This is a genomic window from Nocardia sp. JCM 38205, from assembly GCF_058222935.1.
The window spans coordinates 288,308-515,708 of the sequence record NZ_JBYHFL010000003.1 but is presented as its reverse complement, the minus strand read 5'-3'; the positions used below and the strand labels follow the sequence as shown (position 1 = coordinate 515,708).

The 227,401-nt window shown below is 68.0% G+C and carries 216 protein-coding genes, 5 tRNA genes and 2 pseudogenes (2 of these 223 cut by a window edge); 105 read left to right on the top strand and 118 right to left on the bottom strand.

From position 1 onward, the window contains the following. Positions 1–687: the 3' end of a sensor histidine kinase gene (locus tag AC4HOU_RS14170; RefSeq protein ID WP_490724604.1), read on the top strand. It extends 756 nt beyond the left edge of the window; the window shows 687 of its 1,443 coding nt (coding positions 757–1,443); its start codon lies off the left edge, out of view; the stop codon is at positions 685–687. Between the two features lie 29 nt (positions 688–716). On the opposite strand, the gene AC4HOU_RS14165 is transcribed toward AC4HOU_RS14170, so the two are convergent. After that, positions 717–956 (bottom strand): DUF2530 domain-containing protein, encoded by a 240-nt coding sequence (locus AC4HOU_RS14165; RefSeq protein ID WP_163814268.1) that lies wholly within the window; start codon positions 954–956, stop codon positions 717–719. 60 nt (positions 957–1,016) lie between these two features. Between AC4HOU_RS14165 and AC4HOU_RS14160 the strand changes: the two genes are divergently transcribed. Continuing rightward, a complete protein-coding gene (locus AC4HOU_RS14160; RefSeq protein WP_163814267.1) occupies positions 1,017–1,454 on the top strand; it encodes an Rv0880 family HTH-type transcriptional regulator in 438 nt (145 codons plus the stop codon). Between the two features lie 8 nt (positions 1,455–1,462). Here AC4HOU_RS14160 and AC4HOU_RS14155 read toward each other — a convergent pair whose 3' ends face one another. Both AC4HOU_RS14155 and AC4HOU_RS14150 read right to left on the bottom strand, forming a co-directional pair. After that, positions 1,463–1,879, bottom strand: a complete 417-nt coding sequence (locus AC4HOU_RS14155; RefSeq protein ID WP_130918783.1) for a YccF domain-containing protein — start codon at positions 1,877–1,879, stop codon at positions 1,463–1,465. A 65-nt stretch (positions 1,880–1,944) separates the two neighbouring features. Next, positions 1,945–3,150 (bottom strand): GNAT family N-acetyltransferase, encoded by a 1,206-nt coding sequence (locus AC4HOU_RS14150; protein ID WP_490724603.1) that lies wholly within the window; start codon positions 3,148–3,150, stop codon positions 1,945–1,947. Positions 3,151–3,244: 94 nt separating this feature from the next. On the opposite strand from AC4HOU_RS14150, the gene AC4HOU_RS14145 reads away from it, so the two are divergent. Both AC4HOU_RS14145 and AC4HOU_RS14140 read left to right on the top strand, forming a co-directional pair. After that, positions 3,245–4,048, top strand: coding sequence for a TrmH family RNA methyltransferase (locus tag AC4HOU_RS14145; protein ID WP_163814264.1), 804 nt, complete (start codon positions 3,245–3,247; stop codon positions 4,046–4,048). Next, entirely contained in the window at positions 4,045–4,347 is a 303-nt protein-coding gene (locus tag AC4HOU_RS14140; protein WP_163814263.1) for a DUF2537 domain-containing protein, read from the top strand. The genes AC4HOU_RS14145 and AC4HOU_RS14140 overlap by 4 nt, the downstream gene beginning before the upstream one ends. Positions 4,348–4,387: 40 nt before the next feature. Here the strand turns inward: AC4HOU_RS14140 and AC4HOU_RS14135 are convergent, their stop codons facing one another. Beyond that, positions 4,388–5,167: a helix-turn-helix domain-containing protein gene (locus AC4HOU_RS14135; RefSeq protein WP_163814262.1), complete on the bottom strand. Its 780-nt coding sequence runs from the start codon at positions 5,165–5,167 to the stop codon at positions 4,388–4,390. A 102-nt stretch (positions 5,168–5,269) separates the two neighbouring features. On the opposite strand from AC4HOU_RS14135, the gene AC4HOU_RS14130 reads away from it, so the two are divergent. Beyond that, positions 5,270–6,148 (top strand): alpha/beta fold hydrolase, encoded by an 879-nt coding sequence (locus AC4HOU_RS14130; protein WP_490724602.1) that lies wholly within the window; start codon positions 5,270–5,272, stop codon positions 6,146–6,148. Between the two features lie 31 nt (positions 6,149–6,179). Here the strand turns inward: AC4HOU_RS14130 and AC4HOU_RS14125 are convergent, their stop codons facing one another. The 3 genes from AC4HOU_RS14125 to serC all read right to left on the bottom strand — a co-directional run bounded on the left by AC4HOU_RS14125 (position 6,180) and on the right by serC (position 9,591). Continuing rightward, positions 6,180–6,926, bottom strand: a complete 747-nt coding sequence (locus tag AC4HOU_RS14125) for a DUF6928 family protein (RefSeq protein WP_490724601.1) — start codon at positions 6,924–6,926, stop codon at positions 6,180–6,182. A gap of 188 nt (positions 6,927–7,114) precedes the next feature. Next, complete coding sequence (gene sepH, locus AC4HOU_RS14120) at positions 7,115–8,242, bottom strand: septation protein SepH (protein ID WP_194990757.1); 1,128 nt, start codon at positions 8,240–8,242, stop codon at positions 7,115–7,117. A 224-nt stretch (positions 8,243–8,466) separates the two neighbouring features. After that, positions 8,467–9,591: a phosphoserine transaminase gene (serC, locus tag AC4HOU_RS14115; RefSeq protein WP_163814258.1), complete on the bottom strand. Its 1,125-nt coding sequence runs from the start codon at positions 9,589–9,591 to the stop codon at positions 8,467–8,469. A 63-nt stretch (positions 9,592–9,654) separates the two neighbouring features. Between serC and AC4HOU_RS14110 the strand changes: the two genes are divergently transcribed. Then, entirely contained in the window at positions 9,655–10,440 is a 786-nt protein-coding gene (locus tag AC4HOU_RS14110) for a hypothetical protein (RefSeq protein ID WP_490724600.1), read from the top strand. 83 nt (positions 10,441–10,523) lie between these two features. On the opposite strand, the gene AC4HOU_RS14105 is transcribed toward AC4HOU_RS14110, so the two are convergent. Beyond that, positions 10,524–11,651 carry a citrate synthase 2 gene (locus tag AC4HOU_RS14105; RefSeq protein WP_163814257.1) on the bottom strand — a complete coding sequence of 376 codons (1,128 nt, stop codon included), beginning with the start codon at positions 11,649–11,651 and terminating at the stop codon, positions 10,524–10,526. A 112-nt stretch (positions 11,652–11,763) separates the two neighbouring features. Between AC4HOU_RS14105 and pdxH the strand changes: the two genes are divergently transcribed. From pdxH to AC4HOU_RS14085, 4 genes are all read left to right on the top strand, one after another. After that, a complete protein-coding gene (gene pdxH, locus AC4HOU_RS14100; RefSeq protein WP_490724599.1) occupies positions 11,764–12,483 on the top strand; it encodes a pyridoxamine 5'-phosphate oxidase in 720 nt (239 codons plus the stop codon). A gap of 80 nt (positions 12,484–12,563) precedes the next feature. Continuing rightward, complete coding sequence (locus AC4HOU_RS14095) at positions 12,564–13,847, top strand: MFS transporter (RefSeq protein WP_194990755.1); 1,284 nt, start codon at positions 12,564–12,566, stop codon at positions 13,845–13,847. Positions 13,848–14,005: 158 nt separating this feature from the next. Continuing rightward, entirely contained in the window at positions 14,006–15,307 is a 1,302-nt protein-coding gene (locus AC4HOU_RS14090) for a citrate synthase (RefSeq protein WP_104897758.1), read from the top strand. 38 nt (positions 15,308–15,345) lie between these two features. Next, positions 15,346–15,705: an FKBP-type peptidyl-prolyl cis-trans isomerase gene (locus tag AC4HOU_RS14085; RefSeq protein ID WP_104897759.1), complete on the top strand. Its 360-nt coding sequence runs from the start codon at positions 15,346–15,348 to the stop codon at positions 15,703–15,705. 64 nt (positions 15,706–15,769) lie between these two features. On the opposite strand, the gene AC4HOU_RS14080 is transcribed toward AC4HOU_RS14085, so the two are convergent. After that, the gene (locus AC4HOU_RS14080; RefSeq protein WP_163814254.1) at positions 15,770–16,147 is read right to left on the bottom strand and encodes a nuclear transport factor 2 family protein; all 378 of its coding nucleotides are present in this window, start codon (positions 16,145–16,147) and stop codon (positions 15,770–15,772) included. Positions 16,148–16,259: 112 nt separating this feature from the next. Between AC4HOU_RS14080 and AC4HOU_RS14075 the strand changes: the two genes are divergently transcribed. Next, complete coding sequence (locus AC4HOU_RS14075; protein WP_490724598.1) at positions 16,260–17,288, top strand: RNA polymerase subunit sigma-70; 1,029 nt, start codon at positions 16,260–16,262, stop codon at positions 17,286–17,288. Positions 17,289–17,356: 68 nt separating this feature from the next. Here the strand turns inward: AC4HOU_RS14075 and AC4HOU_RS14070 are convergent, their stop codons facing one another. Continuing rightward, the gene (locus tag AC4HOU_RS14070; RefSeq protein WP_490724597.1) at positions 17,357–18,523 is read right to left on the bottom strand and encodes a YhgE/Pip domain-containing protein; all 1,167 of its coding nucleotides are present in this window, start codon (positions 18,521–18,523) and stop codon (positions 17,357–17,359) included. Between the two features lie 81 nt (positions 18,524–18,604). Beyond that, complete coding sequence (locus AC4HOU_RS14065; RefSeq protein WP_490724596.1) at positions 18,605–20,647, bottom strand: neutral/alkaline ceramidase; 2,043 nt, start codon at positions 20,645–20,647, stop codon at positions 18,605–18,607. Positions 20,648–20,759: 112 nt separating this feature from the next. Between AC4HOU_RS14065 and AC4HOU_RS14060 the strand changes: the two genes are divergently transcribed. Further along, positions 20,760–21,386, top strand: coding sequence for a TetR/AcrR family transcriptional regulator (locus tag AC4HOU_RS14060; protein ID WP_280211052.1), 627 nt, complete (start codon positions 20,760–20,762; stop codon positions 21,384–21,386). Between the two features lie 9 nt (positions 21,387–21,395). Here the strand turns inward: AC4HOU_RS14060 and AC4HOU_RS14055 are convergent, their stop codons facing one another. Beyond that, a complete protein-coding gene (locus AC4HOU_RS14055) occupies positions 21,396–24,347 on the bottom strand; it encodes a sacsin N-terminal ATP-binding-like domain-containing protein (protein WP_490724595.1) in 2,952 nt (983 codons plus the stop codon). 47 nt (positions 24,348–24,394) lie between these two features. Beyond that, positions 24,395–25,453 carry a DUF3027 domain-containing protein gene (locus AC4HOU_RS14050; RefSeq protein WP_490724670.1) on the bottom strand — a complete coding sequence of 353 codons (1,059 nt, stop codon included), beginning with the start codon at positions 25,451–25,453 and terminating at the stop codon, positions 24,395–24,397. 47 nt (positions 25,454–25,500) lie between these two features. On the opposite strand from AC4HOU_RS14050, the gene AC4HOU_RS14045 reads away from it, so the two are divergent. From AC4HOU_RS14045 to AC4HOU_RS14035, 3 genes are all read left to right on the top strand, one after another. Then, positions 25,501–26,286: a glutaminyl-peptide cyclotransferase gene (locus AC4HOU_RS14045; protein WP_490724594.1), complete on the top strand. Its 786-nt coding sequence runs from the start codon at positions 25,501–25,503 to the stop codon at positions 26,284–26,286. A gap of 77 nt (positions 26,287–26,363) precedes the next feature. Beyond that, a complete protein-coding gene (locus AC4HOU_RS14040; protein ID WP_195006937.1) occupies positions 26,364–28,151 on the top strand; it encodes an MFS transporter in 1,788 nt (595 codons plus the stop codon). Beyond that, positions 28,148–28,657 carry a DUF2771 domain-containing protein gene (locus tag AC4HOU_RS14035; RefSeq protein ID WP_490724593.1) on the top strand — a complete coding sequence of 170 codons (510 nt, stop codon included), beginning with the start codon at positions 28,148–28,150 and terminating at the stop codon, positions 28,655–28,657. The genes AC4HOU_RS14040 and AC4HOU_RS14035 overlap by 4 nt, the downstream gene beginning before the upstream one ends. A 75-nt stretch (positions 28,658–28,732) precedes the next feature. On the opposite strand, the gene AC4HOU_RS14030 is transcribed toward AC4HOU_RS14035, so the two are convergent. Continuing rightward, positions 28,733–29,152 carry a cold-shock protein gene (locus AC4HOU_RS14030; protein ID WP_171048022.1) on the bottom strand — a complete coding sequence of 140 codons (420 nt, stop codon included), beginning with the start codon at positions 29,150–29,152 and terminating at the stop codon, positions 28,733–28,735. Positions 29,153–29,353: 201 nt separating this feature from the next. On the opposite strand from AC4HOU_RS14030, the gene AC4HOU_RS14025 reads away from it, so the two are divergent. Both AC4HOU_RS14025 and AC4HOU_RS14020 read left to right on the top strand, forming a co-directional pair. Beyond that, positions 29,354–29,596: a hypothetical protein gene (locus AC4HOU_RS14025; protein ID WP_163814247.1), complete on the top strand. Its 243-nt coding sequence runs from the start codon at positions 29,354–29,356 to the stop codon at positions 29,594–29,596. 387 nt (positions 29,597–29,983) lie between these two features. Continuing rightward, positions 29,984–30,622 carry a resuscitation-promoting factor Rpf1 domain-containing protein gene (locus tag AC4HOU_RS14020; RefSeq protein ID WP_490724592.1) on the top strand — a complete coding sequence of 213 codons (639 nt, stop codon included), beginning with the start codon at positions 29,984–29,986 and terminating at the stop codon, positions 30,620–30,622. Between the two features lie 254 nt (positions 30,623–30,876). Here AC4HOU_RS14020 and AC4HOU_RS14015 read toward each other — a convergent pair whose 3' ends face one another. Then, complete coding sequence (locus AC4HOU_RS14015) at positions 30,877–31,065, bottom strand: hypothetical protein (protein ID WP_163814245.1); 189 nt, start codon at positions 31,063–31,065, stop codon at positions 30,877–30,879. 309 nt (positions 31,066–31,374) lie between these two features. Between AC4HOU_RS14015 and AC4HOU_RS14010 the strand changes: the two genes are divergently transcribed. Then, positions 31,375–33,660 (top strand): helicase-associated domain-containing protein, encoded by a 2,286-nt coding sequence (locus AC4HOU_RS14010; protein ID WP_490724591.1) that lies wholly within the window; start codon positions 31,375–31,377, stop codon positions 33,658–33,660. A gap of 139 nt (positions 33,661–33,799) precedes the next feature. Here AC4HOU_RS14010 and AC4HOU_RS14005 read toward each other — a convergent pair whose 3' ends face one another. The 5 genes from AC4HOU_RS14005 to AC4HOU_RS13985 form a co-directional block, all read right to left on the bottom strand. Further along, positions 33,800–34,327 carry an LppU/SCO3897 family protein gene (locus AC4HOU_RS14005; protein ID WP_163814243.1) on the bottom strand — a complete coding sequence of 176 codons (528 nt, stop codon included), beginning with the start codon at positions 34,325–34,327 and terminating at the stop codon, positions 33,800–33,802. A 390-nt stretch (positions 34,328–34,717) separates the two neighbouring features. Next, on the bottom strand, positions 34,718–36,124 hold the full coding sequence (locus AC4HOU_RS14000; RefSeq protein ID WP_490724590.1) for a M1 family metallopeptidase: 1,407 nt from the start codon (positions 36,122–36,124) through the stop codon (positions 34,718–34,720). A gap of 73 nt (positions 36,125–36,197) precedes the next feature. Further along, complete coding sequence (locus AC4HOU_RS13995; RefSeq protein ID WP_490724589.1) at positions 36,198–36,836, bottom strand: LysE family translocator; 639 nt, start codon at positions 36,834–36,836, stop codon at positions 36,198–36,200. 27 nt (positions 36,837–36,863) lie between these two features. Next, the gene (locus AC4HOU_RS13990) at positions 36,864–37,532 is read right to left on the bottom strand and encodes a DUF3239 domain-containing protein (protein WP_194990885.1); all 669 of its coding nucleotides are present in this window, start codon (positions 37,530–37,532) and stop codon (positions 36,864–36,866) included. A gap of 40 nt (positions 37,533–37,572) precedes the next feature. Further along, positions 37,573–39,231 (bottom strand): DNA repair helicase XPB, encoded by a 1,659-nt coding sequence (locus AC4HOU_RS13985; protein ID WP_163814239.1) that lies wholly within the window; start codon positions 39,229–39,231, stop codon positions 37,573–37,575. Positions 39,232–39,384: 153 nt separating this feature from the next. Here AC4HOU_RS13985 and AC4HOU_RS13980 point away from each other — a divergent pair, with 153 nt between their 5' ends. Next, a complete protein-coding gene (locus AC4HOU_RS13980) occupies positions 39,385–40,029 on the top strand; it encodes a LysE family translocator (RefSeq protein WP_194990886.1) in 645 nt (214 codons plus the stop codon). Between the two features lie 17 nt (positions 40,030–40,046). On the opposite strand, the gene AC4HOU_RS13975 is transcribed toward AC4HOU_RS13980, so the two are convergent. Continuing rightward, positions 40,047–41,225, bottom strand: a complete 1,179-nt coding sequence (locus AC4HOU_RS13975) for a pyridoxal phosphate-dependent aminotransferase (protein WP_490724588.1) — start codon at positions 41,223–41,225, stop codon at positions 40,047–40,049. Positions 41,226–41,425: 200 nt separating this feature from the next. Here AC4HOU_RS13975 and AC4HOU_RS13970 point away from each other — a divergent pair, with 200 nt between their 5' ends. Continuing rightward, positions 41,426–41,629, top strand: coding sequence for a hypothetical protein (locus AC4HOU_RS13970; protein WP_138446200.1), 204 nt, complete (start codon positions 41,426–41,428; stop codon positions 41,627–41,629). A gap of 56 nt (positions 41,630–41,685) precedes the next feature. Here AC4HOU_RS13970 and AC4HOU_RS13965 read toward each other — a convergent pair whose 3' ends face one another. Then, positions 41,686–42,609, bottom strand: a complete 924-nt coding sequence (locus AC4HOU_RS13965; RefSeq protein ID WP_490724587.1) for a sigma-70 family RNA polymerase sigma factor — start codon at positions 42,607–42,609, stop codon at positions 41,686–41,688. A gap of 98 nt (positions 42,610–42,707) precedes the next feature. Between AC4HOU_RS13965 and AC4HOU_RS13960 the strand changes: the two genes are divergently transcribed. Both AC4HOU_RS13960 and AC4HOU_RS13955 read left to right on the top strand, forming a co-directional pair. Next, positions 42,708–43,319, top strand: coding sequence for a GNAT family N-acetyltransferase (locus tag AC4HOU_RS13960; protein WP_490724586.1), 612 nt, complete (start codon positions 42,708–42,710; stop codon positions 43,317–43,319). 181 nt (positions 43,320–43,500) lie between these two features. Next, entirely contained in the window at positions 43,501–44,037 is a 537-nt protein-coding gene (locus tag AC4HOU_RS13955) for a class I SAM-dependent methyltransferase (protein WP_194990888.1), read from the top strand. 30 nt (positions 44,038–44,067) lie between these two features. On the opposite strand, the gene AC4HOU_RS13950 is transcribed toward AC4HOU_RS13955, so the two are convergent. The 3 genes from AC4HOU_RS13950 to AC4HOU_RS13940 form a co-directional block, all read right to left on the bottom strand. Next, positions 44,068–45,159 (bottom strand): 3-deoxy-7-phosphoheptulonate synthase, encoded by a 1,092-nt coding sequence (locus AC4HOU_RS13950; protein ID WP_163814233.1) that lies wholly within the window; start codon positions 45,157–45,159, stop codon positions 44,068–44,070. 255 nt (positions 45,160–45,414) lie between these two features. Then, positions 45,415–45,882: a carboxymuconolactone decarboxylase family protein gene (locus tag AC4HOU_RS13945; protein WP_163814232.1), complete on the bottom strand. Its 468-nt coding sequence runs from the start codon at positions 45,880–45,882 to the stop codon at positions 45,415–45,417. A gap of 89 nt (positions 45,883–45,971) precedes the next feature. Then, entirely contained in the window at positions 45,972–46,850 is an 879-nt protein-coding gene (locus AC4HOU_RS13940; RefSeq protein WP_490724585.1) for an oxidoreductase, read from the bottom strand. Positions 46,851–47,020: 170 nt separating this feature from the next. Here AC4HOU_RS13940 and AC4HOU_RS13935 point away from each other — a divergent pair, with 170 nt between their 5' ends. Further along, entirely contained in the window at positions 47,021–48,658 is a 1,638-nt protein-coding gene (locus tag AC4HOU_RS13935; protein ID WP_490724584.1) for a (2,3-dihydroxybenzoyl)adenylate synthase, read from the top strand. Between the two features lie 157 nt (positions 48,659–48,815). Here AC4HOU_RS13935 and AC4HOU_RS13930 read toward each other — a convergent pair whose 3' ends face one another. Continuing rightward, the gene (locus tag AC4HOU_RS13930) at positions 48,816–50,129 is read right to left on the bottom strand and encodes a salicylate synthase (RefSeq protein ID WP_163814229.1); all 1,314 of its coding nucleotides are present in this window, start codon (positions 50,127–50,129) and stop codon (positions 48,816–48,818) included. Between the two features lie 175 nt (positions 50,130–50,304). Here AC4HOU_RS13930 and AC4HOU_RS13925 point away from each other — a divergent pair, with 175 nt between their 5' ends. Together AC4HOU_RS13925 and AC4HOU_RS13920 are read left to right on the top strand one after the other, a co-directional pair. Next, positions 50,305–52,758, top strand: coding sequence for a glycerol-3-phosphate 1-O-acyltransferase (locus tag AC4HOU_RS13925; protein ID WP_490724583.1), 2,454 nt, complete (start codon positions 50,305–50,307; stop codon positions 52,756–52,758). Between the two features lie 17 nt (positions 52,759–52,775). Then, positions 52,776–54,233, top strand: coding sequence for an HAD-IB family hydrolase (locus AC4HOU_RS13920; RefSeq protein ID WP_490724582.1), 1,458 nt, complete (start codon positions 52,776–52,778; stop codon positions 54,231–54,233). A 109-nt stretch (positions 54,234–54,342) separates the two neighbouring features. Here AC4HOU_RS13920 and AC4HOU_RS13915 read toward each other — a convergent pair whose 3' ends face one another. The 7 genes from AC4HOU_RS13915 to AC4HOU_RS13885 form a co-directional block, all read right to left on the bottom strand. After that, on the bottom strand, positions 54,343–55,062 hold the full coding sequence (locus AC4HOU_RS13915) for a polyprenol monophosphomannose synthase (protein ID WP_178128013.1): 720 nt from the start codon (positions 55,060–55,062) through the stop codon (positions 54,343–54,345). Between the two features lie 232 nt (positions 55,063–55,294). Continuing rightward, positions 55,295–55,480 (bottom strand): hypothetical protein, encoded by a 186-nt coding sequence (locus AC4HOU_RS13910; protein ID WP_163814226.1) that lies wholly within the window; start codon positions 55,478–55,480, stop codon positions 55,295–55,297. A gap of 108 nt (positions 55,481–55,588) precedes the next feature. Beyond that, positions 55,589–56,899: a trypsin-like serine peptidase gene (locus AC4HOU_RS13905; RefSeq protein WP_218586426.1), complete on the bottom strand. Its 1,311-nt coding sequence runs from the start codon at positions 56,897–56,899 to the stop codon at positions 55,589–55,591. Between the two features lie 185 nt (positions 56,900–57,084). Continuing rightward, positions 57,085–57,158: transfer RNA gene (locus AC4HOU_RS13900), tRNA-Phe, on the bottom strand. Between the two features lie 58 nt (positions 57,159–57,216). After that, positions 57,217–57,290, bottom strand: a tRNA-Asp gene (locus tag AC4HOU_RS13895). Positions 57,291–57,320: 30 nt separating this feature from the next. Beyond that, positions 57,321–57,393, bottom strand: a tRNA-Glu gene (locus tag AC4HOU_RS13890). 95 nt (positions 57,394–57,488) lie between these two features. Then, on the bottom strand, positions 57,489–58,154 hold the full coding sequence (locus tag AC4HOU_RS13885; RefSeq protein WP_048832707.1) for a TetR/AcrR family transcriptional regulator: 666 nt from the start codon (positions 58,152–58,154) through the stop codon (positions 57,489–57,491). A 768-nt stretch (positions 58,155–58,922) separates the two neighbouring features. On the opposite strand from AC4HOU_RS13885, the gene AC4HOU_RS13880 reads away from it, so the two are divergent. Then, positions 58,923–58,995 (top strand) — tRNA-Lys (locus tag AC4HOU_RS13880). A 503-nt stretch (positions 58,996–59,498) separates the two neighbouring features. Next, entirely contained in the window at positions 59,499–60,470 is a 972-nt protein-coding gene (locus AC4HOU_RS13875; RefSeq protein WP_014348908.1) for an acyl-ACP desaturase, read from the top strand. A gap of 72 nt (positions 60,471–60,542) precedes the next feature. On the opposite strand, the gene AC4HOU_RS13870 is transcribed toward AC4HOU_RS13875, so the two are convergent. Then, on the bottom strand, positions 60,543–61,157 hold the full coding sequence (locus AC4HOU_RS13870; protein WP_490724581.1) for a hypothetical protein: 615 nt from the start codon (positions 61,155–61,157) through the stop codon (positions 60,543–60,545). 202 nt (positions 61,158–61,359) lie between these two features. Between AC4HOU_RS13870 and dusB the strand changes: the two genes are divergently transcribed. The 3 genes from dusB (at position 61,360) to phoU (ending at position 65,966) form a co-directional block, all read left to right on the top strand. Continuing rightward, positions 61,360–62,505: a tRNA dihydrouridine synthase DusB gene (gene dusB, locus AC4HOU_RS13865; protein WP_163817278.1), complete on the top strand. Its 1,146-nt coding sequence runs from the start codon at positions 61,360–61,362 to the stop codon at positions 62,503–62,505. Between the two features lie 821 nt (positions 62,506–63,326). Beyond that, positions 63,327–65,219, top strand: a complete 1,893-nt coding sequence (locus AC4HOU_RS13860) for an LCP family glycopolymer transferase (protein ID WP_490724669.1) — start codon at positions 63,327–63,329, stop codon at positions 65,217–65,219. Between the two features lie 90 nt (positions 65,220–65,309). Continuing rightward, entirely contained in the window at positions 65,310–65,966 is a 657-nt protein-coding gene (gene phoU, locus AC4HOU_RS13855) for a phosphate signaling complex protein PhoU (protein WP_163817240.1), read from the top strand. Positions 65,967–66,197: 231 nt separating this feature from the next. On the opposite strand, the gene pstB is transcribed toward phoU, so the two are convergent. The 6 genes from pstB to AC4HOU_RS13825 all read right to left on the bottom strand — a co-directional run bounded on the left by pstB (position 66,198) and on the right by AC4HOU_RS13825 (position 72,158). Beyond that, entirely contained in the window at positions 66,198–66,974 is a 777-nt protein-coding gene (pstB, locus tag AC4HOU_RS13850) for a phosphate ABC transporter ATP-binding protein PstB (protein ID WP_163817242.1), read from the bottom strand. 19 nt (positions 66,975–66,993) lie between these two features. Continuing rightward, complete coding sequence (pstA, locus tag AC4HOU_RS13845; protein WP_163817244.1) at positions 66,994–67,899, bottom strand: phosphate ABC transporter permease PstA; 906 nt, start codon at positions 67,897–67,899, stop codon at positions 66,994–66,996. Next, the gene (gene pstC / locus AC4HOU_RS13840) at positions 67,899–68,873 is read right to left on the bottom strand and encodes a phosphate ABC transporter permease subunit PstC (RefSeq protein WP_228806918.1); all 975 of its coding nucleotides are present in this window, start codon (positions 68,871–68,873) and stop codon (positions 67,899–67,901) included. Before pstC ends, pstA begins: the two co-directional genes overlap by 1 nt. A gap of 91 nt (positions 68,874–68,964) precedes the next feature. Beyond that, on the bottom strand, positions 68,965–70,074 hold the full coding sequence (pstS, locus tag AC4HOU_RS13835; RefSeq protein WP_195006936.1) for a phosphate ABC transporter substrate-binding protein PstS: 1,110 nt from the start codon (positions 70,072–70,074) through the stop codon (positions 68,965–68,967). Positions 70,075–70,357: 283 nt separating this feature from the next. Then, the gene (gene mshD, locus AC4HOU_RS13830; RefSeq protein WP_490724580.1) at positions 70,358–71,284 is read right to left on the bottom strand and encodes a mycothiol synthase; all 927 of its coding nucleotides are present in this window, start codon (positions 71,282–71,284) and stop codon (positions 70,358–70,360) included. 109 nt (positions 71,285–71,393) lie between these two features. Further along, complete coding sequence (locus AC4HOU_RS13825) at positions 71,394–72,158, bottom strand: winged helix-turn-helix transcriptional regulator (protein ID WP_490724579.1); 765 nt, start codon at positions 72,156–72,158, stop codon at positions 71,394–71,396. Positions 72,159–72,306: 148 nt separating this feature from the next. Here AC4HOU_RS13825 and AC4HOU_RS13820 point away from each other — a divergent pair, with 148 nt between their 5' ends. The 6 genes from AC4HOU_RS13820 (at position 72,307) to AC4HOU_RS13795 (ending at position 76,516) form a co-directional block, all read left to right on the top strand. Beyond that, a complete protein-coding gene (locus tag AC4HOU_RS13820; RefSeq protein WP_194992173.1) occupies positions 72,307–73,110 on the top strand; it encodes an LmeA family phospholipid-binding protein in 804 nt (267 codons plus the stop codon). Then, a complete protein-coding gene (locus tag AC4HOU_RS13815) occupies positions 73,107–73,541 on the top strand; it encodes a thioredoxin family protein (RefSeq protein ID WP_163817254.1) in 435 nt (144 codons plus the stop codon). The genes AC4HOU_RS13820 and AC4HOU_RS13815 overlap by 4 nt, the downstream gene beginning before the upstream one ends. Before the next feature lie 291 nt (positions 73,542–73,832). Further along, on the top strand, positions 73,833–74,396 hold the full coding sequence (locus tag AC4HOU_RS13810) for a DUF4395 domain-containing protein (RefSeq protein ID WP_228806959.1): 564 nt from the start codon (positions 73,833–73,835) through the stop codon (positions 74,394–74,396). A gap of 29 nt (positions 74,397–74,425) precedes the next feature. Then, complete coding sequence (locus AC4HOU_RS13805) at positions 74,426–75,259, top strand: sulfurtransferase (protein ID WP_163817257.1); 834 nt, start codon at positions 74,426–74,428, stop codon at positions 75,257–75,259. 5 nt (positions 75,260–75,264) lie between these two features. Beyond that, positions 75,265–75,570: a DUF1416 domain-containing protein gene (locus AC4HOU_RS13800; RefSeq protein WP_048832701.1), complete on the top strand. Its 306-nt coding sequence runs from the start codon at positions 75,265–75,267 to the stop codon at positions 75,568–75,570. 238 nt (positions 75,571–75,808) lie between these two features. After that, positions 75,809–76,516, top strand: coding sequence for a heme-binding beta-barrel domain-containing protein (locus tag AC4HOU_RS13795; protein WP_163817259.1), 708 nt, complete (start codon positions 75,809–75,811; stop codon positions 76,514–76,516). Positions 76,517–76,825: 309 nt separating this feature from the next. Here the strand turns inward: AC4HOU_RS13795 and AC4HOU_RS13790 are convergent, their stop codons facing one another. The 5 genes from AC4HOU_RS13790 to AC4HOU_RS13770 all read right to left on the bottom strand — a co-directional run bounded on the left by AC4HOU_RS13790 (position 76,826) and on the right by AC4HOU_RS13770 (position 84,830). Then, complete coding sequence (locus AC4HOU_RS13790) at positions 76,826–78,829, bottom strand: ATP-binding cassette domain-containing protein (protein ID WP_490724668.1); 2,004 nt, start codon at positions 78,827–78,829, stop codon at positions 76,826–76,828. Between the two features lie 432 nt (positions 78,830–79,261). Continuing rightward, complete coding sequence (locus AC4HOU_RS13785; protein WP_490724578.1) at positions 79,262–81,247, bottom strand: ABC transporter ATP-binding protein/permease; 1,986 nt, start codon at positions 81,245–81,247, stop codon at positions 79,262–79,264. 3 nt (positions 81,248–81,250) lie between these two features. Next, positions 81,251–82,285, bottom strand: a complete 1,035-nt coding sequence (gene cydB, locus AC4HOU_RS13780; protein ID WP_163817265.1) for a cytochrome d ubiquinol oxidase subunit II — start codon at positions 82,283–82,285, stop codon at positions 81,251–81,253. A gap of 9 nt (positions 82,286–82,294) precedes the next feature. Next, on the bottom strand, positions 82,295–83,794 hold the full coding sequence (locus AC4HOU_RS13775; protein ID WP_280213326.1) for a cytochrome ubiquinol oxidase subunit I: 1,500 nt from the start codon (positions 83,792–83,794) through the stop codon (positions 82,295–82,297). A gap of 115 nt (positions 83,795–83,909) precedes the next feature. Then, positions 83,910–84,830 carry an aminodeoxychorismate lyase gene (locus AC4HOU_RS13770; protein ID WP_163817269.1) on the bottom strand — a complete coding sequence of 307 codons (921 nt, stop codon included), beginning with the start codon at positions 84,828–84,830 and terminating at the stop codon, positions 83,910–83,912. Between the two features lie 130 nt (positions 84,831–84,960). Between AC4HOU_RS13770 and ygfZ the strand changes: the two genes are divergently transcribed. From ygfZ to AC4HOU_RS13750, 4 genes are all read left to right on the top strand, one after another. After that, on the top strand, positions 84,961–86,076 hold the full coding sequence (gene ygfZ, locus AC4HOU_RS13765; protein ID WP_490724577.1) for a CAF17-like 4Fe-4S cluster assembly/insertion protein YgfZ: 1,116 nt from the start codon (positions 84,961–84,963) through the stop codon (positions 86,074–86,076). A gap of 44 nt (positions 86,077–86,120) precedes the next feature. Then, positions 86,121–86,849 (top strand): MOSC domain-containing protein, encoded by a 729-nt coding sequence (locus AC4HOU_RS13760; protein ID WP_280213328.1) that lies wholly within the window; start codon positions 86,121–86,123, stop codon positions 86,847–86,849. Then, entirely contained in the window at positions 86,846–87,799 is a 954-nt protein-coding gene (locus AC4HOU_RS13755; RefSeq protein ID WP_163817275.1) for an asparaginase, read from the top strand. The genes AC4HOU_RS13760 and AC4HOU_RS13755 overlap by 4 nt, the downstream gene beginning before the upstream one ends. Before the next feature lie 164 nt (positions 87,800–87,963). Beyond that, on the top strand, positions 87,964–88,176 hold the full coding sequence (locus AC4HOU_RS13750; RefSeq protein WP_036532795.1) for a DUF3073 domain-containing protein: 213 nt from the start codon (positions 87,964–87,966) through the stop codon (positions 88,174–88,176). A gap of 1,362 nt (positions 88,177–89,538) precedes the next feature. Here AC4HOU_RS13750 and purM read toward each other — a convergent pair. Both purM and purF read right to left on the bottom strand, forming a co-directional pair. Continuing rightward, positions 89,539–90,620, bottom strand: a pseudogene (gene purM / locus AC4HOU_RS13745) (phosphoribosylformylglycinamidine cyclo-ligase). A gap of 75 nt (positions 90,621–90,695) precedes the next feature. Further along, on the bottom strand, positions 90,696–92,276 hold the full coding sequence (purF, locus tag AC4HOU_RS13740) for an amidophosphoribosyltransferase (RefSeq protein ID WP_163817737.1): 1,581 nt from the start codon (positions 92,274–92,276) through the stop codon (positions 90,696–90,698). A gap of 197 nt (positions 92,277–92,473) precedes the next feature. On the opposite strand from purF, the gene AC4HOU_RS13735 reads away from it, so the two are divergent. Next, entirely contained in the window at positions 92,474–93,922 is a 1,449-nt protein-coding gene (locus AC4HOU_RS13735) for a YhgE/Pip domain-containing protein (RefSeq protein WP_194989728.1), read from the top strand. Positions 93,923–93,990: 68 nt separating this feature from the next. After that, positions 93,991–94,392 (top strand): sterol carrier family protein, encoded by a 402-nt coding sequence (locus tag AC4HOU_RS13730; protein WP_280498985.1) that lies wholly within the window; start codon positions 93,991–93,993, stop codon positions 94,390–94,392. A gap of 153 nt (positions 94,393–94,545) precedes the next feature. On the opposite strand, the gene AC4HOU_RS13725 is transcribed toward AC4HOU_RS13730, so the two are convergent. Beyond that, positions 94,546–95,163 carry a CPBP family intramembrane glutamic endopeptidase gene (locus AC4HOU_RS13725; protein WP_490724576.1) on the bottom strand — a complete coding sequence of 206 codons (618 nt, stop codon included), beginning with the start codon at positions 95,161–95,163 and terminating at the stop codon, positions 94,546–94,548. Beyond that, on the bottom strand, positions 95,160–96,896 hold the full coding sequence (locus AC4HOU_RS13720; protein WP_490724575.1) for an alpha/beta hydrolase: 1,737 nt from the start codon (positions 96,894–96,896) through the stop codon (positions 95,160–95,162). Before AC4HOU_RS13720 ends, AC4HOU_RS13725 begins: the two co-directional genes overlap by 4 nt. A gap of 124 nt (positions 96,897–97,020) precedes the next feature. On the opposite strand from AC4HOU_RS13720, the gene AC4HOU_RS13715 reads away from it, so the two are divergent. Next, complete coding sequence (locus AC4HOU_RS13715; protein ID WP_014348876.1) at positions 97,021–97,311, top strand: YiaA/YiaB family inner membrane protein; 291 nt, start codon at positions 97,021–97,023, stop codon at positions 97,309–97,311. Positions 97,312–97,431: 120 nt separating this feature from the next. On the opposite strand, the gene purL is transcribed toward AC4HOU_RS13715, so the two are convergent. Beyond that, positions 97,432–99,753 carry a phosphoribosylformylglycinamidine synthase subunit PurL gene (gene purL / locus AC4HOU_RS13710; protein WP_194989717.1) on the bottom strand — a complete coding sequence of 774 codons (2,322 nt, stop codon included), beginning with the start codon at positions 99,751–99,753 and terminating at the stop codon, positions 97,432–97,434. A 153-nt stretch (positions 99,754–99,906) separates the two neighbouring features. Between purL and AC4HOU_RS13705 the strand changes: the two genes are divergently transcribed. Then, complete coding sequence (locus AC4HOU_RS13705) at positions 99,907–101,223, top strand: glycosyltransferase 87 family protein (RefSeq protein WP_490724574.1); 1,317 nt, start codon at positions 99,907–99,909, stop codon at positions 101,221–101,223. Here the strand turns inward: AC4HOU_RS13705 and AC4HOU_RS13700 are convergent. Genes AC4HOU_RS13700 through purS form a run of 3 tightly spaced genes read right to left on the bottom strand, consistent with a single transcriptional unit; the run spans position 101,172 to position 103,423 of the window. Then, positions 101,172–102,470: a M18 family aminopeptidase gene (locus tag AC4HOU_RS13700; RefSeq protein ID WP_490724573.1), complete on the bottom strand. Its 1,299-nt coding sequence runs from the start codon at positions 102,468–102,470 to the stop codon at positions 101,172–101,174. The two genes, AC4HOU_RS13705 and AC4HOU_RS13700, sit on opposite strands and share 52 nt — an antisense overlap. Positions 102,471–102,512: 42 nt before the next feature. Continuing rightward, entirely contained in the window at positions 102,513–103,190 is a 678-nt protein-coding gene (gene purQ / locus AC4HOU_RS13695; RefSeq protein ID WP_163817727.1) for a phosphoribosylformylglycinamidine synthase subunit PurQ, read from the bottom strand. Next, positions 103,187–103,423, bottom strand: a complete 237-nt coding sequence (gene purS, locus AC4HOU_RS13690; protein ID WP_036532785.1) for a phosphoribosylformylglycinamidine synthase subunit PurS — start codon at positions 103,421–103,423, stop codon at positions 103,187–103,189. The genes purQ and purS overlap by 4 nt, the downstream gene beginning before the upstream one ends. A 173-nt stretch (positions 103,424–103,596) precedes the next feature. On the opposite strand from purS, the gene AC4HOU_RS13685 reads away from it, so the two are divergent. Both AC4HOU_RS13685 and AC4HOU_RS13680 read left to right on the top strand, forming a co-directional pair. Then, complete coding sequence (locus AC4HOU_RS13685; RefSeq protein WP_195006935.1) at positions 103,597–104,241, top strand: MBL fold metallo-hydrolase; 645 nt, start codon at positions 103,597–103,599, stop codon at positions 104,239–104,241. Positions 104,242–104,278: 37 nt separating this feature from the next. Continuing rightward, positions 104,279–104,449 carry a hypothetical protein gene (locus tag AC4HOU_RS13680; protein WP_195020558.1) on the top strand — a complete coding sequence of 57 codons (171 nt, stop codon included), beginning with the start codon at positions 104,279–104,281 and terminating at the stop codon, positions 104,447–104,449. Positions 104,450–104,456: 7 nt separating this feature from the next. On the opposite strand, the gene AC4HOU_RS13675 is transcribed toward AC4HOU_RS13680, so the two are convergent. From AC4HOU_RS13675 to AC4HOU_RS13630, 10 genes are all read right to left on the bottom strand, one after another. Further along, positions 104,457–105,815 carry a dipeptidase gene (locus tag AC4HOU_RS13675; RefSeq protein ID WP_195020557.1) on the bottom strand — a complete coding sequence of 453 codons (1,359 nt, stop codon included), beginning with the start codon at positions 105,813–105,815 and terminating at the stop codon, positions 104,457–104,459. A 7-nt stretch (positions 105,816–105,822) separates the two neighbouring features. Then, positions 105,823–106,269 carry a hypothetical protein gene (locus tag AC4HOU_RS13670; protein WP_163814031.1) on the bottom strand — a complete coding sequence of 149 codons (447 nt, stop codon included), beginning with the start codon at positions 106,267–106,269 and terminating at the stop codon, positions 105,823–105,825. Continuing rightward, complete coding sequence (gadC, locus tag AC4HOU_RS13665) at positions 106,266–107,684, bottom strand: glutamate/gamma-aminobutyrate antiporter GadC (RefSeq protein WP_280212820.1); 1,419 nt, start codon at positions 107,682–107,684, stop codon at positions 106,266–106,268. The genes AC4HOU_RS13670 and gadC overlap by 4 nt, the downstream gene beginning before the upstream one ends. Positions 107,685–107,880: 196 nt before the next feature. Then, complete coding sequence (locus AC4HOU_RS13660; protein WP_163814029.1) at positions 107,881–108,582, bottom strand: DUF2334 domain-containing protein; 702 nt, start codon at positions 108,580–108,582, stop codon at positions 107,881–107,883. A gap of 150 nt (positions 108,583–108,732) precedes the next feature. Continuing rightward, positions 108,733–110,919: a S9 family peptidase gene (locus AC4HOU_RS13655; protein WP_195020555.1), complete on the bottom strand. Its 2,187-nt coding sequence runs from the start codon at positions 110,917–110,919 to the stop codon at positions 108,733–108,735. Between the two features lie 162 nt (positions 110,920–111,081). Then, on the bottom strand, positions 111,082–112,041 hold the full coding sequence (locus AC4HOU_RS13650; RefSeq protein WP_490724572.1) for an alpha/beta hydrolase: 960 nt from the start codon (positions 112,039–112,041) through the stop codon (positions 111,082–111,084). A 144-nt stretch (positions 112,042–112,185) separates the two neighbouring features. After that, on the bottom strand, positions 112,186–112,608 hold the full coding sequence (locus AC4HOU_RS13645) for an HIT family protein (protein WP_163814055.1): 423 nt from the start codon (positions 112,606–112,608) through the stop codon (positions 112,186–112,188). 93 nt (positions 112,609–112,701) lie between these two features. Beyond that, positions 112,702–114,123, bottom strand: a complete 1,422-nt coding sequence (gene purB, locus AC4HOU_RS13640) for an adenylosuccinate lyase (protein WP_163814026.1) — start codon at positions 114,121–114,123, stop codon at positions 112,702–112,704. A gap of 6 nt (positions 114,124–114,129) precedes the next feature. Further along, positions 114,130–114,768 carry a TetR/AcrR family transcriptional regulator gene (locus tag AC4HOU_RS13635; protein WP_163814025.1) on the bottom strand — a complete coding sequence of 213 codons (639 nt, stop codon included), beginning with the start codon at positions 114,766–114,768 and terminating at the stop codon, positions 114,130–114,132. 148 nt (positions 114,769–114,916) lie between these two features. Further along, positions 114,917–116,074 carry a pyridoxal phosphate-dependent aminotransferase gene (locus AC4HOU_RS13630; RefSeq protein WP_490724571.1) on the bottom strand — a complete coding sequence of 386 codons (1,158 nt, stop codon included), beginning with the start codon at positions 116,072–116,074 and terminating at the stop codon, positions 114,917–114,919. A gap of 54 nt (positions 116,075–116,128) precedes the next feature. On the opposite strand from AC4HOU_RS13630, the gene AC4HOU_RS13625 reads away from it, so the two are divergent. Further along, positions 116,129–117,607 (top strand): M23 family metallopeptidase, encoded by a 1,479-nt coding sequence (locus tag AC4HOU_RS13625; protein WP_490724570.1) that lies wholly within the window; start codon positions 116,129–116,131, stop codon positions 117,605–117,607. Between the two features lie 225 nt (positions 117,608–117,832). On the opposite strand, the gene purD is transcribed toward AC4HOU_RS13625, so the two are convergent. Beyond that, complete coding sequence (gene purD, locus AC4HOU_RS13620) at positions 117,833–119,104, bottom strand: phosphoribosylamine--glycine ligase (protein ID WP_490724569.1); 1,272 nt, start codon at positions 119,102–119,104, stop codon at positions 117,833–117,835. A gap of 214 nt (positions 119,105–119,318) precedes the next feature. On the opposite strand from purD, the gene AC4HOU_RS13615 reads away from it, so the two are divergent. The 3 genes from AC4HOU_RS13615 to AC4HOU_RS13605 all read left to right on the top strand — a co-directional run bounded on the left by AC4HOU_RS13615 (position 119,319) and on the right by AC4HOU_RS13605 (position 121,460). After that, positions 119,319–119,696 (top strand): PH domain-containing protein, encoded by a 378-nt coding sequence (locus AC4HOU_RS13615; protein ID WP_163814053.1) that lies wholly within the window; start codon positions 119,319–119,321, stop codon positions 119,694–119,696. 62 nt (positions 119,697–119,758) lie between these two features. Then, entirely contained in the window at positions 119,759–120,184 is a 426-nt protein-coding gene (locus AC4HOU_RS13610; RefSeq protein WP_163814022.1) for an HIT family protein, read from the top strand. A gap of 193 nt (positions 120,185–120,377) precedes the next feature. Then, a complete protein-coding gene (locus AC4HOU_RS13605; RefSeq protein ID WP_490724568.1) occupies positions 120,378–121,460 on the top strand; it encodes a class I SAM-dependent methyltransferase in 1,083 nt (360 codons plus the stop codon). 67 nt (positions 121,461–121,527) lie between these two features. Here the strand turns inward: AC4HOU_RS13605 and AC4HOU_RS13600 are convergent. From AC4HOU_RS13600 to AC4HOU_RS13590, 3 genes are all read right to left on the bottom strand, one after another. Beyond that, positions 121,528–121,599, bottom strand: a tRNA-Thr gene (locus AC4HOU_RS13600). Positions 121,600–121,711: 112 nt separating this feature from the next. Then, positions 121,712–121,954 carry an MbtH family protein gene (locus tag AC4HOU_RS13595; protein WP_011207082.1) on the bottom strand — a complete coding sequence of 81 codons (243 nt, stop codon included), beginning with the start codon at positions 121,952–121,954 and terminating at the stop codon, positions 121,712–121,714. A gap of 152 nt (positions 121,955–122,106) precedes the next feature. Further along, a complete protein-coding gene (locus tag AC4HOU_RS13590; RefSeq protein ID WP_014348852.1) occupies positions 122,107–122,940 on the bottom strand; it encodes an alpha/beta fold hydrolase in 834 nt (277 codons plus the stop codon). Between the two features lie 161 nt (positions 122,941–123,101). On the opposite strand from AC4HOU_RS13590, the gene AC4HOU_RS13585 reads away from it, so the two are divergent. The 4 genes from AC4HOU_RS13585 to AC4HOU_RS13570 all read left to right on the top strand — a co-directional run bounded on the left by AC4HOU_RS13585 (position 123,102) and on the right by AC4HOU_RS13570 (position 127,461). Next, positions 123,102–123,272 (top strand): hypothetical protein, encoded by a 171-nt coding sequence (locus AC4HOU_RS13585; protein ID WP_014348853.1) that lies wholly within the window; start codon positions 123,102–123,104, stop codon positions 123,270–123,272. A 162-nt stretch (positions 123,273–123,434) separates the two neighbouring features. Beyond that, complete coding sequence (locus tag AC4HOU_RS13580; RefSeq protein ID WP_178127958.1) at positions 123,435–125,084, top strand: alpha,alpha-trehalose-phosphate synthase (UDP-forming); 1,650 nt, start codon at positions 123,435–123,437, stop codon at positions 125,082–125,084. Positions 125,085–125,152: 68 nt separating this feature from the next. Next, a complete protein-coding gene (locus AC4HOU_RS13575) occupies positions 125,153–125,881 on the top strand; it encodes a response regulator transcription factor (RefSeq protein WP_194991931.1) in 729 nt (242 codons plus the stop codon). 59 nt (positions 125,882–125,940) lie between these two features. Beyond that, positions 125,941–127,461, top strand: coding sequence for a sensor histidine kinase (locus tag AC4HOU_RS13570; protein WP_490724667.1), 1,521 nt, complete (start codon positions 125,941–125,943; stop codon positions 127,459–127,461). On the opposite strand, the gene AC4HOU_RS13565 is transcribed toward AC4HOU_RS13570, so the two are convergent. After that, positions 127,388–127,696 carry a hypothetical protein gene (locus tag AC4HOU_RS13565; RefSeq protein ID WP_490724567.1) on the bottom strand — a complete coding sequence of 103 codons (309 nt, stop codon included), beginning with the start codon at positions 127,694–127,696 and terminating at the stop codon, positions 127,388–127,390. The two genes, AC4HOU_RS13570 and AC4HOU_RS13565, sit on opposite strands and share 74 nt — an antisense overlap. 145 nt (positions 127,697–127,841) lie before the next feature. Between AC4HOU_RS13565 and AC4HOU_RS13560 the strand changes: the two genes are divergently transcribed. Next, the gene (locus tag AC4HOU_RS13560; protein ID WP_490724566.1) at positions 127,842–129,029 is read left to right on the top strand and encodes a helix-turn-helix domain-containing protein; all 1,188 of its coding nucleotides are present in this window, start codon (positions 127,842–127,844) and stop codon (positions 129,027–129,029) included. Positions 129,030–129,099: 70 nt separating this feature from the next. Here the strand turns inward: AC4HOU_RS13560 and AC4HOU_RS13555 are convergent, their stop codons facing one another. From AC4HOU_RS13555 to AC4HOU_RS13500, 12 genes are all read right to left on the bottom strand, one after another. Further along, on the bottom strand, positions 129,100–129,594 hold the full coding sequence (locus AC4HOU_RS13555; protein ID WP_194991929.1) for a h domain protein: 495 nt from the start codon (positions 129,592–129,594) through the stop codon (positions 129,100–129,102). After that, on the bottom strand, positions 129,591–130,586 hold the full coding sequence (locus tag AC4HOU_RS13550) for an Rv1363c family protein (RefSeq protein WP_490724565.1): 996 nt from the start codon (positions 130,584–130,586) through the stop codon (positions 129,591–129,593). The genes AC4HOU_RS13555 and AC4HOU_RS13550 overlap by 4 nt, the downstream gene beginning before the upstream one ends. Further along, on the bottom strand, positions 130,583–132,019 hold the full coding sequence (locus tag AC4HOU_RS13545; RefSeq protein ID WP_163814015.1) for an MCE family protein: 1,437 nt from the start codon (positions 132,017–132,019) through the stop codon (positions 130,583–130,585). Before AC4HOU_RS13545 ends, AC4HOU_RS13550 begins: the two co-directional genes overlap by 4 nt. Next, positions 132,016–133,281, bottom strand: coding sequence for an MCE family protein (locus AC4HOU_RS13540; RefSeq protein ID WP_490724666.1), 1,266 nt, complete (start codon positions 133,279–133,281; stop codon positions 132,016–132,018). The genes AC4HOU_RS13545 and AC4HOU_RS13540 overlap by 4 nt, the downstream gene beginning before the upstream one ends. Beyond that, positions 133,281–134,552 carry an MCE family protein gene (locus AC4HOU_RS13535; RefSeq protein ID WP_228806037.1) on the bottom strand — a complete coding sequence of 424 codons (1,272 nt, stop codon included), beginning with the start codon at positions 134,550–134,552 and terminating at the stop codon, positions 133,281–133,283. The genes AC4HOU_RS13540 and AC4HOU_RS13535 overlap by 1 nt, the downstream gene beginning before the upstream one ends. A 17-nt stretch (positions 134,553–134,569) precedes the next feature. Further along, positions 134,570–135,631, bottom strand: a complete 1,062-nt coding sequence (locus AC4HOU_RS13530) for an MCE family protein (RefSeq protein WP_194989713.1) — start codon at positions 135,629–135,631, stop codon at positions 134,570–134,572. Next, positions 135,628–136,653, bottom strand: a complete 1,026-nt coding sequence (locus tag AC4HOU_RS13525; RefSeq protein WP_490724564.1) for an MCE family protein — start codon at positions 136,651–136,653, stop codon at positions 135,628–135,630. The genes AC4HOU_RS13530 and AC4HOU_RS13525 overlap by 4 nt, the downstream gene beginning before the upstream one ends. After that, complete coding sequence (locus tag AC4HOU_RS13520) at positions 136,650–137,870, bottom strand: MCE family protein (RefSeq protein ID WP_490724563.1); 1,221 nt, start codon at positions 137,868–137,870, stop codon at positions 136,650–136,652. Before AC4HOU_RS13520 ends, AC4HOU_RS13525 begins: the two co-directional genes overlap by 4 nt. A gap of 4 nt (positions 137,871–137,874) precedes the next feature. After that, complete coding sequence (locus AC4HOU_RS13515) at positions 137,875–138,726, bottom strand: MlaE family ABC transporter permease (RefSeq protein ID WP_163814011.1); 852 nt, start codon at positions 138,724–138,726, stop codon at positions 137,875–137,877. 4 nt (positions 138,727–138,730) lie between these two features. Next, positions 138,731–139,495, bottom strand: a complete 765-nt coding sequence (locus AC4HOU_RS13510; protein ID WP_163814010.1) for an MlaE family ABC transporter permease — start codon at positions 139,493–139,495, stop codon at positions 138,731–138,733. 300 nt (positions 139,496–139,795) lie between these two features. Further along, positions 139,796–140,701: a 3-oxoacyl-ACP reductase gene (locus AC4HOU_RS13505; RefSeq protein WP_194989712.1), complete on the bottom strand. Its 906-nt coding sequence runs from the start codon at positions 140,699–140,701 to the stop codon at positions 139,796–139,798. A 43-nt stretch (positions 140,702–140,744) separates the two neighbouring features. After that, complete coding sequence (locus AC4HOU_RS13500; protein ID WP_081597139.1) at positions 140,745–140,933, bottom strand: ferredoxin; 189 nt, start codon at positions 140,931–140,933, stop codon at positions 140,745–140,747. Between the two features lie 179 nt (positions 140,934–141,112). Between AC4HOU_RS13500 and AC4HOU_RS13495 the strand changes: the two genes are divergently transcribed. The 4 genes from AC4HOU_RS13495 (at position 141,113) to AC4HOU_RS13480 (ending at position 144,390) form a co-directional block, all read left to right on the top strand. Then, complete coding sequence (locus tag AC4HOU_RS13495) at positions 141,113–142,306, top strand: acyl-CoA dehydrogenase family protein (RefSeq protein WP_490724562.1); 1,194 nt, start codon at positions 141,113–141,115, stop codon at positions 142,304–142,306. 28 nt (positions 142,307–142,334) lie between these two features. Further along, positions 142,335–143,441 (top strand): acyl-CoA dehydrogenase family protein, encoded by a 1,107-nt coding sequence (locus AC4HOU_RS13490; protein ID WP_490724561.1) that lies wholly within the window; start codon positions 142,335–142,337, stop codon positions 143,439–143,441. Positions 143,442–143,758: 317 nt separating this feature from the next. Next, positions 143,759–143,998, top strand: coding sequence for a type II toxin-antitoxin system prevent-host-death family antitoxin (locus tag AC4HOU_RS13485; RefSeq protein WP_194989709.1), 240 nt, complete (start codon positions 143,759–143,761; stop codon positions 143,996–143,998). Beyond that, positions 143,995–144,390 (top strand): type II toxin-antitoxin system death-on-curing family toxin, encoded by a 396-nt coding sequence (locus AC4HOU_RS13480; protein ID WP_194989708.1) that lies wholly within the window; start codon positions 143,995–143,997, stop codon positions 144,388–144,390. The genes AC4HOU_RS13485 and AC4HOU_RS13480 overlap by 4 nt, the downstream gene beginning before the upstream one ends. A gap of 69 nt (positions 144,391–144,459) precedes the next feature. On the opposite strand, the gene AC4HOU_RS13475 is transcribed toward AC4HOU_RS13480, so the two are convergent. Continuing rightward, positions 144,460–146,109 carry an acyl-CoA synthetase gene (locus AC4HOU_RS13475; RefSeq protein ID WP_163814006.1) on the bottom strand — a complete coding sequence of 550 codons (1,650 nt, stop codon included), beginning with the start codon at positions 146,107–146,109 and terminating at the stop codon, positions 144,460–144,462. 80 nt (positions 146,110–146,189) lie between these two features. Here AC4HOU_RS13475 and AC4HOU_RS13470 point away from each other — a divergent pair, with 80 nt between their 5' ends. Next, a complete protein-coding gene (locus AC4HOU_RS13470; protein WP_051016139.1) occupies positions 146,190–146,972 on the top strand; it encodes a crotonase/enoyl-CoA hydratase family protein in 783 nt (260 codons plus the stop codon). 82 nt (positions 146,973–147,054) lie between these two features. Here AC4HOU_RS13470 and AC4HOU_RS13465 read toward each other — a convergent pair whose 3' ends face one another. After that, positions 147,055–147,474 carry a VOC family protein gene (locus tag AC4HOU_RS13465; RefSeq protein WP_163814005.1) on the bottom strand — a complete coding sequence of 140 codons (420 nt, stop codon included), beginning with the start codon at positions 147,472–147,474 and terminating at the stop codon, positions 147,055–147,057. Positions 147,475–147,691: 217 nt separating this feature from the next. Here AC4HOU_RS13465 and AC4HOU_RS13460 point away from each other — a divergent pair, with 217 nt between their 5' ends. After that, a complete protein-coding gene (locus AC4HOU_RS13460) occupies positions 147,692–148,681 on the top strand; it encodes a sigma-70 family RNA polymerase sigma factor (RefSeq protein WP_163814004.1) in 990 nt (329 codons plus the stop codon). A gap of 7 nt (positions 148,682–148,688) precedes the next feature. Here AC4HOU_RS13460 and AC4HOU_RS13455 read toward each other — a convergent pair whose 3' ends face one another. After that, a complete protein-coding gene (locus AC4HOU_RS13455; protein WP_490724560.1) occupies positions 148,689–149,633 on the bottom strand; it encodes an AMP-binding protein in 945 nt (314 codons plus the stop codon). A gap of 157 nt (positions 149,634–149,790) precedes the next feature. Here AC4HOU_RS13455 and AC4HOU_RS13450 point away from each other — a divergent pair, with 157 nt between their 5' ends. Further along, on the top strand, positions 149,791–150,651 hold the full coding sequence (locus tag AC4HOU_RS13450) for a hypothetical protein (protein ID WP_194989705.1): 861 nt from the start codon (positions 149,791–149,793) through the stop codon (positions 150,649–150,651). Between the two features lie 17 nt (positions 150,652–150,668). Here AC4HOU_RS13450 and AC4HOU_RS13445 read toward each other — a convergent pair whose 3' ends face one another. From AC4HOU_RS13445 to AC4HOU_RS13430, 4 genes are all read right to left on the bottom strand, one after another. Next, positions 150,669–152,075: a hypothetical protein gene (locus AC4HOU_RS13445; RefSeq protein ID WP_163814001.1), complete on the bottom strand. Its 1,407-nt coding sequence runs from the start codon at positions 152,073–152,075 to the stop codon at positions 150,669–150,671. After that, positions 152,076–153,281, bottom strand: a complete 1,206-nt coding sequence (locus tag AC4HOU_RS13440) for a YcaO-like family protein (RefSeq protein WP_163814000.1) — start codon at positions 153,279–153,281, stop codon at positions 152,076–152,078. Continuing rightward, the gene (locus AC4HOU_RS13435; protein ID WP_163813999.1) at positions 153,256–154,455 is read right to left on the bottom strand and encodes a TfuA-like protein; all 1,200 of its coding nucleotides are present in this window, start codon (positions 154,453–154,455) and stop codon (positions 153,256–153,258) included. The genes AC4HOU_RS13440 and AC4HOU_RS13435 overlap by 26 nt, the downstream gene beginning before the upstream one ends. 129 nt (positions 154,456–154,584) lie before the next feature. After that, positions 154,585–154,707 carry a hypothetical protein gene (locus AC4HOU_RS13430; protein ID WP_256673307.1) on the bottom strand — a complete coding sequence of 41 codons (123 nt, stop codon included), beginning with the start codon at positions 154,705–154,707 and terminating at the stop codon, positions 154,585–154,587. Between the two features lie 437 nt (positions 154,708–155,144). On the opposite strand from AC4HOU_RS13430, the gene AC4HOU_RS13425 reads away from it, so the two are divergent. Both AC4HOU_RS13425 and AC4HOU_RS13420 read left to right on the top strand, forming a co-directional pair. Beyond that, complete coding sequence (locus tag AC4HOU_RS13425; RefSeq protein WP_195020548.1) at positions 155,145–156,596, top strand: DUF4135 domain-containing protein; 1,452 nt, start codon at positions 155,145–155,147, stop codon at positions 156,594–156,596. Beyond that, complete coding sequence (locus AC4HOU_RS13420; protein ID WP_163813997.1) at positions 156,596–157,861, top strand: MFS transporter; 1,266 nt, start codon at positions 156,596–156,598, stop codon at positions 157,859–157,861. The genes AC4HOU_RS13425 and AC4HOU_RS13420 overlap by 1 nt, the downstream gene beginning before the upstream one ends. A gap of 66 nt (positions 157,862–157,927) precedes the next feature. On the opposite strand, the gene AC4HOU_RS13415 is transcribed toward AC4HOU_RS13420, so the two are convergent. Then, the gene (locus AC4HOU_RS13415) at positions 157,928–158,965 is read right to left on the bottom strand and encodes an LLM class F420-dependent oxidoreductase (protein ID WP_163813996.1); all 1,038 of its coding nucleotides are present in this window, start codon (positions 158,963–158,965) and stop codon (positions 157,928–157,930) included. Between the two features lie 61 nt (positions 158,966–159,026). On the opposite strand from AC4HOU_RS13415, the gene AC4HOU_RS13410 reads away from it, so the two are divergent. From AC4HOU_RS13410 to AC4HOU_RS13390, 5 genes are read left to right on the top strand one after another with little or no spacing between them, the layout of a single operon-like run. Beyond that, positions 159,027–160,043: a Zn-ribbon domain-containing OB-fold protein gene (locus AC4HOU_RS13410; RefSeq protein WP_490724559.1), complete on the top strand. Its 1,017-nt coding sequence runs from the start codon at positions 159,027–159,029 to the stop codon at positions 160,041–160,043. A 12-nt stretch (positions 160,044–160,055) separates the two neighbouring features. Then, positions 160,056–161,123: a thiolase family protein gene (locus AC4HOU_RS13405; protein ID WP_175585903.1), complete on the top strand. Its 1,068-nt coding sequence runs from the start codon at positions 160,056–160,058 to the stop codon at positions 161,121–161,123. Further along, a complete protein-coding gene (locus AC4HOU_RS13400; protein ID WP_194991817.1) occupies positions 161,120–162,289 on the top strand; it encodes a thiolase family protein in 1,170 nt (389 codons plus the stop codon). Before AC4HOU_RS13405 ends, AC4HOU_RS13400 begins: the two co-directional genes overlap by 4 nt. Further along, positions 162,286–163,161: a TIGR03619 family F420-dependent LLM class oxidoreductase gene (locus AC4HOU_RS13395; protein WP_490724558.1), complete on the top strand. Its 876-nt coding sequence runs from the start codon at positions 162,286–162,288 to the stop codon at positions 163,159–163,161. Before AC4HOU_RS13400 ends, AC4HOU_RS13395 begins: the two co-directional genes overlap by 4 nt. 15 nt (positions 163,162–163,176) lie before the next feature. After that, on the top strand, positions 163,177–163,605 hold the full coding sequence (locus AC4HOU_RS13390) for a nuclear transport factor 2 family protein (protein ID WP_490724557.1): 429 nt from the start codon (positions 163,177–163,179) through the stop codon (positions 163,603–163,605). Between the two features lie 67 nt (positions 163,606–163,672). Here AC4HOU_RS13390 and AC4HOU_RS13385 read toward each other — a convergent pair whose 3' ends face one another. Continuing rightward, positions 163,673–164,944, bottom strand: coding sequence for a cytochrome P450 (locus AC4HOU_RS13385; protein ID WP_163813993.1), 1,272 nt, complete (start codon positions 164,942–164,944; stop codon positions 163,673–163,675). Between the two features lie 187 nt (positions 164,945–165,131). Here AC4HOU_RS13385 and AC4HOU_RS13380 point away from each other — a divergent pair, with 187 nt between their 5' ends. Next, on the top strand, positions 165,132–166,295 hold the full coding sequence (locus AC4HOU_RS13380; RefSeq protein WP_163813992.1) for a steroid 3-ketoacyl-CoA thiolase: 1,164 nt from the start codon (positions 165,132–165,134) through the stop codon (positions 166,293–166,295). A 362-nt stretch (positions 166,296–166,657) separates the two neighbouring features. After that, complete coding sequence (locus AC4HOU_RS13375) at positions 166,658–167,074, top strand: helix-turn-helix domain-containing protein (protein ID WP_014348820.1); 417 nt, start codon at positions 166,658–166,660, stop codon at positions 167,072–167,074. Between the two features lie 166 nt (positions 167,075–167,240). On the opposite strand, the gene AC4HOU_RS13370 is transcribed toward AC4HOU_RS13375, so the two are convergent. The 5 genes from AC4HOU_RS13370 to AC4HOU_RS13350 all read right to left on the bottom strand — a co-directional run bounded on the left by AC4HOU_RS13370 (position 167,241) and on the right by AC4HOU_RS13350 (position 172,550). Further along, positions 167,241–168,275, bottom strand: a complete 1,035-nt coding sequence (locus AC4HOU_RS13370) for a hypothetical protein (protein ID WP_490724556.1) — start codon at positions 168,273–168,275, stop codon at positions 167,241–167,243. Further along, entirely contained in the window at positions 168,272–168,787 is a 516-nt protein-coding gene (locus AC4HOU_RS13365; protein ID WP_036532694.1) for an ImmA/IrrE family metallo-endopeptidase, read from the bottom strand. Before AC4HOU_RS13365 ends, AC4HOU_RS13370 begins: the two co-directional genes overlap by 4 nt. 6 nt (positions 168,788–168,793) lie before the next feature. Beyond that, positions 168,794–170,155 carry a hypothetical protein gene (locus AC4HOU_RS13360; protein ID WP_490724555.1) on the bottom strand — a complete coding sequence of 454 codons (1,362 nt, stop codon included), beginning with the start codon at positions 170,153–170,155 and terminating at the stop codon, positions 168,794–168,796. A 604-nt stretch (positions 170,156–170,759) separates the two neighbouring features. Further along, positions 170,760–171,671: an SDR family oxidoreductase gene (locus AC4HOU_RS13355; RefSeq protein ID WP_163813989.1), complete on the bottom strand. Its 912-nt coding sequence runs from the start codon at positions 171,669–171,671 to the stop codon at positions 170,760–170,762. A 75-nt stretch (positions 171,672–171,746) separates the two neighbouring features. Further along, on the bottom strand, positions 171,747–172,550 hold the full coding sequence (locus tag AC4HOU_RS13350) for an SDR family oxidoreductase (RefSeq protein WP_163813988.1): 804 nt from the start codon (positions 172,548–172,550) through the stop codon (positions 171,747–171,749). A gap of 60 nt (positions 172,551–172,610) precedes the next feature. Here AC4HOU_RS13350 and AC4HOU_RS13345 point away from each other — a divergent pair, with 60 nt between their 5' ends. The 6 genes from AC4HOU_RS13345 to AC4HOU_RS13320 all read left to right on the top strand — a co-directional run bounded on the left by AC4HOU_RS13345 (position 172,611) and on the right by AC4HOU_RS13320 (position 178,165). Beyond that, complete coding sequence (locus tag AC4HOU_RS13345; protein ID WP_163814044.1) at positions 172,611–173,375, top strand: enoyl-CoA hydratase family protein; 765 nt, start codon at positions 172,611–172,613, stop codon at positions 173,373–173,375. 6 nt (positions 173,376–173,381) lie between these two features. Further along, positions 173,382–174,257: a CoA transferase subunit A gene (locus AC4HOU_RS13340; protein ID WP_490724554.1), complete on the top strand. Its 876-nt coding sequence runs from the start codon at positions 173,382–173,384 to the stop codon at positions 174,255–174,257. After that, on the top strand, positions 174,254–175,063 hold the full coding sequence (locus tag AC4HOU_RS13335) for a CoA-transferase subunit beta (RefSeq protein WP_490724553.1): 810 nt from the start codon (positions 174,254–174,256) through the stop codon (positions 175,061–175,063). The genes AC4HOU_RS13340 and AC4HOU_RS13335 overlap by 4 nt, the downstream gene beginning before the upstream one ends. Beyond that, the gene (locus AC4HOU_RS13330) at positions 175,060–176,154 is read left to right on the top strand and encodes an NAD(P)H-dependent flavin oxidoreductase (protein WP_490724552.1); all 1,095 of its coding nucleotides are present in this window, start codon (positions 175,060–175,062) and stop codon (positions 176,152–176,154) included. The genes AC4HOU_RS13335 and AC4HOU_RS13330 overlap by 4 nt, the downstream gene beginning before the upstream one ends. Before the next feature lie 198 nt (positions 176,155–176,352). Further along, positions 176,353–176,961, top strand: coding sequence for a TetR/AcrR family transcriptional regulator (locus tag AC4HOU_RS13325; protein ID WP_490724551.1), 609 nt, complete (start codon positions 176,353–176,355; stop codon positions 176,959–176,961). Between the two features lie 49 nt (positions 176,962–177,010). After that, positions 177,011–178,165, top strand: a complete 1,155-nt coding sequence (locus AC4HOU_RS13320) for an acetyl-CoA C-acetyltransferase (RefSeq protein WP_490724665.1) — start codon at positions 177,011–177,013, stop codon at positions 178,163–178,165. Between the two features lie 144 nt (positions 178,166–178,309). On the opposite strand, the gene AC4HOU_RS13315 is transcribed toward AC4HOU_RS13320, so the two are convergent. The 7 genes from AC4HOU_RS13315 to AC4HOU_RS13285 all read right to left on the bottom strand — a co-directional run bounded on the left by AC4HOU_RS13315 (position 178,310) and on the right by AC4HOU_RS13285 (position 185,315). Next, positions 178,310–179,677: an NtaA/DmoA family FMN-dependent monooxygenase gene (locus tag AC4HOU_RS13315; RefSeq protein WP_490724550.1), complete on the bottom strand. Its 1,368-nt coding sequence runs from the start codon at positions 179,675–179,677 to the stop codon at positions 178,310–178,312. A gap of 11 nt (positions 179,678–179,688) precedes the next feature. Next, a complete protein-coding gene (locus AC4HOU_RS13310; protein WP_490724549.1) occupies positions 179,689–180,894 on the bottom strand; it encodes an LLM class flavin-dependent oxidoreductase in 1,206 nt (401 codons plus the stop codon). A 307-nt stretch (positions 180,895–181,201) separates the two neighbouring features. Beyond that, positions 181,202–181,372, bottom strand: coding sequence for a hypothetical protein (locus AC4HOU_RS13305; RefSeq protein WP_490724548.1), 171 nt, complete (start codon positions 181,370–181,372; stop codon positions 181,202–181,204). Between the two features lie 30 nt (positions 181,373–181,402). Continuing rightward, positions 181,403–182,455 (bottom strand): Gfo/Idh/MocA family protein, encoded by a 1,053-nt coding sequence (locus AC4HOU_RS13300; RefSeq protein WP_490724547.1) that lies wholly within the window; start codon positions 182,453–182,455, stop codon positions 181,403–181,405. A 43-nt stretch (positions 182,456–182,498) separates the two neighbouring features. Continuing rightward, positions 182,499–183,245, bottom strand: coding sequence for a hypothetical protein (locus tag AC4HOU_RS13295; protein WP_256673304.1), 747 nt, complete (start codon positions 183,243–183,245; stop codon positions 182,499–182,501). 79 nt (positions 183,246–183,324) lie between these two features. Next, positions 183,325–184,131, bottom strand: a complete 807-nt coding sequence (locus AC4HOU_RS13290) for an SDR family oxidoreductase (RefSeq protein ID WP_194991390.1) — start codon at positions 184,129–184,131, stop codon at positions 183,325–183,327. Continuing rightward, positions 184,128–185,315 carry an acyl-CoA dehydrogenase family protein gene (locus AC4HOU_RS13285; RefSeq protein WP_490724664.1) on the bottom strand — a complete coding sequence of 396 codons (1,188 nt, stop codon included), beginning with the start codon at positions 185,313–185,315 and terminating at the stop codon, positions 184,128–184,130. Before AC4HOU_RS13285 ends, AC4HOU_RS13290 begins: the two co-directional genes overlap by 4 nt. A 191-nt stretch (positions 185,316–185,506) precedes the next feature. Between AC4HOU_RS13285 and AC4HOU_RS13280 the strand changes: the two genes are divergently transcribed. From AC4HOU_RS13280 to AC4HOU_RS13240, 9 genes are all read left to right on the top strand, one after another. After that, entirely contained in the window at positions 185,507–187,072 is a 1,566-nt protein-coding gene (locus AC4HOU_RS13280; protein WP_490724546.1) for a FadD3 family acyl-CoA ligase, read from the top strand. Continuing rightward, complete coding sequence (locus AC4HOU_RS13275) at positions 187,073–187,981, top strand: enoyl-CoA hydratase (protein WP_163813980.1); 909 nt, start codon at positions 187,073–187,075, stop codon at positions 187,979–187,981. Continuing rightward, complete coding sequence (locus AC4HOU_RS13270; protein WP_194992569.1) at positions 187,982–189,121, top strand: acyl-CoA dehydrogenase family protein; 1,140 nt, start codon at positions 187,982–187,984, stop codon at positions 189,119–189,121. It abuts the gene before it with no gap. Then, positions 189,118–190,146, top strand: a complete 1,029-nt coding sequence (locus AC4HOU_RS13265) for an acyl-CoA dehydrogenase family protein (protein WP_195020542.1) — start codon at positions 189,118–189,120, stop codon at positions 190,144–190,146. The genes AC4HOU_RS13270 and AC4HOU_RS13265 overlap by 4 nt, the downstream gene beginning before the upstream one ends. Positions 190,147–190,276: 130 nt before the next feature. Continuing rightward, positions 190,277–191,335 carry an acyl-CoA dehydrogenase family protein gene (locus AC4HOU_RS13260; protein WP_490724545.1) on the top strand — a complete coding sequence of 353 codons (1,059 nt, stop codon included), beginning with the start codon at positions 190,277–190,279 and terminating at the stop codon, positions 191,333–191,335. 401 nt (positions 191,336–191,736) lie between these two features. Beyond that, positions 191,737–192,192, top strand: coding sequence for a hypothetical protein (locus AC4HOU_RS13255; RefSeq protein WP_490724544.1), 456 nt, complete (start codon positions 191,737–191,739; stop codon positions 192,190–192,192). Between the two features lie 136 nt (positions 192,193–192,328). Beyond that, positions 192,329–192,865 (top strand): MarR family winged helix-turn-helix transcriptional regulator, encoded by a 537-nt coding sequence (locus AC4HOU_RS13250; RefSeq protein WP_280498746.1) that lies wholly within the window; start codon positions 192,329–192,331, stop codon positions 192,863–192,865. Between the two features lie 14 nt (positions 192,866–192,879). Then, positions 192,880–194,127 carry an MFS transporter gene (locus AC4HOU_RS13245; RefSeq protein WP_163813975.1) on the top strand — a complete coding sequence of 416 codons (1,248 nt, stop codon included), beginning with the start codon at positions 192,880–192,882 and terminating at the stop codon, positions 194,125–194,127. 147 nt (positions 194,128–194,274) lie between these two features. Beyond that, entirely contained in the window at positions 194,275–195,021 is a 747-nt protein-coding gene (locus AC4HOU_RS13240; protein ID WP_490724543.1) for a DUF427 domain-containing protein, read from the top strand. A 175-nt stretch (positions 195,022–195,196) separates the two neighbouring features. Here AC4HOU_RS13240 and AC4HOU_RS13235 read toward each other — a convergent pair whose 3' ends face one another. Both AC4HOU_RS13235 and AC4HOU_RS13230 read right to left on the bottom strand, forming a co-directional pair. Beyond that, positions 195,197–195,529 (bottom strand): hypothetical protein, encoded by a 333-nt coding sequence (locus AC4HOU_RS13235; protein ID WP_163813973.1) that lies wholly within the window; start codon positions 195,527–195,529, stop codon positions 195,197–195,199. Next, positions 195,529–196,746 (bottom strand): 3-ketosteroid-9-alpha-monooxygenase, oxygenase component, encoded by a 1,218-nt coding sequence (locus tag AC4HOU_RS13230; RefSeq protein ID WP_163813972.1) that lies wholly within the window; start codon positions 196,744–196,746, stop codon positions 195,529–195,531. Before AC4HOU_RS13230 ends, AC4HOU_RS13235 begins: the two co-directional genes overlap by 1 nt. Before the next feature lie 194 nt (positions 196,747–196,940). Between AC4HOU_RS13230 and hsaA the strand changes: the two genes are divergently transcribed. From hsaA to AC4HOU_RS13195, 7 genes are all read left to right on the top strand, one after another. Further along, a complete protein-coding gene (gene hsaA / locus AC4HOU_RS13225; RefSeq protein WP_163813971.1) occupies positions 196,941–198,104 on the top strand; it encodes a 3-hydroxy-9,10-secoandrosta-1,3,5(10)-triene-9,17-dione monooxygenase oxygenase subunit in 1,164 nt (387 codons plus the stop codon). 17 nt (positions 198,105–198,121) lie between these two features. After that, positions 198,122–198,994 carry a 4,5:9,10-diseco-3-hydroxy-5,9,17-trioxoandrosta-1(10),2-diene-4-oate hydrolase gene (gene hsaD / locus AC4HOU_RS13220; protein ID WP_163814038.1) on the top strand — a complete coding sequence of 291 codons (873 nt, stop codon included), beginning with the start codon at positions 198,122–198,124 and terminating at the stop codon, positions 198,992–198,994. A 2-nt stretch (positions 198,995–198,996) separates the two neighbouring features. After that, positions 198,997–199,896, top strand: a complete 900-nt coding sequence (hsaC, locus tag AC4HOU_RS13215) for an iron-dependent extradiol dioxygenase HsaC (protein WP_490724542.1) — start codon at positions 198,997–198,999, stop codon at positions 199,894–199,896. Between the two features lie 2 nt (positions 199,897–199,898). Next, positions 199,899–200,492 (top strand): 3-hydroxy-9,10-secoandrosta-1,3,5(10)-triene-9,17-dione monooxygenase reductase subunit, encoded by a 594-nt coding sequence (gene hsaB, locus AC4HOU_RS13210; protein ID WP_194991497.1) that lies wholly within the window; start codon positions 199,899–199,901, stop codon positions 200,490–200,492. 182 nt (positions 200,493–200,674) lie between these two features. Then, positions 200,675–201,265 (top strand): YdeI/OmpD-associated family protein, encoded by a 591-nt coding sequence (locus tag AC4HOU_RS13205; RefSeq protein ID WP_490724541.1) that lies wholly within the window; start codon positions 200,675–200,677, stop codon positions 201,263–201,265. A gap of 95 nt (positions 201,266–201,360) precedes the next feature. Then, positions 201,361–202,161: a DUF1460 domain-containing protein gene (locus tag AC4HOU_RS13200; protein WP_490724540.1), complete on the top strand. Its 801-nt coding sequence runs from the start codon at positions 201,361–201,363 to the stop codon at positions 202,159–202,161. A 36-nt stretch (positions 202,162–202,197) separates the two neighbouring features. Further along, complete coding sequence (locus AC4HOU_RS13195; RefSeq protein ID WP_163813967.1) at positions 202,198–202,539, top strand: DUF433 domain-containing protein; 342 nt, start codon at positions 202,198–202,200, stop codon at positions 202,537–202,539. Between the two features lie 33 nt (positions 202,540–202,572). Here AC4HOU_RS13195 and AC4HOU_RS13190 read toward each other — a convergent pair whose 3' ends face one another. The 5 genes from AC4HOU_RS13190 to AC4HOU_RS13170 form a co-directional block, all read right to left on the bottom strand. Next, positions 202,573–202,899: a helix-turn-helix domain-containing protein gene (locus tag AC4HOU_RS13190; RefSeq protein ID WP_163813966.1), complete on the bottom strand. Its 327-nt coding sequence runs from the start codon at positions 202,897–202,899 to the stop codon at positions 202,573–202,575. Between the two features lie 514 nt (positions 202,900–203,413). Further along, on the bottom strand, positions 203,414–204,451 hold the full coding sequence (gene dmpG / locus AC4HOU_RS13185) for a 4-hydroxy-2-oxovalerate aldolase (protein ID WP_014348786.1): 1,038 nt from the start codon (positions 204,449–204,451) through the stop codon (positions 203,414–203,416). 12 nt (positions 204,452–204,463) lie between these two features. Further along, a complete protein-coding gene (locus tag AC4HOU_RS13180) occupies positions 204,464–205,372 on the bottom strand; it encodes an acetaldehyde dehydrogenase (acetylating) (protein ID WP_036532626.1) in 909 nt (302 codons plus the stop codon). A gap of 10 nt (positions 205,373–205,382) precedes the next feature. Continuing rightward, on the bottom strand, positions 205,383–206,168 hold the full coding sequence (locus AC4HOU_RS13175; protein WP_163813964.1) for a 2-keto-4-pentenoate hydratase: 786 nt from the start codon (positions 206,166–206,168) through the stop codon (positions 205,383–205,385). A 141-nt stretch (positions 206,169–206,309) separates the two neighbouring features. Then, positions 206,310–207,941 (bottom strand): FAD-binding protein, encoded by a 1,632-nt coding sequence (locus tag AC4HOU_RS13170; RefSeq protein WP_490724539.1) that lies wholly within the window; start codon positions 207,939–207,941, stop codon positions 206,310–206,312. A 142-nt stretch (positions 207,942–208,083) separates the two neighbouring features. Here AC4HOU_RS13170 and kstD point away from each other — a divergent pair, with 142 nt between their 5' ends. From kstD to AC4HOU_RS13155, 3 genes are all read left to right on the top strand, one after another. Then, positions 208,084–209,793, top strand: a complete 1,710-nt coding sequence (kstD, locus tag AC4HOU_RS13165; protein WP_195006925.1) for a 3-oxosteroid 1-dehydrogenase — start codon at positions 208,084–208,086, stop codon at positions 209,791–209,793. Positions 209,794–209,933: 140 nt separating this feature from the next. Further along, positions 209,934–210,797, top strand: coding sequence for a MaoC family dehydratase (locus tag AC4HOU_RS13160; RefSeq protein WP_490724538.1), 864 nt, complete (start codon positions 209,934–209,936; stop codon positions 210,795–210,797). Positions 210,798–211,032: 235 nt separating this feature from the next. Further along, positions 211,033–211,731 (top strand): YwaF family protein, encoded by a 699-nt coding sequence (locus AC4HOU_RS13155; RefSeq protein WP_324197384.1) that lies wholly within the window; start codon positions 211,033–211,035, stop codon positions 211,729–211,731. A gap of 63 nt (positions 211,732–211,794) precedes the next feature. Here AC4HOU_RS13155 and AC4HOU_RS13150 read toward each other — a convergent pair whose 3' ends face one another. After that, positions 211,795–212,184, bottom strand: a complete 390-nt coding sequence (locus AC4HOU_RS13150) for a DoxX family protein (RefSeq protein ID WP_490724537.1) — start codon at positions 212,182–212,184, stop codon at positions 211,795–211,797. Between the two features lie 175 nt (positions 212,185–212,359). On the opposite strand from AC4HOU_RS13150, the gene AC4HOU_RS13145 reads away from it, so the two are divergent. Next, positions 212,360–212,650, top strand: coding sequence for a hypothetical protein (locus AC4HOU_RS13145; protein ID WP_280213614.1), 291 nt, complete (start codon positions 212,360–212,362; stop codon positions 212,648–212,650). 219 nt (positions 212,651–212,869) lie between these two features. Further along, positions 212,870–213,920, top strand: a pseudogene (locus AC4HOU_RS13140) (50S ribosomal protein L11 methyltransferase). Here the strand turns inward: AC4HOU_RS13140 and AC4HOU_RS13135 are convergent. After that, positions 213,911–214,468 carry a DUF7691 family protein gene (locus AC4HOU_RS13135; protein WP_490724536.1) on the bottom strand — a complete coding sequence of 186 codons (558 nt, stop codon included), beginning with the start codon at positions 214,466–214,468 and terminating at the stop codon, positions 213,911–213,913. The pseudogene AC4HOU_RS13140 and the gene AC4HOU_RS13135 overlap by 10 nt on opposite strands. A gap of 418 nt (positions 214,469–214,886) precedes the next feature. On the opposite strand from AC4HOU_RS13135, the gene AC4HOU_RS13130 reads away from it, so the two are divergent. Together AC4HOU_RS13130 and AC4HOU_RS13125 are read left to right on the top strand one after the other, a co-directional pair. Next, positions 214,887–215,768 carry a helix-turn-helix domain-containing protein gene (locus AC4HOU_RS13130; protein ID WP_490724535.1) on the top strand — a complete coding sequence of 294 codons (882 nt, stop codon included), beginning with the start codon at positions 214,887–214,889 and terminating at the stop codon, positions 215,766–215,768. Next, complete coding sequence (locus AC4HOU_RS13125; protein ID WP_195020533.1) at positions 215,765–215,971, top strand: DUF397 domain-containing protein; 207 nt, start codon at positions 215,765–215,767, stop codon at positions 215,969–215,971. Before AC4HOU_RS13130 ends, AC4HOU_RS13125 begins: the two co-directional genes overlap by 4 nt. A gap of 155 nt (positions 215,972–216,126) precedes the next feature. On the opposite strand, the gene AC4HOU_RS13120 is transcribed toward AC4HOU_RS13125, so the two are convergent. Next, positions 216,127–216,528, bottom strand: a complete 402-nt coding sequence (locus tag AC4HOU_RS13120) for a hypothetical protein (RefSeq protein ID WP_195020532.1) — start codon at positions 216,526–216,528, stop codon at positions 216,127–216,129. Between the two features lie 8 nt (positions 216,529–216,536). Next, positions 216,537–217,103: a DUF3558 domain-containing protein gene (locus AC4HOU_RS13115; RefSeq protein ID WP_195020531.1), complete on the bottom strand. Its 567-nt coding sequence runs from the start codon at positions 217,101–217,103 to the stop codon at positions 216,537–216,539. Positions 217,104–217,499: 396 nt separating this feature from the next. Between AC4HOU_RS13115 and AC4HOU_RS13110 the strand changes: the two genes are divergently transcribed. From AC4HOU_RS13110 to AC4HOU_RS13090, 5 genes are all read left to right on the top strand, one after another. After that, complete coding sequence (locus AC4HOU_RS13110; RefSeq protein ID WP_490724534.1) at positions 217,500–218,840, top strand: hypothetical protein; 1,341 nt, start codon at positions 217,500–217,502, stop codon at positions 218,838–218,840. A gap of 178 nt (positions 218,841–219,018) precedes the next feature. Continuing rightward, positions 219,019–219,801, top strand: coding sequence for an ESX secretion-associated protein EspG (locus AC4HOU_RS13105; RefSeq protein WP_195020529.1), 783 nt, complete (start codon positions 219,019–219,021; stop codon positions 219,799–219,801). A gap of 121 nt (positions 219,802–219,922) precedes the next feature. Continuing rightward, entirely contained in the window at positions 219,923–220,366 is a 444-nt protein-coding gene (locus AC4HOU_RS13100) for a DUF4254 domain-containing protein (RefSeq protein WP_194992325.1), read from the top strand. A gap of 993 nt (positions 220,367–221,359) precedes the next feature. Next, positions 221,360–221,527 carry a hypothetical protein gene (locus AC4HOU_RS13095; RefSeq protein WP_195020951.1) on the top strand — a complete coding sequence of 56 codons (168 nt, stop codon included), beginning with the start codon at positions 221,360–221,362 and terminating at the stop codon, positions 221,525–221,527. A gap of 119 nt (positions 221,528–221,646) precedes the next feature. Next, positions 221,647–222,480: a helix-turn-helix domain-containing protein gene (locus AC4HOU_RS13090; protein ID WP_195020528.1), complete on the top strand. Its 834-nt coding sequence runs from the start codon at positions 221,647–221,649 to the stop codon at positions 222,478–222,480. Between the two features lie 3 nt (positions 222,481–222,483). Here the strand turns inward: AC4HOU_RS13090 and AC4HOU_RS13085 are convergent, their stop codons facing one another. From AC4HOU_RS13085 to AC4HOU_RS13060, 6 genes are all read right to left on the bottom strand, one after another. Next, positions 222,484–223,677, bottom strand: coding sequence for an MFS transporter (locus AC4HOU_RS13085; RefSeq protein WP_195020527.1), 1,194 nt, complete (start codon positions 223,675–223,677; stop codon positions 222,484–222,486). Between the two features lie 312 nt (positions 223,678–223,989). Next, the gene (locus AC4HOU_RS13080; protein WP_194992322.1) at positions 223,990–224,415 is read right to left on the bottom strand and encodes a DUF4189 domain-containing protein; all 426 of its coding nucleotides are present in this window, start codon (positions 224,413–224,415) and stop codon (positions 223,990–223,992) included. 159 nt (positions 224,416–224,574) lie between these two features. Next, positions 224,575–225,027 (bottom strand): hypothetical protein, encoded by a 453-nt coding sequence (locus AC4HOU_RS13075; RefSeq protein WP_195006922.1) that lies wholly within the window; start codon positions 225,025–225,027, stop codon positions 224,575–224,577. Next, positions 225,024–226,298, bottom strand: a complete 1,275-nt coding sequence (locus AC4HOU_RS13070; protein WP_163813600.1) for a DUF58 domain-containing protein — start codon at positions 226,296–226,298, stop codon at positions 225,024–225,026. The genes AC4HOU_RS13075 and AC4HOU_RS13070 overlap by 4 nt, the downstream gene beginning before the upstream one ends. Further along, positions 226,295–227,257, bottom strand: a complete 963-nt coding sequence (locus AC4HOU_RS13065) for an AAA family ATPase (RefSeq protein WP_036532548.1) — start codon at positions 227,255–227,257, stop codon at positions 226,295–226,297. Before AC4HOU_RS13065 ends, AC4HOU_RS13070 begins: the two co-directional genes overlap by 4 nt. A 28-nt stretch (positions 227,258–227,285) precedes the next feature. Further along, positions 227,286–227,401, bottom strand: the 3' portion of a protein-coding gene (locus tag AC4HOU_RS13060; protein ID WP_195020526.1) for a hypothetical protein. The gene runs 382 nt beyond the window's last position; the window shows 116 of its 498 coding nt (coding positions 383–498); its start codon lies beyond the right edge, outside the window — the gene reads right to left on this strand; its stop codon occupies positions 227,286–227,288.

Genomic DNA, 227,401 nt, shown 5'->3' with positions numbered 1-227,401 from the left:
ACCGCCGCGGCTCTGGAGACCGCCCGCGATTTCGCCGCCGTCTCCGCGCACGAACTGCGCACCCCGCTCACCGCCATGCGCACCGACCTCGAGGTGTTGCGCACCCTCGACCTGGACGAGACTCAGCGCGCCGAAATCCTCGACGACCTGCATCGCAGCCAAGGCCGGGTGGAAGCGACGCTGTCGGCGCTGGAACGGCTGGCCTCCGGCGACCTCACTCACGAACGCGATCACGTCGACACCGATGTCGGCGATCTGTGCGATCAGGCCGCGCACGACGCGATGCGCCACTTCCCCGGTCTCACCGTTCGCATCGACACCGACGCCGAGCTCGTCACCCGCGGCCTGCCGGCGGGCCTGCGCCTGGCCGTGGACAATGCGCTGGCCAACTCCGTCAAACACGGCGGCGCCACCGAGGCCCTGGTCTCCGCGCATCGCGCACCCAACGGCCACATCATCGTCTCCATCGACGACAACGGCCGCGGCATCCCGGTCCAGGAACGTCAGGCCGTGTTCGACCGCTTCTACCGGGGCCCCCAGGCCACCAAGGGCGGTTCGGGGCTCGGGTTGGCGCTGGTCGCGCAACAGGCCCAATTGCACGGCGGGCAGGCGTATTTCGACGACGGCACACTCGGCGGAGTGCGGTTGGTGCTGGATCTGCCGGCACGACCGGCGCGCACCGGCTAGCCCACACCCGATGTCCGCGGGCAGCGGGCTCAGAGCCCGGTCTGCGCGCCCTTGTCGCCGCGGCGGGCGCCCCGGCGCTGGATGACGAAGATCGTGTATCCGAGCAACCCGACCGCTAGTCCCATCAGGCAGACCGGACGCGCGGTCTCCCAACGGTCTCCGCTGGCCCAGACCACGAGCGTGGCCAGCGCCCACAGCGCGCAGCCGACCGCGAGCACCGGCCGTGGGTCGGTGAGTCGAGGCGGAATCTGCGGCACCTGCTGGGTCACAGGGCTCAGCCTAGGCGAACATGCGTGAACTCCGGGCACGGTCCCGTATCGTGCTCAACTGTGACAACGCCATCGGATGTTCGAGAGCTCGCGGGTGAGCTGTCGCTGGCGGTCGTGCGTTTGACGCGGCATCTGCGCGGGCGACGGACCGATTCGCAGATCTCGCTGACCCAACTGTCGGTGCTGGCCACCCTGCACCGCGACGGCGCCATGACCCCGGGTGCGCTCGCGGCGCGCGAACGGGTGCAGCCGCCGTCGATGACCAGGGTCATCGCCTCGCTCACCGATCTCGGCCTGGTGGCGCGCGAACCGCATCCCACCGACGGCAGGCAGATCATCGTGTCGCTGTCACCGGCGGGCCGTGCGCTGATCGCCGATGAGGCAAGTGCCCGCGAAGCCTGGATGACCGACCAGCTGTCCACCCTCACGCCGGACCAGCTCGATGTGCTGGCGCGGGCGGTCACCATCATGAAGCAGATCGTCGCCGAATCCGAATAACGCAGCACTCAGGACGAGTAGCGGTAGTTCGGGGCGAACGCCTGGTCCGAATCGACGATGTCCTTGCCGAGCGGGAACAGCGCCAGCGGAATCAGCTTGAGGTTGGCCCAGCCGAACGGGATTCCGATGATCGAGACGAACAGCGGAATGCTGGTGAGCAGATGACCGAGCGCCAGCCACCAGCCCGCGACCACGAACCAGATGATGTTGCCGATCAGCGATCCCGCGCCTGCGCCCGGCTTGTCCACGGTGGTGCGGCCGAACGGCCACAGCACGTAGGCGGCGTTGCGGAGCGCGGCGATGCCGAACGGGATGGTGATGATCAGGATGAAGCAGATCACCGCGGCCAGCAGGTAACCGAGCGCCATCCAGAACCCGGCCAGGATCAGCCAGAGGATATTGAGCACGAGCCGGATCACCTGCATGACTCCAGCATGCCAGGACCGGCCCGGATCGCGCATCCGATCGGGCCGGCCGATGGCTGTGGCGGTCAGAAGAACCAGCCGATTTCGGCGTCGCGATCGGTGGCGAAGGCCTGTTCCAGCGCACGCACCAGCCCGGAGTTCTTGGCCCGCAACCGGTTCGCCGCGGCGAAGGCGCGCGGTGAGTGTGCGCCGAGGTACATGCTGCCGAGCACGTCGATGCCCAGTTCCAGATCCGCGTCGCGATCGGTCGGCGCGCATTCGGCCAGGCCGTCGCGGACCCGCAGCGCGAAGGTGCCGCCCGCCGCGCGGAACGGGTCGTGCACCGAGAGCACCACGTCCAGGTCGGAGGCGTAGGCGCGGGCCGAGAGCGCGGCCGGAATATCCATGAGCCGCAACCAGAGTCCGTCGTAGCGGCCGGTGGTGCGGACCCGACGCGGATCGGTGAGCAGGTAGGGCAGCGGATCGTCGTCGGTGACCACGGCCTCGATCCGGTCGATCAGATCGAGGCCGAGCAGCGCGCGCCACAGCGCCGCGTGCGCCTCGGTGGTCACCGCACGCAGTTCGACCACCTCGGCCACCGAGCCGTCGGTGCCGTGCCGGTAGCGGTAGAGCGCGTAGCCGTCGGGATGCAGCAGGGCGAACAGGTCGGTGCCGCCGCCGCGGAACCGTTCGGGATCGGCGAAACGGATCGCCCAGGCCGCCTCGGGGCGGACCTGAGCGCCGGGAACGAGCCTGCGCCAGCGGTCGTAGACGGCCGTGACGCGCTCCTGCGCGGCGGACAGCGGGACCAGCTCGACCCCACCCGGATCGGGGACCATCGGCAGGAACGCCGCGCCCCGCCGGTCCACCCGGATGCTCTTCTCGACCACGGTCGGCCCATAACCGAAGCGGCCGTAGATGCCGCCCTCGCTGGCGGTGAACATGGTCAGTGGCAGCCCGGCGGCCTCGGTGCGGCGATGCTGCTCGGTGTACATCGCGCGCAGGATGCCGCGGCGCCGATGCGTCGGCGCCACCGCGACCCCCGCGATTCCGGTGACGTCCACCGCGCGGCCGCCGGGGACGGTGAGGGTCATCGTGGTGGACTGGGTGTGCCCGACGACCCGGCCACCGACCTCGGCGACCAGGGCCTGTTCCGGCGGGAAGATGCGCGGGATCTGTTCGTTCTCCACAGCCGAGGTCCTGGTGGCGAAGCAGACCTCGAGCAGCAGCAGGATCGCGTCGCCGTCGGCCGGACGCGCCGAGCGGATGACGATGTCGTCATGGATGGCCATGCCTCGAACGATGGCACCGCCGTGCCGGATGCGCACCCGATTTTCCGTCGGGCCGCCTCCGCCGCGGCGGCCGGGGATTGGCAGGATGTCGGCTGTGGCGGTGGTTGTGGATATCGACGACGTGGACGATCCACGGGTCGACGACTTCCGGGATCTGAAGTCGGTCGATCGCAGGCCCGACCGTCCCGGTGGCAAGGGTCTGGTGATCGCCGAGGGCACCGTGGTGGTGCGGCGGATGCTGGATTCGCCGTTCCGGCCGCACGCGTTGCTCGGCACCGGCAAGCGGCTGGCGGAACTGGCCGAGGATCTCGCCGACGTCGACGCGCCCTACTACCGCGCCACGGCCGAGGTGATGGCCGAGGTGGTCGGCTTCCATCTCAATCGCGGTGTGCTCGCCGTCGCGCATCGATTGCCCGAACGCACCCTGGACGAGGTGCTGGCCGGTGCGCGCACGGTCGCCGTGCTCGAGGGCGTCAACGATCACGAGAACCTCGGCTCGATGTTCCGCAATGCCGCCGGTCTCGGCGCCGACGCGATCCTGTTCGGCGAGCGCTGCGCCGATCCGCTGTATCGGCGGGCGGTCCGGGTGTCGATGGGGCATGTGCTGCGGGTCCCGTTCGCGCGGGTGCCGGACTGGCCCGGCGGCCTGGACCTGCTGCGCCGCGAAGGTTTTCAGATCATCGCGTTGACCCCCGACCCGGCGGCGGTGAACCTGGCGACGGCCATGACCGGCGATCGAGTGGCGCTGCTGCTCGGCGCCGAGGGCCCAGGGTTGACCGAAGCGGCCATGGCCGCCACCGACCTTCGCGCCCGCATCCCGATGAGCCCCGGCACCGATTCGCTGAATGTGGCGACTGCGGCCGCGATGGCGTTCTATGAACGGGTGAGGACGACATGAGCGATCTGTCGAGCAACCGCTACGACCCGTACCACGACTGCCAGGATCCCACCCCGTGGGCGGCGGGTATCACGGTGACGGTGCTGGTCGCGGTGCTGACGACGGTCGCGGTCTACGCCTTCGGCGCGGCGCTGGCCGAGGTGCATCCGCTGTTGTCGGTGGGGGTGAACGTGGTCGCGGTCGGTGGTGTGGCGCCGACGGCGTGGCGCTGGCGTAGCGCGCCGGTCACCCGCTGGGTGCTCGCGGGTGGGGCCATCGGGGTGCTGGTGGCCTGGCTCGGGTTGCTGCTCGGCGTCTGAGAGCCGGGCGGTTGGTGAAGGCCGAGCGGATGAGTGCGCGTCAGTCGGCGTCGTCGATGATGCGCACCTCGCTGCCGACGCCGAGGAAGGCGGTCGGCGTCAGCCCGAACATCGCGCGGAACACGTCGCTGAAATGCGACGGCGAGGCGAAACCCGCGTCGGCCGCGGCCCTGGTCAGATCGTGGCCCGCGGCATAGGCGCGGCCCACCCGCAGCATCCTGGCCCACTGCACGTAGCGGCGGAAGCTGGTGCCGGTCTGCTCGGCGAACGTGCGCAGGAAATGTGAGGTGGACAGTCCGGCGAGACCGGCACTTTCCGCGGCGCGGTGGGGCCGGGCCGGGTCGGCGCGGATCGCTGCGGCGATGGCGGCGATCCGCGGATCACGCACCGCGGGCACCGGAATGCTCGCCAGCTCGAGCAGCTGTTCCACCTCGGGCTCGGGGTCGTCGCACAGCGCGATGATGTCGGCCTCGCACACCTGGTCGGCCGAATAGTCGCCGATCGAACGCGTCATCCCACCCAGGCATCGCGCCATCCGCGCCGAAGTCGGATCGAAGAAGCAGAACAGCATTCGCCCCCTGCTCTCGACCAGATGGTGCGTCACCCTGGCCCGGAACAGGAAGCTGCGCGCGGTGATATCGGGCCCGTCCGCGACCCGCACCCGGAACGGCGCGTCCACCCCGACACCCAGCGAGGCGATGGCGGTGGAATGCGCGGCCAGCCCCAGGCTCGGCCCGAGGTAGACCGCATGCCCCGGCCGGATCCACAGCTTCGCGGTGGCGGTATCGGAGCACGTTTCCGGAAGTGCCGACCGTGTCATGGGCGCGACGATACCGGGACGACGATGCGCACGGCGGCACCTCAGCCGGCACCGAACCCGCGGCAGCACCGCCGCGACCAGCGACGACGAGCAGGAGGCGGGATGACTACCGACCGAACCGAACCGGTAACGAACCCAACGGCGATCGCCCTCCGCGACATCACCGTGGACGGCGCCCGCCTGCACTACGCCGAGGCCGGCACCCGAGATCCGCTGGTCTTGCTGCACGGCTGGCCGGAAAACCACCTCGCCTGGGAACACCAGCTGGAACCGCTGTCGCGGCTGCGCCGGGTGATCGCGCCGGACTGGTTCGGCTGGGGCGAATCCACCCGTGGTCCGGGGTGGAACTGCGACTACGACAGCGAGGTCGACCGGATCGCCCGGATGCTGGACGCGCTCGGCCTGGACCGCGTCGATTTCGCCTGCCACGACTACGGCGGCTTCCTCGGGCTCGGTTTCGTGCAGCGTCATCCCGACCGGGTTCGCCGTTTCGCCATTCTCAACTCCCGCGCGCAGGGCACCTTCACCCCGGCGTTCTACCTACTGTTCGGGCTGTTCACGGTGGCCGCGCGGCACCGGCTGCTGCGACCACTGCTCACCACCGCGCCGATCTACTGGGTGCACCGCCTCGGGATGCACGGCTACCTGCGCAACGGCACCTTCGACACCGAGCGGCTCGACCACTACCTGGCCATGCTGCGCACCCCGCGGGGCCGGCGCGAGTACGCGCATTTCTGGGCGGGCTACGAAGTGCGGGACCGCCCGGAACTCGCGATCCGGCTGGCCGAGATCACCTGCCCGACCACGATCATCTGGGGCACCCGCGAACCCGCCATACCGTCGGCCACCGCCGAACAACTCGCCCGCGATATCGACGGTGCCGAACTGGTGCGCATCGACGCCGATCATTTCCTGATGGAGCAGCGCCCGGCCGAGGTGACCGACGCATTGCGGCGTTGGTTGCGGCGGCCGGCCCCCTGACTCGGCTCGTTCATCCCGCCCTCGGCGCGGCTCAGCCGACCGGATCGCCGCGGCGCAACCACGACAGCAGCCCGCGCCGCGGCTTCCCGTTCGCGATATGCGGCCGGCCATCGCCGCCGAGCGCCGCCGGATCGGGCGCCTGCCCCTTCGGGTACAGCGTGAACCCGCACACCGAGATGTCCCCGGGCAGCAGCGCGCCCTCGGCGGCCGGTGCGCGGTAATGGAACCCGAGCCATTCGTGGTTGGCGGCATCGGCGAAATCGGGCGGGTCGAACGGCAGGGTCTGTGGGTCGGGCATGTCGCCCACCTGCAACCGCACCGGATGCTCGCCCGCCCAGTACGGACGCTCCCACACCAGCGGCAGGCCTTCGTCTTCCAGGATGTGCACACGATTGGCGCTGAACGCACGCCGGAATTCACCACGCTCCCAATGCGCGAACGAACCCCAGCGGTGCCCGGTATCGAACGCGATGAGATAGGTGTGCTCGGAGGCCAGCGGCCGGATCAGCGGCGTGGGCAACGCGGTCGGCCGCACCCGCGCCACCTGCGGCGAACACACCACGGTCACACCGGGATAGCAGCCGATGTACACCTCGTCGGCATCGGGACCGGCGCAGCCGCCGAGTGTGCCCACCATGATCGGCACCACGTCGTGGTCGGGATGCAGCTGCTCGGCCAGCGCACGCGCGGCCTCGGGGTCGGAATCGTGATCCTCGCGCAGCACCGCCTGTGGATCTGGTGCGTCGACGTACCAGAGCGACGAAGCCTTGGACAGCATTTTCGGCACCTCCCGAGTTGCACGAAAAGAGCTCCGCGAACTTCGGGCAATGCCCGGTGCGTCGAACGCGTTCCCGGCACCGCCCGCGCCGACCGAGGCCGACGACACACCGAAAAATCTACCTGCACCGGCCGCGTCATACCGCGGCTTCGCCGGTTATGACATTCGCCTACCTGCGCCGACGCGGCTCAGTGACCGGAGCTGCGGACCCCGAGCAGCACGTCTTCCCACGACGGCATCGGCGCCTTGCCGCGCTTGGTGCGGGCGGGCTTGGCGGCCTTGGCCGGAGCGGGCTTGGCATCGGTGGCGGCTTCGCCTGCCTCCGGCTCGGCCGATTCGGTTGCCGCCGCCGGCACCTCGACGGTGCTCGCGGCCGCGCGCTCCGCGGCCGGCTCGACCCGGGCGGTGGTTTCGGCCGTGACCTCGGCGTCGGCGCGCGCCGCAGGCTCGGCATCGACCCGGCCACCGGCGGCAGGTGCCTTGGGTCCGGTCGCGGCCGCACCGGTGGCCGAACCACCGGCCGCCGGAATCGAACCCGTGGTCGACGCCGCGGCGGGCAGTGCGGTGGTGCCGCCGGCGGCGACGGCCCGCTGCCCGTAGTACTCCTCCAGCACGGGCTGATTCTGCGGCAGCGCGGCACTTTCGCGCGGCTGCCGCGGCTCGGCGGGCGGCTCGACCGGGGCCGGGGCCTGCGGCTCCTCCGGCAGGATCGTCGCGAGCCCGCGCAGCGCGCGCCCGAAATCAGGATCGATCAGATCGGCGGCGGGATCATCGAGCGGGGAAACGGTGCCACCGTGCGCATCCGGCTGGTAACGCCAATGCGCGGCGATCTCCGAACGCCCGTTCTGCCACTGCAGCTGGGCGACCCAGAATCCCTTCTCGTCTTTCCAGGCATCCCATTCGGCGTTTTCCAGGGTGTGCCCGCGCGCGGTGAACGCGGCGGTGACGACGTCGATGAGGATTTCGACCGCGGGACCGTCGGGCCGCACCGGATGCGCCTTCTGCGCCAGTTCCGCGGCGCGTGCGCGCTCGAGCAGCACCGGGTAGGCGAAACGTTCGACACGGCTGGCCGGCATGCCGGATTCTTCGGTGACCTGGGCTACGGAGGCACCGGCGCGGATACGGGCCTGGATATCGCGTGGTCGCATAGTCGCTTCCATTTCGATCTCGATCTGGCCGAATCGGGCAAGGTCTCCGCGGGCAGCGGCACGCAGTTTGTCATCGGCGGGAAGCCGGAATTTCTGGCCGCTTTCGGTGTCCACACAGACGATATGGGCGGAATCGGGCGTCACGCCGATCACTCGAAGTTCACGCACCGTTACCTCCTTATCGCGTCGGCTCGCGACACCGCCCACGTTCTGGAACAGTAGTGCACTTCTGTAAATCCCGCCGCAAGACACGCGGCATCGAAATCTACCCCTAGCGCACCGCGCACGGCTAATCTGCTCTATTCCGTTGCGAACCAAGCAGTTTCCCCCGCTTGACAAAAAGAGAACCCGCCACGCGTTCGGCGCGGCGGGTTCTCGCTGGTCTCAGGTGGTCAGCTCAGCTTTTCCACGACCCAGTCGACGGCCTTGGTCAGCTGGGTGACGTCGTCGGGATCGATGGCCGGGAACATGCCGATCCGCAGCTGGTTACGGCCGAGCTTGCGGTAGGGCTCGGTGTCGACGATGCCATTGGCGCGCAGCACCTTGGCGACCGCGGCGGCGTCCACCGAATCGGCGAAATCAATGGTGCCGACGACCTGCGAACGGTGCGCGGGATCGGTGACGTACGGCGTGGCGTATTCGCTCGACTCGGCCCACGAGTACAACCGCGAGGACGAATCCAGGGTCCGCTTGACCGCCCAATCCAGGCCGCCGTTGCCGTTGAGCCATTCGATCTGGTCGGCGAACAGCAGCAGGGTGGCCAGCGCCGGGGTGTTGTAGGTCTGGTCCTTGGTGCTGTTGTCGATCGCGATCGGCAGCGACAGGAAGTCCGGGGTCCAGCGGCCCGAGGACTTGATCTCCTCGACGCGGGCCAGCGCGGCCGGGCTCATCAGCGCGACCCACAGGCCACCGTCGGCGGCGAAGCACTTCTGCGGGGCGAAGTAGTAGACGTCGGCGTCGGTGATGGTGACCGGAAGGCCGCCGGCGCCGGAGGTGGCGTCGATGGCGATGAGCGCGTTCTCCGAACCGGCCGGACGCTGCACCGGGATGGACACACCGGTGGAGGTCTCATTGTGGGCCCAGCCGATCAGGTCGGCCGAGGGGTCGGCGACCGGTTCCGGCGCGCTGCCCGGCTCGGCCGAGACCACGATCGGATCGCCGATGAAGGGGTTGTTCTTGGCCACCGAGGCGAACTTCGAGCTGAACTCACCGTTGGTCAGGTGCAGCGAACGCTCGCGGATCAGGCCGAAGGCCGCCGCGTCCCAGAACGCGGTGGTGCCGCCGTTGCCGAGCACGACCTCGTAGCCGTCGGGCAGCGAGAACAGCTCGCGCAGACCCGAGCGCACCCGCGCCACCACATCCTTGACCGGCTTCTGCCGATGCGAGGTACCGAACACCGAGGCGCCCACCTCGACCAGGGACCGCAGCTGCTCCGGTCGCACCTTGGAGGGGCCGCAACCGAAACGTCCGTCGGCAGGCTTGAGGTCGTCGGGAATGGTCGGGAACGCACTGGTCATGGCGAACAGCGTAGTCGCGGTATCGCTGTGGTGTGTACCACCCTCCGGCTAACCTGAACCCTCATGAGCATGCTGTCGGCAAACTCCGGGCGGCGATCACGCGGTGGGTATGGCATCCGGTCGGCGCCGGCCGGGCGGTGGCGCCGCCGGCGCGGGCCACGGGGTGTCGTCGCGGCGGGGGCCCGGCGTTCGGGGATCGGCCTGTGGCTGCTCGGCATCGGGCTGGCGGTGGCGAGCCTGCGTCCGCGGCTGCGCTGGCGCATCGGCCCGCAGGCGGGCGTTCTGACCGGTTCGGCGCGGCGCGAGCTGCTGCTGCGCGGCACCCACGGCACCGCCACCGTGCTCGGTGTGCGACCGCGCCGCAGGGAGGCCGGGCACGTGTTCTGGGTGCGGGTACAGCTGGACGGTGAGCCGCCCTACGAGACCAGGGTGCGCCAGCGGGTGCGGGAGGAGGACCTGGACCGGATGCGTCCGGGCGACGTCGTCTGCTGCCGGGTCGACCCGGGCGACCGCGAGCGCGTGGTGCTGCAGGTGTCCGATGACGCCGGGCCGGGCCGGGTCGGCATCGCGAAGATCTTGGCCGACGGCCGCCGCGCCCAGGCGACCGTGCTCGCGGCGACGCCCATGGCCGCCGACTACTCCGGCCGCGACGATCCGCTACTGCGGCTCGACCTGGAACTACAGGCCTGGGACGAGCCCGCGCCCTGGCGGGTGCGGCTGGTGCAGCCGGTGCCGCTGTCCGCGATCGGCCTGGTGGATCTCGGCAAACGGCTCGAAGTCGCGTTCTTCACCGTCGATCGGGGTGAGTCGGTCGCCGTCGATTGGGAGGCGTCCCTGGCCGAGCGGTAGCCGGGCCGACTGCTGCGGCCGCGTTGCCCCGCTACGGAACCGGACTGCTCGACGAACAGCACCGGCCCCGCGACCGGAGGGATTCAGCTGTGCGAGATGGACGCCCAGCCCGCGACCTCGTCGGGCTTACGCGGCCCCGGGCCGGTGTAGATGGCGGCCGGGCGCACCAGCTTGCCGAGCTGCTTCTGCTCCAGGATGTGCGCGCACCAGCCCGCGGTCCGGCCGCAGGTGAACATGGCGGGCATCATGTGCGCGGGCACCTCGGCGAAATCGAGGATGACCGCGGCCCAGAACTCCACGTTGGTCTCGATGGCACGGTCCGGGCGACGCTCGCGCAGCTCGGCCAGCGCGGCCTGCTCCAGCGCGGCGGCCACCTCGAAACGCGGGGCGTTCAGCCGCTGGGCGGTGCTGCGCAGCACCCGGGCCCGCGGGTCCTCGGCCCGGTAGACCCGGTGCCCGAAGCCCATCAGCTTCTCCTTGCGATCGAGGATGCCCTTGACCAGCGCGCGGGCGTCGCCGGTGCGCTCGACCTCCTCGATCATCGGCAGCACGCGTGCGGGCGCGCCGCCGTGCAGCGGTCCGGACATGGCGCCGATCGCGCCCGACAGCGAGGCCGCCACGTCCGCGCCGGTGGAGGCGATCACGCGCGCGGTGAAGGTGGAGGCGTTCATGCCGTGTTCGGCGGCCGAGACCCAGTAGGCGTCGATGGCCTCGGTGTGCCGCGGATCCGGGTCGCCCTTCCAGCGGGTCATGAACCGCTCGGTGACCGTGGTGCACTCGTCGATCTTCTGCTGCGGGACGGCGGGCTGGTAGATGCCGCGCGCCGACTGCGCCACGTAGGACAGCGCCATCACCGAGGCGCGCGCCAGGTTCTCCCGCGCGGTCTCGTCGTCGATGTCCAGCAGCGGCTCGTAGCCCCAGATCGGGGCGAGCATGGCCAGGCCGGCCTGCACGTCGACCCGGACGTCGCCGGTGTGCACCGGGAGCGGGAACGGCTCGGCGGGCGGCAGGCCGCGGCCGAATTCGCCGTCGACCAGCAGCGCCCAGGCGTCACCGAAGGTCACCCGGTTGGCGACCAGATCTTCGATATCCACACCGCGGTAGCGCAGCGCGCCACCGTCTTTGTCGGGTTCGGCGATATCGGTGGTGAACGCGACGACACCCTCGAGACCGCTGACGAAATCCGGGGGAACCGCGGGGCTGGTAGTCATGTGGTGACTCTCCTTGCACGTCGGGTCGCATGGCTCGCGGTGCACGGTGGTCGCGGCACATGCCGATCACCAAAACCTTAGCCCCTAGCTACTGCGGAGTAACGTCTGCCCCATGCGTGACCTGGACAATTCCTACCCGGATCTCGCCGCCATGCGCGTCGACTACGGTGCCGGGCCCTTCGACAGCGAGGGCGCCCCCGGTACCGGCGCCCGCGATGCCGATCTGGACGAGAACTGGCTGGCAGGCGGCTGGGAACCGTTGCTGCGGCACTGGATCGAGCAGGCCACCGCGGTCGGTATCGCCGAACCGAACGCCATGGTGCTCGCCACCGTCGCACTCGCCGCCGACGGCACACCGCGTCCGGTCGCGCGCACGGTGCTGTGTAAAGGGCTCTCCCCCGAAGGTGTGACTTTCTACACGAATTACGACTCGGCAAAGGGGACGCAACTGGCCGCGGTGCCGTTCGCGGCGGCCACCTTCGTCTGGCCCGCGCTGGGCAGACAGGTGCATCTGCGGGGGCCGGTGCAGCGGGTATCGGCCGAGACCACGGCGGTCTACTGGCGTTCGCGCCCGCGCGATTCCCAGCTCAGTGCTTGGGCCTCGCATCAGTCCAGGCCGATCGCCTCACGAGCCGAACTCGATCGCGCACTGGCCGAGACCACGGCACGCTTCGCCGGGGTCGACGAGATTCCGGTACCGCCGCACTGGGGCGGATATCTGCTGCGCCCCGATGAGGTCGAGTTCTGGCAGGGACGGCAGGGGCGGTTGCACAACCGCATCCGGGTGAACGTCGACGGTGACACCATGACGGTTCAGCGTCTACAACCCTGATCCCCGGACGGGCAATGCATCCAATCATGTGATGAATAAGGTCTGGCCGGATCGGGTCCGGCTCGCATAATCTGCGGCCGGTGAGAGTGCTCGCCGACACCAGGCCGCTGCGCGACCCGAACTACCGCAGGCTGTGGACCTCCGGCATCGTCACCACGATCGGGGCCCAGCTCTCGGTCGTCGCGGTGCCGACCCAGATCTTCCAGCTCACCGGCAGTTCCGGCTACGTCGGATTGGCCGGCCTGTTCGGGCTGGTACCGCTGATCGTGTTCGGACTGTGGGGCGGCGCCCTCGCCGATGTGATGGACCGCCGCACGCTGCTGCTGATCACCAACGCCGGCACCGGGCTCACCGCGCTCGCCTTCTGGATCCAGGCCGCGAGCGGCGCGGGCAATGTCTGGCTGGTGCTCGGCCTGTTCGCGGTGCAGCAGGCCTTCTTCGCCGTCAACCAGCCGACCCGCAGCGCGACCATTCCCCGGTTGCTGCCGGAAAGCCAACTGGCCGCGGCGAATTCGCTGTCGATGACGGTCACCCAGTTCGGCGCCATCGCCGGGCCGGTGCTCGCGGGCGCGCTCATCCCACTGATCGGGCTGTCCACGCTGTACCTGATCGACGCCATCGCGCTGCTGGTGACGCTGTGGGCGGTGTGGCGGTTGCCGTCGCTGCCGCCCACCGGTTCGGTCCGCAGCGCGGGCCTGCGCACGGTGTTCGACGGCTTCGCCTACCTGGCCACCCAGCGGATCCTGCTCGCCTCGTTCGCCGTCGACATCATCGCCATGGTGTTCGGGATGCCACGCGCGCTGTTCCCGCAGATCGCGCACGAGACATTCGGCGATCCGGCCACCGGCGGCGTCGCGCTCGGACTGTTGTTCGCGTCCATGTCGGCGGGCGCGGTACTCGGTGGGGTGTTCTCCGGGTGGATTCCGCGGGTGCGCAGGCAAGGGCTCGCGGTGATCGTGTGCATCGCGCTGTGGGGGCTGGCGATGGTGGGCTTCGGGGTCGCGGTCGGGTTCACCGGGCACGGCCTCGGCGTCGCCGCCGGGCTGTGGATCGCGCTGGCCTGCTCGGCCTTCGGCGGTGCGGTGGACATGGTCTCGGCCGCGTTGCGGATGACGATGTTGCAGACCGTGGCGACCGACGAAATGCGTGGCAGGCTGCAGGGAGTGTTCATCGTCGTGGTCGCGGGCGGCCCGCGAATCGGTGATGTTGCGCACGGTTTCGCCGCGGCGAGCCTGGGTACCGCCGTAGCCGCCGCCGGCGGTGGCGTGCTGGTGGTGGTCGGTGTGGCGCTCGCCGCGCTGGCCTTCCCGGCCTTCGTGCGGTACCGGGTGGGCCGGTCAGCGGCCGAACCGGTGCCGGCGTGAGCACCAGCGCCTCACCGCCCGGCGGTACGTTTGTGAGATCGTGCGGTGGGCACCCTCCTGCCCGTGCCCGGCGAAGCAGCGACTAGCGTCATGGTCAAGCGCACCGCCGTGCCGACCGCACCCGGTGCCGACGGTCATAGCCTGAGAGGGATCCTTCCGTGCCCGAGAATCACATCAACGACGCCAAGCCGGTGCTGACGTACCCCGGTGGCGAATACCCCATGACGATCGCCGAGGCCTCCGAGGGCAACGACGGCATCGATCTGGGCAAGCTGCTGGCGAGCACGGGATACACCACCTACGACCCCGGCTTCGTCAACACCGCCTCCACCAAGTCGGCCATCACCTACATCGACGGCGAGGCGGGCATCCTGCGCTACCGCGGATACCCGATCGACCAGCTGGCCGAGCGCTCGACCTTCATCGAGGTGAGCTACCTGCTCATCTACGGCGAGCTACCGACGCAGGCCCAGCTCGAGTCGTTCACCGACAAGATCCGCCGCCACACCCTGCTGCACGAGGATCTCAAGCGCTTCTTCGACGGCTTCCCGCGCAACGCGCATCCGATGCCGGTGCTGTCCTCCGCGGTCAACGCGCTGTCGGCCTACTACCAGGATTCGCTGGACCCGCGCGACCCCGAGCAGGTCGAGCTGTCCACCATCCGCCTGCTGGCCAAGCTGCCGACCATCGCGGCCTACTCGTACAAGAAGTCGGTCGGCCAGCCGTTCCTCTACCCGGACAACTCGCTGAGCCTGGTGGAGAACTTCCTGCGGATGACCTTCGGCTTCCCGGCCGAACCCTACGAGGTCGACCCGGAGATCGCCGCCGCGCTGGACATGCTGCTGATCCTGCACGCCGATCACGAGCAGAACTGCTCCACCTCCACCGTGCGCCTGGTCGGCTCCTCCGACGCCAACCTGTTCACCTCGGTATCCGGTGGCATCAACGCGCTGTGGGGCCCGCTGCACGGCGGCGCCAACCAGGCCGTGCTGGAGATGCTCGACGACATCAAGGCCCAGGGCGGCGACGTCAAGGAGTTCATCCGCAAGGTCAAGAACAAGGAAGACGGCGTGAAGCTCATGGGCTTCGGGCACCGCGTCTACCGCAACTACGATCCGCGCGCGGCCATCGCCAAGAAGCACGCCGACGCCATCCTGGCCAAGCTGGGCGGCGACGACGAGCTGTTCGACATCGCCAAGGCGCTGGAAGAGGCCGCCCTGACCGACGATTACTTCGTCGAGCGCCGCCTGTACCCGAACGTCGACTTCTACACCGGCGTCATCTACAAGGCCATGGGCTTCCCGACCCGCATGTTCACCGTGCTGTTCGCCATGGGCCGGCTGCCCGGCTGGATCGCGCACTGGCGGGAAATGCACAGCGAGCCGCTCAAGATCGGCCGTCCGCGCCAGATCTACACCGGTTACGGTGCGCGCGATTACCACGAGATCACCAACCGCTAGAGCCGACGAAGAACCCACATATCGAAGGGGATATGCGAATGAGCAAGCCGGAGATCGAATTCCAGTCGGGCCCCGCGCCCACCGAGCTCGTCATCAAGGACATCACCGTCGGTGACGGCGCGGAAGCGGTGCCCGGCGGCACCGTCGAGGTGCATTACGTGGGCGTCGAATTCGACACCGGCGAGGAGTTCGACTCGTCGTGGAACCGCGGCGAATCGCTCACCTTCCCGCTGCGTGGCCTGATCCAGGGCTGGCAGGACGGTATCCCGGGGATGCGGGTCGGCGGACGCCGTCAGCTCACCATTCCGCCGGAGCTGGCCTACGGCCCCGCCGGTGCGGGCCACAAGCTCTCCGGCAAGACCCTGGTCTTCGTCATCGATCTGCTGGACGCCAAGTAATCCCGGCCTCCCGACTGCGGCCCGCACTCCTCGAGTGCGGGCCGCAGTGCTGTTGCGGCCGAGATCAGGACGCCGGATCCGCTGCGGCAGCGGCGGCGGCCTCGAACGGGGCGCGGTCGAAGATGATCCGGATGTGGGTGATCCGGCCGTCGGCGACGGTGTAGAGCTCCGCGCCGGGGGCATGCGGCACCGGGATGGTTGTGGTGTCGTACATCAGCATCGCGGTGGCGTCGTCGCCGAATGCGCCGAGCAGCCGCGAGCTCGTCATGATCTGGCTGAACGGTTCCATGAAGGCACGGAATTCGGTCAGGCCGGTGATCTGCCCGGACGGCGCCTCGCAGACGAGGTCGTCGGCCAGGTAGGTGATGGCACGGTCGAAGTCGTGGCCGGTCCAGGCGCGGTGGTAGTCCAGCGCGGTCTGCAAGGCACTGCTCGTGGTCATGATGTCCTTCCGGGTCGGTGGGCCGCCTGCTGCCGCCCGCACAGGTACCGACACCGCCGCGACGGAGAACGGAACGCGGCGGGCGAATCTGCCCGGATGGCACGATGGCCGGGTGGAGCAGACCCTCCTGGAACGGGCCCGCGCCGGTGACGAACGGGCCTTCGATGAGCTGACCGCGCCCTACCGGCGGGAACTGCTGGTGCACTGCTACCGGATGCTCGGATCGCTGACCGACGCCGAGGACACCCTCCAGGAATCCCTGCTCGCGGCCTGGCGTGGTCTGCCGGACTTCGAACAGCGCTCCTCGCTGCGCACCTGGCTGTATCGGATCACGACCAACCGCTGCCTCAACGCGCTGCGCGCGGCGCGGCGCCGCCCACCCGAACCGATACCGCCGTTCCAGCCGCCGGAACCGACCCGCCGGGATTCGATCACCTGGCTGCAACCGGCCCCCGACGACGTGCTCGCGCGGGTGGTGGACCCGGCTCCTGGGCCGGAGGCGAACCAGCAGGCGCAGGCCACGGTCGAGCTCACCTTCGTCGCCGCGCTGCAACGACTTCCGCCGCTGCACACCGCGACCCTCGTGCTGCGCGATGTGCTCGGGTTCCCGACCGCCGAGGTCGCCGATCTCCTCGACAGCACTCCGACGGTGGTCAAAGGCACGCTGCAACGGGCGCGAGCCGCCCTGCACCGGGAACGCGGCAGCCTGGAACGGACCCGGCCCGGCTCGGCCACCGAACAGTCGCTCGCACAACGTTTCGCGCGGGCCTACCTCGCGGGCGACGTGGACGCTGTCGTAGCCCTGTTGACCGACGACGCCTGGCTCACCATGCCGCCCGCGCGGCACGAATACCACGGCCCTGCGGCCATCGCCGCCTTCCTGCGCACCTCGTTCGGCTACCGCGGCCGCCGTCGTGCGCACCTGCGGGCGACGACGGCCAATACCCAGCCCGCCTTCGCCACCTATCTCGACGATCCCATGGAACCCTTCGCGTTCCCCGCCGGGCTGATCGTGCTGACCTGCGCGGGTGAACGGATCGCCGCGATCACCAGGTTCCATCTGGATGCCCTCTACCCGCGTTTCGGCATGCCCGACCGGCTGCCGATGCCGACGGGGATCGACGACGGCGGCGGCCGTTGATCGTTTCCGCGCCCTAGGTGCGCGTGCACCGGCCGAGGGCAGCGAGCCGGAACCCGGGCCGGAATTGCTCACTCGCGCACGATCTCCACCGGATCGGTGAGCGCGAGCGCGACCGCCGACTGCTGCGCCTTACCGCGCTGCGGGAGGGCGGCGAGCGCCTTGCCGGTCTGGGTGTTCAGGTTGGTGACGATGCCCTGGAGCTGGCCGATGCCGGTTTCGATCATGCCGATGGCGGCCAGCAGTTGCGCACCGCCCTGCTCGGCGAGCTGCGGCAGGGATTCGGCGAGCTGGGCACCCTTGGCCAATTGATCGCTCGCGCCCGTCAATCGAGCCACCACGGTGCGCAGCAGGGTGCCGAGATCGGTGTTCGGGTCGACGGCGGCGCCGGTCAGCTCGCCGAGGCCGGTCAGCTGTGCACCCGCCTGACCGGAGACGTCACGCAGCGCTTGCAGCTTGTTGATCACATCGGCCACCTGCGGGTCGCCGGAGAACGGCAGCCCACGCAGCAGCGGCAAGATCTGATCGAGTCCCGTGCTCATCGTGTTCGCCGTCTGCTGCACCTGCGCGATGGTCAGATTCGTCGAATCGAGGGCGGCGGCAAGCTGTTCGGCTTGGGCGGCGGCACCGTCGACGGTGCTGTTCAGCAGCTCGATCGCCGAGGTCAGCTGTGCGGAGCCGTTCTTGGCCATATCGAGGAAGCCGAGCAGCTGATCGGCGCCCGCGGTGAACTGATCCGCACCGGCTGCCGCGGCGTTCACACCCGCGTTCAACAGCTGCGCGCTGAACTGCACACTCGTCATCTCCGAGCGGGCGGCGGCCGTCGCGGACAACGCCGCCTCCACTCCCACGGCACCGATCCGTTGGGTCACCGTCGACACGGCCCCGTCGACCAGCTCACCATCGACGCCCGCATGGGTGGCCACGGTGACCTGCGCGCGCCGCGGCTGGGGCCCCGCCAAGGTGCCCATCGACTCCGTCAGATCGGCGGGCAAGGTGATGACGGCGGCGTAGTCGTCGAGATCGGCCTCGCCCGCCGCGAGAACCGTCCACTCGTAGTCACCGACCTGCTGCACCGCCTGCGCCACCCGCTCCCCCGTCGGCCCGGAATCGGCGTTCACCAGGGCGATTCCGGTGGGCGCCGCCGATGTACGAGCGCAGGCGGCGAATCCGCCCACCGACCCGGCAGCGACGACGACAGCAGCGAGAAGTGCCCAACGGGCCCGTTGTCCGATCACACCGCGACGCTAGGACCCGAGTATGGCGTTCGGCCTGGTGGTTCTCTGAGGTTTCGGTAAGGGTCTCGCGGCGACGCCCGATCAGCCGATATCGAATTCGTCGCTGGTGCCGGTGATCGGGGTCAGCGATCCGTCGCCGCCGAGACGATCGGCGAAATGCTGGAACCGGTAGCGGCCGGGGGCGGCGTCGGCCGGGATGTCCCAGGTGAAGCGGGCGAGGGAGATGCCGGGTCCGGGTGAGCGCCAGTGGAATCGCACCGCCCATTCGCCTTCGTTGGCCACCCGTTCCCATCGGCCGGATGCCGTGCGGCGCTGCACTTCGAGGAAGGTGCCGTTGCGGCGCGGGTTGTGCTTGGGGTGGGCGGAGACGAATTCGACCTCGACGCGGGTGCCGGGCGACGCCGTCGCGGCCGGTTGCACCAGGACGTCGCCGAAGGCCCGCCCGAGCGGCGTCGCGTCGGGGCCGGGGGCGGGCACGAAGTTCGGCTGGAGGGCGGAGACGTCGCGCGGTGCCGGCCCGCGCGCGATCGGCTGACGGGCCGCGAATGCCGTTGCCAGCCGCGTGAATTCCTGCTGGTAGGCGCAGAGGGTGTAGCGCCCGTACAGGGTGGAGGCACCCTCGTACTGCTGGGCGTCGTATTCCTCCGGTGTGGTCACGTACTCGTGGTAGGCGTTGGCGTAGCCCTGCATCAGCACCTGCTCGACGTCGACCCCGAGCGCGTCGGCGACGGCGCGGCGCACCCGCAGCCCGGACACGATGGTGAACTCACCACCGGCCGCCGCCAGGTACAGCTCGCCGATGCGCACCAACTGGATCGGCACCACATTCGGCACCCACGGCACCGGAGGCAGCAGCCCGAGCGGAGCGGCGATCGCTTTGGGCGCCTGTGCGTCGGCCAGCCACGCCGGGGCCGGCGTGCCCGGATCGCCGAGTGCGGCGACGAACGGGTTGGTCACGCCCTCCGGGATCGGGCCGCCCGGCAGGCCGGGCCCGTCCTCCACACTGCCGGCGATGAGCGAAACGCCCGCGGCGGCAGGCGCGGTCCGCTTGGGCAGGCCGTCCGGGGTGAAGCGGCCGTCGACGGCGATATCTGCCAGATCGATGTAGCACAGCATGGCGTCCACCGGACCGCCGATCGAGGTCGCCGCCGCCAGCGCGGATTTCGCGGCGCGATACTGCCGGTCACCGATGATGCGCGTGTTCTCGAATTCGTCGTCGGTCGGCCCCGAGCCGGGACGCAGATTCAGATTCGGCGACATATCGCCGGCATTGGTCTGCGCGAAGGCGGCGATGAAATCGGCACGCCCGTCCAGGTAGCGCACGCCGTGCTCGGTGTGTTCGAAGCTGAACGAGGCGTAACCCTTGTTATCGGAACTGATCAGCCGATTCTCATTGGTCATCGAGGTGTTATGGGTGGCGAACCAGGTGATGGCACCGATCTCGCGCCCGCCTTTGCGCAACGACAGCACCGTCACCGCCGGATCGATGGCGTCCGGGAAATACCGCTTATCGGCCTCGGGATTGCGGTCGAACGCGATCCTGGACCGGTTGACGCTGGCATCGCGCAACTGCGCGCGGCCGATGGCCAGCGAACCCGGACCCAGATCGGCGTGCGCGGCGGCGATGGCCTCGACGATGCCCTGTACCTCGGCGTCGTAGACCTGCTGCTGGAAACCGAGGATCGACAGGTTGTAGGCGTAGTCGTGGCTGGACCCGCCGCAGGTGGCGTGCGAATGCGTCGAGGTCAGCAGCACGTTCTGCTCGGTGTAGAGATCGCCGAAGCGTTCGGCGAGTGCGAGCAGCACCCCGCGGTGCACGGATTGGAAGATCATGCCGTTGTCGGCGACCACGAACACGACCCTGCGCCCGCCCGCACCGATGATGAATGCCCTGGCCCGTGGCCGCAGGTGAATGCCGGCGGTGGTCTGTTCCAGCTGGGAGTAGCCCATCATGCCGCATTCGGCGGCCGGTCCGGTGATGTCGGACAGGCCGGCGCCGATCTCGTACTCGCCGGGCGCGGCACCCGCCGTTGCCGCGAAGACGCCCGATAGTCCGGGCATCGCCGCGAGGGCCGCCGAGCCGACCGCGCTCCGGGCGAGCAGCGTCCTGCGGGTTACCGACATCACAGACTCCCTTCGATCTTTGGCAGCGAACCACAGATCTGGACAGTCGTCCAGTACGAATTTTCGGGTCGGCGAATTGACTGTTCGCGCTGCGAGCGCTTAACTCGCTCAGGTGTCCTCCCGATTGAGCGTCGAAGAACGACGGGCCCACCTTATCGAGGCCGCGATCGGCCTTGCCGAGAAAAAGGGTGTGGCGGGCGTGACCACGCGCGATGTCGCGCAAGCGGCAGGCGTCTCGCTCGGTGTGGTGCATTACTGTTTCGAAAACAAGGACGCGCTGATGACCGAGCTGGTCAAAGCGCTATCGATGGAATTGCGCGATTCCGTCGACGCCAATGAAACGGTCTGGCAGGAAGCCGGAACCGGAAAAGCGGCACTGCAAACTTTGGTGCGCAACGGTCTGGAACTGATGTGGCTCAACATCGAAGCCACACCGGAACGTCAGCTGCTCACCTACGAGACCACCACCTACGCGCTGCGCGAGGGCGAGCAGACGCCGGCGAAATTGGCGATCGCGCGGGAACAGTACGCGTTCAACGATTCCACCGTCGCCGATATCCTCGACCACGCCCGCGATGCCACGTCCACGCAGTGGACGGTGCCGGTGCAGACCCTGTCCCGGTTCACCCTCAGCGTGATCGACGGGATCGTGCTGCGCTGGCTGGTGGACAACGACAGCGAAAGCGTGCGCACGCAGCTGGATGTGCTCAGCGAGATGCTCAGCACCTACGCGAAATAGCGGCCGGGATCAGTCCGGGGCCTGCGGGTTTCGGATGTGGGTCGTATCGCCGTCGCGCCACCAGGCGACCTCGGCCGTACGCTGCACCGCACCGGAGAGCCGCACGCGCAGCTCATCGTGCACGATCAGGTCGCCGTCGTCCTCGGGCAGGCCGAACAGCTGCCGCAGCACCACACCCATCGGCTCGTTCGACCAGGTGCTCGCACGACCGGTGCCGATCACCTCGGCCGTGACGACTTCGGAGACCAGCGGCAGATCCAGCAGGGTCGCCAGGGCGGGCGCCGACTCCACCGCGCCCACCACCAGGCGTCGCGGCGGAATCGCCAGACCGAACCACGGCTGATCCAGCACCATCGCCTCGCCCGGATCCACCGTCTCACCCGACAAGGTCCGCACCAGGTCGGGAAGTTCGAGCTCGGCGAGGTCGAGATGTTCCTCCGCGGCCGCGAGCAGGGCGTGAGTGCGGGCTGCGACCTGCGGGGACGGGGTTTTCGCCGGGTCCGCCAATGCCGCGAGCAGGGCTTCGGCCAGCTCGGGGGTGATCGACGCGGGGTCGGCGAGGACCGCGCGCAGGGCGTCGATCTCGGCGCGGGCGAAACCGGGTGCGCTGAATTCGGGGAGCAGACCGGCGAATTCGGGTTCGCCGGGATGACGCAGAACGCCCAGCGGAGTGCCGTCGATGTGGGCGAAGCGACGCAGCCACCACGCCGTGTAGCCGTTCGGATCGGCCAGCAGCGGGCGGGTGCGCTCGCCTGTGGCCAGCTGACGCAGGGCTCGCGGCCAGGCGGCGTCGTCGACCAGATCCAGATCGCGCACGGCGATCAGTTCGGGCGGATCCTCGGACAGCCCTGCCCACCAGGCCTCTTCGTCCGGCAGATCGTGATCGGGTCCGGTCGGATCGGTCTCGCTGACGATCGCGAAATCCCAGCCGACACCCACCGCGCGTAAGGCCTCGGGACCGTGATCATCGACCAACCGCTGGTCGACCGTGCCGAACGGAGAATCGGCGACCAGCACCGCACGCAGTGGCGCACCGGGCAGCAACAGCTCGTCGGCTGGGCGCAATTCGCCCGTGTCATCCGGCAATTCGAGCAGGCCGAGCCAGGAGGGCAGCTGCGCCGGATCCGCCGTTGCGGCCAGCCGCAGCACCGCATCGGTGGTGTCGGGATCGCCCGGATGGTCCTCGAGTTCGGCGCGCAACCCGGGATCGGAGAGCAGATCGCGCGCCGTCGCCTGCCGCGCGCCCAACCGCGACAGCAGCGGATGCGCGGCCTCCGGATGAATCAATCGCGCCCAGTGCACCGGGATCGGCGCGGGCAGTTCGTCATCGAGAACGGCCGTGCGCGGGCCGGTGACCAGGCGCCCGTCGGCCAGCGGGACGGCGAGTGCACCGAGTTCCTCGACGGCGAGCGGATCGGTGACGTACGGCTCGAGCGCCGCGTACAGGTCGTGCCACCAGGACGGCGCCCGATCCAGTCCACCCGACAGCTCGGCCAAGCGGGCCAAACCGATTCGGTGCACGTCCAGCACGGACAGCGCTTCGGCATGCGGGCCACCCGAGAGTTCCGGGATCACCAAGGGGCCGAGGATATCGGCGAGGAGGGTGGCCAGTTCGGGGCTGAGATCGGGGAAGACGCTGGCTCGGGTCGGGACCGCGTCCGAGCCATCGGCCCGCAGCTCGCCGGGCAGATCGAATCGCTGCGCGGCGGCCGGATCGTCGTCGGCGAGGACGTCGTGATCGAGGCGCGGCGCGGCACCGGGACTCGGATTCCGACCCCGCTCCGGGGCCTCCCCGCCGACAGAAGTGGACCGGTCGGCATCGGGCAGGTCGGGTTCGCTGAAGGCTTCGAGCTCGGCACGCGAGGCGGGCGTAGGGCGGGATTCCTGGCCGGTGGGAGCGATGACCGGAAGCCAGGAGTGGGTCTGGAGTTCGCGGATGACGGCTTCGCGGAGCAGCCCGTCGGCCTCGCTGCGGGCGAACCCCGGGACGGGAACCAGCGTGAGACGATCGCGTGGCGGCAGGGCGCGCGCGAAATCCGCATAGCCGTCGGCCAGTTCCGTCACGTGCGCGCCGGGGAGCAGGCGGCGGCGGTCGGGTTGCATGGCGATATCGGCGATGAGCAGGGCCGGGAGCGACAACTCCTCGTCGGAGCGGGTCGGCGCGCGCAGGACGTCGGGCGCGACGCGCATCGGCCTGCCGTCGCGCACCGGCAACAGCCAGCGCGCGCGGGCGGTGCGGAACTGCCACCAGCGCTGGTCCAGATCAGGGCCGATGATTCGCAATTCCTGCAGATGGTGCACCGAATCGCTTGTGGTGCTGCTGAATTCGTCGCCGCCGACGCGGATGCCGCTGAGTGCGGGGAGCTCGAGAAGCAGGTCGGCGGCCTCGGATCGCATGGCGGCCAGCAAGGCCTGCGGGTCGACGTCATCGCGCAGTCGCAGTACGACCTCGGTATCGAAACCCGCGGCGGGCCCGGTGGAACTCGGCCACACCAACCGCAGTGCCGGCGGCCGCCAGTGATCACCGGCCGTGCGCCCGCTGTCGCCGGGCACCGCGATGACGTTCTGATGCAGTGCGTCCAGTGTCTCGGCGCGCGAGAAACGAAGGGAACCCGTGGTCGAGCGGATCTCGATCTCGTCGCTCACCGTCAGCACCGCCGTGAACCCGACACCGAACCGTCCCACGGTGGCCGCCGGATCGGACTTGCCCGACGCGCGCAACGCCGTCAGCGCATGAACGCCGGACAGGTCCAGCGGCGCACCGGTATTCGCGATATGCAGAGTTCCCTCGTCCGACCAGACCGCGAGCCGACCGGCAGTGCCCGCCTTCGCCGCGGCATCGGCGGCGTTCTGCGCCAACTCCGTCAGCAGCCGGTCGCGATACCCGGCCCGAACCAGATCGGCCTCGGTCGCCGCGTCCTCACGCAACCGCGTCGGCGAATCCCGCCAGGCCGCGAGCACACCGGCACGCAGGGACGCCGTATCGAACGGATCGTCCCCCGCCGGCCTCAGCTCAGCGCCGATGACCCGGACTCCGGCTGGGCGTCCGTGGCCGGGCGATCAGCGGCCCGCGCGGAATCGGAATCCCCAGTGCCATTGGACGATTCAGGTTGCGGAGCCGATGCGCTGGACCGCTCTGCCTCGGCGAGAGTCGAGGCGCCCCGGTCGACATCCGACCCGGCTGCTTCGGTCACCACGTCCGAGGAGCCGGACCCAGTGGCTACCTCCGCGTCCTCAGGAGCCTGCTCTGTCACAGCGCTGCCGGCAGCATGGTCTCCGGCACTTGCCTCGGCCTGCTCGGCCGAGGCCGAATCTCCGGAGGCCGCATCGCCCTCGCCGGTCGCGCGCAGCGATTCCGTCGGAACGAGGTCCACCGCGGCGTCGTCGTATGCCTCGTACAGCGGCGAGCCCGCACCGCTGGGCACCGTGACGTCGGAGTGCGCGCCGCACCCGTATTCGGTGTGCACGACATGTCCGTCGGCGCCCATCGCGTTACCGCAGACCCCGAACGCGGCACGCAGCGCACCGGCGAGCGGAAGATAGAAACCGCAGGTGCCGCAGGTCCCCGGCGCGGCCTTGGCCATCTCGGTATCGGGGCCGAACTCGGTGTACCAGCGCTGCGCGGCCTCCTCGCGGCCCTCGAGGCTGAGCACCTGGGAACGACCAAGACCCACCTGGTAGGCCACCTCGTCGACCTCGGGATCGCCGGTGGCGGTGTAGCCGGGGGCCAGGCGCGGGTCGTTCGGCGGCGGGGCCAGCAGATCGCCGGGAGCCAGATCGCCGGGGCGCACCCGCTGATCCCACGGCACGAATTCGGGCGCGATCAACGCGTCCGGGCCGGGCAGCAGGGCCGATTCGCTGACCGTCGGATGGTCCGCGCCCGGCGGGGCCGCCACCACGACCGCCCACTGCCAGCCGCGATAGCCGGCCAGGGTGGCCTCGAAGCGATGTGTTGCCGCGTTGTCGTCCTCGGCGGACACACCAAGATGCGCACCGACCCCGGATGGCTCCAGCTCGAGGAGCGCACGACGGGCAAGCTCGACGGCGTCGGCCAGGACGGGCCGCACGCCGGAGTCCGAAACAGAAACTGCGCTCACGGCCTACATTTTGCCGTATGGAGACCGATCGGCGTTCGCTGGCCGTCGCTGCCCTGCTCTGCCTGCTCACCTCGGCCGGGTGCGCGCGCGCCGATGACCCGGCAGATCAGGCGCCACACCTGGTCGTGGAGGTGCTCGGCACGGCCCCGCACGACCCGCGCGCCTTCACCCAGGGCTTGCAGATCGCCGACGGGGTGCTCTACGAGAGCACCGGGATGTCCGGCGATTCGGGTGTGCGCGCGGTCGACCGCGCCACCGGCGCCGAACTCGCCGCCGCCGAACTTCCGGCACCGCTGTTCGGTGAGGGCATCGCGGTCACCGACGACACACTCTGGCAGCTCACCTGGAAAGACGGCATCGCCTTCGCCCGCGACCCGGCCACGCTGGCCGAGCGCGGGCAGGTGTCCTACGAGGGCGAAGGATGGGGTCTGTGCGCCCGTGCCGGGCAGCTGGTGATGAGCGACGGCTCGGCCACGCTGACCTTCCGCGACCCGGTGACCTTCGCCCGCACCGGATCGGTCGACCTGAACGGCCGCGGATCGGCACGCCTGAACGAACTGGAGTGCGCGGCCGATGGCTCGGTCTACGCCAACAACTGGCCCACCGACGAAATCCTGCGCATCGACCCCGGCACCGGCGAGATCCTCGCCACCATCGACGCCTCCGGCCTGCTCCCGCCGCGCGAACGCGCCGGCACCGACGTCCTCAACGGCATCACCCAGATCCCCGGCACCGACCGCTTCCTACTCACCGGCAAGTACTGGCCAACCATGTTCGAGGTGCGTTTCGTCCCCGCCCCGTAGGCGAACCACGTCACTTTCGGCGGATTCGCCGGAGCGTGCGTGAACCTCACCGGCCGTTGTGCGCCAGAATTGACGTTGTGACTACTCCCAGCGATCCCCCCGGTCCCGATCGCGGTCGGTGGGACGGCGAAGAGTACCCACCGTACGAGCGGCACCCCGGTTTCGATCGATATCCGCCACCCAACGCGCCACGGCGACGTCGGCCGTTGCCGCCGCTACCGCCGGATCATCCAGGCACCATCCCGCCGCCGACCCGTCCGCTGACGGAGGTCGAGCGCGACCCGGGCCGCGGCCGGTTCACGCGGTCGATGCGCAAAGAACAGCCACGCCGGGTCGACGATCGTCGCCAGGAGGCGCCCGAGGACGAGGCCGCCCGCGTCGACGATCGCCGGGTCCCGCGCAAACTCACCGTCACACGGGTCGCCGCGCTGCGCGGTAAGGAGCTGACCGAGAAGGGGTTCGCCACCTTCCAGCGCGCGGCCAAGGCCGACGGCGCCGACAAGTCGGGTCTGACCGCGCTCACCTACGCGACGATGACGAACTTCGCCTTGGACGCCGCGATCGCGGTCGCCCTGGCCAACACGTTGTTCTTCGCCAGCGCGACCGCCGAGAGCAAGACCAAGGTCGCGCTGTACCTGCTGATCACCATCGCCCCGTTCGCGGTGATCGCGCCGCTGATCGGGCCCGCGCTGGACCGTTTGCAGCGGGGCCGCAGGCTCGCCCTCGCGTCATCGTTCGCGGTGCGCGCGGTGCTGGCGGTGGTGCTCATCGTCGACTTCGACACCTGGGCGTTGTATCCGCTCGCGCTGTGCATGATGGTGCTGAGCAAATCGTTCGCCGTGCTCAAGAGCGCGGTGACGCCGCGTGTACTGCCACCGGGGATAGATCTGGTCCGAACCAACTCCCGGCTGACGGTGTTCGGTCTGGTCGGCGGCACCATGGGCGCCGGCGCGATCGCCGCGCTCGCGGCCGCGGCCTTCGGCTCGACCGGCGCGCTGGTGCTCGCGGTCGCCATCGCCTGCGCGGGCACCTATCTGAGCCTGCGCATTCCGCGCTGGGTCGAGATCACCGAGGGCGAAGTGCCCGCCACCCTGAGCTATCACAGCGACGACCCCGATACCGAGGTCATCCCGTCCGGCAAGAAGTCCGCGGTGCCCGCCCGCAAACGCCGTCAACCGCTGGGCCGCTCGGTGGTGACCGGGCTCTGGGGCAACAGCAGTATCCGCGTGCTCACCGGCTTCCTCACCTTCTATGTGGCCTTCGTCGCCAAGGCCACCGAGCATCGTCCGGTGCAGCAGGCGGCCATGCTGGGTGTGGTCGGCGCAGCCGCCGCCATCGGCAATTTCGCCGGTAATGCCAGCGGCGCCAGGATCAAACTGGGCAGGCCCTCGCTCATCGTGGTCAACTGCACGGCCGCCTGCGCGGTGGTCGCGTTGTTCGCGGTCTTCGCCGACAATCTGCTCGGTGCGGCGGTGGCGGCGCTGGTCGCCGCCGGTGCCAGCGCGCTGGCCAAGGTGTCGCTGGACGCCTCGATCCAGGACGATCTGCCGCCGGAGTCGATCGCGTCCGGGTTCGGGCGTTCGGAGACCGTGCTCCAGCTCAGCTGGGTGGTCGGCGGCGCCGCCGGGGTACTGCTGCCGACCGACTACTGGAAGGGTTTCGCGGTGGTCTCGGTGATCTTGGTGGCGGGCCTGGTCCAGACTGTGGTGAGTTATCGCGGACATTCGCTGCTGCCGGGCCTCGGCGGCAATCGGCCCCAGCACGCCGAGCAGGTGGTACCGCACCACAGCACCGCCGACAGCCAAGGCAGCACCCGCCGCAACGGCCGGACCGCCGATATCAGACGAGGAGATCCCATCCGGTGAGCAAACCCAACGCCCGCACCATCGTCGCGCTGTTCACCGTCGGTGTACTCGTGCTGTCCGCCGCCTTCGTCGGTGTGCTGACGGTGCTCGTACGTAACGCCGACGAGCACGACCCGGAGATCACCGCGTACGCGCACGGCCGCACGGTCACCGTGCCGCCGTTCATGTACTGCACGGTGCGGATGGAGGACTGCCGCTACGGCGAGACCGTGAGCCTCGACGTGCCGCCGGGCTATCCCCTGCAACTGTCGCTGCCCAACGAGATCGCCGATGCGCCCTGGCTGATCCAGCAGGTGTACGCGCTGCCCTCGGGCGAGGAGATCGCCAAGGTGCGCAGGCACACCGAGTTCCCCGGCGGAGTGCGCGCGATCACCGTCGAGTCGCAGCCCGAACCGGACCTACGCCTGGTCGGGGTGGAGATGCAGCTGCCGATCCTCGCGCGCGACGAGACCGGCGCCGAGTTCTACGTGCCGCATGCGGCATGGTCGATCAGGACCGCCGAGTAAACACCCCCGAACAGCAGTACGGTCGCGAGCATCGAGGATGCCCGCGACCGTTCGCGTTCGCCCGGACTACGCCGCTCAGTGATCGAGTTCGCGGGCGACGGCCCGGACGACCTCGGAGATCCGCTGCGCGGTCTTGCGATCGGGGTACTTGCCCTTGCGCAGATCGGGCTGCACCTTGGCCTCGAGCAAGGTGATCATGTCCTCGACCATGCCGTGCAGCTCATCGGGGGAATGCCTGCGCGCGGCGGGCTCCTTGCGGGCGGCCCGCTCCTGCCCCTGACGCACCGACGGCGGAGCCTCGAGCAACTTGAGGCTCAGCGCCTGCGGCCCACGACGGCCCGCGGCCATCCCGAACTCCACGCGCTGCCCCGGTTTGAGGGTCTCGATGCCTTGGGGCAGCGCGGAAGAGCGGACGTAGACGTCCTCACCCTCGTCCTGGGAAAGGAAGCCGAAGCCCTTTTCGACGTCGTACCACTTCACCCTGCCGGTCGGCACTGCGCTCACCCGTTCATCATTCGAAACCCGGACCCTTGCGGCCCGGGCACATTTCCATCTTCGAAGCACCCGCGCGGCGGGGCCGCGATCAGGTCTTGCCCTTGTGCGAAAGAACGCGCCCCACAGGTATGCAGGACGCGCATTGCCGTCGAGTCTACCCCGGTGCCCTCCGCGTAAGCACATCAGTTTTACGGTGCAGCGGTGACGAACACTCCCTCGCAGCCGCCGCCGGGCCGTGCGCCGCGCCGGCGTGGTGACTGGTTGCTCCAGCTCGCGCTCGGTGTCTTCACGATCGGCCTACTGGCGATCGTCGCCATTTTCCTGACGCACATCCTCAGCGACTCGGCGCCGGGGCTGTGGCTGTATCTGCTGGCGATGCTCACGCCGATCGGCTTCGTCCTGGCGCTGGTGTTCACTCTGCGCTCCGGACGACGAGCCAGGTGACATCAACTAGTTACCCAGGGCAATCGTTACCCAATCCGGCCTGTGATCCTCATCACATAACGGCCAGATAACGGAACGTTCTTGCACCCGCCGCCCCCACCGCGCAACGCGCCTAGCTGCACAGAGGGGTCTATGCCCGCTCGAGACCGGCCCGAGACCCCCGCGTACACGCCGGTTACCAAATGGTGATTTTTCGCGAGGTTCGTCGTACCGTCTTACCCAGCCGGGACACCCGGCAACCAACCACCGGCCCGCCGCACCGAACCTCACCCCGCGGGTACCGGACCCCCGACGGAATTGAGGGGTGAGGGCGGGACGGACGACCTCTCAGTCCGAACCCGAGCGAGAGCGCCTCGCAGGTGCGTACGAGAGGAAGACGAACCCGATATGAGTGGACGCCATCGCAAGCCAACCTCCACCGGGCGCACCGTAGCCAAGGTCGCCGTCACCGGCGCCATCATGGGCACCGCAGGTGTGGCCTTCGCCGGAAACGCCAGCGCGGCACCCGACTCCGACTGGGATCGACTCGCGCAGTGTGAGGCCGGGGGTAACTGGGCGATCAACACCGGCAACGGTTACCAAGGCGGACTTCAGTTCTCTCCGAGCACCTGGAAGGCCCACGGTGGCGGCCAATACGCGGCCACCGCCGACCAGGCCACCCGCGAACAGCAGATCGCGGTCGCCGAGAAGGTGCTCGCCTCTCAGGGCTGGGGCGCGTGGCCCTCCTGCTCGGCCTCGCTCGGCCTGAGCAGCGCTCCCACCCCCCGTTCGACTCCCGCCGAGGCCGAGAGCCCGCGCTGGCAGCCGGCCCCGCAGCAGCAGGCCGCGCCGCAGCAGGCGGCCGCCGACAGCAGCCAGCAGGTCTTCGACGCCGTCGACCGCGCCATCGCGGTGGTGCAGGCGCAGGGCGTTCAGGTGCCGCAGCAGGCGCTGGATGTGTTCAACGCCGCCAAGGCCAACGGCACCAAGCTCGACCCGGCCGTCGTGAACTTCTTCGAGGCGAACAAGGGTCTGCTCCCCTCCTGACCCGAGTCTCTACGACTGTGGCCCCGCATCCGATCGGATGCGGGGCCACAGTCGTTGTTTCGGGGCCTCGGCCGTTTCCCGTGCGGCGGGGTAGGTTCCGAGGATGCGGCCGCGAATCGTATTCCGGCTCAGCTACACACCGGCACCGATACGCGGGCATGCGTCAGCGCCAGTGGAGCGAGGGGCATCGCCGGATGCGATGAACTACGACCGGAGCGGCGCCCACGATCCGTCGCCGGATGCGGGCGCGCGGCTCAGCGGTTGATAACGGTGTGCGGGTGCACGTACGGCAGCTTGTCGGCGGCCACCGGGAATTCGGTGTCCTCGCCGAACGGGGACAGGTTGCCGGAGCGCGAGGACGACAGCTCGGTCACCGCATGCTCACCGTCGGCCACCTGCGGCCAGCCGTTGTCGACATAAGGCTTCTTCGATTTGTTCACCACGCGCCCATTCTGGCATGTGACCGCCGCGAGCCGGCACATGGTCGGCGTGGAACCGGACACGTCGGGCGCTCACCCGCCTTGTCGGGACGAGGCAGCGGCACCCGCGAGACAACGGCACTTGCCCACAAGACACGACCCCGCCCGCAAAACAACGGCATCCACCCCACGAGACACCGACACCCGCCCGGCAGTGATGCGGCAACGCCCGGGCAGGAGTGCGGGCGGACACATACGGACCGCACAGCTGCATGGCCGACTGCACCGCTCCTGCTCCGGCGGCATCCGGCAGCGCATCGTAGGCTGAATCCGATGACCGGTACCGACTCTCTGGCCGACTGGCTCGGCGCCCGCAGCGATGCCGAGCTGGTGTCGCTGCTCGAGCTGCGGCCCGATCTGGCGGTGCCGCTGCCCTCCTCGATGACGGTGCTCGCCGCCCGCGCCGAACAGCGGGCCTCGGTGCTGCGCGCCGCCGACGAGCTCGACACCCTCGAGTTCGCCATCATCGAGACCCTGGCCGTGCGGGCCGCCTCGGCGCAGCCACCGTTGACCCGTCGCGAATTGAAGAAGCTGCTGCGCGACCGGGTGAAGGCCGCACCGGTCGACGCGGCGTTGCGGCGGCTCACCGAGCGAGCCCTGATCTGGTCCGACGGCGATGCCCTGCGCGTGGTTCCCGCCGCGGCGGAGGCGCTTCCGTGGCCGATGGGCAGCACCACCGAACTGCCGGACGCGCTGACCGAACCGGAGGTCACTGCCGCGCTGGCCGAGATCTCCCCCGCCGAACGGGCTTTGCTGGACAAGTTGGCCGCCACCGGTCCGCGCGGGCGCACCAAGGACGCCGCCCCCGGCACCCCGCCCGATCGTCCGGTGCAGCAGTTGCTGAGCCGGCGACTGCTGCGCCCACTGGATGCGGAGACCGTCGAACTGCCGCTCACCGTCGCCCAGGTGTTGCGCGGCGAGCCCGTCACCGATCCGCACGCGCTCACCCCGCCGGCGCCTGCCACCACCGCCCATGCGCCGGATGAGGTGAACGCGGTGTCCGCCGGTGAGGTCGGTGAACTGCTGCGCCACTGCGCGAGCGTGCTCGAGGTCCTCGGCCAGGCGCCGGCACCCGCCCTGCGCGCGGGCGGTCTCGGGGTGCGCGAGACCCGCCGGATCGCCAAGCACACCGGCACCGACGAACAGCGCACCGGCCTGCTGATCGAACTGCTGGCCGCCGCCAAGCTGATCGACCGCGGACTGCCGGATCCGCCGCCGGATATCGAGAGCACCGACGATTTCTGGGCCCCCACCCCCGCCGCCGACTCCTGGCTGGAAGCGCCACCGGCCCGGCGCTGGGTGACGCTGGCACAGGCCTGGCTGGAATCGGATCGGGTGCCGTGGATGATCGGCATGCGCGATGCCAACGACAAACCGCTGGCCGCTCTGGCCCATGAACTGCGCACCCCGCACGCGATCCGCGACCGGCGCGCGATGCTCGAGGTGCTGGCGGAGCTGCCCGCGGGCACCGCACTGGAACCGTCCGGCGCCGCGCGCCTGCTGGCCTGGCGGGCACCGCGCTGGCGCAGGCATTTCCGGCTCGAAGCGGTCGAGCGCACCTTCGGGGAGGCGGCGGCGCTCGGGATCATCGGTCGTGGCGCGCTGAGCGACCCCGGACGGGCCCTGCTGTCTGAGCAGCCCGACAGTGCCGGTGCGGCGGAAGCGGCGATGGAGCAGGCGCTGCCGGATCCGGTGGATCACGTCCTGGTGCAAGCGGATCTGACGGTGATCGCACCCGGTCCGCTCACCGCGGATCTGCAGAGCCGGATCGCACTTGTCGCCGATGTCGAATCAGCCGGCGCGGCCACCGTGTACCGGATCGGAGAGACCTCGGTGCGGCGGGCGCTCGACGCCGGGCTCACCGCCGCCGAACTACACGGGCTGTTCAGCAGGCACTCGCGCACCCCGATCCCGCAGGCCCTGACCTACCTGATCGACGATGTGGCGCGGCGCCACGGTCAGCTGCGGGCCGGCATGGCGCAGTCGTTCGTGCGCAGCGACGATCCGGCGCTGCTGACCCAGGTGCTGAACGCGCCGGTGGCCGCCGAGCTCGCCTTGCGCGCGATCGCCCCGACGGTCGCCATCTCGCAGGCCCCGCTGGGCGAACTGCTGGACCGGTTGCGGGCCGCGGGTTTCGCACCGGCCGGGGAGGATTCGGCGGGCATGATCGTGGATCTGCGGCGGCGCGGCGCGCGCATCGCGGTGCGCCCCCATGCGCGGCAGGCATATCGGCCGGTGCCGCCGAGCACCGAACAACTGGAACTGCTGGTGCGGGAACTGCGCGCCGGTGAGCGGGCGGCCGCGGCCCGGTCGACGCAGTCGGTGCGCCCCGACGGCACCCGCACCGGCACCGCCGCCACGCTGGCCCTGCTGCAACTGGCCGCGCGCGGGCGCCGGGCGGTGAACATCGGTTACGTCGACGCCGCGGGTACCGCCATTCAGCGGGTGGTCGAGCCGGTGCGGATCGGTAACGGTCAGCTCGACGCGGTGGATCCGGTCACCGGCGCGGTCCGGCACTTCACGCTGCACCGGATCGCGTCGGTCGCGCTGCTCGATTAGACGGGGCGGTCCAGTCCGTCCTGCTGGCTCGGGCCAGGTAGACGCAACGCGAGCTTCGCTGAAACGGATCGGTTCGTGGTCCCACCGAAAAAGCAAGGGCCGTGCCGGAATGGCACGGCCCCGCTCGAAGTGGCGCTGATCAGGCTTTGGGGTCGCCGAGGCAGAAGGTGGTCTTGGGATCGGCCACCGTGATGAACTTGTTGGCATCGGCGCCGCACAGCAGTTCGTCGACCTGACCGTCGATGCGCTGAATCACCCGGAAGCTGGCTTCGGGAGAGGCGCAATCGGCGAAGCTGTAGCCGGAGAGCATGCTGTCGGCGTAGCAGCTACCCTGCTTGAAATTGGGCGCAAGGCACAGGAACGCGGTGGTCCCGCCGTTGAGGGTCTCCTCGTAGGAGGTGTAGTCCTCGGCGCATTCGGTCTTGGTGTCATAGGTCTGGACGACCTTGTAGACGGCCTTGTCCGATGAGCAATCCACCGGCTCGGTCTCGGAGTCGACCGCCGAACTACTGATGACGTTGATGCACTCACCGACCTCGGATTTGGCCGTGTCGGACTTGCCCGCATCCTCGAACATCGAACATCCGGTCACCGCGACCGCCAGCGCGACCGCTGCGACGAAAGCGAGCATGATGCGCGCCAGCAGCCGCGTTCCTGGGAACTTCACGTGAAAACCTCTCTCACCGAAGCGTTCACTGGATCATGAACGCGCGGGTGAGGATACCCGCACGATCATGACGGGCGCATCTGGTCGACCGACGGAGACCGAGGTCAGTAGATGCTGGAGAAGCCGAGAATCGACAGGGCGAGGATGCTCGGGAGCAGTCGGCCGAGCATTTGGAAACCGAAATAATTCATCAGTAGTGCCTTCCACATTCCGCCCACGTAATGGACGTACGTCCAATCCGAACACTGAGTCGGTGCCGGACGGCGCGTTGTTACGCCCACCGAGTATGGACTGCCCGACCGATCGCCGCGACCGCTGCGATCACCCCGCCTGAGCTCAATATTCCTGCCCGCCAGTGACTCTGGTCACATGGTGGCGTGTGTGCGCCACTCAGGCCCTGAGGTCGCCGGGGAACAGGTACTCGTCCGGCGGCGGCGCGGCCTGATCGAGCCACGCGGCGAAGAAACCACTCAGATCGGTCGCGGACTTGGACTGGATGAAGTCGCGGAACTGGGGCATCGAGGCGTTGCCGTAGGCATTGACGGTGGCGAACTCGCGCAGCGCGGCGAAGAAGACGTCATCGCCGATGAGCTTGCGCAGCGCGTGCAGAAACAGCGGGCCCCGGTAGTAGACGGAGGTGAATTCGTTTCCGGCACCGGGGTTTTGCAGCGGGATTTCCCAGAAGTGCGGCATCGTCGAGGCCTGCGCCACGGTGTCGCGGTACATCGCGTCGACGTCGGCGCCTTCCATCCGCTCGGGCCACAGATAGTCGGCGGTGTAGCTGGCGAGGCATTCGTTGAGACAGATATCGGCCCAGCTGTACACCGAGACCGAATCGCCCCACCACTGGTGCGCGATCTCGTGCACCACGGTGTTCAGGTCCGTCCACGGCGCGTAGATCGGGCGGGTCTGGGTCTCCAGCGAGAACGACAGGTCCGCGTCGACGTAGATGCCACCGGATGTATCGAACGGATATGGGCCGTACAGGGATTCGGAGAAATCGAGGATCTCCGGCAGCCGCTGCTCGTGTTCGCGGTTGCCGGCGGCGCCGGGAGCGAAGGCGCTCAGCAGCGGGGTTCCGTCGGCGCGGCGCTGCTCGAGGTAGGTGAACTTGTCGATGGCGATGGTCGTCAGATAGCCGAGGATCGGCTGGCGCGCCTCCCAGCTCACCGTGCGCGAGCCGGCGCGGACCTCGTCGCGGGTCCGGATTCCGTTGGAGACCACGTCCCATTCGGCGGGCACGGTGGCGTGCAGGGTGAAGGTGGCCTTGTCGCGGGGAGTGTCGTTGAGCGGGTACCAGCTGGTGGCCGAATGCGGTTCACCGACGACGAAGGCGCCGCCGCTGGGGGCGAAGGTCCAGCCCGAACCCGCCGACTCCGCTGCCTGCCCCGCGTACTCGACCGTCACCGTGAACGGCAATCCGGGCAGCACCGGCAGCCAAGGACGCACAGTCAGTTCGTGTTCGCCGTTGCGGTCGAAACCGGCGGGGATGTTGTTCACCGTCACCCGCTGCACCGGCGGCCCGGCGAAATCCAGGTTGAACGAGGTGAGGGCCTGGGTGGCGGTGGCGTCGATGCGCGTGGAGCCGGTGAGCTGCTTGGCGAGAGGTTCATAGCCGATGCCGACCTCGTAATGGCGCACGTCGTAGCCGCCGTTGCCGTCCAGCGGGTAGTAGGGATCGCCGAGTCCTGGTGCGCCGGCCAGCGGATCGCCGGCGGACTGCGCGCCCGCCGGGCTCGCGAGCCCGAGCAGCAGCGCCACCGCCACCGCGACGGCCGATACGCCGGACAACCTCATACGAACCCACACCCCTCGTTCGACACCGCACCACCCGGCACCGGTGCACCGGCCCCGTTGGATGGTAGTCGCCTCAGCCGGAGGTTCCGCTCAACGCCACCGACGCGCCGAGCCCGACGATCATCGCGCCGCCCGCACCGCCGATCGCCTCCAACCGCCGCGGCGAGCGCGCGAACCAGTTGCGCGCGGCGGCCGCCGTCAGCGCCCACGCACTGTCACTGACCAAGGCGATCGCCAAGAACACGGTGCCGAGCACGAGGAACTGCACCGGCAGTGGCCCGGACGCCGGATCGGCGAAATGCGGGAGCACCGCCGCGAAGAAGACGATCGCCTTCGGATTGGTGATCCCGACGACGAAACTCTGCCGGAACACCCGCGAGTCGCCGAACCGGCCGACCTCACCGCCGATCGCGGCGCGCAGGCTCTTGCGTTCGCGGATGGCCTGGATCCCGAGATGGATCAGATAGAGCGCCCCGAAGACCTTCACCAGCGTCAACGCCATCGCCGAGGCGGTCAGCAGGGTGCCGAGGCCCACCGCTACCAGCACCAGGGCCACCTGAACCCCGGCGCAGTGCCCGAGCACCGAGATCAGTGCCGCGCGGCGGCCGAGCGCCAGTGCACGTCCGATGGTGAACAACACCCCGGGGCCGGGAATGACGACGATCACGGTGGCGGCGATGGCGAATGCCAGCAGGTTGGCAGCCGGAACCATGCGCTCAGTTTAAGTCCGGCGACCGGCTCAGGAGCCGAGATCGCCCGGCAGCTGCTGCGGATCCAGCAGCAAACGTTTGGCCGAGCTGCGGCGAACCTTGTCGGCCAGGGCGAGGTTGTCCGACAGCAGCCGCCACTCCACCTCGCTGATGGCGGCGCGGGCCCGTTCGATGACGTTGCCGTCGCGGGTCCCCCAGGCGATGGGCATGGCGTTGACCGCCTGGCGCAGTTCACCGACCGCCCGGGCGGCGTGATCGCCGCGCACGGCGACCGAGGGCACCCGCTCCCCCGCCTTGGCCTCATGTCCGGGCAGCGCCCGCACCTTGCGCACCACCAGCGCGTACCGGGTCTCGCTGGAGTCGGGGCGGGCGACGTTCACCAACGCGAGCAGCACCATCCCACTCGGGTAGGTGTGCGAGACGACGGCCGGTACCAGCTCACCCTCGGCATACAGCTTGTCGATGCGGGAGCGGCGCGGCGCCCACAGCGCCACCCACAGCGCGGTGACCGCGCCCAGCGCCGAGGCCACCGCAAGTAGATAGGACCAGGGATGGTTCAACCACACCAGATAGCCGGTGACGGCCGCCGCGACCGCGGCGGCGATCACCGCACTGATGCGCAACCGGCGCAGATCCGCGACAACTTCGTTGACCGCATGGGCATGGCTGCGGTCCACCACGAATTCGAAGCGTCGCACGTCTCATTCCTAGCACAGTTTGTGGAGGTGGTGCCTCCGCTTATCCGACGGCCGGCCCGAGCAAGTCGTCAGCATCGGTGATGCGATAGGCATACCCCTGTTCGGCCAGGAAACGCTGACGATGCGCCGCGTACTCCGCGTCGAGCGTGTCGCGCGCGACCACCGAATAGAAATGCGCCTGACCCCCGTCCTGCTTGGGACGCAGCAGCCGGCCGAGTCGCTGCGCCTCCTCCTGCCTGGACCCGAAAGTACCCGAAACCTGCACCGCGACCGAGGCTTCGGGCAGGTCGATGGAGAAGTTGGCGACCTTGCTCACCACCAGCACCGGGATCTCGCCGCGCCGGAAGGCGTCGAAAAGCGCTTCGCGCTCTTTGTTTCTCGTCGATCCCTGGATGATCGGCGCGTCCAGCGCCGCGCCCAGTTCTTCCAGCTGTTCGAGATAGGCGCCGATCACCAGCGTCGGCGCGTCCTTGTGCCTGGCCAGGATGGATTCGACGACGGCGATCTTGGTGTGCGCGGTGGAGCAGAGTTTGTAGCGTTCCTCGGGTTCGGCGGTGGCGTAGGCCATGCGCTCGGCATCGGTGAGCGTCACGCGCACCTCGATGCAATCGGCTGGTGCGATCCAGCCCTGCGCCTCGATGTCCTTCCACGGCGCGTCATAGCGTTTCGGGCCGATCAGCGAGAACACATCGCCCTCGCGGCCGTCCTCACGCACCAGGGTGGCGGTGAGCCCCAGCCGACGACGCGATTGCAGGTCGGCCGTCATCCGGAACACCGGGGCGGGCAGCAGATGGACCTCGTCGTAGATGACCAGGCCCCAATCGCGGCTGTCGAACAGTTCCAGATGCTTGTACTCGCCCTTGGTACGCCGGGTGATCACCTGGTAGGTGGCGATGGTGACCGGCCGGATCTCCTTGCGTTCACCGGAGTACTCGCCGATCTCGTCCTCGGTGAGCGAGGTGCGCGCCAGCAGCTCGCGCCGCCACTGCCGCCCGGCCACGGTATTGGTGACCAGGATCAGCGTGGTGGCCTTCGCGCGCGCCATGGCCGCGGCACCGACCATGGTCTTGCCCGCACCACACGGCAGCACCACCACACCCGAGCCACCGGCCCAGAACGAATCGGCCGCCATCTCCTGGTAGTCGCGCAGATGCCAGGCACCGCCGGTGTAATCGAGATCGATCGGATGCGCCTCGCCGTCGACGTATCCGGCCAGATCCTCGGCGGGCCAGCCGATCTTGAGCAACATCTGCTTGATGTGGCCGCGTTCGGACGGATGCACGATCACCGTGTCGTCGTCGATGCGTTCACCGAGCATCGGTGCGATCTTCTTGTGCCGCAGCACCTCCTCCAGCACCGCGCGATCCAGGCTCACCAGGGTGAGCCCGTGCGCTGGATGCTTCACCAGCTGCAACCGGCCGTACCTGGCCATGGTGTCGACGATGTCGACCAGCAGCGGCTGCGGCACCGCGTAGCGGGAGAAATTGACCAGCGCGTCGACCACCTGCTCGGCGTCGTGCCCGGCGGCGCGGGCATTCCACAGGGCCAGCGGGGTGACCCGGTAGGTGTGCACATGCTCGGGCGCGCGCTCCAACTCGGCGAAGGGCGCGATGGCCTGACGCGCCGCGTCGGCCAGTTCGTGATCGACCTCGAGCAGCAGCGTCTTGTCACTCTGAACGATTAGTGGACCTTCGGCCACCGGTGCCTCCTGTGATCTGCTCCCACCCATTGTTCCCGAACCCACCGACACACCCCCGCGACGACGGTACTCCCTGCTCATCGACGGTGAGCGGACCACCGGCGGCCAACTGGACCGAGACGTACGGGCGCCACGCACGCGAAGATCGACCACATGATCGAGATCGCTGCGATGACGGGTGTGGCGGCGGCCGCGCTCGGCATGGTGCTCACCCCCGGACCCAACATGATGTATCTGGTCTCGCGGACCGTGTCGCAGGGCAGGCGCGCCGGGCTGGTGTCGCTGACCGGCGTCGCGGCCGGGTTCGGGGTGTACCTGCTGGCCGCGGTCGCGGGCATCACGGCGGTGTTCGCGGTGGTCCCCGGCTTGTACCTGGCGTTGAAGCTGGCCGGCGCCGCCTACCTGCTGTGGCTGGCCTGGCAGGCGCTGCGCCCCGGCGGTGTGTCGGTATTCACGCCGGCCGCGCTGCCCGCCGATCCGGTCCGGCGGCTGTTCACCATGGGCCTGGTCACCAATCTGCTGAATCCGAAGATCGCGATCATGTACATGGCGCTCATCCCGCAGTTCGTGCATCCCGGCCCGACGCCGGTCTGGGTGCAGAGCCTGTGCCTCGGCGCGATCCAGATCAGCGTCGCGTTGACGGTCAACGCGCTGATCGTGCTCGGCGCCGGGCAGGTCGCCGCGTTCTTCACCGCACGGCCGGTCTGGGTGCGGATACAGCGCTACGTCATGGGGAGCGCGCTGGCCGGGATCGCAGCCGTCGTGGCCACCGATCGGGCGCGGCCGGTCGCGGCCTGATCCGGACGCGTTCGGCGTCAGCCGATGGGCGCGCCGACGCGTAACCGACGCACGCCTTCATCCAGGGTCTCGTCGCGCTTGCAGAAAGTGAAGCGCACCAGATGCTTCCACTGCTCGGGATGGTCGGTGAACACGCTGACCGGAACCGCGACCACGCCGAGCCGGGTGGGCAGCTCGCGGCAGAATGCGAGGCCGTCGGTGGCGCCGAAGGGGCGGATATCGCCGCAGACGAAATAGCCGCCGGCACTGGAGTAGACGTGGAAGCCGGTGTCGGCCAAGGCCGAGGACAGCCGTAACCGCCGGTCCGACAGCGAACTGCGCAGTGCGGCGACCCACTCGAGTTCCTCGGTGAGCGCGTGCGCGACGGCGGGCTGGAACGGGCCGCCCGCCACGAACGTCATGAACTGCTTGGCGGCGAGCACTCCGTCGATCAATTCCGGTGCGGCACAGACCCAGCCCGTCTTCCACCCGGTGACGCTGAACGTCTTGGCCGCACTCGACACCACGAGTGTGCGCTGCCGCATCCCCGGCAGAGTGGCCAGGCTGATGTGCTCGGCGTCGTCGAAGACCAGGTGTTCATAGACTTCGTCGGCCAGCACCAGCAGATCGTGCTCGCAGGCGAGTTCCGCGATGGCGGTGAGGTCGTGTCGATCGAGCACGGCGCCGGTGGGGTTGTGCGGCGAGTTCACCATGATCATCCGGGTTTTCGAGGTGATCGCGGCACGCAGACTGTCCAGGTCCAGCACGAATCGGTCGCCGTCGGCGACGAGCCTGGCGGTGCGCCGCTGCGCGCCCGCGAGCGCAACGGCAGCGGCATAGGAGTCGTAGTAGGGCTCGATCAGCACCACTTCCTGGCCTGGCTCCACCAGGCCGAGCACCGCCGCACTGATCGCCTCGGTCGCGCCGACGGTGACCAGGACCTCGGATTCCGGGTCGTATTCGGTGCCGTAGCGGCGTGCCCGGTCGGCCGCGACGGCCCTGCGCAGCACCGGCATGCCCCGGCCCGGCGGGTATTGGTTGAGACCGTCGGCGATGGCCTGCCTTGCCAGCTCGAGCATGCCCGCGGGGCCGTCGGAATCGGGGAAGCCCTGGCCGAGGTTGATCGCGTCGTGCCGGACCGCGAGTTCGGTCATCTCGGCGAAGATCGTGGCGCCGAAGGGCCGCAGGCGGGCGACGGTCGCTGGTTGCTGGCGCATATCGCCGAGCCTAGAGCGCGGCGAAATCCCGCCAGAATTAGCCCGCGAATCGCTAGCGTTGCCACGAGATAGCGAACAGCTATGTTTCACATTTATTTTTCGACTTCTACCTGCATGGTTGTGCGTTGTCCCATAGGCAGCTAGCCTCGCCGTGTTCTATTTCACAGCCCGCTGCGGCGGGTATCTCGAAAGGGGCGTCTATGGCCTCATACCTCGACCTGATAGCGAATCCGGCCGCGTCGGAGGTCGCCGGATTCCTATTGGGTCAGCTTCGCGACGTAGCCCATGACCTGATCGCGGGCTTCGGCTCCTCGACCCCCGACTGGGGTCTTGGTTCGTCGACCGGCGATCACAGCACCGGTTCCTCGACCGGCGACTGGTTCACCGGCTCGGCTACGCCGTAGCGCAGAACCCGTCGGGCCGGGATGCGCGGCCCGGTCCGGCGGGGGCGCTCGCCCGCTCAGCCGACGCGGATGCCCCCGAGTTTGTCCGGATTGGCGATATCGTAAGTGCCCCAAACCAATCCATCGCGCACCGTGAATCCGACCACCCGCCGCGGTGTCCCCGGATAGCGGCCCTCCCCCGCCTGCTCCGGCACCAGCGCTCCCAGCTGGCCGTTGACCGCGACGATCTCCATGCTGCGCAGCAAGTCCTCCCCGACCTCGGCCATGCCGTACTTGTGCAGCAGCCCGACGAAGAACCTGGCGATCTTGTCCGCTCCGTGCAGCACATTGACCGCCGTCGACGTGGTGCCGTTGGCGTCGCCGATCATCACCGCGTCCGGATGCAGCGCTGCCGTCACCGCCTGCACATCACCCGTCATCAGCGCCTCGAGCAGGCGCTGCACCGCGGCGGCATGATCGTCGTCGGCGACCGGCTCCGGAGCCCGCGACACCGACTTGCGAGCGCGCACGGCCAGCTGACGGGCCGCGTCCGGGGTGATCTCCAGAATGTCGGCGATCTCGTCGAAGGGCACCGAAAGCCCGTCGTGCAGTACGAACGCCACCCGCTGGGCCGGAGTCAGCGAATCCAGCACCACCATGGCGGCGAACCGGAATTCCTGCCTGCGCACCACCGCTTCCAGCGGATCGGGCGTGCTCGACGCGCCGACCGCGGTGACCACCGGCTCCGGCAGCCACTGCCCCACATAGCTTTCCCGCCGGGCGGCCGCGCTGCGCAAGCGGTCCAGGCAGATTCGGCTCACCACCGTCGTCAGCCAGGCCCGCAGGTCCTCGATCTCGGACTGCCTGGCACCGGCCAGCCGCAGCCAGCTCTCCTGCACCGCGTCCTCGGCATCGGCCACACTGCCGGTCAATCGGTAGCCGACCGACAGCAGATGCGACCGATGCGATTCGAACAGGTCTGCGAGCAATGCGGCTACCACCAGTCGGAGTCTACGGACCGTGGATCATCCACCCGCGCCGCCCTCACCTCCCGGAAAACCCGATGAACCGACCGGCGGGTCCGTGCCACCATGAGGCGATGGAGGAGCGGACACTCACCGACGGCACCGTCTGGTTGTCGCGACCGCATGCGGCCGATATCGACAGGATCACGGAACTGTGCCAGGAGCCGTCCATCGGCGAATGGGTGACCATTCCGGTGCCCTATCGCCGCATCGCCGCGGAAGGATTCCTCAACGAGATCGTCGAGCCCGGTTGGGCGGACCGCAGCCCGGTCTGGGCGATCCGCGGCGCGGAGCACGGGCCGGTCCTCGGCATGATCGGATTCGAGGACCGCGGCACCTCGGCCGCCGAGATCGGCTTCTGGCTCGGATCGGAATATCGGGGCAACGGGCTGATGTCACGAGCTGTGCGCCTGGTCTGCGGTTTCGGATTCGCGGCCGACGGCATGGGCCTGGTGCGAATCAGCTGGCAGGCCTTCGTCGGCAACTACGCCTCGGCAGCGGTGGTGCGCCGCAACGGTTTCCACTACGAGGGTATGGCCAGGCTGGGTGCAGCTCAGCGCGGAGTCCGGCGTGACAGCTGGATGAGTGCGCGATTGGCGACCGACCCGGCGACCCCGGCCACGGACTGGCCTGCGTACACCTTCGCCGAGCACCTTCCGGGCTCAGCTGCTGCCGGAACCGCGTGAACGACGCGAGCCACCGGCCTCGTCTCCGACGAGTCATCCAGTGGCTCACTTCCAACCCCACCTCGATGGGGCGGCGGCGCGTCCACCGTAGAGCCACACCGCGTCCTCCACACTCGACTATCTGGATCGCCGCAATCCCGGACGGCCGATGGATACGCGTGGGCTGGCGTAGATTCCCGATATGGCACGCGATGCGCGATTCCGGTGGTTCCGCGAGATCATCGATCCCGCCCCGGGCGATCGCCTGCTCGAGATCGGTCCCGGGTCCAGCGATTCGCTCGCGGTGCTGGCCGAACAGCTGGACACCGGCTTCATCGTCGGTATCGACCGCTCCGCCACCGCCGTCGAGCGGGCGACGAAACGGCATGCGGCGCTGATCGAATCCGGGCGGGTCCGGGTGCGTCAACTCGCACTCGAGGAGCTGACCGCCGCGCACGCAGCCGAGTTGGCGCCGGGCGGGTTCGACAAGATCCTCGCGGTCAATGTGAATGTGTTCTGGACCCGCGATCCCGCCACGGAACTGGCGGTGCTGCGCGAATCCCTGGCGCCCGGCGGTGCGCTGCACCTGTTCTACGGCTACGGCCAGCCCGGCGAACACACCTCGACGGCGCCTGCGGACCCTCCGCGCAATCTGATCGACCATCTGACCGGGGCGGGCTTCGACGTCGGCACGGTCACCTCGGGTGAGCTGCTCGGCGTCATCGCCACGCCCCGGTAGATCGTCTCGATCACCGCGGACCTCGGCAGTTCAGCGCTCGCGGCGGCGGGCGACGGCCTCGGCCAGCCGGTCCAGCTGGGCGGCGGTGGTGTTCCAGTCGATGCAGGCGTCGGTGATGGACTGGCCGTAGGTGAGTTCCTCGGCATGGCCGAGGGTCAGGTCCTGGCGGCCGGCCTCGATGAAGCTCTCCAGCATCACACCGACTACGCCGGGCTCACCGGCCGAAAGCCGGTCGGCGATATCGGTGACCACGTCGACCTGCTTGTTGTGGTCCTTGTTGCTGTTGCCGTGGCTGGCGTCGACGACGATGCGCTTGGGCAGCGACGCCTTCTCCAATCGCAGGCAGGCCTCGGCGACCGAGGCGGCGTCGTAGTTCGGGCCGGTGCTGCCGCCGCGCAGGATGACGTGGCAGTCCGGGTTGCCGGTGGTGCGGATCAGCGCCGCACGTCCGTCGAGGTCGGTACCGGGGAAGACGTGGCTGGCCGCGGCCGCGCGCACGCCGTCGACGGCGACCTGCACGTCACCGTCGGTGCCGTTCTTGATGCCGACCGGCATGGACAGCGCGCTGCTCAGCTGACGATGCACCTGGCTGGCCGCGGTGCGGGCGCCGATCGCGCCGTAGGAGACCAGATCCGCGATGTACTGCGGGGTGATCGGATCGAGGAACTCACACGCCACCGGCAGGCCGAGCGCGGTGATGTCGGTGAGCAGTTTGCGGCCGATGCCGAGCCCGGTGTTGACGTCGAAGCTGCCGTCCAGGTGCGGATCGTTGATCAGACCCTTCCAGCCGAGGGTGGTGCGCGGCTTCTCGAAGTACACCCGCATCACCACGTGCAGCCGGTCGTCCAGTTCGGCGGCCTTGGCGGCCAGGCGGCGCGCGTAGTCGAGCGCGGCGGCCGGATCGTGCACCGAGCACGGTCCGACGATCACCATCAGGCGGTCGTCATCGCCGTTGAGCACGTCGACGGTGGCCTTGCGGCCGGCGCGGACGGTGTCGGCGAGTTCGTCGGTGATGGCGTGCACAAGGCGAACCTCAGCTGGGGACCGTAACGGGCTGACGCTGAGGGTGCGCTGATCGTCGAGATCGGAATGGCGGGAATCGACGTCTACTGCGGTGGTCATCGTGGGGTTGGTTCCTTTTCTCCAGGCCGACCCACGGTGGTGAACCCCGTCGAGCCGGTCATCATCCGGCTCGGGGTGGGAATCTGGTCAGCGCGCGCGGTTGCCGCAGACCGGCCCACCCAGGGCCGGCTTGCTAAACCAGAAATACACGCGCTGCACGGAAGGCACGCTACCACGGGATGAATGGCCGGTGCCCGCCCGGGCGGTGTGCGGTAGCGCGTTGTGAGCAGCCACACACCGCCCCGGGACCGCACATCAGAAACTGCCGGGAACGTAACTGCCGGCCGGGGTGTGGGCGATGGCGTTCATCCGGTTCCAGGCGTTGATCGCCGCGATGGCCGCGATCAGGCCGCCGATCTGGTTGTCGTCGTAGTACTTACGCACGAGCTCCCAGGTCTGATCGCTGATGGCGCCACCGTCGGCGAGGCGGGTGGCCTCTTCGGCGAGGGTGAGTGCGGCACGCTCCTCCTCGGTGAACACGGTGGCCTCGCGCCAGGCGGCGACCAGATTGATGCGCGTGGGGTCTTCACCGGCGTGCGCGGCGTCCTTGGTGTGCATGTCGACGCAGAAGCTGCATCCGTTGATCTGGCTGGCGCGGATCTTGACCAGTTCGTAGGTGGCCGGCGCCAGACCGGAGTCGTCGATGACCTTGCTCGCGGTGACCAGTCGCTTGGCGAAGCTGGCGGCGATCGGGTTGGCCTGGAGGTTCATACGCGGTTCCATTGTCGGTGCCCCTTCGGTGAATTCGTTGGCTTCACCGAGACGACGACGCGGCACCGGGCAGGTGTGACATGGCCCGATCGTGAACTGGGTCACACCGAGAAGTCGTAGCTGACCCCGGTCAGTTCTTCGGACAGTTTCCACAGGCCACGGGCGGTTTCCTGATCCCTGGATCGGGCGTTCGACCCCACTCGGCCCGGATGTCCGCGCATGCCACGGAATCCGGTCGGGCCGTAATAGCCGCCCGGTTCGACATCGGCGGTGGCCGCGTACAGCTCGGGCAGCGCGCCCATCTCGGCGCTCTGCGCGAACAGCCGATTGCCCAGCGACATCACGAGGTCCTGAATCGACTCGGTGTGCGACTGGAGTTCGGTGGCCGCGTATCCGGGATGGGCGGCCACCGAGCGTTTCGACCAGCCGGCCGCGGTCAGCCTGCGTTGCAGTTCGTAGGCGAACAGCAGGTTGGCCAACTTGGCCTGCCCGTAGGCCGGCCAGCGGCGATATTTGCGGCGCTGCCAGTTGAGATCGTCGAGGTCGATGACGCCGAGCCGGTGCATATCGCTCGACACCGTGACGACCCGATCGGAGATGCGTCCGAGCAGCAGACCGGTGAGCGCGAAATGGCCGAGATGATTTGTGCCGATCTGCATCTCGAAGCCGTCGGCGGTGCGGGCGTACGGTACGGCCATCACGCCCGCGTTGTTGATGAGGACGTCGACCCGGTCGACGGACGCCGCGAACTCCCGCACGGAGGACAGGTCGGCGAGATCGAGCCTGCGCACCTCGGCGAGCGGACCGATCTCCTCGGCGACCACGCGACCCTTGTCGACATTGCGACAGGCGAGCACCACCCGCGCGCCCGCACCGGCCAGGGCCCGTGCGGCGACGGCGCCGAGTCCGCTGTTGGCGCCGGTGACGATGACGGTCCGGCCCTGCTGATCGGGGATGTCGGAGACGCTCCAGCCAGTCATGCGGCGAGTCTACTGGCGGTCGGCCGTGGGCGGCGGTCGAGAAGCGGCCGACTTCGCGGTCCGGCGCCGACACCCCACCCACCTGAGATAGGGTTGCCTTACCTACATAACTGAACCAGTTTCGCGCACGCACTTATCCCCGAACCGCCCATCCCGCTTGTGAGGCAGACGTGAGTTCCACTTCCACCGCATCCGGCACCCACCGCGACGGCTACGTGCCGTTTTCCGAGGCCGAGGCCGACCAGTACCGCGCCGCGGGATACTGGTCCGGACGCACCCTGGCCGGTCTGCTGCGCGACACCGCCCAGCGGCATCCGGCCCGGACCGCGCTGATCGGCGAGCGCTCGCTCACCTACGCCGAGCTCGACGCCGAAGCCGATCGGATGGCGCACGGCCTGCTCGCGCTCGGCCTCACACCGGGCGACCGGGTGGTGGTCCAGCTGCCCAATGTCGCCGAATTCCTGACGGTGCTGTTCGGTGTGCTGCGCGCGGGCATCATCCCGGTGCTCACGCTGCCGGCGCATCGTCGCGCCGAGATCGAGCACCTGGCCAGCCTGTCCGGCGCGGTCGCGTACGTGATCGCCGATCAGGCAGGCGATTTCGACTATCGCGAACTGGCCGCGACGGTCCGCGCGAACGTTCCTGGTCTGCGGCACGTGCTGGTGCTCGGCGATCCAGGCGAGTTCACCGCCTTGGATTCGATTCCGGCGCTGGGCGATACCCGTGCGGCCGATGGCGCGAGCCTGCCCGAGATCGACGCCTCCGACATCGCGCTGATGCTCGTTTCGGGTGGCACCACCGGCTTGCCGAAGCTGATCGCCCGCACCCACGACGATTACGTGTACAACGCGACAGCGAGCGCACAGGTCTGCGAACTCACCGAAGACGACGTCTACCTGGCGACCCTGCCCGCCGCGCACAACTTCCCGCTGGCCTGCCCCGGCATCCTCGGCACCGTCAGTGTGGGCGGCGCGGTGGGGTTCGTCGCCGACCCGAGCCCGGAGAACGCCTTCGCGATCATCCAGCAGCACCGCGTGACGGTGACCGCGGTGGTCCCGCCGCTGGCCCAGCTGTGGTGTGCGGCAGTGGAATGGGAAGAGCCCGATCTGAGTTCGCTGCGGCTGCTCCAGGTGGGCGGGGCGAAGCTGGCCGAGGTCAATGCCCGCGATGTCGCGCCTGCGCTCGGCGTGAAGTTGCAGCAGGTGTTCGGCATGGCCGAGGGCCTGCTGAACTACACCCGCCTCGACGATTCCGATGAGCTGATCTGCACCACCCAGGGCCGCCCGCTCTCCCCCGCCGATATCGTGCGCGTGGTCGACGCCGAAGGCAACGAGGTGGCGCCGGGCGAGGAGGGTGAGCTGCTCACCAAGGGCCCGTACACGATTCGCGGCTACTACCGCGCCCCCGAGCACAATGCGCGCGCCTTCACCCCCGACGGCTTCTACCGCAGCGGTGACCTGGTGCGCAAGCTGCCCAGCGGACATCTGGTGGTCTCGGGCCGGATCAAGGACGTGATCAACCGCGGCGGCGAGAACATCTCCTGCGATGAACTCGAGGAGCACCTGCTCGCCCATCCGGCCGTCCGGCATGCCGCCGCCGTCGGCCTGCCCGATCCGAGCCTCGGCGAGAAGGTGTGCGCGGTACTGGTGGTGAATGGGCAGATGCCGACGCTGGTGGAGATCAAGACCTTCCTCACCGAGCGCGGCCTTGCCACCTACAAGCTGCCCGATGTACTGCGTCAGGCCGAGACCCTGCCCGTAACTGCGGTCGGCAAGATCGACAAGAAGGCGCTGCAAGCCGAGGGCTGATCCCCGCGGCGCCGGAACCGATCGCCGGTACGCCGCAGCGGTGCCGCAGGGCACGGCCGCGGCTGTTCGGCAGGCCATCGTCCCGCCACCGGCGAACGACCGAGGGCCGTGCGGCAATCACCGCACGGCCCTCGTCGTGTCGTTATTCGGCTTCGATCTACGCCTTGACGACGTAGGGCGCGATGCTGCCGAGCTTCTCGCAGGTCTCCTCGAACTCACGCTCGGGCCGCGACTGGCCGACGACACCAGCACCGGCGCGCAGCCACGCGCCCTCGGTGGTCTGATACACCGCGCGCAGCACCAGCGTGGCCTCCAGCGCACCGGTGGGCGACACCGTCACCACCGCACCGGAATACAGTCCGCGCGGATCGTGATCGAGCCGGAACACCGAATCGACCCCGGCCCGCTTGGGGATGCCGGAGGCGGTCACCGACGGGAACAGCACCTCCAGCGCGTCCCAGCTGGACCGGTCCGCGGCCAGCCGTCCGCGCACGGTGGAGGCCAGATGCTGGACACTGCCGCGCTCACGCACCGCCATGAAATCCGAGACGGCGGGAGTACCCGGATCCGCGACCGCGGCGATCTCGGCGAAGGAGGTCTGCACGGAGATCGCGTGCTCGACGATCTCCTTGGGGTCGGCGAGCAGATCGGCGCGGGCGGCCAGGTCGATCTGATCGCCGAGGCCGAAGGCCCTGGTGCCGGCGAGCGGTTCGGTGGTGACGACCCGGTCCTCGTCGACGGAGGCGACCAATTCCGGGCTGAAACCGGCAGCCTCCAGACCGCCCAATCGCAGCAGGAACGACCGCGCCGGAGTGTTGTTGGCCCGGCCGAGCCGGTAGGTGGCCGGAACGTCGACAGCGAAGGGTAGATCGACCTTCCGCGACAGGATGACCTTCTGGTACTGCCCGGCGTTGATCTCGGCAATGGCCTCGGCGACCCGGCCCTGATAGCCGGTGGGGTCGACCCGGATGTCGACCGGATGCGGCACCGGCAGGTCAAGGCCCTGCGAGCCGGCGATCAGCTCGTGGATGACGTCGGTCTCGGCGTCGGTGGCACCGCTGATTCGCACACCGGCCTCACCGACGACAACCTCGATCCGCGGAATCATCAGGTGCACCAGCGAGGTTCGCGGCCGCAGATGCGCGGTGGCGCCCAGCGACCAGGCACAGAATTCGAAGCCGATCCAGCCGTAGGCGTTGCGGCCTTCCAGCGGCAGCGTGCCGAGCGCACGGTCGACCACGGCGGCCGGGCTGCCCTCCCACGCGCTGGCGGTGGTCTCGCCGTTCCAGCTGACCCGCAGTTCCTCCACGTCCAGCTCGACGCCACCGATCGGGTCCGCGGCGAACACCCATTCCCCCGGGCGTTCGTACATGACGAACTCGCCGAACCGTTCATCGGCCGCCAGCCGGGACATCGCTGCCGCCGGATCGGTCACATACTCAACGCGCGAGCGCTCGTCCGTCGTCGACAACGATCCTCCAAGGTTATGCTGACCTAACTTTGATAGGTAAGGTTAGCATTACCTGTACCGGACGATACTGTGCCCGCAACCACAGCGGGGAAGAGACTCTCGGTCCGGAGTTCCTGCGCGGATCCCGCTGGCGGGCTTGAATAGAGGGATCGTCGTTTCAGCGGAGGGACCACACATGATCGATCGCGGCGGCGCACCGGCCCGCAGCTCGGATGAGCCGGCCATCGGCTCGGTGGTCGCCCTGGTCGAGGCGAGCTCCCGGGTGGAACGCGAACTGGTCGGCGCCTGGCTGGCCGACGGCGGCCTCACCGCCGAACTGGGCACCGACGCACCCGTCACTCAGATCGACCTCGACGCCGATGCCATCGCCGACCGATTGACCGGCCGCACCGACAATCCGCTGGTGGTTCCGGTCCGAGTGCTCTGGCTGCCGCCCGAACGCGAGGGCGTTCGCCGCACCACCTTCGCCGATCTGGCCACGCTCACCAACCCGCGCAAACCGCATCGGCTGGCCCAGCGCAGGCTGGTGCGCCGCGAGCCGGACCGCCATGTCGTGCTCACCGGCCGTCCGGCCCGGCTCAGCGAGCTGCGCGCCAATAATCCCGAGGCGGCGGCGCTGGATATCGCGGGCACCTCGGAGCCGTTCGCGCGCGCGATCCTGCGCGCGGGTGTGCTCGCATTGGAACGCGCCGAACGCACCGTCATCGGCGATCGGTACAAGGTGCCGCGGCTGGTGGCCGAGGAGATCCTCGATTCGCCGGACTTCCTGCGCAGGCTCGATCTCATCGCCGACCGCATCGGCGCGAGCAGACACGAGGTGTATCGCAGGGCCAAGAAGTCGCTGCATGAGCTGGTCGCCGCGCAGAGCAGGCTGGTCTCGGATCTGTTCACCCAGGCCATGCGGCCGGTGCACGCCTCGACCTGGAAGGTGGACTGCGACGAATCCGGCCTCGACGCCCTGCGTGATTTCAACCGCCGCTACCCGCTGGTGTTCCTGCCCTCGCACCGCTCCTACGTCGACGCCTTCGTCCTCGGTGATGTGCTCGCCCGCAATGATTTCCCGCCCAACCACGTCATCGGCGGGGCCAACCTGCGCTTCTGGCCGATGGGGCCGATCGCCCGGCGTACCGGCACGATCTTCATCCGGCGCAGCTTCGGCGACGATGAGGTCTACAAGGCCGTCGTCGAGGAGTACTTCGGCTACCTGCTGGCCAAACGGTTCAACCTGGAATGGTATTTCGAGGGCGGACGTACCCGCACCGGCAAACTGCGCCCACCGCGCTACGGCCTGCTGAATTATCTGGCCGCCGCCGTGCGCTGGAACCGCATCGACGACGTGATGCTGGTGCCGGTGTCGATCACCTACGAACGCCTCAACGAGCTCGGCGCCATCGCCAGCGAACAATCGGGCGGCAAGAAGAAACCCGAGGGCTTGGCGTGGCTGGCCAGGTATGTGCGCAGCCAGCAACATTCGGCCGGCCACGTCTACGTGCGGTTCGGCGCGCCGCTATCGGCGCGGGAGCGGCTGGCCGCGCACGGCGACCCGCTCACCGCGCCGCCGCTGTCGATTCCGCTGCACCGTGCCGACGGCACCGCGCCGCCTATCATCGACGCCGGCGACGAGGTGGGCGAGCTGGAACGTAAAGCGGTGCAGCGGCTGGCGTTCGAGATAGCCGTCGGCATCAACGAGGTCACCCCGATCACCGTCAACGCGCTGGCCACCCTCGCCCTGCTCGGCGTGCACGAACGCGCGCTCACCCTGCGCGAAGTGTGCGATCTGCTGGCGCCGGTGCTCGATTACATCGAGCGCCGCGATCTGCCGCGCGGTGAGGTGGCGGCGCTGCGCGATGAGCAGAGCCTCGAGGTGGTGCTGGAGCAGTTGTCGCTGGCCAAGGTGGTCACGGTGTATCGCGGCGGGCTGGAGCCGGTCTACTCCATCGAATCCGGGGCCTATCTGGAGGCGGCGTTCTACCGCAACAGCGCCGTGCACTGGTTCGTCAACCGGGCGATCGTGGAACTGTCGATCCTGGCGGCGGTCGACAAGGCCACCCAGGAACTCGACGACGGCGCCGACACCGACCCACTGCGCACCGGCTGGGAAGAGGCCTTCCGACTACGTGACCTGCTCAAATTCGAGTTCTTCTTCCCCGAACGCAACGAGTTCTCCGAGCAGCTGACCGCCGAGATGCTACTGATCGACCCGGACTGGAACCACCGCACCAGAGACACCCTGAGCGTGGAGATCCTGGCCCAGCTCACCGCCTCCGGCTTCATGATGGCCCACCGGGTGCTGCGCTCGTTCTTCGACGCCCAGCTGGTGGTGGCCGAGCGGCTGGCCGATCGCGGCGATGCGGCGATCGAGGACCGCAAACAGTTCATCGACGAATGCGTCGCGGTGGGTAAGCAGATGCTGTTGCAGCAGCGGCTGCACAGCCCCGAATCGGTCTCGACCGAATTGTTCACCAGTGCACTCAAATTGGCCGCCAACTACGATCTGGTCGAACCCGACGATGCCACCGGGTTGGCCGACCGTCGTGCCGAATTCGCCGAACGGCTGCGCGTCATCGGAATCCGGATCGCGCGCGCCGCGGCGCTCGATCCGTCCAATCTCCCGGTCTCGGAGCGATAGTGGGCAGCGAGGAGCGGATGAGCGCGCTGGAACTGGATGCCGCGCATTCCGATATCGAGTCGGTGCTGGCCGCGATCCGGGTCGGGCCGCAGGGGCCGGGTGTCGCGGCGGTGTTCGAGCTGGGCGGCGTCGTGCTCGACGGATTCGAGTCCGCGCCGTCGCATCGCCCGTTGCCTCGGCGCAGCGGCGATCGCGACCAGCAGCTGGCCCGGGTGCTGCTCGACGGTATCCGCGCTCACCCGGACGACGGTTCGCACGGCCGGTTTCTCGGCGCAGCTGCCCAGGCGCTGGCCGGCTCGACCGAATCCGATCTCGACGAGATCGGTGCCAGGCTGTTCAGACGCACGCTCTACGGGCGCATCCATCCGGAGGCGTGGCGGCTGATCCGGGCTCACCGAGCGGCCGGGCATACCGTCGTCCTGGTCTCCTCCGGCACCCGGTTCACCCTCGAACCGGTCGCGGCCGCCCTCGGCATCGAGCACACCCTCTGCACCCGGATGGCCACCGAGGACGGCGTGCTGACCGGATATCCCGACGGCCGGGCCCTCTGGCGCTCGGGGAAGGCCGAGGCGATCCGAGAGTTCGCCGCCGCGTCCGGTATCGAACTGCGCACCAGCTTCGCCTATGCCGCCGACGACACCGACCTGCCGACCTTGTCGTCGGTGGGATTTCCGATCGCGGTGAATCCCGATCCGGCACTGTCTGTCACCTGCGCCGAAAAGGACTGGCCCGCGCTCTCCTTTCGCCCGCGCCGTCCGGCGCGCCGCGTGGACATCGCCCGCACGGTCGCGGGCTTCGCCGCCCTCATCGCCGGTGCGATCACCGGAGTCCTGGTGAAGTCCTACACCCGCGACCGCAGGTCGATGGCCGACGCCCTGATGAAGTTCGGCACCGGCGCCACCCTGCGCGCCACCGGAGTCCGGTTGCGGGTCACCGGCGAGCACAATGCCCGTTCGCCGCGGCCTGCGGTGTTCGTCTTCAATCATCAGAGCCAGTACGACGTGATCGTCGTCCCGGCCGTGCTCGGCGGCGGGGTCACCGGCATCGGGAAAAAGGAGCTGACCAAGAATCCGGTGTTCGGGCCGCTGATGCGGTTCGTCGGCGTCACCTTCATCGACCGTACCGATACCGCTCGCGCCAAGGCGTCGCTCGAACCGGTGGTGCACACCTTGCGCGATGGGCTGTCCATCGCGGTGGCGCCGGAGGGCACCCGCTCCTTCACGCCCGAAGTGGGCCGGTTCAAGAAGGGCGCGTTCCATATCGCGATCCAGGCGGGGGTGCCGGTGATTCCGGTGGTGATCCGCAATGCGGGCGAGGTGTCGTGGCGCGATTCGATGGTGGTGCGTCCGGGTGTGGTGGATGTGGCGGTGCTGGATCCGATCGACGTCAGCGGGTGGGATCCGGCGAATATGCATGACGACGTGGAGCGGGTGCGTCAGCTGTTCATCGATACGTTGCTCGACTGGCCGGAGTAGGCCCCAGGCGCTCATCGCGGCCACTGCCCGCGCCAACCAGGCTCGGTCATACACGACTACGGCCCGCATCCTGGTGGGATGCGGGCCGTTCGCCGAATTGTGGCGCGGGTCAGACCGCGCGGCCGAAGAGCAGCTTCCACGGCATGAGCGCCGATTCCAGCTGCACCTTGAGGCTCATCTTGGAGGCGCCGAGGGTGCGTTCCTCGAAGCGGATGGGCACCTCGGCGATGGTGATGCCCTTCTTGACGGTGCGGTAGTTCATCTCGACCTGGAACGAGTAGCCGTTGCTGCGGATCGAGCCGACGTCGATGGCGCGCAGGGTGTCGGCCTTCCAGGCCTTGAAGCCCGCGGTGGCGTCCTTGACGCCCAAGCGCAGGATCAGGTTGACGTAGAAGTTCGCCCAAGCCGAGAGGGCCTTGCGGTACCACTTCCATTCCTCGGCGGTGGAGCCGCCGGGCACGTAGCGCGAGCCGAGCACGACTCCGGCGTCGGTGCTGGTGAGCTTGTCCAGCATGGCCGGGATGACTTCGGCGGGGTGGGAGAGATCGGCGTCCATCTGGATCACCACGTCGGCGCCTTCGTCGAGGGCGCGGGTGATGCCCGCGATGTAGGCGCGGCCGAGGCCGTCCTTCTCGGTGCGGTGCAGTACGCCTACGACGTTGGGGAGTTCGGCGGCGAGCTTGTCGGCGACTTCGCCGGTGCCGTCCGGCGAGTTGTCGTCCACCACGAGCACGTGCAGGTCGGCCACCGGTAGCGCGGTCAGCCGTTCCACCGCAACGGGCAGATTTTCGCGCTCGTTGTAGGTCGGCACAACAACGGTAACCCTCAAGGGTCGCCCTCCCTGCTCACCTGGTCGCGCCCGGGAACCCGTACGCAGGCCGCGAGCGATCGTCTGATTTCTCGTGAACGGTAGCTGATCCGCCTCCCCGCGAATTCAGCGCACCAGGCCCACACTCTGCCATCTCACCGCGCCCGACGCACATCCGGTGATCTTGCGAACACCACCGTTCGCCCGAATGCGTTTGCCGCCCAGCCCCCGCCCGCCTGTTCTTGGACCTCGCTCAGTTACCTCCGTCACGCCACTGCTGGTCCCGCGCGTCCTCGGCGGCATTGCGTTCCCGCACGATCTCCAACGCCCGCTCCGCCGTCGCCTGATCCGGAAACGGCCCGAGCCGATCCGCAAACCAGCACCGTTTCCCCTGCTCGGCCCGCTTGTGCTTGAGGCAGTAATACCAGGAATCAGCCATACCCCCAGCATTCCACCGAGCCTGCCGGCCGACATCGGAAATGAGCCGACCATCCGCGCCGGTTCGCGCCCGATCACTCCCGGGAGTGATCGGGCGAACACTTCCGGACTACGGAAAGCTTGCGATCGCCTCGCGCACCAACCGGGTGAGATCGCTGCCACCCGAGCACCAGTTCTCCTCGCCCGACAACACGATCTCGCCGACAGCCGCGGCGACGGCGACGACGTAGGGCCCGTCCGTCCAGAACCCGAACATGGGACTACCGGACTGCCTCGGCCTGAAATCTGCGGCGGTCGTCATCGCCCGGCCACTGCCGTAGTCCCACTCATCCTCGTCCATCTTCTTGTCCCGCTGGAAGTAGGGAAACGTGGCGGCCGCCCCGGTCGGGATGTCGCCGGCGTATCCGATATTCCACCAGACGTTTTCGTCGTCCCATGAGCTGTCGTAGGTCCGCACGCCCAAAGAGCCGAACCGGTCCCCGAGCCGCTGGTCGGTCACCAAGACCGCGTAATCCTCGTCGATCGTGGAATAGGTGGGATCGCTGGTGAGCTTGGTGAAGGCCATCCGCCGGAACGTTCGTGCGGTGGCCTGGATCGCCGAACCCGCGCGGTGCACTTGAATCACCTCGGCCGGGCCACCCCAGTCGACGACGTGGCTCGCGGTGAGAACATGCCGAGGCCCGACGATGACTCCCGATCCGGCCGCCACCCGGCCCTGGATGTGGCATACGCAGACCCACGGGTACCTGAGGTCGCTGTAGATGTTGCGGTCGTCCGGCGGATAGATGATCAAGGGCTTGAACGGCACACCACGGAGTTCCAGCCGTGGCGGCCGCGGTCGTGGCGGGGCCTTCGGACGCAGCGTCGACCCCACCCAGTCCGGTCGTTGCGGTTGTATCGGATCATCGGCACCCATCCCCTTGTCGATGAACACCGCCTTGGCGTCTCCCGGATCCGCAAGGTCCGACCAGAGCGCGGAAAGATTTTCCGGCACGTCGGCTTCTTCAGCGGCCTCGAAAGTCTCCAGTTGATCGCGTAGTTCGGCCCAAGTCAGCGGCCGGTCCGACTCTGACGTTGTGCCTTCGCTGTCGTACGACATCACGTCACCTTCCTGCGTTTTTCTGATCCCGACCTGGAAGAGGATCTGCGGGTAGACGGCGGCGAACTGCCTTCGCCCGCTGGCATCACTCGCATCGCCACCGATGACCGGGTTTCGAGGCCGGACTCGTCGCGGCCTGCTCGAGCGGGCATTCCAGATGCCGGCCAGGGACATCTGGGCGTTGCTGTCGTTGAAGAACCCGCGGCGCGCACGGCGACGCGATGACCAGGGCACCAGCCCGCCCCAACGGACACAGCGGCGTAATCTAGCCACCTTCAGGTTCGGAATGACGATGGTGTCGCCGTCCACGGTTTCGAGCACCGCTTGAACTGGGCCCTCACGCCCGGACCGAAATCGTCGAGCTGCGCAAATAGCGCGCTACAGAAAAATTGTTCGAGCGAGACCCGATTTTGTCAAGATACCTGAGCGCCAAAAGCGTTACTGGGCCTGCGCATGACCACGAGCCGAAAAATCCCCTAGCCGAGTCCTCAGCCAGGGGGATGGGGTGGCCAGGGCCGGGATCGAACCGGCGACCTTCCGCTTTTCAGGCGGACGCTCGTACCAACTGAGCTACCTGGCCGCAGGCACCCGAACGGAATGCCATACGTGAAACGCCGGATTTCTCCGGCGTTTACTTGCGACCCTGACGGGACTCGAACCCGCGACCTCCGCCGTGACAGGGCGGCGCGCTAACCAACTGCGCCACAGGGCCTTGCTCTACTGCTCCACAGTCCGAAGACTGTACCCCCTACGGGATTCGAACCCGCGCTACCGCCTTGAAAGGGCGGCGTCCTAGGCCGCTAGACGAAGGGGGCTCGTCCCGGATTTCTCCGGACCGGCTTTACAACGGCTGTCCGTTGGGAGCTCGCATAGCTTATGACAAGGTTGCGAGGTTTCCCAAACCGGCTGGTCAGAGGGCTAAACCGAGCTCTTCCAGGCGAGCGCCCGCGCGCCAGCCCTCACGCCGGAACCGCTCCACCCATTCCGGCGTGGACATGGATTCGATCACCACTTCGAGCGCCTCCTGGAAGCGGGAGCGCAGATCGACCCCGTTGCCGAACAGGTCGATGAAGTAGCGCTGGCCGGCCAGCGCGGCCGCGAGGGTGCGGGCGAAGCGGTCGGGGTCGGCGTCGGCCCGCAGCTGCCCCTGTTCGATCGCGCGCACGGCGAGCGCGCGGGTGGCGCGCGCGATGATGCGGCCGCCGCCGTTGGGGACCTCGCGATAGAAGTCGGGCTCGATGATGAGCCGGAATTCGGCCTGCACGATGATGTCGTGCTCGAGCCGAAGCGCGATCTCGTCGAGCATGCCGTGCATAACGTCGAGCGGGCCGAGATCGGTGCGGGCGAGCCAGCGATCGGCCGAGAACCGATATCGATCGAGTGCGGTGTCGAGGACCGCCCTGGCCAGATCTTCCTTGGAATCGAAATGGAAGTACATGGCGCCCTTGGTGGCTCGCGATCCTTCCAGTATGCGGTTGAGCGATGCGGCGGCGTAGCCGCTCTTGCCGAACTCAACGGCGGCGGACCTGATTATCGCCGCACGTGTCCGGCGGGCCCGCTCTTGCTGCCGTGCCATCTTCGAAACGCCTCCGAAGCCTTGTGGAGCCCAAGGGGTTCCACCCCGACGGGCTCCTTCGCCGCCAAAGCGAGCCCGAATGGAAACAGGCTATTGGCGCGAATTTATGAGTTTTATCAACACTTACAACAGGGTTTTCGCCCCGGATACAGACTTTTGGTACGAAAACTAGGCGAGAAACCCGAAACACACCGACTGGTATAATTTTCCTGCCCGGGTGCGCCGCAGGGGGTGCGCATCCGGGCTTTTTCGTCGTCGCGCTTTCCGTCGTCCCCGATTTGCCTCCTGGCGGCGTCAACTCATGGGAAGCCCCGAATTCACCGATTCGCCACGGTACCCGGAATTGTCACCCGACACGCGGCAAACCGTAAGAGTGAGGTTGCCGGCGAGGCCGACTCCGGCCGCAGCTAACATCACGCAACAACTAGGATGGACCGGCGGATACCGAATCGGCAAGCGACACAGCGTCGTTGGAGTATTCGGCTACCGTGTTCCGCACCCGGAATCCATTACACCCGCCACCGCCGCAGACATCGACCGCCCAGCGTGCGCGGATATCCAAACTCCTTGGTATGCAACATGTTTGAATGATATATCGCCGCTCCGAGCACAGCCAAGGCCACCCTCGCCCCGCCCGCAAGCCCCCGTGACACCACCTCGGACCCGCCGCCACACCCCTGGCCCCGGTACCACCCCGTCCGCCCGCGACGACTCACCACCGCCCCCGGTTACGAGAAACCACGCCTGCCCATTACACTTGCCAACCGCGCCCCTATAGCTCAGTTGGTAGAGCTACGGACTTTTAATCCGCAGGTCCCAGGTTCGAGCCCTGGTGGGGGCACCGCACGGGCGCCCGGTTCCGCATCGGGCGCCCGAGGTGTTTCCGGGGGCGAATCCGCACCGCCGCAGGTGGTTCCGTACTGCCGGGCGGCCCGACGCAGGTCCGCGGGCGAGCGGGACGTCGTGGGCGTGGGGCAGCATCCGTGGCCGGCGTGGGGCAGAAATGGGGCAAAGTAGGTCCTCGCCCATGCGGCGGCGGATCGCGGGGCCGGAGTTCGCGGACCTCGCCACCGCACGCTCCATCTGAGTGATACCGCACAAGATCACCTGGTCGGCTAACGCCGGGGCGGGGCGCGGCGATAGACCCCTCGCTGCGGAGCGAAGTCCTACACTCGCTAGTAGTTGCCGAGCGCCAACGACGGCGTATGACGTCCATCACCCCAAGAATTCCGTGACTGGATGCGTTTCGCATCACACCTACGGTGCCGTAAGGTATGGCCGCATCGGCAACGGTCAAACCTGAGGGGGGCGACCCGCAAGACCGCATAGATGAAGGGCTGATACATGGCAAGGGATCTGACTCAACTCGAGCTGCTGACGGAGTTGGAGCCGGTTGCCGAAGAGAACGTCAACCGGCACCTGTCCCTGGCAAAGGAATGGCATCCGCACGACTACGTCCCGTGGGACGACGGCCGCAATTTCGCCGCACTCGGTGGCGTCGACTGGGACCCGGAACAGTCGAAGCTGAGTGAAGTCGCCAAAGCAGCGATGATCACCAACCTGCTGACCGAGGACAACCTGCCCTCGTACCACCGGGAAATCGCCGAGAACTTCTCCCAGGACGGCGCCTGGGGCACCTGGGTCGGACGCTGGACCGCCGAGGAGAATCGCCACGGCATCGTGATGCGCGATTACCTGGTGGTCACCCGCGGCGTCGACCCGGTCGCGCTCGAAGAAGCGCGCATGATCCACATGACCAACGGTTTCGCCTCCCCCGCCGAGGCCGACGCCGGCTTCCTGCACTCGGTCGCCTACGTCACATTCCAGGAACTCGCCACCCGCGTCTCGCACCGCAACACCGGCAAGGTCTGCGACGACCCGATCGCCGACCGCATGCTGCAGCGCGTCGCCGCCGACGAGAACCTGCACATGATCTTCTACCGCAACATGTGCGGCGCGGCCCTGGATCTGGCGCCCGACCAGACGCTCGAAGCCATCACGCTCATCCTGGAGAACTTCCAGATGCCCGGCGCCGGTATGCCCAACTTCCGCCGCAACGGCGTGTTGATGGCCAAGCACGGCATCTACGACCTGCGCCAGCACCTCGAGGACGTGGTGGAGCCGGTGCTGAAGAAGTGGAACATCTTCGATCGCACCGACTTCACCCCGCGCGGCGAGGCCGTCCGCGAACGCCTCGGCAACTTCCTGGAGAAGCTGGGCAAGGACGTCGTGAAGTTCGAAGAGCAGCGCGACCGGATGCTGGCCCGCGAGGCCGCCAAGCGCGAACGCGAACTGGCGAGCTCGGCCGCGAGCTGATCCGCGAGTCACCGCAGACGAAAGCGCCGCCGTCCGGATCGGACGGCGGCGCTTTCGCGTTCCGAGTGGCTGCTACTTCAGCGGCAGCGCACCGTCGACGCCGCCCACATCGGTGATCTTCCAGCCGGAGTTCTCATCGAGGGTCACGCTGTAGCTGACGGTGGTCTGCGCGCCTTCCGGAGTCTGAGCGTTGGTGGAGTTCACGTTGACGAACACGCTCACCTGGTAGATGCCGTTCTGCTCCGACATCACCTTCGCGGTGACCGGCGACGCGGTGGAGGTCCACTTCAGCGGGACCAGGATGCGCTCGAGCTTCGGCGCGGTGCTGTCGAACTTGCTCGCCAGCTGATCGGTGGTGCCTGCCTTGAGCTTGCCCACCCAGCCATTGATGTCCTGGTAGTTCACCGTCGCCGCGCCGACGGCGTAGTCGGTGGCGACCTGTTCGGCGCGGGCCGCGGCCGCCTCGCGGGCCTCCCGATCGGCGACGTCGCCGCGGGCCGACCACCACAGCGCCGCGAACGCCACGGTGGCGATCGCGAGCGCGCCGATGACGGCGCCACGGACGATGGTGGAGACCTGCACCGAAACGGTGCCAGGCCGGTTGTTATCGGGTGTCGGCGCCGTCGGAGCCGCGTCGGCTTCCTTGTCGATGGTCGCGGTGGCGCCGCTTCCGGAGTGCTCGGTCATTGATCCTCTTTCGATCGCATACCGCATCGCACAAACTCCCCGGCGGCGATGCCTTGCGGACACCAGGCTAACGACTTGGTCACAAGTACCTCGAACCGAGGGTCACATACACCATCTGACCGGCCGAACGCCGAACACCCGGGTGTGAGCCGATCGTCGCGGTGAGCAGTAGTGCACGGATGAGACACTGGAGGGCGTGACGATGACGACGAGCGAGCTGAGCACCGGGCTGCGGATCGGGCCGTATCCGGTCGATCCGGCGGTCGTGCTCGCGCCGATGGCCGGAATCACGAATCTGGCGTTCCGCAAACTCTGCCGCGAATTCGGCAGCCCCACCTCGATCTATGTCTGCGAGATGATCACCGCGCGGGCCGTGGTGGAACGCAATGAGAAGACGCTGCACATGATGTCGTTCGACGAGGACGAGCATCCGCGGTCGATGCAGCTCTACGGCGTGGACCCGGCGACGCTCGGCGAGGCCGTTCGCATCATCGTCGGCGAGGGCTGGGCCGATCACATCGACCTCAACCTCGGCTGCCCGGTCCCCAAGGTCACCAGGCTCGGTGGCGGCGCGGCGCTGCCGTACAAGCGAGCGCTGTTCGCCAGGATCGTGCGCGCGATGGTGGCCGGGGCCGAGCCCGCCGGGGTCCCGGTGACGGTGAAGTTCCGCATCGGCATCGACGACGACCACCTCACCTACCTGGACGCGGGCCGGATCGCCGAAGCGGAGGGCGCCAAGGCCGTCGCTCTGCACGCACGCACGGCCGCCCAGCGGTATTCCGGGCAGGCCGACTGGTCGGCGATCGCCCGGCTCAAGCAGGCCGTCACCACGATTCCGGTGCTCGGCAACGGTGACATCTTCTCCGCCGACGACGCGGTGCGGATGATGGCCGAGACCGGCTGCGACGGCGTGGTGGTCGGGCGCGGATGCCTCGGGCGGCCGTGGCTGTTCGCCGAATTGCAGGCCGCATTGCGTGGCGAACCGCTGCCCGAGCCGCCGAACCTCGGTCGCGTCGGCCAGGTGCTGTACCGGCACGGCGCGCTGCTGGCCGAGCATCTCGGCGAAGATAAAGCCATGCGTGACCTGCGCAAACATATGGCCTGGTACCTGATGGGCTTCCCGGTCGGCGCCGATCTGCGCCGCTCCTTCGCGACGGTGTCCAGTCTGGTGCAGCTCGAAGACCTCATCGGTCAGCTCGACCCCGCCGTGCCGTTCCCCCGTGACGCCGAGGGCCCGCGCGGGCGCCAGGGCTCGCCGGGCAAGGTGGCGCTGCCGCACGGCTGGCTCGACGATCCCGACGATCCTGCCGTCCCCGCCGGCGCCGACCTGATGCACAGCGGCGGGTGATCCGCCCGGCGATACCTCTGCGGCAACCGTTCAGCATTCGCTTCGGCATATGACGTTTCGGCCGAGTCGGGCTCTCGTCGGGTGGCCGACCGTGGCGGAATCGTTATCATTGCGGAATCACTTCGGTCGGCCGGAGGCGGCGGCAACAGCGCGACGCCCGGCCGAACAGCGGTAAGACTGGAACACAGCAGTCGGGCCGGGCACTGAGGCAGAACGAAAAGCGAGGTTCGTTGGTGGGTGACGATCGGCACGGGCATTCGCCACGGCCCGGAGGTCGCGCCCCGTGGGAGCGGTATCCCGCGGCGGGTTCCCCCGAACGGGACGGCTCCGACGCGCCGCGCAGAGCCCGTCACGCCGACCCCGCGGACTCCGAATCCGCCGCGATCTCGGTGCAGGATCTGGTCAACCGGGTCGACAGCGAACGCATCAGCAGGCGCCGATCGGCCGAGCCCGGTCGCGCTGAGCCCCAAGGACGCCCGGCGCCGCAAGCGCAGCCGCAGCGGCCCGATACCGCCTCCCGTCAGCCGATTCCACCAGCACAACGATCCGCTCCGAGTGCGCGACAGTCGAGGCCGGCCCCACCACCCGCTGCGGCGGAGCCGCCCCAGCGCCGCGCCGCGCCGAACCAGCACCCGTCCGCCCCGCCCCCGCCCGACGACAACAGGCGGCAGGCCCAGCGCCGCGGCGAACCGACCCAGCGCCGGGCAGGCGATCCCCTGGCCGCCGATATCGCGCGCAAGTCCGCCGAGACCGGCCGCCCGCCGGCCGAGACCCCTCGTCATCCCGCCGAGGCCCCTCATCGCGGACGAGAGACCGGCGCGATGCGCCGCCGCCCCGAGAACGCTCGGCGGCCCGGCGATCCGGAGCCCGGGCCCGAGCGCCCGGACCCGAAGCGGCGTCCACAGGGCTCCGCCGCCGCTGTTTCGGGGGCAGCCGCAGCCGGGTCCGGCCGTGGCCGGCAATCCGGCAGCACACCCGGCCGCGGCACGGGCAAAACCGGTGCGTCGGCGGTGGTTCAGGACATCGCGGACGCCGCGGGCCGACGTGGCCAGGAGCCGCCCGAAGTCGTCACCGACGTCATCGCGCCGGTCGAGGAGACCGAGCGGCCGCGCAAGTCACGCGGCAAGTCCGGCGCCTGGCCGACCACCGATACCGCCACCCCGGAAGCCGTCGGTGCGCCGCGGCGCACCCGGCTCGCGGAGAGCAAGCGGCGCAAACATCGCCGTGCGCGCGTGGCCGGACGGGCCGCGCTGGCCATCTCGGCCGCCGTCGCGCTGCTGATCACCGGCGGTGGCTGGAGTTATCTGCGCGCCAGCGGCAACAGCTTCAACCAGGTCTCCGCGCTCGGCGACAACTCCTCCGACGTCATCGACGGCAATGCCCAGCTCGGCGACGAGAACTATCTGATCGTCGGCACCGACACCAGGGCGGGCGCCAACGGCAAATTGGGCGCGGGGACGATCGAGGACGCCGAGGGCGCCCGCGCCGACACGGTGCTGCTCGTGCACGTTCCGAAGAACCGCCAGCGCGTGGTTGTGGTGTCCTTCCCCCGCGATCTCGATGTCGCGCGACCCGAATGCGAAGGCTGGGACAACGAGAAGGCCGATTACACCGAGGAGACCTTCCCCCCGTTCATCGGCGACAAGCTCAACGCGGTCTACGCCCTCGGCGGTCCGCGCTGCCTGGTCTCGACCATCCAGCGCCTGACCGGCAGCACCATCAACCACTTCATCGGCATCGATTTCGCCGGCTTCGAAGCCATGGTCGATCAGGTCGGCGGGGTCCAGGTCTGCACGAACGAGCCGCTGATCGACGACGAGCTCGGCACCGTGCTGGAAAAGGCCGGCAAGCAGACCATCAACGGCGCGACCGCACTCAACTATGTGCGCGCCCGCAAGGTCTACGGCGAGATCCGCGGTGACTACGACCGCATCAACCGCCAGCAGAAGTTCCTGGCGTCGCTGCTGCGCACCGCGCTGTCCAGCAAGGTCCTGCTCGACCTCGGCAAGCTCAACGGTTTCATCAAGGCCTTCACCCAGGCGACGTTCGTGGACAAGGTCAAGCCCGACGATCTGCTGACCCTCGGCCGGTCGCTGGCGGATGTGAACGCAGGCGCCGTCACCTTCCTCACGATTCCGACCTCGGGTACCACCGCCTACGGCAACGAGATCCCCCGCGAATCGGACATCAAGGCCATCTTCAAGGCGATCCGCGATGACCGCCCGCTGCCCGGTGAGAAGCCCGGCGCGGCCGCACCGACCCCGCCCGATCCGGCCCCGGCCGAGCCGCCGTCCTATGTCGCGGTCGATCCGAGCACGGTCTCGCTCCAGGTGTCCAACGGTTCCGGTATCAAGGGTCAGGCCGGCACGGTGGCCACCAAGCTGAACAACGTCGGCTTCCCGATCTACAGCACCGGCAACTACGACGGCGGGACCTCCGCGACCACCATCGTGCGTTACGCGACCGGTTACGAGGCGGAAGCGGCCACCGTCGCCAGCGCCATTCCCGGCGCGACGATGTCGGCCGCCGACGACGCCAGTCTCGGCAGCATCGTCGAGGTGGTGCTCGGCTCCGACTACCAGGGTGTGGTGAACGAACCGACCGCGGTGGGCGGGGCGATCACCGATGTCGCGGCCGCCCCAACGAGCCCGAGCCAGACCGCGCTGCCGGCCGACCTGGAGCACATCAACGCCGCGGACGATATCTGCGCCTGAGGCGGCTCCAGCGATCTTCGCCGCGCCCGGCCCCGGCATTTCACCCGCTGTTCGTGACTTGGACAGCGCCGCGAACTAGTGTCAGTTTTCATGCGTGTCATCTACAACGAGCAAATGGCCGGTCTCGCTCAACTGTTGGGCGAGATGGCCGGTCTCGCGGGTTCGGCCATGGACCGGGCCACCCAGTCGCTGCTCCAGGCCGACCTGTCGCTGGCCGAAGAGGTCATCAGCGAACACGACCGGATCGCCGAGATGATCACCGACGTCGAAGAGCGAACGTTCGCGCTGCTCGCGTTGCAGGCCCCGGTCGCGGGTGATCTGCGGCAGGTGGTGAGCGCGATCCAGATCGTCAACGACGTCAACCGGATGGGCGCGCTTGCCCTGCATGTGGCCAAGGTGACTCGCAGGCGTCATCCGAACCACGCGCTCCCCGAGTCGGTCAACGGCTACTTCGCCGAGATGGGCCGGATCGCGGTCAGCATGGGCGAGAGCGCCAAGGAAGTGCTCGAGACCCGCGACCCGGAACGTGCGGCGCTGCTCAACCAGCAGGACGACGCGATGGACGATCTGCATCGCCACCTGTTCACCCTGCTGATGGACCGCGACTGGAAGTACGGCGTCGCCGCGGCCGTGGATGTCACGCTGCTCGGCCGCTACTACGAGCGCTTCGCCGACCACGCCGTCGAGATCGGCCGCCGGGTGATCTTCCTGGTCACCGGTGAACTGCCGCCGGACGAAGACGCTTGACCGCCTCCCCGGGATTCTCGGCCGGCCTCAGGCGCCACTGACGACGCGTCGGCGGTCGGCGGTTGGTCTCGGGTCGCTTCGTTCGTACCCGGCGAGTTACCCGGATCGCACGAAATCAGTTGTGGCGGTACGCAAAAAGAGAGGGCCCGCGCTGTTTGCGCGGGCCCTCTCCGCATCCTGCCGTCCCGGACCGGCGGCTGTATCCTGCCGCCCCGGAACGGGGATCTACCTCTATCCGAAGCGGCCGGAGATGTAGTCCTCGGTCTGCTTCTGGGACGGGTTGGAGAAAATCTTCTCGGTGTCGTCGATCTCGATCAGCTTGCCCGGCTTGCCCTGGGCCTCGAGGTTGAAGAAGCCGGTCTGGTCACTCACCCGCGCGGCCTGCTGCATGTTGTGCGTGACGATGACGATGGTGAATTCCTTCTTCAGCTCGGTGATCAGGTCCTCGATTGCCAGGGTGGAGATCGGGTCCAGCGCCGAACAGGGCTCGTCCATCAGCAGCACATCGGGCGAGACCGCGATGGCGCGGGCGATGCACAGACGCTGCTGCTGACCACCGGACAGGCCGCCGCCCGGCTTGTCCAGGCGATCCTTGACCTCGTTCCACAGGTTGGCTCCGCGCAGCGAGCGCTCGGCGACCTCGTCGAGTTCGGCCTTGTTGCGCACGCCCTGCAGTTTCAGCCCGGCCACCACATTGTCGCGAATCGACATGGTGGGGAACGGGTTCGGGCGCTGGAAGACCATGCCGATGGTGCGACGCACCCCGACCGGGTCGATCTGCGAGCCGTAGATGTCCTCACCGTCGAGCATCACCGCGCCCTCGACGCGGGCGCTCGGGGTGACCTCGTGCATCCGGTTCAGCGAACGCAGCACGGTGGACTTGCCGCAACCCGACGGTCCGATGAAGGCGGTGACGCTGCGCGGCAGCACGGTCAGGGATACGTCGGCCACGGCGTGGAATTTGCCGTAGTAGATGTTCAGGTCTTTGATATCGATCCGCTTGGCCATCGTGGGTATCCGTTCGCTTCTATCGGTTCCGCGTGAGCAGTTTGTTGACCGCGGCAGCGGCCAGATACAGCAGCGCGATCATCAGGATCAGGGTCAGCGCCGCGCCCCACACCCGCAGCCGGCCCGCCGGTTCCGGGTTCGCCAGCTCTTGGTAGATCAGCAGCGGCAGCGAGGCCATATTGCCGTCGAAGACGTTGAAGTTGATCGACTTGCTGTAGCCGACGAGCACCAGCACCGGCGCGGTCTCACCCATGACGCGGGCGAGGGCGAGCAGGATGCCGCTGATCATGCCGGGCAGCGCCGTCGGGATGACGATCCGCATGATCGTCTTCCACTTCGGCACTCCGAGCGCGTAGGAGGCTTCACGCAGTTCGTCGGGGACGAGTTTGAGCATTTCCTCGGTGCTGCGCACCACCACGGGCAGCATCAGCAGCACCAGCGCCAGCGAGACCGCGAACGCGCTCTGCGGGAAGCCGAGGGTCGCGATCCACAGCGCGAAGATGAACAGCGCCGCGACGATCGAGGGCACACCCGCGAGGATGTCGACCATGAAGGTGGTCACCTTGGCCAGCCGGCCGCGACCGTATTCGACCAGGTAGATCGCGGCCATGATGCCGAGCGGCACCGCGATGATCGCGGCCACCGCGGACTGCACGATGGTGCCGTAGATCGCGTGGTACACACCGCCAGCGGTCTGGTCGGGCAGCACGCCCTTCTGCGAGTTGGTCCACCATTCCGGGGCAACGATCGCCTCGATGCCCTTGCTGATCACCATCCACAGCACCCACACCAGCGGGATCAGCGCGATCGCGAAGCACAGCGTGATCAGCCCGGTGGCGATGTTGTTGCGGATCCGGCGGCCGGTGCTGACATGCCGGAAGGTGGGCGCCTTGACCGGCTTGTCGAGCGTCGTCGTGGTAGTCATCAGGAGTTGACCTTTCCGCCGGAGGCCAGCCGGGCCAGCGCGTTGACCACGAAGGTCAGGGCGAACAGCACGAAGCCTGCCGCGATGTAGGCGCCGGTGGGCAGCGCGGAGCTGAACTCCGCGGCCGAGGCGGCGATCCGGGAGGCGAAGGTGTAGCCGCCGTCGAACAGCGACCAGTTGCCGGCCTGGGCGGCGGTGCGCAGCACGATGAGCACCGCGATGGTCTCACCGAGGGCGCGGCCGAGGCCGAGCATGGATCCGGCGATCACACCGCTGCGCCCGTAGGGCAGCACCGTCATCCGCACGACTTCCCATTTGGTCGCACCGAGCGCTTGCGCTGCTTCGATATGCGAGACCGGCGTCAGCGCGAAGACCTCACGCGAGACCGAGGTGATGATCGGCAGGATCATCACCGCGAGGATCACGCCCGCGGTGAAGATCGTGCCGCCACCGGAGATCGAAACATTGCCTTCGGCGAACAGGAAGAACCAGCCCAGCTTTTCGTTGAGGAACCGCTGGACCGGTTCGATCTGGGGTGCGAGCACCAGAAAGCCCCACAGGCCGAACACGATCGATGGCACCGCGGCCAGCAGATCGATCAGCATCGCGAACGGCTTCGCCATCCGAGTGGGCGCGTAGTGGGTCAGGAACAGCGCGATGCCGACGCCGATCGGCACCGCGACGATCAGCGCGAAGATCGAGCTCAGCACCGTGACCATGAACAGATCGCGAATACCGAACCGCAGGTGGTCGGCGTTCGTGGTGGAGAACTCGGCGCTGGTGAAGAAGTTGGCCTCGTTGGCCATGACCGAGGGAACCGCGCGAATCAATAGGAACAGCGCGATCAGCGCGATGGCGCCGACGATCGTCGCGCCCGCTGCCGTCGCCAGCGACCGGAAGATCGTTTCGGCCCGCTGACTGTGGGGCTGTCGTCCCTTGACAGATGGTGTCTCGGGCTTGGGTTCGCTCGACATAGGCGCAGTATCTCCAGCCGCCTGCCGGCTCGTCGACTCCGACGAACCGGCAGGGGCCACCTCAGGGTGCACGGTCATGGCTGGCTGACGATCAGGAGATGGCGTTGATCGCGGCGGTCAGCTTGGTCTTGAACTGGTCGGGGATCGGGATGTACCCGGCCTCTTCCAGCCCCTCCTGGCCGTTGGTGACGGCCGAGGTCAGGAACGCCTTGACGGCGGTGGCGACGGAGTCGTCGGCGTAATCGGAGCACACGATCTCGTAGGTCGCCATCACGATCGGGTAGGCGCCGGCCTGGGCGGGCTTGTAGAACGAGGAGGTGTCGAGGGCCAGGTCGTTGCCCTCACCCTTGATCTTCGCGCCGTCGATGGCCTTACCGGCCGACTCGGCCGACAGGGTTACCGGCTCCGGGCTCGCCGAGGTGATGACCTTGGCGATGGACAGGTTCTGCGCCTTGGCGAAGGACCACTCGTTGTAGGTGATGGAGTTCTTGGTGCTCTTCACCGCGGCCGAGGTGCCCTCGTTGCCCTTGGAGCCTTCACCGACGCCGCCGGCGAAGACCTTGCCCGCGCCCTTGCCCCACGCACCGTCGGAGGCGGCGTCCAGGTAGAGCTGGAAGTTGTCGGTGGTGCCGGACTCGTCGCTGCGGAAGATCACCGCGATCGGCTCGGCGGGCAGCGCGGCGTTCGGGTTCAGCGCCTTGATCTCGGGGGCGTCCCAGGTCTTGACGGTGCCGTTGAAGATCTTGGCGGCGGTCGGGCCGTCCAGCACGAGGTCGGTCACGCCGTCGATGTTGTAGGTGATGGCGATGGGACCGAAGACGGTGGGCAGGTTCCAGGCCGGCGAGGCGCAGCGTTCCTGAGCCTTGGCCGGCTCGTCCTTCTTGGCGCTCAGCGGGGAGTCGGAGCCACCGAAATCGGTCTGGCCGCCGATGAATTCGCTGACACCCGCGCCGGAGCCGCTGGAGGTGTAGTTGAGCGTCTGGCCGTCGCAGTTCGCCTCGTAGGCCGCGGTGAAGCGCTCCATGGCGTTCTTCTGCGAGGACGCGCCGCTGGCCTTCAGCGATTCCTTACCACCGCAGGCGACGTTGGTGTTCGCCTCGGGGCCGCCGGCCGTGGTGTTGTCGTCGCTGCCACATCCGGCGAGCGTCATGGCACCGGCGGCCAGCACACCGACGAGTGCGCTGCTGCGCTTGAACTTCACAATTCCTCCGCATGTTGCGTAACTACTCGCCCGGCCCCTCACCGGCCCGGGCGGGTGATGTGGTGCGGTTCGCGGGGAACTTGCGCACCAGGCAGCGCGTGCTGCCCACAAGTAACGTAGATTCGCCCGGTTGACAGTTGGACCAGGCTGAGTGAACGGAAAGTGAACAGCCCGGCGATAACGGCGTTGACCGGTGTGACATTTGCCCCACATTTACTCGAACTCCCCGAATCGTCCGATTACCGTTCAGTTGGGTTGGGTGCTCGTGTCCGGTTCGTCCGGATTACCGATCGGCGCTCGCGCCGGCCGCGTAGGCGGCGTCGACATGGGCGACGGAGAAGCCGAGCCGGGTGTAGGTGTGCACCGCGGAGGCGTTGTCGGCTTCGGTGTACAGCAGCACCGCACCGAGCCCGCGATCGCGCAGGTAGTGCAGCCCGGCGAGGGTCAGCAGGCGACCGAGACCGCGGCCCTGCGCGGCCGGATCGATCCCGACCACGTACACCTCGCCCAGCGGCGGATCGAGCTCGGTGTGCACCTTGGTCCAGTGAAATCCCAGCAGCCGTCCGGGATCGCCCGCGTCCACCGCGAGGAACAGCCCCGCCGGGTCGAACCAGGGCTCGTCCCGGCGCAGCGCGATCTCGCGTTCGGTCCAGCCGCCCTGCTCCGGATGCCAGTCGAAGGCGGCGTTGTTGACCCGCAGCAGCTCGGCGTCGTCATCGGGACCGGCATAGGTGCGCAGCAGAATGCCCTGCGGCACAGCCAATTCCGGTAGCTCCTCGGTAGCCACATCGCGGCGCATCTGCCACAGTTCGCGCGCGATCGCCAGGCCCAGCCGCGCCGATACCGCCCGCGCGGCGGGCAGGTTGCCGTGCGCCCACACCCGCGCGCCCGCACCGCCTGCCTCCAGCGCCGCGGCCACCAGTTGGGTGCCGTAGCCGATACCGCGCGCGGCGGGATCGACGGCGGCCTCGGCCATCGCCGGATGCTCACCCCGCGCGGGCACCAGGTTGGCGTAGCCGATCACCGTCTCGTCGCGCAGACCCAGCAGGTGGCGAGCCGCACCCGGCTCCCGTAGCGACAACACGGCCTGTTCGGAGACGGCGGCCACACCGTCGGCCTCGGCCGCCCGTTCCAGCAGCGCACGCACCTGCTCGGCCGATCCGGCGTCGAGCCGGTCGCTCCAGCGCATCGTCATGTCGCTCACTCGCATACCACCCATCCACTGTGTCGTCGGAGATTCCGGGGTCGCGCTACCGCCAACTTAGCGGCAAAACGGACAATTCCCACCGTTGGTGAGCGGTTCGTTATCTAACGTGCCGTTATTTAGCGGTACCGTTAACCGGCGCCAGCGGAGTGCCATCCGAGCCGTCGGTCTCCTCCTCGGCGAAGGTCGGAGCCTCCCCCTTGGCGTTGGATCGCGCGGGCCGCACCGCCTTGTATCCGACATTACGGACGGTGCCGATCAACGACTCGTACTCGCTGCCGAGCTTGGCGCGCAGCCGCCGCACATGCACGTCGACGGTGCGGGTACCGCCGAAGAAGTCATAGCCCCACACCTCCTGCAACAGCTGAGCGCGGGTGAAGACCCGGCCTGCGTGCTGGGCCAGATACTTCAACAGCTCGAATTCCTTATAGGTGAGATCGAGCGGACGGCCGCGCAGCCGGGCGGTGTAGGTGCCCTCGTCGATCACCAGCTCACCGAGGGTGATCTTGCCGGTGCTCTCCGGGCTGGCCACCCCGCCGTTGCGGCCGACGAGCAGCCGCAGCCTGGCATCGAGTTCGGCCGGGCCGGTGCCGGGCAGCAGGATGTCGTCGAGCCCCCAGTCGGCATTGACGGCGACCAGGCCGCCCTCGGTCAGCACCGCCACCACCGGCACCGACGAACCGGTGCTGCCGAGCAGCCGGCACAGCCCGCGGGCGGCGGCGAGATCGGTGCGCGCGTCGACCAGGGCCACATCGGCGGTCCCGGCCTCCAGCAGCGAGGCCACCTCGGTCGGGGCGGGCCGGACGGTATGCGCCAGCAGCGCGAGCGAGGGCAGCACCGATTCCGGGTTGGGGTCGGATGTGAGCAGGAGCAGCTCCACAAGCACTCCTCCCATTTCGTAGCTACGCGAAAGCCCGGCATCGTCGCCGCGTGCCACGTCGCTGGTCACAGGTGATCGGATGCAAGATTAGCGCGTATGCGCCGATGAGCTTGTCATCCGGGTGAGCGGTCCGGTTACTGTTCATTCCATGCGCAAGCTGATTATCGGGCTGCTGTGTCTCGCGGGACTGGCGGTGGTCATCGATTTCGGCGCCGCCGCGTATTCGGAGTACCGCGTGTCCCGCTCCCTGCGCGAAGGCGCCGATCTCAGCGCCGACCCCGAAGTGACCTTCCACGGTTTCCCCTTCCTGCGTCAGGCGTACAACGGCCACTACGACAACATCCAGATCACCGCACGCAGCATGCGGCCGGACATCCCCGGTGAGATCGCCGTCGAGGCGACGCTGACCGGGATGCGGCTGCCGCTGGGCGACCTCGTCGACGGCCGGGTGCGCAGCGTGCCGGTGGACCACGTCGACGTGCGCATGCGGGTGGAACCGGTGGAACTCGGCCGCCTCTTCGGCATCCCCGACCTGCAAGTTCACTCCCGGCCCGCGGATAAATCCGATGGCACCGGTGGCTCGGGCGGTTCCGGGATGACCACCGCGGGCGCACTGGTGCTGACCGGCACCCTGCCCAAGGCGCCCGCCGGACAGTTCGGGGCGAAGATCGCCGGCGAACGAGTCAGCGTGCAGGCCGATCTGCTGCTGGACGGCGACCAGATCCGCGTCATCGCGACCGGCTTCTACCGCGGCCCCGAGGACACCTCCAGCGTGGTGGTGCCCGAGGACGAGGCTCCCGCGGTGCTGGCCCGATTCACCCGTACCATCGATACGAAGGAACTTCCGTTCGGCATCCGGCCCACCGAGGTCTTCGCGCTCGGCGGCCAGATCGTCGTCGAGGGCGAGGGTGAGAACGTGACGATCGATCTCGACAGATTGCGGCGACAATGATCGAAATCACAATTCTGGTGGTGATGCTGCTGGCCGGCATCGCCGTCGGGCTGTACCTGCGCGGCCGTGACGGCACCGTCCGCCCGGCCACCCTGGACAAGGACACCGACGAGCGAGCCGAACTGCTGGCCGCCGCGGGCATCACCGGATCCGGCCCGGCCGTACTGCATTTCTCCGCCGAATGGTGCGGTCCGTGCACGGCGGTGCGGCGCGTAGTCGCCGGTGTCACCGAGGATTTGGCCGATTCACCGCAGCCGCCGCGCGATATCGAGGTCGATATCGACGCCGACCCGACCCTGGCCAAGGCCCTCAATGTGATGTCGCTGCCCACCACATTCGTCTTCGACGCCGAAGGTCGCGAACGGTTCCGCATCTCCGGTGTGCCGCAGGTCGGCGATCTGCGTAGTGCGCTCACCCCGTTGACGGTCTGAAAACCCGCCGCCGACCTGCGGAGCAAGCCTCCTGATCAACCCGGGGTCCAATTCTCCCCGGGAATTGGGTAAACTGCCTTCCGTGCAAACCCACCGCGAGCTGATGCTCACCCGACGCCGCACAGTTGATCTGTGCCGGCTCGGTGGTTGTTGCTGCCTGTGCCGCTGATCGGTCGGCCCGCTCAGATTTCCTGACGCCGACCAGCGTTCGCCGCGCGAGAGATCCCTTGATCCCCCGGCGAATTGGCAAATTTCCCGCCGAACAGCACCTCGAGCGCAGGAGTACGCACGATGTCCACCGATTCCCTCAACACTTCCGGAACCAGGACCATCCCCGACGGCCACGTCGACGTCCGCGGACCGCGGTTCGTCGCCTGGGTCACCACCGGCGTCCTTGTTCTGGTGCTGATCGCTGCCGCCTTCTCCCCCGCGATCGCCGCCGTGCTGATCGCGGCCCAGGCGGTGGTCTTCGCCCTCGGCGCCGTCAACGGGCCCAAACGGCACCCGTACGGCCGCATCTACGCGAACCTCATCGCCCCGCGCTCCGGCCCGGTCACCGAGACCGAGCCCGAAGCCCCGCTGCGGTTCGCCCAACTACTCGGCCTGGCCTTCGCGGCCGTGAGCCTGCTGGGCTTCGTGCTCGGCGCCCCCGTGGTCGGCGCGCTCTTCGCCGGCTTCGCACTGTTCGCCGCGTTCCTGAACGCGGCGTTCGGGATCTGCCTTGGCTGCAAGATCTATCCACTGGTAGCCCGTTTCCGCCGGCGTTCGATTGGCGGTGCTCGCGAGCCCTCCGTGGTTACGCAAGCTGCCTCCTCCGGGCCTGACGCTCCCACCGCAACCCCGGCACCGAACTGACCCTGCAAGTCACCACCGAAAGGAACAACATGGCCCGCTCCGATGTCCTGGTCTCCGTTGACTGGGCCGAAGAGAACCTCAACGCCCCCGGCGTGGTCTTCGTCGAGGTCGACGAGGACACCTCCGCCTACGACGGCGGTCACATCGAGGGCGCCGTCCGGCTCGACTGGAAGAAGGACCTGCAGGATCAGGTTCGTCGTGATTTCGTGAACCAGGAGCAGTTCTCCGATCTGCTCTCGGCGCGCGGCATCTCCAACGACGACGAGGTCATCCTCTACGGCGGCAACAACAACTGGTTCGCCGCCTACGCGTACTGGTACTTCAAGCTGTACGGCCACAACAACGTCAAGCTGCTCGACGGTGGCCGCAAGAAGTGGGAACTCGACGGCCGCCCGCTGTCCACCGAACCGGTGAGCCGCCCGGCCACCCAGTACAAGGCGTCCGCTCCGGACCTGTCGATCCGCGCCTTCCGCGACGAGGTCATCGCGGCCATCGGCGCCAAGAACCTGGTCGACGTCCGGTCCCCTGACGAGTTCTCCGGCAAGATCCTGGCTCCCGCGCACCTGCCGCAGGAGCAGAGCCAGCGTCCCGGCCACATCCCCGGCGCCATCAATGTGCCGTGGAGCAAGGCCGCGAACGAGGACGGCACCTTCAAGTCCGACGACGAGCTGGCCAAGATCTACGCCGAAGCCGGCCTCGACGGCTCCAAGGACACCATCGCCTACTGCCGCATCGGTGAGCGTTCCTCGCACACCTGGTTCGTGCTGCAGGAGCTGCTCGGCCACCAGAACGTCAAGAACTACGACGGCAGCTGGACCGAATACGGTTCGCTCGTCGGCGCACCGATCGAGTTGGGAGCGTAATCAATATGTGTGCAGCACCTACCCAGGGTCAGGCCATCCCGGCAGGGGTGGATGTGGAGAAGGAAACGGTCATCACCGGCCGCGTGCTGAGCGCCGACGGCCAGCCGGTGGGCGGCGCGTTCGTGCGCCTGCTCGACGGCAACGGTGATTTCACCGCCGAGGTCGTGGCGTCGGGCACCGGTGACTTCCGGTTCTTCGCCGCGCCGGGTTCGTGGACCGTGCGCGCGCTGAGCTCGGCGGGCAACGGCTCGGCCGAGGTCCGCCCCGAGGGCGCGGGCATCCACAGCGTGGACGTCGCGGTCGCGAAGTAATCTCGCGGCCTTCAGCGGCCCCGCAGCCTTCGTCACGAGGAGGCTGCGGGGCCGCTGTGCGTCGGCCGGAGGCTGTGTGCACCGCCGGGACCGCCGCCGCCGGGGTCGTTTGCGTATCGCCGCACGGCAATAGCTAGACTCCAGATGTGGTCCTCTTCTTCGAGATTCTGCTGGTGGCCGTGTCCATCCTCATCGGGTGGTTCGGCCTGTACGTCTTCTACCGGCTCTTTACCGAATCATGAGCGATCTCGCGAGCGAGGGTTCCGATCCGGCCGAGCACGCGAGTGAGAACATGAACGGCAACGCTCCGGCCCCGCAGCCGGAGCGCCGTAGCGGTGATCAGGCGGTGGCCGACGCCGCCGAGCGGGCGAAATCGACCGGCGCCCGCAATATCCCGGTGCTGCCGGATCTGCCGCTGCCCGAGGACACCGCGAATCTGCGGCTCGGGCCGGATCTGAGCTCGGCCATGCTCGCACTGCTGCCGCTGGTCGGTGTGTGGCGCGGTGAGGGCGAGGGCAACGACCCCGAGCGCGGCGACTACCGCTTCGGCCAGCAGATCATCGTCTCCCATGACGGCGGCGACTTCCTGGCCTGGGACTCCCGCTCCTGGATCATCGAATCCGATGGGTCCTACGGCGGCCCCGATCTGCGCGAGAGCGGGTACTGGCGGGTCGGCACGGACGCCGACGACGAGGTCATCGAACTGCTGTTGACGCACAGCTCCGGCATCGTCGAGCTGTTCTACGGTCAAGCGCTGACCCAGTCGTCGTGGGAGCTGGCCACCGATGTGGTGATCCGCAGCCAATCCGGAGTGGTCGTCGGCGGTGCCAAGCGGCTGTACGGGATCGTCGAGGGCGGAGATCTGGCCTACGTCGAGGAGCGGGTGGTGGCCGACGGGCCGCTGGAGCCCCGGCTGTCGGCGCGGTTGCAGCGGTATATCGGCTGAGCTGTGCGCCTCGAACGCGGTACCCGATCCGGGTGCCGCGTTTCTTGTTTCCCCGGCTGAGTTTCTTTTCGTGTCCCGGATATGGGACGACCCCCGAGCCGTACCGCTGTGCCGGAGCACATCGGTCCCGATCGGACAAGATCGGGGACTCGGGGGTCGGGTGACTGCCTGGGATTCGCTATCAGCACATACTCGCCGAATGAATCCATACAGCGGTGGTGCCTTAGCGGGCAGCCACCTCACGTGTCCAAGAGTCAAACATTCTTCAGACCACCTCCTTCCTTGTGTACCGACGAATCTAGCCACCGGTCAGGATGTCGGCAACGGAATTTCGCGCGGGGCGGACACCGGGCCTTCCTGCCTGTCGGAAACCACGCTGACCTGCCCTGATGCGTCCACGTGCAGGACCAGATCGGCGCGGTGGCCCGGCGGCAGTTGATGTGTGACGACCACTACGTCGCGCCCGGGGTCGACCAGGCCGCTGTCCACGTCGAGCAGGGCGCGCAGCAGCTCCGCGCCGGCCGCGGCCTCGAGGTGCTCGGTGGGTTCGTCGAGCAGCAGCACCCGCGCCGGGGAGATCAGCGCCCGCGCGAGCAGGATCCGGCGGCGCTGCCCGCCCGAGACGGCCGCCGCGCCGCCGACCAGATCGGTGTGGATGCCCTCGGGCAGCGAGTCGAGCCAGGGCCCGGCGCCCACCGCTCGCAGGGCCTGTTCGCCCTCCTCGACGGTGAGATCGCCGCGCGCAACCCGCAGGTTCTCGAGAACGCTGGTGCCGAAGAGGTGGGCGTCCTCGGCGAAGAAGGTCACGCCGGGGACCGGGGTGCCGAACAGGCCCGCCCACGCCATCAGCAGGGTGGTCTTGCCCGCGCCGCTGGGGCCGGTGATGGCGATGCGGTGGGCGTTCGGGAGTTCGGGGAAGTCACCCGCCGGGCCGGGGAGCGGGCCCGCCTCCGTCCGGTCCGTCGACGTCGGCTGATGAAGTGCGGGCGCCCCGGGGTGGGGTGGGGCCGCGCTCGCGGTGGAGTCGAGCGCCCTTCGGCCCGGCGGTCGCGCCCCATCGCTGCCGGTCTGGGCGCCGAACTGCGGCGACACGACGTCGCCTGGGTTGTCCGACGCGGGGCTGCCGGAAGCGCCCACCGCGTTCAGCCGGGTGTATGCGGCGCGGGCGGTGGTAAGGGTTTGGGCCGCGGCCGGCAGCGGGCCGACGGCTTCGAAGGCCGAGAGTGGCAGCAGGACCAGGATAGTCAGGGCCATCGGGGTCATGGCGCCGGGAGCACCGCCGTTCGGGCCGTAGAGGATGATGCCGATGAGCAGGGCGCCGAGCACGCTCGCCCCGATGGACAGCGGGGTGGCGGCGGCCGCCCAGGCGCTGCGGGAGGCGGCGGCGTCTTCGGCGGCGACCGCGCGCTCACTGGCGGCGGAGGCGGCGGCGATGGCGTCGTCCAGACGGCCGGCTACCCGCAGTTCGGGGGCATGATCCAGGATGGTCATCGCCTGCGCGGTGAACTCCGCGCGGTCGGCGCGCACTGCCCGCTCGGCCGCGGCCGCCGCCCTGGCCGACAGCCACGGCGCGAGGACGCCCGAAACGATCAGCGCCACAGCGAGGATCGCGGCGGCGGCGATCGAAATGAGGCCCAGCAGCACCACGGCCGCGGTCGACAGAATCGCCGCCACCGCGACCGGCACGAAGGAGCGCACCACCACGGCGCCGAGGTCGTCGATATCGCTGCCGACGCGTACCAGCAGGTCACCGCGCCGCAGCTGGGTGGGCGATCGATCTGCCGGCGGCGCCGAGCTCTCGACCGGCTGCGTCGATGAGTACGCGCTGGTCTGCGGGCCCGTCGATGAGCCTCGACTGTTCAGCGGGCCTGTCGACGAGTCCTGGCCGTCCAGCGGGCCCGCAGTGCCGGCTCGCCCATTCATGTGCGCGTCCGCCGTCAGGGCGTGACCACGCCGGCTTCCGGTGGCCCGGAGTGCACGCGCGTTCATTGCCGGCACCGAATTCCGGCGCGGGAGCCACAGATTCGACCGCGCCAGCGTGCGATAGGTGGTGGTCCGCGCCGTCGTCATCGCCCGCAAGGCCACATCGTGGGTGGCCAGCCGCTCCAGATACCGGCACAGCCCGCGCGAGATGCCCAGCGCCCGCACCGCCACCACCGCGACGGTCAGATCCAGCACCGGCGGCATCTGCCAGGCCCGCGCGATCAACCACGCCGCCAGCGCCGCCAGCGCCAGACCGCTGCCCAACGCCAGCACGCCCCAGCCAACGGCCACGGCCACCCGCCACGGCGAAAGCCGCAGCATCGACCACATTCCGCGCATGTCACGCATGAGTTCACCCATGATGCCGCTCCACTCGCATCGGCAGCGGCAGGCCGGCCTCGCCGCAGTCGACCCGGCGCATCATCGGAGGCACATCGCACCGCCGAACCCGAACCGCGTGAGCACCCTGCGCTTCACCCGAGCCCTGCGCGGCGGGCGGTGGGATCAGCAGCGACGAACCCCACGCGAGGACACCCCTGCGGCCGAGCACGCGATGACACACGGCGTGCGGTGCAGCATTCACAGCGCCACCTCCTGCGGGCGGGTGGTGGCCGGCACCTCGATGACGGTGTCGGCGATCGCGCCTGCGCACATTGCGCCGCCCATGCTCGGCGGGCCGTGGGATCACCAGCGCCGAACTCCGCGTGAGGACACCACTGCGGCCGAGCGCGCCACGACGACCACGGGCGTGCGGTGCAGCATTCACAGCGCCACCTCCTGCGGGCGGGCAGCGGCCGGCACCTCGATGACGGTGTCGGCGATCGCGAGCAGCGGCGGGCGGTGGGCCACGATCACGACCGTGGCACCGGCGCGGGCGCGGGCGGTGAGGGCGGCGAGGACGGTGGCTTCGCTGTCGGCGTCGAGGTGGGCGGTGGGTTCGTCGAGCAGCAGGATCGGGCGGTCGGCGGCCAGCACGCGGGTCAGGGCCATGCGTTGACGCTGGCCGAGGGACAGGCCGGCCCCGCCGGCGCCGACACGGGTGTCCCAGCGGTCCGGGAGCTCGTCCAGCACGGCATCGAAACCGGTCGCCGCGCATGCCGCGTCGAGTTCGCCGAGCACCCGAGCGGATTGCCTGCGCTGCGATTCGGTGATGCGGGCGCCGAGCAGCTCCAGGTTCTCCCGCAGGGTGCCCGGCACCAGCACCGGACGCTGCGGCAGCCACGCCACCCGCGACCACCACTGGGTCGGGTCGAGGTCGGCTATGTCGATTCCATCCACCCGCACCCTGCCGCGATCCGGCGCGATCAATCCGAGAACCGCTTGCAGCACCGTCGATTTCCCGCAGCCATTGGGCCCGGTGAGCACCGAGACCGACCCCGGGTGCAGGACCGCGGACAACCCATCGGGCGCCATGCCGTCTCGCGCGCGGACGGCGAGATCGACCAGTTCGATGCGCCCCGCGCTGCCGGGGTCCGCGCGCGAACCGTGTTCGGCGATCTCCTCGAAGCCGCGGCGACCGGTATCTCGGCGGCGAGCGGCATCATCGACCGTCCCGCCGGCATCGCCGATCCCACGGTCCGCCCGCTGCTCGTCGCCGCGGCAGGCGCCTACGCCGGGGCGCTCCAGATGCGAGCTCCCCGACCCGCCGGCCTCCGCGCTGCGATCCACCCCGGCGGGAACCCGCCGTACCTCCGCGTCGACGTCTTCCGACCCCACCGCGACATCCGGCGGGTCGAGCACCGCGAAAGCCTTGTCCGCCGCGGCCATTCCGTCCTGCGCCGCGTGGAATCGTTCGCCAACGGTGCGCAGCGGCAGGTACACCTCCGGCGCCAGCACCAGTGCGACGACGCCCGCGTACAAACTCATCTCACCGAAGACCAGCCGCAGCCCGATGGAGACGGCGATCAGCGCGACCGACAGCGTCGCCAGCATTTCCAGCACCATCGACGACAGGAACGCGATGCGCAGCGCGGACATGGTGCGGTGCCGGAGGGCATCGCCGAGCTCCTGCACACGGCCGGCCATGGTGCGCGGCTGTCCGTCCGGCGGCAGCTTCGCAGCGGGATCGGTGTCACCACCACGCGAGCTCTCGCGCCCCAGCGCACGCAGCGTCGGCATACCCGCGAACAGATCGAGCAGCTGATCCGACAACCGCGTGGTCGCGTCGAGCGTGGCGCGGGCACGGCCCTCGGTGAGCAGGCCGATCAGGATCATGAAGATCGGGATCAGCGGCAGCGTGATCACCACGATGATGCCGGAGGTCAGATCATGGGCCGCGATGACGATCCACACCACCGGCGGCACCAGCACCGCGAGCAGCAGCGCGGGCAGGTACCCGACCAGGTAGCCGCGCAACCCGGACAGTCCGGAGCCGACCACCACTGCCAATTCGGTTCGGCGCGATTCCAGTTCGCGCGGCGCCAACTGCGCCCCCGCCGCCAGTACCGACTGTTCCAGTTCGGCGACCACCGAGGCCCCCGCCCGGTGCGCGATCCTGGCCTGCCACCAGGTGGCCAGCACACGGCCTGCGATGGCCAGCGCGAGCACGACCAACTCGGCGCTCCACCTGCCGATCTCGCGGGCGCCGGGATCGGTGATCACTCCGGCGAGCACCCGACCGATCATCACCGCGGCCACCACGATGGCGATGGTCGTCAGCACCGAGAGCCCGACGCTCAGCGCCAGGTAGCGCCGCGCCGAACGCGCATACCGCCACAGACGGGGGTCGACGGGCGGGCGGCGGGCCATGACCTACTCCTCGACGACGGGACGGCGCGACAAACCGATACCGGGCGGGATCTGCTCAACGGTAATCCGCTTGCGGAACACCCAGTAGGTCCAGCCCTGGTAGATCAGCACCACCGGCGTCACGATGACGGCCGCCCAGCTCATCACCTTCAGCGTGTACGGCGTAGACGAGGCGTTGTCGACGTTCAGGCTGAACGCGGGGTCGATGGTCGAGGGCAGCACGTCCGGGAACAGCGAGCCGAACAGCAGCGCCGAGGCGGCCACGATCACCAGGGCAGTGCCGGTGAAGGCCCAGCCGTCGCGCTCGGCGAAGTGCGCGGCGGCAGCGACGACCAGTCCGAGCACCGCGAGGCCGAGCGGGATCCAAGTCCAGTCGGCGCCATAGGCGAGCTGGGTCCACAGCCCGAACCCGCCGACCACCAGCGCGGTGGGAGCCAGCAGCAGCCTGCCGGTGCGCATGGCGTCCGCGCGCACCTCACCGCCGGTTTTCAGGCTCAGGAACACCGCGCCGTGCAAGGCGAACAGCAGGCCGGTGGTGAGGGCGCCGAGCAGCGCGTACGGGCTGAGCAGATCCAGCAGCGATCCGGTCATCTGGTGGTCGGCGTCGAGCGGGACGCCGCGCACGATATTGGCGAAGACCCAGCCCCAGGCCAGCGCGGGCACCCAGGAACCGATGCCGATACCGAGGTCGCAACGCGCCCGCCAGACCGGATCGTCGATCTTGCCGCGGTATTCGATGGCGCAGATCCGCAGGATCAACGCGACCAGCAGCAACAGCAGCGGGAAGTAGAACCCGGAGAACAGGCTGGCGTACCACTCGGGGAACGCCGCGAACATCGCGCCGCCCGCGGTGATCAGCCACACCTCGTTGCCGTCCCAGACCGGGCCGATGGTGTTGAGCACCACGCGCCGACGCGTATCGGAGCCACGCCCGAGCACGGGCATCAGCATGCCGACGCCGAAGTCGAAGCCCTCCAGCACGAAGTAGCCGGTGAACAGCACGCCGATCAGAACGAACCAGAACTCTTGCAGATCCATCGTCGGCTCCTAGTAGGCGAACGAAAGCTGTTCGACGGCAGGTTCTTCGGTGCGTGGTTTCGCACCGGGCGCCCCGGTATCGTCCGGCCCCTTCGCGGGCGCGGGCGCGGCGGCTTTGTCCGGTCCCTCGATGACGTAGCGGCGCATCAGGTAGAACCACACCACCGCCAGCAGGCCGTACACGATCGTGAAGGTGATCAGCGAGATCCACACCGTGGTCGCGGAGTGGTTCGACACCCCGTCCTGCACCAGCAGTCGCAGGTTCGGGTCGCCGGTCGGGTTCGGCACCACCACCCAGGGCTGACGGCCCATCTCGGTGAACACCCAGCCCGCGCTGTTGGCCAGGAACGGGGTGGGGATGGCCAGCAGGCTCAGCCAGGAGAACCAGCGTTGGTCGGGCACCCGGCCGCGGCGCATCACCCAGAGCCCGGCGATGGCGAGCAGGGCCGAGCCGCCGGCCAGGCCGATCATGGCGCGGAAGGACCAGTAGGTGACGAACAGGTTGGGCCGGTAATCGCCGACGCCGTACTTCTCGTTGTAGGCCTGTTGCAGGTCGACGACGCCGTCGAGGGTGACACCGGTGAACTTGCCCTCGGCCAGCCACGGCAGCACGTACGGCACCTCGATGACATGGGTGACGCTGTCGCAGTTGTTGTGTGTGCCGACGGTCAGCACCGAGAAATCGGGGTTGGTCGCGGTGTGGCACAACGATTCCGCCGAGGCCATCTTCATCGGCTGCTGCTCGAACATCAGCTTGCCCTGGACGTCGCCGGTGTAGATCAGCGCGACTCCGGACAGCGCGATCACCACCAGCGAGGCCCGCGCGGCCGGCCGCCACATGGTCCTGGCCTCGGTGAGCTTCTGCTCGTCGCCGCTGCGCGCGTTGCGCACCATCCACCAGCCCGCGATACCGGCGACGAAGGTGGCCGCGGTCAGGAACGATCCCGCGACGACGTGCGGAAACGCCGCCAGCGCAGTGTTATTGGTGAGCAGTTCGACAATGCTGGTCAGCTCCGCGCGCCCGGTCTCCGGGTTGTAGCGGGCGCCAACGGGATGCTGCATGAACGAGTTGGCGGCGATGATGAAGTACGCCGAGGCGTTCACGCCGATGGCCACCATCCAAATGGTCGCCAGATGCACCAGTTTCGGTAGCCGGGACCAGCCGAAGATCCACAGGCCGATGAACGTCGACTCCATGAAGAAGGCGACCAGGCCCTCCAGCGCCAGCGGTGCGCCGAAGACGTCGCCGACGAACCGGGAGTATTCGCTCCAGTTCATCCCGAACTGGAATTCCTGCACGATGCCGGTGGCGACACCGAGGGCGAAGTTGATCAGGAACAGCTTCCCGAAGAACTTGGTGAGCCGGTACCAGTGTTCCTTGCCGGTGATCACCCACGCGGTCTGCATACCCGCGATGAGCGGGGCGAGTCCGATGGTGAGCGGCACGAACAGGAAGTGGTAGACGGTCGTGATGCCGAACTGCCACCGCGAGACGTCCAAGGCACTCACACTGACCTCCTGGCGATCTACGACGTGTCGTAGTAAAGACTACGCGGCAGGTCAGCCCGGTCAACGTGTCGCGCGACACGACACGCCGACCGTCACAGGCCGGTCAGGGCCGGTTTCACCAGTCGGCGATCGAACCCGCCCGCTCGATACCGCGCTCGACCAGCTCGACGATCTCGGCCGCATTGTCCGGCGCCGACATCCGCAGCCCGTCCAGCGAGTTCACCCGCGCGGCCAGCGTGATGCTCGACAGCATCCAGATGGAATCGCAGGTGAGCAGGTCAGCGGTGTAGAGCGATTCGTAGCGGCAGTCATAGCCCGCCTTCTTCGCCTCCGCGTAGAACGCCCGCTGGGTGACCCCGGGCAGAACGCCGTTCTTGGCAGGCGGGGTGATCAACTGCTTGTCGCGCACGATCACCACCGTGGACCGCGGCCCCTCCAGCACCCGGTTCTCGGTACTGGTGAAGATCACATCGTCGGCGCCCATCCGCGCGGCGAAACGCAGCGCCGCCATATTCGTCGCGTAGGACAGGGTTTTCGCGCCGAGCAGCTGCCACGGGGCGGCCTGCGCGAGATCGATCGAGATACCGCGCGACAACGTCACCACCGAGACGCCCTCGGTCCTGGCCTTCGCCACCCGCGCGGGCACCCCGACCACGAGGACATAGGAGGTCGGCACCGGCACCGTTTCCGACAGCTCGCCGGAGGTCACCGCGGCCTTGACGCTGTTCAGGTCGGCATCGCGGCCGCGGGTCAGCACCAGCCGCATCAGCCCCTCCTGCTCGGAGCCCCATTCCTTGGCCGCCGTCTCGACCGCCTCGCGCCAGCGACCGAGTTCGGGCTCCGGTAGGTCGAGAGCCTGCGCCGAGCGGCGCAGCCGCGCGAGATGGAACTCCAGGGCGCACGCATTGCCCTCGCGCACCAGAATCGTTTCGAAAACGCCATCACCACGCAATGCGCCGATATCGTCGGCAAACAACAACGGCGCGTCCGCATCTCGGACCTCACCGTCGAGTGTTACAAGAACTCGATCCACCATGCGATGAAGCGTAGGCCACACAGGCCCGCTACGACGGGCTACGGGCGCACGGTTGTCCCCAGGTGGACAATCCGCCCCTCGACCATGCGCGTCCGGAAGGCTGTCGGAGCTTTCGCCTAGAGTGGGTTGCGTGTCCGTGGTCGCCGCACCCAGCCCTGTCCTCGCTGTTCCGGGAGCCGTCGCGGGAGCGCCGGGAACCCCCGACGCCGCCGTCGCGTGGCATTACGGCGATCCATTCGGCGAACAACGAGCCGCCGCGCAGCAGGTGGCGATCGTGGACCGCTCGCATCGTTTCGTGCTCGCCATCACCGGCGCCGAGCGCCTGAGCTGGCTGCACACCATTTCCAGCCAGCATGTGGCGAATTTGCCCGACGGGCGTTCCGCCGAGAATCTGGACCTCGATCTGAACGGCCGCGTGCAGCATCATTTCGTGCTCACCGACCTCGACGGCACGGTCTGGATCGACACCGAGGCCGAACGCGGCCCCGCGCTGCTCGACTTCCTCACCAAAATGGTCTTCTGGGCCGACGCCAAACCTCGCGAGGCCACCGACCACGCGGTCCTGAGCCTGCTCGGCCCGCAGGTCCAGACCTTGACCGGCGCGCTCGGCATCGAGCGCCTCCCCGAGGTGTACGAGGCCGTGCCGCTGCCCGGCGGCGGGTTCCTGCGCCGCATGCCGTGGCCGACGGCCGACTCCCTCGACCTGGTGATCCCCCGCGAGCGGCTCATCGGCTGGTGGACCACCCTCACCGAGGCGGGCGCCGCGCCGGCCGGCATGTGGGCCTTCGAGGCGCTGCGGGTGACGGCATTGCGCCCCCGGATCGGGATCGACACCGACGACCGCACCATCCCGCACGAGGCCCGCTGGATCGGCGGCGTCACCGAACACGGCGCCGTGCACCTGGACAAGGGCTGCTATCGCGGCCAGGAGACCGTCGCCCGGGTGCACAACCTCGGCAAGCCGCCACGTCAGCTGGTGCTGCTGCATCTGGACGGCTCGGCCGACGAGCGCCCGGCCGCAGGCGACGCGGTGACCGCGGGCGGACGCTCCGTCGGCCGCATCGGCACGGTCGTCGACCATTACGAATACGGCCCGATCGCGCTCGCGCTGATCAAACGGGCGGTGCCGGTCGACGCGAAGCTCGAGGCAGGTCCCACGGCCGCCGCCATCGACCCGGATTCGGTCGTGGTCGACGACACCCCGCAAGCGGGCCGGGCCGCGGTCGATCGGCTCCGTGGCCGCTGAGCGCAGGCCCGCCGCCACCAGCCCCCGGGGAGAGGAGCTCGTCTATGCGCGCCGGTGACACCGGAGAAGTGCTGGCGGTGTGCGTGCTGCACGCCGAAATCGAGGTGCCGGGCCGGGTGGGCCGCTCCGGCATCGACAAGCGACCGAAGCCAGGGCGGGTCGGCGTGCGCGCGCTGGGCCTCGACGGCGATCACGTCTGCGATACCGACCACCACGGCGGCCCGCACAAGGCCGTCTACGCCTACGCCGACGAGGATGCGCACCGGTGGGCAACCGAACTCGATCGGGACCTCCCCGCGGGCTGGTTCGGCGAGAATCTGCGCATCCGCGGCCTGCCGATCAGCGACGCCGTCATCGGTGCGCGCCTGGCCATCGGCCCCGGGCCGGTGGGCCCCGGCCACACCTTGCTCGAGGTGAGCGAGCCCCGCGTCCCGTGCGCGACCTTCCAGCACTGGTCCGGTGAACGGCAGTGGGTCAAACGCTTCACCCTGCGCTCGGACACCGGCACTTACTTGAGAGTGCTCACCGAGGGCACGATCGGCGCAGGCGACACGGTGCACGTAATCCACGTCCCCGAACACGGCATCACCGTGCGCGACGTCTTCACCGGCGCCGACCCGGACAAGCTGGAGCTGCTCCTCGCCGCCGAGCCCACCGTCTCCGACGACGTCCGCATGCAGATCGACCGGCACAACCGCCGCCGCGCGAACGCCGAACGCGCGGCGCAGCGGCGTGACGACGGCGACCATCTGAAGGCAGGAGTGCGAGCGTGAGCATCGAACTGGTCGAGGTGGTGCGTTCCGGATTCCGGGAATGCGTGCACCGCGGGTCGGTCGTCGTCATCGGCGCCGACGGCGAACCCAGCTGCGCACTCGGCGAGATCCACCTGCCGATCTTCCCGCGCTCGACCAATAAGCCGATGCAGGCGGTGACCCTGCTGCGCAACGGGTTCGAACCCGTCGACGACGCGGAACTGGCCATCGCCACCGCCTCCCACTTCGGCGAACCCGACCATGTGAAGTTGGTCGAACGGCTGCTGGACCGCTTCGGATTCGACGAGTCGGCCCTCGAATGCCCGCCGGATCTGCCCTTGGACGAACGCGCCCGCGCCTCGGTGCTGTGCCACGACCGGCCACCGAGCAAGCTGTTCATGAACTGTTCGGGCAAACACGCGGCGATGCTGGCCACCTGCGCCGTCAACGGCTGGCCGACCACCGGATACCTCGACAGCGCGCACCCGCTGCAACGCGCGGTGCTGTCCACCGTCATCGAACTCACCGGCGAACCCGAGACCGACCTCGGCATCGACGGGTGCGGGCTGCCGATCATCCCGGTCTCGCTGATCAACCTGGCCCGCGCCTTCGCCGCCATGGCGACGGCCGAACCGGGAACGCCCGAACGCCGGGTCGCCGACGCCATCCGCACCCATCCGCGAGTGATTTCCGGCACCAACGCCCCCGATCTGCTGATCATGAACGCCACCCCCGGCCTGGTGTGCAAGATCGGCGCGGACGGCGTGCACGCGGGCGCGTTGCCGGACGGAACCGCGTTCGCCTACAAGATCGACGACGGCGCCGACCGCGCCCGGATGCCGCTGACGCTGGCGATTCTGCAACGAATGGGCGTCCCGTGGTCGGACGCCCTCGCCGAATTGGCGGCACCGGCGGTACTGGGTGGCGGTGCGCGGGTCGGCGTCATCCGCGCGATCCCCGGCGTGCTGTAGTCAGGCGAGCATCGGGCAAACGGCTTCGGTTCGGCACCTGTTCGACCACTCCTGGAAGCGCGACCGCCGCACACGCGCTAGAGTGTCTGTCAGGAAGAGTATTAATTCGAACGGGGCCGCCACCAATCCCCAGGCCGCCCCGCTGTGACGCGAGGGGGTCAGCCATGGGCCGTGGCCGGGCTAAGGCAAAGCAGACCAAGGTTGCACGCGAGCTGAAGTACAGCTCGCCGTCGACCGACTTCGCGAGCCTTCAGCGCGAGCTGTCGGGTAGCCCCCACTCTCAGCGGAGTGGAGTGCTGTCCGATGAGCACGACGCGGATGATTCGTTGTCCCGCTGGAACAGCGACGACGACGACTACGACGATTGGCGCCGCTGACCAGGTGCGACGTATGAAGGGGGAGGCCGAGGCGCCTCCCCCTTCAGTCGTTGCCATCCGGTCGGCCAGCCAGCCGCCGAGGTTCGCCCGACATCAGGTCTCGACCACTGAGGTCGAGACCTGATCGAGAGCTCGGTTCGATCGCTCGCATCGACTCTCGAGGTACTCGAACAGCATCGGCGCCCGTTGCACCGCACGGGCCGCCCCGATGCCCGCCCGTCCGGACATCGTCCGAGATAGGCGAACTCGCCCCTCGGCGACCCTCCAGCATCCCCTCCGACGCGCAGCGCATCACCCCCTTCGCTCAGCGCATCCCCCTCGCTCAGCGTATCCCTCGCCCCAGCGCATACCACTCGCTCAACCGCGTCCCCCGGCCTAGCCATCCCCCGGCCTAGCGCGTCCCTGAGGAGCGCACCGCGGTGCGCCGCGCGACACCGCCGCGAACGCACCACGCGAGGCGGGACATTCCCCGAGCGGAACGCGCCCCACGGACAGCGCACCACCCATGAGCACAACGCGCGCCCCGCCGCGCAGCCCAACCTCCGCACTCCACGCGCCCCACCGGATCGCATGCCTCCCCGGCCGGCACCCGCACCGCACAACCAGCCCGACCGATCAGCCCGACGCGCCCCGCCGCACAGCGCACCTCCCGCATCACGCGCCCCGCCGCACAGCGCACCTCCCGCATCACGCGCCCCGCCGCACAGCGCACCTCCCGCATCACGCGCCCCACCGTCCAGCGCACCTCCCGCATCACGCGCCCCACCGCACAGCGCACTCCCCGCACCACGCGCCCCACCGCACAGCGCACCTCCCTGTACAACGCGCTCCATCGGACCGCGTGCCACCCCGGCCAGCACCCGCACCGCACAACCAGCCCGACCGATCAGCCCGACGCGCCCCGCCGCACAGCGCACCTCCCGCATCACGCGCCCCGCCGCACAGCGCACTCCCCGCACCACGCGCCCCACCGCACAGCGCACCTCCCACACCACACACCCCGCCCCACAGCGCACCTCCCACACCACACACCCCGCCCCACAGCGCACCTCCCACACCACACCCCCCGCCGCACAGCGCACCTCCGCGCACAACGCTCCATCGGATTGCGCACCCGCACGCACACCACGCGCCCGACCACCGCACAACGTGCCCACCGGGATTTCGCACCTGACTGCACGACGCCCCGCGCGACCTGCACTGCCGGAAAGTGCGCTTACTCCGCACGCACAGCGCACCGCCCTACGGACGTGCACCCCGACGCGGCGCATGCGCGGATCGAAGCCGGCACCCTCGCCTGGCCCCCGGAAACGCGTCAGCCGGCCGACCCGTAGGCCGACCGGCTGACGAAGGTTTCGATGCTCAGAAGCGCGGGTGTTCGCCCACCATCACGGCGCGGGGTGCGCCCGCGTCCTTGGCCTTGGTCACCGTGCCGAGCGTCCAGCATTCGATGTGCCGGGCGGTCAGGACCGCCAGTGCCCGGTCGACGTCCTCCGGCGCCACCACGGCCACCATGCCGACGCCCATGTTGAACGTCTTCTCCATCTCCGGGCGCTCCACCCGGCCGCGCTGGGCGATCATCTTGAACACCGGCGCCGGGTTCCAGGTACCGCGGTCGAGCTCGGCGACCAGTCCCGCGGGCAGCACCCGGGCCAGGTTCGCGGCCAGGCCGCCGCCGGTGACGTGCGCGAAGGTGCGCGCACATCGGTTTCGGCGATCAGGGCCAGACAGTCCTTGGCGTAGATGCGGGTCGGCTCGAGCAGCTCCTCACCGAGGGTGCGGCCGAACTCCTCCACGTGCCCGGTCAGCGACATGCGGTCGATGTCGAGCAGCACCTTGCGGGCCAGGCTGTAGCCGTTGGAATGCAGGCCGGACGAGCCCATCGCGATGACCACGTCGCCCGGGCGCACCCGCTCGGGGCCGAGCACGGCATCGGCCTCGACCACGCCGACGCCGGTGGCGGACAGGTCGTAATCGTCGGGATCCATCAGACCGGGATGTTCGGCCGTCTCACCGCCGAGCAGCGCACACCCGGCGCGCACACAGCCCTCGGCGATACCGGATACCAGTTCGGCGACCCGCTCGGGAACGACCTTGCCGACCGCGATGTAGTCCTGCAGGAACAACGGCTCGGCACCGCAGACGACCAGATCGTCGACCACCATGGCGACCAGATCCAAGCCGACGGTGTCGTGCTTGTCCATCGCCTGCGCGACGGCGATCTTGGTGCCGACGCCATCGGTGGAGGCCGCGAGCAGCGGCTCCTTGTAGCCGCCCTTCAGCGCGAACAGACCGGCGAAACCGCCGAGGCCACCCTGCACCTCGGGGCGGCTTGCCTTACGAGCCAGCGGTGCGAACAACTCGACTGCGCGGTCGCCGGCTTCGATGTCAACACCGGCCGCGGCATACGAGGCTCCGGCACCACTGGGGGTCTGTTCACTCATTTTCGGTGATTGCTCCAAACCGAATCGGCGGATAATTGCCTGATCACGCTACCGTCGCGCGTCGGCGGGGCGAGTTCAGGGCCTGCTCAACGCGCTGGCGTTGGCGTTCTGGCCCAGCAGCTCGGTCTCGGACTTGCCGGTGAGCATGCCCTCGAGCACGTTCTTGCCGATGGCGACCTCGGTCGGCAGCGGGATCGGGTAATTGCCGTCGAAGCAGGCGCAGCACAACCGCGACCGCGGCTGCTCGGTGGCCGCGATCATGCCCTCGGTGGAGATGTAGCCGAGGCTGTCGGCGCCGATCGAGCGCCGCACGTTCTCCACCATGTCGGCGTAGCTGTCGTCGGAGCCGGCGCCGTTGGCGATGAGCTCGGCGCGCGAGGCGAAATCGATGCCGTAGAAGCACGGCCACTTCACCGGCGGCGAGGCGATGCGCACGTGGATCTCCAGCGCGCCCGCTTCCCGCAGCATCCGGATCAGCGCGCGCTGGGTGTTGCCGCGCACGATCGAATCGTCGACCACGATGAGCCGCTTACCGCGGATCACCTCGCGCAACGGGTTGAGCTTGAGCCGGATACCGAGCTGACGGATGGTCTGGCTCGGCTGGATGAAGGTGCGGCCCACATAGGCGTTCTTCATCAGGCCCTGCCCGTAGGGCACACCGGAGCCCTGCGCGTAACCGACCGCGGCGGGGGTGCCGGACTCGGGCACCGGGATCACCAGATCGGCCTCGACCGGATGCTCCTTGGCCAGCCTGCGGCCGATATCGACGCGGGTGGCGTGCACCGAGCGACCGGAGATGGTGCTGTCCGGGCGGGCGAGGTAGACGTATTCGAAGACGCAGCCCTTGGGCTCGGGAGTGGCGAACCGCAGCGAACGCACGCCGTCGGCGTCGATGGCCAGCAGTTCGCCCGGCTCGATCTCGCGGACGAAGGAGGCGCCGACGATATCGAGCGCGGAGGTCTCACTGGCGACCACCCAGCCGCGATCGAGCCTGCCGAGGCACAGCGGGCGCACACCGTGCGGATCGCGGGCCGCGTAGAGGGTGTGCTCGTCCATGAAGGTCAGGCAGAAGGCGCCCTTCAGGGTGGGCAGCAGCTTCATCGCGGCCTGCTCGATGCTGGAGTCGGCGGCAGCGTGCGCCAGCAGCGCCGTCATCACGTCCGAGTCGGAGGTGGCGGCCACCGGACCGGGGCGGCCACCGCGCGGCATCCCGCCGAGCACACCGAGTTCCCGTGCCCGATCGGCCAATTCGGCGGTGTTCACCAGATTTCCGTTGTGTCCCAAGGCCAATCCGGAACCGACGGCGGTGGTGCGGAAGATCGGCTGCGCGTTCTCCCAGGTGGTGGCGCCGGTGGTGGAGTAGCGGCAATGCCCGACGGCGACATGGCCCGGCATCGCGGCCAGGGTCTGCTCGTCGAACACCTGGCTGACCAGGCCGAGATCCTTGAAGACCAGCACCTGCGAACCGTCGGCTACGGCGATGCCCGCCGCCTCCTGCCCACGGTGCTGCAACGCGTACAGACCGTAATACGTGAGTTTGGCCACGTCTTCGCCGGGCGCCCAGACTCCGAAGACACCACACTCCTCGCGTGGTGGATTCTCGTCCTGATCCGCGGGGGCGGGATTGCTGACAACCGGCAGGTCGGCGTTGGTCACCGTGTGCTCCCTGTTCGGGCGGGCTGGGGGCACCGTCATTCTACGGGTCGAACCGCGCCCCCGATGACAGCCGCCCGCATACGTGCAGTTAATCGGTGCGGCGCAGTGCCCGATATCGGGCTCGTCCGGCTGTTACCGTGCGATCCGTGACGACTTCCGACAGCGCAGCGGCGACGCGGACCGATCGCCGCCTCGGAATGCGCATCTTGCTGCCGATCGGTGTATTGGCCCTGCTCACGGCGCTACTCGGGGTGATGTACCTCGACTACGTCGCCGACCCAGAGGGCAATCTGCACGACTTCCCCATCGCGCTGGTGAATCAGGATGTCGGAGACGTCACAGGGCCGCCCGACGCGCAGCAACATGTGAACTACGGCAAACAGATCACCGACGCGCTACAGCAGGGCATGCCGGAGGACAAGGTCGATCTGCGGGTCGTCGGCATCAGCGAGGCCGAGCGGATGATGCAGCAGGGCCAGGTCTATGGCGCGATGGTCATCCCGAGCGATTTCAGTAAGCGACTCGGCATTCTCGGCGTCGGCAGCATCGTTCCCGGCGATATCGAACGCCCGATCATCACCTTGCAGACCAATCCGCGCATGGGCGCGTTCGGCACCCAGATCGTGTTGCGGGTCGGCGACCAGGCCCTGACCCAGGTGCGGCAGCAGGTCGGCAGGCAGCTCACCGATCAGGTGAATGCGCAGCTCGCGCCGGAGCCAGGGGCGCCGCCGAGCCCGGAGCCGAGCGGTGCGGCGCGGGTGGCGCTGGAAGACCCGGTGCAGATCGTGTACCAGCAGTACCGCCCGCTGCCCGACGGCACCGGCCAAGGCCTGACCGCGTTCTTCTACGCACTGCTGATTCTGCTGGCCGGCGTGGTCGGCGCGATGGTCATCCACACCATGATCGACGCCGCGCTCGGCTTCGTGCCGACCGAATACGGGCCCTGGTACGTACATTTCCCGCCGACGCCGATCTCCCGCTTCCACACCCTGCTCATCAAATGGGGTGTGATGGTGGTCGCGGCCACCCTCGTCTCGGCCATCTATCTGGGTGTGGCGAAGCTGCTCGGCATGCCGATCGACCATCCGCTCGGGCTGTTCCTCTACAGCGCGCTGGCCCTGACCGCCGTCGGCATGACCGGCCTGTCCATCCTCGCGGCCATCGGCTCGGCCGGCCTGCTGGTGAACCTGATCCTGTTCATCATCCTCGGCCTGCCCTCCTCCGGCGGCACGGTGCCCATCGAGGCCACACCCAAGTACTTCCATTGGCTGGCCGGCTGGGAACCGATGCATCAGGTCTTCCTCGGCGTTCGCTCGATCCTGTACTTCGACGGCAGTTTCGCCGCCGGCCTGAGCCGCGGCATCTGGATGGCCCTGATCGGCCTGGCCGTCGCGATCGTGTTCGGCGCGGTGATCACCAAGTTCTACGACTACAAGGGACTGCACCGGGAGAACCGGGTGGCTGCCGCGGGCGCGCCCACGGTTGGTGCCGGAGTGGGCCCGGCGGGAACCGAATCGGCCGGCCAGACCAAGGCGGACACTGCGGACACCGGATCGGCCGCCGCTGATTCCGGGACCAACTCCACCGAAACTGCCGATACCGACTCCCCATCGGGCGCCAAGGGTGGCCGTACCGACGAGGACTGACTGCGACGGCAACAGCGCGTCGACGGGCTGTTCGGACCGCGTCGGTGGGTCGCAGTATCGTCGCCCCCGTGGTTCGACGTGCGGCGGTGAAACCGGAAGAGATGCGGGCGGCGGTCACGGCGGTGCGGTCGTGGCTGTTCGATGAGGCAGCGCCCGTACCCGCGCGGGCCGAACTGGGCGCGGCCGTGCGGATGACGGCGCGCGCGCTGGCCGAATCAGCGCCGGGTCATTCGGTGGAGGTCCGGGTGCCGCCTTTCGTCGCCGTGCAGTGCATCGAGGGTCCACGCCACACCCGGGGCACCCCACCCAACGTCGTCGAGACCGACCCGCGCACCTGGCTGCTGCTCGCCACCGGCCTGATGGATTTCGTCGCCGCCCGCGAGGAAGGCAGGCTGACCGCCTCCGGCAGCCGCGCCGACGAAGTGTCCCGGTGGCTGCCGATCCTGCGGGTGGGCATCGAACCCGAGTAGTAGCCGCTTCGGCCCCCGGCCGCGTGGAGGTTCGTGCAGGCGTCGCCTTGGCACTGCGGGAAGGTGCGTGCGGGCGTCGCGGCGTCACTGCGGGAAGGTGCGTGCAGACGTCGCGTCATCACCGCGGGAGGGTTCGGGGACCGTGTCCCGTCATCACCACGTGCGGGCTGCGAATCGCGCCGCGAGCGCACCTCCGGCATTGATCGCCCAGTGCAGCAGGGCGGGAGCGGTCGCGCTGTCGGTGTGCCGGCGCAGCAGACCGAACAGTGCCCCGGCGGCGGTGGTTGCGGCGATGGTGACCGGCAGGTTCTCCTCGGTGGCGCGGGCGGGCGCGATATGCCAGAGCCCGAAGGTGGTGGCGCCGAGCAGGGTTGCGACGAGCGGCCCGAAGGTCTTGTCCAGCAACGGGTCGAGGGTCGCGCGGAAGATCAATTCCTCGCTGTAGACGGTGCCGAGCGGAATGTGCACGCCCACCCATTCGGCGGTCGAGACGCCGGGGGCGCGGTCGGGGCGCTCGGCCAGCTCACGGCGCACGGCCGGAATGGCAAGCGCCGCACCGTAACCAGCGGCCACGATCCCCGCACTGCCGAGGCCGTAGCGCCATCCGCGCGCCGAGCACCAGTTCGAGTGCGCGCCGAAGGCGGCGGCGTACCCGGTGGCGGCACCGGCGTTGACCAGCGTGCGCACCCGCATATCCTCCGGCAGCCGCGGCACCACGGCATTGCTCCACAGCAAGGGCAAGGCGACTGCCAGCGCAACCCGGACGCTCACTTGATCTGCCGCTCGTAGGCCTCGGAGATCTCGATCTCGTAGCGGATGCGTTCGGCCAGCTCCGGATACCAGCCGGGCGGCGCGGCGATGGCTGCCCAGCCGTCGAGTACCAGGCTGCCGTACCGGTGCCCGTGCCCGTCGGTGACGCCCTGCGCGTTGGTGAGATCGGCGGTGACCTGCCAGAAGGTGACGAACGGCGCCCACCGCATCCGCCCGGACACATCGGATCCGCGCGGTTCGGACAGCCAATCCGGTTGCGAGAAGATCAGATCGGCCGACCACCAGACGATGGGGTCGGACGGATGTTGCAGGTAGGCGATGCGCGGCGCCCGCCATTCCGGGCCGGGCCTGGCGAAATCGGCGGCGTCGGCGGCGAACCGGACCACCAGCCCGTCGGCGTACACCGGTTCCACCTCCAGCGAACCGGGATCGCGCCGCGCGACGAACTGGCTCCACAGCCGATTCGAATTCGGCGGGCCGACCCACAGGGCACCGTCGACCTTCTCCCGCAGATCGGCCAGCCCCTCGAAAGCCGCCTCCGAGCCCTGCGAGCCGAGGCTCTCGCCGTAGACGAACAGTTTCGGCCGCTGCTGCTCCGGCCGCGCCGACCAGTGCTGATACACGGCGTCGAAGACCTCGCGCCCCGCCGCCGCGGCTTTGCTCTTGTCCGCGAGGAACGACAGCACGCTGGGCAGATACGAGTACTGGGTGGCCACCAGCGCGGTATCGCCGCCGTACATGTATTCGATCGCACCCGCGGCCATCGAATTCACCCAGCCGGTACCCGTGGTCGTGATCACCACGATCACCTGCCGCTCGAAGGCTCCGGCGCGTTCCAGTTCGGCGACGGCCAGTTCGGCCTGTGTCCGGCCGTCCTCGGCCGATTCCAACCCGACGTAGGCCCGAATCGGTTCCTTGGCGGGCTGTCCGGTGACCTGGGCGATTCTGGCGGCGTTCGGACCGTGCGAAACGAACCAGCGGCCCTCGAAACCGAGCGTGTCCCATTTCGCCAGCGACATCGGGCTGCCCGACTTCTCCGGCAACTGCGGCTGCATCGCGTACTCGGAGGTGTGGTCGTTACGCACACTGAACGCCTGGTTCGCGACCGCGAAGAACGCCCGCGTCGCCACGCCGTTGAACAGGGTGACCGCCAGCAGCACCAGCACCAGGAAACCGGCCGCCGGCGCCAGTTCGCGCGGCACCTTCACCCAGCGGTTGAGCTGACGGGCCAGGTACAGGATCAGTTCACGCACCGTGCGATACACCGCGACGACCAGGACGCCGACCGCGAGGCTCAGCAGACCGGTGCGCAGATAGGCGGGCGTGGTGGTGCCTTCCATATCCATCAGCGCGGTGATCTCACGCTGCCAATGCGCCGACTGCACCAGCATGTACGCGGCCAGCACCGCGGCCGTCAGCAGAATCGCCGACTTCACCCCGTAACGCACCCAGGTGGGTGGTGCCGGGATCTTCAACCGCGGGCGCACCCACAGCCGGAACAGCCATTCCAGCAGGCAACCGACGCCGTAACCGATGGCGGCATTGATGCCGCTGATCAGGCCCTGGAACATCCAGTCGCGCGGCACCAGCGACGGGGTGACCGACAGCGCGAAGAACACCGTCGCGACCACCAGCCCGACGTAGTTCAGGTCGATGACCACTTCGGCCCGGCGCACCGCTGCGACGCCGCGCGAGCGCAGCTTCGTGAGGGTGGACGCCGTTTCGAGCACCAAGACAGTATGGCGGCAGCCCCCGACAACGCCGATGCGTTACCCATTCACGGCGCGGCAACTACCCATCGCACTCGAGTAGTTGTACCCGGTCGCCGCGGCCGCGAACCTCGCACACTCGATAACCATGAGCACACCAAACGCAGCGCCGAAAACCACCTCGGCATATATCGCCCAGGCCGCGATCGCGTTCGGCGTCAGCTTGTTCGGGGCGGGCGTCGGAATCTTCTATCTACCGCTGGATCCGTGGCAGCGCGGATTCCTCGGCATGACAGTGCTGTTCCTGGTGACCAGCACCTTCACCTTGGCGAAGGTGGTCAGGGACAAGCACGAAGCCGATTCCCTGCGTGGCCGGATCGACGAGGCGCGGATGGAGAAGCTGATCGCCGAGCACGATCCGTTCAAGTCCGTCGCCTGAGCACCTCAGCGCGAATCACCCCGCCCGGACCCGGTGTTCACGAGGGGTCCGGGTCCGGACGGGGTGAGCGTTGTGGTGTTCGGTCCCAGCGGGACTCGGTTCGCCCGGCGGAATCGACTGTCAGACGGCGGAGCCGAACAGCTTGGGCAGCGTGCCCTCATGCGCCTCGCGCAGTTCGGCCAGCGGCACCGTGAACTGTCCCTGCACCTCGATCGAGTCGGAGCCCTGGTCGACCACACCGATGCGCACCCACGGCAGTTCGCGCGCGGTGCACATGCGGGTGAACCGGGTTTCCTCCGAGCGCGGCACGGCGACCAGCACACGACCCGCCGATTCGGAGAACAGCGTGACGAACGGATCGGCGTCCTCGGGAAGCAGGATGCGGCAACCGGTCTCGCCGGCCAGCGCTGCCTCGACCACCGCTTGGGCGAGACCGCCCTCGGAAAGGTCGTGAGCGGCACTGATCATGCCGTCGCGAGAACCGGCGGTCAGCACCTCCGAGAGCAGCCGTTCGCGGGCGAAGTCGACCTTCGGCGGGACGCCACCGAGATGATCGTGGGCGACCTGCGACCAGATCGAACCGCCGAACTCGTCGCGGGTGTCGCCGAGCAGGATCAGCGTCTCGCCCGGCTCGAGGCCGAGGCCGGTCGGGATGCGGCGGTGCACATCGTCGATGACGCCGAGGACCCCGACCACCGGCGTCGGCAGGATCGCGTCCTGGCCGGTCTGGTTGTAGAAGCTGACATTGCCGCCGGTGACGGGAATGCCCAGTTCGGCACAGCCGTCGGCCAGTCCGCGCACCGCCTGCTGGAACTGCCACATCACGCCCGGATCCTCCGGCGAGCCGAAGTTGAGGCAGTTGGTGACGGCCTTCGGGGTGGCGCCGGTGGTGGCGACGTTGCGGTAGGCCTCGGCCAGCGCGAGCTGGGCGCCGGCGTAGGGGTCGAGCTTGGTGTAGCGGCCGGAGGCGTCGGTGGCCAGGGCGATGCCGCGGCCGGTCTCCTCGTCGATGCGGATGACGCCCGCGTCGGCGTGTTCGGCGAGCACGGTGTTGCCGCGCACGTAGCGGTCGTACTGCTCGGTGATCCACTTGCGGCTGCACAGCTGCGGGCTGGACACCATCTGCAGCAGCGTCGCGCGCAGCTCGTCGGCCGTCTTGGGCCGGGTCAGGGTGTCGGGGGTGTCGGCGATCAGGGCGTCCTGGTACTCCGGACGCCGCACCGGACGCTCGTAGACCGGGCCCTCGTGCGCGACGGTGCGCGGCGGCACATCCACCACGGTCTCGCCGTGCCAGGTGACGACCAGCCGCTCACCATCGGTGACCTCGCCGATCACGGTGGCCAGCACATCCCACTTGCGGCAGACGGCCATGAACGCGTCGACATTCTCCGGCGTCACCACCGCGCACATGCGCTCCTGGGATTCGCTGGACAGCACCTCGGCCGGCGTCATATCGGCCGCGCGCAGCGGCACCTTGTCGAGCTCGATGTGCATGCCGCCGTCACCGGCCGCCGCCAGCTCGGAGGTGGCACAGGACAGTCCGGCGCCGCCGAGATCCTGGATGCCGACGACCAGCTTGGCCGCGTACAGCTCGAGACAGCACTCGATGAGCACCTTCTCGGTGAACGGGTCGCCGACCTGCACGCTCGGCAGCTTCTTGCGGCCGGCGCCGGATTCGTCGCCGGAGAAGGTGTCCGAGGCCAGCACCGAAACGCCGCCGATGCCGTCGAGGCCGGTGCGCGCGCCGAACAGGATGATCTTGTTGCCGGTGCCCGAGGCGAAGGCCAGATGCAGATCCTCGACCCGCATCGCGCCCGCGCACAGCGCGTTCACCAGCGGATTGCCCTGGTAGGAGGCATCGAAGACGGTCTCGCCGCCGATGTTCGGCAGGCCGAGCGAATTGCCGTAGCCACCGATGCCGCGCACCACACCGTCGACCACGCGACGGGTATCGGCGGCGTCCGCCGCACCGAAGCGCAGCTGATCCATCACCGCGATCGGGCGCGCGCCCATCGCCATGATGTCGCGCACGATGCCGCCGACGCCGGTCGCGGCGCCCTGGTACGGCTCGACGTAGGAGGGGTGATTGTGGCTTTCCACCTTGAAGGTGACCGCCCAGCCGTCGCCCACGTCCACCACGCCCGCGTTCTCGCCGATGCCCGCGAGCATGGACGAGCGCATTTCCTCGGTGGTGGTCTCGCCGAAGTAGCGCAGATGCACCTTCGACGACTTGTAGGAGCAGTGCTCGCTCCACATCACCGAGTACATCGCCAGCTCGGCGTCGGTGGGGCGGCGACCGAGAATCTCCTTGATCCGGGCGTATTCGTCATCCTTGAGCCCGAGCTCGAGATACGGCTGCGGAGTGTCCGGAGTGGCTGCGGCGGTTGCGACCGTGTCGACCTGCGGAGTCACGGGATTACCAGGGTCCTTTCGGCCAGGCATGCGGAGACAATCCAGACGACCGCCGCTGCGACGCGCCGAGTTGCTGAATTGCCGCGAGATACTCCTGCGAGTCTACTGCCGGGGCAAACGCGACCACTGCCGGGGCAAACCCGGCCGGACCTCGGCCATCGCGGGACCGGCTAATCTGTCCCGGTGAACGATCGATCGGGGGTCGCGGAACCGGCCGAGCAGCCCGTCCCCACAGCCGACGCGCGCCCCGGGTCGAACAGCGACGACACCGGGCTCGGCAAGGAGCCCGCGCGCGGGCTGTCGCCGCGCCAGATGCGCTGGCTGACCGGCGCGATCGCGCTGTTCGTGATCTACGCGGTCATCGCCCCGCTGGTGCACTGGTGGGACGGCTATATCGACCTCCAGGTCTATCGCAACGGCGCCCGGGTCTGGCTCGACGGCGGCGAGCTCTACGGCCCGATGCCCGAGGTGTTCGGCATCGGTCTGCCGTTCACCTATCCCCCGCTGGCAGCGCTGCTGTTCGCACCGCTCGCGCTGATGCCGCTCGGGCTGGCCGAGATCGTGGTGTTGGCCACATCCGTGCTGAGCCTCGGCATCACGCTGTGGCTGGTGCTGTCGCGGATCCGCCCGGAACTGGATCGAATGACGGTGCTGGCGGCGGTCATCTCGGCGGTCGCGGTGGCCGGTTTCTTCGAGCCGGTGCGCCAGACCTACTCCTTCGGCCAGATCAATCTGGTGCTGATGGCCGCGGTCGCGCTGGACTGCCTGGTGCGCAAACCCTTCTGGCCGCGCGGCATGCTCATCGGCATCGCCGTCTCGGTGAAATTGATCCCCGCCGGGTACCTGCTGTATTTCCTGTTGCGCAAGGACTGGAAGGCGGCGGGCACGCTGATCGCCTCCGCTGTCGGCGCGGTCGGGCTCGGGTTCCTGATCTTCCCCAGCGATTCGGTGGAGTACTGGTTCCACACCCTCGCCGACACCGGACGGATCGGCCCGCCCTATTACGCGGGCAACCAATCGCTGAAGGGACTGGCCTTCCGGCTCGGCGTCTCCGATTCCCTGGCGACGCTGATCTGGATCTCGTTGTCGCTGATCGCGATCGGCCTGGCGGCGCTGTGGATGCGCAGGCTCATCGAGGCCGGCGCCTCGGTGGCCGCGCTCATGGTGAACGCGGCCGCCATCCTGCTGGTCTCGCCGGTGTCGTGGTCGCACCACTGGGTGTGGGTCGCGCCCGCGCTGCTGGTGACCGCCGACGCCATCGCCCGCGGCAGGCGCAACCCGCTGCTGATCGGCGCCGTCACCGCGATGACGGTGATGTTCCTGATCGGGCCGCACTGGCTGCTCCCGCATGAGGCCGACCGAGAACTCGACTGGGCCTGGTGGCAGCAGATCATCGGCAGCGGTTACGTGATCACCACCTTCGCGGTGTTCGTGATCGCCGTGCTGACCTACCGTCCTGCGGTCTCCGGGGTGAAGAAGGCGGCGAGCGCCGCGGCGTAGGCGCCCACATCGTCGGCGCCCATCAGTTCGCGCGCCGAATGCATGGCGAGCTGGGGCGCCCCGACGTCCACGGTGGGCATGCCGGTGCGCGCGGCCGTCATCGGGCCGATGGTCGAACCGCACGGCAGATCGGCGCGATGCACATAGCGTTGCAGCGGCACCTCGGCCTGGTCGCAGGCCAGCGCGAACGCCCCCGCGCCGGTGGCATCGGTGGCGTAGCGCAGGTTCTGGTTCACCTTGAGCACCGGGCCGCCGTTGATCTCGATGCGGTGCGCGGGCTCGTGCCGGTCCGGATAGTTCGGATGGGTCGCGTGGGCCATATCGCCGGAGGCGCAGATCGAACCGGCCAGCGCCGCCAGGTATTCGGCCCGGCCACCGCCGCGGGTGAGCACGATGCGTTCCAGCACCGTCGCCAGCAGATCCGATTGGGCGCCGCGGTCGGACTGGCTGCCCACCTCTTCGTGATCGAACATGGCGAGCACCGGCACCGCCGCGCCCGGGGTATCGATGGCGGCGAGGAAGGCGCGCAGGCCCGCGTAGCAGGTGCCCTGGTTGTCCAGGCGCGGCGCGCTCACCAGATCGCGGTCGCGGCCGACCAGCCGGCTCGGGTCGAGGTCGTGGGTCATCAGTTCCCAGCCGAGCACGGCGTCCGGCGCGATACCGGCATGCTCGGCGACGTAGGCGATGAACGAGCGCGGTTCGGAGCCGACACCCCAGATGGCGTTCACATGCCGCTGCGGATCCAGCGTCACCCCGCGCCTGTCCTCGGACAGGTGGATCGCCAGCTGCGGCACCCGCAGGATCGGCTCGTTGATGCGAACCAGCCGCTGGCCGACGGTATCGCCCTCGCGCACACTCAACCGCCCGGACAGGCCGAGCTCACGATCGAGCCAGGAATTCAGCCAGGCGCCACCGTACGGCTCGAGGCCGACCAGCTGCCAGCCCGCCGAGCTCAGGTCCGGATGCTGCTTGACCCGCAGATTGGGGCTGTCGGTATGCGCGCCGACCACCCGGAACGGCGCCCCCGCCGCGGGGTCGTGATCGGCCCACGCCACCAGCGATCCGCCGCGCACCACGTAATGCCTGCCGCGCCCGCCCGCCGACCAGGCCGAGGCCTCATCGAGCCGGGTGAACCCGTGCTCGTCGAGATCCTGTGCGACCGTATGGCACACGTGGAACGGTGACGGCGACTCATCGATGAAGGCACACAGCCCGGCGGCCGAGGCCGCGGTGGAGGAAACCGGCATACCGCGATCCTAGGCGTGCCGAGGGCGACCCGGCCGTCGAGATCAGGCCGAGACGAGTGTGTCCAGCACGGAGAGGAACAGGCCGAGGCCGTCGTCACTCGGGCCGGTGAGCGGCTCGGTGGCGTGCTCCGGGTGCGGCATCAGTCCGACGACGCGGCGATTGGCCGAGGTGATGCCCGCTATCCCGCGCTGCGAACCGTTCGGGTTGTCGCCGGCGTAGCGGAACACCACGCGGCCCTCACCCTCGAGCTCGTCGAGCACGGCGTCGGAGGCCTGGAAGCGGCCCTCACCGGACTTCAACGGCACCAGGATCTGCGCGCCCGGCTCGTACCGCGAGGTCCAGGCCGTGTCCACGGCCTCGACACGCAACCATTCGTCACGGCAGATGAAGTGCAGGCCCTCGTTGCGGGTGAGGGCGCCGGGCAGCAGGCCCGCCTCGCACAGCACCTGGAAGCCGTTGCAGATGCCGAGCACCGGCATGCCGTTCTCGGCCGCGCGCACCACTTCACCCATGACCGGGGCGAAGCGGGCGATCGCACCGGCGCGCAGGTAATCGCCGTAGGAGAAACCACCGGGCACGATGACGGCGTCGACCTGCTTCAGATCGGCATCGGCATGCCACAGGCTGACCGCCTCGGCGCCGGCCAGCCGGACCGCGCGGGCGGCGTCGACGTCATCGAGCGTGCCGGGAAAGGTGATGACCCCGATGCGCGCTGTCATGAGACGCGGACCACCTTCCACTCCTCGATGACGGTGTTGGCCAGCAGCGATTCCGCGATCTGCGCGAGTTCGTCGTCGCTGACGTCATCGCCGACCTCGAGTTCGAATCGCTTGCCCTGCCGGACGTCCGAGACTCCCTGGAATCCCAGGCGCGGAAGTGCGCCGACAATGGCCTGACCCTGCGGATCCAGGATCTCGGCCTTCGGCATCACCTCGACGACGACTCGTGCCACGCGTTGCTCCTCGAGTGGTGGTGGGGGTTACCTGAACAGCGTAGTTGGCGGGCGCGACCGGCGCGGTGCCGGGTTGGGTGTGTGGTGCGCCGTGACGCGGCCCATAGCGGACGTCCGCCTGCCGACCCGCCGCGATGCTGGAGCGGATGCGCGACTGCGCCTAACGTAGCCGTATGCGCATTGCCCACTTCGGTCATTCCTGCATCCTCGTGGAGTTGCACGGCAGAAAGATCCTGTTCGATCCGGGCACCTTCGCTCACGGTTTCGAGGGTCTCACCGGACTGGACGCCATTGCGATCACCCATCAGCACCCCGACCACATCGACCCGAACCGGATCGAGGCGCTGATCGACGCCAACCCGGACGCCCGGTTGTTCAGCGACCCGCAGACCGCCGACCAGCGCGGCGGCCGCTGGGAGGCGGTGCACGCGGGCAATGTCATCGACCTCGACGGCCTGCGGATCACCGGCGGCGGCGGACGTCACGCCGTCATCCATCCGGAGATCCCCGTCATCGACAACACCGTCTTCCAGCTCGGCACCCCCGACGACCCGGCCCAGCTCGTGCACCCCGGCGATTCCCTGTGGGTCCCGCCCACCCCCGTCGGCGTCCTCGCCCTGCCCGCCGTCGCCCCCTGGATGAAGATCAGCGAGGCCGTCGACTACCTGCGCGCCGTAGCCCCGCGCACCGCCATCCCCATCCACTACGGCATCATCGCCGCCGAAGCCCAGGGCATCTACTTCGGCCGACTCTCCGAAATGGGCCCGGCGGGCACCGAATTCCGCGTCATCCAGCCGGAGGACTCCGCCGACCTGTGAGCGCATCGTCCCAGGCACGCTGTGCGAACCTGAACCCATGAGCGTCGGCACGGTGACCCAGTGGCACAACGACAAGGGCTGGGGCGTGATCGACTCCCCCGACACCGCCGGTGGCTGCTGGTTCCACTACTATGCCTGCCGGGCCACCGATGTGCGGCCGCGGCGGGAACCCCCGCACTGGACCGTGCGGATCCACCCGGCGCGGTAGTGCCTGCTCAGCGGGTGTAGGTGGATAGGAACAGTGCCTCGGCCAGGGCCAGGTGTTCGATTTCGGTGGGGTCGACGCTTTCGTTGGGCGCGTGGATCAAGCACTGTGGTTCCTCGACGCCGAGGAGCATGATCTCGGCGTCGGGGTAGGTATCGGCGAAGACATTGCACAGCGGGATCGAACCGCCCTGGCCCTGGGTGGTGGCGGGGCGGCCGTAGGCGGCGGCGAGGGCGGATTCCATGGCGGTGCGGGCGGGCCCGCCGCTGCCGGAGCGGAACGGAGCACCGGTGGCTTCCAGCTCGACGGTGAGTTTCGCCTGCCACGGGGTGTGCGCTTCGAGATGCGCGACCAGTGCCCGGTGGGCCTGATCCGGGTCGGTGCCCGGTGGGATGCGCAGGTTGAGGCGGGCGCGGGCGATGGGCTGGACGGCAGCCGAGGAGCCGACCACCTTGGGCGCGTCGATACCGAGCACCGTGAGCGCCGGGCGGGCCCAGAGCATGTCGGCCACCGTGCCGTCGCCGAGCAGGCCGACGCCGGAGAGCACCCCGGCATCGGTACGGAACTGATCCTCGGGATACTGCACGCCGGCCCAGGTTTCGTCATTGGGCAGACCGTCGACGGTGGTGTTGCCGTGTTCGTCGCGCAGTGAATCCAGCAGGCGGATCAATGCCGCCAGCGCATCCGGCGCCGGCCCGCCGAACATGCCCGAATGCACCGGCCCGGCCAGGGTTTCCACCGTCACCACCACGTTGACGTTGCCGCGCAGCGTTTCGGTGAACGTCGGCACTCCGACCGCGAAATTCCCGCTGTCGCACACCAGGATCGCATCCGCCCGCAGCAGCTCCGGATTCGCCTCCACGAACCGCTCCAGCCCGCCGGTCCCCTGTTCTTCCGAGCCCTCCGCGACCAGCGTGACCCCCACCGGCAGCTCGGTGCCCAGGGCCCGCAACGCCGTCAGGTGCATGACGATATTGCCCTTGCAGTCGGCGGCACCGCGCCCGTACCAGCGCCCGTCCTTCTCGGTGAGCTCCCACACCGGAGTGCGCCAGGCCGCATCGTCGAGCGGCGGCTGCACGTCGTAGTGGCAGTACAGCAGCACCGTCGGCGCACCGGGCGGGGCCGGCCGCGAGGCGATCACCGCCTTGCTGCCGTCGGGTGTTTCGTGCAGACCGACCCGGGTGAGCCCGACCGCGGCGAACGCGTCGGCCACCCAGTGCGCGGCGCGGTCGCATTCCTCGGCCGGGAACTGCCGCGGATCGGCCACCGATTTGAACGCCACCAGCTGCGCGAGATCGGTGCGCGCCTGCGGCATCTGCTCGGCGACACGTTTACGCAGTTCGGTGACGCGGGCTTGGTCGGAAGTCATCGCCTTCTCACTTCGTTGTTTCGTCGAACTTCATGTCCCCCACGTGCTTTCGATACTCGTCGAGATGCTCTGGACAATAGGTGGCGATGGCGAGTTCGACCGCACGCACCACCTCGCCGGAACCGATCACCGGCCGCTGCCCGGGTCCGCCCGCGCCAGTGCTGATGGCCTGCTGGTACCTGGCCCGGATCAGCGGCGAGGACGGGTCCTGGCAGACGATGCCGCCGTCGCGCCCGAGCGAATTCGCGATGACCTGCGGGTCGGGCGCGGGCAGGCCGGCGGCGACCAGTTCGTCGTGCAGCTGCCCGGCCAGCACGTCGGCCTGGTGATCGTCGCGAATCCGGTCGAACTGGGCGAGCCCGAACAGGGCGAACGTGCACAACAGCACCACCGCGGTGATGTAGATGATGCGGCGCTTGCGGTCGGGCGCGTCCCCGGTCTCCGGCCCGTTCATGCCGTCACCTCCGGCGCCGCGATCTTCCAGCTCTCCCGCCGGAATCGGTAGAACAGGTACGGGATCAGCAGGCCGACGATCCCGAGCCCGCCGGCGACGATCAGCACATAGACGAAGGTGTTACCGCCGCCGAACTGCGAGGGCGGCACGAACCCGATGACGAACGCCGCCACCGACGACACCGCCCCCAGCACGCACAGCCCGACCAGGCCCGGCGCGCGATACCCGCGCGGATGATCCGGCTGCGTGCGCCGCAATCGGACGGCTGCCGCGAACATCAGCACATACATGATCAGATACACCTGCGTGGTGATGACCGACAGAATCCAGTAGGCGCTCGACACATTAGGGATGAACGCGTACAGCAGCGCGATCAAGGTGGTGAACACGCCCTGCGCGACGAGCATGTTCTGTTGCACCCCATGAGCATTCGTTCTGGTGAGGATCGGCGGCAGATAGCCCTCGGACCGCCCGATGAGCAACAGTCCCTTCGACGGGCCGGCCAGCCACGTCAGCATCCCGCCGAGCGCCGCGGCCACCAGCGCGATGCCGACGATCGGGGTCAGGAAGTCGATCCCGAAATGCCCGAAGAATCCGTCGAAGGCCTGCATCACGCCGGCGGTCAGGCTCAGGTTCGCCGCGGGCACCACCCAGCTGATCGCCAGGGCGGGCAGGATGAAGATCAGCAGCACCAGCCCCGACGCCAGGAACATCGCCCGCGGGAATTCCCGTCCGGGATTGCGCAGGCTGGACACGTGCACCGCGTTCATTTCCATCCCGGCATAGCTGAGGAAGTTGTTCACGATCAGCACCAGGCTGGCCAGCCCCGCCCATGCGGGTAGCAGATGCCCGCCGTCCATCGGCGCGGCGGAAGCATTGCCCTGCGCGAGGAACACCAATCCCAGCAGCACGAGCACGGTCCCGGGAATCAGAGTCCCGATCACCAGGCCCATGCTCGACAGCCCCGCCACCGTTTTGGTGCCCTGCGAGGAGATGTAGACCCCGGCCCAGTACACGGTGATGATGACGATCGCGACGTACACACCGTTGGACGCCAGCGACGGATGGATGATGTAGGCGAAAGTGCTTGCCACATAGGCCAGCAGGCTCGGGTAGTAGAAGATCGTCATCGCGAACTGGCACCACACCGCGAGGAAGCCCAGCGGCTTGGACAGCCCGTCGCCGACCCAGCGGTACACCCCGCCCTGCCAGCCCGAGGCGAGTTCGGCCGCCACCAGCGAGGTCGGCAGCAGGAACAGCAGCGCGGGAACGAGATAGAGGAAAACGCAGGCCAGCCCGTAGACGGCCATGGTGGGCGCCGACCGCAGGCTGGCCACCGAGCTGGTGGTCATCAGCGCCAGGGTCACCCAGGTGATGTATTTGGTGGTGGTAGCGCCTGTGGTGGTAGCGGTCACCGCTCCCTCCTGCCTGCTCGGTACGTCCGATCCAGCAATCGAGAAGCGGCCGCCGGCTCGCCGCCGTGACCACTGTGGCATGAAACCGTGCGGCTATCGGTAGGTTTCGGGCTATCAACGCGCAACCATCACCCAAATCGTGACCAGGGGCGAAGACGTCGCCGCCCCTCGATCGCCGAACCGGGGCGGCGACGTCTCATGCCGCCCGCGCCGCGGTGAACGGTTGCCAGCGATATACCTCGCTGACCGCACCGTGGTAGAGGGCGAGGTCGACGGCGTCGAGCATGGCCTGACGTGGCCCGGGACGGCTCAGCTGCGCACCCGAAACGGCCAGGCGCAGCACACCGCCGCGACGCGCGGTACGTGCGGCGCCCATCACCAGCGCCCGGCACCACCACGGTTCGGCCCGGAAACCCTCACCGATCCCGTACACCCTGGCCTTCTGCGCGATATCGCGTTCCAGGTCGAGCATGGTCGTCAGGCCGAGCGCGAGCCGGAAACCCACCTGCGGCAGCGCCGCGATGGCACCGGCCGAGGCATCCCAGCGCGGCGCGGCGAACAACCGGGTACGCAGGCCGACCTGCTCGAGCACCCGGTCGGCGGCGGTCAACCGCAGCAATGCCTCGTGTTTGGGCAGGGTCGCGAATTCCGCGCGCCTGCGTTTGGTGGCGGCCTGGTCGTACCCGTGCAGCACGATGGCATCACCCTCGGCGCGCCTGCCACGCAGCCAGGCCTGCGTGGCCGGGTCGTCCACCAGGCGGTATTTGCCCTTCAACCGTGGCGCCACCAGCAGCGACAGCCGCACGTCACGCCGATCCATTTCCGCGGCGAACTCGATCGCCGCATCCCGGGTGGTGTCCCGGATACCGGAAACCGACACGATCAGCTCAGCGTTCATGAACCCACGGTGGCAGCCGCAGATGTATTCGGCGTGCTGTGCGGATGACCGCCCGACGAACTGTCTACCTGGTCATTCGGCTGTATCCGATCGCGACTGATCCGAGCCCTGCGTGGTGACGCTGCGCTACCGCCTCCGGGCCTGACCGGATCAGCCGCCCAAACCGACGGTGTCGAGCACCCAGGCGTACTCGAACGCCACTTCCTTCCACTTCTCGTACCGCCCGCTGACGCCGCCGTGGCCCGCGCTCATCTCCGTCTTGAGCAGGATCGGCGCGTCGCCGGTCGCCGTGGCACGCAGCTTGGCGACCCATTTCGCCGGCTCCACATACAGCACGCGGGTGTCGTTGATGCTGGTGATCGCCAGGATGGCCGGATAGTCCTTGGCCTCGACGTTCTCATACGGCGAGTAGGACTTCATGTAGTCGTAGACGTCCTTGTCGGCCAGCGGGTTGCCCCATTCGTCCCATTCGATGACGGTGAGCGGCAGCGACGGATCGAGGATCGAGGTCAGCGGGTCGACGAAGGGCACATTCGCGAGGATGCCCGCGAACAGCTCCGGCGCCAGATTCGCCACCGCGCCCACCAGCAGCCCGCCGGCGCTGCCGCCGTCGGCGATCATCCGATCGGCGGCGGTAACGCCCTTGTCGATGAGATGACGGGCGCAGGCCACGAAGTCGGTGAAGGTGTTCTTCTTGGTGAGGGTCTTGCCGTTCTCGTACCAGAGCCGGCCCATCTCGCCGCCGCCGCGCACATGCGCGACCGCGAACACCATGCCCCGGTCCAGCAGCGACAGCCGGGAGACCGAGAACGACGGATCCATGCTGGCCTCGTAGGAGCCGTAGCCGTACAGCAGCAGCGGCTTCGGCGCGGTGACGTCGAGATCCTTGCGCTTGATCACCGAGATCGGGATGCGGGTGCCGTCCTCGGCCACCGCCCAATCCCGGTGCTGCTCATAATCGTCCGGGTCGTAGCCGCCGAGCACCGGCTGCTCCTTGCGCAGCAGCAGCTCGCCGGTGGCGGGCACGTAGTCGAACACCTGCATCGGTGTGATGAACGAGGTGACGCCGAGGCGCAGCGTCGGCTGCGTCCACTCCGGGCTGGCGCCGACACCGGCGGCGAACAGTTCCAGCCCGAAGTCGAGCTCGCGCAGTTCGCCGTAGCCGTCGGGGCCGAGCGGCCAGACCGCGACCCGGCTCAGCGCCTCGCGCCGGTAGCTGAGCACGAGGTGCCCGGCGAAAGCATCGACGTCTTCCAGGCGCACATCGTCGCGGTGGTCGATGAGCACGGTCATCTCCGCCGGATCGTCCACCGGGGCCTCGGCGAGGACGAAGTTCTCGGCCTTGCGGCCCGCGCCCGACTTGCCCTCAGGAATAACGTCGTTGTGCAGGATCAGGAACCGGTCGTGGCCCGCGATCACCGCATGTTCGGCGGAGTACTCCACGCCCTCACGACGCGGCAGCAGCACCCGGAATTCGCCCTCCGGGTCGTCCGATTCCAGCACCCAGCCCTCGGTGGTGATCTTGGAGCCGACCCAGATCATCAGGTACTTCTCCGAGCGGGTGGCCCCGACGCTGACCCAGTAGCGCTCGTCGGGCTCGTGGAAGACCTTCACATCGGCGTCGGTGGCGGTGCCGAGGCGGTGCCGCCAGACGGTGTCGGGGCGCCAGGATTCGTCGACGGTCTGATAGAAGACGTGCGTGCCGTCCAGCGACCAGGTGGCGCCGGGCGCGGTGCGCGGAATCTCGTCCCCGAGCAGCTCGCCGGTGCGCAGATCCTTGATCCGCAGGGTGTAGCGCTCGTCGCCCTGGGTGTCCACCGAGAACGCCAGCAGGTTGCCGTCGTAGCTGAGCGAGAAGGCGCCGAGGGCGAAGAAGTCGTGTCCTTCGGCGAGGGCGTTGCTGTCCAGCAGCACCTGTTCGCCCTCGATCTCGGTGCCGGCCTCGAGCTTCGGCGGGGTCCAGGCGTCGATGCCCGTCGCGGCGGCGTCGATCGGACAGCGGCAGTGCACCCCGTACTGCTTGCCCTCGAAGCTGCGCGAGTAGTACCAGTAGTCGCCGACGCGGGTGGGCACCGACAGGTCGGTCTCCAGCGTTCTGGCCTTGATCTCGTCGAAGATCTTGTCCCGCAGCGGGCGCAGATGCGCCGTCTGGGCTTCGGTGTAGGCGTTCTCCGCCTCGAGATAGGCGATGACCTCGGGGTTGTCCTTGTCCCGCAGCCATTCGTAGTCGTCGACGAAGACGTCGCCGTGATGCACCCGCTCGGTGGGTACCGTCTTGGCGATCGGCGCCGCCACCGCCTGGTCGGTTGTCGATCCGCTACCACTGTCGAGAGCCATGCGCACCACCGTAGCCCGGACCGCCGGTGCACCGCCCGCCCGGATTCGGCGCGGACTCGGCGCCCGGCCCGGATCGCGGGTCCGAGCCCGGCGCGGATCGGCGCCCGTACATCAGACGACCGGCCCGCCACTCATGAGCAGCGGACCGGTCGGATGCGGGGCTCAGGCGCCGAGAGCGGGCCCGATCGTCGACCACGAGGCGTGCAGCGTGTCCTGCCAGTACGACCAGGAGTGTGTGCCGACGGGGCTGTAGTCGATGCGCGCCGGGATGCGCGCGGCACGCAACTTCTGTTCGAACGCGACCGTGCACAAGTTCACACCCAGCTCGACCGGGCCACCGAGGAAGATGTTCTCCGCCAGCTGCGGCTTGATCTCGGCTTCGTGCGGCCCGGGGATGCCGGTGCCGGTGGACAGGTAGAGCGTTTTGCCGCGCAGCCGCTCCAGCATCAGCGCGGGATCGTGCTCGGCCCAGGCCGGGCTGCCGGGCGGGCCCCACATGTTCAGCGGATTGCCGCCGCGATTGGCGATGGAGAACATCACCGCCCCCTGCGCCATGGCGGTGTCGGGGCAGGCGCTGTACCCGGCGACGGCGCGATACAGCCCGGGATGACGCGCGGCGATGATGTAGGCGGCGTTACCGCCCATGGACAGGCCGCCGATACCGTTGACGCCGTTGCCGTTGAACTGGGCGTCGATGATCGGCGGCAGCTCCTGGGTCAGGAAGGTCTCCCACTTGTACCGGCCGAAACGCGGGTCGTCGGTGATCCAGTCGGTGTAGTAGCTGGCCTGCCCACCGACCGGAAGCACCACGTTGACGTTGCGGCCGGCGAAGAAGCGTTCGGCGTCGGTGGCATTGGTCCAGGTACTCTGGCCGACGCCGGGGTCGAGCCCGTCGAGCAGGTAGTACGAGCCGCGCGAACCGCCACCGGCCGGGTGCAACACCTGCACCTGGATGGTGCGGCCCATCGCGGCGGAGTCGATGAAGATCGCCGATCGGGTGGGGCTCAGCTCGTCGACGCGGACCAGTCGGGCCGCCGACGCCGGCGCGGGCTGCACCACCGCCGGGCCGATCAGTGCCGCCGCGAACGCCAGCACCACGGCAGCAATTCTTGCTTTACGCACTTCCCCTCCTGCATCAGCGCATGACAATGGGCTTCTAAACTAACCCAGGGTCGAGTTGCGAGTGATCATTTGAAGATTCGGCGTTTCGACAGCAAACTGCCCGGTACGTAACTGCTGTCACGCACGTAACAGCGGATGCGCGGATCAGCGCCCGAGCACACCCCTGATCGACGCAGCGAGATAGTCCAGATCCTCCCGATGCGGAGAGGTGGGCCTGGCCTGCAAGCCGAAACCGTCGCCGATGGTGCGCGGGATGACGTGCAGATGCACATGGAACACCTCTTGACCAGCGGCGACACCATCGGCCAGGAAGAAGTTCACCCCTTCGCAGGCCACCTCGCTTGCCCGCAGCGCGGCCGCCAGCTTCTGCCCCACCTGGAACAGCTTGCCGCCGATCTCCGGATCGAGTTCCTCCAGGCTGCGCGCCACCACCTTGGGCACCACCAGCAGATGTCCCGGCGTCAGCGGGCGGATATCCATGAAGGCGATGACGTCATCGTCCTCGTAGACGCGGCTGGCGGGCTCCTTGCCCGCGATGATGTCGGCGAAGATCGTGTAGGGATTCACCCGCCCACTATCGCTGCCGCCCGCCATCGAAATCCACCGGAACGTCGGCAACAGCCGCGCGGTCGGCGCGATCGCCGCGCGGTCAGCGAGATCTCAGAGAATCGGCGACGGCGTGTACCGGGCGGCCTCGGGATAGGCGGCGACGAGCTTGTCCACCTGCGCCACCACATCGCCGACCTGTGCGCCGGCGGCCCCGATGAACGCCGACTTGTCCGCCAGTGCGGCATCGAGCGCCGCCCGGTCCAGCGGCAGCCGGGAATCGGCGGCGAGACGGTCGAGCAGATCGGGTTCGCGGCCCTGTTCCCGCATGGCCAGCGCCACGGCCACCGCGTGTTCCTTGATCACCTCGTGCGCGGTCTCCCGGCCGACGCCGCTGCGCACGGCCGCCATCAGGATGCGGGTGGTGGCCAGGAACGGCAGGTAGCGGTCCAGTTCGCGGGAGATGACGGCCGGGTAGGCGCCGAATTCGGCGAGCACCGTCAGGAAGGTTTCCATCATGCCGTCGATGGCGAAGAAGGCGTCCGGCAGCGCGACCCGGCGCACCACCGAGCAGAACACGTCACCCTCGTTCCACTGCGCACCGGCGAGCTCGGCGGCCATCGACGCGTAACCGCGCAGCACCACCTGCAATCCGTTGACGCGCTCGCAGGAGCGGGTGTTCATCTTGTGCGGCATGGCCGAGGAGCCCACCTGGCCGGGCTGGAAGCCCTCGGTGACCAGCTCGTGGCCCGCCATCAGCCGGATGGTGTGCGCGAACGACGACGGCCCCGCACCCACCTGGACCAGCGCGGAGAGCACATCGTGGTCCAGCGAGCGCGGATACACCTGACCGACGCTGGTCAGCACGTTCGCGAAGCCGAGGTGGCGCGCCACCTGCTGTTCCAGCGTGGCCAGCTTGGCCGCGTCGCCGCCGAGTAGATCGAGCATGTCCTGGGCCGTCCCCATCGGGCCCTTGATGCCGCGCAGCGGGTAGCGGTCGATCAGTTCGCGCAGCCGGGTCAGCGCGATCAGCAGTTCGTCGGCGGCGGAGGCGAACCGCTTGCCCAGCGTGGTGGCCTGCGCGGCGACGTTGTGCGAGCGGCCCGCCATCACCAGCACCTGGTATTCGGCGGCACGTTCGGCCAGCCGGGCCGCGATGGCGACGCCGTGGGCGTGCACATGCTCGAGCGAGAGCCGGATCTGCAACTGCTCGACGTTCTCGGTGAGGTCGCGGCTGGTCATGCCCTTGTGCACGTGCTCGTGCCCGGCCAGCGCGTTGAACTCCTCGATCCTGGCCTTCACATCGTGGCGGGTGACGCGCTCACGCTCGGCGATGGAGGCCAGGTTCACCTGGTCGATGACGCGCTCGTAATCGGCGAGGACGCCGTCGGGCACGTCGATGCCGAGCTCGGACTGCGCCCGCAGCACCTCCAGCCACAGCCGCCGCTCGAGCACGATCTTGTTCTCGGGGGACCACAGGTGCACCAACTCGGGGCTGGCGTAGCGGGTGGCTAGGACGTTCGGGACGAGGCTCACGTCCGGTCAGTCTAGTGCTCGGAACCGGTCGACCTGCTGCGGCGTCGGCGGAGCGACGATGTCGATCACTTCGAGCAGCGCCCCGCGGGCCATCCGCCGCGGTTGCGGATCGCGTTCGGTGAGCGCCGCGACCACCGCGCCGTCGACCACCGCGACGACCCTGCGCAGCTGTTCGGTCCGCACCACCCGGTCGGAGCGGCGCAGCACGTCGGCGAGTAGTTCGTCGAGCTGGGCACGTAGTCGCTGTTGCACTTCCCGCAGTTCGGGGTGGCGCGCGGAGGCGACGGTGCGCTCGTAGCGGGCGATCAACTGCCCGCGCGCACCCTCGTCCTGACCGTCGGGGCCGATCAACAGGTCCAGTACCAGTTCGACGGTGGCTTCGGCGCCGCGCCTGCGGTGGCTCACCTCGCCGATCCGCCTGCGCATCGCTTCCAACTCGGCATTACCGCTGAACTCGACCGCCCGCGCGATCAGATCCTCCAGCGATTCGAAGTAGTAGGTGGTGGACGCCAGCGGCAGCTCTGCCCGGGTCGCGACGGAGCGATGCCGCACTGCATCGAACCCACCTTCGAGTAGGAGCTCGGCAGCGGCCGCTACCAGAGCTTGGCGACGCCGTTCGCCTTTCGGGGTCGTCGCGGTTATCACCGTGCCATCGTGCCAGTCATCATCAGTTCATCCGTGCGGAATCGGAAGGAATTAGCAGCCACCGATGTTTTTACCGCATCCGCGCGGCGATGGGGTCGTACTGTGCAAAGTTGTTGCCGGACACTATGTTCGACCGCCTGGTTAGTGCTCAGCGTCGCAGAAACCGGTCGAGCCGTTCCAGCGCGGCTTCGATGTCGGCGGTGGCGCCGGCGAACGAGAAGCGCACGGTGTGATTGCCGGCGACGGTGTCGAAATCCAGTCCGGGCGCCAGTGCGACCCCGGTATGTTCGAGCACCTCGGCGCACCAGGCGCGGGAATCGCCGGTGAGGTGGGCGATGTCGGCGTAGGCGTAGAAGGCGCCGTCGGCGGGCGCCAGATCGGTGATGCCCAGCTCGGCCAGGCCGTCCAGCAGCAGTTTTCGATTGGTCGCGTAGCGGCGGACGTGGCCGTCGAGTTCGGCTTTGGCCTCGGCGCCGAACGCGTGCAGCGCCGCGTACTGCGAGATGGCGGGCGGGCAGACGGTCATATTCGAGGCAAGTCGCTGCAAGGCGGGCCGCATATCCGTCGGCGCCAGCATCCAGCCCAGCCGCCAGCCGGTCATCGAGAAGTACTTCGAGACCGAGCCGATCACCACCGCCTCGCGGGAGGTCTCCCACGCCGACGCGGTGCGTTCGCCGCCGTAGGTGATGCCGTGATAGATCTCGTCGGAGATGAGCACGGTGCCGTTGGCCTCGCACCAGCGGGCGAGCGCGGCCAGCTCGTCGGGGTCGATCATGGTGCCGGTCGGGTTGGCCGGGCTGGCCACCACCAGGCCCTTCGGCGGCTGCGGCAGCGCCTCGAGCATGGCGACGGTGGGCTGGAAGCGGGTCTCGGCGCCGCAGTCGAGCTCCACCACCCGGCAGCCGAGCGCGGTCAAGGTGTTGCGGTAGGCCGGATAGCCGGGGCGGGCCACCACCACGGTGTCGCCAGGGTCGAAGGCGGCGAGGAAGACGAGGGTGAAGGCGCCGGAGGAACCGGTCGTCACCACTACGTCGTCGGGGTCGACCGGGTAGCCGTAGGTGCAGCGGTGGTGTTCGGCGATCGCGGCGCGCAGCGGGAGGATGCCGAAAGTTTCGGTGTAGCCGAGCAATTCGGCGTCGATGGCGATCTTGGTCGCGCGCAATACCGGCGCGGGCGCGGGCGTCGATGGCTGCCCGGCCGCGAGCACCAGCACATCACCGTGCGTCCTGGCTCGTTCCGCTGCGGCTTTCCAGACATCCATCACGTAAAAAGGTGGAATGGTCGACCGCCGAGATTCTGTGAACACCCGACAGACGGTAGAGCACACGCTCACCGCCGTCGGGCGATATGGTCGCACCTGATGCTCGAGAAGGCCCCCCGGTCGCCCCTCGACCAGGACTCCGCCGAAGAGCCCGCCACCGACGGCAACAAAGCCGGCGGCGCCGGGCTCGATGAACAGCGCCGAACGGACATCGCACCAGCAGCTCGGGAAGGCGCGCCCGCCGGCCGCACCTTCCGGCTCCCCCGATGGCGACGCCGGACTGCCGCGGCCACACCCGTCGCCGTGGCCGCGGACTCCCGAGGCGACGTCGAGACGCCCGCCGGCGCACCCGTTGACACCGGGGCCACGGACGCACCCGCCGACGATGCGCCAGCACGCGGCCCAGGCAACGCTGCGCCCGCCGACACCGCTGCTGTCGACGAACCCGCCGACACCGCTGCCGACAACGAACCCACCGACAACCCGGCCGACAACGAACCCACCGACAACCCGGCCGACAACGAACCCGCCGGCAGCTCGCCCGACGAGGAGCACCCCGACGCATCGGACCGTCTGCAAGACGTGCGCATGGTCGGCGGAGTCGTGCTCGCATCGGATTGGCGGGCCCGCGAGAAAACACAACGGCGCGGTCTGCGCAGGTTGTTCGCGTCTCGGATCGCACAGGCTCGGCAGCTGGCCGAGCGGTGGCCCTCCCGTGCGGATGTCAGGGCGCTGCTGGCCGAGCGCCCCACCCGCGAGGACCTGCGCGCACTGGCGGCGAAGCGCCCGACCGGCGACGAAGTACGCGCGACCTTACGCAAGCACCGGGTGCTGATCGGCGGCGTCACCGTCGTCGCATTGTTCGCCGCGGCCGATTCCAGCTTCACCGACCTGGTCTCCGACCGCGGGCCAGCACCGGGACAGGCGCAGCGGATCGCGGTGGCCTATCCCTGGCAGATGCAGACCACCACACCCTCGGTGCGGCGCTACCTCGATGCCGTCGACCACGGTGAACGCCTGCGCGAAGCGGCCGTGGTGGCCGCGGCGGCCCGCGCCACCCTGGAGCGCGCACGCAACGAAGCGGCGGCGGCCGCGGCGGGCGAACGTCAGCCGTGGATGGGCACGCCACCACCGCCTGCCATCACGATGACGCCCGGCGAGGTGCTGCCCGGCGGCATCGCACCCGGTGCGGGTGGCTTCGTGCTCCCTGCGATCGGCGTGTTCACCTCCGGGTTCGGGCAGCGCTGGGGCACCTTCCACAACGGCATCGACGTGGCAGGGCCGATCGGTACCCCGATCTACGCCGTCGCCAACGGCACCGTCATCGACGCGGGCCCCGCGCAGGGTTTCGGCCTGTGGGTGCGCATCCGCCACGATGACGGCAGCATCTCCGTCTACGGCCACATGTACGACTTCTTCGTCTCCGTCGGCGAACGCGTCCCGGCCGGCATGCAGATCGCCCGCATGGGCAACCGCGGCGACTCCACCGGCCCGCACCTGCATTTCGAGGTGATCGTCGGCGGACAGCACGTCGACCCGCAGCGCTGGCTGGCATTGCACGGGCTCACCTACAGCTGAGCACGGCCGACCGAGCCTCGGCTCGAGGTCACCTCCTGCACGATGGCCACGAGTCCCGGCCGGCACGCTCGACGGCCACGCAAGCCGAGAATCCGGGGCACATCCCGCTTGGCGACGACGCGGCAAGCGATCCCGGCGTCCCGCGCAGCGACGGTCGCGATGCGATGCGGCCCCGGGCGAACCGACACCGCTCGACAGCGCGCATCGCGGGAACGCCGACGTCCCCTACACGCTGATGCGGTCCTCGACGGCGGCCAGCCCGATATCGGTGCGGTAGTGGCTGCCGGGGAGCTTGATGCTCGCGATCCGCTCGTAGGCGGCGGTGCGCGCGGCGGCCAGATCGGCGCCGGTGCCGACGACGTTGAGCACCCGCCCACCGGCCGAAACCAGGGCGCCGTCCTCACGCTGCGCGGTGCCGGCGTGCAGCACGGTGGCCGCATCGTCGGCCGAGCCTTCGCCCGCACCGGTGATGACGTCGCCGAGCCTGGGCCGCCCGGGGTAGTTCTCGGCCGCGAGCACCACCGTGATCGCCGACCCGTCCTTCCAGCGCGGCGGCTGCACCTGCGCGAGGGTGCCGGTGGCGGTGGCGTACAGCAGCTCGCCGAGCGGGCTGTCCAGCAGTGCGAGCACCGCCTGGGTTTCCGGGTCGCCGAAGCGGCAGTTGAACTCGACGACCGCAGGGCCGTCCGCGCCGATGGCCAGGCCGGCGTAGAGCAGGCCGGAGAAACCACAGCCGCGGCGCACCATCTCGGCGGCGACCGGCTCCACCACATCGGTGACGATCGCGCGCGCCGTCTCCTCCGGCAGCCAGGGCAGCGGGGTGTAGGCGCCCATGCCGCCGGTGTTCGGCCCGGTATCGCCGTCGCCGACGCGCTTGTGGTCCTGCGCGGGCAGCAGCGGCACCACGGTTTCGCCGTCCACCAGGCAGAACAGCGACACTTCCGGCCCGTCGAGGAACGATTCGAACAGCACCGGATGGCCCTGCTCGAGCAGTTCGGCGCCGTGATCGCGGGCCGCGGAGCGGTCGGTGGTCACCACGACGCCCTTGCCCGCGGCCAGGCCGTCGTCCTTGACCACCCAGGTGGGGCCGAAGCGGTCCAGCGCGGCATCGAGCTCGGCCGGGGTATCGACCACCTCGCTGTGCGCCGTGCGCACACCCGCGGCGGCCATCACATCCTTGGCGAACGCCTTGGAGCCTTCGATCCTGGCCGCGGCCGCGGACGGGCCGAAGCAGGCGATTCCCGCCGCGCGCACCGCATCGGCGACGCCGAGCACCAGCGGCACCTCGGGACCGATCACGACCAGGTCGGCGGCCAGCTCGGTGGCCAGCGCGACCACGGCCTCGGCGGAACTGGGATCGACCGGACGGATCTGCGCGTGCTGGGCAATGCCGGCATTGCCCGGTGCGGCCAACACGGCCTGCACCGCGGGGTCGCGACGCAGAGCGAGGACGAGGGCATGTTCACGGGCTCCGGAACCGATGACGAGTACGCGCACGGCAGACAGCTTATAGGTGCATCGGTCCCGCTCCGCGTGTCAGGTTCGCGGCTCGCGGCGCCCGCCGCCCACACCCGCGAACCCACGTTCACCACGAACGTCGCAGGTCCGGCCCACCGACCCGCCCGCACGCGGCCAACACGTGGATGATGGTTGCTGACAACCGAAGTGGGGGGGCGCTCCCTCACCCGAGCACGCGGAGGATGTGCGGGCCATGGGTCTGATGGACGGAATCATGGGCAACGCCGGGCGAATCGATCCCGGCCAGGCCCAGCAGGAATACGCCAAACTCCTCGGCAACGGTGAGCAGATCTATGCCGCCTTTCTCCTCATCCGCGATGCCATCCTGTTCACCAACCGCCGGCTGATCCTGGTCGACAAGCAGGGCATGTCGGGCCGCAAGGTGAGCTACCACAGCGTGCCCTACCGCTCGATCACGCATTTCTCGGTGGAAACGGCGGGCACCTTCGATCTCGATGCCGAGCTCGCCATCTGGATCGCCGGTAGCCCCACGCCCTTGCACAAGAAGTTCAACCGTCAGGTCGATATCTACGAGGTGCAGGGCTTGCTGTCGCATTTCGTCGCGGTCTAGGCCGCAGCGCGCCCGGTGCCGGTGGTGGTCGCGATGCGGCGCCGGGCGCGTAATCTGCGGGCATGGCTTCTGTTTTCAGTGCGATCATCGCTGGTCAGCTCCCCGGTCGATTCGTGTGGGAGGACGACGAATTCGTCGGCTTCCTCACCATCGCACCCGTCACCCAGGGCCACACGCTGGTGGTCCCGCGCGCGGAGATCGACCAGTGGCAAGACGTCGACCCCGAGACCTTCGCCCGCCTCACCGGCGTCGCGCAGAAGGTCGGCCAGGCCGTGCGCACCGCCTTCGACGCGCCACGCGCCGGTCTGCTGATCGCGGGCCTGGAAGTCCCGCACCTGCACGTGCACGTCTTCCCAGCGTTCACCATGGGCAATTTCGACATCTCCGGCGCCGACCCGAACCCCTCCCCCGAATCCCTCGACGAGGCGCAGGCCAAGATCAAGCAGGCCCTGCGCGAGCTCGGTTACGGCGCCAACGTCCCGGACTGAACCGCTGTGCGGTGCGGAGGTAGCCGTCTCCGCACCGTGGCCGTTGCGGGCGTCCCGACGACCGTGCGCGGCCGCTCGTCGCCCCTCCATGAACCGATCCGGCGGCCTGCCCCGTAGTTCCTCACGCTGCCGCACCCCGGTAGCGACGACATTCCGGCCGCGAATCCCGCGGCGAGTCGACGAGGAGCGCATCATGACCACTGTCCATCCGGCATCGACCGAAACCGCCACCGAAGAGTTCGCCGCAAGGATGGTCGGTGTTCTCAACGACGGGTGTACCGCGATGATGACCAGCATCGGCCATCAGACCGGACTGTTCGACACCATGTCCACCCTGCCCGGTCCGGTGACCTGCGCCGAGCTCGCCGCCACCGCGGGCCTCGACGAACGGTATGTGCGGGAATGGCTCGGCGCTATGACCGTCTCCGGGATCGTCGAATTCGACGCTGCCGCACAGACTTACCGGCTTCCCGCCGAACACGCCGCGGTGCTCACCCGTGCGGCCGGCCCGAACAATCTCGCCCGATTCATGCAGGTCGTCTCGATGCTCGGTGAGGTGGAACCCGCTATCGCCGAATGCTTCCGGGCCGGCGGCGGTCTGTCCTACGACAACTATCCGCGTTTCCACCAGTTCATGGCCGAGTTCAGCGCGGGCACGCTCGACGCGGCGCTGATCGACAGCATCCTGCCGATGGCGCCGGGTCTGACCGAGCGGCTGCACGAGGGCATCGACCTCGCCGATATCGGCTGCGGTCGCGGCCACGCGATCAACCTGATGGCACAGGCGTTTCCGGCGAGCCGATTCATCGGATACGACTTCTCGGTCGAAGCGATCGAGGCCGCACGGGCCGAGGCCGCCCAACTCGGTGTGACCAATGCGAGATTCGAGGTGCTCGATGTGGCCGAGCTCGACGCCACCGACGCCTTCGACGCGATCACCGTTTTCGACGCCATCCACGACCAGGCCCACCCCGCCACCGTCCTCGCGAATATCGCCCGGGCCCTGCGCGATGACGGCGTCTTCCTCATGGTCGACATCCAGGCCTCCAGCCACCTGGAAGACAACGCCGACCTCCCCTTCGGCCCCTTCCTCTACACCGTATCGACCATGCACTGCATGACCGTCTCCCTCGGCCTCGACGGCGATGGCCTCGGCACCGTGTGGGGTGAACAGAAAGCCCTCTCCATGCTCGCCGACGCCGGATTCACCGACGTGCGGATCCACCATGAGGAGGCCGATCCGCTCAACAGTTACTACGTGGCCCAGAAGGGCTGAGGGAATCCGGCGGCCGACTCCGGACAGAAGAAACGAGCGCGACGTAATGTCGCGCTCGTTCTGTTCGAGCCCCCTGTCAGGATTGAACTGACGACCTTCGCTTTACAAGAGCGGTGCTCTACCACTGAGCTAAGGAGGCGGAAAGCGGAGCAATCATAACCGGACGCGCGCACCGCGTGACACCGGGTTTTACGGTGCCATGCGGTACGCGGTCCGGTCGACGGTGTCCCGAGGCGCAGTATCGACCGCGGTCAGGACTGGGCGCCCTGGCGGGCCGCGTCGTCGGCAGCCATGGCGTCGCGCAGGCTCTTGGGACGCATGTCGGTCCAGTTCTTCTCGACGTACTCGACGCAGGCGGCGCGGCTGTCCTCGCCGAACACCACTCGCCATCCGGCCGGGACCTCCGCGAAGGCCGGCCACAGGGAGTGCTGTTCCTCGTCATTGACCAGAACGAAGAAGCGGCCGTCTTCGTCGTCGAAGGGATTGGTGCTCATTTCACCTCACTGGATACTGGCGCTGTGTACGGGATCGCTGCTGGGAAGACCGGCGCCGGGTTACGCGAACCGCGGGCGTCGGAAACCCCGAGCGTTGTGTCGACCCTAGCAAGGGATACGTTACCGCTGGGCGGTTACCTCGCCCCCCGTCATCAGGCGGCAAAGAAATCCAGCAGGATCTTGTTCACCGCTTCCGGTCGCTCCAGGTAGCCGTAGTGTCCGGCGTCCGGAATCTCCTGGTAGCGGGCCCCGGGGATGGCGTCGGCGACCTCGCGCGACAGGTAGGGCGGAATCATCCGGTCATCGGCGAACCCCACCGCGAGGCACGGCACCGTGATCGCGCGATAGGCCTGCACCCGGTCGAAATCGTGATCCATCCGCCGCTGAGCGCGGATGCCGGGCGTGACCGGCCCACCGGTGAACTCGAACAGGTCCAGCCAGTCACGGGCGGCATTGGGGTCGGCCATGGTGGCCGGTGACAGGTTCATCACCGCGGTCACCGCCGCTTCGTATTTCGGCGGCAGCGCGATGGCGCTCGCGTCCAGCTCGTGTTCGCCGAGCGAGAGCGTCTTCTGGAACTGGTCGAGGCGACCGTGGCCGGCGAGGAACACCGCCTTGCGCACCAGGTCGGGGCGGGCCAGCGCCAGTTCCTGGGCGACCCGCGCGCCCATGGAGGTGCCAACGACCAGGGCCGGGCCCTCGTCGAGCAGTTCGATCAGGCCCGCGGTATCGGCGACCAGCTGATCGATGGTCATCCCATCGGCGGCCTCGTAGGACGGCGCGATACCGCGGTTGTCGAAGGTGCACACCCGGTAGCCGGCCGCCACCAGAGCGGGCACCTGATGCAGCTCCCACACCCGGCCGGGGCTACCGGTGCCCATGATCATCACGACCAGCGGGCCGCCGCCCTTGGTGTCGGTGCCCTTGGCTCGGTCGCCCTTGACCTGGTAGTTGAGTGAAATTCCGTTCACCGTGGCCAGTGGCATCCGCATACCCTTTCGTAAGGTTGGTACTGCGCTGCCCACGGTATCGGTACCGCGAGCGCCGGTACACGGGGTGGGCCTCCGGCACCGGGTATGCCCGGGCCGCGCGCCAGATACCATTGACTACTCGCACGTACGAGCGCAATTTGCCGGGAGGACTGAAGATGGCCGCGAAGAGCAGCGCGAACGGAATCGCCGACGAGGATCTGGAGCCGCTGGCCGACGAAACCGCTCGCCAGGCCCAGCGCGTCGTGGCCGCCTACGCGGCCGATGCGGACGAATGCCGGATGCTGCTGTCGATGCTCGGCATCGGCCCCGGCGCGCGCGGCGAATAGTCGCCGCACCTTCGGATCGGCGGCGCGCCCGGCGATCCTTTCGACAACTGAAACCGGGAACAGCGAAGCGCAGCGCGGCGTGAGCGACGGCCCGAAGGCGACAGCCGACGAATGATGGGCAGTCGCACGCCGCCCTCAGACAAGGATGCGTGAGTGGACCAGATGACCGACCAGCCGTCCAACGACAACGACTCCTCCGACTACGCCCCATCGGACCCGTCCGGGCCCGCTTCGGCGGCCAACGGCTCCGTGCCCGACGGTTCGGTATCCAATGGCTCCGGGCCGATCGATACCGAGGTCGCCGAACCCGAACCGATCCAGGCCCAGCCCATCGGCGCGGGCGGCGGTAACTCCGGGTTCGTCGTGGTCGCCAACCGGCTCCCGGTCGATCTGGAAAAACTTCCCGATGGCAGCACCCGGTGGAAGCGCAGTCCCGGCGGGCTGGTCACCGCGCTGGAACCGGTGTTGCGCTCGAACAAGGGCGCCTGGGTGGGCTGGGCCGGTGTGCCCGACGTCGACGTCGACCCGATCATCGAAGACGGTCTCGAACTGCACCCGGTCCCGTTGACGGCGCAGGAGGTCGAGGACTACTACGAGGGCTTCTCCAACGGCACCCTGTGGCCGCTCTACCACGACGTCATCGTGCGCCCGGTCTACGACCGCAAATGGTGGGCTGCCTACGTTCAGGTGAATCGCCGCTTCGCCGAGGCCACCGCGAAGGTCGCCGCCGAGGGCGCGACGGTCTGGGTGCAGGACTATCAGCTCCAGTTGGTGCCGAAGATGCTTCGGATGCTGCGCCCGGACCTGACCATCGGGTTCTTCCTGCACATCCCGTTCCCGCCGGTGGAACTGTTCATGCAGATGCCCTGGCGGACCGAGATCATCGAGGGCCTGCTCGGCGCCGATCTGATCGGTTTCCACCTGCCCGGCGGCGCGCAGAACTTCCTCTACCTGGCTCGCAGGCTGGCCGGTCAGCCCACTTCGCGCGGCAACGTCGGGGTGCGGTCGAAGCTGGGCGTGGTGCAGGTCGGCTTCCGTAACGTGCGCGTGGGCGCCTTCCCGATCTCGATCGCCTCGGCCGAGCTCGACGAGCACTCGCGGCGCCGCTCGGTGCGCGAACGGGCGGCCAAGATCCGCGCCGAACTGGGCAATCCGAAGAACATCCTGCTCGGCGTCGACCGGCTCGACTACACCAAGGGCATCGACATCCGGCTCAATGCGCTGGAAGAGCTGCTGATGGAGGGCAGGGTCGACCCGTCGGACACGGTCATGGTGCAGCTGGCCACCCCGAGCCGTGAGCGGGTGCAGAGCTACATCAAGATGCGCGGCGATATCGAACGCCAGGTCGGCCGGATCAACGGCGAGTTCGCCCGGGTCGGCTACCCGGTGGTGCACTATCTGCACCGGCCGATCCCGCGTGAGGAACTGATCGCCTTCTTCGTCGCCGCCGACGCCATGCTGGTGACGCCGCTGCGGGACGGGATGAACCTGGTGGCCAAGGAGTACGTGGCCTGCCACAGCGGCCTCAACGGTGCCCTGGTGCTGAGTGAATTCACCGGTGCGGCAGCGGAATTGCGGCAGTCGTATCTGTGCAATCCGCATGACCTGGATTCGGTGAAGGATGCCATCGCCTCGGCGCTGACCGACGATCGCGACACCAAGCGGCGCCGGATGCGGTCGCTGCGCAGGCAGGTGCTCACCCACGACGTCGACCGCTGGGCCCGCGCGTTCCTGGACGCGCTGGCGCACGATCAGGTCGCAGGCAGCGCCCTGCTCTCCGATGAGGACATCTACTCCGAGCCGCAGCGCTGACCCAGGTTCACAGCAACCACACAGCGAGTCCGCAGCCCGATCCCAGCGGCGCGCGCCAGCGTGGATCCATGACCGCAACGCCGCGACAGGCACCCGAGGCACGGGTGCTGGTGGTCGACGACGAGCCGATGATCGTCGAACTGCTCGACGTCAGCCTGCGCTTCCAGGGCTTCGAGGTGGCCACCGCCGCCGACGGCGCCCAAGCGCTCGACCTGGCCCGGACCTTCCGGCCGCAGGCACTCATCGTCGATGTGATGATGCCCGGCATGGACGGGTTCGGGCTGCTGCGCCGGCTGCGCGCCGACGGGATCGACGCACCGGTGCTGTTCCTCACCGCCCGCGACGACGTGCACGACAAGGTGACCGGGCTGACCCTCGGCGCCGACGATTACGTCACCAAACCGTTCAGCCTGGAAGAGGTGGTCGCGCGGCTGCGGGTGATCCTGCGCCGAGCTGGTCAGGTGAATCCGCAGCCGGAGCGTGCCCGGTTGCGGTTCGCCGATATCGAGCTCGACGACGACACCCATGAGGTGTGGAAAGCCGGTGAGCCGGTGGCGTTGTCGCCCACCGAATTCACGCTGCTGCGGTACTTCCTGGTCAACGCGGGCACGGTGCTGAGCAAGCCACGAATCCTGGATCACGTGTGGCGCTACGACTTCGGCGGCGAGGTCGGAGTGGTGGAGACGTATGTGTCGTACCTTCGCAAGAAGGTCGACACCGGTGAACGGCGGCTGATCCACACCTTGCGTGGGGTGGGTTATGTGATGCGGGAGCCGGAGGACGGCCGGGCACGGTGAGCGTCGACAGGGGAGCAACCGAGGTCGCGGACGGGCGCGCGACGGGTCCGCTACGGCAGCTGGAGCGCACGCTCGGAAACAGACTCGCGGCCGTTCCGCTGCGCGTGACGCTGGTGCTGGCACTGGTCACGCTGGCGGGGGCCGGACTACTCGCCTCCGGCGTTGCGGTCACCTCCGCGCTGCGCACAGCCCTGGTCGATCGCCTCGACCAGCAGCTGGTCGAAGCCGCGCATACCTGGGCGAGCCCGGGCGGGCCTGCCTTGCACCGGCTGCCGGGGCGGCCGGGGTTCGAGCGCCCGCCGGTGCTGTTCTACGCGCGGGTGCAGGATTCGTCCGGCCGAGTGCTACAACTCGATGACCAGGCCGCCGGTGCGCCGGATGTGCCCGCCGACGCCGGGACCGGCCCGTTCACCACCGGCTCCACCGACGGCGATTCGTCGAACTGGCGTGTCCTGAATCTACGGACTCCGCAGGGCTCGAGTCTGGTCGCGCTGCGGATGGACGAAACCGAGGCCATCATCGACCGCCTCATCGCGCTGGAACTGGTGATCGGCGCGGTGGTGCTGGCGGCGCTGGCGGTGGCCGCGTACTTCGTCATCCGGCGCAGTCTGCGGCGGCTGGTCGAGGTCGAGGAGATCGCCGCGGAGATCGCCGCCGGTGATCTGCATCGGCGAGTTCCGGTGCGCGGCACCAACACCGAGGTCGATAGCCTCGCCACCTCACTCAATGCCATGCTCAGCCAGATCCAGACCGGTTTCGCCGCGGCCGAGGCCTCCGAGGAGGCGGCGCGGCGCTCCGAGACCAAGATGCGCCGCTTCATCGCCGACGCCAGCCACGAACTGCGCACCCCGCTCACCACGATTCGCGGTTTCGCCGAGCTCTACCGCCAGGGCGCGGCCACCGACGCGGGCCTGTTCATGGAGCGCATCGAGAGCGAAGCCAACCGGATGAGCGTGCTGGTCGGTGACCTGCTGATGCTGGCCCGGCTCGACGCCCAACGCCCACTCGAACGGGAACAGGTCGATCTGCTCGCCCTGGCCAGCGACGCCGTGCACAGTGCGCGCGCCGCGGCAGCCGCCCGTCACCCCGAGCTGCCGCCGCGCCGCATCGACCTCGACGCGCGGCCGGGAACCGGAACCTACGAGGTGGCCGGCGACGCCGCCCGCCTGCGTCAGGTGCTGGCCAACCTGCTGAACAACGCCCTCGTGCACACCCCGCCGGACGCGGCGATCACCGTCACACTGACCCCGGGCGCCGAGGAGGTCCTGCTCGAAGTAGCCGACACCGGTCCGGGCCTGCCCGCCGAGGAAGCCGCCCGGATCTTCGAGCGCTTCTACCGCACCGACACCTCACGCAGCCGCGACAGCGGCGGGACGGGGCTCGGACTGTCCATCGTGCAGGCCTTGGTCGCCGCACACGGTGGAACCGTTGATGTGCGCAGCACCGTTGGTGCAGGAACCACCTTCATCGTCCGCCTGCCGCGCGACCAGGCGACCGAATCCCGCGTCACCGGCGCTCGGGCCAGCTGTGACCGCGCGGGTAGCGCTGGACCGGCGTCAGCAGATCCGCGAATTCGGTGATCAGCACCCGATACGGCTCGGCGTGTTCAAAGGTCGGTACGGCGACCGCCGAGGCCGCGTGGTCGCCGAGGTGCTGGGCGATCACCATCGCCGCCACCAGCGGCCGCACATCCAGCGTGACCGTATAGACCAAGTCGTAGCCGTGCCGGTCCGCCACGGCGGGCAGATCGGCCGCCTGACCGCCGTTCGCCCCGCGCCGGACCAACCCGATGGCCCGGTGCCGCCTGTTCTCCACACACCCCATGTACCGCCCCTGTCTGATCGCCGAATGGTCTGCACCCGCCGCCGAGGACTCGACGTCGACCCGGCGGCGGGGCGTGCGTCGAGCTTTGTCCGCCTGACCTGGTGCGAAGTGGCACAACGTGTGTCACCGTTGAGGTATGGACGACGCCGGGATCGGGGCACGCACCGCCAGGGCTCGTAAACTGGCGCGGCTCACGCAACCACAGCTCGCATACAAGGCGAACGTTTCACTCTCTCTGCTACGCAAGGTCGAGCAGGGCTCGAGAGCGGCCTCGCCTGCGTTTATCGCGACTGTGGCGCGCACTCTCGGGGTGAATATCGAAGACCTCACCGGCCAGCCCTACTCTCCCGTCCGTGACGACAATGCCGCACACGCGACCATCCGGGAACTGCGTCGCAGGATTCTGGCGTTCAACGACGAACCCCTCACCGAACCAATCACATTGGACGAGCTGACGGCGGCGCTCGACCGTGTTCGGGAGGGCATGCGGCGGGCACGCTACAGCGACCTCACCGCGGAGCTCCCCGACGTGATCCACGGTCTGCACGTACTCGCCGAGGACGAGAATTCTGACGACCGCCTAGAGCTGATTCACTCCACCCTCGCGTACGCCTACAGCAAAGCCATGCTATTCGCTTACCAGTACGGCTATCTCGATCTCGCCGGGCTGGCCGCAGAACGTTGCATGTGGGCAGCCGATCGTAGCGGCGACCCGATCTGGCCGATTGCCGCGAACTACAACCGAGCGCTGATCTTGCTGTATTCGGGCGCTTACCCGAGCGGTCTGCGCATCATCGAGCGCGCGCACGCCGCCAGCGAAGAGCTACCGACGACACCCGACCTGTTGGCCGTCCGCGGCGCGCTGCACTTACGTGGCTCGATACTTGCTGCACGCGCCTTGGACGGTGATGCTGCTGAAACACATTTGACCGAGGCCCGTGGCATCGCTGCGGCCGTCGCCGGACAGCGATACAGCAACTATGGAACCGGATTCCGCCCATCGAACGTCGATATCCATTCCGTCGCCGTCCCCGTCGAATTATCCGACGGCACAACAGCTGTCGCCCGTGCCGAACAAATCCATCTGCCGAAATCGGTGGCACCGTCTCGCGCCGGCCACCACTGGATCGACGTATCCCGAGCCTGGCTACTCCACGGTGATAAACAGCGCGCCCTCACCAGCCTCGACCAGGCCCGCCGCATCGCCCCCGAACTGACCCGCAACCACCCGCAGGTCCACGAAACCATCCGCGTCCTCGCCCACTCCCGCCGCAGCGCCGACGCGTTATCGACCTTCGCCCGCTGGGCCAACGTCAAGATCTGAGGCAGCCGGAACAACGGCTGGCCACCGCGGTGGGCCAGCGGCTCGAGATCTCGTTGAGCGGGTAGCTGGTTCAGATCGGGGTTACCGAGGCCACCAGCCAACGATCGTCGGACTTGTCCATCTCGACCCGCACCCGGCTGCCCGAGGTGGTGCCCTGGGGGCTGTCTTTGCTGGTGGTGACCTGGTTCAGGTACAGCATCACCACGGCGTGGGCGCGGTCGGCGGAGACGACGCCGGCGGCCTGGGTGGTGGCCGCGACGGTGAGCTGCTTTTCCTTGGCGCCGGGGACGATCGCCTTCTCGATCAGCGTCAGATAGTCCTTGCGGAACGGGTCGGCGAGGTTGTCGGCAGCCTTCGGCAGTTCGGTTTCGACGGTGGTGTGTTCGTAGCTGAACATGGCCGAGACGGTGCGGCTCGCGGCTTCCACGGCCGCGGCGCGTGAATCCTCGGACCGCTGATCGTCCCAGTAACGGTAGCCGTTGATACCGAGGATGATCGCCGACGCGGCAACGACGACCGCCGTCACGCCGAGCAGGATCTTGGTGCGCAAACGCAAAGCACTCATGCCACGAACTCCACATCAGAGGCGGTCATCCCGGCATCACTGTTGGTCACAGTGATCCGGAATCGGTAGTACCGCAGTTGCGGACCTTCCTGGCCCGCGTTGGTCACGGTCTGTTTGGCGGCCACCAGCACCCGCGCGGAGTTATCGTCCGAGCTCTCCAGGGCGGCCTCGACGACCTCACCGGTGGACTGCACCTTGGCCTGCTTGACCACCTCGGTGAAGGGGTCGACCCGGCCGTTGAACTCGTCCTTGAACTCGCCCGACGCCATGGTGAGGATGCGGTCGATGTCCTCCTTGGCCGTATCCGCGCGGATGGTGGTCAGGTTCAGCACGGTCTGCCGGGCGGTCTGGATGTACTCGGCGCGCAGGGCATCGCGCTCGTCGGCCGAGCGGACCGCGAAGACCGAGATCACCGCACCGGCCACCAGAGCGAGGGCGACGATCGCCGACGCGGCGACGGCGAGGATGCGCAGGGCCGAGCGGCCGGGACGCTCGTCCTCGGCACTGTCATCACCCTTGTCCGGGGAGGCCTTGTCGAGTTTCACCGTGTCGGCATCCGGATTCGCCGTCGCGGTGCTCAGCTTCACCGTGTCCGCATCGGCCGCGCCCGAACTCAGCTCGACAGTGTCGGCCTCGGCCGCGCCGGCGCTCAGCTTGACGGTGTCGGCCGCGCCCGAACTCAGCTTGACGGTGTCGGCCTCGGCCGCGCCCGTCTTCACCGTGTCCGCATCCGCGTCGACGCGGTCCGCCTCGGACGCCGCAGTATCGCCCCGGCCCTCGGCCGCCTCCGACGCCGCAACCATCCCCGTGTCCGGCTTGTCCGGTTCCTGCCCCCGAACATGGGCAGAGCCCGGTACGGCAGTACCGGGCTCGACCGCATCGCTGCGGTCCGGGTCCGAGGCAGGTAGGGCCTCGGTGCGTACCTCGTCGACCGGCGGGCCCGCGGAACGGCTCGCGCGCCGACGAGTCCGGCTGTTGTTCTTTTCGCTCATCGTTGCTGCTCCTCGAACATCGCTTGCCAACTCGACGGAACCGTTCCCGATCCGCCAGGATCGATATTTCCCTGCCGGTAGGTGCGGCCGTCGGTGCCGATATAGACGCCCGTGGCCGGATCGTAGGACCTGGCGGCGGCGGGCGTGGTCATTGCGCCAGATCCCGCCGACGGCGCACCGGCCGGGGCCGAGCCCGGGATCAACGGCGCGGACGCGGGGGCGACGGGCTGCGGCGGGCCGAAGGGCGGGTTGTTGCCCTCCGGAACGTACCCGGTGCGGCACAGCTCCGGCGAGGGCGCCCGCCGTCCGGGGAACTCCGCGCAGGGAGTGTTGCGGATGCCGCGCACCGCGACCGGCGAATCCTGCGGAACCTTGCAGTACAGGCCGGACGGGGTATCGATGGTGTCGAGTTCGCTGGGTGCGCGGCGCTGATCCGGCGGCAGGAATCCGGTGGTGCACGGCGGCGGATCGTTCAGGGTGGTCATGAAGTCGACCAGCGCGCCGTACTCGAGCGGCCCGCGGATCGAGGTCAGCAGGGCCGCGACCAGCGGCGGGTAGACGACAAGGATCTGTTCGACACCCGCGTTGTAGGTGACCGCGACCTGGCCCAGGCTCACCAGATTGGCCAGCAGCAGCGGCAGCGTCGGACGCAGCGAGTCGAACTGATTGGTGACGGTCTCCAGTGCGGCCGGTCCGTCGCGCAGGATATTGCGCAGAGCCGGATCGTGTTCGCGCAGTTGATCGGTCACCGTGGCCAGATCGGCGGTCCAAGAACGGATGGCGTCCTCGGAGCGGACCTGGGTGTCCAGCAGCGGCCCGATCTGTTCGATCAGCTGCTTGGTCGGCTCGGCGCTATCCTTGGCTTCCTGCACCAGCAGGGCCGCCGAATCGATGAAGCGTTGCAGGTCGGGACCTGCGCCGTTGAACGCGCGGAACGCCTCGTCGATCACCTGCCGCAGCCGAGTGTCGGCGACACTGGACAACAGGCGGTCGGTCTGGTCGAGCAGCGCACCCACGTCCTGCGGAAGCTTGGTCCGCTCCACCGGAATCACGCTGCCGTCGTACAGGTTTCCGTCGCCGCCGTCTTCGACCGGCACCAGGTCGACGTACTGTTCGCCGATCGCGGACACGCTGCGCACCCAGGCCTCGGAGTCACCGGGGATCTTGTAGTCGCTGTCGATGGACAGATCCGCCTCCACCCCTTCGGGTGTCAGCCGGACCTCGGTCACCTTGCCGACGTTCGTGCCGCGGTAAGCCACGTTCGCCTGCTGGTACAGCCCGCCGGTCGCCTCCAGCTGCACCGTGACCTTGTAGCGGCCGATGCCGAGCATCGCGGGCACACCGATGTAGGTGCCACCCATGACCACTAGGCCGATCACGGTGAGTACGGAGAAGATCGCCAGCTGGATCTTGACGAATTTGGTGAGCGTCACCGCCCCTGTCCCCCTTCCGGCGCGGGTGCCGGGGCGGCCGCGCCGGGCAGCGGCACGGTCAGCCCGGGAATGGCGGGCAGGCCGGGAATCGGCGGCAGCCCGGGGATGGTGGGCGCGGGCGCGCCGGGTTGACCGGCCGGCGGCTGCATCGGCGTGGTCAGCGGATTACCTTGCTGCCCGGCGGTTTCCGGCGCGAAGGTGCCGAGGACGCCTTCCACACCGCCGAACCGGCCGCCGAGCGGGGTTCCGGTGAGGAAGTTGGAATCCAGGCGTTTGCCGGTCATATCCACGGTCATGAACAGGTTGAGGTAATCGCCCTTGATGGCGTTGCCGAGGTTCTTCATCGGGAACGGGAAGCTCAACGCGATCTTCAGGGCCTCGGTGAGGTTGTTGCCGGTGTCGGCCAGGGTTTGCAGGACCGGCCCTAGTGCCGCGAGATTCGCCTTCAGGTTGTCGCCGGCGTTGTCGATGATCCGCTGGGTGACCTCACTGAGATCGCCGAGCGCGGTGAGCGTATGGGTGATGTTCTCCCGGCGATCGGCCAGCACCGTGAGCGCGGGATGGATCTGCTCGATCGCCCGGCCCACCAGATCACGCTGCTGGTTCAGCTGCCCGCCGAGCCGGTCCAGCCCCGCCATCGCGGCGATGATGTCGTTGGTCTGCGATTGCAGGTTGGTGGTCAGGTCGTTGAGCTGCGGCAGCAGATCGCGGATCTCGTCCTCGTTGCCGACGAAGGCCGCGTTCAGCTCGCGCGTGATGGTCTCCAGCTGCGAGATGCCGCCACCGTTGAGCACCACCGACAGCGACGACAGCACCTGCTCGGTGGTCGGATAGGCCCCGGCGCGGTCGAGCGGGATCACATCGCCGTCGCTGAGCCTGCCCTGCGGCTGCATGTTCGTCGGCGGCGCCAGTTCCACATGATTGCTGCCGAGCAGACTGGTCTGCCCGATCTTGGCGACCGCGTTGGCGGGCAGCACCACATCGGGATTGAGCGAGACGGTGACCAGCGCGTGCCAGCCCTCCACCTCGATCCCGGTGACGGTGCCGACCGCGACGTCGTCGACGCGGACCGGCGAATTGCGGGTCAGCGTGGTGACATTCGGCATCTGGATGCGCACCTGGTACGCGCCCTCGCCGGTGCCCTCGTTACCGGGCATCGGTAGCGAGTTCAGCCCGTCCCACTGACACCCGGTGACGCCGAGCGCCAGGGTGAGTCCGACCGCGACGGCCGCGGTGCGGCGCATCGCCTTTGGTTTGCGCATCATCGCCCTCCTCCCGGCGCCGGCGGCGCGGGCAATCCCGGAATGGCAAGCCCGGCGATGCCGCTGGGCACCGTCACCGGCGCGGCACCGCGAGCCGGGGCAGGCCCCTGGGTCTGCTGGGTGCCCGCCAGCGACTCCGGGCTGAACACCAGCTGGTCCGGGAACGCGGTGACACCGGTCGCCGGATTGGCCAGCAGCGGCGGGTAGTTCATCGCGAGCGATTTCAGCACCGGCGCCAGGAACTCCGCGCACAGAGCCGCACTCTGATCGGAGTTGTATCCCTCGCGCGCCTGCACCGATCCGCACAGGAAGCTGAGCGGATCCGCGGTGTTGTTCAACGCGATGGCACCGGTCAGCGTGCCCTGTGCGGGCTTGTAGATCTGATAGAAGTTCACCAGCGCGGTCGGGCCGGAGTGCAGCACCTGTTCCAGCTCGGGGCGCTTGTCGACCAAAATCTGAGTGGCGTCGGCGAGCTTCTGCACGCCCTCGGTGAGTTCGGCGCCGCTGCTGTCGAGGAAGCGTTTGACGTCGGCGACGGCGATATCCAGGTTGTCCAGACCCGCGCCGAGATCATTCGATACACCGGCCAGCACCGACGACACCGAGGCGAGCCTGCCGCCGAACTGCACGATCTGCTCATTGCTCGCCGAGAGCACCTCGACGAAATGCTGCAGGTTGCGGATGGTGCCGAACAGGTCGGTGCGGCCGTCGGAGAGCGTGGTCAGCGTCGCCGACAGCTCGCGCAGCGTCTCCCGGAATCGGTCGCCGTTGCCGTCGAGGTTCTCCGCGGCGGTATCGACGAACCGGCCGAACGAACCCTGCTGGTCTTCCCCGACCGGCCCGAGTGCCGTTGCCAGCTTGGACAATTCGGCCTTGATGTCATCCCACTCCACTGGAACGGCAGTGCGTTCGATGCCGATCGTGGCGCCGTCTTCCAGCTTCGGGCCCTCGGTGTAGGCGGGGGCGATCTGGATGAAACGGGCCGCGACCAGCGACGGCGCGATGATCACCGCGCGGGAGTCGGCGGGCAGGTCGATGCCGCGGTCGATGGTCATCTCGACCTTCACCTGATCGGCGCTCGGCTCGATCGAGTCGATGCTGCCGACCTTGACCCCGAGCACCCGCACATCGTCACCGGCGTAGAGGCCGCTGGTGGAGGTGAAGTAGGCGGTGATGTTCGTCTTGCCGATCCGGTTCAGCGCGGTGTAGCCGGCGAACACCACCAGCGCGGCGACCAGCACCGCGGCGGCGATGAACACCCATCGGGGCATACTGCGAATTCTCGATGTCATCGCGGCGGCTCCTGGATCGCGGGTCCGATGGACGGCATCGGGTCGAAGTACCCGCGCAACGATTCGGGCAGGTTCTGCGGCCAGACCAGCGAATCCACCAGGATCTGCAAGCCGGGGCTGGTCGCGTTGACGACGTAGGCCTGGAAGTACGGACCACTGCCGACCTGCTCACCGAGCGCGGCCGCGAACGGGCCGAGGCCGTCGAGCGCCTGGGAGATGTTGTCCCGGTTGCGCTGGAGCAGGTCGAGTACCGAGTTCAGCTTGTCCAGCGCCGGTTGCAGCTGCGCCTCGTTATCGGCCACCAGGCCGGACAGCTGCTGGGCCAGCCCGTTGACATAGACGATCAGCTGGCTGATCGCGGTGCGCCGCCGATCCAGCTCGCCGAGCAGCTCGTTGCCGTCCAGCAGCAGCGCGTTGAGCTGGGTCGCGCGGTCGGACAGGATCTTCGTGACGTTCTGCGCGCGCGTCAGCAGATCCGACAGCGCCTGGTCACGGGTATTGATGGTGCGGGAGAGCGCGGTGATGCCGTCGAGGGCGTTGCGCAGCGGTTCCGGCGTATCGGCGAAGGTGGCCGACAGGGCGTCGAGGGTCTGGTCCACCCGGTCCATGTCCAGGCCGCCCACGGTGTCGGCCAGATCGCCGAGCGCCTCGTTCAGCGAGTACGGCGAGGTGGTCCGGTCCAGCGGGATGGTGTCGTCGACGCGCAGCGCGCCGGGGCCGTCCGGGGTGACCTCGAGCGATTTGCGGCCGAGCACGGTATTGGTCTTGATCGCGGCCGAGGTCTTGTCGCCGAGCACGATGGATTCGTTCAGGGTGAAGGTGACCAGCACCTTCGCCCCGTCCAGCTCGACGTCCTCGACCTGCCCGGACCGCACACCGGCCACCTGCACGTCGTCGCCGGGTACCAGCCCGCCCGCGTCGGCGAAGAATGCGGTGAAGGTGGCGCCGGAACGGATGAAGGGCAGCCGGTCGAACTGGAGCGCCGACAAGGCGACCGTCACCGCGAGCACCAGACCGACGACGCCGATCGTTGTTGCGGGCGTTGACTTCTCACTCATTCGCTCGCACACCTTCCGGTATCTTGCCCGCCCGGGAAGACCACGCTCATGGGCTTGCCGTCCGGACCGTCGACGAGGAAGTTGGTCTCGCAGACATACAGCTGCAGGAACGATCCGTAGGAACCGATGCGGATCAACTGCCGATAGGTCTCGGGCAGCCGCTCGAGCACCCACTGCACGGTGTCGGAACCGTTGTTGACGTTGGTGGCGACCCGGTCGATCTGCGCGACGGTGTTCTTCAGATCCGGACGCGCCTGCGTGAGCAGATCGGTGAGGTCACCGGTGGCGCCGGCGATCCGGGGCAGCGCGGCGCCGATCGGATCACGGTCGGCGGCCAATCCGCTGACCAGCCGCTGCAATTCGTTGATCGTGGTGGTGAACTGCTCGTCGCGCTCGTCGATGGTGGCCAGCACGGCATTGAGGTTGTCGATCACGCTGCCGATCAGGGCGTCGCGGTCGGCCAGCGTCTTGGCGAAGGAGCCGCCGCTGTTGAGCAGCGACACCAGCGTGCCGCCCTGGCCTTGGAACACCTGGAGCAGGGCGTTGGTCAAGTCGTTGACCTGCGCGGGATCCAGGCCGCGCAGCAGCGGTTTGAATCCGCCGAGCAGCATGTCCAGATCCAGTGCCGGCGCGGTCTGCTCCAGGCCGATGGTGCTGCCCTCGGGCAGGATGTCGGCCGACCCCGGGCCCTCGAGCAGTTCCAGGTAGCGGTCGCCGACCAGGTTCTCGTACCGGATGGTGGCGCGAGTGCTGCTGTACAGCTTGAACTTCCGGTCGACGTCGAACTCGACGTGGGCCAGATGGTCCTTGCCGACGTCCACCGACGTCACCGAACCCACCGGGACACCCGCGATGCGCACCTTGTCGCCGGGCAGCATGCCCGAGGCGCTGGTGAACACGGCGTTGTAGCCGTTTTCCCTGGCGAAGCGCACCTCACTGAACACGATCACCAGGCCGGTGAAGATCAGCGTCATCACCAGCGTGAAGATGCCAAGCTTGACTTTCGTTGCGGTATTCCTCACGGCTGGCGCACCCCCGGAAGCCCGGCGAACAGAATCTGGAAAACCTTGGGCGCGTTGATCGTCAGCTGCGTCGACGGCGCGTACGGCGCGCCCTCAGAGGTATCGGTGACGACGTAGTCCGCGTGCGTGCCCGGCTCCCGGTCCACGGTGCCCGCGCAGTGCGGCCCGCCGGTGGCATTCACCTTCGGCAGATCCTCCGGATAGGTGTAGGCGGGGTGGCCGTACATGAAGCTCGCGTTCAGCGCGACGCCGGGCTGGAGCCCACCGAAGACCGCCTCACCCAGCGGTAGCGCCTTGCCGAGCCCGAGGATCAGGCACGACAACGCGGGCCGGTACTCGTAGAGCAGTTCGCTCGTGGGCCGCAGCAGGTCCAGCGCGGTGACCAGCGGCTGTTCGTTGTCGCGCAACACCGAGCCTGCGGTATCGGCCAGGCCGGTCAGGTTCGCCAGCAGCGCGTCCACCCCCGCGGTCTCGTCGACGATGGTGCCGCTGGTGACGATCGCGTTGTCGACCGTGCGCAGCAGATCGCCGACGGTATCGGCGTAGATATCGGTGACCTGCGCGGTGGTGGCCAGATCTCGTTGCAGCGTGGGCAGACTCGGGTTGATGTCGCGCAGGAAGGCCTCGCTGTTGACGAGCAGATCGCCGAGCTTCTCGCCGCGGCCCTGCAGCGCGGTGCCGAGGGCGGCCAGGGTGGCATTGAGCTTTTCCGGCTCGACCTGGGCCAGCACATCGGACAGATGCTGGAACAGCGTGTTGAACTCGACGGTCACCTTGCTCGCCGCCACCGTCGCACCGGGTTTCAGCGACTCGGCCGACGGCTCCTCGGGAACGGTGAAGTTCACGTACTTGGCACCGAACACGGTGGTCGAGCGGATGTCGACGCCGGCGTTGGCGGGCACCAGCTTCAGCTGATCCGGGTTCAACGCCAGATTGATCGTCGCGCCGTCGTCGCCGAGCTCGATATCGGAGACCCGGCCGATCTCGACCCCGCGCACCTTGACCTTGGCGTCCGGGTCGAGCACCAGGCCGCTGCGCGGCGCCTTGACCGCCACCGCGACGGTCTGGGTGAACCCGCCGACGAACATGATCATCGACACGGTCACCACCGCGACCATGAACAGCACGAGCCCGAGCCCGGCCAGTTTCAGTCCGAGCGGGCTGCGCAGCCGTGCCGCCAGACCCGACGACCGCCCCGAAGTTTTCGTGTTCACCATGCCGCTATCCGGAGAGGTTGAAGTTGCCGGAAGTGCCGTAGATGGCCAGCGAGACCAGCAGCGTCACCGTGACCACCGCGACCAGGGAGGCGCGCACCGCGTTGCCCACCGCGACGCCGACGCCCACCGGACCGCCCGCGGCGTGGAAGCCGTAGTAGGTGTGGATCATCATCACCGCGACCGCCATCAAGATCGCCTGCACGAACGACCACAGGATGTCGCTCGGGATCAAGAAGGTGGAGAAGTAGTGGTCGTAGACGCCGGCGGACTGCCCATAGATCACCACCGTCGCGAACCGGCTGGCGACGAACGAGGCGATCACCGCGAGCGAGTACAGCGGGATGATCGCGATCATCCCGGCCAGCACCCGCGTACCCACCAGGTACGGCACCGGCCGGATGCCCATGGATTCGAGCGCGTCGATTTCCTCGGCCACCCGCATCGCACCCAGCTGCGCGGTCGAACCGGCGCCGATGGTGGCGGCCAGGCCGATACCGGAGATCACCGGCGCCGCGATACGCACGTTGATGAAGGCGGCGAAGAAGCCGGTGAGTGCCTCGACGCCGATATTGCCGAGCGAGCTGTAGCCCTGTACCGCGATGGTGCCGCCGGTGAACAGCGTCAGGAACCCGACGATCACCACGGTGCCGCCGATGACGGCGAGCGCACCGGTGCCCATGCTGATCTCGGCGATGAGCCGGATGGTCTCGGTGCGGTAGTGCACCAGCGCCTTCGGCATCGAACCGATCGCGCGGCCGTAGAACACGGCCTGTTTGCCGAGTTCGTCTATCGAATTCGACATCCGGCGCACCCGCCGCACCATGCGGGGGAACCGGGACTGGATCACGAAGGCCATCGGATCACCGCACCGCGAACTTGATGCCGACGGCGGTGACGACGACGTTCACCACGAACAGCGCCATGAACGCGAACACCACGGTCTGGTTCACCGCATCACCGACACTCTTGGGGCCGCCTTTGACGTTGAGCCCGAGATAGCAGGCCACCAGGCCGGCGATCAGGCCGAACAGGCCCGCCTTGACCTCGGAGATGACCAGCTCGGGCAGGTTGGTGAGCAGGGTGATCCCGTTGACGAAGGCGCCCGGATTCACATCCTGGAGCAGCACCGAGAACAGGAATCCGCCCAGGATGCCGATGGTGCACACCAGGCCGTTGAGCAACAGCGCGACGAACATCGATGCGAGCACCCGCGGGACCACGAGTCGTTGGATCGGGTCGATGCCGAGCACCTTCATCGCGTCGATTTCCTCGCGAATGGTGCGTGCGCCGAGGTCGGCGCAGATGGCGGTGGCGCCGGCGCCGGCCACGATGAGCACCGTGACGATCGGGCCGACCTGGGTCACCGCGCCGAAGGCCGCGCCCGCGCCGCTGAGGTCGGCCGCGCCGATCTCGCGCAGCAGGATGTTCAGCGTGAAGCTCACCAGCACGGTGAAAGGTATGGCTACCAGCAGGGTCGGCACGATCGAGACTCGCGCGATGAACCAGGACTGGTCGACGAACTCGCGTGCCTGGAAGGGCCGGCGCATGCTGGCACGCGCCACCTCCGCCGTGAGGTCGAAGAACCCGCCGACCGCCCGCAATGGCACGGCAAGGACCTCGTTCATCGGCGATCCTCCTTGCCTGACTACTGGTCCTGCTGACGGACGCGGCGGCCGCAACCGCCCCGCACCCCGGACAAGTAGAACACGTTCACTAAGACTCTGTGGGGCTTTTGGCCCTATTTGAACTGCTATTTCGATTCAATCTCAGACAGCAAGATTGGAACCTGGTTCATACGTGTTGAGCATCACTGTTGTGAGCCCTGGCACATACGATCCCCATGTCTACCAACTACTGGACGGCCGATCAACTCTTGGACGGCCGTTCAGGAAGCGGTCGAGCGGACGGACGGGCAATGGGGCTGGTCAGCCCAGTGCGTGTAGCGACGTTGCAGAAAAGGTACGACCTTCCGGGCGCTGGGCGAAGTACCCGCTCAGCGTGGCGGCCAGATCACCGGTCGACCACTGTTCACCCGTCGCGTCGAAGCGCTGCTCGACCTCCGGCGCGGCCATCAGCGCGACCATCGGGCCGTACACCACGAAGACCTGACCGCTCACCGCGTCGGCCGCGGGCGAGGACAGATAGGCCACCAGCCGCGCGACATGGTCCGGCGAGAGCGGGTCGACCGCACCCTCTGGGGCGTCCGCGAAGACCGCCTCGGTCATCGCGGTCCTGGCCCGGGGGCAGATCGCGTTGGCCCGCACGCCGAAACGCGCGAGGGCGCGCGCCGCCGACAAGGTCAGCGCGGTGATACCGGCCTTGGCCGCACCGTAGTTCGCCTGCCCTTCCGGACCGAGCAGCCCGGCCTCGGACGAGGTGTTGACGATGCGGCCGTAGACCGGACCGCCCGCCGCTTTGGACTTGCCGCGCCAGTAGGCGCCCGCATTGCGGCTGAGTAGGAAATGGCCGCGCAGGTGCACCGCGATCACGGCGTCCCAGTCCTCGTCGGACATATTGAACAGCATCCGGTCCCGCGTGATGCCCGCGTTGTTGACCACGATGTCGAGCCCACCGAAGGCCTCGGTGGCGGTGCGGATCAGTTCGTCGGCGGTGGACCGCTCGGCGACGCTGCCCGCGACGAACTCCGCTTTCGCGCCGAGCGCGCGAATATCGGCCATGGTCTGCGCCACGGCTTCGGAATCGGCCAGATCATTGACGACGACAGAGGCGCCGGCACCGGCGAGGGCCAGCGCCTCGGCGCGACCGAGGCCGGCACCCGCCCCGGTCACGATCGCAACACGTCCGGCAAGGCTCACATCGTTATCGTTCACCGGGCCGACTTTAGAACGTGTTCCAGTTCACGGCAAGAGCCGATTACAACAATTTCAGCGCTGCTTTCGGGCATTGCGCGACCGCGTCCTCCACCTCGGCGACGCGATCGGCGGGCACTTCACCCTCGGCAATGTGCAGCACGTCTTCATCGTCGAGTTCGAACACGTCGGGGGCGATTCCGACACAGATTCCGTTCGCTTCGCACTGGTCGAGATCAACAACGACCTTCATCAGAACTCCTTCACCGCGGCTGTCGCCGAAGAGTAACAAGCCGATGCCGCCGCGCGGGCGGACATCGAGTGGATCCACTATCAATACTGGAACATGTTTCAGTCGATATGCAATGATCGGAACGCCGGTTTCCTATCCGGGTGTCCCTATTCGATGAATGAAGGCCCGAGGTAACGCCCATGCGCATCGCCTACACGCCGCAGCAGCAACAGCTACGAGCGGAGCTGCGCGACTACTTCGCCACGCTGATCACCCCCGAACGCCGCGCTGCGCTCAGCGCGCAGACCGGTGAATACGGGCAGGGCAACGTCTACCGCGAGGTCGTGCGGGAGATGGGCCGCGACGGCTGGCTGGCGCTGGGCTGGCCGAAAGAGTTCGGCGGCCAGGACCGGCCGATGCTCGATCAGCTGATCTTCACCGACGAGGCCGCCATCGCGGGCGCGCCGGTGCCTTTCCTGACCATCAACTCCGTCGCGCCGACCATCATGCATTACGGCAGCGAGGAGCAGAAGACATTCTTCCTGCCCAAGATCGCCGCCGGTGAGCTGCACTTCTCCATCGGTTACTCCGAGCCCGGTGCGGGCACCGACCTGGCCTCGCTGCGCACCACCGCAGTGCGCGACGGCGATGAATACGTCATCAACGGCCAGAAGATGTGGACCAGCCTCATCGCCTACGCCGATTACGTCTGGCTGGCCTGCCGCACCGATCCGACGGCCAAGAAGCACAAGGGCATCAGCATGCTGATCGTGCCCACCGACGCCGAGGGCTTCTCCTGGACGCCGGTGCACACCATGGCCGGGCCCGACACCAGCGCCACCTACTACCAGGACGTGCGCGTGCCGGTCACCGCGCTGGTGGGCAAGGAGAACGGCGGCTGGCCGCTGGTCACCAACCAGCTCAACCACGAGCGGGTCGCGCTCACCTCCTCCGCGCCGCTGGCGCTGGCGCTGCGCCAGACCGTCGAGTGGGCGCGCGAGACCAAATCCTCGGACGGCTCACGGGTGATCGACCGCGAATGGGTGCGGTTGAACCTGGCCAAGGTGCACGCCAAGGTCGAATACCTGAAGCTGCTGAACTGGGAGATCGCCAGCCGCGCCGACGCGGGCGGTGACGCGGCGCCGCGGCCGTGGGACGCCTCGGCGTGCAAGGTGTACGGCACCGAACTGGCCACCGAGGCCTACCGGCTGCTGATGGAGGTGCTCGGACCGCAGGCCTACCTGCGCCAGGACTCCCCCGGCTCGGTGCTGCGCGGACGGCTCGAGCGGATGCACCGGGCCGCGCTGATCCTGACCTTCGGTGGCGGCACCAACGAGGTCCAGCGCGACATCATCGCCATGACCGCGCTGAAGCAGCCCGCCGCCGCCCGCTGAGACCGGATTTCGAAAGCAGGAACTCACCATGGATTTCACCCCAACCGAGGCCCAGGGCGATCTGGCCCGGCTGACCGGCGAGGTATGCGCCAAGCTGGTCACCGATGACCGGCTGCGCGAACTCGACACCGCCGAGGTGCGGTTCGATGAACCGCTGTGGCAATCGCTGGCCGAGACCGGTGTGCTCGCCGCCGCCCTGCCGGAGGCCGTCGGCGGCAATGACTTCGGCGTACTCGAACAGACCTCGATCCTGCGCGAACTCGGCCGGTACGTGGCGGCTGTCCCGTATCTATCGTCGATCGTGCTCGGCGCGGGTGCACTCGCCCGGTACGGCGATGACGAACAGCGTGAGCTCGCCCGGCGGGCCGGTGCTGGCGAGTTGATCCTCACCGCCGCGCTGACCGAGGAACACAACTGGGACACCGCGACCCCGGATACCACCGCCACCGACACCGCGGACGGCTGGCGGATCACCGGCACCAAGACCACCGTCCCGGTCGCCGACCGGGCGCACCGGATTCTGGTGCCCGCCATCGTGTCCGGGCAGGCCGCCGTGTTCCTGGTCGATCCGTCGCACTCCTCGGTGCGGGTGACCGCCCAGCAAGTGGTCGACCGCAGCGCGGAGTTCCTGGTGGAGTTCACCGACTCCCCGGCCCAGCTGCTCGGCACCGTGGACGCCGGCGCCGAGATCCTGGACTGGCTGCTGCTGCGCGCCTGGCTCGGGCTCAGCGCCCAGCAACTCGGCACCCTCGACCGCGCCCTGGAACTGGTGGCCGAGTACGCCCGCGAGCGCGAACAGTTCGGCAAGGCCATCGGCAGCTTCCAGGCCGTCGCCCAGCGCCTGGCCGACGCCTACATCGACCTCGGTGGCCTGCGCCTGACCGTCACCCAGGCCGCCTGGCAGCTGTCGGAAGACCTACCCGCAGCCCCGGCCGTGCACACCGCCAAGTTCTGGGCCGCCGAAGCCGGCCATCGCATCGCCCACACCGTCGTCCACGTGCACGGCGGCGTCGGCATCGACCGCGACCACATCGTGCAGAACTACTTCACCGCCGCCAAACACAACGAATTCGCCCTCGGCCCCGCCCCGGACCACCTGCTCCCCATCGCCGAGCACCTGGACGACTCGGCCTGAGGCGCCGGTGAATAATCGGTGATTGATATGAGTGGTGCGCACTATCGTGGTGTGCGTGGCAACCGACGGTAGCGACCATCCGCGCAGCGGCGACGATCCGATGATCACAGCCGACGATACTGGGCAACGGCCCAGTTCGTCCCTTGCTTCGGCCAGTCGTGGCCAACGTATCGTCCGCCGCCTGCGTGGGACGGCGAGCAGCACGGCCATAGCAGGCATGTCCACGGACGAGATCATGGTTCTGATCCGCGAGCCCTAGCCCAACTCGGCCTGCTGGTATTTGTACAAAACTTTCGCAATTTCGTACGATTACCACCATGACCGCCTTACCCATGCCCGATGAGTCGGACATCCCTGTCAGCGAAGCCAGGGAACGACTGGCCGAGGTGATCGCCGCCGCCGAAGCCGGCAATGTCATTCACCTCACTCGCCACGGTCGCCGTGTCGCCGCTGTGGTCCCTGAGGCAATGACAGAGAGGGCGAGCAGCCGAGTTCGCGCATCGGCAGAGCGAATCGCCGAACGTCACCGCAAGCTGCTCGACCGGCTGGCCGAATGACCGAGCCCGTCCACTACCTGACGGTCGCGGATCTATATGCGATCGCAGAAATCAGCGTTGGCCAGCAATACATCGTGCGCGACCACGGCCTGCTTGCATCGGCTGCGGCCCGTCCACAAGCTACCGTTTTCGGCGCGGACGCCTATCCGACCCTGTGGGGGAAGGCTGCCGCCCTCATGCAGTCACTCGCGAGGAACCATCCGCTTGTCGATGGCAACAAAAGAATCGCGTTCACGGCAGGAATGGTGTTCCTCGACCTGAACGGTATCGACATCACAGGTCTTGACGAGGGCCTTGCCTATGACCTGATGATCTCAATTGCCAGCGGCGAGACCGACGAAGTCCCCGAGATCGCGGATCAACTCACGAAAGTGCTCGGCCTGCACCCCTAGGCCAGACCACGGCTGTAGAAAACCACAGGGCCACCGCGAAATTCGCGGTGGCCCTTGCCGTGGGACGGCCTACTTACTGCTCACCTCGGCGTGCTCATCGGCCGGGCGGGCTTCGGTTTGCGCCTTGGCCCAGCGGTAATCCGGCTTACCGGCGGGAGAACGCTTGATCTCGTCGACGAACCAGAGGCTGCGTGGCAGCTTGTAGGACGAGACTTCCTTGGTGAGGATCGGGCGCAGTTCATCGAGGCTGGGGCGCTTGTCGCCGCGACACTGGACGACGGCGGCGACCCGCTGCCCCCAGCGCTCGTCCGGCACACCGACGACGAGAGCGTCGAAGATCTCCGGATGGGTCTTGAGGGCGCCCTCGACCTCCTCCGGGTAGATCTTCTCGCCGCCGCTGTTGATGCTCACCGAACCGCGGCCGAGCATGGTGACGGTGCCGTCCTCCTCGACGCGGGCGTAATCACCCGGGATCGAGTAGCGAACACCGTTGAACTCCTTGAACGTCGCGGCCGTCTTGACCGGGTCGTTGTAGTAGCCGAGCGGGATGTGGCCCTTGCGGGCGAGCATGCCGACCTTGCCCGAACCGGGCTCGACCGGATTGCCGTCCTCGTCGAGCACCTCGGTGGAGGCGTCGATCTTCACCCGGGGGCCGCCGGTGTGGGTGGCGCCCTTGGCCGCGATGGCCAAGCCGCCGAACCCGGTCTCCGAGGAGCCGATCGAATCGGTGATGACGGTGGTCGGCAGCAGCTCCAGGTACTGATCCTTGAGCGTCGGGGAGAACAGCGCGGCACTGCTGGCCATCGCCCACAGATTCGAATGCTTGTACGGCTCACCGGTTTCCGGGTTGCCCTCGCGCAGCGCGTCCAGCATCGGGCGGGCCATCGCGTCGCCGGTGATGAAGATCATGTTCACGCCGTGCCGATCGATCGCCTGCCACACGCTGTGGCCGCTGAACTCCGGCAGCATGACGGTCTTACCGCCGTCGAACAGCCCGTGGAAGGTGGCGGCCTGCGAGCCGCCGTGGATCATCGGCGGGATCGGATAGCGCACCATCGCCGCACCGGCGGCGCCGGCCTTGGCCTGCGTCCATTCGTCTTCGATCTTCTCGCCGGTACCGAAGTTGGTGCCGCCGCCGAGCACCCGCCACCAGTCTTCCTGGCGCCACATCACGCCCTTCGGCATGCCGGTGGTGCCGCCGGTGTAGAGCATGAAGATGTCGTCGGGGGAACGTTCGCCGAAATCGCGCTCGCCCGAGGAGGCGGCGAGTGCGGCCTCGTATTCGACCGAATCCGCCGCGAGGGGCACCTGGTCGACGGTATCGTCGTCGACCACGATCACGGTCTTCAACTTCGGTACGTTCGGCCGCACGGCGGTCACCTTGTCGGTGTAGCGGCGCTCGTGGATCAACGCGACCATGTCCGAATCATCGAAGATATATTGCAACTCGTTCTCGACGTAACGGAAGTTCACGTTGACCATCACCGCGCGCGCCTTGAACACCGCGACCATCGACTCGACGGCCTCGATCGTGTTGCGCGAGTAGATGCCCACCTTGTCACCCGGCTGGACACCCTGTTCTCGCAGGTAATGGGCTAGCTTGTTGGTCCGCTCCTCCAACTGCGCATAGGTGACCTCGCGAACGTCGTCGACCAGTGCGACGCGATCGGGCATGAGGTCGATGGTGTGCTCGATGAGGTCCGCTATGTTGTAGCTCACAGACCTAAAAATAGAACGTGTTACTGTTCCTGACAAGGGTGCCTTTTCACACCACGTCCTCGAGCCAGGAGATTTCCGCGATGCCGCACTGCCTCGTCGAGAAGCGCGACCACGTTCTCATCGTCACCATGAACCGGCCGGAAGCGAAGAACGCCCTGTCGGGCGAGATGATGGCGATCATGCGCGACGCCTGGGATCAGGTCGACAACGATCCCGATATCCGGGTCGCGATCCTCACCGGCGCGGGCGGCGCCTTCTGCGCCGGCGCGGATCTGAAGGCGATGACCTCGCAGCATCCCGGCGATTCCTTCTCCGGCGGCGGCTGGGACCTGTCGAAGATCGAAGCGCTGCTCAAGGGCCGCAGGCTCACCAAGCCGCTGATCGCCGCGGTCGAGGGCCCTGCCATCGCAGGCGGTACCGAGATCCTGCAGGGCACCGATATCCGGGTGGCCGGCGAGAGCGCGAAATTCGGTGTGTCCGAGGCACGTTGGGGCCTGTTCCCACTGGGCGGCTCGGCCGTGCGGCTGGTGCGCCAGATTCCCTACACCGTCGCCGCCGACATCCTGCTCACCGGACGCCACGTCACCGCGGCCGAGGCCAAGGAGATCGGCCTCATCGGGCACGTGGTGCCGGACGGGACAGCGCTCGACAAGGCATTGGAGCTGGCCGGACTGATCGCGGCCAACGGCCCGCTCGCGGTGCAGGCCATCCTGAAGACCATCCGCGACACCGAGGCCATGCCGGAGAACGACGCGTTCAAGATCGACGCCGAACTCGGCATGGCGGTCTTCAAGTCGGCCGACGCCAAGGAGGGGCCGAAGGCCTTCGCCGAGAAGCGCAAGCCCACTTTCACCGGCAAGTAGCAAGCGGCGCGAACGTCACAACGTCCCCGGCGGGCTCGACGCGCCGGGGACGTTGTGCTGTCTGCGCTGTGGGCGTCCGCGCTCAGTTGGCGCCGGGGTAGTCCATCCAGAACGGCTCCCACTGGTGGCCGTCGGGGTCGAGGAAGGTGCGCCCGTGCATGCCCACCTCGGCTTCCTGGGCGCGCTTGTCCTCGTTGACTTCTTCCCGCCCGCCGGCGGCCACGGCGGCGTCGGTCAGCTGGTCCACTTCCTGCGCGCTGCCGAGCGAGAGCGCGTAGCCCGCGGCTGCGGTCGCGTTGGTGTCCGCGATCGGCCGCTTGGTGAAGGTGGCGAAGTATTCCCTGGTCAGCAGCATCAGGCAGATGTTGTCGTCGATCACGATGCAGGCGGCGTTCTGATCGGTGAAGTCCTGGTTGACCTTCCAGCCGAGCGCCTCGTAGAAGCCCTTGGACCGCTCGAGGTCGGTCACGGGGAGGTTGATGAAGATCATCTTGCTGCTCATTGTCTTTTCGGCCTCTCGGTCGGTGTGTGCTTCTCGCTTCACCCATAGAGACGTGGCCGGTTCCGGAAACTCATCGCAGCCGCCGAAAACAACCCGGGCGCCGTTACCCGTTACTGGGGGTACTGGTGCGATTTCTGTGGCTGACGTGGTCTTTCCATCGGCAAACGATCATCGCGATGCCTGTTTGTTGTCGGTGGCTTGTGCCACAGTGGCATCCATGAGCGAGATGACGGGCACCGCCACGGCGGAAGTCATGGATTCCTTCGAGGTACACCGCCGCGAGTTGTGCGCCTACGCCTACCGCATGCTCGGTTCCTCGTTCGAGGCCGAAGACGCGGTCCAAGAAACCTTCACCCGCGCCTGGAAGGCCTACGACAGCTTCGAGGGCCGGGCCAGCTTGCGGTCGTGGCTGTACCGGATCGCCACCAACGTCTGCCTGGACATGCTCGACGGTCCGCAGCGCCGGGCCCGGCCGATGGATCTGTCCGGGCCGTCGAGCCCGGAGTCGCCGCTGTCGGCGCCGCAGCCGGATTACGTCTGGGTCGAGCCGATCCCCAACGCGCTCGCCTTCGGCGCCGATCCGGCCGAACACGCCACCGCAAAGGACACGCTGCGGCTGGCCTTCGTCGCCGCCTGTCAGCACCTGCCCGCCACCCAGCGCGCCATCCTGATCATGCGCGAGGTGCTGCGCTTCTCCGCCAGCGAGACGGCCGAGGCGCTCACCATGTCGCCGGCCTCGGTCAACAGCGCGCTGCAACGCGCCCGCGCCACCATGTCCAAGGTCCAGCCCGCGGTCACCGACACCTACGACGAGACCGATGAGGAGCAGCGCAGGCTCGTCGACGATTTCGTCAAGGCCTTCGAGTCCTACGATATGGACACCCTCACCACCCTGCTGAAAACCGATGTGGCGCTGTCCATGCCGCCGCTCGAGTTCTGGGTGTCCGGCCCGGCGAATGTCGCGGAGTTCATGCTCGGCCACGGAGCGGCCTGCCGCGATTCGCGCCTGGTGCGGCTCGAGGGCGCCAACGGCCTGCCCGCCTTCGGCCACTACAAGCCGAGTGGCGAGCCGGGCGTGTGGGTGCCGTGGTCGATCACCGTCCTCGAACTCACCGACGGGGAGATCTCCGGGCTCAACTTCTTCCTCGACACCGAGAAGTTGTTCCCGCTGTTCGGCCTGGAGCCGGAGCTGCGCGAAGCCGTCTGAGTCCCGCTCAGCCGGGAATCAGATCCGAGTGGCGGTCACGGCCGGCCGCGTCGTCGACGCTGACGGCGCCGTCGACCGGGCCGCCCTCGGTCGGGCTCCGGTAATCGGTGAACACCGGGCCCCACCAGTCGGTCATCCGCTGTTCGAGGTCTGGGGAGCACGGCTCCGGTCCGTGCACGATCCGCCGTAGCGACGACAGGTCGTAGCGGGATCGGATCGCCTCCGGCAGTGCGAGGAGCCGGTCGAACAGGGCCGGTGACAAACGGCTGTGGGTCACGCGATGTCGTTCGATCAACCGCAGCGCCTCGGCCGCGTCCCAACCGTCCATCAGGACTACCCGGTGCCCCGATTGCACCGCAGCGGTAAGGGAATCGAGCGCCTCGAACCGGTACAGCGGCAGCCCGGCCAGATGCACATGGATGCCGTGCGGCGCCGGCCCGAACGAGCCGGTGGTGTGCGGTGCGACCACATCGGGATCGGTGCGCTCCCCCGGCCGCCGGATCCCCGCCGCACCGAGCCAGGCCACCGATTTGAAGCCCTCGATCGCGCCCACCGAAAACCGCGCGGCGGCAGGCAGATCCGCGGCGTCGGCAGCCAGCCGAGCCGACTCGGCGAACCGCCTGCCGGCAACGAACGCCTTGCCCTCGCTGTCGATGAGCACGTGGGCGATGTCCGGCACCGCCAGATGCCAGTCCACCGTCACCAGGTACAGCCCGCTCCGATGGGCCGCGAACGAGAACGCGACCGCCTCCACGCAATTCGGCAGCAGGCTCACCACGGCGTCGCCGGCGCGCAGCCCGAGCGCCCGCAGCCCACCGGCATACCGGTCGGCGAGAGCGGCCAGTTCCCGGTAGCTCACCTCGCGGCCGGTCGGTGCGATCAGCGCAATGCGCTCCGGCTGGGCCGCGGCGATATTCCACAGCCCGAGAACTTCGGCCGACTCCTGCGTCACCCCATCGAATTTAGAACGCGTTCTAGATATCGACAAGGGCGTCGCCCCCCCCCCCGGGCACGAATCAGCGGCTCTGGCCGAGCCGTCCGCGCCAGTCGACAGATATGCTGAGGATGCCCGGATTGCTCACCGGAGCGGTTGGTTTCATGGGGGAATCATGACCGAACACGACGGCTACATCCTGCCATCGGGCCCGGGCGCCCGAGCCCGATATGCGCGGGTCGAGCGCGGAACCCTCACTGACGGGCCGCAGGGCAGCGAACTACATCGCGTCCTCGACTTCGCCGTCGCCTACCCTGCGCTGCGCCGCAAGCCCTATCTTCTGGTCAACTTTCACGGGATGGTGACGCGGCCCAAGTACCAGCCGCCGATCTTTGGCCGCTTCACATCGTCGGCACAGCTGGGCGCGATCACCATCTTCGTCTCCGACCCGGTGTTACGAATGCACCCGGAATCCCGCATTGGCTGGTTCCTCCAGGCCGAGCCTGTTGCTCACGAGCTGATCGCTCTGACGATCGACATCGCTCGGCGGAACGATCTCGACGGCATTGTCTGGAACGGTTGGTCGGCCGGCGGCTACGCCGCCATTCGTTTCGCGTGGCGAGCAGCATCGCCGTCGATGCCGTCAATGGCCTTCGCCTATGCGCCCCAGAATTACCCGCCAGACCTCTCCTGGTGGGAGAACTATCGCTCATCGCTCCCTCTCGGGCTGGCCGTCGACCCGTATTGCGAACCAACCGCAGCCGGTCCGCGGCGGCTGCCCCACCGGGTCTGCACGCTGTTCGAAGAAGAGTTCCGCAACGACAATTTCTGTGCCGCGGTCCGCGCCAACGACCGTGATACCTCCCATATCGTCGAGCATCTTCGTCCGATCGTCACCTCGGCGGGTCGATCGGGCCGGCTGGATTGGGCGGTGTTACGCAACGGCCTCGGGCACGGCGAAGAATCCAACGAAATCTTCTGGGAGGAATTCGAGATCGCGACGGCGCGATGGTGGCGCAGGATTCGATCGAACTGACCTACCGACACATCGGATCAGCCGACGACAGGGTCGGAAAGATCAGCCGGGATCAACGGAGGAAACAGCAGGCAACGCTGTCGATCGGCGGACAGATCGCTCCAGGCTGCGGGATCGTCCGGCGCCGCGGGCACCATCCTGCCGCGGTTCACATCCGCGAGCGCTCGGCAGGCAACCAGAGTTGCTCCATGGTCGCGGAACACGCGGGCCAGCCGGATAGCAGTCGCCTGGTGCACGGCCATCTCGCCGGAAGTCGCCGCCTTGAGAAATGTGGGTGGCACTTCGCCCAGTACTGACACCGGGATCCGCTGGGGAAGCTTCAGAAAGTAATACGAAGGTTTGCCCTGCGGGCGCGGCAAGAAATAGATCCACTCGGTCCCGTACGGGCGCAAATTGGACAGCATCGCGAAGGAAAATTCCAGACGGGCGCCGATTCCCACCGCGCCTATCGTCGCGCCGAGCATCAGCAGCAAGGGAACGACCCCCACAGTCACCGTCACGGCAGCGTCAACCGTAACCAGCGCGATCCAGGCCAGCGTGCCGAAGCACGACGCCGCGAACAGTTCGTTCACCAGGCCGGCGCGCCGGTCGAGGTACTGCCAGGTGCACTGCCAAGCACTGGTCGCTACCAGCAGCGTCACCAGGTATGCGGCGAATCCAGGGCCTGATGACACGATGCGTTCGACTATCTGTCCCATCGACACCGGCTGCGACAGCACCACCAACGCCAACCACACTGCGGCCGCCACCATGGAGAATTCGAAGTTGCCGCTGATCCCGAAGGCGAAGTGCAGCAACAGGCCGACGAGCAGACACCACAGCAACGGCGCGCCACCGATCATCGCCAGGGCGAGAAGTATTTCTGCGCCGGGCACGACCACCATGGCGCCGAAGCTCAGCAACCGCCGCAGGTTATCCGGCGTACGGGCGAGCAAGGCTGAATTGTTGTTCAGGTTCAGCTCGACAACGCGTCGGCCGAGGCTGCGATCACCCCGGAGGTAGCCGCGGTTGAGCTTGGCGATCCCGGCCGCCGCGTACATCGCCGCAAGTATCGCCGCCGTCGCGGTCGCGGCTCCTCCCCGATCGCCGCCGCTCAGCGACAGCACGACAATCGTGACGACCGCCAGGAACGAGTGGTTCGACACCCGGAGGTTCTTGCAGAGCAACCAGAACCCGAACAACCCGATGACGACGACGTTGCGGAGGAGGTCACGCTCCTGCAGCGCCAGCAGAGCCATGCTGAGGCACGGCGGAGCAGCGACGTTTCCGATCAGCACCAGTCGATGCGGCAGCGCTACCCCGAAGACTGGCGAGAAGTTCCAGCTCAAGGCCCGACGGCCGAGCATCAGGCACTTTGTGATCGCGAAGGTATTGACCGGCAAAGACACGATGAAAGCGGCCTGCACCGCGCTGATCATCGCCATTCAACCGGCTCGCTGTGCCTGCATCTCGGATGGACCCGGTATGCCGCCACGGCGGTCGGCCACCGCACCGGGCAACAGAACCTTGACCACCGCCAGGTCCGACCGCATCCCCGCAGCGGTCAGATCCAGAACGACCGGCTCGAACCCGGTAACCAACAGTGCGCGCCGTGCCGCTTCCTGGAGATCGTCGGTGATGGTGGCGCCATCGATGGAACGGAACCCGCATTCCGCCTCGGCTTCCTGCACCGACCGCGTCTCGACGACGTTCATCTGACGCGGGCCGACGGCCAAAAGCTCCCATACCGGCACCACCGGCAGATCGTCGCGGGTACCCGATATTCCGGTAAGCCGCGTCTGCGCGGCCTCGGTGAGGGCGCGGCTCATCGCGATTGCGCTGTCTCCGTGCGTCCCTGCCCCGGCGCATTCGAGCGGATACTCGTGCGAGAAGACGCTCGCGATGAATGTCGGTACACCGAAGCGAGAAGGTACCGCATCGAGAGTGAGGTCCCACCCGGCTTCCATCATGCGCTCGATCAGGAAAGCGCAGTGGGTGTCCCGCACCGATCGCGGGTCGATCGGGATCCGATCCCCGGGAGCGCCGAGCCGGGCTGTGCTGTCACGTTCGAAGATCTCGTAGAGCCCGTGCAGTGCGGCTTCATCCGGCTCGTTACCCGATGCGAGTCCCGAACTCGTCTCTCGAAAGGGATTCATCCGGAAGTCGCACCGCGCGAAGCTGATGTCCACCAGACCACGCGGAACAGCGATCGGCTCGCCGGAGATCATGGTCGTTGCCGCGTAGTACTCGAGCACCTCGTCCATCAGCAGCGGACGGCAGAGATGGCTCCCGAAATGCGCTGTCAGGTCGTAGCCCAGATCGTCGCTGGAATGCTCCGCGCGCACCGTGGGAAGGCCGATATTCTCCGCATGCCAGGTTTCGAGGGATTCCATCGCGGCCGATATCTTCGCCAGCTGTCTGCTGGCGCCTTTGCCCTGCGAAACCGACAGCGATTCCGACAGCGGCCGGACCGCCATCGCCACAGGAATCCGTACGTAGTCGAGATCGGTGACGTCGGCGACCCTGGTGATGCCCGCAGTCTCGAGGTGCGGTTCTATCCGGAGCCAGGTGTGGTCCGCGGTGCGTGCTCGCGCGGTGCCGTCAAGCCGAATCTTCGGCGCTAGTTCACGGTCGTCGATCAGAGTGCCCATCAGAGATCCCCCGGACTATGTCGTGATGACTGAAGATGAAGCGGCGCAATGCGCGCCGTGCGGGCCCGACACCAGCGAACCCGCGGCGACGACACTCCTCTTCGAGCGGGTACCGGGATGGCCACAGCTCACGCAGCAGGCCGTCGGCGACGTCGGCCTTGAGCTGTCTGGATCCTGGAATTCTACGTTCCGATTCCGCAACATGCGCCTGGCAGACACGGGATACATCCGCTGCCGTTTCCGCCGATAGCAGGATCGATACCGTCCGCTCATCGGCAAGTCTGTATCGAGGCAGGAAGACCTGAGGTATCCGGTCCAGCGATGCGGTCGAGGTCATTGATCCGAACCGCTCGCCGATACTACGTCCCGGTGAGGAATCGTAGGGGTTTTCGGATACGTAATCCAGGTACTTCAGCCATATCGCAGGGAATTCTGTGCGGTAAAGCTGCTGATATTCGACCCTGGCTATCAGCCGGCCCGACTCGATCGCATTGTTCTGCCACTGATAGAAGTACGGGGTTCGCCAATCCGCCGCCGCCATCAGCTGCGCCCCATCGTCCTCCGATGCCGCTCCAGCGAAATGTGCCCGTCGTAGCGCGGCGAGCGCATCGAGCTTCTTGACATCATGTTCCGTCCGAAGCTTCCGCTCCGGCAGGACAGCTGCTGCTACATCCGCACCGAGCTCGCCTTCGATCGCGTTGGCCAGTGCTGCCTCGGAACGTTCGGCGTAGAAGATTTCGCGGGCGATCGCAACAGTTCTCTCGGCAATGGGAATATCCAGGCCGCTGCGTTGCGCGGCATACCGAACATTCACCAACGGAACGCTCAAGGGCCGCCACCCGTGTTCCTCGTCGAGGTGCGCGACTGCGACGTCTGCGTCCGAATCGATATCGCCCTGCTGGTACCACCGGCCGACCACTCCGACGACCTCCATGCCGAAGCGGGACAGCTCAGCGCCCCTGATCGCACCGATGCTGCTCGCACCGATCAGCCGGGCACCGATAGCCAACGCATGCAGGTATTCCTTGTGTCGCAGGGCCGGATTCTGGTGATAGAGGCCGTCGATGACGACAATGGTCTCCTCGGCCCCCAGTGTCGACCCGAAAAGATCCCCGTGCTTGATCGGCGGCCGGAACACCGTCGTCGTACCGTTCTTCAAGTCGAATTCGGCCACATCATCCGGAGTCAGCGTCGGACCCGCGTAAACCGTGACGTTTCCCCCCACTATTTTTCCCTCTCTTGACCCCGACCCCCGATGCATTGCGGGCAGGCAACCGAAACGCCTGCCCGCAATGAATGTCGCCTAGTCGGCCTCGGCCGTGGCGGCGTCGTTGGTCCGAACTACCGCAGTCGGATCCTCGAAGATCTTGTCGAATTCCTCGACAGTTATGTACTTCCCAATGGTGGTAGTAAGCGAAGTGCTCATGATTTCCCTCCCTTCAGTTCTCGACTGAGTGATCAGCGATCACCCTTCGGACATTAGCAAGACTTGCAGACCACGACCAGTGGCACTTTCCGTGGGGACGAGCGACGGTCGGTGACCTTTCTGCTCAGCAACCGGACGGATGCGGATCGCTGCGATCAGAGTTCCGGAAACCATTCCGAGACGATCTTCCCCCTAGCTGGGCACTCGCTGCTCGATGACTCTAAATAGAAGACTCACAATGCGGTTCACACGCCGAGACCAACCGATTGAGCTTGCGAGGAAGCATCATCCATCGGCCGGTTTGTGATCCATATCACTGATAGTCGCGGCAGGCGCGCGAACGTCCGCAATGAGCACCTCCACGGCTACCATCGGAATCCGGGAGCACGGTCGATCTCCGCTTCGCGGGTCGGCCGGCGAGAAACGGGGAGGTTCTCATGCGATATTCCGACTATGACCTGGTGGTTCTCGATGCACTCGACAACTACCTCCATGAGGCGCACCGCGTCCCCGAATACCTCGACCTCACCCGGATGCGGCACGGATGGCTGCGGTACCTGATTCTGCGGATCGCGGTCGTGTCCGAGGAGACCCATACCCCGGTCCACATCGGCAATGCCGATCGGCTGCTGCCCGAACTCGCTTATCGCGTATTCGACGATGACCCCACCATCTGGGGCGGCGTGGTGGAGCCGCAGATATCGCACTGTCTCGACGAAGCCGCGCGTCTGCACGAAGCGCTGACTACGAGCGGCGCCGAACCAGTCCGCATCCAACCCGGCCTCGGCGACCCCCACCGTGGCGGTCGAACGACCACGAAAGTCTCCAGCGCAGAGGTGGTTCAGTACTACAAACCCGGCCGGTACTCGCGCGGCGACATGCTCACCGCGTTCTTCGATGCGGCCGAGCTCTCCGCGTCCGTTCACATCCCACCTGATATCTCGGTACTCGACGGGTACCTCCAGAGCGCGGTCCCGGTTCCATCCCCTGCCACCATGCCAGGCGAGGAATTCTGGTACCGGGCAGGGCTTTTCGCGGCCGGGACCGACTGCCTGGGGACCGTCGATCTACACTATGGCAATATCGCGCCCGCCGGCAACGCCATCGCCATCATCGATGATGAGACCGTACTCGCCCCCAGTCCCTTCGACCGCGAGCGGAACGTGCTGACCACCTTGCTACTTCAAGATCCCGCGAGCGCTCGGACGGAAGTATCTGCGGGCTTCATGGCGACCAACACACCCGGCGTCTCGAGAAACTTCCCGTCTCTGCAGGCGTCGGAGCCGGACAGCGGCCTCACCGTTCGCATGACTACCAGGCTCGCCAGCAAGCCGACCCGCATCGGCAGCCACGTCCAGAACCTGTCTGGTTACCTCGAGGAGTTCCGCGCGGGCCTGTCACACGGTTACGCGACTATTCGCCGGAACCGGCATGCGTTGGTGGACGTGCTCCGATCCTGTCCCCGAGAATCGCTGTCCCGGGCGATCGTTTACTCGACGCCCGGATACGCGCGGCTGTCGGCGATGGTCGCCCTTTCGCCATCCACCGCTTCCCAACGCGAGATCTTCGATCGATTGGTCGAGCAGCTGGGTCGGTTTTCACGGACGACCGTAGGCCCCGAGATCATCGCATCAGAAGCCCGGCAACTGCTCGGCGGCGATATCCCGTTGTTCTGGATCGACCCGCACACCGACCATATCGTCGACGGCACAGGCCGAGTAGGTCGGGTTCGACATCCGCCGATCGACGAATGCTGTCACCGACTATCGACTCTCGACCACAACTACTCGATCGCGCAGGCCCGGATAGTGACGCAGTGCGGCTCGGGCCTGCATCTCGCCGCGCCGGGCAGCACGGGATCGGCAGTTGCGAAGGAGGTGTCGGCGTGATGACGGTGGCCGAAGAAGACCGGACGGAGGTATTGAAGGTCGCCGATTTCCGTAACCTATGGCTGGCGAACGGGTTTCGCGACGCATCGGGTGAAATCGCGCGTTTCGCGCTACCGATCAGCGCGGTGATCCTACTGGGCGCGTCACCCGTGCAGATGGCCTTCATCGCGATGTGTGCCAACATCGGCTATCTACTGTTCGGGCTCCCGGCGGGGGTATGGGTCGATCGGCTGCCCAAACGCACCGTACTGTCGGCGGCCGAACTGGCATATGTCATCGCGCTCGCGAGTATCCCCCTCGCCTATTTCGCCGGTGCGCTGACTGTGGTTCAGCTCATGCTGGTGGCGGTGATCCTGAGCGTCGCGGGGGTGTTCTTCGGGATCGCGCACCTGAGCGTGCTACCGCTGATCCTGCCCAAGAAGCGGGTATCCGACGCCAAGGCGCGACTTACGACGTCGTCTACCTCCATCAGCGTCATCGCCCCTGCGGCGGCGGGCGCCGCGGCCCAATCCATCGCCGCGCCCGTCCTCTATGGTGTCGCGGCAATGTGCCAGCTCGCTTCCGCGATCCTGGTCCGCCGCATTCATCCAGTCGAACCGCCTGTGCCGGAGCAAGCGCAGCGCAACTTCCGTGCCGAGATCGCCGACGGCGTCCGGATCGTCTTCCGCCAGCCCCTGCTCAGGCTGCTGCTCGGGCAGACAGCGGTGAACAACCTCGGTGCGGGCATCCTCATGGCGGTGATGGCCTATTTCCTGCTCGACACCCTCGCCATCGCACCATGGTTGTTCGGTGCGTTGTCCACGGTCGGCGCGATCGCCGGGCTCGGCGCCTCGCTGGTATGCCCGTGGCTGCGACGACGGTTCGGCGAGATCCGGATGACGATGGTCTTCTCGGGCCTGGCACCGGTCGCGATGGTATTTCTGCCGTTGGCCGGACTGCTGACTGATCAGGCGATCATCCTGATCACAGTCAGCCAGGTGCTTCTCGGAACGGCCCTGGTCGGCCGTTCGGTGGCGGTCGCGGGACTACGAGCACGCGTCACACCGAATCGATACCTGAGCCGCGTCACCGCTGCGGCCGCGGTCGTGACACAGGGCGCGACGCCTCTCGGCACCATGCTCGGCGGGTTCGTCGCCGGCGTATGGTCAGCGCAGACAGCCTTATGGGCCGGCGTCGCAGTCATGGCCATCCCTATCGTGCTGCTGCTCCGGTCGCCGTTACGTACGCACCGAACCCTGCCTGCGGAGTGGGAGGTCGACGACTGAGCTCCGATATCGTCGGCCGAAGTGCGGGCGGCAGCACATTAACCGCCCGCACTTCTGCAACATGTTCTACGAGCGGACGAGTGGTGCCAGTCGACGCAGCTGAACGAGATCGGCCACCGACACCAGCAGCATGGTGACCCCGGCCGCCTCCCAGACGCCGATCTGCTTGCGCACCTCGTCCTCGTTGCCGATGATCGTGGTGTCGAGCACCATCTCGTCGGGCACGGCGGCCGCCGCCTCGGCCTTGCGGCCGGCCTGGAACAGCGTGCCGATCTCCTCGACCTCGCGCTCGTATCCCATCCGGCGGTAGACCTGGGCGTGGAAGTTGAGTTCGGGCGCGCCCATGCCGCCGATGTAGAGCGACATCACCCAGCGCAGTCGTTCGATCTCACTCGCCGGGTCGTCGGTGATGATCACCTGGGCGCTGGCGGCGATCTCGAAGGTCTCTCTGGTGCGGCGCGCACCCGCGCGGGCGAAGCCTTCGTCGAGCCATTCGTTGTACATCCCGGCCAGTCGCGGGGCGTAGTAGATGGCCAGCCAGCCGTCGGCGATCTCGGCGGTGAGCGCGACATTCTTCGGCCCCTCGGCGCCCAGCCAGATCGGCAAATCCGCACGTAGCGGATGCACGATCGGCTTGAGCGGCTTACCGAGACCGGTGGCGCCCGGACCGGCGTAGGGCAGCGTGTAGTGCGGCCCCTCGCTGACCACCGGTGCCTCGCGCGCGAGCACCTTGCGGACGATGTCGACGTACTCCCTCGTCCGCTGTAGCGGCTTGGCGAACGGCTGCCCGTACCAGCCCTCCACCACCTGCGGGCCGGAGACGCCGAGGCCGAGGATGGCCCGGCCGCCGCTGAGGTGATCCAGGGTCAGCGCGTGCATCGCGGTCGCCGCTGGCGTGCGCGCCGAGAGCTGCGCGACCGAGGTGCCCAGCCGCACCCGGCTGGTGGACGAACCCCACCAGGCCAGCGGACCGAAGGCGTCCGAGCCCCACGACTCGGCCGCGAACACCGCGTCGAAGCCCGCCGCCTCCGCGGCCGCGACCAGTTCACCGACATGCGGCGGCGGTGCCGCACCCCAATAGCCGAGCTGCAATCCGAACCGCATGCCGGTCCCCTTTCTCATTGACTGCTTGCCAGCAGAATAAGAACCTGTTCTACTCGATATCGTGACTCATGGGAATACTGCACCCACGGCAATCACGCAGGATCGCCCGCCGGGATTGAAACCGAGCGACGTACTCAGCGCGCCGCTGCGAATGACATTCGACTACACCCGATCGGTGGGACCGACCATCGGAAAGTTCCTGACCGGTCTGCGCGAACGCCGCGTCGTCGGCGTGCGCGGTTCCGACGGCCGGGTCCTGGTGCCGCCGGCCGAATACGATCCGGTGACCGCCGATCCGCTCAGCGAGTTCGTCGACGTCGCCGACGTGGGCACGGTCGTCTCCTGGAGCTGGGTGCGTGATCCACTGCCGGGTCAGCCCTTCGACCGGCCGTTCGCCTACGCGCTGATCAAGCTCGACGGCGCCGACACCGCCCTGCTGCACGCGGTGGACGTGGCGAGCCCGGACCAGATGAGCACCGGTATGCGGGTTCGCGCGCGCTGGGCCGCCGAGACCACCGGCACCATCCATGACATCGCCTGCTTCGAACCCGGCGAAACCTCCACCGCCGGTGCACGAACCGGCGATTCGGCGGACGAGCCGGTCACCATGCTGGTGACGCCGGTGGACATGAGCTACAAGCACACCGCCTCTCCGCAGGAGACGGTGTATCTGCGCGGGCTGAAGGAAGGCAAGCTGATCGGCGGCCGCACCGACGCCGGCGGCAAGGTGTACTTCCCGCCGCGTGGCGCCAACCCCACCGACGGCAGGCCCACCGATGACATGGTCGAGCTGGCCGATACCGGTACCGTCACCACCTTCTGCATCGTCAACGTGCCGTTCCTCGGGCAGCGGATCAAGCCGCCCTATGTGGCCGCCTACGTACTGCTCGACGGCGCCGACATCCCGGTGCTGCACCTGGTGCTCGGCTGCGCGGCCGAGGAGGTCCGGATGGGCATGCGGGTGCGCGCGGTGTGGAAGCCGCGCGAGGAGTGGGGCTACGGGCTGGAGAACGTCGACCACTTCGAGCCCTCCGGCGAGCCGGATGCCGATTACGACACCTACAAGCATCACCTGTGAGAGGGCTCCCGAGTGACCATCACCGAGCGTTCGACCGATAACGCCACCGACATCGCCGTCGTCGGCTTCGCGCACGCACCCCATGTGCGGGAGACCTTCGGCACCACCAATGGCGTGGAGATGCTGCAACCGTGTTTCCAGCAGATCTACGACCAGCTCGGCATCACCAAGTCCGATATCGACTTCTGGTGCTCGGGCTCCTCCGATTACCTTGCCGGACGGGCCTTCTCGTTCATCTCGGCGGTCGACTCGATCGGCGCGGTGCCGCCGATCAATGAATCGCATGTCGAGATGGACGCGGCCTGGGCCCTGTACGAGGCGTGGGTCAAGCTGCGTTCCGGGCAGGCCCGCACCGCGCTGGTGTACGGCTTCGGCAAGTCCTCCGCAGGCACCTTGCGCCAGATCCTGTCGATGCAGCTGGATCCGTATCTGGTGACGCCGCTGTGGCCGGATTCGCTGTCCATCGCGGGCTTGCAGGCCAGGGCCGGATTGGACGCCGGTCGCTGGAGCGAGCGGGATATGGCCGCGGTCTCGCAGGCGCGCCGGGCCGACGGCGCCTCCATCGACGACCTGCTGGCCGCGCCGTACGTCGCCGACCCGCTGCGCGAGCACGATTGCGCCCCCATCACCGACGGCGCCGCGGCCATCGTGCTCGCGGTGGGTGACCGGGCCCGCGAACTGTGCGAGCGCCCGGCCTGGATCACCGGCATGGCGCATCGGATCGACTCGTCGATGCTCGGCGGGCGTGATCTGACCGTCTCGCCATCGACGCAGGCCGCCGCCGAGGCGGTGACCGGCGGCGACACCAGCGGTTTCGATATCGCTGAGCTGCACGCTCCGTTCAGTCATCAGGAATTGATCCTGGCCGAGGCGATCGGCCTGGACAAGCGCACCAGGATCAATCCCTCCGGTGGCGCACTCGCCGGTAATCCGATGTTCGCCGCCGGACTCGAGCGCATCGGCTTCGCGGCGCGCGAAATCATGGCTGGCACCGCCGAGCGCGCGCTGGCCCACGCCACCAGCGGGCCCGCGCTGCAACAAAACCTTGTGACCGTTCTGGATTCGGAGGCTGGCCGATGAGTTTCCCGGCTGCGGTGCTCGGCACCGGACAAACGCATCATGTGACGAAACGCAGCGATGTGTCGATGGCCGGCATGGTCCGCGAGGCCATCGACCGCGCACTGGCCGACGCCGACCTCACCATGGCCGATATCGACGCCATCGTCATCGGCAAGGCGCCGGACCTGTTCGAGGGCGTCATGATGCCCGAGCTCTACATGGCCGACGCCCTCGGCGCCCCGGGCAAACCGCTGCTGCGGGTGCACACCGCGGGTTCGGTGGGCGGCTCGACCGGCGTTGTGGCGGCCAACCTGGTGCAGGCCGGCGTGCACGAGCGGGTGCTCGCAGTGGCGTGGGAGAAGCAGTCGGAGTCGAATGCCATGTGGGCGTTGTCGATTCCGGTGCCGTTCACCATGCCCGTCGGCGCGGGCGCGGGCGGCTACTTCGCGCCGCACGTGCGTTCCTACATCCGCCGCTCCAACGCCCCCGGCCATATCGGCGCGATGGTGGCGGCCAAGGATCGGCGCAATGGCGCCAAGAACCCGTACGCGCACCTGAAGCAGCCCGATATCACCATGGAGTCGGTGCTGGCCTCGCAGATGCTGTGGGATCCGATCCGCTTCGACGAGACCTGCCCCTCCTCCGACGGCGCCTGCGCCGTGGTCATCGGTGGCGAGAGCTCGGCCGCCGCGGTGGAAGCGGCGGGCAAGAAGGTGGCGTGGGTGCACGCGACCGCCATGCGCACCGAGCCCACCACCTATGCCGGTCGCGACCAGGTGAATCCGCAGGCCGGGCGCGATGCGGCCGCCGCGTTGTGGAAGCAGGCCGGCATCACCGATCCGCTCAGCGAGATCGACGCCGCCGAGATCTACGTTCCCTTCTCCTGGTTCGAGCCGATGTGGCTGGAGAACCTGGGCTTCGCCGCCCCCGGTGACGGCTGGAAACTCACCGACAAGGGCGAAACCGAGATCGGCGGCACCCTGCCGGTGAACCCGTCCGGCGGCGTCCTCTCGTCCAACCCGATCGGCGCCTCCGGCATGATCCGTTTCGCCGAGGCCGCCAAGCAGGTGATGGGCCGGGCCGGCGCCTACCAGGTCGAGAACGCGCGCAGGGCACTGGGTCACGCCTACGGTGGTGGCTCGCAGTACTTCTCGATGTGGGTGGTCGGTTCGGAGCGTCCGGCATGAAGTTCACCCTCGGCATCGCACTGAGCCCGCTCGAGCAGCTGCCCGAGCTGGCCAAGACCGCGGAAGAATGCGGGTTCTCCTCCATCGCCCTGCCCGATTCGCTGTTCTACATGAAGACGGCCGAGGCGAAATACCCCTACACCCCCGACGGCAGCCGCTTCTGGGGGCCCGAGACCCCGTGGGTGGATCCGCTGATCGGCGCCACCGCCATGGCCGCGGTGACCAGCCGCATCCGCTTCTACACCAATGTGCTCAAGCTCGGTTCCCGCAATCCGCTGCTACTGGCCCGCCAGGTCGGCTCGGTGGCGAATATGTCGGGCAACCGCTTCGGATTCGGCGTGGGCATCGGCTGGGCGCCGGAGGAATTCGAATGGTGCGGGGTGCCGTTCACGCGGCGCGGTGCCAGGGTGGACGAGATGATCGAGGTCATCAAGCTGGTGCTCGGCGGCGGGATGGTCGAGTACCACGGCGAGTTCTTCGACTTCGATCCGTTGCAGATGAGTCCGGCGCCGACCGAACCGGTGCCGTTCTATATCGGCGGCCACACCGACGCCGCGCTGCGCCGCGCGGCGCGGGTCGGCGACGGCTGGACCTCGGCCATGATGAAGTTCGACCAGCTGTGCGAGACCATCGAGACTCTGCGGCAGTTGCGCGCAGAATACGGCCGGGCCGAGGAGCCGTTCGAGATCCAGGCGGTGTGCATCGACAAGTTCGGCCGCTCGGGCTATCAGGATCTGGCCGGAGCCGGCGTCACCGACGCGATCGTGGTGCCGTGGCTGATGGACGGCATCGGGTTCGACGGTGAGCTGTCGGCCAAGCAGGAATCGCTGCGCAAGTTCGCGGCCGCCAATATCGACGATCCGATCGTCTGAGCCGGAAGGGCAACCATGACCGTCGAGTCCTCCCCCATCACCGATCATCCGGCGCGCGCCGCGGGCCTGGCCTCACAGGCGGCGGTGCGGGCTCGCGATAAAAATGCCTGGTTGGAGCTGTTCGCCGAGGACGGCATCGTCGAGGATCCGATCGGGCCGTCCGGTTTCGATCCCGAGGGGCGCGGCCACCGCGGCCGCGACGCCATCGCGGCCTTCTGGGACAAAGCGATCGCGGCCACCGAATCGATCGAGTTCCTGTTCGGCGATTCGTTCGCCTGCGGTTCGGAGGTCGCCTTCACCGGCCTCATCCGCAGCACCCTCGGTGGGCATGTGATCGATGCCGAGGGCGTGTTCACCTACCGCATCGACGAGGCGGGCAAGATCGCCGCATTGCGCGCGTATTGGGAGGTCGACCGGGCCATGAAGACGGCGCGACCGGCCTGAAGCACAGAAACGACGATGCCCCCTCGATCCATTCGATCGAGGGGGCATCGTCGTACGTGGACGGAATTCAGCTGCCGGTCTGCCCGGTGACCGGGCAGGTCTTGTAATCGACCGGGAATTCCTTGATGCCGTTGAGCCAACCCGAACGCAGGCGCTTGGCGTCGCCGAGCTTGCTGATATCGGGCAGATGATCGGCGATCGCGTTGAAGATCAGATCGACCTCGAGACGAGCCAGGTTCGCACCGATACAGAAATGCGCACCGGTGCCGCCGAAGGACAGATGCTGATTGTCCTCGCGCATGATGTCGAACTTCTCCGGATTCTCGAAGACGTCCTCATCGAAGTTGGCCGAGCGGTACAGCATGACCACCCGCTGACCCTTTTTGATCTGCACGCCGCCGAGCTCCACATCTTCCAGAGCGGTGCGCTGGAACGACGTCACCGGGGTGGCCCAGCGGATGATCTCGTCGGCGGCGGTGGCCGGACGTTCCTTTTTGAACAGTTCCCACTGATCGGGGTGTTCGAGGAAGGCCATCATGCCGTGGGTGATGGCATTGCGGGTGGTCTCGTTACCCGCCACCGCCAGCATGATGACGAAGAAGCCGAATTCCTCTTCCGAGAGCTTGTCGCCATCGATATCGGCCTCGATCAACGTAGTCACGATGTCATCGGCCGGACATTTCTTGCGATCGGCCGCCATCTGGTAGGCGTAGCCGAGAATTTCCGCGGACGCCACCACCGGATCGGCGTCGTTGTCCGGATCGTCGTAGCCGGTCATCTCATTGGACCAGCGGAAGACCTTCATCCGATCTTCCTGCGGAACACCGATCAGTTCGGCGATCGCCTGCAGCGGCAGCTCGCACGCGATCTGGGTGACGAAATCGCCGGATCCGGCCTCGGCGGCCGCCTTCACGATGCCTTCCGCGCGGGCCGAGAGCTCGGCACGCAGGCTGTTGATCGCGCGCGGGGTGAAGCCGCGGGAAATGATCTTGCGCAGTTTGGTGTGCTCGGGCGCGTCCTTGTTGATCAGGACGAACCGTTGCAGCTCGATCTGTTCCCGGGTGATGTCGTCGTTGAACCGCGGGATCGCGGTGTTCTCATAGGTGGAGAACACGTCGCTGCGCCGCGAGACCTCCTTGACGTCGGCGTGCTTGCTGACGACCCAGAATCCGTCGTCATGGAAGCCGCCCACTTCCGGTGGCTGTGGATTCCACCAGATCGGCGCGGCCCGGCGCAGCTCGGCGAATTCCTCGACCGGGACGCGGTGGGCATAGATTTCGGGATCGGTGACGTCGAATCCGTCCGGCAGATCGGGCCGGACCGTTCGAGGGGCTACCACCAGTGGCCTCCTTCAGAGAGTGCGCAACCAAGCCGAGCCGAGCACCAGGTGCATCCATCGACAACACTGGAACACGTTCTACAATTATTGAAGCACAGGCGGGAAAACTAGGAAAGAAACCGGACAGATCCGCCGGTGACAAGTGTCAAGAACACGTTTCAATTCTGTCCTCGAGGAAAGGTTGGAGATGGGTACACCCGTCATCGTCGAAGCCGCCCGCACCCCCATCGGCAAGCGTCGCGGCTGGCTGTCCGGCCTGCACGCGGCCGAGCTCATCGGCCTCGCCCAGCGCGGCCTGCTCGAGCGCGCCCATCTGGACCCCGCCCTCGTGGAGCAGGTCATCGGCGGATGCGTCACCCAGGCCGGCGAGCAGTCCAACAACGTCACCCGGGTCGGCTGGCTGCATGCCGGACTGCCCTGGCAGGTCGGCTGCACCACCATCGACGCCCAGTGCGGTTCGGCCCAGCAGGCCAATCACCTGATCGCCGGGCTCATCGCCACCGACGCCATCGAGATCGGCATGGCCTGCGGCGTGGAGGCGATGAGCCGGGTTCCGCTCGGCGCCAACGTCGGTGAGCACGCGGGCCCGCGCCGACCCGCGTCGTGGAATATCGATATGCCCAACCAGTTCGAGGCCGCCGAGCGAATCGCCAAGCGGCGCGGCATCACCCGCGAAGACGTCGACGCGCTCGGCGTGCGCTCGCAGCGCCTGGCCGCCCAGGCCTGGGCCGAGGGCCGCTTCGATCGCGAGGTGCTCACCGTGACCGCTCCGGTCGCCGATAAGGAAGGGAACCTCACCGGGGAGAAGATGGAGGTCAGCCGGGATCAGGGTCTGCGCGAGACCACCGCCGAGAGCCTGGCCGGACTGAAGCCGGTACTCGAGGGCGGCATCCACACCGCAGGCACCTCCTCGCAGATCTCCGACGGCGCCGCAGCGGTGCTGCTGATGGACGAAAATGCCGCGCGCCGTGAAGGTTTGACCCCGCGCGCGCGGATCGTCACCCAGTGCCTGGTCGGCTCGGAGCCGGAGTTCCACCTCGACGGACCGGTGCAGGCCACCACCCGCCTGCTGGAGCGTTCGGGTATGAGCATGAGCGATATCGATCTGTTCGAGATCAACGAAGCGTTCGCGTCCGTGCCACTGTCGTGGGCGTCGGTGCACAAGCCGGATATGGACAAGGTGAACGTCAACGGTGGGGCCATCGCCCTCGGCCATCCGGTCGGTTCCACCGGATCCCGCCTCATCACAACGGCTTTGCACGAGTTGGAGCGTTCCGACAAGAGCATCGCAATGGTGCTCATGTGTGCCGGTGGCGCACTAGCGACAGGCACCATCATCGAGCGGTTGTAGGGCTTTCAACCAATTCCCTGGTGCAACTTGAACGTTCATCTCGGAGGCGGCAAAACGTGTCGTACGCCACACAAAGTCCGGTACAGAGGACTAGATGAGATGTCAGCTAACTTGCGGCTACCGCACGTCCGACCGGCAAGACCCCCGCGACGGGCTAGAACTTGCTGGCCGGACGGCTCCACAAGAGCCGTTGGTGGAACCCGCAAACGCCACGCTCGGAACCTCTGCACTGGATACCGACCTGGAAGCTTCAAGGAAATTCGGAATCAGGCGTAGGTTTTCAGTTACTGAGCCGCTAATATCAATGATACGTATCCGAGATAACGACTGTTAGTACAGCGAAGGGAATTGGGCGGCTCACAATGGCTGATTTCGCGGCGCGGCTGAACAAGCTGTTCGAAACCGTGCATCCCCCGGGGCGTAAGCCGCACACCAACGCGGAGGTCGCAGCCGCGCTGACGGCTTCAGGGCATCCGATCTCCAAACCGTACCTGTCGCAGTTGCGGTCCGGGCAGCGGACCAATCCGTCGGACGAGACGGTGGCCGCGTTGGCGAAGTTCTTCAAGGTCAAGCCCGACTACTTCTTCAACGACATCTACGCCGCCAAGATCGACCACGATCTGGAACTGCTGTCTCAGTTGCAGGGGTACGGGCTGCGTCGACTGTCCAGCCGGGCTTTCGACCTTTCCGAAGAATCACAGAATCTACTCACGTCCATGGCGGAGAAACTCCGGGCAAGTGAAGGTCTGCCCGAAGTTCCTCCGGACGGGACCGAATAGGCTCTCGCACACCACAACACAGTGCGGCCCGCCGGGCCGCACTGTGTTGTGTTATGTGATCGGCGCCCCGTCGCAGCGAATACTCGCCGGCGAGGACGGCTGAAAACCGCTGCCCCGGAGCGTGAGCCGCGCCGGGGCGACGGTCGAGCCGAAGGGGATCGCCGACTCAGGGCCGCGGCTGGGCGGCGGCCGGCTTCTTCTGCTGCTCGCGCGCAGTGGTGTCGAAGGCCTGCGCGATCGCACTGACCCAGCCACGCGGGCTCACTCCCTCGGGCGGCGCGATCCAGCGAGCGTCGACCACCACATCGCCCAGCGGGTTGCGCGCCCACCGCGCGACACGATCGGCGCGCTGGGTCACCGAGGCCGGCGGATCACCGGCCGAGACGAGCTGCACACCACCACCGGACTGGAGATAGAGCGCGTCCATGATCTGCGCCACCCGATCGGAGGCCTTCAACTGAGTGGAGGTGCCGCCCTGTTCGTGCGCCACCACCTCCGGGAAGCGCTTCACCATGACCCGGTGCAGCAGCTCGATGCGCCGCAACAGCAGCCGCGCGCGCACCCACAACTCGATGACGATCCACACCGCACCGAACGCGATCAGCAGGCTCGCGACCTGCCAGGCAGGCCAACCCCAGTCCGCCGCACCGGGTTTCGCGCGTGGTGCGTCGATGGCGACGCGCCGGATCTCCAGCACCGCGAGCACGGCCACCAGCGCGGTGCCCGCGGTATAGATCGCGATGCCACGCCCGAGCGCGGTCCAGTCCAGATTGCGCAGTCCGGTGACGACGATGAAAACCCCGCCGAGCGCGACGATCACCCAGCCGAACACGTGCGTCCAGGCCAGTGTCGCGGCGGCCGCTGCCGTACCGACGGCATAGATGCCCATGGCGATCTGACGCAGATTGCGCCGCGACACCACCGGCCAGGCCGCCGACGCCACCACCGAGGTGGCCGTGGTGAACAGCAGCCAGGCCGCGACGACGACGCCGTCGGACAGCAGGCCGGAAGGCACGCCTTCCGGTAGCAGGTTGTCGACCGCGAGCCCCACATCGGGAATCGCCACGGTGGCGGCGAGCGCGACCGCGGCGACCGCGATCACGATGGCCACCCGGGCCGTGGTCGCGGGCTTGACCAGCACCCGGCCCACCCGCGCACCGGCTGCCATCCAGACCAGCATGGCCGTCAACCAGAAGGTCATCCGAGAGCCTCATCGAATCGAAGGACCGAGACGCCCGCGCCCCGGTTGTTGAATACGCGCAGTCGTGTCATCAGCATCGCGGCGAAGGTCTCGGCCTCCCATTCGGCCTGCTCGTCTTCGCCGTCGTCGACGATCTGCTGGTGGGCGCGCTGGCTCAGCATGTAGGCGATCAGATCGTCGCTGGCTTCGAGCGTCACCTCCGGCGCGGGCGCACCCTCGTGGTCGAACACGATGTGCCCGAGCTCGTGGGCGAGGGTGTGCTCGCGGCTCGGCAGTGCGGTGGCCAGCACGATCACGTCTTTGTCCGGATAGAAGCGACGCTGACCGCAGACACCGGGGCCGAGGTCGGCGTCGGCGATCTCGATCATCCGTTTGCGTTCGGCGGCGATGGCGAGCACCACCTCGTCGAGGGTGGTCGCGTCGAAATCGGCGGCGACCGCGCAGACCGCGTCCACGGCCGCGGCCACCCGGCGGTAGGACCGCGAACCGCTCTGCGCCTTACTCTGTGTCATCGCCGATCACCGACCCGTTCCGAAGAATTCGGCGCGCGCGGCATCGATGCGTGCCTGTGCCGCCGAGGCACTCTGGAAGCTCACCGCGCCCGATCCCGCACCGGCCAAGGTCAGGGCGATCAGACCGCCGATCACCGTCAGCACCTTCGGCTCGGGCAGACCGTCCTCGGCGCTGGTGTTGCGCACATCGGGATCCGCCGGCGCGGCCGAGACGGGCGGAGCCGCGGGAGCGGGCGCCGCCGCGGCGGGCGGGGCGGGGGCGGCCGCCGGAGCAGGCGGCGCGACCACCGGCAGGGCCGGGACACCGGGAACGACCGGTGCGAGGGCGGGCGGTGCGATCGCGGGCGGCGCGGGCACCGGCGGAATGGCAAGCGGCGGCAGCGCGGGCGCCAGCGGCACCGGCGGAATGGGAAGCAGCAATAAGAGCAGCGGCGAGGCGGAACCGACCGCGGCCGAGCCGACGGCCGCCGATCCGACCGCGGCCGAACCCGTTGCCGCCGAACCGAGTCCGGCCGCGCCCAGCGCCGCCGAGCCGGTACCGAGCACCCCGGCACCGGCCGAACCCACCGCGGCCGAACCGGTACCGAGCGCGGCCGAGCCGGTGCCGAGAGCGCCGATACCCGCCGAACCCACTGCGGCAGAGCCGGTTCCGAGTGCACCGACCCCGGCCGAGCCGACGGCCGCCGAACCGGTGCCGAGGGCAGCGCCGAGGCCCGCCGAGCCGGTGCTGAGAATCACGCCGAGAGCGGAGGATCCGCCGCCGAGCACCGCGCCGAGTCCGGCCGAGCCCGCCGCGGCTGAGCCCGCTGCGGCCGAACCGGCTCCGGCCGAACCGGTTCCGGGGCCTGCGACGTCGGTGGGTTCGATACCGGCATCGATCGGTGTCTGCCGTCCAGGAATGGACAGCGGCTGCCATTCGTCTGCGTCGCTTTGCGCGGGCGCTGAGCCATTGCCCTCCGCGCCGGGGGTGTTACCGGTCGCGGTCGGCCCAACTCCGTTGCCGGCGTTCGCGTCCGCGCCATGATCGGCGTTCGCGCCCGCACCGCTGCCGGTGTTCGGCAGCACGCCATTGCCCGCGTTCGCACCCGGACCTCGGCCCGCGTTCGCGCCGGGGCCATTGCCCGCGTTCGCGCCGGGACCGTTGCCGGCATGCGCGCCATTGCCCCCGTTCGCACCCCCAGCGCTTCCGGAGTTGGGCACGCCGCCGATGATCGGCGGGTTCGGATTCCCGTTGCCCGGATTCGGGGCACTGTTACCGCCCTGACCGGAACCACCCGGCTGGGCCTCGGCCGCTACCGGCCCGAGTAGTCCGAGGCAGCCGACGGCCCCCGCTACCGCGAGCACACGGGTGAAGCGACCACTGGCCATGCGACGGCCTTCCCCTCATAGAGACTGCGCAAATCCTCGCCCGGCCATACGCACAACCCGGACTCCAACAACGGTTGCCCATAGTAAACCGTCGGCTTCCCGGCGCGCAGCGGTACCGCCCGCTCAGCGGCGGCGATCGACCGGGCATTCCCCTCGCCTGGACGACGTAAACCACGTCCGCCGAGGTCTGCGCCCTGCCGTGGGTGCGTCCACGTGGGCGACCTTACGGTCGGTTTGCTGGCGGTAGCCTCGCGGAAGAGCCCGGCATCCACCGACGTGAGAGCCGCCACACCGGACCGCGGCCTACTACCGGGCGGCGCCGCAGGAACTCGATCGTGTGCTGGCAGAGGCGCTCGCCGGGTCTCCGGCGTGGTGAGCGCCGCCGAAACCGACGGATCTTCCGCGGCGAACACATCCCGTGCCGAGAGCAGCCGAGGTTCGCGAGGGGCTGCCGCACGTGCGATCGGCCCATCTCGCCGCCACCCCGTGCCACGAGCGCGAGCTGTCAGCGGAGCTCGCCGAAGCCCGCGGCCCGGTCCCGACGCGAAACGGCGGCGCGAGTCGAGAACTCGCGCCGCCGTTCGGAAGGCTGAAGACAGCCGGATTACGCGCCGTAGACCGGTTCGGGCGTATTGGCCTTGGCGAGCAGGTCCGCCACCACCGGGCCGAGTTCGGCCGGGTCCCAGCGGGCGCCGCGGTCGACGGGAATGCCGTGCCGCCAGCCCTCGGCGACGGCGACCTTACCGCCTTCGACCTCGAACATGCGGCCGGTCACGCCGGCGGATTCGGCACTGCCGAGCCAGACGACCAGCGGCGAGACGTTCTCCGGCGCCATCGCGTCGAAGCCCTCCTCGGGCGCGGCCATATCCTCGGCGAAGACGGTCTCGGTCATCCGGGTGCGCGCAGCGGGGGCGATCGCGTTCACGGTGACGCCGTAGCGGGCGAATTCCGCCGAAGCGGTGAGGGTCAGGCCGGCGATGCCCGCCTTGGCCGCGCCGTAGTTGCCCTGGCCGACGCTGCCCTGCAAGCCGGCGCCGGAGCTGGTGTTGATCACGCGAGCGTCGACCGGACGTCCGGCCTTGGACTCACCACGCCAGTACTCGATGGCGTGGCGCATGGTGGCGAAGTGACCCTTGAGGTGGACCCGGATCACGGCGTCCCATTCCTCTTCGGACAGGTTGACCAGCATCCGGTCGCGCACGAAGCCGGCATTGTTGACCAGCACGTCGAGCCCGCCGAAGGTGTCGACGGCCTGGCGGATGAGCCGGCGCGCGCCTTCCCAGTCGGCCACGTCGTCGCCATTGGCCACGGCCTCGCCGCCCTGCGCGCGGATCTCGGCGACGACCTGCTCGGCCGGTGTCTCGCCGGTATCGGCGCCGTTGAGCGCGGAGCCCAGATCGTTGACGACCACCTTGGCGCCCGCCGCGGCGAACGCCAGCGCGTGCGCGCGGCCGATGCCGCGGCCGGCGCCGGTGATGATCACGGTACGTCCGGCACAGATCCCATCGGTTTCCATCGTTTTCCTATCGTCTTGCTCAGCGGTCGGGGTGGGCGATCAGGCCGGGGCGCGGCGCTGATCAGGTCTGGTCGGTCAGGGCTTGGGCGCGCCGTTGGGGGCGGCGGTGTTGACGGTGGCGGCGTCCAGGAAGGCCGGGCGTTCGCCGCCGCCGTGCACCTCGAGGGTCGCCCCGCTGACGTAGCCGGCCAGCGGTGAGGCGAGGAAGGCCACGCAGCGGCCGACGTCTTCGGGCCGGGCCAGCCGCCCCAGCGGGATGGTGGCGCCGACCGCGGCCACCCCGTCGGCGTCGCCGTAGTGCAGCAGGCTGAGTTCGGTCTCCACCGGGCCGACGACCACCGAGTTCACCCGGACCTTCGGCGCCCACTCCACCGCGAGCGAGGCGGTGAGACTGTCGACGCCGGCCTTGGCCGCTCCGTAGGCCGCGGTGCCCGGTGACGGGCGATGCGCGCTGACGCTGGAGATATTGACGATCGTGCCGCCGTCGGGCTGGGCCTGCATCACCGCGTTGGCCAGCTGCGAAACCAGCAGCGGTGCGAGCAGATTCAGCTCGACGATCTTGGCGTGGAATTTCGCGCTGGCGTCGGCGGCAAGGGCGAAGGGGGCGCCGCCCGCGTTGTTGACCAGGTGGTCGAGGCGGCCGTGCCGGGCGATGACGGTGTCGATCAGCTCGCGTACCGCGTCACCGTCGCGCACATCGCATGGCAGGAATTCGGCCTGCCGTCCCTCGTATTCCACCGGGGCGTCACCGGGGCGGCGTGCGCAGGCCAGCACGGTCGCGCCCGCGGCGAGCAGGGCCCGGCTGACGCCCGCGCCCACCCCGCGGACACCGCCGGTTACCAGAACGACGCGTCCGGACAGATCGATTTCGAGTGCCACCGTGCTAACCTACCAAGCAATTGCTTGCTTAGCCAAGGTTCGCTCACGATGGGAACTGCGATGGGGATCAACCGTCACACCGAATCAACCGGCATCACCGTCATCACGGTCGACTATCCGCCGGTCAACGCCATACCCTCGGACGGCTGGTTCGCTCTCGCCGACGCACTGCGCGAGGCAGGCCGCGATCCGGAGACCAAGGTGGTGGTGCTGCGCGCCGAGGGCCGCGGGTTCAACGCCGGCGTGGACATCAAGGAGATGAACGCCGACACCGGGCACACCGCGCTGATCCGCGCCAATCACGGCTGCTTCGAGGCCTTCGCCGCCGTCTACGACTGCCAGGTGCCGGTGATCTCCGCGGTCAACGGCTTCTGCCTGGGCGGTGGCATCGGCCTGGTCGGCAATTCCGATATCGTCGTCGCCTCCGACGACGCCACCTTCGGCCTGCCCGAAGTCGACCGCGGCGCCCTCGGCGCGGCCACCCACCTCGCCCGGCTGATCCCCCAGCACCTGATGCGGGCCATGTTCTACACCGCGGGCACCCTCACCGCGCAGCAGCTGCACCACTACGGCTCGGTGCTGCACGTGGTGCCGCGCGCCGAACTCGACGCCACCGCGATGGACGTCGCCAAGAACATCGCGAACAAGGACGGCCGGGTGATCCGCGCCGCCAAACGCGCCCTCAACGGCATCGACGTGCAGGACGTGCACCGCTCCTACCGCTACGAGCAGGGCTTCACCATGGAGCTCAACCTCGCCGGTGTGGCCGATGAGATCCGCGCGCGTTTCGACGACGATCTGGCCGCACAGAAGAAAGGGAAGTAGAAACCCATGCGCGACAAGCACATGACGCTCGACGAGGTCGTCGGCGAACTGCGCAGCGGAATGACCATCGGCCTCGGTGGCTGGGGGTCACGGCGTAAGCCGATGGCCCTGGTCCGGGCGCTGCTGCGGTCCGATATCACCGATCTGACCGTGGTCACCTACGGCGGCCCCGATCTCGGCCTGCTGTGCTCGGCGGGCAAGGTGCGCAAGGCCTACTACGGGTTCGTCTCGCTGGATTCGGCACCGTTCTACGACCCCTGGTTCGCCAAGGCGCGCACCGAGGGCGCGATCACCGTGCGGGAGATGGACGAGGGCATGGTCAAGTGCGGTCTGCAGGCCGCCGCCGCCCGCCTGCCGTTCCTGCCGATCCGCGCCGGTCTGGGTTCGGCCGTGCTCGACTTCTGGGAGGGCGAGCTGAAGACGGTGCAGTCGCCCTACCCCACCGACGGCAAGACCGAGACGCTGATCGCGATGCCCGCGCTGAAGCTGGATGCCGCGTTCGTGCACCTTGATCTGGGCGATAAGCACGGCAATGCCGCCTACACCGGCGTCGACCCGTACTTCGACGATCTGTACTGTCTGTCGGCCGAGCGCCGCTACCTGACGGTGGACCGACTGGTCGACACCGAGGAGCTGGTGAAAGCCGTTCCGCAGCAGTCGATCATCCTCAACCGGATGATGGTCGACGGCGTGGTGGAGGCCCCCGGTGGCGCGCACTTCACCTTCTCCGGCAGCTACGGCCGCGACGAGAAGTTCCAGCGCCACTATGTGGAAGCCGCCAAGACACCCGAATCGTGGGCCGAGTTCAAGGCGCGCTACCTGGATGTGTCCGAGGACGAATACCAGGCCGCCGTCCGTGCTTTCGCCGAGGAGCAGAAATGACCGAGAACATCACTGCATCGCAGAGCGATTCCGTGGGGGGCGGTGGTCGGGCGACGGGCGAGCCGATTACCCGGGCCGAGGTCTGCGTCGTCGCCGCGGCCGAGATCTTCCGTGGCGCGGGCGAGATCATGGCCAGCCCGATGTCCACCATCACCACCATCGGCGCCCGGCTGGCGCGGCTGACCTTCGAGCCGGATCTGCTGCTGTCCGACGGTGAGGCGCTGCTGTTCGCCGAGGTGCCTGCGATCGGCGGCAAGGCGCCCATCGAGGGCTGGATTCCGTTCTCCCGGGTCTTCGATGTGGTCGCCTCAGGGCGCAGGCACGTGGTGATGGGCGCCAATCAGCTGGACCGGTACGGCAATCAGAACCTGTCCGCCTTCGGCCCGCTGCAACAGCCCACCCGGCAGATGTTCGGGGTGCGCGGCGCGCCCGGCAACACCATCAACCACGCCACCAGCTACTTCGTGCCGCGGCACAACAGGCGGGTGTTCTGCGAGACCGTCGACATCGTCTCCGGTATCGGCTACGACAAGATCGATCCGGATAATCCCGCCTTCCGGTTCCACCATCTGCATCGGGTGGTGAGCAATCTCGGCGTCTTCGATTTCGGCGGGCCCGGCCACACCATGCGGGCGCTGTCGCTGCATCCGGGTGTCACCGCCGATGAGGTCGCCGAGAACACCTCGTTCGAGATCGCCGAGCTGGGCGAGGCGGGCGAAACGCGGCTGCCCACCGAGGAAGAGCTGCGGATCATTCGCACCGTGCTCGACCCGAAGGGCATTCGCGAGAAGGAGGTCTCGTCATGAGTGCACGGCTGCGGACTCCGCTGACCGAACTCGTCGGCATCGAGCATCCGATCGTGCAGACCGGCATGGGCTGGGTGGCCGGGCCGCGGCTGGTCGCGGCCACCGCCGAGGCCGGCGGGCTCGGCATCCTGGCCTCGGCCACCATGACCTACGACGAGCTCGAGGCCGCGATCGCGAAGACCAAATCGCACACCGCGAAACCGTTCGGCGTGAACATCCGCGCCGACGCCTCCGACGCCGGTGAGCGCATCGACCTGCTGATCCGGGAGAAGGTGGCGGTGGCGTCGTTCGCGCTGGCGCCCAAGCAGGAGCTGATCGCGAAGCTGAAAGATGCCGGGGTCGTCGTGATTCCGTCCATCGGCGCGGCCAAGCACGCCGTGAAGGTGGCCTCGTGGGGCGCCGACGCGGTGATCGTGCAGGGCGGCGAGGGCGGTGGGCACACCGGTCCGGTCGCCACCACGCTGCTGCTGCCCTCGGTGCTCGATGCCGTCGATATCCCGGTGGTCGCCGCAGGCGGCTTCTTCGACGGCCGTGGCCTGGCGGCCGCCCTCGCCTACGGTGCCGCGGGCATCGCGATGGGCACCCGTTTCCTGCTGACCCAGGAAAGCCAGGTCCCCGACGCGGTGAAGCAGGAATACCTGAACCGGCACCTGCAGGACACCGTCGTCTCGCTCAAGGTCGACGGCATGCCGCACCGCGTGCTCAACACCGAACTGGTGCAGCGCCTGGAGCATTCGGGCAACTGGCGCGGTCTGACCGCCGCGGTCGCCAATGCCGCGAAGTTCAAGTCGATGACCGGCATGAAGTGGTCCACCATGATCCGCGACGGCCTGGCCATGCGCAAGGCCAAGGACCTCACCTGGTCCCAGGTGATCATGGCGGCTAACACCCCGATGCTGCTCAAAGCCGGTCTGGTAGAAGGTAATACCGAGGCGGGCGTGCTCGCCGCGGGCCAGGTCACCGGCATCATCGACGACCTGCCCACCTGCCAGGAACTCATCGACCGCATCGTGCGCGATGCGGTCGCGCGGATAGACACGATCGCCGCGCTCACCCAGGACGCCCGGGCGACCCCCGGCGCGTCGACGTAACCGAGTCAGCTCGGTCGACGGTCGGGCGGTCTCCCCTCGCGGGAGGCCGCCCGACTTCATTTCTTTGGTCCATGCCGCTCCGTGCGGCGGCGCCGCGGGGGGCTGTGCGCATGGATCGCGACGGCGCTACGAGCCCGCTGATCGTTCAGGCGGCCGGCCACCCTTCCCCAAGCAAATGCTTGGTTGTATTATGGCCGGGTGACCGCACCCGACCCGTCCAAATCAGCCCGGCGCAACGAACTGCTCGGATTGGCGGCCGACCTGTTCGCCGAGCGGGGTCTGCGCGCCACCACCGTCCGCGATATCGCCGATGCGGCCGGAATCCTATCGGGCAGCCTGTATCACCACTTCGATTCCAAGGAATCGATGGTCGACGAAATCCTGCGAGGCTTCCTCGACGACCTCTTCGGCCGCTACCGCGACATCGCCGCCGCCGGTTTGAGCTCACGCGACACCCTCGAGGCGCTGGTGCTGGCCTCCTACGAGTCGTTCGACCGCTACCACGCCGCCGTCGCCATCTACCAGGCCGAGGCCAAACGCCTGCGCGGCGTCGAACGCTTCACCTACATCGACGAATACAACAAGGAATTCCGCGCGCTGTGGCAGCAGGTGCTCACCCAGGGCGTACGCGACGGCAGCTTCCGGGCCGAACTCGATATCGAACTGGCCTACCGGTTCCTGCGCGACACCGTCTGGGTGGCGGTGCGCTGGTACACCCCTGGCGGGCCGATCACCGTAGACAACCTCGCCAAGCAATATCTGACCATCGTGCTCGACGGGCTGACCGTGCCCGAGCACACCACGTAGGAGTCTGAACATGTCCGAACCCTCCGGCTCGCGCCGCCCCTACACCCCGCTGCGCGAGGCGTACGTGATCGACGCGGTGCGCACCCCGGTCGGCAAGCGCGGCGGCGCCCTGGCCGGCGTGCATCCGGCCGATCTCGGTGCCGCGGCCCTGCGTGGTCTGCTCGACCGCAACCCCATCGATCCCGGTGTGGTGGATGACGTCATCGTCGGCTGTGTCGACAACATCGGCCCGCAGGCAGGCAATATCGGCCGCACCGCGTGGCTCGTGGCCGGCTACCCGGAGGAAGTTCCCGGCGTCACCGTCGACCGGCAGTGCGGATCCAGCCAGCAGGCCATCAACTTCGGCGCCCAGGCCATCATGAGCGGCACCGCCGAGGTGATCGTCGCCGGCGGTGTGCAGAACATGAGCGCCATCCCGATCTCGGCGGCCATGCTCGCGGGTAAGGAGTACGGCTACGACTCGCCGTTCGTCGGTGCCCAGGGCTGGGATCACCGTTACGGCACCGGTGAGGTGTCGCAGTTCCACGGCGCCCAGCTGATCGCCGAGAAGTGGGGCATCAGCCGCGAGGACATGGAGCGCTGGGCGCTGCGCAGCCATGAACGCGCCCGCCGCGCCATCAAGGAGGGCCGTTTCGATCGCGAGATCGTTCCGGTCGGCGATTTCTGGATCGATCAGGGCCCGCGCGAGACAAGCCTGGAGAAGATGGCCTCGCTGCCCGCGCTCGCCGAGGGCAGCCCGCTCACCGCCGCGGTGGCCTCACAGATCTCCGACGGCGCCAGCGCCACCCTGCTGGCCTCGGATTGGGCCGTCCAGGAGTACGGCCTGACCCCGCGCGCCCGCATCCACCACGTCAGCGCCCGCGGCGCCGACCCGATCTTCATGCTCAGTGCGCCGATCCCGGCCACCAAGTGGGCACTGGAGAAGACCGGCCTGACCATCGACGATATCGACGTCATCGAGATCAACGAGGCCTTCGCCCCCGTCGTGCTCGCCTGGCTGAAGGAGACCGGCGCCGACCCGGAGAAGGTCAACGTCAACGGCGGCGCCATCGCCCTCGGCCACCCCCTCGGCGCCACCGGCGCCAAGCTGTTCGCCACCCTGCTCAACGAACTGGAGCGGATCAACGGACGCTACGGGCTGCTCACCATCTGTGAGGGTGGTGGGACGGCGAACGTCACGATCATCGAGCGCCTGGATCGCTGAACCCACTTGTGCCGACGGCCGTTTGTCTGATCCAACGGCCGTCGGCGCATCCGCGATCGTTCCGCTGCCGCGGTGCCCCAGCCACCGAATATCTTGGTGCGCCACCAGTTCTGTGCAGCCTCGGCCAGCCGTTGCCCGGCGGGTTCAGCCGCGCGCGGCGACCTTGCCGGACTCGTAGAGATTCGGCAGGCCGAGATTGTCGCGCAGGGTGGTTCCGGTGTATTCGGCGCGCAGCGCACCACGCTCCTGCAACAGCGGCACCACCCGGTCCACGAATTCGTCGAGACCGGTGGGCACCAGGTGGGAGCCGAGGATGAAACCGTCGGAGCCATCGTTCTGCACGAAATCGTCGATCTGCTGGGCGATCTGGTCCGGGGTGCCGACCAGTGGTCCGCGTTCGAATTGATCGATCACGACCTCACGCAAACTCAGCTTCTTCTCCTCGGCGACCGCCCGCAGCTTGGCTGCCGTGGCGAACCGATCCTGATACACGAACGCCTTGCCCTGGATGATCGGCGGCGCTTGTGGATCCGGGTCGATATCGGGCACCGGGCCGTCCGGATCGTAGGCCGACAGATCGCGGTTCCAGATCTGCTCCAGCAGGATCAGCGCGGTCTGGCCGGTGACCTGCTCGTCACGGATGGTGTGGTACTTCTCGATGGCCTCGGCCTCGGTGTCGCCGAGTACGAAACTCGCCGAGGGCAGGATCTTGATGTCGTCGGCCGAGCGTCCGGCCGCGACCGCGCGGGCCTTGATGTCGCGGTAGAAATCGGCGGCCTCGGGGAGTTGACCGTAGGGGGAGAAGATGGCGTCGGCATTGGCGGCGGCGAAGTCACGGCCCTGCGGTGAGACACCGGCCTGCAACGTCACCGGACGGCCCTGCGGGCTGCGCGGCACGGTGAACCGGCCGGCGATGTCGAACTGACTGCTGTGCACGGCGAACGCGCCCGCATCCGATCGGGCCAGGTAGCGCCCGGATTCCCGATCGGCGACGATATCCCCGGCCGCCCACGAATCCCACAGCGCGCGCACCGCTGCGACCGTCTCCTCCGCCCGCGCGTACCGCTGCGAACGGTCCAGATACCCACCGCGGCGGAAGTTCTGGCCGGTGAACGCGTCGAACGAGGTGACCACATTCCACGCGGCGCGCCCGCCGGACAGATGATCGAGGCTCGCGAACTGCCGTGCCAGCTCGTAGGGCTCGTTGAAGGTGGTGTTGATGGTGCCCGCCAGACCGAGATGTTCGGTGACGGCGGCGAGCGAGGCGAGGACGGTGAAGGTGTCGGGCCTGCCGATGATGTCCTGGTCGAAGATCTTGCCCGCCCGTTCACGCAGCGCGAGCCCTTCGGCGAGGAAGAAGAAATCGAACCTGCCGCGTTCGGCGGTGCGGGCGGTGTGCTCGAACGAGCTGAATTCGATCTGGCTGCCGGCCTGCGGATCCCACCAGGAGGTGTGATGGTTGACGCCACCGAGGTAGGCGCCGAGGATGACCTGCTTGCGTTGGGTGCTCATGGTGACCTCGTTCAGGCGACGGCGTAGCGGTTGGGGACGGTTGTGGACAATCCGAGCAGGGCACGCAGTGAGCCGCCCGGATACTCGGTGCGGGCCAGGCCGTGGTCGCGCAGAGCCGGGACCACCTGGTCGGCGATGGCGTTCAGGTCGTCGACGGCCACACCCGGGCGTAGCCGGAATCCGTCGACGCCCTGCTCGCTCCAGCGCGTCAACAGCTGCGCCAGCTGCTCGGCGCTGCCGGTGAAGACGGCTGCGTCGGAGCTGAATTCGCTACCATCCCACTCGTCCAGCCGAGCCAAACGCGCCGCGCCGGTCTCGGTCTCCGAATCGAGGAAGACGACCAGATCCGCGAACACCCTCAACCGTTCACCGGTTCGTCCGGCAGCGGCATCCGCGATTTGAGTGAGGACAGATGAAGGGCCCGCCTCGAGATCAGGGGTGACGAACACCAGATCAGCGGCTCGTGCGGCGAACTCGTAGACCACCGGATGGTGAGCCAGCGCCGTCACCACCGGCTGGCCCTGCGGCGGGCGCGGCGTGATGGACGGTCCACGCACCGAGAAGAACCGGCCCTCGAAGTCGATGTAGTGCAGCTTGTCCCGGTCGATGAACCGCCGGTTGGGGACGTCACGGATCTCGGCGTCGTCCTCCCAGCTGTCCCAGAGCCTGCGCACGACCTCCACCGCATCGCTCGCCTCGTCGAACAACTCCACGACCGAATCCGGCAGGGCGGCCCCGGTCCTCGCGCGCGCCAACTCCTCGGAGGTGAGTGCTCGAATCTCGCGCCTGCCGAAATGGCCCGCCTCGGTGGCCGAGCCGGACACCTTCACCTGCCATCCCGCCCGGCCCTGCGAGGTGTAATCCAAGGTAGCGAGCGCTTTCGACACATGGAACGGCTCGGTGTGCGTGGTGGTGACGGTCGGGATCAATCCGATATTGCTGGTCGCGGGAGCCAGCCGCGCCGCGATCAGATGTGCGTCCAGCCGGCCGCGCACCCGATCCACTCGATCACCGAACTCGTGCCGTTCACCCGGCACCGTGAAACTGTCCTCGATGGTGAGGAAATCGAGCCGCGCCCGCTCCGCCACACCGGCCAGATCCATCCAGTAGCCGGCATCGAACAATTCCGCCGGCCGCGAGTTCGGCTCCCGCCACGCCGCCGGATGCCACCCGGCCCCGTCCAGCGCGACCCCCAGATGCAGAGGTTTCGATGCCATCGTTGTCCCGTCCTACGAATACGCGAATGATCTACTTCGCCAACGTAAGAAGGACGACGATCACTGGCCAGGGTTCCGCTGAGCATGATCCGAAACCTGCCAGCCCCTCGGAGTGTTGGTAGCTGAATCGCCGTGATGGATAGAGCCGACGTCGTGGTGGTCTTGCCGCGACCGAGTTGGGCGCGGGAGCCGAGTTGCGCTACCTACAACTGGTACGGGTCGAGCAGCGTGACCGGTGTGTTCGCGACTTCCAGTGCCGCATCGGGAAATTCAGGGCCGGCGCGGTAGAAGCGAGCTCGGGTACGGCCTACCGGCTCCAGGATGTGGGCGCGAACCAGATCTCGCAAGTCGCGTTGGGCTTGTTGCAGGCACCGCGACGGCCGAGGACCTGGTAGTACTCCCAGGCATTGCCGGGCCGCCCCAGCCACGCCTCGATCGAGAAGAACTCCGGCGCGAGCACACCTTCACGAGCGATCATCAAGGTCTGCGACGACCGCGCCGACGGCCGTTACACGGATACGTCCGGGACCAGAACTGGCTGCGACCCGCGCGCCAGCGACTCCGCGCCCGCCACTCCGACCAGCGACGCCGCGACCGCCGGTCGTACCGGAATCAGCGGTGCCGCGCCGTGTTCGACGGCGGCGTGGAAACCCTCGAGCAGGGCGACGGTGCCTTCGGCCATCCGGTCGACCGGCTCGTTGTCGACCTGGTAGGGGCGCGGGCGGCGGATTTCCTCATGAGCGCGGCCATCGGGCCGAGCCCAGCCTTCTGAGCGCACTCGCACCGACCAGGCGCTGTCGCCCGAGGTGCGCAGCGATTCTGCGAGGCCGTGGGCGCCCCGTACCGAGATCCAGCTCCAGTGGCTGTCGGGTTCGCCGGCGAGGAAACCGTGGCGGGCCAGAGCGAGGGTGCCATCGGAGAGGCGGATGGTCAGGACGACGGCGGCCGGACGATCACCCGGCCCGACCGGGAAGGCGCTGACCTCTACCGGCCAGGCGCCGGTGAGGTTCAGCAGTGGGGAGACGGTGTGCGTGCAATACGCGGTGGGCGCGATACGTCCGCGCCAATGGGCCGGGTCGCCGATGAGTGCGGCGGTCTCACGCGGCGAGAGGCTGTGCAGGTAGTCCGCCTCTACCACAGTGATAGCGCCGAGCTCGCCGGATTTTACCGCCTCGCGGAGCAGCCGGGTGTGCGGATGGAATGCGTAGTTCTCGGCGAACGAGTACGTCGCCGTCGAACGCTCGGCCGCCGCGATGAGTCGGCGCCCCTCGTCCTCGGATGTACAGGCCGCCGTCTCCGACAGCACGTGGATTCCGCGGTCGAGGAACGCGATGGCCAGCTCCGCGTGGGCATCGAAATCATTGGCCAGGATGACACCGTCGATGCCGGCGTCGAGTAATTCGATCCAGTCTCCACCCGCCTCGGCCGCCGGGAACGTCGCGTGCGCGGCGGCCAGACGTTCGGGATCGCGATCACAGACGGCGCCCACCTCGACCCCCGTCCGTGCGGCCCACTCCGCCATATACAGTCCCCGCAGCAAACCCACGACCCCGATGCGCATTCATGTGGAATTACACGCGAGAGCGGATCCGGGCAAACAGTTTTCACCGCTCCGAATACCGCAGCGGCGACGATCTCGACAGGTCGGCGAGCAGGCGCTCACAGATCACCACGGGCGAGATGCCGGCCCGCATCATCCGCATCACCAGGGCCAATCGGCGTTCGCAGCTGTCCCATTCGACGGTGAGGGGTTTGCGACCCGGGCCTGCGTCGACGGTGGCGAGTACCCGTGGCGGGCCGTAGCGGGTGGGTTCCTCGATCAGCTTCAGCACCATCCCGCGCTGCCAGGCGTGATAGGTGTCCATATCGGCGCTGCCGATGAGCTTGTCGGTCACCGCGCACAGGCCCTGCGCGATCTGGTCGGAGAAGGTGTCGCGGTCGAAACGGTATTTGCGGGAACTGCGCACCACATCGAGCAGATCGGCGCGCACCTCGTAGAGCAGTTCGATTTGATGGGTCCGGCGCCGCTGCTCTTCGCTGCCGTTCTGGCCGGTGCCGAGCCCGATCCGGCGGGCCCTGGCCCGTTCGCGTGCCATATCGGCGCGCAGCGCGGCGCGGGGATCGCGGGCGATGTCGTTCTCGTCCACGGCATAGGACTCGAGAATGCGCCCGGCGCGGGAAGCTGCCGAGCGGCGCCCGACGTCGAGGAGTTCGGCGCCGAAGGTCAACGCGGCCAGGACCAGACTTTCCTGTCTGCGCCGTGCGAGCACGACATCACGCACCAACTCGAGTTCGAGTTGTTCGCGCGTGGGCTGTTCTCGGGCAGATCGGTGGTCCTGGCCCATAGCCATCGCCCCTCCGGGTGTGCGATCCCGACCTCATCCAGGATTGCACACCAGGGCTGAGACGGCTCCGGCTTTTTCGGCCCGCTCAGGCGCGCTGGCTGCTGATGGAGACGATCTCGCCGGTCAGGTAGGTGGTGTAGTCACTGGCCAGCATGGCGATGGTGGCCGCGACCTCCCATGGTTCGGCGGCCCGGCCGAAGGCCTCGCGCTCGGAGAGCCGGTCGAGCAGTTCGGTGGAACTCACCTTGTCCAGGAAGGCGTGCCTGGCGATGCTGGGCGCGACGGCATTGATGCGCACTCCCAGCTCGGCGGCCTCCACCGCACTGCACCTGGTCAACGCCATCACGCCGGCTTTGGCCGCCGCGTAGTGGGCCTGGCCGTACTGGGCGCGCCAGCCGAGCACACTGGCATTGTTGACCACCACACCGCCGTGGCCGGCTGCGCGGAAATAGGCCAGTTCGGCGCGGGTGCAGCGGAAGGTGCCGTTGAGCGTCACATCGAGCACGCGGTCCCACTGCTCGTCGGTCATATCGACCACCGGGGTCTCGCCACCGAGGCCGGCGTTGTTGACGAAGATGTCGATCCGGCCCATCGCCGCGGCCGCGCCGCGCACCAGTTCGTCGACCTGTTCGGTGCTGCACACATCGCAGACGATGGCCTCGACCTTGCGGTCGGGGAATTCGGCACTCAGTTCGGCGCGGGTCTCCCCCAGCCTGCGTTCGTGCCAGTCCGAGACCACGACGTCGGCGCCCTCCGACAGCAGCCTGCGCGCGGTGGCCGAGCCGATGCCGGTGCCCGCGGCGGCGGTCACCACGGCTTTGCGATCGGTCAGCAGGCCGTGGCCCGCGACGAGCGCGGGTGCGACCGACAACGACACGGTGTTCTCACTCATGACGGGCGAGCCTCCCGGGGCAGACCGAGCACACGCTCGGAGATGATGTTGCGCTGCACTTCGTTCGAACCTCCGTAGATGGTGTCGGCGCGGGTGAACAGATACAGCCGCTGCCATTCGTCGAGATCGTCGTCGGCGGCCACCAGGCCTGCCGGTCCACGCACGGCCATGGCGAGTTCGCCGAGGCCGCGATGCCAGTTGGCCCACAGCAGCTTCGCCACCGAGGCCTGCCCGCCGCCGTCATCGGCGCCCGCGCCCTCCATGGTGCGCATGGCATGCGCGCGCAGTACCCGCAGACCGACCCAGGCGCGGTCGATCTGGTCGGCGATCAGCGGATCGTCGATGGCGCCATTGCGGCGCGCCAGTTCCTCGACGCCGGCGAGTTCGCGTTCGAAGCGGATCTGCTGGCCGAGGGTGGAGATACCGCGTTCGAAGGTGAGCGTGCCCATGGCGATGCGCCAGCCCTCACCCGGCTCGCCGACGACGAGATCGGCGGCGGTGCGGGCATCGTCGAAGAACACCTCGTTGAACTCCGAGGTGCCGGTGAGCTGATTGATCGGGCGCACCGTGATGCCCGGCTGGTTCATCGGGACCAGCAGGTAGGACAGGCCCTTGTGGCGCTTCGACCCGGGTTCGGTGCGGGCCACCACGAAGCACCAGTCGGCCACGTGCGCCAGCGAGGTCCAGATCTTCTGGCCGTTGATCGACCATTCGTCGCCGTCGAGGCGGGCCGAGGTGGCGACCGCGGCCAGGTCGGAGCCCGCGCCTGGTTCGGAATAGCCCTGGCACCACAGTTCGGTGACGGTGCGGATGCCGGGCAGAAAGCGCTGCTTCTGTGCTTCGGTGCCGAAGGCCAGCACGGTCGGCCCGAGCAGCTCTTCACCCACGTGCGAGACCCGAGCGGGCGCATCGGCCTTGGCGTATTCCTCGTGGAAGATGATCTGCTGCCGGACGCTCGCCTCGCGGCCGCCGTATTCCTTCGGCCAGCCGAGGCAGGTCCAGCCCGAGGCCGCCAGATGACGATCCCAAGCCAGCCGTTCGTCGAAGGCCTCGTGTTCGCGGCCGGGCCCGCCGAGGCCGCGCAGATCCTTGTACTCGCCGTTCAGGTTCTCCGCGAGCCAGGCGCGGATCTCGGCGCGGAAGGTCGCGTCGGCGTCGTGGCCGTTCACATCTTTTGCCGTCATGGCCGCCTCGTTTGCCGTGGTGGACGCCGGATTCGCCGGATCGCCCGGCGAAATCGCCGAACTGCGCCCACCGGCCGGACCGGTGTCGGATTCTGAGGTCTGGATCGCACCCACGCCGATACGATAACCTACCAAGCACTTGCTTTGTAAGACTCCGGTCTTACCGACCGCACCGACGGTGAGGACAACCCGTGACAACCCCTGCACAGACCACCCCGATGGCGCTGCACGACGCGGCGCGCACCTTCGGCACCGCACCCGCCGTGGCCGACGGCGAGACCCGCCTGGATTGGACGCAGCTGCTGGAAGCGGTGCAGGACGTCGCGCGGGCGCTCATCGCCCGTGGCGTGCAGCGTGGCGACCGGGTGGCGATGTGGTCGCCCAATACCCATCACTGGGTCACCGCCGCCCTGGCCGCGCACTACTGCGGCGCCGCCCTGGTGCCGCTCAACACCCGGTACGTGGCCGAGGAAGCGGCCGACGTACTGCGCCGGGTGAACCCGAAGGCATTGTTCATCTCCGGGCCGTTCCTGCGGCGCGAACGCCTGACCGAACTGCTGGCTGCCGCGCCCGAGCTCGATATTCCGACGATCGTGGTCATCCCGGTGGAGGGGCCGATGACAGTCGAGTCGTCATCGGCGGATCCCCGGGTCCTGCACTGGTCGCAGCTGCCCGAGGCCGCCGAATCGGTGACCCGCGAGCAGGCGCGCGAGCGCGCCGAATCGGTGAGCCCCGAGGACATCTCCGACATCCTGTTCACCTCGGGCACCACCGGCCGCAGCAAGGGCACCCTGGTGGCGCATCGCCAGGCGCTGTCGGTGGTGCGGGCCTGGATCGGCTGCTCGACGCTCACGAGCACCGACCGCTACCTGCTGGTCAACCCGTTCTTCCACAACTTCGGCTACAAGGCCGGTTTCCTGGCCTGCCTGGTGGCGGGCGCGACGATCGTGCCGCAGATCGTGTTCGACGTACCGCAGACGATGCGGATGGTCGGCGAGGAGAAGATCACCGTCCTCACCGGTCCGCCGACCATCTACCAGACCATTCTCGACTTCCCCAACCGCGACGACTACGACCTGAGCACACTGCGGGTGGCCGTCACCGGCGCGGCGACCGTACCGGTGGTGCTGATCGAGCGGATGCGCTCGGAACTGTCGTTCGATGTGGTCGTCACCGCGTACGGGCTGTCGGAATCGGCCGGCTTCGGCACCATGTGCCGACCCGACGACGACGCCGAAACCGTCGCCAACACCTGCGGCAGGCCCATCGCCGATTTCGAATTGCGCCTCGACACCACCGGTGAGGTGCTGCTGCGCGGACCGAATGTGATGCTCGGCTACCTCGACGATCCCAAGGCCACCGCCGAGGCCATCGACGCCGACGGCTGGTTGCACACCGGCGATATCGGCACCATCGACGAGCGCGGCTACCTCAAGATCACCGACCGGCTCAAGGACATGTACATCAGCGGCGGCTTCAACGTCTATCCCGCCGAGATCGAGCAGGCGCTGGCCCGCTTGGACGGCGTCGCGGAATCGGCCGTCATCGGGGTGCCCGACACCCGGATGGGCGAGGTGGGCAAGGCGTATGTGGTGCGCAAGCCCGGCTCGACGCTCACCGAAGAGGACGTGATCGCCTACGCCACCACCGTGCTGGCCAATTTCAAGGTGCCGCGCATCGTCGAGTTCCGCGACCAGCTGCCCTACAGCGCCGCCGGGAAGGTGCTCAAACGTCAACTACGTGAGGAGAAGTCGTAAATGCCTGCCGAAGAACCAGCGGTGCCGTTCGAACCGGATGTGGTGACCTACGAGCGCCGCGGTGCGGTGGCCGTGATCACCATGAACCGGCCGGACTACCGCAATGCCCAGAACTCGGTGATGACCTACGCCCTCGATGCCGCCTTCGAGCGGGCCGTGGAGGACGCCGAGGTCGGTGTCATCGTGCTGGCCGGCAACGGCAAGCATTTCAGCGCCGGGCACGATATCGGCACGCCTGGCCGCGACCATCATGTGCGCTACCCGAACAAGGCCGCCCTGTGGTGGGACCATGTGGACCGCGTCGGCGGCGATCAGCGCTTCGCCCGCGAGACCGAGGTCTATCTGGGCATGTGCAGGCGCTGGCGGGAGATCCCCAAGCCGACCATCGCGATGGTGCAGGGCGCCTGCATCGCCGGCGGGCTCATGCTGGCATGGGTGTGCGATCTGATCGTCGCCTCCGAGGATGCCTTCTTCTCCGATCCCGTTGTCCGGATGGGCATTCCGGGCGTCGAGTACTTCGCGCACCCGTGGGTGCTCGGTCCGCGCGCGGCCAAGGAGTTCCTGTTCACCGGCGACCGGTTCAGCGCCGCGCAGGCCAAGGAATGGGGCATGGTGAACCGGGTCGTGCCGCGTGAACAACTCGAGACCGAGACCTTCGCGCTGGCCGACAAGATCGCCACCATGCCGCAGTTCGGTCTCGCGCTCACCAAGAAGGCGGTCAACCAGGCCGAGGACCTGATGGGCATGCGGTCTGGCATGGACTCGGTGTTCGGCCTGCACCATTTCGCGCACGCCCACAACGCCGAGGTCGGCGCGGATTCCCTCGGCGGCATGAACGCCAAAACGATGAAAGCCACGGCGAGTACGGCGTCCGCCGACGCCGAAGCCACGCAGAACGGGGCGAAATAAGTGGATCTGGATCTGGATCAGGCCACCCGCGACTTCCAGTGGGAAGTGCGCGACTGGCTGGCCGCGAACAAGCCGGCGCAGCCGCTGCCGTCGATGGACACCAAGGCCGGTTTCGAGGCCCATCGGGAGTGGGAACACACCCTCGCCGAGGCGCGCTACTCGGTGGTGTCGTGGCCGCAGGAGTACGGCGGGCGCGATGCGTCGCTGCTGGAATGGGTGCTGTTCGAGCAGGAGTACTACGCGGCGGGCGCGCCCGGCCGGGTGAGCCAGAACGGCATCTTCCTGCTGGCACCCACACTGTTCGAGCACGGCACCCCTGAGCAGCTGGCCCGGATCATGCCGCGCATGGCCCGCGCCGACGATATCTGGGCGCAGGCCTGGTCGGAGCCGGAAGCCGGTAGCGACCTGGCCGGTATCCGTTCGACCGCGCGCCGCACCGAGGGCGGCTGGCTGCTGAGCGGGCAGAAGACCTGGAGTTCGCGCGCGGCCTTCGCCGATCGCGCGTTCGGGCTGTTCCGCAGCGATCCCGAGGCCGAACGCCATCGCGGCCTCACCTACGTGATGTTCCCGCTGGACGCCGAGGGCGTCACGGTGCGCCCGATCCCGCAGTTGGACGGGGAACCCGGTTTCGCGGAGATCTTCCTCGACGAGGTGTTCGTGCCCGACGCCGACGTCATCGGTGCGCCGAACGAGGGCTGGCGGGTCGCGATGAGCACCTCCAGCAACGAACGCGGCCTCTCGTTGCGCAGCCCGGGGCGATTCAGCGCCACCGCACAGCGGCTCATCGACCTGTGGGCGGGCACCGAGGCATCGGATACCGCCGCCCGCGACAAGGTGGTGGACGCCTGGATCGGCAGCGAGGCCTACCGGCTGCACACCTTCGGCACGGTGACCCGGTTGAACGAGGGCGGCAAGCTCGGCGCGGAATCCTCGATCACCAAGGTGTTCTGGTCCGAACTCGATATCGCCATGCACGAAACGGCGCTCGACCTGCTCGGCGACACCGCCGAACTGGCCGGGCCGTGGACCGACGGCTATCTGTTCTCGCTGTCGGGCCCGATCTACGCCGGTACCAACGAGATCCAACGCAACATCATCGCCGAGCGGCTCCTCGGCCTACCGAGAGGAGGCAGCCGATGAGGTTCGCGCTCAGTCCGGAACACGTCGATTTCGCCGCCAGTATTCGCAAGCTGCTCGACGCCGGTAAGACACCCGCCGCGGTGCGTTCGTGGTCGGCCGGTGAGCACGCCGCGGGGCGTGCGCTGCTCGAACAGTTGGCCGGGGCCGGGGTCTTCGGGCTCGCGGTGGCCGAGGAGTTCGACGGTATCGGTGCCGAACCGATCGACCTGGTGGTGGCGTTCGGTGAGCTCGGGCGCTCGGCTGCGCCCGGGCCGCTGGTGGAATCGGCCGCCGCGATTCCCGCCGTGCTGCAAGCGCTCGCGGATTCGACCGGTGCTGACGCGGCGGCAAGGTGGTTGCCGGGTATCGCGGCCGGCACCACGCTCGGCACGATCGCCTTCGCTGCCCCGGGCCGCGGAGCCATCGCCCTCGACGCCGATGTGGCCGAGCTGATCCTGATCGCGGACGGCGACCGGCTGTCCACCGGCACGGTCGGCGAACAGGTGCGCTCGGTGGATCCGGCGCGCCGGCTGTTCACCGTGGTACCCGATGAGCTGATCGCCGAAGGTGCGCACGTCGTGGACGCCATCGCCGCCGGCTTCGATGCCGCGGCCTTGGCGTGTGCGGCGCAGCTGCTCGGCGCCGGGAGCGGCCTGCTGGACGCGGCGACCGAATACGCCAAGCAGCGCAAGCAGTTCGGGCGTCCGATCGGCGAGTTCCAGGCGGTGAAGCAGAAGCTGGCCGATGTGCTCATCGCGCTCGACCTGGCCGAACCGCTGCTGCACCGCGCCGCCTTGACCGCGGGCGGTCCCGACCGCGCCCGTGACGTGTCCGCGGCCCTGGTGGCCTGCGGCAACGCCGCCCACCTCGCGGCACGCACCGGCCTGCAGGTACACGGCGCCATCGGCTACACCGCCGAATACGACCTGTCGCTGCTGCTCACCAAGGTCACCGCGCTGCGCTCGGCGTGGGGCACGGCGGATTTCCATCGCGCGCGGATCGCCGAAGCGCTGCGCTCGACCGTCGCTGGCGGAGCCTCCGCATGAGTACCGCCCGCATCGCACCCGTGTGCGCCCGAGGTGAGCAGGGCCCAGGTGCCGTCTCGGTCGGACCGCTCCCCTCGGAATTCGCGCACGCATGGGCGCACCGACCGACCAGCCGGAACGGAGAAAACGCGTGATCACCCCGGAGCAGCAAGAACTCGTCGCCGCCGTGCGTGGAGCGGTGGCCAAGAAGGGTGGCCCCGCTGTCGACCGGCAGGCACTCGACAGCGAACTGGGCTACGACGCCGCACTGTGGCGGACACTGTGTGAGCAGGTCGGAGTCGCGGCGCTGGCCATTCCCGAGGAGTACGGCGGGTTCGGGGCGAGCCTGATCGAATCGCTGCTGGTGGTCGGGGAATTGGGGCGGTCGCTCGCCGGTGTGCCGATGCTCGGATCGGCCGTACTCGGTGCGCAGGCGGTGCTGCTGTCCGGCGATTCGGACGCCTGTGAGCGACTGTTGCCGGAGGTCGCCGAGGGGACGAGGACACTGGCCGTGTGCTGGGCCGCAGCAGACGGCTGGGCCGGCTTCGGCGTGCGCGCCGATGGTGAACGCCTCAGCGGCACCGCACATTACGTCCTCGATGCGGGTCGGGCCGACACGCTGATCGTGGTCACCGAAACCGGCTTGTTCGAGGTCGATCCGGCGGCCTCGGGCGTCGAACGGCGCGCATCCGCCACCATGGACCCCACCCGCAAGCTCGGCGAGATCACCTTCACGAATGTGAACGCGCGCCGGCTCGGCACCGGCGATCCGGCACCGATCATCACCCGGTTGCGCGAAATCGCCTGGGCGGCCCTGGCCGCCGAGCAGGTCGGCGCCGCCGAACAATGCCTGAACACAACGGTCGAATACGCGAAATCGCGGGTCCAGTTCGGCCGCCCGATCGGCAGCTTCCAGGCCCTGAAGCACCGCATGGCCGATATGTACGTGCTGGTCGAATCCGCCAAGTCCACCTCCTACGCCGCGACCCTCGCCGTCGGTACCGACAGCCCGTCGGCCGCCGAGGACGTCTGGGTAGCCCGCCGCCACTGCTCCGAGGCCTACTCGACCGTGGCCGCCGAAATGATCCAGCTGCACGGCGGCATCGCCATCACCTGGGAACACGACGCGCACCTGCACTTCAAGCGCGCCCACGGTGACGGGCTGCTGTTCGGCAAGCCCCGACACCGGCCGCTACCGCAGTCCGCCTAGCCGGGCGGGGTGCCACCGAATGCTCGGCCGCACCGATTGATGGTGCGGCCGAGCCGGTTCCGCAGGTCGTAGCGGGTGCCGCCGATGGGAAACTATCGCCGCGCCTCGGATCCGATACTGCGGGCACGAGCTCGTAATCGCCGACGAGAGGTGCTCTCATGACAGTCGGGCCAGTGGCCGGCGGTCCCACGCCGTCGCCATCACCCGGTCCGCCACCGACTCCACCCGATGCGAAGCCATGGCACCTCGATCCCCCGCCTGGAGCGTCGCGGGCCCTCGCCGAATTCATCTCCGGAGCATCGGACTGTTTCCGTTCCCTCGCAAGGACCTTGGGCACTCCGCAGTATGCGGTCGAACCTCCGGCCCCACCACCCGCGCGACCCGCTCCCGAGCCCGTCGGCATGGCCGGGTCGGCTATCGCGTCGCTGACGAAACTCCAGCATGCCTTGGAGCGAGACGCGGGAAGTTGGCGTGCCTCGGAAAATGATGCGGCCACCGCCGCGCGGCGAGCCGCCACCATCGGCTCGATCGCCCTGCAACAGTTGAAGGACGTGGTGTCTCGGCTGCGGGACCTGCTGTCCACCTTCGATCTCACCCGGCCACCCGTCCGGTACGCCGCGCACGGTTCGTTCGGCGATGAACTGGCGTCGGCGACCGAGTACCAACTGTTCCTCGCGGTGGAGCGCGCATTGGCCGAGGGCAACTGGATTGTCCAGACGGCAAGTCTCGTGATCGGCGACGAAACATACAAGCCGGCCTACCCGCGGATGCCGGTAATCCCGCGGGAGCTGATTCCACCCTCGCCCGTCCCGATGCCCCGTATCTTGCGCAACCCTCGGGGCATTGCCGAGGTGTGAGACCGATCCAGCTACGGCGAACGCCATGGACGGACCGGCGCGGTTGAGGCGCGGCCCGGGCGGGAACCCTTCCCCTCCCCCTGCCGGTGACTCATCTCACCAACAATAGATAGTTAGCCTATGTAATAATATTCAGGTGCAGCCGAGTGACGTGGTTTCCGCGGAAGACATCGTCGTCGATCTCGTGGTGAACGCCGCTCGGCTGACTCGGCTGGCCGGGGTGATCAGTGGGGACGCCCTTCCACCGCGCGCGGAACTGCGGGCACTGTCGGTGCTCGACGAGCACGGTGAGCTACGGGTCAGCGAATTCGCCCGCATCGATCGATGCTCACAACCGGCGGCAACGGCGCTGATCGGCAAGCTGGTCGCGGACGGATACGCCACCCGGCACAAGGACCCGGACGATGCGCGGGCCGTGGTCGTCGCCCTCACCCCGGCCGGACGAAACCGGCTGATCGAATCCCGCCGAGCCTTCGGCACCGCGCTCGCCGCGCGGCTGCCCGGCTACGACACCGACCGACTGATCCGGCTGGAGGCCGAACTCACCGCATTGCTGGACGCACTGAAGGCCACCGAAGCGCCCGGCACGAACCGACACCGAGGAATGCACAGTCATGAGCGGTCAGGCCCGGAGGCCGCAGCGAAGCGTCACCACGCAGGGCCCCGGTCATGACAAAAGGAGCACCGATGACCACCGTGACCAGGACGCACAGCGCCGCGTCCGCGACCGTAGAGAAGACCAAGCAACCCAAGGCGGTATGGGCCGTCGCCTTCGCCAGCGTCATCGCGTTCATGGGCATCGGCCTGGTCGACCCGATCCTCAAGCCGATCGGTGAGCAGCTGCACGCCTCGCCGTCGCAGGTGTCGCTGCTGTTCACCAGCTACATGCTGGTCACCGGCGTGGCGATGCTGATCACGGGTGTGGTGTCGAGCCGCTTCGGCGCGAAGAAGACCCTGTTGACCGGTCTGGCCATCATCGTGGTGTTCGCGGCGCTGGCAGGCATGTCGAACACCGTGGAGCAGATCGTCGGCTTCCGTGCGGGCTGGGGCCTCGGTAACGCGCTGTTCATCGCGACCGCACTGGCCACCATCGTCGGCGCTGCCAGCGGCGGCGTCGCGCGCGCCATCATCCTGTACGAGGCCGCGCTCGGTATCGGCATCGCAACCGGGCCGCTGGTCGGCGGCCTGCTGGGCGGGATCAGCTGGCGTGGACCGTTCTTCGGCGTCTCGGTGCTGATGGCCGTCGCCTTCATCTCGCTGGTGGTGCTGCTACCGGAAACCCCGAAGCCGGCCAAGCCCACCTCGATCACCGCGCCGTTCAAGGCGCTGCGCCACCGCGGCCTGCTGACGGTGAGCCTGACCGCGCTGTTCTACAACTTCGGCTTCTTCACCCTGCTCGCTTACACCCCGTTCCCGCTGGATATGGGCACCTACGCGATCGGGTTCATCTTCTTCGGCTGGGGCCTGATGCTGGCGGTGGCGTCGGTGTACTTCGCGCCGGTGTTGCAGCGCCGCTTCGGCACCCTGCCGATGATGGGCTTGGCACTGGCCCTGTTCGCCGCCGATCTCGCGATGATGGCCGTGTTCGCCGAGCACAAGCCGGTGCTGATCGTCGGCGTGGTGCTCGCGGGCCTGTTCCTCGGCGTGAACAACACGCTGATCACCGAGGCCGTGATGATCTCCGCGCCGGTGGAACGCTCCACCGCCTCGGCCGCCTACAGCTTCGTCCGCTTCGCCGGCGGCGCCGCGGCTCCGTGGCTGGCGGGCAAGCTCGGCGAGCACAACACCGCGCTGCCGTTCTGGGTGGGCGCGGCCTGCACCGCCGTCGCCGTGCTGGTGTTGCTCGGTGGACGTTCGGCCCTCGCCCACATCGACGATCACGATCCCGCACCGCACAGCGTCGACGAGGCGCAGGCGATCACCGTCGGCGACTGACGATCTCGGCTCGCCCGACCCACAGGCCCCGCCCACTCGGCGGGGCCTGTTCGCTGTCGGCTCCCGCACCTCCCCGGTCATCGATCGGCACCCGGCCTTCGCGTCGAGCCCTACCTGCGTTGATGCGGCCGGGGTAGCGTCGCAGGTATGACCGAAGCGCAGCGGGAACAGGTCAGGATCGAGCCGTGTCATAAGCGAGTGCGGGTCTATGTCGGCGGCAAGCTGGTCGCCGACACCACGCGGCCGTCCCTGGTCTGGGAGATCCCCTACTACCCCACCTACTACATTCCGGTCGCCGATCTGCGCGCGAAACTCGAGCCCAACGGCAGTGTCCGCGAATCCATTCACCGCGGCGAGGGCACCGGCTACGACGTGGTCGTCGACGGCGCCATCGTGCCCGGCGCGGCAACGCGCTATCTCGGCTCACCGGAGCTGAGTGAGCTGGTGCGGCTGGACTGGAACGCGATGGACGAATGGTTCGAAGAAGACGAGCCGGTCTACGTCCACCCGCGCGACCCGTACTCCCGGGTCGACATCCTCACCAGCTCACGCAATATCCGGGTGGAGGTCGACGGCGTCACCATCGCCGATTCCAACGCCCCGCGCATCCTGTTCGAAACCGGCCTGCCCGCACGGTATTACCTGCCGCTCACCGACGTCCGGATGGATCTGCTGCACCCCTCCGACACTCACAGCCGCTGCCCGTACAAAGGCACCGCCGATTACTGGAACATCCGCATCGGAAATACCGAGCGCCGCGATCTGGCGTGGATCTACCGCACCCCGGTCGCGGAGAGTCAGAAAATCGCCGGGCTGGCCTGCTTCTACAACGAGAAGGTCGACATCTACATCGACGGCGAACTCCAAGAGCGTCCGCAGTCTCCGTTCAGCTGACGGCACCCGCAGGCGACAGGCATACGCACCGGCCGATTGCCGAGCCTGGGCCCGTCGAGCCGGATGGCTACAACCCACGACTGCACGGGCGATGGCGACATAGGTCGTGGCCGGGCACCCGATAACGACGACGGGGCGAGGAGATCACTCCTCGCCCCGTCCTCATCACCGACCACTACTCGGCGATGTCGATCACCCCTTCGTCGACCGCCCATTTGATGGTGCGTTCGAGATCGGCGCAGGATTCCGGTCGTCCCGGTCCGGCGCCCTGCTCGGCGAGCTTGGCGTAGACCGGGCAGTGGGCGGCGGGGTCGCCGGTCCACTGGATCGAGGTCTGATGCGAACTGCTCTTGCGCACCAGCACCTCGGTCCGGCAGGTCTGGCACCGCAGTGGAGTCAGCCCCTCCTCCAGGTACCTGGCCTTGTCGACGACCGTCTGGGCGGCCACCGCGGCACGCCGCGCCGGTTGGTCGGCGAAGTCGGGTGCTTTCGCCCAGGTCGCGGTCATTACACACCCGCCTCCGCTGCGCTCGATTCCGCTTCGGCGGCCTCGGCCTCGCGCTTGCGCCGCAGGTTCTCGGCGACCTCGGCTTCCCAGGCCTCGTTGGCCTTGGTGGTGTCGACCTCGAACTCGAAGCGCTGGGTCATCTTCTCGGTGACGTCGGCGACGTCGACGTAGAACTGCTCGTACCAGCGGCGCAGCTGGTAGACCGGCCCGTCTTCCTCACACAGCAGCGGGTTCTCGACCTTGGACTTGTGCTTCCAGATCTCCACGTCCTGCAGGAAGCCGTCGCCGAAGAAGGTGGTCATGCTCTTGGCGAGCTTGGCCGCGGTGGCGTCGTCGAGGCCCTTGGGCTTCTCGACGCTGAGCCCCCACTGCAGCACGAACGAATCGTGGTCCACCGGGTAGTGGCAGTTGATCAGGTTGACCGTGATCTCGTAGCCGCCGTAGATATTCACCAGCGGGTTGATCATATAGGACGGCCCGAAGTACGACGCTTCCGATTTGAGCAGGTTGTCGCCGCCGTACTTGGCCGCGATGCCCACATCCGGGCGGCCCTTGGTCTCCAGGAACTGGGTCGCGACGTGGCCTTCGAAGACGTTCTTGAAGTAGGTCGGGAAGGCGAAGTGGATGTAGAAGAAGTGCGCCATGTCGACGACGTTGTCGATGATCTCGCGGCAGTTGGCGCCCTCGATCAGCAGCGAGTTCCAGGTCCACTCGGTCCAGTCGCTGTTGAGTTCCTCTAGCGGGTTGCCGTCGGCGTCGGTGTAGGGGCCCTTGATGTAAGGGATGGTGACTTCCGGCGGCGGCGGGTTGCCCTCGTGGTCGTGCCAGACGAACAGCTGGCCGTTGCGTTCGAGGGTGGTCCACTTCCTGGTCCTGGCCAGGGGCGGCACGCGGCGGGCGTACGGAATCGAGGTGCATTTGCCGTTCGCGCCCCAGCGCCAGTCATGGAACGGGCAGGCGATGTCGTCGCCCTTGACTTCGCCCATGCTCAGGTCGCCGCCCATATGCCTGCAGTAGGCGTCGAGCACCCGCAATTCACCGGCGGTATCGGCCCAGACGACGAGCTTGGTGCCGAAGGCGTTGACCGAATGCGGCTTGCCGTCACGGAACGTCTTGGCCAGACCCAGGCAATGCCATCCCCGCGCATACCGGGTGGGCGCGGAGCCGACATCGAGCTCCCGAACCTTCGCACCGCTCCCCTGTGGGGTATCTGCCATCGCGAATCCTCCTCCTTCTGTACTAGAACACGTTACAAAAATGTCGCGTTCCACGCCAGCGATAGCGGCCACTTCCTGCACAAGCCGTGTCGAACCCGGTAATGAACACCGGTTCTCGACAGAAATAAGAACGTGTTCTAGTCTCAGAGACAAATGAGTACCGGTTACCAACCAAGGCAGGAGCAGGTCCGGAAATGACGCAAGAAGTGACCGAACGGGTCGAAGCGCTGTTGCCGATGCTGCGCGAACGCGCGCAAGAGGCCGAGGACCTGCGGCGCATCCCCGACGAAACCATGAAGGCGCTGCAAGAGACCGGCTTCTTCAAGCTGCTGCAGCCCAAACAGTGGGGCGGGTACGCCGCCGACCCGGTGATCTTCTACGACACCGTCCGCAAGATCGCCAGCGCCTGCGGCTCCACCGGGTGGGTGGCCGGCATCATCGGCGTGCACAACTGGCACCTCGCGCTGTTCTCCCAGGAAGCCCAGCAGGACGTGTGGGGCGAGAACACCGACATCCGCATCTCCTCCTCCTATGCGCCGATGGGCGCGGGCACCGTGGTCGAGGGTGGCTACCGGGTCAGCGGCTCGTGGGCCTGGTCCTCGGGCTCCGATCACGCCGAGTGGACCTTCGTCGGCGGACCGGTCATCAAGGACGGCCGACCGGTCGATTTCGGCAGCTTCCTGATCCCGCGCTCGGACTACCGCATCGATGACGTCTGGAACGTCGTCGGCCTGCGCGGCACCGGCTCCAACACCCTGGTGGTGGAAGACGTGTTCGTGCCGCGGCACCGGTTCCTCAGCTACAAGACGATGAACGATCTGGCCTCGCCTGGCCTCGAGCAGAACACCGATCCGGTGTACAAGATGCCGTGGGGCACCATCCATCCCACCACCATCTCCACCCCCATCGTCGGTATGGCCTACGGCGCCTACGAGGCGCATGTCGAGCACCAGGGCAAGCGGGTGCGCGCGGCCTACGCGGGTGAGAAGGCCAAGGACGATCCGTTCGCCAAGGTGCGCATCGCCGAGGCCTCCAGCGATATCGACGCCGCCTGGCGTCAGCTCTCGGGCAATGTTGCCGAGGAGTACGCGCATCTGCTGGCCGGCGAGGAGATCCCGTTCGATCTGCGCCTGCGCGCCCGCCGCGACCAAGTGCGCGCCACCGGCCGCGCCATCGCCTCGATCGATAAGCTCTTCGAGAGCTCCGGCGCCACCGCACTGGCCAACGGCACGCCGCTGCAACGGTTCTGGCGGGACGCGCACGCGGGCCGGGTGCATGCCGCCAACGATCCGGAGCGGGCCTACATGGTGTACGGCGCGGGCGAGTTCGGACTGCCCGTCACCGACACCATGGTGTGATGACCACAGGAGACACAGTGACCTCGACCGTGGAACTCACCTACGAATCCACTTCCCGGTTCGCCCAGGTGCGGCCGGATCTGAAACTGCATTACCACGAGGCGGGCGTCGGCAACGGCCCGACGATCGTGCTGCTGCACGGCGGCGGCCCCGGCGCCTCGTCCTGGTCGAACTTCTCCCGCAATATCCCGGTGCTGGCGCGGGACTTCCACGTCATCGCCGTGGATCAGCCCGGCTACGGCAAGTCCGACAAGCCGACCGAGCATCCGCAGTACTTCGTGCACAGTGCCTCGGCCTTGAAGGACCTGCTCGACACCCTCGGCATCACCGATCGGGTGCATCTGCTGGGCAATTCGCTCGGCGGCGGCACCTCGGTGCGCTTCGCGCTCGATTACCCCGATCGCGCGGGCAAGCTCATCCTGATGGGCCCAGGCGGACTGAGCACCAACCTGTTCGCGCCCGACCCCACCGAGGGTGTGCGGCTGCTGTCGAAGTTCACCTATGAACCCACGCGCGAGAACATCGAGGCGTTCATCCGGATCATGGTGTTCGACCAGTCCCTGGTCACCGATGAGCTGATCGATGAGCGGTTCGCCGCGGCAGGCACCCCCGAATCGATTGCCGCGATGAAGGCGATGGGCAAATCGTTCGCCAGTGCCGATTTCGAGAAGGGCATGCTCTGGCGCGACGCCTACAAGCTGCGTCAGCCGGTGCTGCTGATCTGGGGCCGGGAGGACCGGGTGAACCCGCTCGACGGCGCGCTGGTGGCGTTGAAATCGATCCCGCGCGCCCAGCTGCACGTCTTCGGTGGCTGCGGGCACTGGGCCCAGCTGGAGAAGTTCGCCGAATTCAACCGGCTCGCCACCGATTTCCTGAACGGGGTGAAATAGCCATGGGCATTCGCGCACTCGGATATATGCGCATCGAGGCCACCGATATGGCGGCCTGGCGCGAGTACGGGCTCAAGGTGCTCGGCATGATGGAAGCGCCCGGCCCCGACCCGGACAACCTCTACCTGCGCATGGACGATTTCCCGGCGCGGCTGGTGATCGTTCCCGGCGAGAAGGACCGCTTGCAGGTCTCCGGCTGGGAAGTCACCGACGCGCCCGCGCTGCAGGAACTGCGGGACGCTCTCTCCGCCGCCGGTGTGCCGTTCAAGGAGGCCACCAAGGAGGAGCTCGCCGAGCGCCGGGTCGAGAACATGATCCGGTTCGAGGATCCGTCCGGTAATTCGCTGGAAGCCTTCCACGGGGCGCAATATCTGGCCCGCCGGTTCGTCAGCCCGTACGGGCACAAGTTCGTCACCGAAGAGCAGGGCCTCGGCCATGTGGTGCTGACCTGCACCGACGACGCCGCCGCGCAGGCGTTCTACCAGGACGTGCTCGGGTTCCGGTTGCGTGATTCGATGCGGCTGCCCCCGCAGATGGTCGGCAGGCCAGCCGACGGCGATCCGGCGTGGCTGCGGTTCTACGGCTGCAACCCGCGCCACCATTCGCTGGCGTTCCTGCCGCTGCCGAACTCGACCGGTATCGTGCACCTCATGCTCGAGGTGGAGAACTCCGACGACGTCGGCCTCTGCCTGGACCGTGCGATGCGCAAGAAGGTGAAGATGTCGGCCACCCTCGGCCGCCACATCAACGACAAGATGCTGTCGTTCTATATGAAGACCCCGGGCGGTTTCGATATCGAATTCGGTTGCGAGGGTCTGGAAGTCGACGATCACTCGTGGATCGCGCGGGAATCGACCGCGGTCTCGCTGTGGGGCCACGACTTCACCGTAGGGATGAAATAGCGATGAGTGACGGGGCGGAAGTGACCACGCAGGATTACCCGGAGATCGACGGCCGTCAGTTCCGGAATGTGCTGGGGCAGTTCTGCACCGGCATCACCGTCATCACCACTATGGACGGCGAGGGCGCCCCGATCGGGTTCGCCTGCCAGTCGTTCGCCGCCCTCTCGCTCGACCCGCCGCTGGTGCTGTTCTGTCCCACCAAGGGCTCGCGGTCCTGGGCCGCGATCGAACGCAACGGACGTTTCTGCGCCAACGTCCTGGCCGAGGAACAGCAGCAACTGTGCGCCCGCTTCGGTTCCCGCGAACCCGACAAGTTCGCCGAAACCTCCTGGCGCACCTCAGAGCTGGAGCTACCGCTCCTTGACGACGCGCTGGCCACCATCCAGTGCTCGGTGGACCGTGTCGTCGACGGCGGCGATCACCACATCGTGATCGGCCGAGTGCTGGCCCTGTCGGAGTCGACCACCTCCGGCAGGCCGCTGTTGTTCTATCGCGGCCAGTACACCGCCATCGAACCGGAGAAGACGGTGCCGGCGCCGTGGCGGGCGGATCTCGAGCATTTCCTGACCACGACCACGTTGGATACCTGGTTGTAGGTCCACGACCGCGCGGAATCCTCCGCGTCACGCCCGGCCGGGCTCGCAGCAACCGGCCGGGCTTCGTCGTTTCCGGCCCCGACACCCGATGCTTCCCGGGTCGCGCCGCCCGAGCCGCCGAGTTCCGGCCGAAACCGCGCCGATAAGTGCTCAGTTGTTGAGCACTTATCGGCGGAGGATGGGTGGTGATCGAACCGACGGACCCGGGAGACGATATGGACGGCACCGTGATCACCTGCACCGATGCGGCGGAGTGGGAGGCCTGGCTGGCGGCGAACCACGATCGTGCACCGGAGGTGTGGGTGAAGATCGCCAAGAAGGGCGCGCCCGACACCACGATCACGCTGAGCGAGGCGCTGGACGGGGCGCTCTGCTACGGGTGGATCGACAGCATTCGGCGCGGGTACGACGCCCATCATTACGTGCAACGCTATTCGCCCCGCCGGCCGCGCAGCCCCTGGTCGCAGGTCAATGTGGCGAAGGTGGAGGCGTTGCTGACGGCGGGGCGGATGCGCGCGCCGGGGCTGGCGGCGGTCGAGGCGGCGCGAGCCGATGGGCGCTGGGCCGCCGCCTACGCCTCCCAGCGGGAGGCGACAGTGCCCGAGGATCTCGCGACGGCACTGCGCCGGCAGCCGGCCGCGCGCGAGCGGTTCGAGGCATTGGATCGCACCGGGCAGTACGCGCTGTTGCTGCGCCTGATGAAGAGCGGGACCCAGGTGCAGCGGGAGAATCAGTTACGGCGGATCCTCGTGGAGCTCGGCGGCGAACCGTAGACCGGATGAACCGCTGCCATCATCTCCCGGTCGTGAGCGCGCGCGGCGGGCTACCGTGATTACCGACCGCGTGCTGAACCGACCCGGGAGGCTTCTTGCGCATCATCGTCCGCGCGCTGTTGCTCGTGCTGGCACTCGTCTGCGGGCCTGCGGTGCTGATTCCCGGCGCGGCCGCCGCACCTGCCGTCGACGACGTCACCGCGCGCCGCATCGACGAGCTGCTGGCGGTGCGGGCCGGAGCGGCGACGCAGAGCAAGGGCGAGTTGATCGAGCTGCTCTCGCGCCAGTTCCTCGGCACCCCGTACGGCGCGAACATGCTCATCGGGTCCGCGACCGAGCCCGAACAGCTGGTGGTCGATCTGCGCCGCGTCGACTGCTTCACCTACCTCGACTACGTGGAAGCGCTCAGCCGCTCCACCACCCACGACGAGTTCATCGCGAACCTCATCGACACCCGCTACACCGGCGGCCGCGTCGAATTCACCCACCGCAAGCACTTCTTCACCGACTGGGCGCACACCGAACGCATCGCCGCCACCGACATCACCGCATCACTCTCCCCCGCCGCGGTGACGGTCACCGCCCACCTCAACGCGAAGCCCGACGGCACCACCTACCTCCCCGGGCTCCCCGTCGTCGACCGCGCCATCACCCACATCCCCAGCTCAGCCGTAGACGACACGGTCATCGCACACCTGCGCACCGGCGACTACATCGGCGCCTACGCCGACCAACCCGGCCTCGACGTCACCCACGTCGGCATCTTCGTCACCACCCCGAACGGCCCGGTCTTCCGCAACGCCTCCTCGCTGCCCGCCGACAACAAGGTGGCCGACACCCCGTTCCGCGATTACGTCGCCTCGACACCCGGGATCCTCGTTCTGCGGCCGAACTAGTACCCGGCCACCCGCCCTTCCCCTACAGTCGTGCGCATGTCGCACCTCGGTCGAATCACCTCCGATCCGGAGATCTGCCACGGCAAGCCCGTGGTGCGCGGCTTGCGCTATCCGGTCGAGATGCTGCTCGGACTCCTCGCATCTGGGATGGGTACCGAAGACATCCTCGGCGACTATCCCGATCTTCAACCCGAGGACATCCTGGCGGTACTCGAATATGCCGCTGCGGTGACCGCCCAGCAGACGACCGCGATATTCGACGAGGGCGCGTCCGAAGCAGCACGCTCCAAGCGGGTCGACGCCCTGAATGAGCTCACTGAGATGGCCGGCCGCGGCGACTTCGAGATGCTGCTCGACAAGGACGAGTATCGGCGCTGATCAGCTCCTGTCAGCCGCCCTCAGCGGATCCTTTCATGCTGCGGTGCCATGCGGAACGAAGCGGACCTGCGGGTCATCGTCATCGATCGCAATGTTGAGCGATGCATCCAGCGCGCGCGCAAGCTTGGTCAGCAACGGCAGCGTCGGAACCGCATCGGAGCCCTCGATCCTGGAGATCTTCGCCTGTGTCAGGCCGGCTCGGTCTGCGAGTTCGGCTTGCGTGAGCCCGAGTTCGGTACGCCGAAGGTAGATAGCTTCGGCGAGCGCCATCGCGAGCCGAATCTCGGTGCGCGCGTCGACCACTGCCTGGGGTTCGTCCAGAGCCTGAACACGCAGATCCTTCCATCGACTGTGCGGCATCACAGCTCTCCTTGTTCGATCACCCGGATGAACTCGTCGTGAGCCGGTCCGTGTTCGGCTGCACAGATCATCCGCGCCTTGATTGCTCGCTTCACCTCGGCATCCTCGCGATCCTTCGTCTTACGGAAGACCGTGAGCAATACGATCGTCCGGTCGGAACGAAACCAGTAGGTGATGCGTGTGGCCGCCCGTCGAGAGTCGGCCGCAACTCTCGCACTCCCTCGCCAAGGTGGCGCGAAAACGGCTCACCCAGAGTCAGCGCATGCTCGGCTAGTAGCCCGACGTACTCCTCGACCTTCAGGAAGTGTTTGGCCGGCAGAGACTCCAGCCAGGCCCGAACCTCTGGCTCGATCTCGATCGAATACAGCGGATCCACCGCACCAGCGTACATGTTGTTAACGACATATCGCTGTCGAACTGCGGCGATCGAGGACATCTCGGCGGCGATACCCGGAAACGCAAACGGGCCGCGAACGCGAGGGGGTTACGTTCGCGGCCCGGTTCAGAGCAAGGATCAGGCGGTGACTGGCGCCTGTTCCCGCTGGAGTTCCAGCGCAATGTCGATGAGCTGGTCTTCCTGTCCGCCGACGAGCTTGCGCTTGCCTGCGCGGACGAGCATTTCGGCGGCCGAGACTCCGTAGCGTTCGGCCTGGCGTTCGGCGTGGCGCAGGAAGCTGGAGTAGACGCCCGCGTAGCCCATCATCAGCGACTGGCGGTCGAGCAGGCATTCGTGCGGCATGGCCGGGCGGACGACGTCTTCGGCGGCGTCGGCGATGGCGAAGAAATCGATGCCGGTCTTGATGTCGAGCTTGTCGCAGACGCCGACCAGCGCCTCCACCGGGGTGTTGCCCGCGCCCGCGCCGAAGCGGCGGGCGCTGCCGTCGATCTGGGTGGCGCCGGCGCGGATGGCGTAGATCGAGTTCGCGACGGCGAGGTCCAGATTCTCGTGGCCGTGGAAGCCGACCTGGGCGTCGTTGCCCAGTTCGGCGACCAGCGCGGAGACCCGGTCGGCGACCTGCTCGAGCACGAGCGCACCCGCCGAATCCACCACGTACACGCACTGGCAGCCCGCGTCGGCCATGATCCTGGCCTGCTTGGCGAGCGCCTCCGGCGGCTGAGTGTGCGACATCATCAGGAAGCCGACGGTTTCCAGGCCCAGGTCGCGGGCGAGCCCGAAGTGCTGGATGGAGACGTCGGCCTCGGTGCAGTGGGTGGCGATGCGGCAGATGCTCGCGCCGTTGTCCTGGGAGATCTTGATGTCTTCCTTGACGCCGACGCCGGGCAGCATGAGCACCGCGATCTTGGCCTGCTTCGCGGTCTCGGCCGCGATGGTGATCAGTTCCTGCTCAGGGGTTTTGGAGAACCCGTAGTTGAACGAGGAACCGCCGAGGCCGTCACCGTGGGTGACCTCGATGACCGGCACACCGGCGCCGTCGAGCGCGGTGACGATATCGCGCACTTCGGTGGCGGTGAACTGGTGGCGCTTGTGGTGGGACCCGTCACGCAGCGAGGTGTCGGTGACCCGGATATCGAGTTCAGCTGAGAAAGCCATGGGAAACGCTCCTTACACCCGTGCCGAGGCGATCTGCTTGGCCATGACTTCGCCGACCCTGGTGGCGGCGGCGGTCATGATGTCGAGGTTGCCCGCGTAGGGCGGCAGGAAATCGCCGGCGCCTTCGACCTCGACGAAGACCGAGACCTTCGCCATGCCGCCGGACACCACCGACGGCTCGTCGAACTGGGGCTCGTTGAGCAGCCGGTAGCCGGGCACGTACTGCTGGATGTCGGCGACCATCCGGTGGATGGAGTCGGCGATGGCGTCGGTGTCGGCGTCGTCGGGGATGGCGCAGAAGATGGTGTCGCGCATGATCATCGGCGGTTCGGCCGGGTTCAGGATGATGATGGCCTTACCGCGCTGCGCGCCGCCGATGGTCTCGACGCCCCGGCTGGTGGTCTTGGTGAATTCGTCGATATTGGCGCGGGTACCGGGACCGGCGGACACCGATGAGACCGACGCGACGATTTCGGCGTAGGGCACCGGGACCACGCGCGACACGGCCGCGACGATCGGAATGGTGGCCTGACCACCACAGGTGATCATGTTGACGTTCGGCGCGTCGATATTGGCCCCGAGGTTCACCGGCGGCACCACGGCGGGCCCGACGGCGGCGGGGGTCAGGTCGACGGCGCGAATCCCCTTCTCCGCGTACTTCGGCGCGGCCTCCCGGTGCACGTAGGCCGAGGTGGCCTCGAACACCATGTCGGGCAGTTCGGACTGGCCGAGCAGCCAGTCGACGCCCTCGTGCGAGGTCTCCAGGCCCAGCCCGCGAGCGCGCTTCAAGCCTTCGGATTCGGGATCGATGCCGATCATCCAGCGCGGCTCGATGTGCTCGGAGCGGAGCAGTTTGTACAGCAGATCGGTGCTGATGTTGCCGGACCCGACGATCGCGGCGGTGACGGTCCCTTCGGACACGACGTACCTCCTACGTGAATTGCAAACGGACAGAACCGAGTCCGGCGAACTCGGCATGGAAAGCATCTCCGGGACGCGCGTCGATGGCGCGCGTGCAGGAACCGGGCAGGACCACATCGCCCGCCTTCAACCGGACCCCGAAGCTCGCGACCTTGCGGGCCAGCCACGCCACCGCGATGACCGGATCGCCGAGTACCGCGTCACTGCGGCCCTCGGCGACGACCTCGCCGTTGCGGGTGAGCACCGCATTGATCGACTTGATGTCGATGTCCTTCGGCGCGACCCGCTCCTTGCCGAGCACGAAGCCGGCCGAGGAGGCATTGTCGGAGATGGTGTCGGCCAGGCCGATGTTCCAGTCCTTGATCCGCGAGTCGATGAGCTCGATGGAGGGCGCGAACGCGACGGTGGCGGCGAGCACGTCCTCTTCGGTGCAGTCCGCGCCGGGCAGATCGGCGCCGAGGACGAACCCGACCTCGACCTCCACCCGCGGGAACAGGTAGCGATCGGCCTCGACCGGAACGTCTTCGTAGACTTCCATTTCCGCGAGCAGATGCCCGTAGTCGGGTTCGTCGACGCCCATCATCTGCTGCATCGCCTTCGACGACAGGCCCACCTTGTGCCCGACCACGCGCGCGCCGGATTCGAGCCTGCGCCGGATATTGATCAGCTGGATCTCGTAGGCGTCGACGACGTCGATATCGGGGTGCCGCGCGACCAGCGGATCGATGGCGACCCGGTCGCGTTCGGCGCGCTCGAGTTCGTCGGCCAGTTCGGTTCGTACCGCATCGGACAGCACGTCAGTAATCCTTTCTCTCATGAGCAGGCGCCTGCGTGGTTACGCTGCGCTGCCGGGCCTCCCCCTGCGTCGCCGGGCTGCGCACCCGCTGCCGGGGCGGCCCGCACATGAGGGATTCGTATGTCTCAGAAGCGGTTCCGCTCATGAGAGGTTCCTTTCCGCTGCCGCCGCATCGCGCCGGTCGCTGCGCACTCCGGCCGCCGACCGTCCCGCGCGCCGTCCGGAGAACACGCAGTCGGCCAGCGACAGGCCGCTGACGTAGGAGTCCGAGCAGATGCCGACGGCGGTGCGTCCGGCCGCGTACAGGCCGGGGATATCGGTTCCGTCGGTGGAGCGCACGGCGCCGGTCTCCTCGTCGACGACAACGCCACCGAGGGTGAGCATCGGGCAGGGGTTGATCACGCTCGGCCGGATGGAGACGTTGAGCAGCCAGAACGGGCCGGTACGCAGCGGGGTGGTGTACTCGGCCGGTTTGCCGACCGGGTCGGGGGCGCCGGTGTCGATGGCCTGGTTGTAGTCGTCGACGGTGGCGCGCAGCCCGGCGGGATCGATGCCGGCCTTGGCCGCGACCTGTTCGATGGTGGCGCCGCGCTTGGCGCTGCGGCGCAGCGGCTCGAACTGGGCGCGCTGGAACCAGGTGCCCTGCGCGCCGATCTGGCCGATGGCGGTGCCCATCATCGGCTCGTCGGCCAGCAGCCAGCCGATGCCGCCGTGCTCGTTGACCAGCTTGTTGCCGACGGCGGCACCGTAGCGGGTTTCGTCGATGACGCGGCGGCCCTGCCCGTCGACCAGGATGGCACCGGTGAACACGCTCGGCGGCAGCAGGAACCGCCAGGCGGAAACGTTGCCCATCCGGTCGGTGGCCGCGCCGACGCGTTGCGCCAGCGTGATGCCGCTGCCGTCGTCGCCGGTGGTGCCCAGCGCCATCCCGCCCTTGTAGGCGGGGGCGTGCTCGGCCACCATCTCGCGGTTGGCGATGAATCCGCCCGCGCTCACGATCACCCCGCGCCGGGCCAGCACCCGGATGGTGGTGCGGTAGCGCTCGTCGATCTGCGCCATCCGCTTCTCCATCGCCTTGCGCAGCGGCGGGTAGTAGATGCCGGGTTTGGCGGCCAGTTTCGCCATGCGGGTGTAGCGCTCGCGGATGCGCCCCGGCGCCCCACGCAGGGTGCGGCATTCGACGCCGATGACGGCGCCGGTGGCGTCGGTGATCAGCTCGGTGGCCTGCGTCAGCGTTTCCACCCGGACCCCGGCCTTCGCCGCGGCGGCGGTCAGCGGACCGGACAACTTCTTGCCGGACACACCGCGCCCGTGCACCCGATGGCCACGCTGAGCTGCGGGGATGTCGGAGAAGGCGCCGGAGATCTCGCTGCCGGAGTAGTAGAGGTAGTAGTCGTCGTTCGGGTAGGAGGTCTTGTACGGGCACAGCGAGGCCTCGAACGGCACGCCGTGGCCCTTCAGCCAGTCGATCATGGCGGGGCTCTCGTCGACGAACCGCCGCAGCGTCTCCGGACGCACCGCATCGCCGACCTCACGCTCGAGGTAGGCAAGCATCGCTTCGGGGGTGTCGCGCACCCCGGCTTCACGCTGCACGGAGGTACCGCCTCCGGCGTAGATGATCCCGCCCGACAGCGCCGTCGCGCCGCCGCCGGTGAACCGTTCCAGGACCAGCACCTGCGCCCCGTCGGCCGCGGCTTCCAGCGCCGCGCAGGCCCCCGCCGCCCCGAAACCGATGACGATCACGTCGGCGGTCAGGTCCCAATCGAGGCTCATGTACTCCACTCCGGTTCCGCTCCACTTCGGAACTCGCCACTAAACTGGAACGAGTTTCCTTGACGATAAGACTGCTGCGTTCACCCCTGATTAGCAAGGTATACGCACCAACCAATGGATTAACAACCGAAGATTCTATAACGTGTTCTACATGACTGATCGGGAATACGATGTGGTGGTGGTCGGTAGTGGCGCCGCCGGAATGACCGCCGCCCTGACGGCCGCCCATCACGGGCTCAGCGTGGTGGTCCTGGAGAAGGCCGCACACTACGGTGGATCCACCGCTCGCTCCGGTGGTGGAGTGTGGGTTCCCGGAAACAAGGCACTGCTGGCCTCGGGCCGGCCGGACGACCGCGAACAGGCGCGCAAATACCTGCACAGCATCATCGGCGACGTGGTGCCGAAGGAACGGATCGACACCTACATCGATCGCGGCGCGGAAGCGCTGGACTTCGTGCTCGATCACACGCCGCTGAAGCTGAAGTGGGTGCCCGGCTACTCCGACTACTACCCGGAGGCTCCCGGAGGCAAGGGCGAGGGACGCTCCTGCGAGCCCAAGCCGTTCGATGCGATGGTGCTCGGCGAGGAGCGGTTCAACCTCGAACCGCCGTACGCCAAGGCCCCGCTCAACGTCGCCGTCATGCAGGAAGACTTCGTGCGGCTCAACCTGATCAAGCGCCACCCCAAGGGCATGATGCGCGCGATGCGCGTCGGCGCGCGCACCTACTGGGCCAAGTTCACCCGCAAGCACCTGCTGGTCATGGGCCAGGCGATCATGGCGGCCATGCGCAAGGGGCTCATGGACGCGAACGTCCCGTTGCTGCTGAACACCCCGATGACCAAGCTCGTGGTGACCGACGGCGCCGTCACCGGCGTCGAAGCCCTCCAGGACGGTAAGCCGGTCACCTTCACCGCGCGTCTGGGCGTCGTCCTCGGCAGCGGCGGTTTCGAGCACAACGCCGAGATGCGCACCAAGTACCAGCGCCAGCCCATCACCACCGAGTGGACCACGGGCGCGGCGGCCAACACCGGCGACGGCATCGTCGCGGGCATGGACGCGGGCGCGGCGATCGGCTTCATGGAAGACGCCTGGTGGGGTCCCACCGTGTTCAAGGGCGGCAAGCCGTGGTTCGCACTGGCCGAACGGAATCTGCCCGGCAGCATCATGGTGAACGCCGACGGTAAGCGTTTCGGTAATGAGTCCGCTCCTTACGTCGAGGCTGTGCACACCATGTACGGCGGCGAATACGGTCAGGGTGAGGGTCCGGGCGAGAACATCCCCGCCTGGCTGGTGTTCGACCAGCGTTATCGGAACCGCTACATCTTCGCCGGGCTGCAGCCAGGCCAGCGGTTCCCGTCCCGCTGGATGGAAAACGATTTCATCGTCAAGGCCGACACCATCGAGGAACTGGCCGAAAAACTCGGCGTGCCCGCCGACAACCTGACCGCCACCGTCGCGCGGTTCAACAGCTTCGCCGACACCGGCAAGGACGAGGACTTCGGCCGCGGCGACAGCCACTACGACCGCTACTACGGCGACCCGACCGTCAAGCCCAATCCGTGCCTCGCGGCGCTGGTCCAGGGCCCGTTCTACGCGGCCAAGATCGTGCCGGGCGATCTCGGCACCAAGGGTGGACTGGTGGCCGACACGGCCGGGCGGGTGCTGCGCGAGGACGGCACACCGATCGAGGGGCTCTACGCCTCCGGTAACTGCTCGACGCCGGTCATGGGCCACACCTACGCCGGGCCGGGCGCGACCATCGGGCCCGCGATCACCTTCGGTTACCTGGCCGTGCTGGATATCGCGGAGCGGAAGAAGTCGGAGTCCGCGCGGGCGTCGGCCGAGGTTTAGGAGATGGCCCGGGTCGGGCGGTGGGCGGTGGGCCTCGCGTCCCACGAGGCGGGCGATCCGCTGCCGCGCACCGCACCCGCTCGGCAGGATGACGGAGACGGCGGCACCGTTTTGTCCACAATCATGCACAAGGAGAACTGATGCCCATCGACCCGAAGATCGCGCTCGGCGCCGAACTGCCGAGCCGGGAGTTCGCGTGGACGGCGTCCGACGTCCAGCTGTATCAGCTCGGCCTCGGCGCGGGCGCGCGCTGGACCGATCCCGCCGAACTGCGCTACCTCGACGACCGCACCCCGCAGGTGCTGCCGACGTTCGCGACCGTCGCGCAGACCCTGAACGAGACCGAGCCGCCGAAGGTCAGCTTCCCCGGCATCGATATCGACCTGGCGAAGGTGGTGCACGGCCACCAGGAAATCGAGGTGCATCGCCCCATTCCGGCGTCGGGTAAGGCGACCGGCACCGGGCGGATCAGCGAGATCTGGGACAAGGGCTCGGCAGCGGTCGTGGTGCAGGAGCACACCATCACCGGTTCCGACGGCTCGCCCCTGTGGACGGCCCGCTCGTCCATCTTCGCGAAGGGCGAGGGCGGTTTCGGTGGCGAACGCGGCCCCAGCACCAAGTCCGAACTGCCCGACCGTGCACCGGATTTCGACGTCACCACGCCGACGCTGCCGCAGCAGGCCCTGCTCTACCGGATGCTCGGTGACCGCAATCCCCTGCACTCGGATCCCGAATTCGCCCGCGCCGCAGGGTTTCCCAACCCGATCCTGCACGGCCTGTGCACCTACGGCATCGTCTGCAAAACCGCGACGGACACCGTGCTCGATTCCGACGCTTCCCGCGTCACCGGTTTCCGGGCGCGGTTCGCCGGTGTGCTCTATCCCGGTGAGACGATCCGCACCCGGATCTGGCGTGGTGAGGGCGAGCTGATCATCGGCGCGAGCGTGGTCGAACGCGATGATGCGCCGGTGCTGGCGGATGTGCGGTTGAGCTACCGCGACTGACCTCTGCCTGCGGCTATCGGCCGGTACGAAGGTCCCGAGCGGAATTCCGTTCGGGACCTTCGCTTATCCCCGGACGCTCCGGTCGGCACGATGATCGGATCCGGCTTCGACCCGGCGGGTGGACCGATGCGGGCCACGCCGATGATCACCTATCGGTGACCGACATCGATGCGGCCCCGCACCGGGCCGACCCAATCGCCGGCTTCGCGGCCCGCGGCCAATTACCCTGAGGGCTGTGCACCCGGTGGCCAGGGAGTTCTCCGCGTACGGCCCATCGCACTGGATTGTGCTCGCGGTGTTCGCGGCCGGGGCGGCCGCGGTGGTGGTGATCGGGCGGCGGGAGGAGGAGACCAGCGCCGCGAGTGCGTTCAGCCGGGCGTTCGGGCTGGTGACCCTGGGGATCTATCTGGTGGTCTTGGGATCGACCATGTTTCCGCCGACCGTGGGGCAATCCGTTCCATTGCGGCTGACCGACTTGGCGACGGTGGTGTCGGGGGTCGCGTTGCTGACACGTTGGCCGTGGGCTTATGCGCTGACCTATTACTGGTGCCTGACCTTGAGTACGCAGGCATTGGTATCACCGGCGTTGGAGAGCCCGGACTTCCCGCATTACGAGTTCCTGGGGTTCTGGGCCATTCATCTGCTCGTGGTGTGGGCTGCGATCTATTTGACCTGGGGTGTCGGGATGCGACCCGACTGGCGTAGTTACCGGCTTGCGGTGGGAGCGACGATCGCGTGGGTGGCGATCACCTTCGTGTTCAATTCGCTGGCCGGCACCAACTATGGGTTCGTCAACCGGAAACCCTCGACACCCTCGCTGCTCGATGTGCTGGGGCCCTGGCCGTGGTACCTGGGCACCGTCGCGATCATCTTGCTCGTGGTGTGGGCGTTGATGACCTGGCCGTGGGTTCGGCACCGGGACCGACAGGCGTAAGTAATCATCGCCTGATCCCGGTCTGCGGCGCCGCCCCCGGGCCGGTGGTCAGCGAGTGGTGGCTCAGCTGAAGGACTCGGGGCCGAAGCGGCCCCAGGCAACGAAGGCCGCGAGTGCGAGGTAGACGAAGTTGAGCGCCACGAACTTGTACTGCTGGTAGCGGGCGTGCGTGATCATCGCGCCGATCATCAGCAGGATCCAGCACACGGCCGTCACCGCGACCATGACGAGGGCGATGTCGAGCACGGCGGGCAGGATCAGGCCGGCCGCAGCCAGGATTTCCACCACGCCGAGGGTTTTGACGAAGCCGGAACTCGCGTGCTCGGTCCAGCCGCCGCCGGACTTCGCGCCCAGCTCGTCGAGTTTGTCCTTGGGCATGAACGCTTTCGAGGCGCCGCCGAACAAGGCGATGGCGGCCAGCAGTCCGGCGGAGATCCAGAGGGCGAGGTTCATGAGCTTTCTCCTGACATGCGCGCGACCGGGCCGGGCCGGTCACCGACGGCGGTTCCCGTCGTGGAACTGATCGCGCATTAGATGCCGCGCACGCCGTGGTTGTGACGCCCCTCGGACGTGATGTGGGTCATGCTTTCGTCGTGACGGCTGCTATGCGTATACGTATACTGCAAAGGTGTTGGATCCTTTGAGCCTCGCCGTCGGCGGTGGCCTGGTGCTGGTCGGTTGGGCTGTCGGCCGGTTCGCGCAGCGCCGGCCTCGGCAGGCGAAGCAGATTCGCCCGCGCTGCGGATGCGGGCACGACCTGGCCTTGCACGATCGCTCAACGGGGAAGTGCCACGCCGAGATCTCACGGCGCGGCATGCACGGCATGCGGGAATGGGTGAGCTGCAACTGTCAGCGCTACACCGGGCCGACCCCGCTGGAAGATGTTTTCGCGCCGCCGATCCTTCCGCCGGAATCCTGATCGGGCGCCCGGCGGTGCGCGCCGCTGTGCGAGGATGGACCTACGTGACGGGAAGGATCCAGCCGTGACTATGGGCATGGTGCTAGGTGACCGAGCTGCCGCGCTTCGAGCGTGCGAGCGACCGTCCGTGCCCTCCTGGTGACAGCCAGATAGCCTCGTCGTACTCCGGCTCGAAGCGTTGCTGATACAAGGCACCTTCGAACAGTTCTGGAGTACCTCATGTCGATGGTCCAGTGGACCGAGGACGGAATCGCCCGCTCCGCACGCTGGCATTCCGAAAGCGATGCGCCGGCACCGGTTCGCGTAGTCGTCGTCGACGACCGCACCACCGCGAAGTCGGCGTACCGCATGGCCCGCAACGGGATCGGACTGCTGTGGCGCGGCGACTTCCACAACGCACGCCAACTGTTGCGCGCGGTGGACCGGCTACAGAGCTCGCGTTCCGGGCCGACCGGAGACGGGGCGGCGGAGCTGTTCCATCGCCATCGCGCCAAGCGCACCGAGCGCGCGCGGGTACTCGGCCGCATGATGGTGCTGCTCGAGCCCGACCACTCGCTGCACCTGCGCCGGGCACCCGACGTGCGCGCGGCCTGCGATCACGCCTACGGCGCGACCACCGAGAGCACCTGTGTGTCGCTGACCGAACTGCTCGGAGTGCTCGGCGCCTACCAGTGGCATCAGCGCGGCGTCGAGATCGAGGCGTTGGACGCGCGTATCCATCCCGCGTACGGCGTGTTCTCGCCGGTGCGCGGTGAGTACATCGACCTCGTCGCCGAGGCGCCGTTCGACGGAGGCGCCGCACCCGCGACGGTGTTCGATCTCGGTACCGGGACCGGAGTGCTCGCCGCCGTCCTCGCCCGCCGTGGGGCGCGGCGGGTGGTGGGCACCGAGATCAACCGGCGCGCGGTGGACTGCGCCGCGGCGAATATGCGGCGGCTCGGGTTCGCCGACCGGGTGCAGATCATCGAGGCCGATCTGTGGCCGAGTGGCCGCGCACCTCACCCCCGCCGGTGAGGGCTGGCTGGTGCTGTCCGACCTCGCCGAGCACCTCGGGCTGCGCACCCGCGGCGCGTTGCCCGCCCGCATCGCCGCCGCCGGTCTGCGCGTGGTGAGCAGGCACGATACGCAACCACGGCACGCTCGCGCGACCGACGCCGCCGACCCGCTGCACGAAGCGAGGCGGCGGGAGGTCACCTCGCTGTGGCGGCTGGTGCCGGTGTCGACGGTGGGCCGAGCCGGTGGCGCGGCGCGATCGGGCGCTCAGTGGTAGAAGCAGACCAGGTCGCAGTCGCGTTCGACGCAGGTATTGGTCCAACCGCGCAGTTCGGATAGGGAATCGACCAGGGAGGCGTCCTCGATGGTGGTCAGGTCGGCGGCGTTCAGGGATTCGGCGAGGGGTTTCAGTTCGGCCAGGGCGAGGTGGCCGATCGAAGGGAAGTCATCGATCGGCGGTAGGTCGACCGGGGCTCCGGAGTAGATGAGGTCGGTGGGGTCGAAGTCGATATCGAGGGCACGCAGCGCCGCGCCGACCGCATCGAAGCCATGGCTGCGGAACGGATACCAGTGCCCATTGGGTAACCAGCCGCCGAATTGTTCGCACAGCACCTTCAGCGCGTAGCCATAGGCCCAGCCTTCGGAACCGGTGGGCTCCTGGGCGAAGAAGAGCTCGCGTAGGGCCGTGCGGATGGCGGCCTCGTCGAGGGCATGCGCATGCACCTGCATCATCCACTCGAAGAAATCCTCCGGATCGGAGGTGAATGTTGCTGGTGCGTTCAGGTACTTGGTTTCGACCGCATAGGGCATCACGCCGTATCCCACCCCACGGCTCCTTATCTCTCGAGGAACGATCCGAGCGCGCTCCGTGTCGATCGCTCGTGGTGCCACCCTAGCGCGGGGGTATGACAGATTTCGCCGGGCGACGGACAGCCGGAAGATGGCCGGCGGCAACGAGCTACAGCATCGGGAGTGGAATATTCAGTCGTTGAATATTGCAGGTTCGAAATCCAATTCTTCTGCGGCATAACGCATTACATGTCGGCACAGCGTGTTATCTTGGGTTCGGGGTTCTTCAGGGCGGTGTCTGGTGTGCAACAGCGAACCATCTGCTGTGGGCGCGGTGTGGTGGCGAAGGGCCGGGCGGCCCGGATGAGGTAAAAGCCCAGCATGGCTTCCGCGGCAGTGCCATTGCTCTACCCGTTTGCGGGTCGAACGGCCCGCCCTCGATGGGGAGGAAACCATGCAGGACACCGGATCCACCGTGCCGCGCCGCCAGCTCGGCCGCTATCTGATGGATTGGCGCACCCGCGCCGGACTCAGCCAGCCGCAGGCAGCGGGCCTACTCGGCATCGGTTCCACCAGCCTGTACCGGCTCGAACACGGACAGAACGACAGAGTCAACATCGGCCACGTCGAAGCCGCCTGCGAGCTGTACGGGGTGCCCGACCACCTCGTCGCCGCCTACGTCGGGCTGGCGCGGCAGGCGAGCGAGAAGAGCTGGTGGCATGAGTTCGGGGATCTGATCCCCGAGACGTTCGACGTGTACATGGGGTTGGAAGCGGCGGCGCAGAAGTTCATTTCGTATCACGTGGAGTTGGTGCCGGGGATTGTGCAGACGGCGGATTACACACGGGCGTTGGTCCGGGAAGCGCTTCCTGGCGAGACTCCCGCCGAACACGAACGTCGCGTCCAGCTACGGCAATACCGGCAGATGATCGTCACGCGGAAGCGTCAGCCGGCGGATGTCGACATCGTCCTACATGAACCGGTCCTGCGGCGCACGATCGGTGACAGAAAGACAATGGCCGCCCAGCTCAAACGACTCGCAGACCTGAGCACGCGGCCGAACGTCTCCATTCGAGTCATGCCCAACGAGGCGGGCATCCCGGGTGGACGTGCGGTTGGTCAGTTCACGATCCTAGAGTTCGGTACCAACCGCGCGGGCCTTCCCATCGAGCCGCCTGTGGTCTACGTGCCGGGGCTGGTTGGCGACATGTATTTCGAGAAACCAAAGGATGTGCACCGGTACCATCAGGCGTACAAGGCATTCCAGGATTCTGCGCTGGATGACGTGGATAGCAGGGGCTTGCTCCGCCAGGTAGCTAAGGAGTTTCTACAGTGAACAAAGATTTATCTGACGCCCGGTGGTTCAAAAGCAGCCGCAGCGACGCCGTCAAGGACTGCGTGGAAGTCGCGTTCCTGGATGCAGGTCTGGTGGGCGTCCGCGACTCCAAGAACCCGAGCGGAGGCGCGCTCGTCTTCCGCTCGAGCGCGTGGGACGCATTCACCGCCGGAATCGCGAGCGGCAAGTTCGGACGTCGGTAGCAAGCGGCAAGTTCGGCCGTCATCAAAGCATCGAGCCCTGGGCAGGCAGCCTGTCCAGGGCTCATGCTTGCTTCCATTCCCGCCCGCGTCGAGATCTCCAGGTTCAGATCACCACCCCCGTCCTGGCATCAGACCACGACAGCGGGCAACGCGGTCTACCCCTGCGGAATATCCTGACCAGTCTTCGTAACCTGCTGCCCGGTGCCATCATCGGTCTCGATCAGGTTCGCAATCGACTTGGCGACGACCTGCTGAATCAGTTTGACCGTCTCGATGTGCTCCTTCAGCACAGCGTCGAGTGATTGGTTCGTGCCGGTTGCCTTCAACGAAAACTTCTCGCGCAAAGCATCACCTGAGGGAAAGCTGCCGAAGCCTTCGAGATCGGTAACTCGCTGAATTTTGTCGTAGATGAGGTCCAGCTTGTCCAGGTAGTTTCGGCACACAAGGTCGAGACCTGCGCCGACATCCTTGTCCAAGGTCAGCTCACCGGCATTTGCCTGGTCCAGCAACTGGCGCCATTGGTTCGGGTCTACACCACCGAGGTCTAGGACGCTCACCATTCCCCCTAGTTCTCGGGCAGGTATTCGCCCAGGTCAGCAGCGTGTCGGTTCGCGACCAGACACATGTCCTCTTTCGCGCCCACCGAGGCACGCGCCCCTGCCGCGAACATCACGATGCCCTGCGGAATCTCGACCGCGATATTGCACCTCAAGTCGTGCGCGGACCCCGACTTGCGGAACTGGATGGCGCGATGCGATCCGACTGTGATGTCAGTGAACTCGGTGAAATCATCGCGAGCCTTTACCTCATCGAGAGTCGGTGTCCCGGAAGAGACGGTCAGCCAGTACCAACCTGCATCCGCTTTCCAGGTGCAGATCTTCCAGCCGCCTTCGGTGAAGTCGACATCTGCGATGCCTGACTCCTTGGAACTGGGGTCCATTCCGGTGCCGGACACTGCCGATTCCGGCAGCGCACACGGATCCCACAGCGCCCCCTCGTCGGATTTCGCGCTCGTACTGGCCGCCGCGCTCCCGGTTCCCGAGGTCTGCCCGCTGTCCGGGCTGGTCGCCACGCTCTCCACCGCCGTTGGCGAACCCTCGGTCGACCCGGAGCACCCGGCAACCCCGAGCATCGCTGCCGCGAGCAGGACCGCTCCGCGTACGCGCCCGGCGCAACGGAACCCGCTGTTGTCCACGGACACGTAGCCCCCTTCAGTACCCATAAAGGCCGCCGCGAGCCGACACCGACCGGCTCGGCCCACCCGACACATTTCCCCAGCACGCTACCGCCCACCCCGACCCCCAACAACCCCGGGAGCTTCACGCCGATGTGGAGGTCGCACACCGTATAGCGAGCTCGCACTGGCTAGAACCTATGCGAACTCGCGGTAGCCTGTGCGACCTCGCCATACGGTGGCGGACGCCGCGCGCCAGGGCCGGGCGGCGATTACTGAGGCTCTGGCCAATGGTGCCGGAGCGGCCTCGATTGGTAGCGTGGATCGACCAGAGCACGATCAGGGCGGGGTGGGATGAGCGACGACTACGAGGAGTACCGGCGCAAAGTCATCGATGCGCAGCGGCAGTGGAATCAGGATCGGTCGGCGATCTATATCGGGACAGCGCTCGTCGCCTCGACATTCGATGGGCAGTACGAGGATCCGCGGATCAAAGGGCCCGATAACTACGACACGATGACGCTGGCCGAGATGGTGCAGAAGGTCAACGAGATGAAGCCGGAGCTGGTCGAGGCCGCGGGGGCGGCCTGGTGGCAGATCGGCAAGGACATCAAAGACGCTGCGGCGGCGTTCAACACCGAATTTCAGAAGACGGTGGGCGGCGAAGGCAAGGCCCCGGCGTGGGGTGGCGTTTCCGGAGCGAAGGCCGTCGAGGCGGTCAATACCTATGCGACCCGCACAGAACCGCTCAGCACCGCTGCCCATCTCGTCGGTAACAAGCTGCACGAGCTGGTGACCGGCCTGCACCAGACCAAAGCGCTGATGCCCACCGCCGAACCGCCGAAAGACCTGGACGGCAAGGTTCTTCCGCCCGACGGGATCATGAAGGAAGGCGATTACACCGCCGAAGAAGCCGAGGACGAGGGGCGGCGGATTCTGCGCACCGTCTACGGGCAGGTCGCGCATCAGACCGACCATGGTGTTCCGGTGCTGCCCGCCGCGCCGAAGGTCGTCGACGACGGGCCGGATCAGCCGTACGTTCCGCCTGGTGAGGGCGGCGGCGAGAACGGCGGCGGGGGCGGCGACAACGGTGGCGGCACGGGTGAGAACGGTGGGGGTACCGGTGAGAACGGTGGCGGCACGGGCGAAACCGGCGGTGGCGAGGACACCGGTGGCGAGACCAGCACCGAACCGGAAGACACCGGCACCACCGCCGCGAGCACCGAAGCCCAGAGCACTCCACAAACCACCAGCACACCGACCGACACCGGACGGCCGACGACGACGGGAACCGGCACGCCGACCGGCACCGGCTACCTGCCCGGCGGCTCCGGAGGTTCGGGGTCGGGTTCCGGATTCCCCGGGCGCGGCGGCGGTTCGGGCGGCGGTGGATCGGCTGGCGGCAGCGGCCAGCCGGGGGCGGGACGCAGCTTGCCCGGCGGTGGGCAGCCCCAGTCGGGCGCGGCGCCCGCGCCGGCCGCGGCCGGGCGTGGTGGTGCGGCCGGAGCCGGCCGGATGGGTATGGGTGGTATGCCGATGGGCGGCATGGGCGGCGCGCGGGGCGGCGGCCAGGACGAGGAGAAGTCGGGTACCTCGGGGATCAAGGATTATCTGATCACCCAGGAACACGGCGAGGAACTCACCGGGCTGGATTCGATACCCAAGACCGTGCCGCCGGTGATCGGCGAGGGGTGAACCGCATGAACGAGCCGACCATCCACATTCTCGCCGGCCCCCACCTGGCATCGGGAATCGAATCGTGCCGCCCGAGCGCGGCCTCGGGCCGGATCCCGACCGCTACATCCTGGCGGCCGTGCAGAGGCATCCGGAACCGGCGGATTCCGAGTGCACCGCGTGCCGTCGAGGTGCGGGCATGAGCGAATGGCGTTTCACCGGCCTGCAATTCCAGATCCTGTGGTCCGCTTACGGTTCCGATCGCCTCCCCTATCCGCTGCGCTACCGGCCGGTCGCCGACAGCTTCGAAGACCTGCGGATGCAGCGTGAGGCGGCGGTGGCACAGCTGCTGGACGGGTTCTACTCCGTCGAGCTCATGCGGGTGCTCGAGGTGCTGCGTGAACCCGAGGCGCGGGTGGAGATCAAAGGCTTCGGGGAGCAGGGATCGGGGACGACCTACCGATTCCACGGGGCCGTGAACGGGTACGCGGGCGCGGCGCTGGTGCAGTTGGCGGGGACGGCCGAGGACATCGGAGGTGACGTCGTCGTCACCGCCTGTGCGGCCGATCAGTTGCCCGCGCAAGCCCTTGCGGCACTGCCGAAAGCGCAGGCCGGCACCGCGCCGCCGCTCGAGGTGCGGCGCGAAGAACTCGCCGCCGACCGCTCGCGGTACGTGCGCGGCCACGGCGAGGCGAGCCTCACCCAGCAGCTGGACCGGGTCTTCAAACGCACCCGGCGCTCGTTCGGCGAGATCATGGTCTTCCCCGGCCCCGCCGTCGACGCACGCCCCTCCTTCGGCCGCAGTTTCTGGTGGATGGATTACGACGACGGCCGCTACTACGTGAAAACCGGCGACCCGATCGTCGCGAAACCGGCGAGCCCGGCGGCGCTCGGCAACGAAATCGGCAGATTGATCTCGATCACCCAGCGGTTCTATCGGGAAGACCGCGACCACGACGAATACCTGCGGACCCGCAGGTAGCGGGTCCGCAGGTCCGGAACGGATAACACACACCCGCCGACACGGAAGGCACCCTGGGAGCGGGCACAAACCTCGACGGACGGCCTCCCCCCATAGCAGCGCACGGTGTTTCGTAGACGCGATGCCGAATCACCCACTACCCGAAAAACATCGCCTCCTGCACGCCTGCCGCACCGAGATGTACACCGATCATCCGATGCTGCGGCTGGCCTATCAGCTCACCACGTTGCACGAACGTCGGCTGTGCAGTGCGCGCGAGAGCATCGACGACCGCAAGGCGATCGACGACCTCGATGCCGAGCGCCTACGCCACATCCGCGCGATCGACACCTGGGTCAACAGCCAGATCCCGCCGACTCCCGGTTCCGCGCACCTGCACACCGAAACCCTCGGCACCATCGTCGACCGCCTGGCCCGATACACCGCCCAGGCCTATGCGGCGCTCGCCGACGGCTCCGGCGAACTCGGCGACGCATGGGAGCGACTGGCCGAACTCGCGGTGGGTTACGACGATCTCGCATCCGAGGTCGCGGCCGGGCGGCGCCGACTCCCCGGGCCCCTGTAGCGCATCAGCTCCGGGCGTCCCCGCTCGTCCAAGGCGGCTTCCGATAGTAGGAATTTGACGCCGTCGACGATATTGCGGCGCCACTCACCATCAGCCCTCGACCACAAGCCAGCTCGCAGCAGCACCTTATCTCGCGATGAAATCCACGGCGGTTTCGACATTACCCGGCTGCATTCCGGTATCCGTCAATACCTTGAAGTCGCACCTGCTCCGAAGCCGATACCAACGCCCCTGGTCGATCCGAACACTGGAGTGGAGTAGATAGTCCGGCGGGATTTCAGGATGGTTATCCGAGTATCCGGCAATTCCGCCTATCGTGGTTCGACAGCTCATCGATCCGTACACGACCTTCTGAGCGGCGGGCTTGAGCTTCAAGGACCAAGCGAAAGTCCCTGTACTGTAGTCCACCTGGCCGGTGAATCTCGCCACATTATTGTCATGGTCATCGTGCGGCTTGCTTCTGGAAAATTCCATGTCTACGGGATTTGGAGCCGCCTCGGCGGATACTGGCACCGCAGCCAGCAGTATAGCGGCGACTATTGAAGCTAGAGAAACCTTATTCATTTCATCCCCCCGGCAATAAGGTACTGCTAATTAATCCACGTTATTCGAACAGCACGCAAACTGTGCGAATCCTGCTGAGCATTCTCGTACTCGACTTCGACTGCATCCTCGAGGTTGATATCGTCGAAATTTCTACCCCACAAGGAATCCACGCCGAACCAGATTTGATCACCAGCTGTGGATAGGACTATGCCCGTTGCGCGCTTTCGGTTCCAGCGCCATATCTTCCCCCTGGTGGTGTGCACCCCCTCCTCCTGCATGCTGTGCAGCGTATCGGAGTGGGAGGGGACAAGCAACGTCGCCTTCGATCTACAGCTAATCCGATGCGCCGCAGCGCAATCCGGCTCGGCATGCCTGACTGCGCGGCGCAGTAGCGCGAATAATCTGCGGTCAGAGACCCGCCCAGTTGCAGGGACCACGGCGTTGCCAGTGGCATACGGCCGGTACCCGATCGGCGGTCAGCTCGCCGCGGCGCTCGCCGACGGCTCCGGCGAACTCGGCGACGCATGGGAGCGACTGGCCGAACTCGCGGTGGGTTACGACGATCTCGCCTCCGAGGTCGCGGCCGGGCGGCGCCGGCTCCCCGGGCCTCCGTGAAACGCGCCGGGCAATCCGGGCCACCATCGGACTCCGGCCTGCCGTTCTCGCACCGAACGCCACCGAGCCGATCTTGGTACCGTGATCAGGCAGGAGTCGATCACCGAGGGAAGTACACGATGGCGCTGGTGGAAGCGGGCCGGAGTGGCCTCGACGAAGTGCTGGCCGGGTTGCAGTGGCGGTTCGTGCGCCGCGACGTGTTCGAGCGCGGGGCCGGCGAGTGGGAGTTCCTGTCCGGTCGAGCGAACGCGATCCTGGTGCTCGACGGGCTGATCCGGGTCGAAGGACTCGGCGAGTCCGAGGATCTGACACCCGGCGACTTCCTGTTCGTACCGCATGAGGATCGCTTCGCGCTGCACGCGCTCTCCGAAACCACCGTGCTGCGCCTCCAGCTCGCCCCGGCGCGCACCGGCGCGGCCATGGCCGCGCTGCCGCAGCGGGTGCTGCTCACCGAGTTCGCCAGGCACACGCCGCTGGCGGCGACGATGATGCGGCACCTCATCGAGGAATGCGCGGAACCGGAAGGGGTGCAGGGCGATCGGGTGGCCACCTTGATCGCATCGATGGCGATCGAATCCTGGCACCAGCGCGGGTGCGCGCCGAAACGGTGGCTGTTGCGGGTGAACGAGCCGGGGGTGGCGCGGGCGGTGGCCGCCATGCACGCAGACCCCGGCAAGGACTGGACGGTCGAAGCGCTCGCACGGGTGGCGCTGGCCTCGCGGTCGGGGTTCGCCGCGCGGTTCCAGGCGGCCACCGGGCTCACGCCGGGCCGCTATCTGACGCAGCTGCGGGTCGAACGAGCGCAGCGGTTCCTGACCGAACAGGACGCCTCGGTCGGGGCGGTGGCCCGGCGCCTTGGATACCGGTCCGAGACGGCGTTCGGGCGGGCGTTCCGCAGGCATACCGGCCGCACGCCGTCGGAATGGCGGCGCGCGGCCGGTACCTCGACGTAGCGGTCAGCCGGCGGCCCGGCTCAGCGACAGGCGCAGCGTGATCGCGCCGAACACGGCAGCGGCGGCGGCCACGCCGTAGGTCGCGGCCAGGCCGATGCCGTCCACCCCACGTCCACCGACGGCCGAACCGAGAATGATCGCGAGCTGGAATCCGCCCACCAGCAGCCCGCTTCCGGCTTCCACCCGATCCGGCAGCACCCGCGACACCCACACCTGCACGACATTGAGGATGCCGCCGAACGCACCACCCCAGATCACCACCGCGACATAGGCGAGCGGGGCGAGGGCGGCGGAACCGATGATCGCGAGCAGTGAGCCGCCGATGGCCACCGGCACCGCCACCAGCAGCATGCTCAGCCGGCGGTCGGCGAGTGAACCGAGCACGAAATTACCGACCAGGCCACCGATGCCGAACAGCGCCAACAACACCGGGATCGCCGTCGGCCCCGCGCCGAGCAGCTCGTCGAGCGCCGGACGGATGTAGGTGTAGCCGGCGAAATGTCCGCCGATCACGGCGACGACGCTGATCAGGCCCAGCGCCGCACCCGGTGCGCGCAGGGCGCCACCCATGGCCGACCAGCCGACACCCTGCGTCGGCGCGATCGGTGGCAGCACCACCTGCACCGCGACGGCCGCCACCAACGTCAGCGCCGCGGCGACCACGAACACGACCCGCCATCCGGCGAACGTGCTCAACAGCACTCCGAGCGGGACCCCGGCCACCGTGGCCACGGTGGTGCCCGCGTTCACGATCATCATCGCCTTGCCGAGCCGCTCGGCCGGCACCAGTTGGGTGGCGATCACCAGCGCCATCGACCAGTAGCCGCCCACCGCCACACCCAGCATCAGCCGCGCGATCAGCAGCAGGACGATGTTCGGGGCAAGTGCCACAACCAGGTTCGATACCGCGGCACCGACGGTCAGCACCATGAGCAGGGTGCGCCGATCGGCCCGCGGGAACAGCGAACTCAGCCCGAGCGCCGCCAGCAGCGCGGTCAACGCCGTCGCGCTCACCGACAGCCCGACCACGCCTTCCTGGACACGGAGATCCTCCGCGAGCGCGGTCAGCACTCCCGGCGGCAGGAACTCCGAGGTCACCAGGGTGAAGCTGCCGAGGAACATGGTGAGCAGAGCCGGCCACGCTCGCCGCGCGAAAGCCGGCGCCGAGGGTGCGGCGGTGAGAGTCGTCGTTGTCATGCCAGAGGCAACGCCCGCCGCACCCCACCCCACGCGACCGAAACGCCAAGTCACTCGCCCCAAACGCCAAGTGTCCCGTGGAGTAGCCCAGGCCGAGAGCGCCAGCGCAACCTCACGCGCCCGGCTCGACCCGCCGGACAGTGCCCACCGTGCCGATTCCCTTGTCGAACGAGGCGACCGGCGAACCCGGATCGGACTCGGCCAGGGCCACCAGGTAGGCATCGGCGAACGAGAGCCGGCCGCCGGCGATGTCACAACGTCCGACGCGGCGAGCCGGGCCCCGAAGAGCCCGGGCCCGCTCGGTTGCCTCGATCAGCGCGCGTTGGCGGTGCAGACGACGTCGACGACCTTGGCGCCGCTCAGGTCGGCCGAGCCGACATTGGCCAGCAGTGCGGTCGGGTGGTGCTCGGCGAGCTTGCGGAACGCGGCGCGCTCGGCCTCGTCCCGGTTCGCGCCGGCCGCCGCGGCCACGCCTTCGTTGTTCTCCACCAGCACGCCACAGCCGTTGGCCCAGGAGATCATCACCTGGCAGTCGGCCTGACCACAGTTGGCGAGCGCCGCGTTGCGCGCAGCCTCATCGCTGGGCTCATCGACGCTGACTCCGTACAGCACGGTCTGGCCGCTGAACGCGATCGCCGCGAACTGCCCCTCCGCACTCGCCGAGCCGGCACCGAACACCGACCCGGCCGCCAGGCCGAACGCCACCATGGCAAAGCCGACCTTGTTCTTCACACTCATCGAAAGATCTTTCCGCTGGAAAAAGCTCCGGAACCGGAGTCGCCGTATCTTTACAGGCGGCCGAAAGCTGGGCAATTTCTGCCCGATTCGCCGACCGATGTCCGCCTCAGCAGGGCCGGATCGTCGGTGCCGACGGTGTGCCGCCCGCGCGATCTCGGGTCACGGGGCGGGTTGTGGCCGGCGATCGTTGTTCGAGCGGCGGGCGATGCTGTGGACGAGCAGGCCGAACAGCACGATCACGAGGACGGGGGCGGCCACGGGGACCCACGCCAGGTGAAGGGGTAGCAGGGCAGCGGCCGCGGCGATGACGGTGAACGCTACGGCGCCGGTGACGGAGGGGATGGTGGTCGGGACCACGCCTACCGGGGCGGTGACGGTTGCGGTATTGAGCAGGTAGGCGGTGGCCACCAAACCTGTTGCGGCGGCAGCCAATACACCAGTGTCAGACCAGGCCAGCACACCGACGGCGAGCAGTACGGCAGCTACCGCGGCGGGGCGGAACCACCAGCCCGCGGCGACAAGAGCGATGGCGGGCAGGCCCGCCCACGGGATCATCAGGGTGATCGAGCCGATGAGCAGCACACCGGAAAGGACGGCGAGGAAACGGATCATCGGCGCACCCGGACGGTTCGGCGGTGTTGCGGCAGCAGGCGCATGATCTGATCCAAACGAGTGTCTTCGGGCCAGGACACGATGTCGACGCCGACGGTGCCCATATCGCGGTACATGGTGGCGCGTTCGAGCTGCCACATGCGGGCCAGCGTCGGGTCGAGACCTTCGGCGAACGGGGTGCCGCGCAGGACGTCGACCACCACCACGACGTGGCCGCGTTTGCGCAGGTCGATCAAGGCGAGCGCGAACTGGGTATCGAGCAGGGTGGAGAACGCGATGACGATCGCGCCCAGCGGCACGGCGGCGTGCGGGGCCAGGGTGCCGGTGGTGGGGATGTGCTCGTCGCCGACATCGAGGACGGTGTCGACGATGCGGTAGAACTGGCGGCGGCCGATATCGGGGCGCAGCCAGCGCGGATCCTGTCCGAGGCAGACCACGGCGGTGCGATCGCCCGCCTGCAACGTCGACTGCACCACCTGCGCCGCACCGCGCACCGACAACTCCAGCGAATCGGTGGCCGGGCCGGGCGCCTGCAAGGAGGTGTCGATCAGCACGACGACGTCGGCGGAACGGTTGGTGAGCCGCTCGGTGACGTACAGCCGGCCGCGGCGCGCGCTGACCGGCCAGTTCACGATCCGCAGCTGATCGCCCGGCGCGTACGCGCGGATATCGGCGTACTCCACACCCGGCCCGTGTTTGCGGGTCAGGTGCACACCGAGCCGTTCGGGAAGTTCGGTGCGCGGCAACCGCATTCGCTGTGGATCGGTGATCGGGTACACGAACAGCTGCCCGGCGGGCCGCCGCACCGTGGCCACCGCGAGACCGGCCGGGCTCAACGCCGATACCCGCACGTTCACCGGATAGCGGCCCCATCGCGTGGCCGACAACGCCAGCCGCAGGCCGGCCGGCGCCGCACCGGAATCACTGGCCTCCTCGATCACCGTCTCCAGCCCCTTGGTCGGCTCGGGGGTGCAGCGCAGCAGCGCATGACCTTCCTCGACGAACGCCGCGACCGTCAGCACCACTTCCTCGGTCTCGAAGCAGCGCTGGGTCGGGCCGCCGTCGATCTGGATGCGGGTGCGCGACTGCTGCCACGGCGCCGTGGCCAGCACCCCGAGCAGCGGCGCCGCGAACACCACCAGCTGCCAGCTGTTCACCGCGATCGCCAGGACCAGCGCGACGGCCGCGCATCCGGCCAGCATGTACACCAATGGTGCCGGGCGCCACTCTAATTCGGCCTCGAGCGCGGTGCTCGAGTCGCGATGCCTCATGGCGTGGCGGCGCGCGGGACGGGCAGTCGACGCAGCAGTTCGGAAATCACGTCCTCACCCCGGATCCGGCGCACCCACATCTCCGGGCGCAGCGTGATCCGGTGCGCCATGGCCGGAATCGCCAGCGCCTTCACATCCTCGGGGATGACGTAATCGCGGCCGAGCAGCAGCGCCCGCGCCCGTGACATCTGCACCAGATCCAACTCCGCACGCGGGCTCGCACCCACCTCCACCTGCGGATGGCCGCGGGTCGCCGCGGCGAGCGCGACGACATAGCCGACGACGTCCGGGTGCACGGTGACGAACTCGACCGAATGCCGCATCTCCATCAGGCCGTTCGCGTCCACCACCTGGCCCACCTGCGGGACCGTCGCGCCGCGTTCGAGCCTGCGCCGGATCATCTGGGTTTCATCGCGCTCGGACAGATAGCCCAGCCGCAACTGGATGGCGAACCGGTCCAGCTGCGCCTCCGGCAGCGGATAGGTGCCTTCGTACTCGATCGGGTTGTCGGTCGCCAGCACGATGAAAGGCTGTGGCAGCGGGAAGGTTTCACCGTCGATGCTGACCTGGCCCTCGGCCATCGCCTCCAGCAGCGCCGCCTGGGTCTTCGGCGGGGTCCGGTTGATCTCGTCGGCCAGCAGCATGTTGGTGAACACCGGGCCGCGACGGAAGGTGAACCGGCCGGTCGACATGTCGTAGATGGTCGACCCGAGCAGATCCGCTGGCAGCAGATCCGGGGTGAACTGCACCCTGGCGAAATCCAGGCCCAGCGCGGCGGCGAACGATCTGGCGATGAGCGTTTTGCCGAGGCCGGGCAGGTCCTCGATCAGCACATGCCCGCCGGAGAGCACCGCGATCAAGATGAGCTGCAACTCGTCTCGTTTGCCGACCACGACCCGGGACAGCTCCCGTAACACGGCCTCACTGCGTTGGACGGTCACGTCCAAAGGCATCGTCATTTGTCTACTCGCACTTGCTCAACCCGTTTCACATTCTCTGCAGTCGGCGCAGGATCTCGTCCAACGCCTCCCGCCCCGGTGCGCGACCGACCTGGTCACGCAATTCCGAGTTCGCCGGATCCACCCAACGCCACAGTTCGGTAC

Excerpts from the sequence above, each read along its gene's own strand:
- AC4HOU_RS13080 (WP_194992322.1), bottom strand. The coding sequence starts at position 224,415 with ATGAGTGTGAAGAACAAGGTCGGCTTTGCCATGGTGGCGTTCGGCCTG.
- AC4HOU_RS13615 (WP_163814053.1), top strand. The coding sequence starts at position 119,319 with ATGGGTCTGATGGACGGAATCATGGGCAACGCCGGGCGAATCGATCCC.
- AC4HOU_RS13235 (WP_163813973.1), bottom strand. The coding sequence starts at position 195,529 with ATGACCGCGACCTGGGCGAAAGCACCCGACTTCGCCGACCAACCGGCG.
- AC4HOU_RS13735 (WP_194989728.1), top strand. The coding sequence starts at position 92,474 with ATGCGCATCTTGCTGCCGATCGGTGTATTGGCCCTGCTCACGGCGCTA.
- AC4HOU_RS13170 (WP_490724539.1), bottom strand. The coding sequence starts at position 207,941 with ATGAGCCTCGATTGGGACCTGACCGCCGACGTGATCGTCATCGGTTTC.
- AC4HOU_RS13510 (WP_163814010.1), bottom strand. The coding sequence starts at position 139,495 with ATGAACGAGGTCCTTGCCGTGCCATTGCGGGCGGTCGGCGGGTTCTTC.
- AC4HOU_RS13415 (WP_163813996.1), bottom strand. The coding sequence starts at position 158,965 with ATGCGGTTCGGATTGCAGCTCGGCTATTGGGGTGCGGCACCGCCGCCG.
- AC4HOU_RS13345 (WP_163814044.1), top strand. The coding sequence starts at position 172,611 with ATGGGGATCAACCGTCACACCGAATCAACCGGCATCACCGTCATCACG.
- AC4HOU_RS13195 (WP_163813967.1), top strand. The coding sequence starts at position 202,198 with ATGTCGCACCTCGGTCGAATCACCTCCGATCCGGAGATCTGCCACGGC.
- AC4HOU_RS14020 (WP_490724592.1), top strand. The coding sequence starts at position 29,984 with ATGAGTGGACGCCATCGCAAGCCAACCTCCACCGGGCGCACCGTAGCC.
- pstC (WP_228806918.1), bottom strand. The coding sequence starts at position 68,873 with ATGTCGAGCGAACCCAAGCCCGAGACACCATCTGTCAAGGGACGACAG.
- AC4HOU_RS13875 (WP_014348908.1), top strand. The coding sequence starts at position 59,499 with ATGGCAAGGGATCTGACTCAACTCGAGCTGCTGACGGAGTTGGAGCCG.
- AC4HOU_RS13940 (WP_490724585.1), bottom strand. The coding sequence starts at position 46,850 with ATGACTGGCTGGAGCGTCTCCGACATCCCCGATCAGCAGGGCCGGACC.
- AC4HOU_RS13230 (WP_163813972.1), bottom strand. The coding sequence starts at position 196,746 with ATGGCAGATACCCCACAGGGGAGCGGTGCGAAGGTTCGGGAGCTCGAT.
- AC4HOU_RS13130 (WP_490724535.1), top strand. The coding sequence starts at position 214,887 with ATGCAGGACACCGGATCCACCGTGCCGCGCCGCCAGCTCGGCCGCTAT.
- AC4HOU_RS13485 (WP_194989709.1), top strand. The coding sequence starts at position 143,759 with ATGACCGCCTTACCCATGCCCGATGAGTCGGACATCCCTGTCAGCGAA.
- AC4HOU_RS14130 (WP_490724602.1), top strand. The coding sequence starts at position 5,270 with ATGACTACCGACCGAACCGAACCGGTAACGAACCCAACGGCGATCGCC.
- AC4HOU_RS13910 (WP_163814226.1), bottom strand. The coding sequence starts at position 55,480 with ATGGCTGATTCCTGGTATTACTGCCTCAAGCACAAGCGGGCCGAGCAG.
- AC4HOU_RS14080 (WP_163814254.1), bottom strand. The coding sequence starts at position 16,147 with ATGACCACGAGCAGTGCCTTGCAGACCGCGCTGGACTACCACCGCGCC.
- AC4HOU_RS13115 (WP_195020531.1), bottom strand. The coding sequence starts at position 217,103 with ATGCTCGGGGTTGCCGGGTGCTCCGGGTCGACCGAGGGTTCGCCAACG.
- AC4HOU_RS13445 (WP_163814001.1), bottom strand. The coding sequence starts at position 152,075 with ATGGCGATGATCAGCGCGGTGCAGGCCGCTTTCATCGTGTCTTTGCCG.
- AC4HOU_RS13800 (WP_048832701.1), top strand. The coding sequence starts at position 75,265 with ATGTGTGCAGCACCTACCCAGGGTCAGGCCATCCCGGCAGGGGTGGAT.
- AC4HOU_RS13240 (WP_490724543.1), top strand. The coding sequence starts at position 194,275 with ATGACCGAAGCGCAGCGGGAACAGGTCAGGATCGAGCCGTGTCATAAG.
- AC4HOU_RS14065 (WP_490724596.1), bottom strand. The coding sequence starts at position 20,647 with ATGTCGGTAACCCGCAGGACGCTGCTCGCCCGGAGCGCGGTCGGCTCG.
- AC4HOU_RS13530 (WP_194989713.1), bottom strand. The coding sequence starts at position 135,631 with ATGAGTGAGAAGTCAACGCCCGCAACAACGATCGGCGTCGTCGGTCTG.
- AC4HOU_RS13550 (WP_490724565.1), bottom strand. The coding sequence starts at position 130,586 with ATGAGCGAAAAGAACAACAGCCGGACTCGTCGGCGCGCGAGCCGTTCC.
- AC4HOU_RS13425 (WP_195020548.1), top strand. The coding sequence starts at position 155,145 with ATGCGATATTCCGACTATGACCTGGTGGTTCTCGATGCACTCGACAAC.
- AC4HOU_RS13670 (WP_163814031.1), bottom strand. The coding sequence starts at position 106,269 with ATGAACGGGCCGGAGACCGGGGACGCGCCCGACCGCAAGCGCCGCATC.
- AC4HOU_RS13470 (WP_051016139.1), top strand. The coding sequence starts at position 146,190 with ATGCCGCACTGCCTCGTCGAGAAGCGCGACCACGTTCTCATCGTCACC.
- AC4HOU_RS14000 (WP_490724590.1), bottom strand. The coding sequence starts at position 36,124 with ATGAGGTTGTCCGGCGTATCGGCCGTCGCGGTGGCGGTGGCGCTGCTG.
- AC4HOU_RS14150 (WP_490724603.1), bottom strand. The coding sequence starts at position 3,150 with ATGGCCATCCATGACGACATCGTCATCCGCTCGGCGCGTCCGGCCGAC.
- AC4HOU_RS13360 (WP_490724555.1), bottom strand. The coding sequence starts at position 170,155 with ATGGCCAGTGGTCGCTTCACCCGTGTGCTCGCGGTAGCGGGGGCCGTC.
- AC4HOU_RS13605 (WP_490724568.1), top strand. The coding sequence starts at position 120,378 with ATGACCACTGTCCATCCGGCATCGACCGAAACCGCCACCGAAGAGTTC.
- AC4HOU_RS13955 (WP_194990888.1), top strand. The coding sequence starts at position 43,501 with ATGGCACGCGATGCGCGATTCCGGTGGTTCCGCGAGATCATCGATCCC.
- hsaB (WP_194991497.1), top strand. The coding sequence starts at position 199,899 with ATGAGTGACGGGGCGGAAGTGACCACGCAGGATTACCCGGAGATCGAC.
- AC4HOU_RS13715 (WP_014348876.1), top strand. The coding sequence starts at position 97,021 with ATGAGCACACCAAACGCAGCGCCGAAAACCACCTCGGCATATATCGCC.
- AC4HOU_RS13805 (WP_163817257.1), top strand. The coding sequence starts at position 74,426 with ATGGCCCGCTCCGATGTCCTGGTCTCCGTTGACTGGGCCGAAGAGAAC.
- AC4HOU_RS13980 (WP_194990886.1), top strand. The coding sequence starts at position 39,385 with ATGATCGAGATCGCTGCGATGACGGGTGTGGCGGCGGCCGCGCTCGGC.
- AC4HOU_RS13925 (WP_490724583.1), top strand. The coding sequence starts at position 50,305 with ATGATCGATCGCGGCGGCGCACCGGCCCGCAGCTCGGATGAGCCGGCC.
- dusB (WP_163817278.1), top strand. The coding sequence starts at position 61,360 with ATGACGACGAGCGAGCTGAGCACCGGGCTGCGGATCGGGCCGTATCCG.
- AC4HOU_RS14110 (WP_490724600.1), top strand. The coding sequence starts at position 9,655 with ATGAGCATGCTGTCGGCAAACTCCGGGCGGCGATCACGCGGTGGGTAT.
- AC4HOU_RS13950 (WP_163814233.1), bottom strand. The coding sequence starts at position 45,159 with ATGACCACCGCAGTAGACGTCGATTCCCGCCATTCCGATCTCGACGAT.
- purQ (WP_163817727.1), bottom strand. The coding sequence starts at position 103,190 with ATGACAGCGCGCATCGGGGTCATCACCTTTCCCGGCACGCTCGATGAC.
- AC4HOU_RS13090 (WP_195020528.1), top strand. The coding sequence starts at position 221,647 with ATGGCGCTGGTGGAAGCGGGCCGGAGTGGCCTCGACGAAGTGCTGGCC.
- AC4HOU_RS13970 (WP_138446200.1), top strand. The coding sequence starts at position 41,426 with ATGGCCTCATACCTCGACCTGATAGCGAATCCGGCCGCGTCGGAGGTC.
- pdxH (WP_490724599.1), top strand. The coding sequence starts at position 11,764 with ATGCGTGACCTGGACAATTCCTACCCGGATCTCGCCGCCATGCGCGTC.
- AC4HOU_RS13490 (WP_490724561.1), top strand. The coding sequence starts at position 142,335 with ATGGATTTCACCCCAACCGAGGCCCAGGGCGATCTGGCCCGGCTGACC.
- AC4HOU_RS13295 (WP_256673304.1), bottom strand. The coding sequence starts at position 183,245 with ATGGCTATGGGCCAGGACCACCGATCTGCCCGAGAACAGCCCACGCGC.
- AC4HOU_RS13995 (WP_490724589.1), bottom strand. The coding sequence starts at position 36,836 with ATGGTTCCGGCTGCCAACCTGCTGGCATTCGCCATCGCCGCCACCGTG.
- AC4HOU_RS13150 (WP_490724537.1), bottom strand. The coding sequence starts at position 212,184 with ATGAACCTCGCCCTCTGGATCTCCGCCGGACTGCTGGCCGCCATCGCC.
- AC4HOU_RS13625 (WP_490724570.1), top strand. The coding sequence starts at position 116,129 with ATGCTCGAGAAGGCCCCCCGGTCGCCCCTCGACCAGGACTCCGCCGAA.
- AC4HOU_RS13330 (WP_490724552.1), top strand. The coding sequence starts at position 175,060 with ATGAGTGCACGGCTGCGGACTCCGCTGACCGAACTCGTCGGCATCGAG.
- AC4HOU_RS13495 (WP_490724562.1), top strand. The coding sequence starts at position 141,113 with ATGCGCATCGCCTACACGCCGCAGCAGCAACAGCTACGAGCGGAGCTG.
- AC4HOU_RS14045 (WP_490724594.1), top strand. The coding sequence starts at position 25,501 with ATGGAGACCGATCGGCGTTCGCTGGCCGTCGCTGCCCTGCTCTGCCTG.
- AC4HOU_RS13680 (WP_195020558.1), top strand. The coding sequence starts at position 104,279 with ATGAGCGTCGGCACGGTGACCCAGTGGCACAACGACAAGGGCTGGGGC.
- AC4HOU_RS13390 (WP_490724557.1), top strand. The coding sequence starts at position 163,177 with ATGACCGTCGAGTCCTCCCCCATCACCGATCATCCGGCGCGCGCCGCG.
- AC4HOU_RS13770 (WP_163817269.1), bottom strand. The coding sequence starts at position 84,830 with ATGGTGGATCGAGTTCTTGTAACACTCGACGGTGAGGTCCGAGATGCG.
- AC4HOU_RS13275 (WP_163813980.1), top strand. The coding sequence starts at position 187,073 with ATGCCTGCCGAAGAACCAGCGGTGCCGTTCGAACCGGATGTGGTGACC.
- AC4HOU_RS13420 (WP_163813997.1), top strand. The coding sequence starts at position 156,596 with ATGACGGTGGCCGAAGAAGACCGGACGGAGGTATTGAAGGTCGCCGAT.
- AC4HOU_RS13790 (WP_490724668.1), bottom strand. The coding sequence starts at position 78,829 with ATGTGGTCGATGCTGCGGCTTTCGCCGTGGCGGGTGGCCGTGGCCGTT.
- AC4HOU_RS13430 (WP_256673307.1), bottom strand. The coding sequence starts at position 154,707 with ATGAGCACTTCGCTTACTACCACCATTGGGAAGTACATAACTGTCGAG.
- AC4HOU_RS13860 (WP_490724669.1), top strand. The coding sequence starts at position 63,327 with ATGCGCCGCCGCCCCGAGAACGCTCGGCGGCCCGGCGATCCGGAGCCC.
- AC4HOU_RS13575 (WP_194991931.1), top strand. The coding sequence starts at position 125,153 with ATGACCGCAACGCCGCGACAGGCACCCGAGGCACGGGTGCTGGTGGTC.
- AC4HOU_RS14125 (WP_490724601.1), bottom strand. The coding sequence starts at position 6,926 with ATGCTGTCCAAGGCTTCGTCGCTCTGGTACGTCGACGCACCAGATCCA.
- AC4HOU_RS13820 (WP_194992173.1), top strand. The coding sequence starts at position 72,307 with ATGCGCAAGCTGATTATCGGGCTGCTGTGTCTCGCGGGACTGGCGGTG.
- AC4HOU_RS13870 (WP_490724581.1), bottom strand. The coding sequence starts at position 61,157 with ATGACCGAGCACTCCGGAAGCGGCGCCACCGCGACCATCGACAAGGAA.
- AC4HOU_RS13945 (WP_163814232.1), bottom strand. The coding sequence starts at position 45,882 with ATGGAACCGCGTATGAACCTCCAGGCCAACCCGATCGCCGCCAGCTTC.
- AC4HOU_RS13465 (WP_163814005.1), bottom strand. The coding sequence starts at position 147,474 with ATGAGCAGCAAGATGATCTTCATCAACCTCCCCGTGACCGACCTCGAG.
- AC4HOU_RS13100 (WP_194992325.1), top strand. The coding sequence starts at position 219,923 with ATGCCGAATCACCCACTACCCGAAAAACATCGCCTCCTGCACGCCTGC.
- AC4HOU_RS13685 (WP_195006935.1), top strand. The coding sequence starts at position 103,597 with ATGCGCATTGCCCACTTCGGTCATTCCTGCATCCTCGTGGAGTTGCAC.
- pstA (WP_163817244.1), bottom strand. The coding sequence starts at position 67,899 with ATGACTACCACGACGACGCTCGACAAGCCGGTCAAGGCGCCCACCTTC.
- AC4HOU_RS13975 (WP_490724588.1), bottom strand. The coding sequence starts at position 41,225 with ATGCGCCAGCAACCAGCGACCGTCGCCCGCCTGCGGCCCTTCGGCGCC.
- AC4HOU_RS13795 (WP_163817259.1), top strand. The coding sequence starts at position 75,809 with ATGAGCGATCTCGCGAGCGAGGGTTCCGATCCGGCCGAGCACGCGAGT.
- AC4HOU_RS13520 (WP_490724563.1), bottom strand. The coding sequence starts at position 137,870 with ATGGTGAACACGAAAACTTCGGGGCGGTCGTCGGGTCTGGCGGCACGG.
- AC4HOU_RS13560 (WP_490724566.1), top strand. The coding sequence starts at position 127,842 with ATGGACGACGCCGGGATCGGGGCACGCACCGCCAGGGCTCGTAAACTG.
- AC4HOU_RS13340 (WP_490724554.1), top strand. The coding sequence starts at position 173,382 with ATGCGCGACAAGCACATGACGCTCGACGAGGTCGTCGGCGAACTGCGC.
- AC4HOU_RS13110 (WP_490724534.1), top strand. The coding sequence starts at position 217,500 with ATGAGCGACGACTACGAGGAGTACCGGCGCAAAGTCATCGATGCGCAG.
- AC4HOU_RS13355 (WP_163813989.1), bottom strand. The coding sequence starts at position 171,671 with ATGGAAACCGATGGGATCTGTGCCGGACGTACCGTGATCATCACCGGC.
- AC4HOU_RS13290 (WP_194991390.1), bottom strand. The coding sequence starts at position 184,131 with ATGAGTGAGAACACCGTGTCGTTGTCGGTCGCACCCGCGCTCGTCGCG.
- AC4HOU_RS13255 (WP_490724544.1), top strand. The coding sequence starts at position 191,737 with ATGGCCGGGTCGGCTATCGCGTCGCTGACGAAACTCCAGCATGCCTTG.
- AC4HOU_RS13310 (WP_490724549.1), bottom strand. The coding sequence starts at position 180,894 with ATGGCATCGAAACCTCTGCATCTGGGGGTCGCGCTGGACGGGGCCGGG.
- AC4HOU_RS13315 (WP_490724550.1), bottom strand. The coding sequence starts at position 179,677 with ATGAGCACCCAACGCAAGCAGGTCATCCTCGGCGCCTACCTCGGTGGC.
- AC4HOU_RS13610 (WP_163814022.1), top strand. The coding sequence starts at position 119,759 with ATGGCTTCTGTTTTCAGTGCGATCATCGCTGGTCAGCTCCCCGGTCGA.
- AC4HOU_RS13380 (WP_163813992.1), top strand. The coding sequence starts at position 165,132 with ATGGGTACACCCGTCATCGTCGAAGCCGCCCGCACCCCCATCGGCAAG.
- AC4HOU_RS13070 (WP_163813600.1), bottom strand. The coding sequence starts at position 226,298 with ATGAGGCATCGCGACTCGAGCACCGCGCTCGAGGCCGAATTAGAGTGG.
- AC4HOU_RS13555 (WP_194991929.1), bottom strand. The coding sequence starts at position 129,594 with ATGAGTGCTTTGCGTTTGCGCACCAAGATCCTGCTCGGCGTGACGGCG.
- AC4HOU_RS14105 (WP_163814257.1), bottom strand. The coding sequence starts at position 11,651 with ATGACTACCAGCCCCGCGGTTCCCCCGGATTTCGTCAGCGGTCTCGAG.
- serC (WP_163814258.1), bottom strand. The coding sequence starts at position 9,591 with ATGACCAGTGCGTTCCCGACCATTCCCGACGACCTCAAGCCTGCCGAC.
- AC4HOU_RS13920 (WP_490724582.1), top strand. The coding sequence starts at position 52,776 with ATGAGCGCGCTGGAACTGGATGCCGCGCATTCCGATATCGAGTCGGTG.
- AC4HOU_RS13400 (WP_194991817.1), top strand. The coding sequence starts at position 161,120 with ATGAGTTTCCCGGCTGCGGTGCTCGGCACCGGACAAACGCATCATGTG.
- AC4HOU_RS13245 (WP_163813975.1), top strand. The coding sequence starts at position 192,880 with ATGACCACCGTGACCAGGACGCACAGCGCCGCGTCCGCGACCGTAGAG.
- AC4HOU_RS13810 (WP_228806959.1), top strand. The coding sequence starts at position 73,833 with ATGTCCACCGATTCCCTCAACACTTCCGGAACCAGGACCATCCCCGAC.
- mshD (WP_490724580.1), bottom strand. The coding sequence starts at position 71,284 with ATGCGAGTGAGCGACATGACGATGCGCTGGAGCGACCGGCTCGACGCC.
- AC4HOU_RS13785 (WP_490724578.1), bottom strand. The coding sequence starts at position 81,247 with ATGGCCCGCCGCCCGCCCGTCGACCCCCGTCTGTGGCGGTATGCGCGT.
- AC4HOU_RS13515 (WP_163814011.1), bottom strand. The coding sequence starts at position 138,726 with ATGGCCTTCGTGATCCAGTCCCGGTTCCCCCGCATGGTGCGGCGGGTG.
- AC4HOU_RS13305 (WP_490724548.1), bottom strand. The coding sequence starts at position 181,372 with ATGATCGCTCGTGAAGGTGTGCTCGCGCCGGAGTTCTTCTCGATCGAG.
- AC4HOU_RS13885 (WP_048832707.1), bottom strand. The coding sequence starts at position 58,154 with ATGGCACGGCAGCAAGAGCGGGCCCGCCGGACACGTGCGGCGATAATC.
- pstB (WP_163817242.1), bottom strand. The coding sequence starts at position 66,974 with ATGGCCAAGCGGATCGATATCAAAGACCTGAACATCTACTACGGCAAA.
- AC4HOU_RS13960 (WP_490724586.1), top strand. The coding sequence starts at position 42,708 with ATGGAGGAGCGGACACTCACCGACGGCACCGTCTGGTTGTCGCGACCG.
- AC4HOU_RS13590 (WP_014348852.1), bottom strand. The coding sequence starts at position 122,940 with ATGCCACTGGCCACGGTGAACGGAATTTCACTCAACTACCAGGTCAAG.
- AC4HOU_RS13500 (WP_081597139.1), bottom strand. The coding sequence starts at position 140,933 with ATGAAGGTCGTTGTTGATCTCGACCAGTGCGAAGCGAACGGAATCTGT.
- AC4HOU_RS13300 (WP_490724547.1), bottom strand. The coding sequence starts at position 182,455 with ATGCGCATCGGGGTCGTGGGTTTGCTGCGGGGACTGTATATGGCGGAG.
- AC4HOU_RS14140 (WP_163814263.1), top strand. The coding sequence starts at position 4,045 with ATGAGCGATCTGTCGAGCAACCGCTACGACCCGTACCACGACTGCCAG.
- AC4HOU_RS13085 (WP_195020527.1), bottom strand. The coding sequence starts at position 223,677 with ATGACAACGACGACTCTCACCGCCGCACCCTCGGCGCCGGCTTTCGCG.
- AC4HOU_RS13375 (WP_014348820.1), top strand. The coding sequence starts at position 166,658 with ATGGCTGATTTCGCGGCGCGGCTGAACAAGCTGTTCGAAACCGTGCAT.
- AC4HOU_RS13540 (WP_490724666.1), bottom strand. The coding sequence starts at position 133,281 with ATGCGCAAACCAAAGGCGATGCGCCGCACCGCGGCCGTCGCGGTCGGA.
- AC4HOU_RS13700 (WP_490724573.1), bottom strand. The coding sequence starts at position 102,470 with ATGCCGGTTTCCTCCACCGCGGCCTCGGCCGCCGGGCTGTGTGCCTTC.
- AC4HOU_RS14135 (WP_163814262.1), bottom strand. The coding sequence starts at position 5,167 with ATGACACGGTCGGCACTTCCGGAAACGTGCTCCGATACCGCCACCGCG.
- AC4HOU_RS13365 (WP_036532694.1), bottom strand. The coding sequence starts at position 168,787 with ATGACACAGAGTAAGGCGCAGAGCGGTTCGCGGTCCTACCGCCGGGTG.
- AC4HOU_RS13440 (WP_163814000.1), bottom strand. The coding sequence starts at position 153,281 with ATGGGCACTCTGATCGACGACCGTGAACTAGCGCCGAAGATTCGGCTT.
- AC4HOU_RS13395 (WP_490724558.1), top strand. The coding sequence starts at position 162,286 with ATGAAGTTCACCCTCGGCATCGCACTGAGCCCGCTCGAGCAGCTGCCC.
- AC4HOU_RS14010 (WP_490724591.1), top strand. The coding sequence starts at position 31,375 with ATGACCGGTACCGACTCTCTGGCCGACTGGCTCGGCGCCCGCAGCGAT.
- cydB (WP_163817265.1), bottom strand. The coding sequence starts at position 82,285 with ATGGATCTGCAAGAGTTCTGGTTCGTTCTGATCGGCGTGCTGTTCACC.
- AC4HOU_RS13535 (WP_228806037.1), bottom strand. The coding sequence starts at position 134,552 with ATGCCCCGATGGGTGTTCATCGCCGCCGCGGTGCTGGTCGCCGCGCTG.
- AC4HOU_RS13075 (WP_195006922.1), bottom strand. The coding sequence starts at position 225,027 with ATGATCCGTTTCCTCGCCGTCCTTTCCGGTGTGCTGCTCATCGGCTCG.
- AC4HOU_RS13370 (WP_490724556.1), bottom strand. The coding sequence starts at position 168,275 with ATGACCTTCTGGTTGACGGCCATGCTGGTCTGGATGGCAGCCGGTGCG.
- AC4HOU_RS13760 (WP_280213328.1), top strand. The coding sequence starts at position 86,121 with ATGCGCGCCGGTGACACCGGAGAAGTGCTGGCGGTGTGCGTGCTGCAC.
- AC4HOU_RS13585 (WP_014348853.1), top strand. The coding sequence starts at position 123,102 with ATGGCCGCGAAGAGCAGCGCGAACGGAATCGCCGACGAGGATCTGGAG.
- AC4HOU_RS13655 (WP_195020555.1), bottom strand. The coding sequence starts at position 110,919 with ATGGCTCTCGACAGTGGTAGCGGATCGACAACCGACCAGGCGGTGGCG.
- purL (WP_194989717.1), bottom strand. The coding sequence starts at position 99,753 with ATGCCTGGCCGAAAGGACCCTGGTAATCCCGTGACTCCGCAGGTCGAC.
- AC4HOU_RS13675 (WP_195020557.1), bottom strand. The coding sequence starts at position 105,815 with ATGACTTCCGACCAAGCCCGCGTCACCGAACTGCGTAAACGTGTCGCC.
- AC4HOU_RS13450 (WP_194989705.1), top strand. The coding sequence starts at position 149,791 with ATGACCGAACACGACGGCTACATCCTGCCATCGGGCCCGGGCGCCCGA.
- AC4HOU_RS13160 (WP_490724538.1), top strand. The coding sequence starts at position 209,934 with ATGCCCATCGACCCGAAGATCGCGCTCGGCGCCGAACTGCCGAGCCGG.
- AC4HOU_RS13190 (WP_163813966.1), bottom strand. The coding sequence starts at position 202,899 with ATGCCGCACAGTCGATGGAAGGATCTGCGTGTTCAGGCTCTGGACGAA.
- hsaA (WP_163813971.1), top strand. The coding sequence starts at position 196,941 with ATGACGCAAGAAGTGACCGAACGGGTCGAAGCGCTGTTGCCGATGCTG.
- AC4HOU_RS13595 (WP_011207082.1), bottom strand. The coding sequence starts at position 121,954 with ATGAGCACCAATCCCTTCGACGACGAAGACGGCCGCTTCTTCGTTCTG.
- AC4HOU_RS14085 (WP_104897759.1), top strand. The coding sequence starts at position 15,346 with ATGAGCAAGCCGGAGATCGAATTCCAGTCGGGCCCCGCGCCCACCGAG.
- AC4HOU_RS13815 (WP_163817254.1), top strand. The coding sequence starts at position 73,107 with ATGATCGAAATCACAATTCTGGTGGTGATGCTGCTGGCCGGCATCGCC.
- AC4HOU_RS13335 (WP_490724553.1), top strand. The coding sequence starts at position 174,254 with ATGACCGAGAACATCACTGCATCGCAGAGCGATTCCGTGGGGGGCGGT.
- AC4HOU_RS13480 (WP_194989708.1), top strand. The coding sequence starts at position 143,995 with ATGACCGAGCCCGTCCACTACCTGACGGTCGCGGATCTATATGCGATC.
- AC4HOU_RS13265 (WP_195020542.1), top strand. The coding sequence starts at position 189,118 with ATGAGGTTCGCGCTCAGTCCGGAACACGTCGATTTCGCCGCCAGTATT.
- hsaC (WP_490724542.1), top strand. The coding sequence starts at position 198,997 with ATGGGCATTCGCGCACTCGGATATATGCGCATCGAGGCCACCGATATG.
- phoU (WP_163817240.1), top strand. The coding sequence starts at position 65,310 with ATGCGTGTCATCTACAACGAGCAAATGGCCGGTCTCGCTCAACTGTTG.
- AC4HOU_RS13285 (WP_490724664.1), bottom strand. The coding sequence starts at position 185,315 with ATGACGGCAAAAGATGTGAACGGCCACGACGCCGACGCGACCTTCCGC.
- AC4HOU_RS13750 (WP_036532795.1), top strand. The coding sequence starts at position 87,964 with ATGGGCCGTGGCCGGGCTAAGGCAAAGCAGACCAAGGTTGCACGCGAG.
- AC4HOU_RS13580 (WP_178127958.1), top strand. The coding sequence starts at position 123,435 with ATGACCGACCAGCCGTCCAACGACAACGACTCCTCCGACTACGCCCCA.
- AC4HOU_RS13460 (WP_163814004.1), top strand. The coding sequence starts at position 147,692 with ATGAGCGAGATGACGGGCACCGCCACGGCGGAAGTCATGGATTCCTTC.
- AC4HOU_RS13105 (WP_195020529.1), top strand. The coding sequence starts at position 219,019 with ATGAGCGAATGGCGTTTCACCGGCCTGCAATTCCAGATCCTGTGGTCC.
- AC4HOU_RS13660 (WP_163814029.1), bottom strand. The coding sequence starts at position 108,582 with ATGAACGCTGAGCTGATCGTGTCGGTTTCCGGTATCCGGGACACCACC.
- dmpG (WP_014348786.1), bottom strand. The coding sequence starts at position 204,451 with ATGGCTTTCTCAGCTGAACTCGATATCCGGGTCACCGACACCTCGCTG.
- AC4HOU_RS13065 (WP_036532548.1), bottom strand. The coding sequence starts at position 227,257 with ATGACGATGCCTTTGGACGTGACCGTCCAACGCAGTGAGGCCGTGTTA.
- AC4HOU_RS14155 (WP_130918783.1), bottom strand. The coding sequence starts at position 1,879 with ATGCAGGTGATCCGGCTCGTGCTCAATATCCTCTGGCTGATCCTGGCC.